Annotated in this window: 195 protein-coding genes, 3 tRNA genes, 3 rRNA genes, 2 pseudogenes and 1 other annotated feature (2 of these 204 cut by a window edge); of the genes and pseudogenes, 120 read left to right on the forward strand and 83 right to left on the reverse strand. The window is 44.0% G+C overall.

Annotated features, from left to right (window positions below; genetic code table 11):
• The 12 genes from A0256_10560 to A0256_10615 form a co-directional block, all read right to left on the reverse strand.
• Positions 1-30: the 5' end (the start) of a hypothetical protein gene (locus A0256_10560; GenBank protein AMR31831.1), read on the reverse strand. It extends 861 nt beyond the left edge of the window; 30 of the gene's 891 nt are visible here — the first part of the coding sequence; its start codon is at positions 28-30; its stop codon lies beyond the left edge, outside the window.
• Positions 31-58: 28 nt separating this feature from the next.
• Complete coding sequence (locus A0256_10565) at positions 59-1,234, reverse strand: hypothetical protein (GenBank protein ID AMR31832.1); 1,176 nt, start codon at positions 1,232-1,234, stop codon at positions 59-61.
• Positions 1,231-1,812: a hypothetical protein gene (locus A0256_10570; protein ID AMR31833.1), complete on the reverse strand. Its 582-nt coding sequence runs from the start codon at positions 1,810-1,812 to the stop codon at positions 1,231-1,233. Before A0256_10570 ends, A0256_10565 begins: the two co-directional genes overlap by 4 nt.
• Positions 1,799-2,758: a hypothetical protein gene (locus A0256_10575; GenBank protein ID AMR31834.1), complete on the reverse strand. Its 960-nt coding sequence runs from the start codon at positions 2,756-2,758 to the stop codon at positions 1,799-1,801. Before A0256_10575 ends, A0256_10570 begins: the two co-directional genes overlap by 14 nt.
• Positions 2,751-3,647 carry a hypothetical protein gene (locus A0256_10580; GenBank protein ID AMR31835.1) on the reverse strand — a complete coding sequence of 299 codons (897 nt, stop codon included), beginning with the start codon at positions 3,645-3,647 and terminating at the stop codon, positions 2,751-2,753. The genes A0256_10575 and A0256_10580 overlap by 8 nt, the downstream gene beginning before the upstream one ends.
• Positions 3,648-3,665: 18 nt before the next feature.
• Positions 3,666-5,105 carry a hypothetical protein gene (locus tag A0256_10585; GenBank protein AMR31836.1) on the reverse strand — a complete coding sequence of 480 codons (1,440 nt, stop codon included), beginning with the start codon at positions 5,103-5,105 and terminating at the stop codon, positions 3,666-3,668.
• Positions 5,105-6,370, reverse strand: coding sequence for an ABC transporter (locus A0256_10590; protein AMR31837.1), 1,266 nt, complete (start codon positions 6,368-6,370; stop codon positions 5,105-5,107). Before A0256_10590 ends, A0256_10585 begins: the two co-directional genes overlap by 1 nt.
• Positions 6,371-6,408: 38 nt before the next feature.
• The gene (locus A0256_10595) at positions 6,409-7,527 is read right to left on the reverse strand and encodes a hypothetical protein (protein ID AMR31838.1); all 1,119 of its coding nucleotides are present in this window, start codon (positions 7,525-7,527) and stop codon (positions 6,409-6,411) included.
• Positions 7,520-9,307, reverse strand: a complete 1,788-nt coding sequence (locus A0256_10600) for a hypothetical protein (protein AMR31839.1) — start codon at positions 9,305-9,307, stop codon at positions 7,520-7,522. Before A0256_10600 ends, A0256_10595 begins: the two co-directional genes overlap by 8 nt.
• A 116-nt stretch (positions 9,308-9,423) precedes the next feature.
• Positions 9,424-9,939: an antitermination protein NusG gene (locus A0256_10605; protein ID AMR31840.1), complete on the reverse strand. Its 516-nt coding sequence runs from the start codon at positions 9,937-9,939 to the stop codon at positions 9,424-9,426.
• Positions 9,940-9,950: 11 nt separating this feature from the next.
• Positions 9,951-12,377 carry a tyrosine protein kinase gene (locus A0256_10610; GenBank protein ID AMR31841.1) on the reverse strand — a complete coding sequence of 809 codons (2,427 nt, stop codon included), beginning with the start codon at positions 12,375-12,377 and terminating at the stop codon, positions 9,951-9,953.
• A gap of 3 nt (positions 12,378-12,380) precedes the next feature.
• The gene (locus tag A0256_10615) at positions 12,381-13,160 is read right to left on the reverse strand and encodes a hypothetical protein (GenBank protein ID AMR31842.1); all 780 of its coding nucleotides are present in this window, start codon (positions 13,158-13,160) and stop codon (positions 12,381-12,383) included.
• Between the two features lie 85 nt (positions 13,161-13,245).
• Here A0256_10615 and A0256_10620 point away from each other — a divergent pair, with 85 nt between their 5' ends.
• The 9 genes from A0256_10620 to A0256_10660 all read left to right on the forward strand — a co-directional run bounded on the left by A0256_10620 (position 13,246) and on the right by A0256_10660 (position 23,040).
• Positions 13,246-13,992 (forward strand): glycosyltransferase, encoded by a 747-nt coding sequence (locus A0256_10620; GenBank protein AMR34507.1) that lies wholly within the window; start codon positions 13,246-13,248, stop codon positions 13,990-13,992.
• Positions 13,993-14,052: 60 nt separating this feature from the next.
• Complete coding sequence (locus A0256_10625) at positions 14,053-15,153, forward strand: undecaprenyl-phosphate alpha-N-acetylglucosaminyl 1-phosphate transferase (GenBank protein AMR31843.1); 1,101 nt, start codon at positions 14,053-14,055, stop codon at positions 15,151-15,153.
• A gap of 62 nt (positions 15,154-15,215) precedes the next feature.
• Positions 15,216-16,214 carry a type I glyceraldehyde-3-phosphate dehydrogenase gene (locus tag A0256_10630; protein ID AMR31844.1) on the forward strand — a complete coding sequence of 333 codons (999 nt, stop codon included), beginning with the start codon at positions 15,216-15,218 and terminating at the stop codon, positions 16,212-16,214.
• Entirely contained in the window at positions 16,211-16,645 is a 435-nt protein-coding gene (locus tag A0256_10635) for a GCN5 family acetyltransferase (GenBank protein ID AMR31845.1), read from the forward strand. The genes A0256_10630 and A0256_10635 overlap by 4 nt, the downstream gene beginning before the upstream one ends.
• Positions 16,646-16,742: 97 nt before the next feature.
• The gene (gene pgk, locus A0256_10640; GenBank protein AMR31846.1) at positions 16,743-17,933 is read left to right on the forward strand and encodes a phosphoglycerate kinase; all 1,191 of its coding nucleotides are present in this window, start codon (positions 16,743-16,745) and stop codon (positions 17,931-17,933) included.
• 163 nt (positions 17,934-18,096) lie between these two features.
• On the forward strand, positions 18,097-18,636 hold the full coding sequence (locus A0256_10645; protein ID AMR31847.1) for a hypothetical protein: 540 nt from the start codon (positions 18,097-18,099) through the stop codon (positions 18,634-18,636).
• Between the two features lie 186 nt (positions 18,637-18,822).
• A complete protein-coding gene (locus tag A0256_10650) occupies positions 18,823-20,538 on the forward strand; it encodes a GMC family oxidoreductase (protein ID AMR31848.1) in 1,716 nt (571 codons plus the stop codon).
• Positions 20,539-20,723: 185 nt separating this feature from the next.
• The gene (locus A0256_10655) at positions 20,724-22,580 is read left to right on the forward strand and encodes an X-Pro dipeptidyl-peptidase (GenBank protein AMR31849.1); all 1,857 of its coding nucleotides are present in this window, start codon (positions 20,724-20,726) and stop codon (positions 22,578-22,580) included.
• A 37-nt stretch (positions 22,581-22,617) separates the two neighbouring features.
• Entirely contained in the window at positions 22,618-23,040 is a 423-nt protein-coding gene (locus A0256_10660; protein AMR31850.1) for a hypothetical protein, read from the forward strand.
• 507 nt (positions 23,041-23,547) lie between these two features.
• On the opposite strand, the gene A0256_10665 is transcribed toward A0256_10660, so the two are convergent.
• Complete coding sequence (locus tag A0256_10665; protein ID AMR31851.1) at positions 23,548-24,372, reverse strand: formyltetrahydrofolate deformylase; 825 nt, start codon at positions 24,370-24,372, stop codon at positions 23,548-23,550.
• A gap of 352 nt (positions 24,373-24,724) precedes the next feature.
• Between A0256_10665 and A0256_10670 the strand changes: the two genes are divergently transcribed.
• The 16 genes and pseudogenes from A0256_10670 (at position 24,725) to A0256_10745 (ending at position 43,604) form a co-directional block, all read left to right on the forward strand.
• On the forward strand, positions 24,725-25,183 hold the full coding sequence (locus tag A0256_10670; protein ID AMR31852.1) for a division/cell wall cluster transcriptional repressor MraZ: 459 nt from the start codon (positions 24,725-24,727) through the stop codon (positions 25,181-25,183).
• Positions 25,184-26,086: a 16S rRNA (cytosine(1402)-N(4))-methyltransferase gene (locus tag A0256_10675; protein AMR31853.1), complete on the forward strand. Its 903-nt coding sequence runs from the start codon at positions 25,184-25,186 to the stop codon at positions 26,084-26,086.
• Positions 26,083-26,493, forward strand: coding sequence for a hypothetical protein (locus tag A0256_10680; protein ID AMR31854.1), 411 nt, complete (start codon positions 26,083-26,085; stop codon positions 26,491-26,493). Before A0256_10675 ends, A0256_10680 begins: the two co-directional genes overlap by 4 nt.
• Positions 26,490-28,580, forward strand: coding sequence for a cell division protein (locus tag A0256_10685; GenBank protein AMR31855.1), 2,091 nt, complete (start codon positions 26,490-26,492; stop codon positions 28,578-28,580). The genes A0256_10680 and A0256_10685 overlap by 4 nt, the downstream gene beginning before the upstream one ends.
• Positions 28,577-30,037 carry a UDP-N-acetylmuramoyl-L-alanyl-D-glutamate--2,6-diaminopimelate ligase gene (locus A0256_10690; GenBank protein ID AMR31856.1) on the forward strand — a complete coding sequence of 487 codons (1,461 nt, stop codon included), beginning with the start codon at positions 28,577-28,579 and terminating at the stop codon, positions 30,035-30,037. The genes A0256_10685 and A0256_10690 overlap by 4 nt, the downstream gene beginning before the upstream one ends.
• Before the next feature lie 93 nt (positions 30,038-30,130).
• Positions 30,131-31,372, forward strand: a complete 1,242-nt coding sequence (locus tag A0256_10695) for a phospho-N-acetylmuramoyl-pentapeptide-transferase (GenBank protein AMR31857.1) — start codon at positions 30,131-30,133, stop codon at positions 31,370-31,372.
• Positions 31,373-31,542: 170 nt separating this feature from the next.
• Positions 31,543-32,898, forward strand: coding sequence for a UDP-N-acetylmuramoylalanine--D-glutamate ligase (locus A0256_10700; GenBank protein ID AMR34508.1), 1,356 nt, complete (start codon positions 31,543-31,545; stop codon positions 32,896-32,898).
• A 70-nt stretch (positions 32,899-32,968) separates the two neighbouring features.
• Positions 32,969-33,310 (forward strand): four helix bundle protein, encoded by a 342-nt coding sequence (locus tag A0256_10705; GenBank protein AMR31858.1) that lies wholly within the window; start codon positions 32,969-32,971, stop codon positions 33,308-33,310.
• Between the two features lie 54 nt (positions 33,311-33,364).
• On the forward strand, positions 33,365-34,522 hold the full coding sequence (locus tag A0256_10710) for a cell division protein FtsW (protein AMR31859.1): 1,158 nt from the start codon (positions 33,365-33,367) through the stop codon (positions 34,520-34,522).
• 206 nt (positions 34,523-34,728) lie between these two features.
• Positions 34,729-35,820 (forward strand): UDP-N-acetylglucosamine--N-acetylmuramyl-(pentapeptide) pyrophosphoryl-undecaprenol N-acetylglucosamine transferase, encoded by a 1,092-nt coding sequence (locus tag A0256_10715; protein ID AMR34509.1) that lies wholly within the window; start codon positions 34,729-34,731, stop codon positions 35,818-35,820.
• A gap of 49 nt (positions 35,821-35,869) precedes the next feature.
• Positions 35,870-37,225 carry a UDP-N-acetylmuramate--L-alanine ligase gene (locus tag A0256_10720; GenBank protein AMR31860.1) on the forward strand — a complete coding sequence of 452 codons (1,356 nt, stop codon included), beginning with the start codon at positions 35,870-35,872 and terminating at the stop codon, positions 37,223-37,225.
• Positions 37,218-37,988: pseudogene (locus tag A0256_10725) on the forward strand (cell division protein FtsQ). Before A0256_10720 ends, A0256_10725 begins: the two are co-directional and overlap by 8 nt.
• A gap of 421 nt (positions 37,989-38,409) precedes the next feature.
• Positions 38,410-39,756 (forward strand): cell division protein FtsA, encoded by a 1,347-nt coding sequence (locus A0256_10730; protein AMR31861.1) that lies wholly within the window; start codon positions 38,410-38,412, stop codon positions 39,754-39,756.
• Positions 39,757-39,980: 224 nt separating this feature from the next.
• Complete coding sequence (locus tag A0256_10735; protein AMR31862.1) at positions 39,981-41,591, forward strand: cell division protein FtsZ; 1,611 nt, start codon at positions 39,981-39,983, stop codon at positions 41,589-41,591.
• 212 nt (positions 41,592-41,803) lie between these two features.
• A complete protein-coding gene (locus A0256_10740; protein AMR31863.1) occupies positions 41,804-43,048 on the forward strand; it encodes an 8-amino-7-oxononanoate synthase in 1,245 nt (414 codons plus the stop codon).
• A gap of 379 nt (positions 43,049-43,427) precedes the next feature.
• Positions 43,428-43,604 (forward strand): histone H1, encoded by a 177-nt coding sequence (locus tag A0256_10745; GenBank protein ID AMR31864.1) that lies wholly within the window; start codon positions 43,428-43,430, stop codon positions 43,602-43,604.
• A gap of 165 nt (positions 43,605-43,769) precedes the next feature.
• On the opposite strand, the gene A0256_10750 is transcribed toward A0256_10745, so the two are convergent.
• Together A0256_10750 and A0256_10755 are read right to left on the reverse strand one after the other, a co-directional pair.
• A complete protein-coding gene (locus A0256_10750; protein ID AMR31865.1) occupies positions 43,770-44,648 on the reverse strand; it encodes a 4-hydroxy-tetrahydrodipicolinate synthase in 879 nt (292 codons plus the stop codon).
• Between the two features lie 75 nt (positions 44,649-44,723).
• Positions 44,724-46,562 (reverse strand): 3-octaprenyl-4-hydroxybenzoate carboxy-lyase, encoded by a 1,839-nt coding sequence (locus A0256_10755; protein ID AMR31866.1) that lies wholly within the window; start codon positions 46,560-46,562, stop codon positions 44,724-44,726.
• 357 nt (positions 46,563-46,919) lie between these two features.
• Between A0256_10755 and A0256_10760 the strand changes: the two genes are divergently transcribed.
• Complete coding sequence (locus A0256_10760) at positions 46,920-47,759, forward strand: permease (protein ID AMR31867.1); 840 nt, start codon at positions 46,920-46,922, stop codon at positions 47,757-47,759.
• A 117-nt stretch (positions 47,760-47,876) separates the two neighbouring features.
• Positions 47,877-49,109, forward strand: coding sequence for a transporter (locus tag A0256_10765; GenBank protein ID AMR31868.1), 1,233 nt, complete (start codon positions 47,877-47,879; stop codon positions 49,107-49,109).
• Between the two features lie 34 nt (positions 49,110-49,143).
• Here A0256_10765 and A0256_10770 read toward each other — a convergent pair whose 3' ends face one another.
• Positions 49,144-50,154, reverse strand: a complete 1,011-nt coding sequence (locus A0256_10770; GenBank protein AMR31869.1) for a hypothetical protein — start codon at positions 50,152-50,154, stop codon at positions 49,144-49,146.
• Positions 50,155-50,351: 197 nt separating this feature from the next.
• On the opposite strand from A0256_10770, the gene A0256_10775 reads away from it, so the two are divergent.
• The 4 genes from A0256_10775 to A0256_10790 all read left to right on the forward strand — a co-directional run bounded on the left by A0256_10775 (position 50,352) and on the right by A0256_10790 (position 54,035).
• Positions 50,352-50,561: a hypothetical protein gene (locus A0256_10775; GenBank protein ID AMR31870.1), complete on the forward strand. Its 210-nt coding sequence runs from the start codon at positions 50,352-50,354 to the stop codon at positions 50,559-50,561.
• 52 nt (positions 50,562-50,613) lie between these two features.
• Positions 50,614-51,489 (forward strand): succinate--CoA ligase subunit alpha, encoded by an 876-nt coding sequence (locus A0256_10780; GenBank protein ID AMR31871.1) that lies wholly within the window; start codon positions 50,614-50,616, stop codon positions 51,487-51,489.
• A gap of 122 nt (positions 51,490-51,611) precedes the next feature.
• Positions 51,612-52,382, forward strand: a complete 771-nt coding sequence (locus A0256_10785) for a hypothetical protein (protein AMR31872.1) — start codon at positions 51,612-51,614, stop codon at positions 52,380-52,382.
• A gap of 123 nt (positions 52,383-52,505) precedes the next feature.
• Positions 52,506-54,035 (forward strand): serine hydrolase, encoded by a 1,530-nt coding sequence (locus A0256_10790; protein AMR31873.1) that lies wholly within the window; start codon positions 52,506-52,508, stop codon positions 54,033-54,035.
• 198 nt (positions 54,036-54,233) lie between these two features.
• Here the strand turns inward: A0256_10790 and A0256_10795 are convergent, their stop codons facing one another.
• Positions 54,234-54,713, reverse strand: a complete 480-nt coding sequence (locus A0256_10795) for a hypothetical protein (GenBank protein ID AMR31874.1) — start codon at positions 54,711-54,713, stop codon at positions 54,234-54,236.
• A 227-nt stretch (positions 54,714-54,940) separates the two neighbouring features.
• On the opposite strand from A0256_10795, the gene A0256_10800 reads away from it, so the two are divergent.
• The 5 genes from A0256_10800 to A0256_10820 all read left to right on the forward strand — a co-directional run bounded on the left by A0256_10800 (position 54,941) and on the right by A0256_10820 (position 60,302).
• The gene (locus tag A0256_10800; protein ID AMR31875.1) at positions 54,941-55,312 is read left to right on the forward strand and encodes a methionine sulfoxide reductase B; all 372 of its coding nucleotides are present in this window, start codon (positions 54,941-54,943) and stop codon (positions 55,310-55,312) included.
• 640 nt (positions 55,313-55,952) lie between these two features.
• Positions 55,953-56,927, forward strand: a complete 975-nt coding sequence (locus A0256_10805) for a ribonucleoside-diphosphate reductase (protein ID AMR31876.1) — start codon at positions 55,953-55,955, stop codon at positions 56,925-56,927.
• Positions 56,928-57,030: 103 nt separating this feature from the next.
• On the forward strand, positions 57,031-59,406 hold the full coding sequence (locus A0256_10810; GenBank protein AMR31877.1) for a ribonucleoside-diphosphate reductase: 2,376 nt from the start codon (positions 57,031-57,033) through the stop codon (positions 59,404-59,406).
• 289 nt (positions 59,407-59,695) lie between these two features.
• On the forward strand, positions 59,696-59,902 hold the full coding sequence (locus A0256_10815) for a hypothetical protein (GenBank protein ID AMR31878.1): 207 nt from the start codon (positions 59,696-59,698) through the stop codon (positions 59,900-59,902).
• 1 nt (position 59,903) lies between these two features.
• Complete coding sequence (locus A0256_10820; protein AMR31879.1) at positions 59,904-60,302, forward strand: hypothetical protein; 399 nt, start codon at positions 59,904-59,906, stop codon at positions 60,300-60,302.
• 11 nt (positions 60,303-60,313) lie between these two features.
• Here A0256_10820 and A0256_10825 read toward each other — a convergent pair whose 3' ends face one another.
• From A0256_10825 to A0256_10840, 4 genes are all read right to left on the reverse strand, one after another.
• Positions 60,314-60,703, reverse strand: a complete 390-nt coding sequence (locus A0256_10825; GenBank protein AMR31880.1) for an acyl-CoA thioesterase — start codon at positions 60,701-60,703, stop codon at positions 60,314-60,316.
• A 50-nt stretch (positions 60,704-60,753) separates the two neighbouring features.
• Entirely contained in the window at positions 60,754-63,060 is a 2,307-nt protein-coding gene (locus A0256_10830; GenBank protein AMR34510.1) for a 5-methyltetrahydropteroyltriglutamate--homocysteine S-methyltransferase, read from the reverse strand.
• Between the two features lie 166 nt (positions 63,061-63,226).
• Positions 63,227-63,422 (reverse strand) — a binding site (cobalamin riboswitch).
• Positions 63,423-63,807: 385 nt separating this feature from the next.
• Positions 63,808-64,095: a hypothetical protein gene (locus A0256_10835; GenBank protein AMR31881.1), complete on the reverse strand. Its 288-nt coding sequence runs from the start codon at positions 64,093-64,095 to the stop codon at positions 63,808-63,810.
• A gap of 101 nt (positions 64,096-64,196) precedes the next feature.
• Complete coding sequence (locus A0256_10840; GenBank protein ID AMR31882.1) at positions 64,197-64,799, reverse strand: hypothetical protein; 603 nt, start codon at positions 64,797-64,799, stop codon at positions 64,197-64,199.
• Positions 64,800-64,902: 103 nt separating this feature from the next.
• Here A0256_10840 and A0256_10845 point away from each other — a divergent pair, with 103 nt between their 5' ends.
• The 11 genes from A0256_10845 to A0256_10895 all read left to right on the forward strand — a co-directional run bounded on the left by A0256_10845 (position 64,903) and on the right by A0256_10895 (position 75,976).
• On the forward strand, positions 64,903-65,289 hold the full coding sequence (locus A0256_10845) for a hypothetical protein (protein AMR31883.1): 387 nt from the start codon (positions 64,903-64,905) through the stop codon (positions 65,287-65,289).
• Positions 65,290-65,383: 94 nt separating this feature from the next.
• On the forward strand, positions 65,384-66,118 hold the full coding sequence (locus A0256_10850; protein AMR31884.1) for a hypothetical protein: 735 nt from the start codon (positions 65,384-65,386) through the stop codon (positions 66,116-66,118).
• 132 nt (positions 66,119-66,250) lie between these two features.
• Positions 66,251-66,811 (forward strand): transposase, encoded by a 561-nt coding sequence (locus tag A0256_10855; GenBank protein ID AMR31885.1) that lies wholly within the window; start codon positions 66,251-66,253, stop codon positions 66,809-66,811.
• A 558-nt stretch (positions 66,812-67,369) separates the two neighbouring features.
• Entirely contained in the window at positions 67,370-68,113 is a 744-nt protein-coding gene (locus tag A0256_10860; GenBank protein AMR31886.1) for a beta-ketoacyl-ACP reductase, read from the forward strand.
• Positions 68,097-68,885 (forward strand): hypothetical protein, encoded by a 789-nt coding sequence (locus A0256_10865; GenBank protein ID AMR31887.1) that lies wholly within the window; start codon positions 68,097-68,099, stop codon positions 68,883-68,885. The genes A0256_10860 and A0256_10865 overlap by 17 nt, the downstream gene beginning before the upstream one ends.
• Positions 68,875-69,114, forward strand: a complete 240-nt coding sequence (locus tag A0256_10870; protein AMR31888.1) for a hypothetical protein — start codon at positions 68,875-68,877, stop codon at positions 69,112-69,114. The genes A0256_10865 and A0256_10870 overlap by 11 nt, the downstream gene beginning before the upstream one ends.
• Before the next feature lie 82 nt (positions 69,115-69,196).
• The gene (locus A0256_10875; GenBank protein AMR31889.1) at positions 69,197-71,314 is read left to right on the forward strand and encodes a hypothetical protein; all 2,118 of its coding nucleotides are present in this window, start codon (positions 69,197-69,199) and stop codon (positions 71,312-71,314) included.
• 124 nt (positions 71,315-71,438) lie between these two features.
• Entirely contained in the window at positions 71,439-72,284 is an 846-nt protein-coding gene (locus A0256_10880) for an endonuclease (protein AMR31890.1), read from the forward strand.
• Positions 72,285-72,388: 104 nt separating this feature from the next.
• Positions 72,389-74,404, forward strand: coding sequence for a DNA ligase (NAD(+)) LigA (locus tag A0256_10885; GenBank protein AMR31891.1), 2,016 nt, complete (start codon positions 72,389-72,391; stop codon positions 74,402-74,404).
• A gap of 42 nt (positions 74,405-74,446) precedes the next feature.
• A complete protein-coding gene (locus A0256_10890; GenBank protein AMR31892.1) occupies positions 74,447-75,421 on the forward strand; it encodes an oxidoreductase in 975 nt (324 codons plus the stop codon).
• A 36-nt stretch (positions 75,422-75,457) separates the two neighbouring features.
• A complete protein-coding gene (locus A0256_10895) occupies positions 75,458-75,976 on the forward strand; it encodes a hypothetical protein (GenBank protein AMR31893.1) in 519 nt (172 codons plus the stop codon).
• 267 nt (positions 75,977-76,243) lie between these two features.
• Here the strand turns inward: A0256_10895 and A0256_10900 are convergent, their stop codons facing one another.
• Positions 76,244-76,891: a chloramphenicol acetyltransferase gene (locus tag A0256_10900; GenBank protein AMR31894.1), complete on the reverse strand. Its 648-nt coding sequence runs from the start codon at positions 76,889-76,891 to the stop codon at positions 76,244-76,246.
• A gap of 274 nt (positions 76,892-77,165) precedes the next feature.
• On the opposite strand from A0256_10900, the gene A0256_10905 reads away from it, so the two are divergent.
• Positions 77,166-78,260: an AI-2E family transporter gene (locus A0256_10905; protein AMR31895.1), complete on the forward strand. Its 1,095-nt coding sequence runs from the start codon at positions 77,166-77,168 to the stop codon at positions 78,258-78,260.
• Positions 78,261-78,263: 3 nt separating this feature from the next.
• Here A0256_10905 and A0256_10910 read toward each other — a convergent pair whose 3' ends face one another.
• Positions 78,264-78,569 (reverse strand): hypothetical protein, encoded by a 306-nt coding sequence (locus A0256_10910; GenBank protein AMR31896.1) that lies wholly within the window; start codon positions 78,567-78,569, stop codon positions 78,264-78,266.
• Between the two features lie 101 nt (positions 78,570-78,670).
• Between A0256_10910 and A0256_10915 the strand changes: the two genes are divergently transcribed.
• Positions 78,671-79,636 carry a 3',5'-cyclic-nucleotide phosphodiesterase gene (locus A0256_10915; protein ID AMR31897.1) on the forward strand — a complete coding sequence of 322 codons (966 nt, stop codon included), beginning with the start codon at positions 78,671-78,673 and terminating at the stop codon, positions 79,634-79,636.
• On the opposite strand, the gene A0256_10920 is transcribed toward A0256_10915, so the two are convergent.
• From A0256_10920 to A0256_10945, 6 genes are all read right to left on the reverse strand, one after another.
• Positions 79,633-80,223 (reverse strand): hypothetical protein, encoded by a 591-nt coding sequence (locus A0256_10920; GenBank protein ID AMR31898.1) that lies wholly within the window; start codon positions 80,221-80,223, stop codon positions 79,633-79,635. The genes A0256_10915 and A0256_10920 overlap by 4 nt on opposite strands.
• 66 nt (positions 80,224-80,289) lie before the next feature.
• Complete coding sequence (locus tag A0256_10925) at positions 80,290-80,997, reverse strand: prolyl 4-hydroxylase subunit alpha (GenBank protein ID AMR31899.1); 708 nt, start codon at positions 80,995-80,997, stop codon at positions 80,290-80,292.
• Position 80,998: 1 nt separating this feature from the next.
• A complete protein-coding gene (locus A0256_10930; GenBank protein ID AMR31900.1) occupies positions 80,999-81,853 on the reverse strand; it encodes a cysteine methyltransferase in 855 nt (284 codons plus the stop codon).
• A gap of 137 nt (positions 81,854-81,990) precedes the next feature.
• Positions 81,991-83,397, reverse strand: coding sequence for a D-alanyl-D-alanine carboxypeptidase (locus A0256_10935; protein ID AMR34511.1), 1,407 nt, complete (start codon positions 83,395-83,397; stop codon positions 81,991-81,993).
• A 633-nt stretch (positions 83,398-84,030) separates the two neighbouring features.
• Positions 84,031-84,360 carry an endonuclease gene (locus A0256_10940; protein AMR31901.1) on the reverse strand — a complete coding sequence of 110 codons (330 nt, stop codon included), beginning with the start codon at positions 84,358-84,360 and terminating at the stop codon, positions 84,031-84,033.
• Between the two features lie 84 nt (positions 84,361-84,444).
• A complete protein-coding gene (locus tag A0256_10945; protein AMR31902.1) occupies positions 84,445-85,875 on the reverse strand; it encodes an amino acid transporter in 1,431 nt (476 codons plus the stop codon).
• A gap of 156 nt (positions 85,876-86,031) precedes the next feature.
• Between A0256_10945 and A0256_10950 the strand changes: the two genes are divergently transcribed.
• The 6 genes from A0256_10950 (at position 86,032) to A0256_10975 (ending at position 92,953) form a co-directional block, all read left to right on the forward strand.
• Positions 86,032-88,272, forward strand: a complete 2,241-nt coding sequence (locus A0256_10950) for a sodium-translocating pyrophosphatase (protein ID AMR31903.1) — start codon at positions 86,032-86,034, stop codon at positions 88,270-88,272.
• An 84-nt stretch (positions 88,273-88,356) separates the two neighbouring features.
• Complete coding sequence (locus A0256_10955; GenBank protein ID AMR31904.1) at positions 88,357-88,638, forward strand: hypothetical protein; 282 nt, start codon at positions 88,357-88,359, stop codon at positions 88,636-88,638.
• Entirely contained in the window at positions 88,635-89,093 is a 459-nt protein-coding gene (locus A0256_10960) for a hypothetical protein (protein AMR31905.1), read from the forward strand. The genes A0256_10955 and A0256_10960 overlap by 4 nt, the downstream gene beginning before the upstream one ends.
• A 484-nt stretch (positions 89,094-89,577) precedes the next feature.
• Entirely contained in the window at positions 89,578-91,134 is a 1,557-nt protein-coding gene (locus A0256_10965) for an amino acid permease (protein ID AMR31906.1), read from the forward strand.
• A gap of 18 nt (positions 91,135-91,152) precedes the next feature.
• Positions 91,153-92,370 (forward strand): hypothetical protein, encoded by a 1,218-nt coding sequence (locus A0256_10970; GenBank protein ID AMR31907.1) that lies wholly within the window; start codon positions 91,153-91,155, stop codon positions 92,368-92,370.
• A gap of 13 nt (positions 92,371-92,383) precedes the next feature.
• Complete coding sequence (locus A0256_10975) at positions 92,384-92,953, forward strand: hypothetical protein (protein AMR31908.1); 570 nt, start codon at positions 92,384-92,386, stop codon at positions 92,951-92,953.
• Positions 92,954-93,039: 86 nt separating this feature from the next.
• On the opposite strand, the gene A0256_10980 is transcribed toward A0256_10975, so the two are convergent.
• Both A0256_10980 and A0256_10985 read right to left on the reverse strand, forming a co-directional pair.
• Positions 93,040-95,436: a hypothetical protein gene (locus tag A0256_10980; protein AMR31909.1), complete on the reverse strand. Its 2,397-nt coding sequence runs from the start codon at positions 95,434-95,436 to the stop codon at positions 93,040-93,042.
• Positions 95,437-95,551: 115 nt separating this feature from the next.
• The gene (locus A0256_10985) at positions 95,552-96,415 is read right to left on the reverse strand and encodes a hypothetical protein (GenBank protein AMR31910.1); all 864 of its coding nucleotides are present in this window, start codon (positions 96,413-96,415) and stop codon (positions 95,552-95,554) included.
• A 355-nt stretch (positions 96,416-96,770) separates the two neighbouring features.
• Between A0256_10985 and A0256_10990 the strand changes: the two genes are divergently transcribed.
• Complete coding sequence (locus tag A0256_10990) at positions 96,771-97,592, forward strand: phytanoyl-CoA dioxygenase (protein AMR31911.1); 822 nt, start codon at positions 96,771-96,773, stop codon at positions 97,590-97,592.
• A gap of 45 nt (positions 97,593-97,637) precedes the next feature.
• Here the strand turns inward: A0256_10990 and A0256_10995 are convergent, their stop codons facing one another.
• The 13 genes and pseudogenes from A0256_10995 to A0256_11055 form a co-directional block, all read right to left on the reverse strand.
• Complete coding sequence (locus A0256_10995) at positions 97,638-98,810, reverse strand: RNA methyltransferase (GenBank protein AMR31912.1); 1,173 nt, start codon at positions 98,808-98,810, stop codon at positions 97,638-97,640.
• Entirely contained in the window at positions 98,807-99,964 is a 1,158-nt protein-coding gene (locus A0256_11000; GenBank protein ID AMR31913.1) for a hypothetical protein, read from the reverse strand. The genes A0256_10995 and A0256_11000 overlap by 4 nt, the downstream gene beginning before the upstream one ends.
• Positions 99,965-100,013: 49 nt before the next feature.
• Positions 100,014-101,543, reverse strand: coding sequence for a GMP synthetase (guaA, locus tag A0256_11005; GenBank protein ID AMR31914.1), 1,530 nt, complete (start codon positions 101,541-101,543; stop codon positions 100,014-100,016).
• A gap of 487 nt (positions 101,544-102,030) precedes the next feature.
• Positions 102,031-104,499 carry a hypothetical protein gene (locus A0256_11010; GenBank protein ID AMR31915.1) on the reverse strand — a complete coding sequence of 823 codons (2,469 nt, stop codon included), beginning with the start codon at positions 104,497-104,499 and terminating at the stop codon, positions 102,031-102,033.
• A gap of 424 nt (positions 104,500-104,923) precedes the next feature.
• Complete coding sequence (locus A0256_11015; protein ID AMR31916.1) at positions 104,924-105,913, reverse strand: L-glyceraldehyde 3-phosphate reductase; 990 nt, start codon at positions 105,911-105,913, stop codon at positions 104,924-104,926.
• 2,046 nt (positions 105,914-107,959) lie between these two features.
• Complete coding sequence (locus A0256_11020; protein AMR31917.1) at positions 107,960-109,273, reverse strand: dihydrofolate synthase; 1,314 nt, start codon at positions 109,271-109,273, stop codon at positions 107,960-107,962.
• A 224-nt stretch (positions 109,274-109,497) separates the two neighbouring features.
• Positions 109,498-110,313: a hypothetical protein gene (locus A0256_11025; protein ID AMR31918.1), complete on the reverse strand. Its 816-nt coding sequence runs from the start codon at positions 110,311-110,313 to the stop codon at positions 109,498-109,500.
• A gap of 148 nt (positions 110,314-110,461) precedes the next feature.
• The gene (locus A0256_11030; GenBank protein AMR31919.1) at positions 110,462-110,863 is read right to left on the reverse strand and encodes a biopolymer transporter ExbD; all 402 of its coding nucleotides are present in this window, start codon (positions 110,861-110,863) and stop codon (positions 110,462-110,464) included.
• Positions 110,860-111,573: a biopolymer transporter ExbB gene (locus tag A0256_11035; GenBank protein ID AMR31920.1), complete on the reverse strand. Its 714-nt coding sequence runs from the start codon at positions 111,571-111,573 to the stop codon at positions 110,860-110,862. Before A0256_11035 ends, A0256_11030 begins: the two co-directional genes overlap by 4 nt.
• Positions 111,574-111,617: 44 nt before the next feature.
• Positions 111,618-112,721, reverse strand: a complete 1,104-nt coding sequence (locus tag A0256_11040) for a hypothetical protein (GenBank protein ID AMR31921.1) — start codon at positions 112,719-112,721, stop codon at positions 111,618-111,620.
• Positions 112,722-112,759: 38 nt separating this feature from the next.
• Entirely contained in the window at positions 112,760-114,589 is a 1,830-nt protein-coding gene (locus A0256_11045; protein AMR31922.1) for a hypothetical protein, read from the reverse strand.
• Positions 114,590-114,741: 152 nt separating this feature from the next.
• A pseudogene (locus tag A0256_11050) lies at positions 114,742-117,762 on the reverse strand (hypothetical protein).
• Between the two features lie 31 nt (positions 117,763-117,793).
• Positions 117,794-118,051: a hypothetical protein gene (locus A0256_11055; GenBank protein AMR31923.1), complete on the reverse strand. Its 258-nt coding sequence runs from the start codon at positions 118,049-118,051 to the stop codon at positions 117,794-117,796.
• Between A0256_11055 and A0256_11060 the strand changes: the two genes are divergently transcribed.
• Together A0256_11060 and A0256_11065 are read left to right on the forward strand one after the other, a co-directional pair.
• The gene (locus tag A0256_11060) at positions 118,050-118,838 is read left to right on the forward strand and encodes an amidohydrolase (protein AMR31924.1); all 789 of its coding nucleotides are present in this window, start codon (positions 118,050-118,052) and stop codon (positions 118,836-118,838) included. The genes A0256_11055 and A0256_11060 overlap by 2 nt on opposite strands.
• Before the next feature lie 92 nt (positions 118,839-118,930).
• Positions 118,931-120,082: a hypothetical protein gene (locus A0256_11065; protein AMR31925.1), complete on the forward strand. Its 1,152-nt coding sequence runs from the start codon at positions 118,931-118,933 to the stop codon at positions 120,080-120,082.
• Here A0256_11065 and A0256_11070 read toward each other — a convergent pair.
• The 5 genes from A0256_11070 to A0256_11090 form a co-directional block, all read right to left on the reverse strand.
• Positions 120,061-120,429, reverse strand: coding sequence for a histidine kinase (locus A0256_11070; GenBank protein AMR31926.1), 369 nt, complete (start codon positions 120,427-120,429; stop codon positions 120,061-120,063). The genes A0256_11065 and A0256_11070 overlap by 22 nt on opposite strands.
• Before the next feature lie 875 nt (positions 120,430-121,304).
• Positions 121,305-122,204, reverse strand: a complete 900-nt coding sequence (locus tag A0256_11075) for a nucleotidyltransferase (protein AMR31927.1) — start codon at positions 122,202-122,204, stop codon at positions 121,305-121,307.
• A 75-nt stretch (positions 122,205-122,279) separates the two neighbouring features.
• The gene (locus tag A0256_11080) at positions 122,280-123,395 is read right to left on the reverse strand and encodes a peptidase M42 (GenBank protein ID AMR31928.1); all 1,116 of its coding nucleotides are present in this window, start codon (positions 123,393-123,395) and stop codon (positions 122,280-122,282) included.
• Between the two features lie 199 nt (positions 123,396-123,594).
• Positions 123,595-124,011, reverse strand: coding sequence for a GCN5 family acetyltransferase (locus A0256_11085; GenBank protein AMR31929.1), 417 nt, complete (start codon positions 124,009-124,011; stop codon positions 123,595-123,597).
• 98 nt (positions 124,012-124,109) lie between these two features.
• The gene (locus A0256_11090) at positions 124,110-125,663 is read right to left on the reverse strand and encodes a methylmalonyl-CoA carboxyltransferase (GenBank protein ID AMR31930.1); all 1,554 of its coding nucleotides are present in this window, start codon (positions 125,661-125,663) and stop codon (positions 124,110-124,112) included.
• A gap of 85 nt (positions 125,664-125,748) precedes the next feature.
• Here A0256_11090 and A0256_11095 point away from each other — a divergent pair, with 85 nt between their 5' ends.
• From A0256_11095 to A0256_11110, 4 genes are all read left to right on the forward strand, one after another.
• Positions 125,749-126,081: a hypothetical protein gene (locus A0256_11095; GenBank protein ID AMR31931.1), complete on the forward strand. Its 333-nt coding sequence runs from the start codon at positions 125,749-125,751 to the stop codon at positions 126,079-126,081.
• Between the two features lie 178 nt (positions 126,082-126,259).
• Positions 126,260-127,822, forward strand: coding sequence for a hypothetical protein (locus A0256_11100; protein AMR34512.1), 1,563 nt, complete (start codon positions 126,260-126,262; stop codon positions 127,820-127,822).
• A 122-nt stretch (positions 127,823-127,944) separates the two neighbouring features.
• Entirely contained in the window at positions 127,945-128,580 is a 636-nt protein-coding gene (locus tag A0256_11105; protein ID AMR34513.1) for a carbonic anhydrase, read from the forward strand.
• 127 nt (positions 128,581-128,707) lie between these two features.
• Entirely contained in the window at positions 128,708-129,454 is a 747-nt protein-coding gene (locus A0256_11110; protein AMR31932.1) for a hypothetical protein, read from the forward strand.
• Between the two features lie 139 nt (positions 129,455-129,593).
• Here the strand turns inward: A0256_11110 and A0256_11115 are convergent, their stop codons facing one another.
• On the reverse strand, positions 129,594-131,231 hold the full coding sequence (locus A0256_11115; GenBank protein AMR31933.1) for a 1-pyrroline-5-carboxylate dehydrogenase: 1,638 nt from the start codon (positions 131,229-131,231) through the stop codon (positions 129,594-129,596).
• Between the two features lie 673 nt (positions 131,232-131,904).
• On the opposite strand from A0256_11115, the gene A0256_11120 reads away from it, so the two are divergent.
• Positions 131,905-133,026, forward strand: a complete 1,122-nt coding sequence (locus A0256_11120; GenBank protein ID AMR31934.1) for an AI-2E family transporter — start codon at positions 131,905-131,907, stop codon at positions 133,024-133,026.
• Positions 133,027-133,546: 520 nt separating this feature from the next.
• On the opposite strand, the gene A0256_11125 is transcribed toward A0256_11120, so the two are convergent.
• The 3 genes from A0256_11125 to A0256_11135 form a co-directional block, all read right to left on the reverse strand.
• Positions 133,547-134,644 (reverse strand): hypothetical protein, encoded by a 1,098-nt coding sequence (locus A0256_11125; protein AMR31935.1) that lies wholly within the window; start codon positions 134,642-134,644, stop codon positions 133,547-133,549.
• A gap of 118 nt (positions 134,645-134,762) precedes the next feature.
• Positions 134,763-135,320 carry an arylesterase gene (locus A0256_11130; protein ID AMR31936.1) on the reverse strand — a complete coding sequence of 186 codons (558 nt, stop codon included), beginning with the start codon at positions 135,318-135,320 and terminating at the stop codon, positions 134,763-134,765.
• A 70-nt stretch (positions 135,321-135,390) separates the two neighbouring features.
• Positions 135,391-135,687: a hypothetical protein gene (locus tag A0256_11135; GenBank protein ID AMR31937.1), complete on the reverse strand. Its 297-nt coding sequence runs from the start codon at positions 135,685-135,687 to the stop codon at positions 135,391-135,393.
• Between A0256_11135 and A0256_11140 the strand changes: the two genes are divergently transcribed.
• Complete coding sequence (locus tag A0256_11140; GenBank protein AMR31938.1) at positions 135,680-136,099, forward strand: hypothetical protein; 420 nt, start codon at positions 135,680-135,682, stop codon at positions 136,097-136,099. The genes A0256_11135 and A0256_11140 overlap by 8 nt on opposite strands.
• Positions 136,100-136,117: 18 nt before the next feature.
• On the opposite strand, the gene A0256_11145 is transcribed toward A0256_11140, so the two are convergent.
• Both A0256_11145 and A0256_11150 read right to left on the reverse strand, forming a co-directional pair.
• The gene (locus A0256_11145; GenBank protein ID AMR31939.1) at positions 136,118-136,474 is read right to left on the reverse strand and encodes a hypothetical protein; all 357 of its coding nucleotides are present in this window, start codon (positions 136,472-136,474) and stop codon (positions 136,118-136,120) included.
• Between the two features lie 74 nt (positions 136,475-136,548).
• The gene (locus A0256_11150) at positions 136,549-137,880 is read right to left on the reverse strand and encodes a sulfurtransferase (protein AMR31940.1); all 1,332 of its coding nucleotides are present in this window, start codon (positions 137,878-137,880) and stop codon (positions 136,549-136,551) included.
• A 415-nt stretch (positions 137,881-138,295) separates the two neighbouring features.
• Here A0256_11150 and A0256_11155 point away from each other — a divergent pair, with 415 nt between their 5' ends.
• Together A0256_11155 and A0256_11160 are read left to right on the forward strand one after the other, a co-directional pair.
• Positions 138,296-140,992 (forward strand): valine--tRNA ligase, encoded by a 2,697-nt coding sequence (locus A0256_11155; protein ID AMR31941.1) that lies wholly within the window; start codon positions 138,296-138,298, stop codon positions 140,990-140,992.
• Positions 140,993-141,094: 102 nt separating this feature from the next.
• Positions 141,095-142,903, forward strand: a complete 1,809-nt coding sequence (locus A0256_11160; GenBank protein ID AMR31942.1) for a hypothetical protein — start codon at positions 141,095-141,097, stop codon at positions 142,901-142,903.
• On the opposite strand, the gene A0256_11165 is transcribed toward A0256_11160, so the two are convergent.
• Entirely contained in the window at positions 142,904-143,362 is a 459-nt protein-coding gene (locus tag A0256_11165; protein AMR31943.1) for a restriction endonuclease subunit R, read from the reverse strand.
• Positions 143,363-143,469: 107 nt separating this feature from the next.
• Here A0256_11165 and A0256_11170 point away from each other — a divergent pair, with 107 nt between their 5' ends.
• From A0256_11170 to A0256_11180, 3 genes are all read left to right on the forward strand, one after another.
• On the forward strand, positions 143,470-144,492 hold the full coding sequence (locus tag A0256_11170; protein ID AMR31944.1) for a DNA polymerase III subunit delta: 1,023 nt from the start codon (positions 143,470-143,472) through the stop codon (positions 144,490-144,492).
• Positions 144,493-144,580: 88 nt separating this feature from the next.
• Positions 144,581-144,772: a hypothetical protein gene (locus tag A0256_11175; protein AMR31945.1), complete on the forward strand. Its 192-nt coding sequence runs from the start codon at positions 144,581-144,583 to the stop codon at positions 144,770-144,772.
• Positions 144,773-144,842: 70 nt separating this feature from the next.
• Complete coding sequence (locus A0256_11180) at positions 144,843-145,250, forward strand: ubiquinol-cytochrome C reductase (protein AMR31946.1); 408 nt, start codon at positions 144,843-144,845, stop codon at positions 145,248-145,250.
• A 2-nt stretch (positions 145,251-145,252) separates the two neighbouring features.
• Here A0256_11180 and A0256_11185 read toward each other — a convergent pair whose 3' ends face one another.
• The 5 genes from A0256_11185 to A0256_11205 all read right to left on the reverse strand — a co-directional run bounded on the left by A0256_11185 (position 145,253) and on the right by A0256_11205 (position 150,987).
• The gene (locus A0256_11185) at positions 145,253-145,771 is read right to left on the reverse strand and encodes an RNase III inhibitor (GenBank protein AMR31947.1); all 519 of its coding nucleotides are present in this window, start codon (positions 145,769-145,771) and stop codon (positions 145,253-145,255) included.
• A 47-nt stretch (positions 145,772-145,818) separates the two neighbouring features.
• Positions 145,819-146,343, reverse strand: coding sequence for an acyl-CoA thioesterase (locus A0256_11190; protein AMR31948.1), 525 nt, complete (start codon positions 146,341-146,343; stop codon positions 145,819-145,821).
• 264 nt (positions 146,344-146,607) lie between these two features.
• The gene (locus tag A0256_11195) at positions 146,608-147,852 is read right to left on the reverse strand and encodes a hypothetical protein (protein AMR34514.1); all 1,245 of its coding nucleotides are present in this window, start codon (positions 147,850-147,852) and stop codon (positions 146,608-146,610) included.
• A 314-nt stretch (positions 147,853-148,166) separates the two neighbouring features.
• A complete protein-coding gene (locus A0256_11200; protein ID AMR34515.1) occupies positions 148,167-150,095 on the reverse strand; it encodes an ABC transporter ATP-binding protein in 1,929 nt (642 codons plus the stop codon).
• Between the two features lie 127 nt (positions 150,096-150,222).
• On the reverse strand, positions 150,223-150,987 hold the full coding sequence (locus A0256_11205; protein ID AMR31949.1) for a lysophospholipase: 765 nt from the start codon (positions 150,985-150,987) through the stop codon (positions 150,223-150,225).
• Positions 150,988-151,081: 94 nt separating this feature from the next.
• Between A0256_11205 and A0256_11210 the strand changes: the two genes are divergently transcribed.
• Positions 151,082-152,152 (forward strand): dihydroorotate dehydrogenase, encoded by a 1,071-nt coding sequence (locus tag A0256_11210; protein AMR31950.1) that lies wholly within the window; start codon positions 151,082-151,084, stop codon positions 152,150-152,152.
• A 146-nt stretch (positions 152,153-152,298) separates the two neighbouring features.
• On the opposite strand, the gene A0256_11215 is transcribed toward A0256_11210, so the two are convergent.
• From A0256_11215 to A0256_11225, 3 genes are all read right to left on the reverse strand, one after another.
• A complete protein-coding gene (locus tag A0256_11215) occupies positions 152,299-152,472 on the reverse strand; it encodes a spore protein (protein AMR31951.1) in 174 nt (57 codons plus the stop codon).
• A gap of 33 nt (positions 152,473-152,505) precedes the next feature.
• Positions 152,506-152,576 (reverse strand) — tRNA-Cys (locus A0256_11220).
• Between the two features lie 46 nt (positions 152,577-152,622).
• Entirely contained in the window at positions 152,623-153,372 is a 750-nt protein-coding gene (locus tag A0256_11225) for an RNA methyltransferase (GenBank protein AMR31952.1), read from the reverse strand.
• On the opposite strand from A0256_11225, the gene A0256_11230 reads away from it, so the two are divergent.
• Entirely contained in the window at positions 153,363-155,759 is a 2,397-nt protein-coding gene (locus A0256_11230) for a hypothetical protein (GenBank protein ID AMR31953.1), read from the forward strand. The two genes, A0256_11225 and A0256_11230, sit on opposite strands and share 10 nt — an antisense overlap.
• A gap of 123 nt (positions 155,760-155,882) precedes the next feature.
• On the opposite strand, the gene A0256_11235 is transcribed toward A0256_11230, so the two are convergent.
• From A0256_11235 to A0256_11250, 4 genes are all read right to left on the reverse strand, one after another.
• The gene (locus A0256_11235) at positions 155,883-156,422 is read right to left on the reverse strand and encodes a hypothetical protein (protein AMR31954.1); all 540 of its coding nucleotides are present in this window, start codon (positions 156,420-156,422) and stop codon (positions 155,883-155,885) included.
• A gap of 46 nt (positions 156,423-156,468) precedes the next feature.
• A complete protein-coding gene (locus tag A0256_11240) occupies positions 156,469-156,966 on the reverse strand; it encodes a TspO protein (protein AMR31955.1) in 498 nt (165 codons plus the stop codon).
• Positions 156,967-157,151: 185 nt separating this feature from the next.
• The gene (locus A0256_11245) at positions 157,152-158,276 is read right to left on the reverse strand and encodes a 4-hydroxyphenylpyruvate dioxygenase (protein ID AMR31956.1); all 1,125 of its coding nucleotides are present in this window, start codon (positions 158,274-158,276) and stop codon (positions 157,152-157,154) included.
• Positions 158,277-158,335: 59 nt separating this feature from the next.
• Positions 158,336-159,493 (reverse strand): homogentisate 1,2-dioxygenase, encoded by a 1,158-nt coding sequence (locus tag A0256_11250; protein AMR31957.1) that lies wholly within the window; start codon positions 159,491-159,493, stop codon positions 158,336-158,338.
• 358 nt (positions 159,494-159,851) lie between these two features.
• On the opposite strand from A0256_11250, the gene A0256_11255 reads away from it, so the two are divergent.
• The 5 genes from A0256_11255 (at position 159,852) to A0256_11275 (ending at position 163,283) form a co-directional block, all read left to right on the forward strand.
• Positions 159,852-160,136 carry a hypothetical protein gene (locus A0256_11255; protein ID AMR31958.1) on the forward strand — a complete coding sequence of 95 codons (285 nt, stop codon included), beginning with the start codon at positions 159,852-159,854 and terminating at the stop codon, positions 160,134-160,136.
• A complete protein-coding gene (locus A0256_11260; GenBank protein ID AMR31959.1) occupies positions 160,133-161,128 on the forward strand; it encodes a fumarylacetoacetate hydrolase in 996 nt (331 codons plus the stop codon). Before A0256_11255 ends, A0256_11260 begins: the two co-directional genes overlap by 4 nt.
• A gap of 129 nt (positions 161,129-161,257) precedes the next feature.
• Complete coding sequence (locus A0256_11265; GenBank protein ID AMR31960.1) at positions 161,258-162,151, forward strand: flavin reductase; 894 nt, start codon at positions 161,258-161,260, stop codon at positions 162,149-162,151.
• 71 nt (positions 162,152-162,222) lie between these two features.
• On the forward strand, positions 162,223-162,951 hold the full coding sequence (locus A0256_11270) for a hypothetical protein (GenBank protein ID AMR31961.1): 729 nt from the start codon (positions 162,223-162,225) through the stop codon (positions 162,949-162,951).
• Between the two features lie 128 nt (positions 162,952-163,079).
• On the forward strand, positions 163,080-163,283 hold the full coding sequence (locus tag A0256_11275) for a hypothetical protein (protein AMR31962.1): 204 nt from the start codon (positions 163,080-163,082) through the stop codon (positions 163,281-163,283).
• On the opposite strand, the gene A0256_11280 is transcribed toward A0256_11275, so the two are convergent.
• The 5 genes from A0256_11280 to A0256_11300 all read right to left on the reverse strand — a co-directional run bounded on the left by A0256_11280 (position 163,254) and on the right by A0256_11300 (position 166,842).
• Positions 163,254-163,835 (reverse strand): hypothetical protein, encoded by a 582-nt coding sequence (locus tag A0256_11280; GenBank protein ID AMR31963.1) that lies wholly within the window; start codon positions 163,833-163,835, stop codon positions 163,254-163,256. The genes A0256_11275 and A0256_11280 overlap by 30 nt on opposite strands.
• 4 nt (positions 163,836-163,839) lie before the next feature.
• Entirely contained in the window at positions 163,840-164,586 is a 747-nt protein-coding gene (locus tag A0256_11285) for a DNA-binding response regulator (protein ID AMR31964.1), read from the reverse strand.
• A complete protein-coding gene (locus A0256_11290; GenBank protein AMR34516.1) occupies positions 164,583-165,569 on the reverse strand; it encodes a histidine kinase in 987 nt (328 codons plus the stop codon). Before A0256_11290 ends, A0256_11285 begins: the two co-directional genes overlap by 4 nt.
• Before the next feature lie 68 nt (positions 165,570-165,637).
• Positions 165,638-165,973, reverse strand: a complete 336-nt coding sequence (locus A0256_11295; protein AMR31965.1) for a hypothetical protein — start codon at positions 165,971-165,973, stop codon at positions 165,638-165,640.
• Positions 165,974-166,008: 35 nt separating this feature from the next.
• Positions 166,009-166,842 (reverse strand): hypothetical protein, encoded by an 834-nt coding sequence (locus A0256_11300; GenBank protein ID AMR31966.1) that lies wholly within the window; start codon positions 166,840-166,842, stop codon positions 166,009-166,011.
• 340 nt (positions 166,843-167,182) lie between these two features.
• Here A0256_11300 and A0256_11305 point away from each other — a divergent pair, with 340 nt between their 5' ends.
• The gene (locus A0256_11305) at positions 167,183-168,175 is read left to right on the forward strand and encodes a hypothetical protein (GenBank protein AMR31967.1); all 993 of its coding nucleotides are present in this window, start codon (positions 167,183-167,185) and stop codon (positions 168,173-168,175) included.
• On the opposite strand, the gene A0256_11310 is transcribed toward A0256_11305, so the two are convergent.
• Positions 168,176-169,276 (reverse strand): agmatine deiminase, encoded by a 1,101-nt coding sequence (locus A0256_11310; protein AMR31968.1) that lies wholly within the window; start codon positions 169,274-169,276, stop codon positions 168,176-168,178. It lies immediately after the preceding gene.
• Positions 169,277-169,315: 39 nt separating this feature from the next.
• Complete coding sequence (locus A0256_11315; protein AMR31969.1) at positions 169,316-170,185, reverse strand: acyltransferase; 870 nt, start codon at positions 170,183-170,185, stop codon at positions 169,316-169,318.
• Positions 170,186-170,421: 236 nt separating this feature from the next.
• On the opposite strand from A0256_11315, the gene A0256_11320 reads away from it, so the two are divergent.
• The 3 genes from A0256_11320 (at position 170,422) to A0256_11330 (ending at position 174,172) form a co-directional block, all read left to right on the forward strand.
• Complete coding sequence (locus A0256_11320) at positions 170,422-171,387, forward strand: hypothetical protein (GenBank protein AMR31970.1); 966 nt, start codon at positions 170,422-170,424, stop codon at positions 171,385-171,387.
• Between the two features lie 90 nt (positions 171,388-171,477).
• A complete protein-coding gene (locus A0256_11325) occupies positions 171,478-173,253 on the forward strand; it encodes a phenylalanine 4-monooxygenase (protein AMR31971.1) in 1,776 nt (591 codons plus the stop codon).
• A gap of 214 nt (positions 173,254-173,467) precedes the next feature.
• Positions 173,468-174,172, forward strand: coding sequence for a short-chain dehydrogenase (locus A0256_11330; protein ID AMR31972.1), 705 nt, complete (start codon positions 173,468-173,470; stop codon positions 174,170-174,172).
• A gap of 116 nt (positions 174,173-174,288) precedes the next feature.
• On the opposite strand, the gene A0256_11335 is transcribed toward A0256_11330, so the two are convergent.
• Positions 174,289-174,723 carry a transposase gene (locus A0256_11335; GenBank protein ID AMR31973.1) on the reverse strand — a complete coding sequence of 145 codons (435 nt, stop codon included), beginning with the start codon at positions 174,721-174,723 and terminating at the stop codon, positions 174,289-174,291.
• Positions 174,724-175,739: 1,016 nt separating this feature from the next.
• Positions 175,740-176,078, reverse strand: a complete 339-nt coding sequence (locus A0256_11340; protein ID AMR31974.1) for a single-stranded DNA-binding protein — start codon at positions 176,076-176,078, stop codon at positions 175,740-175,742.
• A gap of 245 nt (positions 176,079-176,323) precedes the next feature.
• On the opposite strand from A0256_11340, the gene A0256_11345 reads away from it, so the two are divergent.
• The 7 genes from A0256_11345 (at position 176,324) to A0256_11375 (ending at position 181,115) form a co-directional block, all read left to right on the forward strand.
• Positions 176,324-176,764: a hypothetical protein gene (locus A0256_11345; protein AMR31975.1), complete on the forward strand. Its 441-nt coding sequence runs from the start codon at positions 176,324-176,326 to the stop codon at positions 176,762-176,764.
• Between the two features lie 255 nt (positions 176,765-177,019).
• Positions 177,020-177,508 (forward strand): hypothetical protein, encoded by a 489-nt coding sequence (locus A0256_11350; protein ID AMR31976.1) that lies wholly within the window; start codon positions 177,020-177,022, stop codon positions 177,506-177,508.
• A gap of 239 nt (positions 177,509-177,747) precedes the next feature.
• Entirely contained in the window at positions 177,748-178,719 is a 972-nt protein-coding gene (locus tag A0256_11355; protein AMR31977.1) for a hypothetical protein, read from the forward strand.
• A gap of 569 nt (positions 178,720-179,288) precedes the next feature.
• Entirely contained in the window at positions 179,289-179,825 is a 537-nt protein-coding gene (locus A0256_11360; protein AMR31978.1) for a hypothetical protein, read from the forward strand.
• Positions 179,826-179,882: 57 nt separating this feature from the next.
• The gene (locus A0256_11365; protein ID AMR31979.1) at positions 179,883-180,095 is read left to right on the forward strand and encodes a hypothetical protein; all 213 of its coding nucleotides are present in this window, start codon (positions 179,883-179,885) and stop codon (positions 180,093-180,095) included.
• Positions 180,096-180,174: 79 nt separating this feature from the next.
• Positions 180,175-180,516: a hypothetical protein gene (locus tag A0256_11370; protein AMR31980.1), complete on the forward strand. Its 342-nt coding sequence runs from the start codon at positions 180,175-180,177 to the stop codon at positions 180,514-180,516.
• Positions 180,517-180,737: 221 nt separating this feature from the next.
• Positions 180,738-181,115 carry a hypothetical protein gene (locus A0256_11375; GenBank protein ID AMR31981.1) on the forward strand — a complete coding sequence of 126 codons (378 nt, stop codon included), beginning with the start codon at positions 180,738-180,740 and terminating at the stop codon, positions 181,113-181,115.
• Positions 181,116-181,161: 46 nt separating this feature from the next.
• Here A0256_11375 and A0256_11380 read toward each other — a convergent pair whose 3' ends face one another.
• Positions 181,162-182,364: a sodium:proton antiporter gene (locus tag A0256_11380; protein ID AMR31982.1), complete on the reverse strand. Its 1,203-nt coding sequence runs from the start codon at positions 182,362-182,364 to the stop codon at positions 181,162-181,164.
• A 164-nt stretch (positions 182,365-182,528) separates the two neighbouring features.
• On the opposite strand from A0256_11380, the gene A0256_11385 reads away from it, so the two are divergent.
• From A0256_11385 to A0256_11405, 5 genes are all read left to right on the forward strand, one after another.
• Positions 182,529-183,596 carry an oxidoreductase gene (locus tag A0256_11385; GenBank protein ID AMR31983.1) on the forward strand — a complete coding sequence of 356 codons (1,068 nt, stop codon included), beginning with the start codon at positions 182,529-182,531 and terminating at the stop codon, positions 183,594-183,596.
• A gap of 144 nt (positions 183,597-183,740) precedes the next feature.
• Complete coding sequence (locus A0256_11390) at positions 183,741-184,160, forward strand: peroxiredoxin (GenBank protein ID AMR31984.1); 420 nt, start codon at positions 183,741-183,743, stop codon at positions 184,158-184,160.
• Positions 184,161-184,241: 81 nt separating this feature from the next.
• Positions 184,242-184,832, forward strand: a complete 591-nt coding sequence (locus A0256_11395) for a hypothetical protein (protein ID AMR31985.1) — start codon at positions 184,242-184,244, stop codon at positions 184,830-184,832.
• A gap of 61 nt (positions 184,833-184,893) precedes the next feature.
• Complete coding sequence (locus tag A0256_11400; protein AMR31986.1) at positions 184,894-186,276, forward strand: hypothetical protein; 1,383 nt, start codon at positions 184,894-184,896, stop codon at positions 186,274-186,276.
• A gap of 16 nt (positions 186,277-186,292) precedes the next feature.
• Entirely contained in the window at positions 186,293-187,630 is a 1,338-nt protein-coding gene (locus tag A0256_11405) for a hypothetical protein (protein ID AMR31987.1), read from the forward strand.
• 367 nt (positions 187,631-187,997) lie between these two features.
• Here the strand turns inward: A0256_11405 and A0256_11410 are convergent, their stop codons facing one another.
• Positions 187,998-189,107, reverse strand: a complete 1,110-nt coding sequence (locus A0256_11410) for an AI-2E family transporter (GenBank protein ID AMR34517.1) — start codon at positions 189,105-189,107, stop codon at positions 187,998-188,000.
• 340 nt (positions 189,108-189,447) lie between these two features.
• Positions 189,448-190,926 (reverse strand): glycine--tRNA ligase, encoded by a 1,479-nt coding sequence (locus A0256_11415; GenBank protein AMR31988.1) that lies wholly within the window; start codon positions 190,924-190,926, stop codon positions 189,448-189,450.
• A gap of 352 nt (positions 190,927-191,278) precedes the next feature.
• On the opposite strand from A0256_11415, the gene A0256_11420 reads away from it, so the two are divergent.
• The 8 genes from A0256_11420 (at position 191,279) to A0256_11455 (ending at position 199,711) form a co-directional block, all read left to right on the forward strand.
• Positions 191,279-191,983 (forward strand): multidrug ABC transporter ATP-binding protein, encoded by a 705-nt coding sequence (locus A0256_11420; GenBank protein AMR31989.1) that lies wholly within the window; start codon positions 191,279-191,281, stop codon positions 191,981-191,983.
• Between the two features lie 394 nt (positions 191,984-192,377).
• A complete protein-coding gene (locus tag A0256_11425) occupies positions 192,378-192,950 on the forward strand; it encodes a hypothetical protein (protein AMR31990.1) in 573 nt (190 codons plus the stop codon).
• Positions 192,951-193,002: 52 nt separating this feature from the next.
• The gene (locus A0256_11430; GenBank protein ID AMR31991.1) at positions 193,003-193,530 is read left to right on the forward strand and encodes a hypothetical protein; all 528 of its coding nucleotides are present in this window, start codon (positions 193,003-193,005) and stop codon (positions 193,528-193,530) included.
• A 1,036-nt stretch (positions 193,531-194,566) separates the two neighbouring features.
• Positions 194,567-196,207: a gliding motility-associated ABC transporter substrate-binding protein GldG gene (locus tag A0256_11435; GenBank protein ID AMR34518.1), complete on the forward strand. Its 1,641-nt coding sequence runs from the start codon at positions 194,567-194,569 to the stop codon at positions 196,205-196,207.
• 37 nt (positions 196,208-196,244) lie between these two features.
• Complete coding sequence (locus A0256_11440; protein ID AMR31992.1) at positions 196,245-197,369, forward strand: DNA polymerase III subunit beta; 1,125 nt, start codon at positions 196,245-196,247, stop codon at positions 197,367-197,369.
• Between the two features lie 186 nt (positions 197,370-197,555).
• Positions 197,556-198,245: a hypothetical protein gene (locus tag A0256_11445; GenBank protein ID AMR31993.1), complete on the forward strand. Its 690-nt coding sequence runs from the start codon at positions 197,556-197,558 to the stop codon at positions 198,243-198,245.
• A gap of 11 nt (positions 198,246-198,256) precedes the next feature.
• Positions 198,257-199,000 carry a hypothetical protein gene (locus A0256_11450; protein AMR31994.1) on the forward strand — a complete coding sequence of 248 codons (744 nt, stop codon included), beginning with the start codon at positions 198,257-198,259 and terminating at the stop codon, positions 198,998-199,000.
• 54 nt (positions 199,001-199,054) lie between these two features.
• Positions 199,055-199,711 carry a hypothetical protein gene (locus A0256_11455; GenBank protein ID AMR31995.1) on the forward strand — a complete coding sequence of 219 codons (657 nt, stop codon included), beginning with the start codon at positions 199,055-199,057 and terminating at the stop codon, positions 199,709-199,711.
• 27 nt (positions 199,712-199,738) lie between these two features.
• Here the strand turns inward: A0256_11455 and A0256_11460 are convergent, their stop codons facing one another.
• Positions 199,739-200,704 carry a S1/P1 Nuclease gene (locus A0256_11460; protein ID AMR31996.1) on the reverse strand — a complete coding sequence of 322 codons (966 nt, stop codon included), beginning with the start codon at positions 200,702-200,704 and terminating at the stop codon, positions 199,739-199,741.
• 224 nt (positions 200,705-200,928) lie between these two features.
• On the opposite strand from A0256_11460, the gene A0256_11465 reads away from it, so the two are divergent.
• The 7 genes from A0256_11465 (at position 200,929) to rrf (ending at position 208,596) form a co-directional block, all read left to right on the forward strand.
• Positions 200,929-201,183 (forward strand): 30S ribosomal protein S20, encoded by a 255-nt coding sequence (locus A0256_11465; GenBank protein ID AMR31997.1) that lies wholly within the window; start codon positions 200,929-200,931, stop codon positions 201,181-201,183.
• A gap of 293 nt (positions 201,184-201,476) precedes the next feature.
• Positions 201,477-202,214: a hypothetical protein gene (locus A0256_11470; protein AMR31998.1), complete on the forward strand. Its 738-nt coding sequence runs from the start codon at positions 201,477-201,479 to the stop codon at positions 202,212-202,214.
• Between the two features lie 881 nt (positions 202,215-203,095).
• Positions 203,096-204,625 (forward strand): 16S ribosomal RNA (locus A0256_11475).
• Positions 204,626-204,784: 159 nt separating this feature from the next.
• Positions 204,785-204,862 (forward strand) — tRNA-Ile (locus A0256_11480).
• An 87-nt stretch (positions 204,863-204,949) separates the two neighbouring features.
• Positions 204,950-205,026, forward strand: a tRNA-Ala gene (locus A0256_11485).
• A 275-nt stretch (positions 205,027-205,301) separates the two neighbouring features.
• Positions 205,302-208,185: ribosomal RNA gene (locus tag A0256_11490) — 23S ribosomal RNA — on the forward strand.
• A gap of 299 nt (positions 208,186-208,484) precedes the next feature.
• Positions 208,485-208,596, forward strand: a 5S ribosomal RNA gene (gene rrf / locus A0256_11495).
• The 16S, 23S and 5S rRNA genes sit together here with 2 tRNA genes alongside, the layout of an rRNA operon.
• Positions 208,597-208,877: 281 nt before the next feature.
• On the opposite strand, the gene A0256_11500 is transcribed toward rrf, so the two are convergent.
• Positions 208,878-210,095 (reverse strand): hypothetical protein, encoded by a 1,218-nt coding sequence (locus A0256_11500; protein ID AMR31999.1) that lies wholly within the window; start codon positions 210,093-210,095, stop codon positions 208,878-208,880.
• A gap of 448 nt (positions 210,096-210,543) precedes the next feature.
• Between A0256_11500 and A0256_11505 the strand changes: the two genes are divergently transcribed.
• From A0256_11505 to A0256_11535, 7 genes are all read left to right on the forward strand, one after another.
• Entirely contained in the window at positions 210,544-211,242 is a 699-nt protein-coding gene (locus tag A0256_11505) for a hypothetical protein (protein ID AMR32000.1), read from the forward strand.
• 114 nt (positions 211,243-211,356) lie between these two features.
• Positions 211,357-211,584: a hypothetical protein gene (locus A0256_11510; protein AMR32001.1), complete on the forward strand. Its 228-nt coding sequence runs from the start codon at positions 211,357-211,359 to the stop codon at positions 211,582-211,584.
• Positions 211,585-211,774: 190 nt separating this feature from the next.
• Positions 211,775-214,174, forward strand: a complete 2,400-nt coding sequence (locus tag A0256_11515) for a phenylalanine--tRNA ligase subunit beta (protein AMR32002.1) — start codon at positions 211,775-211,777, stop codon at positions 214,172-214,174.
• A 120-nt stretch (positions 214,175-214,294) separates the two neighbouring features.
• Positions 214,295-214,585 carry a hypothetical protein gene (locus tag A0256_11520; GenBank protein ID AMR32003.1) on the forward strand — a complete coding sequence of 97 codons (291 nt, stop codon included), beginning with the start codon at positions 214,295-214,297 and terminating at the stop codon, positions 214,583-214,585.
• A gap of 21 nt (positions 214,586-214,606) precedes the next feature.
• The gene (locus A0256_11525) at positions 214,607-214,900 is read left to right on the forward strand and encodes a cell division protein ZapA (GenBank protein ID AMR32004.1); all 294 of its coding nucleotides are present in this window, start codon (positions 214,607-214,609) and stop codon (positions 214,898-214,900) included.
• Positions 214,901-215,212: 312 nt separating this feature from the next.
• Positions 215,213-216,778 carry a ribonuclease Y gene (locus A0256_11530; protein AMR32005.1) on the forward strand — a complete coding sequence of 522 codons (1,566 nt, stop codon included), beginning with the start codon at positions 215,213-215,215 and terminating at the stop codon, positions 216,776-216,778.
• A 106-nt stretch (positions 216,779-216,884) separates the two neighbouring features.
• Positions 216,885-217,370, forward strand: a complete 486-nt coding sequence (locus A0256_11535; GenBank protein AMR34519.1) for a hypothetical protein — start codon at positions 216,885-216,887, stop codon at positions 217,368-217,370.
• 188 nt (positions 217,371-217,558) lie between these two features.
• Here the strand turns inward: A0256_11535 and A0256_11540 are convergent, their stop codons facing one another.
• Positions 217,559-219,313 carry a hemolysin gene (locus tag A0256_11540; protein AMR32006.1) on the reverse strand — a complete coding sequence of 585 codons (1,755 nt, stop codon included), beginning with the start codon at positions 219,311-219,313 and terminating at the stop codon, positions 217,559-217,561.
• A 61-nt stretch (positions 219,314-219,374) separates the two neighbouring features.
• On the opposite strand from A0256_11540, the gene A0256_11545 reads away from it, so the two are divergent.
• From A0256_11545 to A0256_11570, 6 genes are all read left to right on the forward strand, one after another.
• Complete coding sequence (locus tag A0256_11545; protein ID AMR32007.1) at positions 219,375-220,226, forward strand: hypothetical protein; 852 nt, start codon at positions 219,375-219,377, stop codon at positions 220,224-220,226.
• On the forward strand, positions 220,223-220,750 hold the full coding sequence (locus A0256_11550; GenBank protein ID AMR32008.1) for an adenine phosphoribosyltransferase: 528 nt from the start codon (positions 220,223-220,225) through the stop codon (positions 220,748-220,750). Before A0256_11545 ends, A0256_11550 begins: the two co-directional genes overlap by 4 nt.
• A 387-nt stretch (positions 220,751-221,137) precedes the next feature.
• On the forward strand, positions 221,138-222,751 hold the full coding sequence (locus tag A0256_11555; GenBank protein AMR32009.1) for a hypothetical protein: 1,614 nt from the start codon (positions 221,138-221,140) through the stop codon (positions 222,749-222,751).
• A 439-nt stretch (positions 222,752-223,190) separates the two neighbouring features.
• Positions 223,191-226,220: a hypothetical protein gene (locus tag A0256_11560; protein ID AMR32010.1), complete on the forward strand. Its 3,030-nt coding sequence runs from the start codon at positions 223,191-223,193 to the stop codon at positions 226,218-226,220.
• A 13-nt stretch (positions 226,221-226,233) separates the two neighbouring features.
• On the forward strand, positions 226,234-227,778 hold the full coding sequence (locus A0256_11565; protein AMR34520.1) for a glycan metabolism protein: 1,545 nt from the start codon (positions 226,234-226,236) through the stop codon (positions 227,776-227,778).
• Between the two features lie 81 nt (positions 227,779-227,859).
• Positions 227,860-230,686, forward strand: the 5' portion of a protein-coding gene (locus A0256_11570) for a hypothetical protein (protein ID AMR32011.1). It continues 473 nt past the right edge of the window; only the first 2,827 of its 3,300 coding nucleotides appear in the window; the start codon lies at positions 227,860-227,862; its stop codon lies off the right edge, out of view.

A 230,686-nucleotide genomic window follows, 5' to 3' on the forward strand; every position in this document is an offset into this window, starting at 1 on the left:
CGACCGGGAACAGATGATCAGCGATAGCATACGGAGACGTTGGGTAGTTTTAAGCGTGTCATTTGGCTATCAGATTCATGATCTCCGCGTAGATCTCCGGCGCTATGTTGCCGGTACTATAATGCGAGGTTATGAGTTCTTCTGCTTTGGTGCCTGTTTTTTTTAATAGAGCAGTATCATTACTCAATTGGTAAATAATAGCCGCCGCTTTATCCAGATCCAAATAAGGGACAGTAAAGCCGGCCCCCTGTTTTAGAAGTTCTGGCATGCCGCCACTCTTTTCGAATGCAATAACCGGTTTTTTCAAAAAGGCGGCCTCCAGTGCAATCAACGGAAATGGATCTTCCCGGGAAAGTGAGATAAAAACATCAAACAGGTTAATGATATCTAAGGGTTTATCGCTGTTTGGTATAAAGCAAAATTTATCTGTAATGCCGCATTTTTCAGCATCGTAAAGCAGGTGCTTTACATGGTGGCTATCCTGATCTGCACCGAGCCAGGCTATTTTAAAATTTAAGTCAGGGTGCTTTTCCGCCAGCGTCAAAGCCAGGGGCAAGGCAAGGTCCACACCTTTTCGCCATTCGGGGGTGCCACCGGCGCCTATGATAAAAACATCTTTGTTGATGTTCAGGGATTTGCGGGTAACAGCAGTATCCTCAACTGATTGGTAGTTGGTATCGATAAACTCGTAGTGAAGGGAAATCTTTTCTTCAGGTATTTGATAGCTATAGCGTAAATTATCTTTTACGGCGGCAGATACAGCAATGATCCCGTCCGTAAGGTTCAAGTTTTCGTTGAGATACGCTTCCGCGAAGCAATAATTGAGTGCAAATGAGAGCTCGTGTATGCAGCACAAGGTTTTTAGGTTATGATGTTGTTTGAAGAGCTGTAGCCAGGGCAGACTCAAAATAGTATTACCATAAACCAAATCGTACTGCTTTTTAGCCAGTTTAGCAGCTACTTTTTTTAACTTTTTATTCAAATCGCTTTTGAATACTTTTTTTCGGAATCGATTTGTATAGCTGTGCAGGTTCACCAGCTCATTTAGTAAGTAGGTATCGCCAAGTTTCTTAAATTCGGATTGGAGCGGGCCACCATTAAGTAACAGAATATCAAACTGTAAGGGCGTGTTTTGCTTTAGCCAGTTGAGCAGATGCAATAAAACAATGGGGGCACCACTTCTTGATGCCTCGTTACTTATAAACAGTATTTTATTGGATGTTGCTTTGATCAATCTTGTGGGTTTTCCAGAAAATGGTCGGCCCTAGCTTTCACTATCGTATTGGGCGGCACCGATTTGTAAATTAAATTGTTGGCCCCTATAATCGTATTATCACCAATGGTTACTCCCTTTAATATGGTAACGTTGCTGCCTATCCAGCAATTAGCGCCGATGACGACAGGTGCGGTAGTAAACCCGGCTTTCTCTACCACCAGGGTTTGATTATGATAAGCAAAACGATGGTTATGATCGTAAATTTTCACACCTTCGCCAAAGAGTGTGTCAGCGCCAATGGTGATGCTATCCAGGCAATTTACAGAGCAATAGTTATTGAAGAATACGTTAGCGCCAATAGCTAGTTTTCCGTTTTCAAAAACAAGCAGGTGGCAGTATTTTTTAAAATGTACATTTTCTCCAAAGCTTATGTTGTAGTTATTATGCGGCAGATTGACCGTAAAATATTCCTCAATTCTTAGCCCGGGCTTTATGCTCACCATTGGATTTTTAAGCAAGATATCCAGCTTGCTTTGCTCGTAAGCAAACATGATCCGTTTAGCTAAAACGGTAAGCAGTTTTTTAAGCATTGCCATCCGGTTGATACAAAAGTTTTTCTAATTTAAATACCGGCCTTAACAAGTAGTAAGATTGCCGTTTTAACGTATCGATTAGCACCTTGCTCAATTCCCTTAACGGAGTGGCAAAAACTTCGGCCATGCAGGAGTTTAAGATTTGCGCCTCAGTTATTTTGCTGCGCCGGATAAACTGGCAGATGGTGATGTTTATAAAACTTTTAAGGGCCGCAATATCCGGTGCATTCAGCTTATCCCGGATAAAATTTTTAAGCAGAAGATTTGCTTTGGCAAATTGCATCATATCGTTGTTGTTTGACATATTGCTCAAATGCTTGCGGTATCTAAACAGCTTTTCATGCATGCCGTAAAAAGCTACGTTATGCAGGCATAAACGCAACCAGTAATCCCAATCTTCGCAGCCGTATATCAGCGGATTTTCATCCTGCAGTCCAACTGCTTTAACATGTTCTGCCTTTACCAGCACCGAGAGTACCGGTATGCAGTTGCCTTTATAAAGTAGTGTGTACATCTCTGCTGCGGAAAACGCGCCGTACATAATATCGTACGAGGCTATTTCTTCTGTGTTGTTGTAAAATATGATGCCATCAGTAAATATCAAGCCAATGTTTGGTTTTGCCGCAGCCAGTTGTAGTTGCAGCTCCAGTTTTTGAGGCAGCCAGGTATCATCAGCATCCAAAAACGCTAACCATTGTCCGGTCGCAGCAGTTATCCCTGCGTTACGGGCAGCCCCTAATTTTTTATTTGCTTGGTGAATAACTTTGATGCGCGCGTGCTTTTTTTGATAATCATCGACAATTGCTGCGGTGCTATCTGTTGATCCATCGTTGATGATGAGCAGCTCCCAGTTTTTATAGGTTTGGTCAATTACCGAATCGATAGCCGCTGCAATAAAGTCTTCAGCATTATACGCTGGCATAATTACCGAAACCAGGTTATTAATCATTGGATATTTTAATCCAGCTTTGTGGTAATATATCCGAATCATCAAAATAATGGTCATGCGTTTTGAACCAGTATTTAGGGGCAACCACTATTTTATCTTTATTGGGATTAAGCCATGCACCCCACCAGCTGAAGCTGCTGTTAGCTATAATATGATGGCTGCATTTACTCATTAACGCCATGTCCTGCCAACTGTCTTCCGCCCGGTTGTGTATTACTAATGTTGCATCAGCCAGTACCGGCATTAACGTATCTTTAACCCAGGCGGGGTCGTCTGTAAACAAGTAAAATTCCGGATCGGCTATCTTTTCTCTGACGAGTTCGATAGCGTTTAGGTAATAGGAAGTGGAGCAGGTGCCATGGATTTGGTTTGTTCTTTCAGACGAAATATAATCACCTCTCCGAACGTGGATGCTCACCGCATTGGTCTTAAGCATTAGTTCATCTGCCAGTTTTTGCGAAGCCTGGTTTAATTGTTTATTAAAAGAGTAGGCCTTCCTGATCTTGTATTCCAGATCTTTAAAATACACTTCGCTTTGCCAGTAACCATCAAAATAGGCGGGGGCGTGTATCATAAGTGCATCTTCATTTACCCTTAAGGATGCTTCCGTGTAAGTTCGTTTCCGGCCAATCTTTAGGTTATTGAGCGTTTTTTGCAATTTGCCGGGATTAGTAAACGTTTTCACGGTAGTTGGATCTGTAAATGCGAAATCACCGGCAAAAACGTTGAGATCAAATTGGCGCAGGGCGATATCTGTGCCCGGTTGCTGACCGGTAAAAAAGGAGTTATCTAAATACAACTTTGCTTTTTGCCTTTGGGATACAGATAATCCAAAAGCATACTGAAACATCTGATTACCGAGCCCACCCTGAAGTTTAACAATGATCAAGACCCTAAACCCGACCGCTTAACGCTGCCATTTATTTTGAAGTACAAAAATTGTATTGATGTTGGTATCAGCGTAAACCATGTAGCCGTTTTCGGTCAGGTAGTTGATAAGCACCGTATCCTTTACGCCATTCCCGGTATCCGAATAGGAGATAGTCTCCAAACAGATTACGATGGGTGCAGATTTTTTAAAATCGATAGATTTGATGATCGCTTCGTCAAAACCCTCCACATCTACACTAAGCAGATCGGGAAATATATTGTTGTTATATTGCGCAATGATATCTGCAACCGTGTAAACAGGTGTGGTTACTTTTGACACGATTTTGAAGCCATGCTCGCTCACCAATCGGTTAGCTTCATCAACAGAAAAAGTATTTAAGGCAGGTACATCCATTATGTGAAGCGTCATTTCTCCGGCTTTGTCGCCTACACCGCAGTTGAGATTCACATCGCTTTTACGATCATGCTGAAAAGCCTTAAAAAGTGCTCGGTCCGGTTCCACGTTAATTCCACTGCAGCTTTTTTGATGAAAAAGTGCTGTGTTACTTAAGTAATAGGGGTGATGTGCTCCAATATCCAGGTATGTTGGCTGTGCTATTCCTATCTGGGTAAAGATAAAATCGATGATCAGGTCTTCGCCCGATTGCGAATAGGATTGTTTTTGATACTGCGGTTTTTGGGGAGTGAGTTTCCTGTATAAGCTTTTTAGTTGAGCAAGACCAGGGCGCTTGCTTTTTATAAGTTTTTGCGATAGATCATTACGAACGTAAAGCTGATCGCCACTAACACTTCCAACAGTATCTATTATTTTAGTGAATTCGTTTTGTTTCATAAAACGCTCCACATCTTTTTTAAGTGGTTGGTTTTTGTACAGACTTACATTTTCAACCTCTAACCAAATACACTTGATATCCTTTATAAAGTTGCCGGCACCCTGCAGTACTAATAGCTCGGCACCTTGTACATCCAAGTGGATAAAGTCAATTTGGTTGATAGCCTTATCTTTGCAAAAATTAAAAAGAGTGTTTGTTTGTATTTCTACTTGCTGATTAAATTTCAGCCATTCAAATTCTTCACTTACTTTATCCGGCGGCAGCAACGAACTCGACTTGTTTCCAAAATCCCAGTCCGGATTGTTTTCCTGACCCGCAGGCGCCCCAGAAGAAATGTAAAAAACTGTGGTCTCTATTTTATCGCTTAATGCCTGGCAAAAGGGAGCTACATTAGCTGCCTGGTATTTTTCAATATTGCTCTTTACTTTTTCAAAGTTTCCGGGCAATGGTTCAAAAGCGTATATTTTTGAATGAGGATAAAGTTTACTGTATTTGATAGAATCTTCTCCCTCACATGCCCCTATGTCGAAAATGGTAATGGCAGCGTCTGTACTAAACAGGGCGGTTAACTGGTTTTGAAACTCAAATGGCGTATTAAGGTATCTATCGAATTCTGTATTCATTAAAAATTTGTTGCAGGTTTTATGTCGATTTCCATTTGATTGAATATTATGCCGTTGTTAGCCATCACTGTTTCGTCAATCTGCTCAACTAAATCAGAAATATTCATGTAGATCTCTTCGTCGATGTATTGAACAGAATGCTTACCAATAGAAATACCAACCACCAATTTATACTTACCCGTTGTAAAATGTATTTTGTCCTCTACAAAAGTAGCTACATAATCACCTTCTTGGTATTCATTTGGCTTGCTCCAGGATGTTCTGATAGAGATATCATGAGAATTGATCATTCCTAAAGCAACTACTAAGCCACTCACCTGCTTCAGGATTTTGAAATGCAGCTGAATTTTCCATGATTGCCCTATGAAAATTTCGCTGACATAATTGTCCTTAACATCCAGAATGCTGAGTTTAGTGGCATAACCTATTCCATTGGCATTTTGCTCTTTAAAAACGTATTCGGCAATGGCATTTGTTTTTCCGTTTAAATAGGCATTTATCACTTTACTGGTATCTCCGATAATATTCAGTTTGCCATTACTAAGGAGGATGGCACTTTTGCAAAGGTTTTGTATAGCCGCCATATTGTGGCTCACGAATAATACAGTGCGGCCTTCACCTTTGCTGATATCGCCCATTTTACCCATGCATTTTTTCTGAAATTCTGCATCGCCCACTGCAAGTACTTCATCTACAATCAAAATTTCGCTTTCCAGGTGGGCAGCAACAGCAAAGGCCAGCCTCACGTACATGCCCGATGAATAACGTTTAACAGGCGTATCAATATAGCGTTGTACCCCCGAAAAATCTACTATCTCATCAAACTTGCGTTTGATTTCGGCTTTGCGCATGCCCAGCACCGCGCCGTTGAGGTAGATATTTTCTCGACCGGATAGTTCAGGGTGAAAGCCTGTGCCTACTTCCAGTAAACTGGCTACACGGCCTTTCATTCTTACTTTGCCAGTTGTTGGCGTTGTAGTACGACTTAATATTTTCAGCAGCGTACTTTTGCCTGCGCCGTTTCTGCCGATAATACCCACTGCGTCGCCTTGCTCAATCTCAAAATTGATATCACGCAAGCTCCAAACCATATTACCTGTGCCGATGGTCGTGCGGTCGTTTTCCTCGCCTATTTTTAAAAAAGGATCTTCCTTGCCCCGCATCCTCGCCCAGTAACGTTCCAGATCGTGCGAAATAGTACCGGTACCAAAGGTGCCCAGCTGATAAGCCTTCGATAAATTTTCAACTTTGATAGCTTTAGGCATTTCGGAGTATGTTTAAACAGTTATACAAACCGGCTTGCTTAGCCCGCGAGTAACGCTTGTAAATTATCAATGTAAGTATCTTCATTAAAGTATTGCAAACATTTTGCCTGTAGAAATTTACGGCGTGTTAAATCCAGCGGGTGTAAAAGATGTTGTGTAATTTGTTCTTCCAGTTCGATAGCATCATCCGGGTTGATCGCTGTGCCCAGTTCACCATGCCTTATGGCATCTACACTTCCATCAGCATTACCACAAATTACAGGCAAGCCGCAGGCTAAAGCCTCGATGAAGACAATGCCGAAGCCTTCTTTTTTGCTCGGTAATACAAACAGATCTGCTAAAAGGAAATGTTTAACCAATTCGCTTTCGTCAATAAATCCTGTGAGAATCACATGATCTTTTACGTTATGCTTTTCTATCAACTCATTAACACGAAGTTCTTCTTTCTTATCATACTTACCCGAGAGGATGTATTTTATGCCCGGGAAACGTGCCTTTAATTTGCCAATAACGGCTATTACATTATCGTACCCTTTATATTTTTCGGTAGAGGCTAAACGGGTGAGTGTAAAAACCACCTGATTAGCCGATGTTAACGAGTATTTTTTTAGTAAAACCCCGGGCTTTGTAAAATCATCCGGCTGTTTTATAAATGGATCGATGGCATTATTAAGGATGGAGCACTTTTCAATATTGGTGCCATGCCGAATCACCATTTGATCTTTTGTGTATTGGCTTACACAAAGTATTTTATCGCAGTACTTAAGCAAAAGTTTTTTGTGAAAACTCAAGGGGCGCCATACTTCAATCCCGTGAGCTATTAGCCAAACCTGGCATTTTGGCCGCAGTACTTTGATCAGTACACCAATAATTGCAAAATTGATATGGCTTAAAATAACAGTATCATATTGCTTCGCTGTTACCAATGTGGCGAGTACGAAAGCTTGGCGATTTTTATTATAACCCTTAAAGTTTTGTTGTGGTAAATAATGGGGCTGCAGATCGCTATCTATATCGTATAACGACATGAGCTGAAATTGCCAATTATTGGTTTGGCAAATGCGCAGCAATGAATGGGCCAATGTTCGGGCCATTTTTTGGATGCCTCCGGTGGCACTAAATGTTTGTAAAGTTAAAAGTATAACTTTTTTACACATGCTTTTGTACCTGATATAATGCAAATGCCCGTGACCAATGCACCCGGTCGTTTTTAAATTCTTTTATAATGTTTTTAGCAAACTTAGTGTTATACATACTTTCGTCGGCTATATTTTTTTCATTTTTCATCCATTGCTGCAATGGAAAGGTGAATCCCATTTTTGGGCGATCCCACACATTGCGGGGTAGCAATGCTTTAAAGCTATCGATCAGGATTTTTTTCGGCCTTGCGCTATCAAACCTAATTTGCGGAGCGATCCGATTTATAAAGGCTCTGAAATCTTCGTCCAGGAATGGCACCCGCACTTCCAGTCCATGGCTCATACTCATCACATCTGTATCGCGAAGTAATTGATTCTGCATGTACATATTTGTTTCAAACCAGGCAGCTTGCAGCTTGTCATACGCTGTGGGTTGTGAGAAATCATGTGAGCCGAATAGTATGGTAATTATCTCCGCTTCATTCATATCCAATATTTTGGCAATATCTTCTATTGCAAACAAGCCTCTTAAAAAGAGATAGTCTGCCGCAGGGTGGTTATGAACAAGGTAACTTAAGCGTTTCACTTGCTTAACAGGCAGTAAACTTGTTCTTAAAAGGGCCCAGCCGGGGATTGTCCTGATATAGCGTAAAAATTTAATTCTGGCAAACGATGGGTAGCCGCCAAACAGTTCATCAGCGCCTATTCCCGATAATACGGCCTTTAAACCGTCATCATGGGCATACTTACTTATAAACCACGAATTGATGCCATCAGTAGTTGGCATATCCATGGTATCTAATATTTTTGGCAGGAAGGTTTTAAAATCCTGCTCGTTCACCAGGTGGGAAAAGTTTTCGCCATTTATTTTTTGTAATACGGCGTTTTGATAGGAGCGCTCATCATACTGCTTTTCGTCAAAGTAGATGGAAATGGTTTTTAGCTGCTGTAAGTTTTCTTCGTTAGCCAGTAAGGTAAGGATTGATGAATCAATCCCTCCGCTTAAAAATACCCCAATCGGCGCGTCGGATATGAGTTGTCTTTTAACCGCTTGATTTAATTGATGATAAATACCCTGCTGTGCAATATGCTGGTCTGTGATTATAGCTCCCGCCTGCTCATAACTATATTTGGTTATCGCATGGGTATTGGTTGCGTTATTCCAGCACAAAAAATGACCTTTGGGCAGGCTAAATACATTTTTTAAGGTGGTATAAGGTTCCGGAATATGGCCGAATGAGAGTAACCATACCGGCCACCTTTTATCTGCTTCGGTAACAGCGCCGGCAGCTTTGAACGCTTTGATCTCCGAAGCAAAGATCAGCTGCCCATCAGCTGTAGTATAATATAGGGGCTTTATAGCGCTTGTATCGCGCACCAAATATGTTTTTGCAGCTGCCACGTCATATAACGCAAAGGCAAACATACCTTTCAGTTTATTAAAAGATGCTGTACCCCAATGAAGATAAGCCTGCAAGATTACCTCAGTATCAGTTTCAGATGCGAATTGGGCACCCAGCTTTTGCAGCTCACGCTTTAGTTCGCGATAATTGTATATTTCGCCATTAAAAGTTATCCAGGCATTTTTTCCTGGATTGGACATTGGTTGATGGCCGTTCCGGGTCAAATCGATTATAGATAATCTGCGATGCCCCAATACGACTCCTCCTTCGGTATTGTTCCAAATTCCCGAATCGTCCGGCCCGCCATGCTGCATATCATTACACATGGAAGTTACCAGCCTACTAGCTTGCTGGCCCTGGTTTTTGTTTGAAACTATACCTGCTATCCTGCACATTTCATCATCTTTCTTAACATAGCTTCGCCTCGTAAGTCACATTTAATAAATGTAACTGTTTTATAATCAAACTATTGTAGGTCTATTTAATGACCCTTTGTTTAACGGCACATGACTTAAAACCTATCAATATATGCCGACGCAACATTTACAACAATAGAGCAACCAAGGCTCTCCAGTCGTAATAGTAATTGTTTTTGCGACCGGTATGCAATCATTTCGCCTGTTAGCCCTTTTAATGGTCCTGCTTTGATTACTATCTTTTCCCCCGGTTGCAAATTTTCTTCTGTTATTTCAAGGTCAAGTGCGCTTGCCATCAACAACTTTAGGTCTTCAATTTGTCTGTTGGGCATAGAAGTTATCCGGCCCGAAAAGTAGATAAATCGTGCAATACCGTTGGTCATTAAAACACCAGCTTGTTCGTTATCAGCAATGCGTACAAAAATGTACGACTTTATAAGCGGCTCTTCCACCCATTTTTTTCTGTCGCTCCATTGTTTCAGACGTTTTTGAAGAGGCAGGTAGGCCTCAATCCCTTTGCTTGTTAAATTCGCGTAGGCTTTTTTTTCAGCACGCGGAAGGGTACATACGGGATACCATTTAAGCTGCCCGGTATCAGTGTTTAAAACCATAGCGATTAAAACTATTTAAAGAAACGCTTTATGTCCCACCACCGTTTTTTTTCATCATCGGTATAATAGCCTGATGATGCATAGCCGCCACTATAATCAGAGTAATAGTAGTAGCCTGAACTGTAATCACCCGTAAACTTTGTTGTGTAATATCTCGAATGCAATAAATCTTCAGCAAATGCATTCAAAACAATTACTGTGTTATTCAGCTGGTATTCCTGCGCTATCCGCTGCGGAACGGTTGCCGAATAATATTTGGATTTACCGGCACGGATCACAAAGATGTTAATATCGCTCATCCTTATCAACGGAATGGCATCAGATACTAACCCTATCGGCGCCGTATCTATCATTATAATATCGTAACGTAAACCGAGTTCGGCAATCAGGTCTTTCATCCTATCGGTATGCAATAGCTCTGAAGGGTTTGGTGGTACAGGGCCGGATACAATGAAATCAAGGTTGCCCTGTTGCTTTGAATGCAAGATAATTTCATCAAGCGAGGTTTGATGGGCCAGGTAACTGCTTAAACCATTATCATTAGGCACGTTAAAAGTCTTATGCAATTTAGACCTGCGTAAATCGGCACCTATCAGGATAACTTTCTTATCTATCAGGGATAATGTACTGGAAAGATTCACTGCCACAAATGATTTTCCTTCGCCGGCAACTTCAGACGTGATACAAATAATTTTACTTTGTTTTTCAGACGCTATAAAATTTAAATTGGTACGCACAGATCGAACAGACTCCGCGAATATTGATTTTGGCTTGCTGACCGCTAAAATCTGATTATTATCTTCATCTATCTTATCCGGAAACTTTCTTATCACACCAATTATTGGAATAGTGGTAAGGCTTTCTATGGTTTCCTTATCGTAGATATATGGGTTCAAAACCCTGATCAATATGATAAGACCCAAGCCTACGGCAATGCCAAAAATCATTGCAGAGCGGTGTACATCATGTTCATTTGGGGCAACAGGCGAGTAGTTTGGCTGTGCCTGCTCTATGATCGTCGCTCCCGGTAATATGCCCGAACGGGTAATTTGCGACTCCAGTTTTTTCTCCGACAAGAATGAGTATACTTTTTCATTGATCTCGAAATCACGGCGCAGACTAATCAAATCACGATCAGCCACCGGGAACACGGAGATCTGGGAATTGATTTGCCCCAGTTGTGTTCCTAAATAATCCAGGTTTCTTTTAATGGTTGTATAGGAAGAATTTAAGCTTATTAAAGCTGAATTTTTTATTTGCAGAATGTTTTTATTGATATCCTGAATGGGCTGAGATTCGTACTTATAGGTTTTTAACAATTCGGTACGCTGAGAAATTAATCCGTCTAGCCGTGTAATCATAGCTGGTAATGCACCTTCTATTTGCCCGCTTCCAGCGTCAAAGTTAAGATTGACGTTATTTTTTTCCTTAATGATCTTTTCCTTTACATCATCGATGGCTAAAAGTTGCAGTTTTAATATTGCCTGCTGTGATTCCAGTTCTTTGGCCTTACCTAATGCGGTTTCAGCAGCCGAACTTACTTCCATCAGCCGGTTTTTTTGCCTGAAATTCTGTATGGATTTTTCTGAATTCTTTACCTCTCCCGACAGGTATTTTAATTGTTGATCAATGAAATTGATCATTTGAGTAGCTGATTGCGTTTTACGACTCCTATCGTAAATCAAATACTCGTTCATCACTGCATTTAAAATATCCGCAGCAAATTGGGGATTTGCATCTGTCATTTGCAAGGCAAGCACATTCGAATTTTTTACTGTTTCACCCGCCCGTAGTCCGCCGCGCACTCTACCCACAAAATCCTCGGCGGTGTTAAACCTGAAAAGTATAACCGCTTTTTTATTGATCCCGTAAGGATAGCGAATTACGAAGCTGGTTGGCCCCAAGGTAACAGGGCTGTTATAACTGTAATTGTTTGAAATATCTTTATCGCCTGCCTTGTAGCTTAGGTTGAAAGTTTTATTGTTTATCGGTTTGTAGGCCACCATTTCGCGGAAAAAGTTCAGACTGTCGAACTGTACTTTTTCAATTATAAGCGGTTTTTGGGGATATAGTTCAGTTGTACGCACACGTCCCTCTACAAAAAAACTTATATCATAATTTAAATCTTTTATAGCGTTAAGCACAACCGTATGGCTCGTCATTACCGATGTTTCACTTTGGATCCTCGACGGCCCGCGTTCTGATGTGTTTAATACGTTGGAAAGGTCTCCGATCTCTGATTTTTTTTCCTCTAGTTTTAATACGCCGCTGGTAGCATAAGTTTTTGGCGTGTACCATAAAAAGACGTATGACCAGATTACAAAAACTGATAATGAACCAGCCACCCAATACCATCTGCTGATGAGTATTTTAGCTATTTTAAAATAGTCAATCTCCTGGTGAGGTAGTTTCTTTTTTAGATTTTCCGTTTCTTCCATTTACTACCGGGTAAGCGTAATAATGATCAATGCGGTGTTAAGTAAAATCAACGCAGGTTGAATCAATGAAGTTAAATTTGAAAGTTTATCATTACGAACCGCCCGTTTGTTTTGGGAAACATAAATAACGTCTCCGTTTTGCAGTATCGATCTCGGGTCTGATATCGAGTTAATGTCGCTCAAATCGATCAGAGCTACCGTTTTATATTGTCCGGCTCCGCGAATAATCTTAATATTTTTTTCGTTCGCCGTAGTCATCAGCCCGCCTGCCTGTCCAAGCATTTCAACTAAAGTTGTATTTTCCTTCAATATAGGATAATTGCCCTGGGCGGCAACTTCACCAAAAATAGTAACCTTCAGGTTGGTGATCCTGATATCCAAAATTGGGTTTTTTAGGAGGTCTTTGCGGTAAAGTTCTTCAATTTTTCTGGTGGCCTCTATTCGCGTCAGGCCGCTTACCGCTATCCGGCCTATCACCGGCAAAGCAACTGTTCCATCCTCTTCTACCTCAAATGTTTGTCCGGCAGATGCGTTTCCGCTAGCCGATGTGTTTGTTGGCACATCGTCTACTATATATTTAATATTTTGCAGGTTTTTTATCTGCAAAATATCCCTGGGCTGGATATGATAGGTGCTTTGCACCGGGAAAGTATTTTTTAAAACGCTATCGTTTGCGGCATTAACATTTGTTTTATTTTCAAACAGCACATGACTTTGCTTGTAAGAACATGAAGTGAGAAAAATTAGCGTGGCAACTATAAAAATAGAATAAATAAAGCGCATAATAAAAGCTGCTATCGTTTCGATCTAATTACAAAGCGGAGCCAAAAATACATATTTTACGTATAAATAAGTGTATTTTTCCGCCGTGAATAATTTAAAGATATCTATCATAACCGTTTCATATAACGCGGGCGTTACAATAGAAAGGTGTATACGATCTGTGATTGAACAAAGTTATAATAATATACAATATATTATTATTGATGGCGCTTCCGGCGATGATACGATGGGTATTGTAGCTAAATATAGCCAGTACATTGATGTTGTTGTTTCTGAAACTGATCATGGGATTTATGATGCAATGAATAAAGGTATAAGACTGGCTAAAGGCGATGTGGTAGGCATGCTCAATGCAGACGATACTTTTACGGATGCAAACGCCGTAACTGATATTGCAGCTGCATTTACCGGAAACAAAACAGATATCCTATATGCCGATTTAAACTATTTGAAACAAAATGGAATCGTTTTCCGTAAATGGGTGTCAGGCGAATATAAACACGGCATGTTCAATAAAGGGTGGATGCCGCCTCATCCAACCTTTTATTGCAAAAGAGAAATTTTTAAAGAGTTTGGAAATTACAGCCTCCAATATGGTACCGCTGCTGATTATGAGTTAATGCTAAGATTTATCCACGTGCATAAAATGCAGGTTTTTTATCTGAACAGGGTACTTGTTAACATGTACACTGGCGGTGTTAGTAACAATAGTTACAGGGGGCGTGCCAAAGTATTATTTTTGGATTTTATAGCTATGCGAAAAAATAAAATAAAATATCCGGTTATCGCATTATTTCTAAAGCGTTTAACTAAAATTAAACAGTTTTTTTGATTGTTGTAAATATATTATATTGCATAAACATATATGAGTGTCCCCTTCACTTTACTATAAATGTCAGAATATTTAAACACCTATTTCATTTACTATATTTTTATAGTAGCTTTTTCCGTATTTATCACATCGCTTTCCATCCCATCCATTTTGCACGTTGCCCGCACGCGGCACCTTTATGATGATGTAGGCCATTTCCGTAAGCAGCATGATCATGGTATACCAAGGCTGGGCGGCGTGGCCATTTTTGCCAGTTTTAATATTACTATGCTGCTGTTTAGTATGGTTGATAAAAGCCTTCCGGTGAGTTACTTGCTCACATCGAGTATAATTCTATTTGCTATGGGGCTAAAAGATGATCTTTCCGGCGTAAACTCAAGCACCAAATTTCTCATCCAGTTCTTTGTGGCAGCTATACTGGTATTACTCGGCAATATCAGACTGACCAGTATGTATGGCGTGTTTGGTATTTACGATATCAGTTATGTCCTGAGTTCGGTCATTTCTATTTTGTTTATCATGCTGGTTGTAAATGCCTTTAATCTTATCGACGGGATAGACGGATTAGCAGGTACAACCTGTATTGTTGTGAATGGCTCTTTTACAGTACTCTTTGTTTCTATTAAACAATATGAACTTGCCGCTATATCATTAACCATCGTAGGCGCTGTAATTGGATTTTTACGCTATAATCTTACTCCTGCCAAAATATTTATGGGCGATACCGGGTCCCTTCTTATCGGCCTTATCTCGGCTGTTATGGCGGTGAACTTTATAGAGGTAAATAAGTTTAGCAGTCACAATATTCCCGGTGTTTTTTCTGCACCTGCGCTAACGTTTGCAATTCTTATAGGGCCAATATTTGATACTTTAAGAATATTTATCCTGCGAATCTTTAAAGGTGTTTCGCCATTTACAGCGGATAGGAACCACATCCATCACCGGGTTTTGCGCCTTGGCTTCAATCATATGCAAACAACGCTTATATTGGCTACTCTTAACATTTTAACAATTGTTATGGTGTTGCTTTTTAGCGCGTTGGGTAACTTTGCATTAATAGGTATTATTTTAGGGAATTCTTTGCTTTTCAACTGGGCAACAACTTTTTGTTTACGCTCTAAAGAGCGGGAAAGCTATAATTTGCGTAACCTGTTTGCCTAGAACGGTAATAAAAAAATCTCCACGTTTTATTTAGTTAATTTTGCAGCCTTAAATTGTAAACAATGAGGATAGCAATAAATGGCTTTGGGCGTATAGGCCGTATTTTTTTACGTACGATTCTCACAAGGCAAAATATAGATGTGGTAGCCATAAATGATCTGGCAGATACCCCAACCCTCGCGCATCTCTTCAAATACGATTCGGTACACAGGGGGTTTAAAGGCTCGGTAAGCAGTCAGCACGATGGGCTGTTGATCGATCAAAAACTTATAAAAACCTTCCAGGAAAAAGATCCGGCTAACCTTCCCTGGGCCGACCTTGATATTGACCTGGTGGTTGAATCAACCGGTAAATTTATAAGCAGGGAAGGTGCTGCCAAGCACCTCGCCGCCGGAGCAAAGCAAGTTATTATTTCGGCGCCACCCGCAGATAAAACAGTACCCACTGTAGTTTTAGGGGTGAATGATGGTTCTGTTGACCTTAAATCTTCAATACTGTCAAATGCTTCCTGCACCACAAACAATGTTGCTGCCATGGTAAAAATATTGGATGACAACTGGGGTATTACCGACGGTTATATAACCACCGTACACTCCATGACTGGCGACCAAAATTTGCACGATGCCCCGCATAAAGATTTGCGCCGGGCAAGGGCGGCGTCTGCATCTATCATTCCTACAACCACCGGTGCCGCAAAAGCCATAACCGCTATATTTCCTCATTTAACTGGGCATTTGGGAGGGGCAGGTATTCGTGTGCCTGTACTAAATGGTTCATTAACAGATTTTACCTGCAGCCTTAAAAAAATGCCCACCGTAGAAGAGATCAACGCGGCGTTTAAAGCAGCCGCTGATGGGCCGATGAAAAATATTTTGGAGTATACCGAAGACCCCATTGTATCAACCGATATATTGGATAATCCGCACAGTTGTATCTTTGATGCCCAGCTAACCTCCATTGTGGGTGGGCTTGTGAAAGTAGTGGGGTGGTATGATAACGAGATGGGATACTCCAGCCGACTGGCAGATCTGGTTGAAAAAATTAATCTTATGCCACAATGATCAAATTTATATCTGCGGATGATGTACTGCCTATTCGCAACGAGGTTTTGCGCGAAGGTAAATTAACGCCTCACGAATGCCGGTTTCCTAATGATGATGCCGACACCTCTTTTCATTTAGGGTATTACATCAATAATAACCTTGTATGTATCGCCTCTTTTCATCCTGTGGAATACAAGGATTTTAAAGGTAATGCTTACCAGTTGAGGGGTATGGCAACAACCGAAGAATATAGGGGTAAAGGGTATGGAAATATGCTGGTTAACTTTGCCATCACCTACTTGCGTGGCCAAAAAGTGAATTACCTTTGGTGTAATGCCCGTAAAAAGGCAGTGCCATTTTATTTAGGTACTGGTTTCGAGATCGTTTCGCCGGAGTTTGATGTGCCGGGAATAGGCCCGCATTATATTATGTATGTTAAAATAACTTGAAGTTTTAACCACAAACAAACACCTTTTTAACTTTTACGTTGACGATTAAAATAAATTTGTTCAATTTGGCCCCCCATTCATCAATCATACAAAAAATATGAAAACAATCGATCTGATTACCTTCAACGGTAAAAAAGCTCTTATCCGGGTAGACTTCAATGTCCCATTGGATAAAGATTACAATATTACCGATGATAACCGTATGACTGCGGCTTTGCCTACCATAAAAAAGATATTAAAGGATGGGGGTGCCGTTATATTGATGTCGCATTTAGGCAGACCTAAAAATGGGCCAACCGAAGAGTTTTCGTTAAAACATATTGTGCCCCATCTGGCCGATCTTTTAGGGCAGGAAGTACAGTTTGCTGATGATTGTATAGGTGAGCAGGCAGTTGAAAAAGCTAAAGCACTGGGCCAAGGCGAGGTTTTATTATTAGAGAACCTGCGTTTTTATAAAGAAGAAGAAAAAGGTGATAAGGATTTTGCAGAAAAGTTATCAAAATTGGGTGATATATATGTAAACGATGCATTTGGAACCGCTCACCGCGCCCATGCTTCTACAGCAGTTATCGCACAATTCTTCCCTGATGCGAAGTTCTTTGGCTATTTGATGGCAGCTGAATTAACCAACGCAGAGAAAATTCTGAATGGTGCCGCTAAACCATTTACTGCTATCATGGGTGGATCCAAAGTATCTGACAAGATAGAGCTGATCGAGAAATTGCTGGATAAAGTAGATAACCTGATCATTGGCGGCGGTATGGCATATACTTTTGCTAAGGCTGATGGCGGGAATATCGGTACATCATTGGTAGAAGCCGACAAGCTCGAACTGGCACTTAGCCTGGTGAAAAAAGCAAAAGAAAAAGGTGTAAACCTGTTGTTGCCGGTAGATAACGTTACAGCCGATGATTTCTCAAATGATGCCAATACAGGTGTAGCCAAAACGGGTCAGATTCCTGATGGCTGGATGGGACTGGATATTGGCCCTGAAACGGTAAAGATCTTTAGTAAAGTAGTAGAGGAGTCAAAAACCATTCTATGGAACGGGCCAATGGGCGTGTTTGAGATGGAAAAATTCCTGATCGGTACCAAAGCAATTGCTGAGGCAGTTGCAAAAGCAACGGATAACGGCGCATTTTCACTTATCGGCGGTGGCGATTCAGCAGCAGCTGTAGCCAAGTTTGATATGGTAGACGATGTGAGCTATGTATCTACAGGCGGCGGCGCTTTGTTAGAATATATGGAAGGAAAGGAATTACCGGGCGTTAAGGCAATAAACGAATAAGGAATACTTTATTTAAAAATAAAAGAGGCAACCTGAAATGGTTGCTTTTTTTATTTACTTCGTATTTAACACAAAACCAAAACCTCTTATTGCGCCTATGCCACTGTGGGATTGTTAGGCGTTTAGGTTAACTATCACAATTACCAATAATCCGCTTATTTATATGATCGTAAAAACAGTCTTACTGGAAAACGACTTTTTAACCTACCTGCTGTATTCCGCATCTAAAAATGTTAAAAGCAAAGCAAATCGGCGTAGATCATGGCTGGTTATTTCGGCTGCGTTCTTTATCCTGGGTTTTCTATTTAGAGATCAGAATGGATTCTACGCATACTACTTCGCGATCGCCGGTATTATAAGCCTCATTTTTTATCCCTTCTATCAGCGTTATGCATACAAAAAGCATTACACGAAATTTTTGGCAGACAAAATACAGTATCGGGTAGGAAAAGAGTGTATCATAAATTTCGGCAACGAACTCATCAAAACAAAAGATGATGTTGTTGAGAGCGTTATCAGATCCAGCGAGGTGGCCCAGATAAACGAAATAGGCACACATTATTTTATCCGGTTAAAGGGCGGTGATGCTATAATAGTTCCTAAACAAACTACAGATATCCGGTCATTTATCATTGATCTGCTCGGCATTTTCCAAAACCCGGAAATTGAAGTAACTACGGAGTTAGATTGGCGGTGGAAGTAAGTGATTCGATTAAAGAGCAGGCCGAATTGGGTATGGCACTAAGCAAATTTAAAATCAGGTTACGTGCTTTCCGGCAATGCATTTTTCTGACTCATCCAACGAAAGGAAAAACCTAATATTTACCTTATACCTTGATTTTGTATATTTAGGGGCATTTTGTAATGGTTTCCAAACCCTGATATCACCATGATCAATATAAATTCAAAGGGTACTGCACAGCATACTTATGATGCTATCGTTATTGGCTCCGGAATTAGCGGTGGCTGGGCTGCTAAAGAGTTATGCGACCAAGGCATGAAAACGCTGGTGCTGGAGCGGGGCCGTGATGTTAGGCATTTGAAAGACTATCCAACGGCTACTAAAAACCCGTGGGATTTTCCGCACCACGGCCGCTTGCCTTTGCATGTAAAAGGCGAAAACCCTATCGCGGATAAATGCTATGCCTTTACCGAAGCAACGGAGCATTTTTTTGTAAAAGACAAGGAGCATCCCTATGTTCAAAAGAAACCTTTTGACTGGATTAGGGGGTACCAGGTTGGCGGTAAATCTTTACTTTGGGCGCGCCAAACCCAGCGTTGGAGTAAATTCGATTTTGAAGGCCCTGCAAGGGATGGTTTTGCGGTAGACTGGCCCATCCGGTATGATGACATTGCACCCTGGTATAGCCACGTAGAACGTTTTGCAGGGATTGCCGGTAATAAAGACGGACTTGAAACCCTGCCGGATGGCGAGTTTTTGCCACCCTGGGAAATGAACGTAGTTGAGAAATCTATTCGTGACAGGATAATGGCCGCTTATAAGGATCGGGACGTAGTTATTGGCCGTTGCGCCCATTTAACCCAGCCTAAGGAAATTCATTTGCAGCAGGGCAGGGGCCAATGCCAGGCACGCAGTCTGTGCGATAGAGGTTGCCCGTTCGGGGGATATTTTAGTTCCAACTCATCAACCCTGCCATGGGCCGCTAGAACGGGTAATCTTACCCTTCGTCCGCATTCGGTTGTCCACTCCATTATTTACGATGAGCAGTTGGGCAAAGCTACTGGCGTAAGGGTGATAGATGACCAAACAAAAGCGGCCACGGAGTATTTCGCTAAAATTATATTTGTTAACGCAGCCACTTTAAATTCCAATCTCATTCTCCTCAATTCTACCTCGGCACGGTTTCCGGATGGTTTGGGGAACGACAGCGGTTTGCTGGGTAAGTACGTGGCGTTTCATAATTATCGCGGATCTATCACCGCGGGTATGGAGGGTTACAAAGATAGATACTACTATGGCCGGAGACCAACGGCCGTGATGATGCCTAATTTTAGGAATGTATACAAGCAGGAAACAGATTTTTTACGCGGCTACATGACCTTTTATACGGCAAGCCGGGCCGGTTGGGGCCATGCTGCAGAAGGTGACCAGTTGGGTGCGCAATACAAAGAATCCATTAGTGAACCCGGTGATTGGAGCATTTACATGATGATGCAGGGAGAAACTATTCCTAAGGCAACAAACCGGGTAAGTTTAAGTAAGGAACAAAAGGATGAATGGGGGATACCGCAGCTAACCTTTGATGTTGCTTATGATGATAACGATGAAAAAGTGCTAAATGATTTTTTACAGCAAGGAGCCGAAATGCTGGAAAAAGCAGGTTGTAAGAACATCAGTACAAATGATAGTAAACAAGCCCCCGGCTTGGATATCCACGAGGTAGGCGGCGTACGCATGGGGAAAGATCCTAAAACCTCACTATTAAACAGGTACAATCAATTGCATAGTTGCCCCAATGTATTTGTTACAGATGGTGCTTGTATGACCTCTACCGGTACGCAAAATCCGTCGCTAACATTTATGGCCTTAACAGCGAGGGCAGCTAACTTCGCGGTTGAAGCGTTGAAGAAAGGGATGATTTAAATTGACTAATACTATTAACTCTTTACCAATAACCTTTTTTTGAAGATCTTATTAAAACAAGATTGATGTAGATTAAAGAGTGCCCATGATTTGCCCTCAATTTCGTAACATATTTATATCAGCCTCTAATTTTAGAGGCTTTTTTATTTTTATACGTACTTTTAAAGCGTTAATTAATCAGCCCTATGAAAAAAACGCTGGCCATAGCCTTCTGTATCCTGATCACTGCTTTAAGTTCTTTCGCGCAAAATGATGCTGCGTATATTAAAGATAATTACACCAAGTATGAGTATGAGGTGCCCTTACGCGATGGTAAAAAGCTCTTCACATCGGTATATGTTCCCAAAGATCAATCTAAAAAATACCCAATTATGATGGATCGTACGCCTTACAGCGTTGGTCCGTATGGGGTGGATAAATATAAAGGTAGCCTAGGTCCGTCATCACAGTTTGTGCACGATGGTTATATTTTTGTGTACCAGGACGTGCGTGGCCGTTTCATGAGTGAGGGAATTTATGAAGAAATGACCCCGGAACTGGAAGTGCATAAAACCAATAAAGACGTAGACGAAGGCACCGATACTTATGATACGATAGACTGGTTGCTTAAAAACCTGCCAAATAACAATGGTAAAGTTGGTGTTTGGGGTATTTCTTATCCTGGCTTTTACACAACTACGGCTTTATTAAGCCGCCATCCAGCTTTGGTTGCAGCTTCTCCGCAGGCACCAATTGCTGATTTGTGGCGCGATGACGCTTTTCATAACGGCGCCTTTTTCCTGGTGGCCAACTTTGGTTTCTACCCGGGTTTCACTAACAGGCAGGATGATAAGCCTACCCAGCGCAGAGGCGGCCGGTTTGACCCCGGTACCAGCGATGGCTACAAATTCTTTTTGGATATGGGGTCAATGAAAAACACCAACGATAAGTATTACAAGGATACGATCCGTTTGTGGAACGAAATGCTGGCACATCCCAACTATGATCAGCATTGGAAAGACCGTAATGTACTCCCGCACCTGCACGATATCAAAACTGCGGTGTTGGTAACCGGCGGCTGGTACGATGCGGAGGACCTTTACGGAGCTATTAATACTTATAAAACCCTCGCTCAGAAAAATCCTGCTACACCAGTTTATTTTGCCATGGGCCCATGGGTACATGGCGGTTGGGCGCGTGGTAATGGCGACCATTTGGGTGACGTGAGTTTTGGCGGCCCCACCGCGCCATATTATCGCGAAAAACTAGAGTTTGCGTTTTTTAGCCATTACTTAAAAGGCACTCCATTAGATATCCCTAAAGTTTCTACCTTTCAAACAGGCGTAAACGAGTGGAAAAGTTATAAAACCTGGCCGCCAAAGGAGGCTGAGGAAAAGAATTTGTATTTACAGCCAGGCGGCAAGCTTTCTTTCAGCGCACCAAGCAGTGTAAAGGAGGATTATAAAGAATACATATCAGATCCGATGAACCCGGTGCCGTTTATAGATGGTACCGACTTTGATATGAAACGCGAATACATGACCGCCGACCAGCGCTTTGCTGAAAAGCGACCTGATGTATTAACCTACAAAACCGACGTGCTGGAGAAAGATGTCACCATAGCCGGAAATATTTGGGCCAACCTGAAATTCAGTACCACCGGTACGGATGCCGATTTGGTAGTAAAAGTGCTGGATGTATATCCCGATACGGCTAGTAACAACCAGTTCACGGGCAAAGATGTAAAGATGGGTGGTTATGAACAGATGGTACGCAGCGAGCCGATCCGTGGAAAGTTCCGCAACAGCTTTGAAAAACCGGAGCCTTTTGTGCCCGGCAAGGTCACCCCGGTGAATTTTGAACTGCAGGATGTGCTGCACACCTTCAAGAAAGGCCACCGCATCATGATCCAGATCCAAAGCACCTGGTTCCCGCTGATCGACAGGAACACCCAGCAATTCCAGGATATTATGAAAGCAAAGGACACCGATTTTAAAAAGGAAACCCACCGTATTTATAGTTCAAAAGCGCATCCCAGCTATTTAAAAGTGAGGGTAATGTAAGGAGATAGGTACTATCTAATATTTTATCAGCGTAATTATGCCAACCACTAATCATCTCCAGCTCAATGCCATACAGCACATCGGTATCCCGGTAACAGATTTTACCGCATCGCAAGCCTTTTATGAGCGACTTGGCTTTGCCAACGTTATGCAGGCAGGCTTTGGTCCGGAAGAGGAGCGGGGCATTTGTGTAATGATGAAGCGCGACCGCATGGTGATAGAACTTTACCAGCTACCGGAGGCTGAACTGGCCGGGATCCGCAGCCGGAGCAACGGCCATATAGATCATGTGGCTTTTGACGTGTCTGATATCGACGCCGCTTATGCTATCATTAAAGAAGCAGGCTTTAACATATTAGAACCTGAACCCGTGTTTCTCCAATTTTGGGAACGGGGCTGCAAGTACTTTAACATTACCGGGCCGGATGGTGAGCGGTTGGAGTTTAATCAGATCCTCTAAATAATTTCAACTATCGTTTTTACCAATTTCCGCGTACGTATTAGGTTGTTTTTTTATAGTGTTTTTGTTTTTCGCAAACAAGGTTGCCACCCCTAAACGGCCCGAACAGGCCCGAACAAGCCCGAACAGTTTACCTTTTCACTTGGTTGCAGGCATTTTCCGCCATTGTTGGTGTTTTCACCAACAACCATCACGACGTTCAACGCATGCAAAGTTTGTAAGTTTTTCAGCCTTTGTTGGTGTTTTCATCAACAACCATTTCCGCCGTTGTTGGTGTTTTCACCAACAACCATCAGGACGGTCAACGCATGCAAAGTTTTTTCCGCCGTTGTTGGTGTTTTCACCAACAACTATCAGGACGGTCACGGCTTGCAAAGTTTGTAAGCATTTCCGCCGCTAATAGTGTTTTCACCAACAACCTTTATGACAGTTAACGCATGCAAGTTTATATGCCTTGGTGGTTTATTTTAAAACGCCATCAAAAGCACAAATAGCAAAGCGCCTTTTCTACTCCATCACCACCGTTTTATTTTGGTATACAAATACCCGGTCATCAAATACCAGCTTTAGTGCTTTAGCCAAAACGGCTGTTTCGATCTCCTTGCCGGCTTTTACCATATCTGATACGGTGAGCGAATGGTCTGCCGGGATGATCTGCTGGGCAATGATGGGGCCTTCGTCCAGAGCATCGGTTACAAAGTGCGCGGTGGCGCCTATCAGCTTTACACCGCGTTCGTGCGCTTGCCGGTAGGGATTAGCACCGGCAAACGCAGGAAGAAACGAGTGATGGATATTGATGATCTTCAACCGGGCTCTGCTCACAAAACCTGCCGAGAGGATGCGCATGAATTTAGCCAGTACCAGGTAGTCATATTCGTGCGCCGAAATCGCTTTGGTAATTGCTGCCTCAAAGTTTTGATTATCGCCCTCGAACGGGATGTAATAGAAGGGAATTTCAAAGCGGGTGCAGATATCCTGCAAAATTGACTGGTTGCCAATAACGCATTGTACCGAAGCGCCAAGTGTTTTGAAATAGTTGCGCACCAGGATATCTGCCAGGCAATGGTACTCTTTTGTTACCAGTACAATGATCTTCTTTTCTGCTTTCGGGTTAATCTTAACTAGGGCACCATCTGGTAATGTGTTGCGCAGGTCGGTTTCCAATTCTTCGGCCCCATCTTCCTTATCCAATTCAAGCCGCATAAAAAACAATTGTTCTCCCTTATCTACATGCTCCTGCATAGAAATTATATTGAACTGCTTTTGGGCAACCAGCCCCGAAATAGCGGCCACCAACCCAATCCGGTCGGCGCATTGTATCACAATTATCATCCTTAAATTATCGGTTTAAAAGTAAATCTAAGTAACTGGCTGCCCCATCCACTCATCAGTTCCGGCCTCTTTATTAAGTAAAGAATAGGAGTTGCCAAGCTTTATTTTAGCCCTCTCTGTAAATAAGTAAGGGCCGTGCAAGGTAAGCGGATTCGGGCTGAGTCAACTCTCCGATTGACAGATGTTTACATTCTGTATGTAATCCTGCCCAGCGTTTTCAAAGCTATAATTATTCAGCATTTTATCTAGCCGGAAAGGCCACAAAAGTGTTGAAAACTTTTTGGTGGGAAAAAGTGTTAAAAAGTGGAGAAAGTCTCTACTTTTACGTTAGAAAAAATGTTAACCAATAAGAATGTCCTATTTAACGGGTGAGTACGAATGTAAACTGGATGCCAAGGGGAGGATGATGATCCCTGCGGGCCTCAAAAAGCAGCTTCCTGAAGCTGACGCTGAGGGTCTTGTGATCAATCGCGGCCTGGAAAACTACCTGGTCATCTACACCAAAAAAGAATGGGACAAAAAGTTGGATGAACTGAGCAAACTTAATGAATATGACCGTAAGGCTATCCAGTTTGTGAGATATTTTACCGCCGGCGCGACGGTTTTGATGCCGGATGGAGCAGGCAGGGTGAATTTGCCCAAGAATTTAACTGAGCATGCAGGTATTGGTACTGATGTAGTACTTACCTGCATGCTGAACAAAATAGAGGTTTGGGACGCTAAAGCGCATAAAGCGATGATTGCGAACGAGCCGGAGAACTTTGCCGAACTGGCCGAAGAAGTTATGGGTAACAAAAGGAGGGAAGCTTAAATGAGTACATACCATACTCCCGTTATGCTGCAGGAATGTATCGAGGCTTTAAACATTAAGCCCGGCGGTACTTATGTAGATGTAACTTTTGGAGGTGGGGGCCACTCCCGCGAAATTATGAAGCATTTGGGTAAAGACGGGCAGCTGCTTGCATTTGACCAGGATGCCGATGCGCAGCAAAACCTGATAGATGATGAGCGTTTTACTTTCATCGATCAAAACTTTCGTTACCTCAAAAACTTTAGTCGCCTGCACGGCGCTATACCGGTTGACGGTATCCTGGCAGATCTGGGGGTATCCAGCTACCAGTTTGACCAGGCCGAACGCGGTTTTTCTATCCGTTTTGATGCAGAGTTGGATATGCGAATGAATCAATCTTCGGACCTGAGTGCAAAAGAGGTTGTAAATACATACAGTGAGGCTGACCTGCACCGCATATTTGGCATGTACGGAGAAATTCAAAATGCTAAATCGCTGGCCAATACGATTATTACAGCAAGGCTGAACGGCCCCATTGTTACCGTGGCGGATCTGAAGAATGCGATTAGCAACCGCATCCCGAAAGGAAAAGAAAATAAATACCTGGCGCAGGTTTTTCAGGCGTTGCGGATTGAAGTTAACCAGGAATTGGAAGCCCTGAAAGATTTTTTGAACCAGTCGGCAGATGTGCTGGCAGTAGGTGGCAGGTTGGTGGTGATGTCTTACCATTCGTTGGAAGACAGGCTGGTGAAGAACTTTATTGCCAAAGGTAAATTCAGCGGCGAGGTGGAGAAAGATCTTTACGGTAATGACAATAAACCTTTTGATGCTGTAAGCCGCGGGGCTATCACGGCATCGGCAGAAGAGATAATGAATAATAACAGGGCACGCAGTGCAAAATTAAGGATAGCAGTAAAAAAATGAGCAACCGTTTCCGCGAAGAAATTCTGGAGGATGAAGCTGAAAAAGTGCTTGTTGTTGAGGAAAAGCCAAAGCGCGAACTCCCCAATAACTTTTTTATGCAGTTTTTAAGGCACGGGGTAATCACTACAGATGATGCTACCCGTGCGCTGCCGTTTGTGCTGTACATCGCATTTTTATGTATGCTGTATATTGGCAACAGGCACATATCAGATAATACGATAAGGGACATTGATAAGATAGGGAAAGAGGTAAAAGAACTGAGCTGGGATTATAAAAACACAAAGGCCGAACTGGCATTCAAAAGTACGCTATCGCAAGTGGCGGCAAAAGTTAAGGCCGATTCGATGGATATTAAAATATCAGAACAGCCAGCCCAGCGCATAGTAGTGAAGGAGGACGCACAATGAGTATAAGAACTAATATATTGCTTAGGGTATACCTTGCATTTGGGCTTATCCTCCTGTTTGCAGGAGCGGTGATCTTTCAGTTATGCCGTGTGCAATTTGCGCAGGGCGATAAGTGGAAGGCAATGGCGCGTGAAAAATCTACGCGTTACAAAACCATTGAGGCAGCGCGTGGTAATATTTTTTCTTCTGATGGTAGCCTGCTGGCAACGTCGGTGCCGGAGTATGACCTGCATATGGATATGCTGGCAGGTGGTATTGCAAACGATAAAACGTTTGATGAAAAGATCGATTCGCTATCAATGGCCATGGCTAACTATTTTAAGGATCGCCCGGCCCGCGATTACAACCGTATTTTTCGCGAAGCGCGGAAAGAAGGCACCCGCTACCAGCTAGTTCGCCGTAGGGTTAGCTATAAAATGTTGAAGGACATCAAAAAGTTTCCGGTTTTCAACCTGGGCAAATATAAAGGTGGTTTAATCATCGATCCGTTAAACAAACGAATTCTGCCTTTCCAGTCGCTTGCCGCCCGTACAATTGGCTACAAAAACGAGAATGTAAAAAATCCTGTTGGTTTGGAAGGCGCATATGCTAACTATATTAATGGCGAAAGTGGCAAACGGTTAGAGCAACGTTTAGCCGGTGGCGTTTGGATGCCCGTGAACGAAGAAGAAGATGTGGCACCAAAAGAAGGAGCAGATATCATCTCTACTATTAATATCAATTTCCAGGATATTGCGCAAAGTGCATTGGAAAAACAGTTGGTTACCAGTGATGCCGACCACGGTACCGTTATCCTAATGGAAGTAGCAACCGGAGAAATAAGGGCGGTAGCCAATTATACCCGAATGCCGGATGGTACTTTTAAAGAAAAGTTTAATTATGCTATTGCAGGTAACCAGGATCCCGGGTCTACTTTTAAAGTGGCATCGTACATGGCTTTGCTGGATGATAAAATGATAGATACCAATTACCGGGTGAGTACCGAGAACTACAAAATCCCAGGTAACAGCCACATCATTAAAGATTCGCACGGTAGTATTGGTGTTGTATCTGTTAAGAGGGCCTTTGAAGAATCATCCAATGCTGCGGTTGCCTCACTGGTGAATAAATATTATACCAATAACCAGGCTAAATTTACCGATCACCTGTACAGCTGGCACCTGAATGAAAAATTCGGTCTGCAGATACCGGGCGAGGCGCAGCCGGTAGTTAAAAACCCAAAGAACGCCAGCTGGAATAAGTATATGACTTTGCCGCAAATGGCCTATGGCTACGAAATGCAATTAACGCCGCTCAAAATGCTGTCGTTTTACAACGCCATTGCTAATAACGGTAAGTATATTTCGCCGCTGTTTGTGAAAGAGATCCGCAGATTAGGTAATACGATAGAAACCTTCCAGGCGAAGACGATCAGCGAAAGTATGTGCTCGGCGGTTACCCTGAAGAAAATGCAGGAAATGCTGGAAGGCGTAGTGAGCGAGGGTACCGGTAAAACAAACGTTAAAAGTACCATGTTCAGGATAGCCGGAAAAACCGGTACAGCCCAGGTAGCAGATGGCAGGTCGGGTTATGCTAAAAAGCAATACCAGTCTTCATTTTGCGGTTACTTCCCTGCAGATCATCCTAAGTATTCATTGATCGTGGTAATTAACGATCCTAAAAATGGCTATTATGCGGCTTCAACAGCGGGCCCGGCTTTTAAAGAGATCTGCGAAAAAGTTTATGCCAGCGATGTAGGTATGGCCCGCCAGGCAGTGCATTATGTAGGGAATACTACGTTACCAGAGGCAAAACAAGGCAATGTAAAAGCGCTGAAACAAGTTTATGCTAAACTGGGAGTTAAGCCATTATATGCATCATTAAACAGTGGTATCGACACCAGCAGCGGCATAGCTTATGATGATAATAAAGTAAAAGCGGGCACGGTGCCAAATGTTACCGGAATGGGACTAAGCGATGCCTTATATATATTAGGTAACGCAGGTTACAAAGTGGCGGTACATGGCAGCGGTTCGGTGAATACGCAATCGGTTACCGGTGGTAGTCAAATACCAAAGGGATCTAAAATAACAATAGAACTACAATGAGATATTTGAGCGACATATTGGAAGGCGTAGCCTTTACCGAACTACAGGGAAGTGCGGATGTGGAGATCTCTGCGGTAGTTTTCGATTCGCGCAAGGTAGTGCCGGGATCTTTATTTGTAGCTTTAAAAGGTACTGTTGTAGACGGGCACGATTATATAGACCAGGCCATAAAAGATGGTGCGATAGCCGTAATTTGTGAGGACCTGCCCGCGCATACCGCAACCGAAGTTGACTTTTTAATGGTTAACAACTCTGCTAAAGCACTGGGTACGCTGGCTGCCAATTTTTACGAAAATCCATCATCCAACCTAAAACTGGTTGGGGTTACCGGTACAAACGGAAAAACCACTATCGCAACGCTGCTTTATAAACTGTTTCGTGATATGGGTTATAAATGCGGATTGTTGTCAACTGTAGAGAACCAGGTAGATGGTCGTATTGTGCCTTCCACCCACACTACGCCGGATCCGGTTGCATTGAACGAGTTATTGAGCGAGATGGTGAACGAGGGCTGCGATTACTGCTTTATGGAAGTCAGCTCCCACGCCATATCACAGCACAGGATAGAAGGTTTGAAATTTTCGGGTGGCATTTTCTCCAACTTGACCCATGATCACCTCGACTATCACAAAACGTTCGACAGCTATTTGAAAGCTAAAAAGGCGTTCTTTGATGGTTTGCCAAAAAGTGCGTTTGCCCTAACCAACAGCGACGATAAAAATGGGAGCGTAATGCTGCAAAATACGGCTGCCCATAAAAAAAGCTATGGGTTAAAAAGCATGGCCGACTACCGTGCACGCATCATAGAGAACCAGTTTGGTGGTTTGCTTTTAAATATTGATAACGACGAGGTTTGGTTTAAACTGGTAGGCACCTTTAATGCCTATAATCTGCTTGCGGTTTATGCAGCAGCATTATTGTTGGAGCAGGATCGCTCGAAAGTGCTGGTGAGCCTGAGTAAATTGACCGGTGCAGAAGGCAGGTTTGAATACATTACTGCGCCGAATAAGGTGATCGGTATTGTAGACTACGCCCACACGCCGGATGCTGTTCAGAATGTATTGAGCACTATTCACGATATCCGTAAAGGCAAAGAAAAAGTGATCACCGTTATAGGTTGTGGTGGTGACAGGGACAAAACTAAACGCCCGGTAATGGCTAAAGTAGCCAGTGAATGGAGTGATAAGGTGATCCTCACATCAGACAACCCGCGTACCGAAGACCCAGCCCAGATCATTAAAGATATGGAGGCAGGTATCGACCCGGCATTTAAGCGCCACACGGTAAGTATTGCAGACCGGAGGGAGGCCATTAAAACCGCCTGCATGTTTGCCCAGCCGGGAGATATTATCCTTCTGGCAGGCAAGGGCCATGAGAAATATCAGGATATCAACGGCGTGAAGAACCATTTTGATGATATGGAAGAGTTGCTAACTCAATTCAAAGAAATGAGCTAAGCAATGTTGAATAAAATAGTAATACGATTAATTAACCAATAAACATAAATCTGCATATCTGCGTAATGCAAGTCTGCATATCAACGGAAGCCCATGCTATACTATTTATTTAGTTATTTAAATAAAAACTACAGTATCCCAGGATTGGGGGTATTTCAATACCTCACTTTCCGTATGGCTATGGCGGTAATTGTATCACTATTGGTAACTACAGTATATGGTAGAAGGTTAATTGATTACCTGCGTTTTAAACAGGTTGGTGAAACGGTAAGGAACCTTGGACTGGAAGGCCAGATGCAAAAATCGGGCACGCCAACTATGGGTGGTATCATCATCCTGGCGGGGATCCTGATCCCTACCTTCTTGTTTGCCAAGCTGGATAACATCTACATTATTATGATGCTGGTAACAACGATTTGGCTGGGTGGCATTGGCTTTTTAGATGATTATATTAAAGTATTTAAAAAGAATAAAGAGGGGCTTGCGGGAAGGTTTAAAATTACCGGGCAGGTGGGTTTGGCAATATTTATAGGTTGGACAATGTATTTCAATAGTAGCATCACTATACGCCAGGAAGTACAGCTGCCGGTTAAATATGATGTGCCGGTAAATTTCCACATGCGCGGTGAAAAGCCGGTGTATACGCAGGATATCAAATCTACCAAAACAACGATGCCGTTCTATAAGAACAATGAATTTGATTATGCAAAGGTCCTGAAGTTTTTAGGCTCGGGTTACGAGCAGTATGCGCTGATGGTTTTTATGTTCTTTACCATTATTATTATCACGTTCATTTCCAACGGGGCCAACCTTACAGATGGTATTGACGGACTGGCGACGGGTACGTCGGCCATTATCGGCTTAACGCTGGCCATACTGGCCTACGTTTCGGGTAATACGATGATAGCTGACTATCTAAACATTATGTATATCCCCAACTCGGGCGAACTGGTGATTTTTGCCGGAGCATTTGTTGGGGCCTGTGTTGGTTTTCTTTGGTACAACTCCTATCCCGCGCAGGTTTTTATGGGCGATACAGGCAGTTTGGCCATAGGGGGTATCATCGCGGTGTTTGCCATTATGATCCGTAAGGAACTATTGATACCGGTACTTTGTGGGATTTTTGTGATAGAGAACATGTCGGTAATTATACAGGTGGGTTGGTTCAAGTGGACGAAGAAGCGTTTTGGCGAAGGTCGCAGAGTGTTCTTAATGGCGCCGCTGCATCATCATTACCAAAAGAAAGGCTTTCATGAATCGAAGATCGTTACCAGGTTTTACATCATTTGTATTATGCTGGCGATAATAACGGTGATAACGTTAAAGTTGAGGTAAGCGGAGCCCCCCAGCCCCCTGAAGGGGGTGCAGAATAGGTAAGCGGCGAGCCCCCTAGCCCCCTGAAGGGGGAGCAGAAGTTTGTAAGAATAAAAAAAATAAAAATAGTGAACGAACCGAATACCAACCCAGCCAATCAAAAGCTTCCCCTTCAGGGGGCTGGGGGGCCTATACGCCTTAAAGGGGCGGGGGGGGCTCGCCTTGCAATTTTAGGCGCAGGCGAGAGTGGTGTTGGTGCGGCATACCTGGCAAAACAACAGGGTTATGAAGTATTCGTGTCGGATTTTGGTGCCATTGCCGATCATTATAAAGAGCAGTTGCAGGATTGGGAGATTCGCTTTGAAGAGAACGGACATACCTACGAAGAAATGCTAAGCGCTGTTGAGGTGGTAAAAAGCCCCGGCATACCAGATAAGGCACCGGTGGTAAAGGCACTGGTTGAAAAAGGGATCCCGGTTATATCGGAGATTGAGTTCGCCGGCAGGTATACTGATGCAAAGATGATTTGTATAACCGGGTCTAACGGGAAAACAACTACCACTAGTTTAACCTACTATATCCTCAAAAATGCAGGGTTGAATGTAGGCCTGGCAGGTAATATAGGCAAAAGCTTTGCTTACCAGGTAGCTACTGAAAAGTATGATTACTACGTACTGGAGATTAGCAGCTTTATGCTGGATAGCATGTATAAGTTTAAGGCAGATGTAGCGGTATTGCTGAATATTACGCCGGATCACCTGGATAGGTACGATTATAAAATGGAGAACTATGCGGCCTCTAAATTTAAGATAACGCAGAATCAAACAGCGGCAGACTATTTTATATACTGTGCCGATGATGCCGAAACGCTAAAAATAATGACCGGGAAAACGATAGCTGCACAACAGCTGCCATTCTCGATAGAAAAAAAGATTGAAACGGGAGCATATCTCGAGAACGACAATATTGTCATCAACATACACCAAGAACATTTTCAAATGTCGATAAACGAACTGGCCCTGCAGGGTAAACACAACATCTACAATTCAATGGCATCCGGCATTGTGGCGAGGGTGCTGGAAATACGTAATGAAACCATGCGGGAAAGTATGGGAAGTTTTCCTAGTATCGAGCACCGATTGGAGTTTGTGGCCAAGATCTCGGGCATTAGTTTCATTAATGATTCTAAAGCAACCAATGTGAATTCAACCTGGTATGCATTGGAAAGCATGAGTACCGGCGTGGTGCTGATTCTGGGTGGTGTGGACAAGGGCAACGACTACGGTATGCTGAAAGAACTGGTAAAGCAAAAAGTAAAAGCGATAGTGTGTTTAGGTAAAGATAACAAACGCATTCATGATGCATTTGAAGAAGATACCGAAATCATTGTGAACACATCATCAGCATCTGAAGCCGCACAAGTGGCGTATCACCTGGCTGGCAAAGGCGACACGGTTTTACTAAGCCCTGCCTGCGCGAGTTTCGATCTGTTTAAAAATTATGAAGACAGGGGCCGTCAGTTTAAAGATGCGGTGAAGGAGTTGTAGGATGTGCGGATGCGCGAATATGCAGATGTGCAAATGAAAGATCAAGTTGGGAAATTAAAGAGTTTGATGAATGAATGCTAAACCGAATTTAATAGTTGACTTGACGTTTGCTTTTTCATTGAAGATCATTGCTTTCACAGAGGATCTTGAATCAAGGCGAAAATTTAACGTAGCAAATCAATTATTTAGAAGCGGGACATCAATTGGGGCAAATGTTAGAGAAGCTCAGGGAGCGGAATCAAAAGTTGATTTTCGGCATAAATGCAAGATAGCTTATAAGGAAGCGGAAGAAACAGACTATTGGCTATCTCTTTGTAAGCATGCCACTAATTATCCATTTGAAGAAGGGATTTACAATGAGTTACAATCAATAACGAAAATATTAGGAAAGATAATTTCATCAACACATTAGAAATAAGAAATGCATCTGCACATTCGCACATCTGCATATCTTCACATTTGAATTATGAACGCAGTAATAGGAAATGTACTCAGTAATGTAAAGGGCGACCGATGGATCTGGCTCATTGTTGTGCTGTTGTCGGTAATTTCTTTGATGGCTGTTTACAGCTCAACGGGCACCATTGCCTATAAGCACAACGTAGGCGCGGAATCGTACCTGATGAAGCATATGTTTATGCTGATAGGCGGTTTGGCACTGATGTATTTTTCACACCGGTTAGACTACAGATGGTACAAGGGGATCTCCAAATTATTGATGATCATTACCATCCCCCTTTTGTTATACACGCTTTTATTTGGTAACCACGTGAACGATGCAAGCCGCTGGATAGCTATACCGGGAACGGGGCTAACCTTCCAGACATCCGATTTGGCTAAGCTGGCATTGATCACTTACCTGGCCCGTACGTTATCGTTAAAGCAGGAAAATATTAAAGATGTAAAGCAATCTTTCATCCCGATAATGGGTTCGGTTTGCGTGGTGTTTATATTGATCGCCCTGGCAAATTTATCTACGGCGTTGATGCTGTTCGGTGTAAGCATTTTACTGCTTATCATTGGCCGTATCAGTATCAAGCAGATAGCGGTGGTTTGTTTGGCAGGAGCATTGCTGCTTGCCGGCGTGGTGTTTTTAGGGCCTCGCCGTGCAACATATATCTCCAGGATCCACGCCTTTGCGCACCCGGAACTGGCAAATCCTGATAAGTCCTTCCAGTCAGATCACGCTAAAATAGCCATTTCGACAGGTGGGATAATTGGCAAAGGCCCGGGCAACAGCACCGAGCGCAATTACCTGCCGCACCCATATTCAGATTTTATATACGCAACTATTGTTGAAGAATATGGATTAGTAGGTGGTTTTGCCTTAGCAGGAATTTATTTATTCCTGCTGTATAGATGTATTAAAATAGTAACCAAAGCACCAAAAGCGTTTGGTGCTTTACTGGCAGCCGGCTTAAGTTTCAGCCTGGTTATTCAAGCATTCGCTAATATGGCGGTGGCGGTAGGTTTGGGCCCGGTAACAGGTGTGCCCCTGCCGTTGGTAAGTATGGGTGGTACATCCATCCTGTTCACCAGCGTAGCCTTCGGCATCATCTTGTCGGTAAGCCGTGATATTGATGAACCGAAAAGAGTAGTGGTAGGGGAGATAAGGGAAATTTAGCCCTGGCCTAACTCCCTGAAGGGGGCAGGATAGGTAAGGGGCGAGCCCCAAGCCCCCGAAAGTGGAGCAGAAACAAGAAGATATCTAGAAAAAATAACTAAATAACACAACAATTGACCGAACAAAGTAGCCATAACGCCAATCAAAAGCTCCCCCTTCAGGGGGCGGGGGGGGCTGTACCCCTTCAGGGGGCGGGGGGGGCTCGCATTATCATTAGCGGCGGCGGCACAGGAGGGCATATCTTCCCGGCTATTGCCATTGCCAATGCGCTTAAAAAGCTGGATCCTGCAACCGAGATCTTGTTTGTTGGCGCAAGCGGACGTATGGAAATGGAAAAAGTTCCGGCGGCGGGCTATGAAATTATTGGCCTGGATATCCAGGGCATTCAGCGTAAATCCATCTGGAAAAACTTGATGTTCCCTATAAAGCTGATTGGCAGTGTACGCAAGGCGGTGAAGATCATCAAAAATTTTAAGCCTGATGCTTGTGTTGGCGTTGGTGGTTATGCTTCGGGTCCGTTATTGTACGCGGCATCGGTGATGGGCATTCCAACGCTGATCCAGGAGCAAAATTCTTACGCAGGTATAACTAACAAATGGCTGGGAAAAAAGGCTAAAAAGATCTGTGTAGCGTTTGATGGGATGGATAAATTTTTCCCGAAACAAAACATCATCAAAACCGGCAATCCTATCCGCAAAGCGTCAGTTGATATAGCCGGTAAGCATATGCAGGCGCTGGAGTTGTTTAAACTTTCATCGCGCAAGAAAACCATACTGATTACAGGCGGCAGCCTTGGTGCGGGAACATTAAATAACAGCATTCTGGCCGGGCTTGATAAGATCATTGCGGCTGATGTGCAGGTGATCTGGCAAACGGGTAAGTTCTATTATAAAAGCATAAAACAGCAGTTGGGAGATGATATTCATCCTAATATTTGTGTGGTAGAGTTTTTAAACCGGATGGATTTAGCTTATGCTGCGGCAGATGTGATCATCTCCCGCGCGGGCGCAGGTACCATTGCCGAACTGTACATTGTTAAAAAACCGGTGATACTGGTGCCCTCGCCAAATGTAGCTGAGGACCATCAAACAAAGAATGCGCTGGCACTGGTGGAAGAAACTGCAGCGATTTTTGTTGCCGACCGTGATGCAGCAGCAAAACTGGTAGATAAGGCATTAGAATTATTGCATGATAATATTTTACAAAAGAAACTAAGCGACAACATTGGTAAGCTGGCTATGCCATATGCGGATGAAGTGATCGCGAAAGAAGTTATCCAAATAACAAACAACAATTAAGATGGCTCATCCCCGTAGAACGCGGGGATAGCCTTTTTTTTAGAAAACGATGGAATTAAAAAACATACAAAGGGTTTACCTGGTAGGTATTGGCGGCATAGGCATGAGTGGCCTTGCACGCTATTTTCATCATGTGGGTTGTGTGGTTTGCGGATATGATAAAACAAGCACGCCGCTAACCGATGCCTTGCATAATGAAGGCATCCGGGTGGTATTTGAAGATCGGGCGGATTGGATCCCGATGAGTTTCCAGGATCCCTGCGATGGTACGCTGATCATCTATACCCCGGCTATTCCCGGTGATTCGCAGATCTTGACTTACTTTAAAAATAAAGGATTTAGTCTGCAGAAGCGGTCGCAGGTGCTGGGTATTATCAGCAGGGGTATGTTCACTATAGCAGTGGCAGGTACACACGGTAAAACCACCACATCTGGTATGATTGCGCATATCCTGAAAGATTCCGGTAAAGATTGCTCGGCATTTTTGGGCGGCATTGCATCCAACTATAATACTAACGTGTTATACGGCTCAAATAATATTGTGGTGGTGGAGGCCGATGAGTACGACCGTTCGTTCCTGACACTGAATCCGGATACTGCAATAATTACGTCCATGGATGCCGATCACCTGGATATCTATGGTGATCATTCGCATCTTGAGAAATCTTTTCGGCTATTTGCGTCGCAGATTAAGCAAGGTGGTGTTCTGATCTATAAAAAAGGGTTACCGCTTTCAGATGGGTTTACTTATTCTATCAAAGAGGAAGCCGGTGCAACAGGAAGTAATATCCGGATAGAAGAAGGCAGCTTCTTTTTTGATTTTACAAACGCGTCAACTTTCATTCCGGATATCAGGATGGGAATTGCAGGGATTCATAACATAGAAAATGCAGTAGCAGCTATTGAGGCCGTTTTAAGATTAGCAGTCTCTGGTGATGCTATCCGCAAAGCCCTGGGGTCATTCAAAGGCATCAAGCGCAGGTTTGAGTATATTGTAAGAAATAACAAGCATATTTATATAGATGATTATGCCCATCACCCGGAAGAACTCAGGGCGGCTATTACATCAGTAAAAAAACTGTTCCCTGGTAAAAGGTTAACGGTGGTTTTTCAACCCCACTTATTCACCCGTACCCGCGATTTTGTTGACGGCTTTGCCGAAGTGCTGGATATGGCTGATGAACTATTGATGTTGGAAATTTACCCTGCGCGAGAGTTGCCCATTCCTGGCGTAGACAGCAATATGGTGCTAAGCAGGATGAAACTGGAGAACAAGGAGTTGTTATCCAAAGAAGGCGTATTGGCCAGGATAAAAGCTGACCAACCCGAATTATTATTAACCGTTGGGGCAGGAGATATAGATACATTAGTGCAACCTTTAAAAGGTATTTTTGAAAATGTTTAAGAAACGCATCTGGAAACCATTATTGATCACGTTAGGCTGGACACTCAGCCTGGCCGGTTTGGTGGTGCTTATGAGTTTCATCGAGATAAAAAAAGCGGAGGTAGTTTGTAAAGAGATAAAAGTTTACATCCCCGGCAATCACTATTTTATTGACAGGCAGGAAGTGGATAATATTCTGCAGATGGACAGCCACTCGCTAATTGGCCGTAAAATGGAGACGATTGATATCCATGCACTGGAAAATAAGCTAAAGCATAATCCATTCATCGAGTCTGCAAAGGTATTTGTGGAGATGGATGGTGTAATACAGGTTGAGGTAAGTCAGCGCCAGCCGATATTAAGGGTAATGAACCGTTTCGATCAGGATTTTTATATTGATCAGCACGGTTTAAAAATGCCGCTATCGCAAAACTTCACCGCAAGGGTAATTGCTGCAAATGGCTTTATCGATGAGTTGTTTGCCGGGAAAGTTGATTCGCTGCATACCGCGCTGGCCACCGAGGTATTTAAAACTGCCGACTTCATCCGCAAAGATTCGCTTTGGGATGCACAGATCGCGCAGATCTATGTAAATCAGGATCATGAGATCGAACTGATCCCGAGGGTGGGCAATCAACGTATCCTGATTGGTAATGCGGATTCGCTGGAGTTGAAATTCGGTAATCTGTCTGCATTTTATAAACAGGCTATCCCATTGGTTGGCTGGAATGCGTACAAGATCATTAACCTGAAATACAGCAACCAGGTTGTGGGTGTTAAAAACCAATCGCTGATAGATTCGTTAAACGCAGCGAAGGAAATAGCCAGGAAAGCAGCTGCCGATTCTGCCCGGATGGCAGCAGTGAAAAAGGTAAGGGCAGGCAGGGATACGGTTACAGGCCCTGTTGTGAACATAGCAACAGACAGACCTGCTAATGACAACGCGCCGGATAACACCGTTGAGCCTAAGGAAAAACCAAAACCTGCAGTGATTAGGCCGGTAGTTAAAGCGCCGCTAAAAAAAGCAGCGCAAAAGCCTGCTGTAGCTACCAAAGGCAAGCCGGAGAGATCTAAAGTGGTTACAACAAAAGCGGAGAAGAAAAAAACGGTTACATCCGTAATAAAGAAAGTAGTAGCTAAACCGGTAAGTAATAAGCCGGCACAAAAGAATAAGAAAAAATAGATATCTATTAATAATTAACAATATGGACAAAAGTTCAACGCAAGACAAGAGTTCGCCGATAGTAGTGGGACTGGATATTGGTACCACTAAGATCTGTGCTATTGTTGGCCGCAGAAGCAAAAACGGCAAGATAGAAGTGCTGGGTATTGGCAAAGCCGAATCGGCAGGGGTAACACGCGGAATGGTTTCGAATATCGATAAAACCGTACAGGGCATTACACTGGCAGTAGATGTGGCCGGCGCACAGTCAAACGTGGAGATAAGGATAGTGAATGTAGGGATTGCGGGTCAGCATATAAAAAGCTTGCAACACCGTGGGCTAATCACCCGTAAGGACCTGAATACGGAGATTGGACGTAAAGATATAGACAAGCTGGTGGAAGACATGTACAACCTGGTGATGCCTCCGGGCGAGGAGATTATCCATGTATTGCCACAGGAATTTACAGTGGATAACGAGCCGGGGGTAAAAGACCCTATCGGTATGGCAGGGGTACGTTTAGAAGCTAACTTCCACATCATCTCAGGCCAGGTAACTGCTATTAAAAATATAGTAAAGTGCGTAACCAAGGCCCAGCTGGAAAGCCAGGAACTGATCCTTGAGCCATTGGCTTCTTCAGAATCGGTGTTAAGTGAAGAGGAAAAAGAGGCTGGTATTGTACTGGTAGATATTGGTGGTGGTACTACAGATGTGGCCATCTTCCACGAAGGTATCATCCGCCACACAGCGGTTATTCCTTTCGGAGGTAACAGCGTAACCGAGGATATCCGCGAGGGTTGTTCGGTAATGCGCAACATTGCAGAGCAGCTGAAGGTAAGGTTTGGTTCCGCGCTTGCAGAAGAGAACAAAGAGAACGAAATTGTTTGTGTACCGGGTTTACGCGGCCGCGAACCTAAAGAGATCTCGGTTAAAAACCTTGCCTTTGTTATCCAGGCGCGTATGGAAGAAATTATCGAGCATGTGTACTATGAAATTAAATCATCCGGCTACGAAAAGAAGCTGATTGGCGGTATAGTAGTAACAGGGGGTGGTGCGCAGTTAAAACACTTAACCCAGCTGATAGAATATGTAACCGGGTTGGATTGCCGTATTGGCTACCCTAACGAACATTTAGCTAAGAATGAGGTGTTGCCAAAATCAACTTACGAAGAGTTGCAAAGCCCAACATTTGCAACCGGTATTGGTTTGCTGATAAAGGGTATCCAGAAAATGGAATACAATGGCGTTACACAAGCAGCCCCGGTTGCTGCCAAAGTAGAAAAAGCAAAATATACAGACGACCGCAAGTTTGGCCTTTTGGGTAAAATACTGGAGTCGGGGAAGAAGTTCATTAAAGATGATATAAAGGATGAGGATTTCTTAAAATAGGCCTTAACAAAAAATTTTCCGGGTAGGGGCGCTATAAGAAGCTATTCGTAGTACAGATTATATTGGGGCTGCACGGCAGGGCAGAGGTGGTTGGTTTTTATTCACAATAATTAACTTATCCACATTGTACACATTTGTGGATAAACCCTGTGGAAAAAGTACTATTATTACATTAAGAAAATCTATCTAATTATCAGTTCACAAATAGCTGAAAAACAAGGATTATGCAGTTTGAGATGTTAAAGGAAAAATCGGCAATCATCAAAGTTATTGGTGTTGGCGGTGGAGGTGGTAATGCAGTTAACCACATGTACAGGCAAGGAATCAAAGGTGTCGACTTTATAATTTGTAACACCGATGCCCAGGCGCTGGAGCTAAGCCCTATACCAAATAAGGTGCAGCTGGGAGCTAGTTTAACCGAAGGAATGGGCGCAGGCTCTATCCCGGAAGTTGGCAAAAACTCAGCCATCGAAAATATTGACGATATAAAACAAATGCTCGGCTCTAACACCAAAATGCTGTTTATTACGGCAGGTATGGGTGGCGGTACCGGTACCGGTGCAAGCCCGATTATAGCCAAAGCAGCACGTGAGATGGATATCCTTACGGTGGGTATCATCACTACTCCGTTCTCATTCGAAGGCAAACGCCGCCGTATGCAGGCCGAGGAGGGTATGGAAGAACTGAAGAAGTATGTAGATTCCTTCCTGGTGATCTCAAATGACAGGCTCCGCCAGATCTTCGGTAATTTAACCATGAGTTCTGCATTTGGCCAGGCAGATGATATTTTAACAACTGCCGCGAAGGGTATCGCAGAGATCATTACACTTCCGGGTTATATCAACGTGGATTTTAAAGATGTGCGCACCGTTATGAAGGATAGCGGCGTTTCTATCATGGGCAGTTGTACTGCCGGTGGCGAAAACCGTGCACTAAAAGCAGTTGAGGGAGCATTAGCTTCGCCGCTGCTAAAAGATAATGAAATAGAAGGCGCTAGGTATATCTTATTGAACATCACTTCGGGCGAGAACGAGGTAACGATGGATGAAGTAACGATCATTACCGACTATATACAGGAAGAAGCCGGCTTAGCCGCAGACCTCATCTGGGGTAACTGTAAGGATGATGCCCTGGGCGAAAGCTTATCGGTAACGATTATCGCAACCGGTTTCCAAACCAAAGACGAGCGCGAAAAAGAGCATAGCAACAAAAAGGTTGTAAGCATGCTGGTGCCCGAAAATACGCCTATGGTTAAGCCGGTTAATGAGTTTATCAACGCCGTAAAACCTGATGCAGAAATGGTGAACGAGCCCTACATGAAAATGAAGGATGCACCTAAACAAACCGGCTTATTTGATCTGTTTGCGAAAGCCGAAGAGCAAGACAGAGCAGACGATAGAGAAATTGTACGTTACAGCCTGGAGGAAGAAGAGCCTGCAGCTGCTGAAGAGCCTGTTGAAGATAACGGTGGCTTTACCTTTAAGGTGAGTGAAACGGTAATGGATTTTACTCCAAAAGTAGAGACCCGGCAGCCTGAACCGGAGCCTGAGCCGGTTGTCAATGCAGATGATAACAAAACTGACGAGTCTATAGAAGAGCAATTGCGTAAATCGCGCGAGCGGATTATGCGCCTGAAAGATTTGAGCATGAAACTGCGCAATGGCAATATCCAGGAGATGGAGAATGTTCCGGCCTACAAACGTAAGGAGGTAGCATTACAGCAAACACCTCAATCTGATGAGAGCCAGATCTCAAGGTTTTCACTGATGCCGGATAGTGACGGTAAAACAGAAATAAAGAATAATAATTCATTTCTCCACGATAACGTAGATTGATCTTACAGGGCATAAGAATCATAAGTTAAGACAATTAAAAGCAGAATTATTTATTCTGCTTTTTTTGTATAAACTACTTTGGGGCCTATTTTCTGTGTTTGTGACAGCAGTGTCTTTTCTCAGTTATAAACTATTCTAAAAAGTAATAACGCTTGATACAGGGCGTTTTAAGGGGTATATTTGCGGTAACTGTTAATTAAAGGATTTATATTTTGGATCTGTTTGATAAGATAAATAAAAATATGGGCGGCCCGATCGGGCAGCACCAAAAGTGGTCGCACGGGTATTTTTCATTTCCTCGTTTGGAAGGAGAGATTCACCCGCATATGATGTTTAACGGAAAAGAACATTTAGTTTGGAGCCTTAACAATTACCTTGGACTGGCTAACCACCCGGAGGTGCGCGAAGCCGACGCGCAGGCTGCTGCAGATTATGGTATGGCTTACCCAATGGGGGCCAGGATGATGAGCGGTAATACTAAACACCATGAAGAACTGGAGAACGGCCTTGCTGAATTTGTAGGTAAGGAAGCTGCTTTTTTATTGAACTATGGTTACCAGGGAATGGTATCGATCATAGATGCGCTGGTAGACCGGAATGATGTAATTGTTTACGATGCCGAATCGCATGCCTGCATTGTAGATGGCGTACGCCTGCATATGGGTAAACGTTTTGTTTACCAGCATAATGATATTGCCAGCTGCGAAAAGCAACTGGAGCGTGCTGCAAAACTGGTACAACAAACCGGTGGAGGTATCCTGCTCATTACGGAAGGCGTTTTTGGCATGTCGGGTGCGCAGGGTAAAATAGAAGAGATTATCGCCCTGAAAGATAAATATAACTTCCGGTTGCTGATAGATGATGCGCATGGCTTTGGTACCATGGGGGCAACCGGTGCCGGCACGCACGAAGAGCAAAATTGCATTGATGGTGTGGATGTCTACTTTGGTACCTTCGCCAAATCTATGGCGGGTATCGGGGCATTTGTAGCTTCGGATAATGAGATCATTAATTTTCTGCGCTATAATATGCGGTCGCAAACGTTTGCCAAAGCATTGCCAATGCCGATGGTATTGGGCTTAAAAAAACGTTTCGAACTTTTAAAATCTAATCCGGAACTGCGAGGCCAACTTTGGCTAATTGCCAAAGCCCTGCAGAATGGCCTGGTTGAGCACGGTTTTGATATTGGGATAACTGATACCATGGTTACCCCGGTATTTTTGAAAGGCGACTTAAATGAGGCAACCAGCCTGACCATGGACCTGCGCGAAAACTACAGCATCTTTTGCTCTATAGTAGTGTACCCGGTTATCCCCAAAGGGTTGATAGAGCTGCGCCTTATCCCAACTGCTATGCATACATTAACGGATGTAGAGCGCACGCTGGACGCATTTAGCGAGGTGGCAGATAAATTGAAAGCCGGCTATTACAAAGAAAATAAAATGGTTGTGGCATAAATTCTTTGCCAAAAACATTTAAAATTAAAGCCTTTCAGCAATGCTGCGAGGCTTTTTAGTATAGATTAATAGTTAGTAAGATTTTAAATGGCATTCAAATTAGCCATCGGCAATCCAAAATTTATCCAAGATTTGTAAGTTGCAAATAAGTAAATTTCGCGATTGTTAAAATTTGGTAATCTCAATTAAGGAAAGTTGCAGGTGAATATTTTTTTGCCGGACTAAAAGGCGCTTTTTTCCGGCGTTAAGTATTGAAAATGTGGAAAAAAACCGCTTTAAAGGCCTCTTTTTTATAATTTAAAAGTTTTTATTTATGAAAAATCCCTTTAGATTAGCTTTAATTATAACAATAAACCTCATAAATTAAAAGGAGTTCACAATGAAAAAATTCACTGAAGTAAAGGAACTGGTTGCATCCCTTGAAGCTGATGCCGACAAATTTTATAATAAGGGCAACAGTGCGGCGGGCACACGTGTTCGCAAAGGCATGCAGGACCTTAAGAACCTAGCACAAGCTATCCGTTTGGAAGTTCAGGAATCAAAAAACAAAGCGTAATTCAATCTCCTTAAAAGGAGGTTATTACTACGATAAAAAACCCGGTTCGCGTAGATGAACCGGGTTTTTTCACAATAGCACTGTGAGTAAATTTAAAATTTCTTTAACTCCTGCCAGTATACTGTGCCATGCCCCGAAGATAGGCCAGGAGTCCAAAGATCAAAACTAGCCAATAAACGTTACCTGTTCTTTTATCTTTTCGGCTGTGCCCTCGCTCACAGGTACTAGTGGCAGGCGGAGGGTATCACCACACACACCAAGGGTTTTTAATGCGGATTTTACACCCGCAGGATTGCCTTCGGTAAACATTAGGCGGGTAAATTCTATGAGGTCGTAATGTGCCTGCTGTGCGCCTTTAAAATCCCCTTTAAGGCAAAGGCGGGTAACTTCAGATACTTTGCGCGGTAAAGCATTACCGGTAACAGAAATTACGCCAATCGCACCCATGGCAATCATAGGCAGGGTAATAGGGTCATCGCCCGAGATCAGCATAAAATCTTCCGGCTTATCACGCATCAGTTGGTTCATGAGATCGAAATTGCCTGATGCCTCTTTTATGCCAATGATATTTTTAAACGTTTGTGCCAGTTTTACTGTAGTTTCCGCACTAACCGATGTGCCGGTACGGCTGGGAACGTTGTACAAAATAACGGGAAGTGTTGATGCCAGCGCTATAGCTTTGTAATGCTGAAAGATGCCTTCCTGGGTTGGTTTGTTATAATGCGGACTCGCCGAAAGGATAGCATCATAACCTGTGGTATCAAAAGTCTTTATTTCTTCAACAACTTCAAGTGTGTTATTTCCGGCAATACCGGCAACAAGCGCAACACGTTTATTTACGGCTTCGGCAGTGAATTTAAAAACCTGCTTCTTTTCCTCTTTATTCAAGGTGGCACTTTCGCCGGTTGTACCTAACGATACTAAATATTCCACACCACCGCCAATCAGATGCTCGATAAGCCTGCCCAGCGCAGGGTAGTCTACCTGTCCGTCGCTCTGAAAAGGAGTAACCATTGCAACCCCAGTTCCGTAAAATTTGTTCATGTCGATAATTAAAAGGATGCTAAGATAGTAAAATTGAAGAATGTGGAAAGGTGCTTTCTATTATAACGGTGCGGGCTATATAAGCCCATACAAAGCCCCGCCTTTAACTCCCATAGCATCTACTATTTTCTCTACGGCAGGGTCGCGTTCCAGTACCGGCGCGTGATGTGGCTTAATGCGGGCATCTATAATTAGCGGCCCTTTACAGCCCCAGTGCTTGTGCTCGGTAAAACTGTTGATGCCGTAAATGTCATGTGATGGATTACTCCGGGTAAATGTTACCCAAACAAAATTGTTGATGCTCTGTGCCGTAAAGGCGGCATCATCGCATAGGATCATCAGCGGCAAGCCACTCAATTCTGCCTCTTCCAAATGTTCCTGCAAAATCTCCAGCATCAGGGGCATATCGCTGGTTCGGATATTTTTGGGTAGTTCAACTGCCAATACGCCGGGCATTACCATCTTGTAAGTTACAAATGGCCTTGGCAGGTTAAAGGACGCCGGTACTTCTGTCCAGAGTTCGCGCTTAATATCACCGGCTACGGTGATGGCCACCTTACTGCCGCTGTTCAGGCTCTCTCCACTGTAGTCCAGTGTATCTATGGATGTTTTTGTTTGAAAATGCAGATCGCGCGTTAAATCGATACGCTCCAGCATATGTTTCAAAAAGCCGCCTACATCATTCACATCCAGTTTTGGATCATCTTCTTTAGCTGCAATAAATAAATATTTGGCCAGGCTCAATTGCCCTTTGCCCAAAATATGGTTGGCAATAGTAATGATCTCCTGCGGCTGCCTGCCTTTTACATAAGGGGTGTAACGCTCGCTACCAATCGCAAAAAGTAAAGGGTGTACACCGGCTGCGTCAACGGCGTTTACCGCATGCAGACCCGGGATCTCTTTCGGGATGGCGCTGCCGGTAATTTCGTGGATCAGCGCGCCAAAGCTGGTATCTTCCTGCGGCGGGCGGCCAACCACGGTAAACGACCAGATAGCATCTTTTTTATGGTAAACGTTATGTACTTTCATCAAGGGAAAGAGATGCGCAAGGCTGTAATAACCTAAATGATCGCCAAAGGGGCCTTCCGGCTTGTTCTCCATCGGCATCACCGTTCCGGTGATCACAAAGTCGGCATCTGCAGAAATACAGAAACCTTCTGCATCATAAAAATAACGGAAGCGACGGTTACCCAATGCCCCGGCAAAGGTCATTTCTGATAGGCCCTCGGGGAGGGGCATCACAGCAGCAACCGGGTGCGATGGCGGGCCGCCTACAAATATGCTTACTTTTAAAGGCTGCCCTTTGGCGTTTGCCTTGGTTTGGTGCACGCCTATGCCACGGTGCAGCTGGTAGTGCAGGCCTATTTCTTTATCCTGGATATATTCATTGCCACCAAGCTGAATTCGGTACATACCCAGGTTGGCGTTCATGATCCCGGGCAGATCCGCGTCTTCGGTATATACTTGCGGCATGGTCACGAAGGGGCCTCCGTCTTTAGGCCAGTTTACAATTTGTGGGATGTCGCTGATGGCGGCACGGCCAAAATTTATAGGTGCACCTTTGCCAACCCTCATGGGCAGGGCAGACAGGGCCGTTAATGCCGTATTGGCATATTTAAAAGGGTGTTTTATCGCTTTCAGCGGATCGTTTTTGATCTCCACCAGTGTCTTGATCTTATCCAGCGTATCCCTGAAAATAAAACGCGACCTATCCAGCGTGCCGAAAAGATTTGATACCGCGGGGAACTTACTGCCTTTTACATTCTCGAATAAAATTGCCGGTCCTTCATGCTCAAATACCCGCAGATGGATAGCTGCCATTTGTAGGTAAGGGTCAACTTCTTCCTTAATGCGGATGAGGTGATTGTTCTTTTCCAGATCGGTAATGCAGTCTTTTAAGCTTTTGTAACCCATATGTTGATTAAAGCCATAAAGATATTTAACATTTAGGTGATACCTGTTTTCAACCTGTTTTTTTACGCTGTATTAGCGATTAACTTGCCTAAGGATAACTTTAGCTAGTGCGGATAGTGTTCGTCGCATTTTTACAGAAAACTTGTCCTGCTCGTATTGCTTTAATTAGTTGCACCTTTTAAAGGAAATTCTAATGGCAGGGTACTTATTTTATCGTTGTAAGTGTTTGTAAAATATTATATAGGTGCCGACAAGCAGGTTATTGATCAAAAAGATTAGTAAACAGGTAGAGTTACTTCCTCAAAATCAATTAAAAAAGTTATATTACTTTTACCGCCATAACCAGGTATAGCGTATATGTCGGTAATTGTATTTACCCTAATCATTCTTATTGGCTCGTATTTCGCGGGTTTGCTGGGCTCACTAACGGGGCTTGGCGGTGGGGTGGTTATTATTCCCCTCCTCACCCTTTTGCTTAACGTGGATATTCACTATGCTATTGGCGCATCGCTGGTGTCGGTTATTGCTACATCTTCAGGCTCGGCGGCTGCATATGTAAAAGAAGGGATAACCAACATCAGGCTTGGCATGTTCCTGGAGATAGCTACCACCATAGGGGCGCTTTGCGGGGCATTGCTTGCGGTGTATATTCCAACGCATTACATTGCTATTATCTTTGGCGTTATCCTCACTTTTTCAGCCATCATGTCATTGCGGAAAAAAGCAGAAGTCGTTGTGTTGCAGCCAAGTTACCTTGGCCAGAAGTTAAAACTTAAAGGCAGCTACCCCAACGGGAATGGCGAGGTGATCAACTACGGCGTTACCAATGTGGCGGGGGGCTTTTTTATGATGGCGTTTGCCGGTATCATATCGGGCCTGCTGGGCATCGGCTCCGGTGCATTAAAGGTGATTGCGATGGATACCATTATGAAGATCCCTTTCAAGGTATCAACCACTACCAGTAATTTTATGATCGGCGTTACAGCCGCCGCCAGTGCAGTGGTTTACCTGCAGCGGGGATATATCGAGCCGGGTATTTCCATGCCTGTAGTAATAGGTGTTTTATTAGGTGCCTTAACAGGTTCAAAAATATTGGTGCACACCAAATCATCCGGCTGGTTAAGGTGGGTATTCGCCGTAGTGGTTACCATACTGGCCTCGCAGATGATCTACAACGGCATAACCGGGAAAATATAACCGTGCGCGCAAATTTGCCATTTGCGAATGACGATCCTCGCGCAATACCCGCTTTCGGCTATTCATCATGTTCTACGCCAGCTCACCGCTCCGTAAAAAAATCGTATTATTGTTTAGATGAAACGCATACTGAGCAACCTTACCTTCCAGGTTATTTTAGCCATCCTTTTAGGGGTGGTTGTTGGTTTATACTTTAAAAGTTTCGGGCCAACGGCCAAAGTGATCAGCGAACTTTTCATAAAGCTCATTACCATGCTTATCGTCCCAATCATTTTTTTTACGATAGTGCTGGGCATTGCCGGGATGAGCGATATGAAAAAGGTTGGCCGCGTAGGGGGGAAGGCACTGCTTTACTTTGAACTGGTTACCACCCTTGCACTGGTCATTGGCGTTACAGTTGCTAACCTGGTAAAACCCGGTGCTGGCTTTATAAATACCCATGCACCAGTGGATGCCGCTAAGCTTGCTGCCTACGAAAAGGCGGGGGCAGATATGAAATGGATCGATTTTCTCTCCCACATTGTACCACGCAACGTATTCGCTGCGTTTGCCGAAGGCGATATTTTACAAGTGCTGTTCTTTGCAATTCTTTTCGGTTTCGGCTTAAGCCGGATGGGTACCGCGGGGCAGTCGGTAATCACAGCTTTCGATAAGCTTTCCAAGGTTTTCTTCAATATCATGAAGGTGGTGATGCGCGTAGCACCCTTAGGTGCTTTCGGCGGGATGGCGTACACCATCAGCACTTATGGCATAGCCACATTAAAGCCCTTGGGTTTGCTGATGGCTTCGGTGTATATCACCATGATCGTTTTTATATTCGTTGTGTTAAACCTTATTGCCTATTTCTACAAATTCAGTCTGTGGAAGTATCTTAAACATATCAAGGAGGAGATCCTTATCGTATTAGGTACCTCATCATCAGAATCTGCCCTGCCCGGAATGATGGAAAAGCTGGAGAAATTTGGCTGCTCGAGGTCGGTAGTCGGGCTGGTGATCCCGGCAGGGTATTCCTTTAACCTGGATGGTACAACGATCTACCTTTCCATGTCGGTAATATTTCTGGCGCAGGTATTTAAAATCGACCTGTCTCTGGCGCAGCAGCTTACCATTATCGGGATATTGATGATCACCTCCAAAGGCGCCGCAGGCGTTACCGGCAGTGGTTTCATTGTGCTTACCTCAACGCTGGCAGCCATCAAAGTTATCCCGGTTGAAGGAGTGGCCATACTATTGGGGGTAGACCGTTTCATGTCCGAAGCGCGCGCCATCACCAATGTGATCGGAAATGGAGTGGCTACTATCGTGATTGCAAAAAGTGAGGGGGAGTTTATGAACCCCCCCGTTACCTAAAATTTAGGTTCGATATGACCTTGGCCGCTGGTATTTATTTGCTAAAACAAACCGTTTTTAACTTTTTAGTATAGTCTGGCTGTAGTGGCTCATTAGTTTGCGCTAATCGTTGCGAGCCAACATTTGCGGGGCAGGCAATTCCGCTAGGGGCATCATACACTAAATCCGGTTTAGCTGCAAGGAGTTCCTTGGGTACGTAAATTTGTGTTTTGGTAACAGAGTAACCGCTGGGTATAAAACGGATATAGTAACCATCGGGATGCAATGACCAGGTTCCTGATGGCACGTTCGGGTCGGGTTGAGAGGCTAGTCCGGCCAGTACTGCATATTTTTCCATCTCTTCATAAGATGAGGAGCCTGAAGCAGCAAGCCTGCGGATGTTATTTTCCGCTTCAAAAATGCTTTGTACTGCAGGCGGCAGTTGCCCCTTGGCTTTATCCATAAGGCTGGCCGGTAATACGCCAAGCGCGCCGCCTTCCAGCATCAGTAGTTCTTGAGGGGTTAAAAGGGTGCTCGCAGTGAGTTTGATATCAGTGCCCATGTCAACAAAACGTGTGCGGGCTATAATGGCCCATAACAAAATCTGGATGCTGTGCTGGGTTACCTCGGGGTGCTTTTCGCCGTTCTTCAGGATCAATATCACCACATCTTTTTTGGGTCCCAAAACAGGTGCAAGCATGTAACCGTCCCCGCTGCTGGGGCCGCGGGTGCCGGCATGCAAGCAATAGCTTTTATTGGTCATCTCATAGAAACCTTCGCAAAGTTTAAAGCCACCGGTTGGCGCTTTGGGTAACAGATACAAAGGTTGCGGCTGCTGCCCTTCTGTAAACGAAGGTGGTTTCGACCCGTTTTTATCAACGTCCTGGAAACTCGTAGAAATCGCCTGGGGCTGTTTCAATATTTTGTTAAGTCCGCCGCCTGATAAAGCTTCGGTGCCTTTATCCATGAGTTTTTTCCCAAGGCCACCAAATTGCCCGTGCGCTTTAACGCTGATTACCAGGAGTATCGCTAGGGTGAAGTAATTAATTAAAAGTTGTTTTTTCATGTAAGATGGTTTTAGTACAACAAATTAATCAAAAAGATATTAACTTATTGTTATCTTAACCCAAGCTATAATTGATGTATTTTAACAAAGAAACTGTCGCTAACCAATAAATTCTTCTAATTTTAACATTTTAAGTAATAATCATTTTACAACAACTGGTTAAACCCAGAGCCAATTTAACATCCAGAGTACCCCATATGGTAAGTAAATTATATCCTGTAAAAAAGTATCGAGATCAACTAGCGAGAGGTATTTTCCTCGTGCTATTTTTTCTCCTTATTTTACTGTTTATAATTCCGTTACTTTTTTTGCTGCTGTTTAACTTTAAAATTAAACCTGTCTCATTTACACTAGTGCGTCAAAATTCACAAGCACCCCAATTATCCCGCCTCGGGCTCAAAATTTAATTTGACTTTATTGGCAATAACTTTAGCTTTGCCATACAAAATTCAAAAGCCAATGAGCGTTCTCGTAAATAAAGATTCTAAAGTTATAGTGCAGGGTTTTACCGGTAAAGAAGGTACTTACCATGCTGAGCAGATGATTGAATATGGTACACAGTTAGTTGGTGGTGTTACACCGGGTAAAGGCGGCCAAACGCATTTAGACAGACCTGTTTTTAACACGGTAAAAGATGCGGTAGACCAAACAGGCGCTGATGTATCTATCATTTTTGTACCGCCGGCTTTTGGTGCAGATGCCATTATGGAAGCTGCGGAAGCTGGAATTAAAGTTATTGTATGTATCACCGAAGGTATCCCTACAAAGGATATGATTGAGGTAAAAGAATATTTAACAGATAAGGATGCCCGCCTGATTGGCCCTAACTGCCCGGGTATCATTACTGCCGACGAGAGTAAAATTGGTATCATGCCAGGGTTTATTTTCAAAAAAGGTAATGTTGGTGTTGTATCAAAGTCTGGTACGCTTACTTACGAGGCGGTAGACCAGGTAGTTAAAGCTGGTTTAGGTATTACCACTGCTATCGGTATTGGTGGCGACCCAATTATTGGTACACCTACAAAAGAAGCTGTAGAATTGTTAATGAACGATCCGGACACCCACGGTATCATCATGATTGGTGAAATTGGTGGTGGCATGGAAGCTGATGCAGCCCGTTGGATCAAAGAAAACGGTACCAAACCGGTTGTAGGCTTTATTGCCGGCCAAACTGCGCCTCCGGGCCGCCGTATGGGCCATGCAGGTGCAATTGTTGGCGGTGCCGATGATACAGCTGCAGCAAAAATGAAGATCATGCGCGAGTGCGGTATCCGTGTGGTAGAGTCACCGGCAGAAATCGGCGCTGCCATGGCAGAAGAACTAGCTAAATTATAATCCCCCACCCCTCTGAAGGGGGAGTAGCATATATGAATCTCGGTCAGGTTGGCCGGGATTTTTTGTTTGGGTGGTTATGCGGTTTGCAGGCTTGTTGCTATATTAGGGTATCAATCAACATAATGAAAAAACTCACAGTAGTGATATTGTTGTCGCTTATTGCGGCGTCGTCATTTTCGCAGGGTGTTAATTCGGAGCGACCCCTGCAGCAGCCGGAAAATATCATCAAAAACTACGGCAGCTTTTTCAGCTATGTAAACGAGCACATGAAGTTATCACAAGATTTGGTGGCTTACGATGTAAAGGGCAGACTGATCAGCAAAGCATCTTTTCTAAAAGCGCTTACCACTGGTTATTATCTTCCGCTAAGGCTGGGCACCGCTGATACCAAAATGCATTACCGGCTCTTTAAGCTTAACGCTCTTTCGGCAAAAGATATGGGTGTATACATTAAAGGCTGGAGCCGGGTGGTGTATACTCATTATCTGCAGGAGGGTAAACAATTTTCGCCGTTTGAATTTGTGGATTTAAAAGGCAACAAATACAGCACGGCAAACACCAGGGGGAAGATACTTTTGGTTAATTGCTGGTTTATCGGTTGCGCTAATTGCGAAAAGGAGATGCCGGCCCTTAACCAACTAGTTAAAAAGTATGCAGACCGCAAAGATGTGGTTTTTTTAAGCCTGGCGCTCGATACCAAAGCAAAGCTCGTTCCCTTTCTTAAACGCAAGCGGTTTGACTATGCAATAGTACCCGGCCAGGAAAAGTTTATCAATAGCAGCTTAAAAACTTCTGCTTATCCAACTCATTTTGTAATCAATAAAACAGGCAAGATCGTTAGTGTGGTTGATACGCCGGAGGAGGTAATTTACGCGCTAAAGACTCGGCTATAGATAACAGGTGCAAGCCTTACGTAGATCTTAGTATCAGATCTTGAAATTCTTTAACCCTGAAAATACTGATTCAGACAAAATTTCTTAGATTCGGTACATCCGATTCAGTTAGATATCCCATTTATGCGCAAATTCCTCGGCCTTTTGTTTTTTCTACCAGCATTAGCTGTTGCACAATACAAACCAGCCACCTTTACGGATCCCGACCGGCTAAAAAAGATTGAAGCTACGTACCAGGTCATCGATCAATTATATAAAGACTATGCGGATAAAAACCATTGGCCTGGTACCGCTTACGGTATCGTGGTGGATGGCAAGCTGGTGCATAGCGGTGGATTGGGTTATACCGATCTGAAAAACAAGATAGTTGCGGATGCGCAGTCTGATTTCCGAATCGCTTCCATGAGCAAAAGCCTTACTGCTATGGCGATATTAAAGCTGCGCGATGAAGGTAGGCTTAAACTGGATGACCCGGCGTACCTGTACATTCCGGAGATGAAAGCAAACAAATATTTAACAAAAGATGCTACGCCCATCACCCTGCGCAATCTGCTTACTCATACCGCCGGTTACCCCGAAGATAACCCATGGGGCGACAGACAGCTGGCCGTTAGCGATGCCGAATTAATCGCCATTTACAAAAAAGGCGTATCATTTTCCACCAACCCGGGTTTGGGTTATGAATATAGTAATCTCGGCTTTGCTACGCTGGGTTACATCATTAAAAAAGTGAGTGGTAAAACCTATGAGCAATATATTACCGATAATATTTTAAAACCCTTAGGGATGACCCATACTTATTGGGAATATACTAAAGTGCCCAAAGATAAGCTGGCTCATGGCTACCGCTGGCTGGATGGGCAATGGGTGGAGCAGCCCTTGTTGCATGATGGTGCTTATGGTGCCATGGGTGGTTTAATTACTACCATAGCAGATTTTAGCAAATACATGGCCGTGCATTTAGATGCCTGGCCCGTGCGCAATGACCCGGAAAAGGGCCCGGTCAAACGCAGCTCGGTACGCGAGATGCAATATCCCTGGGATGTTAATTACTTAACAGCTAATGCTAAAACACCAGGCGGCAGGCCATGCCCCAACGTTACTGCTTATGCCTATGGCTTACGCTGGATGAAAGATTGCGATAACCGTATTTACGTTGGCCACACCGGCGGTTTGCCCGGTTTCGGCAGCCAGTGGAATGTAATGCCCGACTACGGAATAGGGGTAGTCGTATTTGGCAACTTAACTTATGCCCGCGCCGGGGCTATAAATAACCAGGTGCTGGATACGCTTTTAAGCATGTCGCGTATCGAACCCCGAAAGCTGCCTGCCTCGGCCATTTTAGAGCAACGAAAAACAGAATTATTGAAAGTGATTGGTAGCTGGGATACGGCCAGAGCAAGTGGCATTTTTGCTGATAACTTTTTTATGGATTACTTCCCGGATAAACTAAAAATTGCCGCCGAAGAAGCCTTCGCCAAAACGGGTAAGATCGTTTATATTAGCCCTGTAGTGGCCGAAAATCAGCTACGCGGCTACTTTATAATGAAAGGCGCAAAGGCAAGTATCAAAGTAAGTTTTACCCTAACCCCGGAGAATCCGCCGCTGATACAGGAATACCATTTGGACATTGTTAGCCCCCCGGCCCCGTAAAGGGAGAGGAAAGCCGAAAGCACGAATTAGGCTTCAAGAACCAAGAAAAAATCCGTTGATCATCCTGGCGCTTTTCTTGGCTCTTATGCCCTAGCTTCTTGGCTCTTATGTCTTGGCATCTTGGCTTTTATGTCCTGGCTTCTTGTCTCTTACCTCCTGTTATCTTGGCTCTTAAACCTTGGCTTCTTGACGCTAATTTTATGCAACCCCATTCACTGCCAATCGCATAACGGTATTGGTGCTCAGGTTGATCTTCAGATTGAAAAAACAGGGCCCGCCATCCAGTACCATTACGATGCCTTTTCGCCAGTGCCGCTTTTCATAATCAGTGCAAAAGCAATTCACCCAAACTTCTTTTTCGCCTTTTGCATTAGTCACAGCGATGAGTTGCTTGTAATATTTGCCGGGTTTGCTGATGGTGGTGCCTTTACTTTTGTTGTATTCTTTAACCGTTACCGCAATGATCTTTTCGATCATTTTTATTTCCTTACCAGAAATACTTGCCGGTTTAAAGTCTTTATCGAACAGAAAACTATCGCGGCTTTTAGTGAAGGGCAGTACTGCATAGCGGGATGTATCGATGTAAGAGGTATCGGGCTTTGTGAAGCGGCCTGCTGAAGCAGCATTTGTAACTTGTTGAACTAATAAAAAGCTGATCAGCAGGATGAAGAGTTTCATAAGCAAGCGTATATAAAAGCACAACATGGCCCGGGCATTATTGTTGCATGCCACTCCTAATTTCACTGCGTCAACGGTGTGTAAACATCATCCGGCAAAACATTAGGTGCCCTTGAATTGTCGTATATTTATGTACACAGTCCGAAAGAACGGAATACATACGGTCCGAAAAGCTGGAGGCTAATCGGTGGAATTCATCAAGAATTACTGAAATCACAAAACATAGCATGGAATACAATAAATTAACACCCGAAGAAGAGTATATCATATTACATAAAGGTACCGAGCGGCCATTTACTGGTGCTTTATTAAATAACAAGGCAGAAGGCTTATACATTTGCAGAAGGTGCGATGCGCCATTGTACACCTCGGAAACCAAATTCGAATCGCATTGTGGCTGGCCAAGTTTTGACGACGAAATAGCCGGAGCGGTGAGATGGGAAACCGATGCGGACGGACGCCGTACCGAAATTCTTTGTGCCAATTGCGGCGCGCACCTGGGCCACGTTTTTAAAGGAGAGTATTTGACGCCTAAGAATACACGACACTGCGTAAACTCGGTATCAATGAAATTTGTACCAGCGGGCGAAACGAAATAAGGCGTCGCATTTAGAAAATTCTTATCGTAAAAATGGTCAGGAATTTTTGTTTTCCACATTCCGTTGGCTGGATAGCTGATGTGTAAAATACCGTATTTCTACGTGGTTCATAAAAGCCTTAATTAGGCACGGTTGGCACTTTTTAGGAGGCTTAAATTGTCTGCTTTAGGTAAAGTAAAAGTTTGGTAAAGGTTACCAAAATGTTAAGCGCGGTAGCGGGGCAGATAATAAACTTGGTTGTGTAATACATTGATCATTAATGGGTTGTACGGTGATGGATATAAACAAGGAGAATAAAATATTTCTTCATTTGTTTATAACTTATAGTTGATGTTAAAAACTTAGGTTAACATCCCTAGGGCAGTTGCCTTATCTTTGAACTATAAGTTCTGTAAACGCCATCGTTACCGTTGTGAAACTTCGGTAAAATTGTAAAAAGCCGTGTAAACACATGGGCGATGTGTATTGAAATATAAAGTTTAATAGGAGGTAAGTGAGGGTGTTTGGAGCGAGTAAACAAGGGCGGCTTTGGTTGCCATTATAGAACTCGCAACGCACGCGTGTCTGTAAACCTGGCGTGCAACTATTGGCTATACTGCGGAACATTCATTAGATAATACAAAATAACATATAATACGAGATGCCAGAGGAAACTGAATTATTGCTGAGAGAGAACAAGGATCGTTTTGTGATCCTCCCCATCAAGTATCCCGCTATTTGGGAAATGTACAAAAAAGCCGAAGCTAGCTTTTGGACAGCCGAGGAGATAGATCTGAGTGACGACCTGAAACACTGGGAAGGTTTAAATAGTGGAGAGAAACACTTTATTTCACACATCCTGGCGTTTTTTGCGGCAAGTGACGGTATTGTGAACGAGAATCTGGCTATTAATTTCATGAGCGAGGTGCAGTTACCTGAGGCACGTTGTTTCTACGGTTTCCAGATCATGATGGAAAACATCCACTCTGAAACCTATGCGCTGCTGATAGACACCTATATTAAAGACCCGGCGGAGAAAGATCGTTTGTTTCATGCTATTGATACCGTGCCATGTGTGGGTAAAAAGGCAGAATGGGCACTGCGCTGGATCAATAACGGCAGCTTTGCAGAGCGTTTAGTAGCATTTGCGGCTGTAGAAGGTATATTCTTCTCGGGCAGTTTTTGCTCTATCTTCTGGTTAAAGAAACGTGGTTTGATGCCTGGCTTAACATTCAGTAACGAATTGATCTCCCGTGATGAAGGTTCGCATTGCGAATTTGCTTGTTTGCTTTACAAAATGCTGGATAATAGACTCAGCGTTGAAGCAGCAACCAAGATCATTACCGATGCCGTAGAGATTGAAAAGGAATTTGTGAGCGACGCCCTGCCGGTAAGTTTAATTGGTATGAATGCCAAATTAATGAGCCAGTATATAGAGTTTGTTGCCGACAGATGGTTAGATGAGTTGGGCTATCCGAAAGTTTACGGTGCTTCCTGTCCTTTTGACTTTATGGAGATGATCAGCCTGCAGGGAAAAACCAATTTCTTCGAGAAAAGGGTAGGTGACTATCAAAAAAGCGGCGTGCTGAACGGTACACCAGAAAATAAGGCTTTCTCGTTGGATGAGGATTTCTAACAAACAACTACGTCGATAAAAACGACCTTTAATAAATTATATATTACAGTTGGTTTAAAGCTATCTATAAACTTTATACTAACCACTTAACTACCAACAAAAGATGTTTGTAATAAAAAGAGACGGCAGAAGAGAATCAGTAAAATTCGACAAGATTACAGCCCGCATTGAAAAACTGTGTTATGGTTTTAACCTGGTTGACCCGATAGACGTGGCCAAAAAGGTAATTGAGGGATTGTTTGACGGGGTAACCACCTCGGAACTGGACAACCTTGCGGCAGAAACAGCAGCATCGTTAACCACTAAACACCCCGATTATGCATTGCTGGCATCGCGTATAGCTATCAGCAACCTGCATAAAAACACTACCAAGTCGTTCTCAGAAACAATGAAACGTATGTATGAGTACGTTGATAAAAAAACAGGTAAGAACGCTGCGTTACTGGCTGATGATGTTTTCCAGATCATTCGCGATAACGCGGAGCTTTTAGATAGCAGCATAATCTACGACCGCGATTTCGGTTTCGATTACTTCGGTTTTAAAACTTTAGAAAAATCATACCTTTTAAAAATTGACGGTAAAATTGCCGAGCGCCCTCAGCACTTGTTTATGCGTGTATCGGTTGGTATCCATAAAGAGGATATCGATAGCGCTATCAAAACTTATAACCTGATGAGCGAGCGTTGGTTTACCCACGCTACGCCTACACTGTTCAATGCAGGTACGCCAAAACCACAAATGTCATCATGCTTTTTGTTAACCATGAAGGACGATAGCATAGAGGGTATTTACGATACTTTGAAGCAAACTGCCAAGATCTCGCAAAGTGCCGGTGGTATTGGTTTAAGCATCCACAACGTACGTGCTACAGGTTCATACATCAGCGGTACAAACGGTACCAGTAACGGTATCATCCCGATGCTGAAAGTATTTAATGATACCGCACGTTATGTAGACCAGGGCGGCGGCAAGCGTAAAGGCGCTTTCGCTATCTATTTGGAGCCATGGCATGCAGATATCTTCGAGTTTTTAGATCTCCGCAAAAACCACGGTAAAGAGGAAATGCGTGCACGTGATTTGTTCTATGCCCTTTGGGTATCAGATCTGTTCATGAAGCGTGTGGAAGCTAACGAGGACTGGAGCCTTTTCTGCCCGCATGAGGCACCGGGATTGGCCGATTGCCACAGCGCAGAATTTGAAGCACTTTACACTAAATACGAAAGAGAAGGCCGTGCACGTAAAACCATTAAAGCACAGGAACTTTGGTTTGCAGTATTGGATAGCCAGGTAGAAACCGGTACTCCGTACCTGTTATATAAAGATGCTGCCAACGCAAAATCTAACCAACAAAACCTGGGTACCATCAAAAGCTCAAATCTTTGTACGGAAATTATAGAGTACACTTCAGATAAAGAAGTTGCCGTATGTAATCTTGCGTCCTTAGCATTGCCACGTTACGTGATCAACGGTGAGTTTGACCATGCCAAGTTATACGAAGTAACCTATCAGGCTACTTTGAACCTGAACAAGATCATCGATCATAACTATTACCCGGTTGAGGAAGCCCGTTACAGCAACCTTCGCCACCGCCCGATCGGCTTAGGCGTACAAGGTTTGGCCGATGCCTTTATTCTGCTGCGTTTACCTTTCGAAAGCGAAGCGGCTAAACAGCTTAACAAAGAGATCTTTGAAACCATTTACTTTGCTGCCATGACGGCTTCTAAGGATCTGGCTATAAAAGACGGCGCTTACGAAACCTTTAAAGGTTCGCCTTTATCGCAGGGTAAGTTCCAGTTTGATCTTTGGAATGAAAAACCGGCCAGCAGCCGTTGGGATTGGGAAAACCTGCGTTTAGATGTAATGAACCACGGTGTACGCAACTCACTGCTAGTAGCGCCAATGCCAACCGCATCTACTTCACAGATATTGGGAAACAACGAGTGTTTTGAGCCGTATACCTCTAACATCTACACCCGTCGTGTATTGAGCGGAGAATTTGTTATCGTAAATAAACACCTGCTGCGCGACCTGGTTAACCGCAACCTTTGGACCCCGGCCATGAAAGACAGGATTATCACTGCAAACGGTTCTATCCAGGACATTGCTGAGATCCCTGCTGACATCAAAGAACTTTATAAAACAGTTTGGGAAATCAAGATGCGTAACATCATTGATATGGCTGCTGATAGGGGTGCGTATATCTGCCAATCGCAATCGCTTAACCTGTTTATTAACTCGCCAAATGCAAGCAAATTGACTTCAATGCACTTCTACGCATGGAAGAAAGGCCTAAAAACAGGTATGTACTATCTGCGTACACAGGCAGCATCACAAGCGGTTAAATTTACAGTGGAGAACCAGGGCGGTAAAAACATGGAAGCCGTTATACCCGAAGTTGTTGCAGATAACAGCACCGAGGATGTACCGGCTGGCCCATCTTGCTCAATGGACGAAGGTTGCGTTACTTGTTCAGCATAATTTATTACTCCGAAAAACGGCAAGACCGAAAGACGGGAAGTCCGCAATACCAAAAGTCCTTAAGACTGAACGTGTTTAAGATAGGAGAGGCCGGAAAACTGAAAAGTTTTCCGGTCTCTCGTTTTCAGGAAAAAATGCAAACCATAACGCCTTACTTGCCCTAAGATAAGAACGTCAAGGCACTGCTCTCTTTTACCATCTGATGATTTGCCAATTAGGAATCTTCCCGATATTTGAACCATAACAATTTTCCGGACTTTCGGTCTACCGGACTTCCGGACTATAAAGCATGACAAAACACGAGATCATCCCCTGCGAGCGTTGCGGCGCACGTATTGAATGCAAGGCAAATTCCTACACCAAATGCCAGTGCAGTGTTGTACAGTTAACTATTAACGAGGTGCAATACATCGCCGAGAATTACGATGGCTGTATGTGCGCCAAATGCTTGCTGGAGTTGCAGGTGGAGTATAATACCGAACTTACCGCTTCCTGATATGTCGCAGATCCGTTTAACCTTCGCCTGCGAGTTTGATAAAGCTTATTCGGTTGTTGTAGAAGATGATGGTCGTGTTGCTTATGCCTACCTCATGTATTACGATGAAATTGTTTCTGATGTATGGCTTTATAACCGCATTGAGCCGCCAGCCGAAATATTCTTAAATGATTGGCGTCAGCAACCTTTAAATCCTGATGAATATATAAGGAAAGATATCATAATAGTACCTATGACAGATTTAAGCCAGATACATTGCGAATGGGACGAATCAGAAGACGGAGTAATAGAAGTTGCCGTTGTTTTACGCAGACGGTTTACAGCAGAGCTTAAGCATGGTGCAAAACCGGGCTGGTCAGTATTTGTTGCAAAGGATGGGCCGCTCGCTTTAGTTTATTAGTTGAACCGGAGCTAATCCCCCAGTACTTTTACCGGTTTCTTATCCTTATTAATCGCTACAAAAGTAAAAGTACCGGTAATCGCTTTTTCCCGTTCAAAAGAGTACATCTCTTCTACATAGATTTCTACCAGTACTTTTAAACTGGTATTGCCAATATGAGAAACGGTGCCAACCAGTTCAATAATCGTTCCTGCGGGGATAGGCTTATTAAAATCTATCCTGTCGGATGATACCGTTACCATGGTTTTTCGGGTAAAGCGGGTAGCCGTTATAAAAGCTACTTCATCCATCAGGTGCATGGCTGTACCACCAAACAGCGTGTCATAATGATTAGTAGTATTTGGGAAAACGGCTTTAAAAATGCGGGTCTCTGCAGCTTTGATTCTTTCTTCGGTGGTCATGATGAATTTTATTAAAAGGCCTTGCGGGTATTGCCCGCAAGGCCTAACATTTAGTTTACAGCCTGTTGGCTGAACATTTCTCTAGCTTCTTTTGCTGCCTTTACCATATTGGTTAGTGCAGTTTGGGTTTCCGGCCATTTTCGCGTTTTTAATCCGCAATCCGGGTTCACCCAAATATTGGCTACGGGTAACCTTGTAGCCGCTTTTTTTAGGAGATCTGTCATCTCCTGTACGGTTGGTACTCGTGGTGAATGGATGTCATACACGCCGGGACCAATCTCTGCCGGGTAATTGAAGTCGGCAAAGGCTTCCAGTAACTCCATTTGTGAGCGCGAGGTTTCTATCGTGATCACATCTGCGTCCATATCGGCAATATGCTTAATGATATCGTTAAATTCACTGTAGCACATGTGGGTATGGATCTGCGTTTCATCGCGCACACCGCCTGCAGAAATACGGAAGGCTTTAACAGCCCAGTCCAGGTAGGCAGGCCAATCAGATTTTCGCAAGGGTAAACCTTCGCGAATAGCCGGCTCATCTATCTGTATCACCCGGATACCCGCCTGCTCCAAAGCTACTACTTCATCTCGGATAGCCAAAGCGATCTGGTAAGTAGTTTCCTCACGTGGCTGATCATCCCGTACAAACGACCATTGCAGGATGGTTACGGGGCCGGTAAGCATGCCTTTCATCAGCTTTTGGGTATTGGCCTGGGCAAAGCTGCTCAATTTAACGGTCATATCGGCCGGTCGGCTGATGTCGCCATAGATTACCGGCGGCTTTACGCAGCGGCTGCCATAGCTTTGCACCCACCCATTTTTGGTAAACAGGAAACCATCCAGCAGTTCTCCAAAATACTCCACCATATCGTTGCGTTCAAATTCGCCGTGTACCAACACGTCAAGGCCAATGTCTTCCTGCCAGCGAATGGCATCGATAGTGGCCCTTTCAATTTCGGTGTCGTATTGCTCCGCTGTGATCGCGCCTTTTTTTAGCCTTGCCCTTAACTGGCGGATATCACCGGTTTGCGGGAAAGAGCCAATTGTAGTAGTTGGGAACAGCGGCAATTTAAAGTTAGCCTGCTGTATTTTTTGGCGGGTTGTAAACGCACTGTTTCGGGTAGCATCTGCATTTGTAATTGCCGCTGTGCGCTGTTTTACCGGCTGTTTATGGATAAGTTTGGAGAGGCTCCTGGCCGATAGTGCAACCAGATTTTGTTGCAGAAGCACATTATTGCCTTCTATAATTTGGCTTATCTCATTCACCTCATTAAGCTTTTGTTTGGCAAAGGCCATCCAGTTTTTAATTTCGGGATTAATTCCAGTTTCGAGATCCAGGTCGAACGGAGTATGCAGGAGTGAGCAGCTTGGCGCAATCATCATGCGATCCTTGCCAATTACTGCAATTGCTTTCTTTATCGCATCTACCGAACGCATATAATCGTTCTTCCAAATGTTGCGGCCATCAACCACCCCGAGTGATAGACTCAAGTTATCCGGAATAAATTTCAGGATCTCGTTCAGCTGCTTAGGCGCACGAACCAAATCGATATGCAAGGCACAAACTGGCAGGTTAACGGCTAGTTGTGTGTTTTCTTTAAGGCTTTCGAAGTAGGTAGTGAGTAGGGTCTTAATTTGCGGGCAGTGTTTTTTAATCTCGGCGTATGCATATACAAACGCGTCCTTTTCTTTTTGAGATAGGTCCATCGTTAAGAAAGGTTCGTCTAATTGTACCCAAACAGCACCCTGGTCTTTCAGCTTTTTAAGGATCTCGATATAAACAGGAACCAGTTTTTTAATCAGGTCGATCTTGTCAAAACCAGCTTCTTTTTCTTTGCCAAGCAGCAAATAACTTACCGGGCCTATTAGTACAGGTTTTGGGGTAATACCGGTTATTTGTTTTGCAAGGTTAAACTCTTCAAACACTTTATCGGAGAAGATGCGGAACTGCTGGTTGGCGGTAAACTCGGGTACAATGTAATGGTAGTTGGTATCAAACCACTTCGTCATTTCCATGGCGGTAATGTCCAGTTCATCTTTTTGGTAACCTCGCGCCATCGCAAAATAGAGGTCTATCTCCATGTTTTGCGGGTTTTGGGTAAGTACGGCGTTGTAACGTTGGGGGATAGCACCCAGCATCAGGGAGGTATCCAGCACGAGATCGTAAAAGCTGAAATCGTTGCAGGGGATCAGGTCGATACCGGCTTGTTGCTGCAGTTGCCAGTTTTGCGCGCGGATAGTGCGTGCAGCAGCGAATAATTCATCCCGGCTGATGGTGCCTGCCCAGTATTGTTCACTGGCCTTTTTGAGTTCACGATGGGCCCCTACGCGAGGGTACCCCAGGTTGTTTTTGAGCATACGCATAAAACTTTTTTGGTTAAACATTAATGAGTAATTAATGCTCCTTACGGTTTTCGGTATGCTTTCGTGGTAAAATGGTAATAAAAGATAAAAGGCCATCCGCAGGCATTAAAACACCGGCAAAATCCTTTTTAGTCTCTGACTACTGCTTCATTACGCGAAAGCATTGTCTTAAACAGTTGGCAAGTATCCTGGCTTGTAACATTGTTGCCGTCCTTCTCATACCGCTTGAGGGGGTACAATGGACAAGTAAAGGCAACAACCTTTTTGTTACTTACAGTTGCGCGACAGCCCGTGATTTGCACACGGTTCCTTATTAATCCCGGTATTACCCGGAAACCACACTGTTGAAAATAAAGTAAAGAACTGCGCCAAATATATGGAACGGGGCGGTAGGAAAGGCTGTACTGTTGGTTGCTCCTTAATTAATTGCCCTTAGGCAATTACGGTGTGCAGGGGCTGTAAATTGGGGAGTGTTTCACCCGGCGATTGTGAATCGGGTGAAACACCTTTATTGCTGATTTACAAGTACTTGTGCTTTTTAGTGAATCACTGTTTTTGTTACCTGTCTTCCGCAAGTAATTCATTATAAGTGGATTGTATAAAATGGGAATAGGTGCAGTAAACAGTGAATCACCCCGGGTGAAACACCTAGTTACCTGTATTTTCCTGTTAAGAGTTTACACTTATGGTTAATAAACCAGGTTTTTGCAAGCACATTTCCCTAATCGTATTCCAATAGATTTATGTGTCCCTCGTGTATACTTCACCCTTGTAGGGATCGATAGTAGCGTGGAACGAATACCCGGATACATGCAGCAGGTAATAGGTCATGATATCGCACCAGCAGATCTCATCATGAAACATCGGCACTTTTGGGAACTTGCCTTCCTGTTTGCTTAATTCTTTATTGTACTTATATTCTCCATCGTGTTTTGCAATCCATGCTTTAAACAGGTCCATCTCAGCTGGCTCCGAGAAGACGATCTTGAAGAACGTTTCTTCGGTAACTTCTTTGAGGTCATCATTCATGTAATGATGGTATTTGTGGCGGTGGCGGATGATCTTTGCGGTTATGATGTTACAGGGCTGATTTGTTATAGCGTAACACAAAAGATGGGTGCGCGTTTTGATTAATTTAAATTATTGTCTGTCAGCCGCCAGCCATCCTTGACTTTTTCAAAACAAAGAAACCTTTCCTTTCCTGTTCCGCACCAACCGCCGTCTTCAACCAACTCATGTATAAAGAGTTTTTTTGTATTTACATTATATTGGGGGTAGGAGATGCTTACATAACCTTTCCCTAATTTCTTTGTCCAAATTTTTAATTTGGCCTTTTCGGATAGTTTTGGATCGGATATATCTGCAAGATCAGCATCAGTTATAATAGAAACTTTATTTAGCTTTCGGGCATCCCATACAGGCATTGAGGTGAATTGATTTGATCGGATAGATGACGGGATAGATATTTGATTATCGGGAGCTCTCCCGGCAAATTTCTGTTGAAGAACGAAGCTTTCTTTTTTATAAAGCATGGCAAAATCCTTTCCTTCTAATTGTCGAATATAAACCCTGCGTTTAAAGGGCAAACTGTCAAGCCTCGGCAAATAGTGGTCGTTTATGAACCTGTAAGCGTCACCAGCAATCAAAGGTTTAAAATCGGTCTCTATCTTTAATCGCAACAGTTCGGTTTTTAACACAATTGAATTACCGTCGGCTTTACAGCCTGCAATCATTACCAGACATAAAAATTTTACAAGATGTCGCATTTTAAGATGATCAAATATAAGTATAAACAATTTAGCAGATATACTACCTTTAATCTATTAAATACTAATCATGGGTGAACAGTTCAGTTTAGCGTTCGATCACACGGCTTTAGAACAGCTTTTAATCGATCAATTAACCATAGCCGACTTTCTGGAGCAGCTTTTCGGCGATAAAGGCAGCCCAAATTACCGGGATATGTGCGAGCACCTGGTTGCGTATCATAATAAAGATGGTGGCTCGCCTGAGGTTTTGGACTTTGACTTGACTGAGCCGGTTTTCCATACTGATACCTTATCGGGGCACTTTAAATGCAAATTCGGTATTCATTTCTTCTATACCTGTTCGGACGTTCATAATAACGCGAAGGATACGATACGCTGGGATTTTAAGATAGATCAGGCTACCCATATCATTAACTTCACAGGCGAACAGCCCTGGGTGCGGGATGCAGATTAGTAAGGCTGCAATTTTATTTAAAAGAAAGAGAAATGTTTTTTCCGGTTAATGAAATCACTATATTTATGAAGTTCAACCAAACTTTATCTGTACAATGTCTCATTACCCAACCAAAAACATAAAGCGTTTCAGCTTTTTTGTCATTTTTGCTTTTTCGCAAATTCTTTGTTTTCCCGCCCATGCACAGCGCACGCTGGGCATCAATGCCGACGGAGATGTATTGAGCGGTAGTAATCGTAATAGCGGTGGCACCATTCGGCAGGATGGCTGGTGGGTGGCCATCAACAGCGGTTACGAGGCTCCGCTGAGTGATCTTGGAGAAGTTTATAAAGGTGCACCAACCTTTGGTTTCACCCTTGCAAAGCGAACTGGCCATTTAGTTTTCTCGGGAACTGCAGATTACCGCAGTTACCATCCCAAGCAAGGCCAGTTTTCATACAGTTATGATGACCAAAATGCGCTAACCGCAACTTACAGTAAGTTCAGAGGGATAGGTTTATACGCTGGTTTAGCTTACCAATTGCCCATAACCGGGCTGATCGATCTATATGGCGGGGTAAACGGAGGCGTGATCATTTCCAAGTACTCCTTATCAGCAACAGATGGGCAATTTATAAGTGTATCGGCGGAATACGACAACGGCAGCATCAGCTATTTTGGCCCCAAACTCGGATTTAACTTTTTGGTTGGCGGCAACTTCAGCATCAGTTTAGAAGGCCGTTACAGTTTAAGTCTAACCGGTGCCAATTATAACAGCCGCGAAGGCAGCTCGGTAACCAAAGGTTTTAGTTCTTATGCAGCCAATGTGTTTTTGGTTTACGGCTTTTAGCAGCTGATACATTGTTAAGCTTCGTGATGTTTTCCTTTCTCTTTCTGGCGCGAGTATGTAGCGCTGGCTGTGGGTGGCGTACTCGTGCCTATCCGCTTGCAATGTATCCGCTTAAATTGTATTTTTAGCTTAATGAGTACGAAGTACAAATTCAGGGACCAAGACAAACTGTACTTTATAACCTTCGCAGTTGTAAACTGGATAGACCTTTTTACCCGTAACGAGTACAAAGAGATCATGCTAAAGAGCTGGGAACATTGTAAGGAACATAAGGGTTTGGAGATCTATGGATGGTGTATGATGACCAATCATATCCACATGATCATAGGCACACATGGCGATAGACTGGAAAACATTATGCGGGATATGAAAAAGCAGACCTTGTTACAATTGAAGCGGGCTATAAAAGAGCATCCTCAGGAAAGCAGACGCGAATGGATTTTGTGGATGATGGAGCGCGCCGGCAAAAAAAACAGCCAAAATATCGAATTTCAATTATGGCAGCAAGACAACCATCCCATCGAACTTTTTAATCATCAGGTCTTGCATCAAAAGCTGGATTATATGCACAACAACCCGGTGGTAGCCGGGATAGTAGAAAAGCCGGAAGATTATTTATATAGCAGCGCACCCAATTATATCGGCTTGCCGGGCCTTATCAAAGTGACTTTAGTAGATCCGCTGGTTATGTAGGCGGAAGGCACGAGTAAGCCCTGCTCTTTCCGCAGCTGCATACTCGCGCCAGGGTTATTGTGTAGGTCAAAGGCACGAGTACGCCCCGCTCTTTCCCGGCGCTGCATACTCGCGCCGGGTGATTATGTAGGCGAAAGGCACGAGTACGCCGCGCTCTTCCCAGCGCTGCATACTCGCGCCAGGGTGGGATTATGTAGGCGAAAGGCACGAGTACGCCGCGCTCTTCCCGGCGCTGCATACTCGCGCCGGGTGATTGTGTAGGCGAAAGGCACGAGTACGTCGCGCTCTTTCCCGGCGCTGCATACTCGCGCCAGGGTTATTGTGTGGGCGAAAGGCACGAGTACGCCGCGCTCTTTCCCGGCACTGCATACTCGCGCCAGGGTGGGAGATATGGCGGCAACTGCATTTGTTTTCTGCATTTCCCTTCTCTACGAAGTAGAGAGGGGTGGCGAGCGATAGCGATGTCGGGGTGAGTTCATTCGCCCCTTCGCAGCACTTATCTCTTTTTTACTTAGGCAAAAAAACGTACCTTCACCCCCTGCAAATTTTACTTGAATTATGAAATTATTAGAAGGAAAAACCGCGCTGATCACCGGTGCATCTAAAGGAATTGGCCGCAAGATTGCCGAGAAGTTTGCCGAGCATGGCGCCAACGTGGCTTTTACTTACTTGTCGTCTGTAGAAAAAGGGCAGGCGCTGGAAACCGAATTGCAAAGCTTTGGCACTAAAATAAAAGGTTACCGCAGCGATGCCTCTAAATTTGAAGAAGCCGAAAAATTAATAACCGACATCGTAGCCGATTTTGGCACTTTACATATTGTAGTTAACAATGCAGGCATCACCAAAGATGCCCTGCTGATGCGCATGACCGAAGAAGCATGGGACGAAGTTTTGGATGTGAATCTGAAATCGATCTTCAACGTAACCAAGGCGGCATCAAAAATAATGATGAAGAACCGCCAGGGTGTATTCATCAACATGAGTTCGGTAGTGGGCGTGCAGGGTAATGCAGGCCAGTCTAATTACGCGGCATCAAAAGCCGGAATCATTGGTTTTTCTAAGTCGATAGCTAAGGAATTGGGCTCGCGCAACATCCGTACCAATGTGGTGGCACCGGGCTTTATCCGCACGGAAATGACCGAAGTTCTCGATCCGAAAGTGGTAGAAGGCTGGACAGCAGCTATTCCGTTGAAACGTGCCGGTGAAGTGGAAGACGTAGCCAATGCATGCGTATTCCTGGCATCAGATATGGCAACTTACATCACCGGGCAGGTAATCCCTGTTGATGGCGGGATGTTGTAGTAGCAGCAAAACTTTAAAGATTAAGCCAAAGGTTGTAAAGAGCAGCTTTTGGCTTTTTTTGTTTTATATTGCAATTGCTAAACCTAAACGAATGACAAGAATTTTTCTGCTGACTAGTGTACTATTGCTTCCCGAATTTCTATTTGGCCAAGAGAGGCGGCACAGCCCTGTTAGGCAATTTATCAAGGCGGACGAACAACTGGCAGAGAAGTATAACCAATGTCTTCATCAGGATATTTACAATTTTAATCAGCGTAAGGCATTTTTTCCATTTAACAAGGCGGCTAAAATTGAACTGATCTCCTTTGAATACCCCCTTGTAATAAAGGAATTGATGAAAGGCGACAATGGGCAACTGATACACAAATATCAACCGGATGACACCTTTCATATATTTACACCTATATCGCCAGGTAACTACCTGCTTAACCGGCGAAAAATTAAAGAAACGAAAGTGCTGACAGAAGCAGAAATTGACAAGCTGACTGATATCTTATACAACATTGGCTTCACGCCAGTGAAAAACTTGCCTTTTACAAGAGGGGGCGATATTAGTTGTTATGAACCCAGAAATGCGATTTTGTTTTTCGGTTCTGATGGAAGACTGTCACAATACATTGAGCTGTGTTTTACTTGCCATAAATATTATCTTAGTTCGGCAAAGATTAAATACACGCAAAACTGCGAGCAGAAATTTGATCTGATAAAGCAATTCTTTTTAGCCAACGGAGTTAAATACGGAACAGTATCGTCTACGCGTGATGAAAACTAACCTCCCCCAAACCATCCTTTCCATGGCCACCGAACGCGGCCCTGATAAATCCGTTTGCCCGTCAGAGATTGCGCGTGATTTATTCCCCAATGATTGGCGCAAGCATATGCAGGAGGTGAGGGCTGCCGCTGTTGAACTGCAAAATGAGGGTAAGGTAATTATTACCCAAAAGGGAGCGCCGGTGGATGTGAACCACATCAAAGGCCCTGTCAGGATAAAAATTAAATAGTCCGTTCCACAATATTTTCGCATTTTGCGGGTATGGACTTAATGAGCGCAACTCACCATTCATTACTCACTACTCACCAACCATGTCTGTAACCTGGGGAACGTTTTCCGGATGGTGGATCCCTGCCTGCCTGTTGCTCGGCTTACTTTATGCCTGGCTGATGTACCGCAGCCCGGTGCAGCTGGCAAAACTTCCCCGCAACATCCTATTCGCTGTCAGAACGGTAGTGGTAGCCGTGTTGGCATTGTTGCTGGTATCTCCACTGATAAAAACCGTAAGCTACCAGCCGCAAAAGCCGGTGATATTAATAGCACAGGATAATTCGGAATCGATAAAAGCCTCAACTGCAACCGCTCCAAAAGTGAGCGCCCCGTTAGTCCTACCTACCTCCATTTCTGCTGTCGATGACCGGGGGCAGGCTGCACTTACCGCGCTCAAATCCCAATTAGGCGATGGCTACGAGGTGCATGAGTTTTACTTCGATAAGAATCTGCACGATGGCTTATCAACCTCCTACAACGGCAAGCAAACTGATATTTCATCGGCCTTGCGGCAGTTGAACGAGCGTTTTGTAAACCGCAATATCGGCGCGCTGATCCTCGCTACAGACGGTTTGTATAACCTTGGCAACGATCCGCAGTACGAAGCCCGCAATATCAAAACCAGTATTTACACCATTGCACAGGGGGATACCGTTCCCCGGCGAGATCTGCTGATCGGCAATATCAATTATAACAAAACCGCTTATCTCGGTAATGATTTCGCAGTAGAGGTACTGGCCGAAGCTTACCAAAGCAAAGGGGAGAACATGCGCCTAACGGTTGCCGAAGACGGCAGACAGGTGTTTTCCCAAAATATCAGCATTACTTCAGCTGCTTTTAAACAGGTTATCCCGCTGAAGCTGAATGCGGATAAAAAAGGTCTGCGAAAATTCACGGTGAGCCTTGCCCCGGTAAAAAATGAATTATTGGTACAAAACAATACCGAGACTTTTTACATAGAGGTGCTGGATGCCCGCCAAAAGATCCTGCTGCTGTACGATGCGCCGCATCCGGATATCAGCGTAATTAAACAGGCAATTGAAACCAATAAAAACTACGAGGTGAAAACAAGCCTGGTGGCCGATGCTGCAGCATTAAGCATAAACGATTATACCCTGGCCATCCTATATCAGTTCACTGCGGCCAGTTACGGTACGGCGCACGGCATCATTGCCGGCAAAATGCCCTTATGGTTGATAGCGGGTAGCGGGGCCGGTCTGCAAGGGTTCAACAATAACCAGAAGGCTGTAAGTATCAATGTTACTCGTGACGAAGAGCAGGAAGTTTTTGCCCAGCCGGTGCCTGCATTTACGGCTTTCACCCTGTCGGATTCCACCCAAGGCAAAATTGCCAGGTTTCCGCCGCTGGTGGCCCCTTATGGCAGCTATAACGTAGCGCCAAACGCGGCAGTTTTGTTAAAACAAAAAACAGGCAATGTGCCAACCAATAATCCCTTGCTGGCCTTTAACGACGAAGCGGGTAGGCGAACCGCCGTGCTTACAGCAGAAGGTATATGGCGCTGGCAACTGGCCGAATACAGGCTTTTTGGCAACCACCATGCAACGGAAGAGCTGTTGAGCCAAACCGTGCAATACCTTACTGCCAATGCCAACCGCCAACGCTTTAGCGTGTACCCGGCCAAAACTGTATTTGACGAGGGTGAAAATGTTTTGCTGAATGCGGAGCTGTACAACGATGCGCTGGAATTGGTTAACACGCCCGATGTGCGCATAGAATTGCAAAGCCGGGCCGGTAAAAATTATAGCTTTTTATTTACCCGGAGCGGGCAAAGTTACCAGCTTAACGCGGGTACACTGCCTGTGGGCGAATACACCTATAAGGCTAAGGCGCAAAACGGAAAGCAACAATTTAAGGCAAACGGGCAGCTGACTATTAAGCAACTCAACCTGGAAGCCCGCCAAAGTACCGCTAATCACCAGTTACTCCGAACCATAGCCCAACGGTCGGGCGGGCAAATGTTGTATCCGCAGGGCGTTGGTCAACTGGCAGATCTGATCCGCAAGAATGAAAACATCAAAACCGTTGTTTATGAAGATAAGCACTACAGCGATATGATCGATCTGAAATGGATCTTTGTGCTGTTGGTGCTGCTATTAAGCACCGAATGGTTGACTAGAAAGCGGGAGGGAGAGGTTTAATAGCGTGTATATCGTGGTTGGTGAATTTTCGATAGCAACTGCATGGACGCAACTTTACTTTATTGACAGAAGAACATATCACCCTGGTCGATGGATTATTCACCAGCGGCCATAAAACATCACTATGAAAAAGTTAATAACATTATGCTTGGTACTGCTGCTGGCAGCAACCACACATGCCCAGGTAGGGCACCTCAATATTGGTACCTACAACCTGCGTTATGATAACAAGAACGATTCTATAGCCGGGAATGGCTGGCGTGCCCGCTACCCGCATATTGCCCAGATCATCCGCTTTAATGATTTGGATGTTTTTGGTACACAGGAAGGGCTTTATCATCAGCTAACCCAATTGAATGATAGTTTGCCAGGCTACAAATGGATAGGCGCAGGGCGCGATGATGGCAAACAGGCAGGCGAACATTCAGCTATTTTTTACAAGGCCGGTAAATTTACGGTACTGAAATCGGGTAATTTCTGGATGTCGCCCATTACCGATAAGCCAAACAAGGGCTGGGATGCAGCCCTGCCTCGCGTTTGTACCTGGTTGCAGTTGAAGGAAATCAAAACCGGCCTTTTCTTTTACGTATTTAACCTGCATATGGATCATATTGGTGTAGTGGCCCGCCGCGAAAGTGCAAAGCTGGTATTAAAAAAGATAGCAGAGCTGGCCGGTAATGTGCCTGTTATCCTCACCGGCGATTTTAACGTAGATCAAACGTCTGATAGTTATGCTGTGATCAATAATTCGGGCGTGTTAAAAGATAGCTATGTACTTTCGCCCGTACGGCTGGCGGCAAGCGATACCTATAATGGTTATGATATAAATACAGCGGGTAACAGCCGCATCGATCACATCTTCCTAACCAAAAGATTTAAGGTGAGCCGTTACGGCATCCTTACCGATACATACCACGGCCGGCTGCCTTCAGATCATTATCCGGTGGTGGTTACGGTGGATTATAGATAGACCTTAGTACACAGCCGATGGCCCATAGGAAAGTTTGCGGTGAGTAATAGCTTCTATGGTTTATCGGCTATAAACTATTGCCTAAAACAATTACCTTCGCTATTATGTCTCCTAACGAAGCCAAAAAACTCATCGATTCGCTTACTGCCGAACTGAAGCAGCACACCTATAACTACTATGTGCTGGCCATGCCCACTATTACCGATTTTGACTTTGATAAAAAGCTGGAGCGGTTAAACGCGCTGGAAAAAGAGTTTCCGGAGTTTTTGGATCCTGATTCGCCAACACAAAAGGTAGGGGGCGAGATCACTAAGGAATTTGTTACGGTAAAGCACCGCTGGCCCATGCTTTCGCTGGGTAACACTTATAATGAGCAGGAACTGATAGATTTTGACCAGCGTGTACGCAAGGCGATCGGCGAAAAATTTCAGTACGTATGCGAGCTGAAGTTCGACGGTTTATCTATGAGCCTTACCTATGAGAACGGGAAGCTTGCCAAGGCCGTTACCCGTGGCGACGGTACGCAGGGTGATGAAGTAACGACCAACGTACGCACCATTCATAGCATTCCCAAAAAATTACCTGCAGGTAATTACCCGGAACTCTTCGAGATTCGCGGTGAGGTATTTATGCACCTAAAAGCCTTTGAGCGGCTGAATAAGGAGCGTATCGACAATGGGGAGGTGGCTTATGCCAACCCGCGTAATTTTGCATCGGGCACCATGAAATTACAGGATTCGGCCGAAGTGGCCCGCCGGCCGCTGGATTGTTTTTTGTATGGCCTTTATACCGAAAAAACCTTGTTTAAAACCCATTGGGAAAGCCTGGAAGCCGTGAAAAGCTGGGGCTTCCATATCAATGACGAAAGCCGGCTGGTTGATGATATTAACGGTGTGCTGGAATTCATCAATAAATGGGATACTGAGCGGCACCACCTAAGTTATGATATCGACGGGATCGTTATCAAAGTAAACAACTACTCACAGCAGCAGGAGTTGGGCTTTACTGCTAAGTCGCCCCGTTGGGCCATCTCCTATAAGTTCAAAGCCGAAAGGGTAGAGACAGAACTCCTGGCCGTTACTTACCAGGTTGGCCGTACGGGCGCCGTAACACCGGTTGCCAATTTAAAGCCGGTACTGTTGGCGGGTACTACCGTAAAACGCGCAACACTGCACAATGCAGATGAAATTACGCAGCGCCTTAAACTGCACGAGCATGATACTGTTTTTGTGGAAAAGGGCGGGGAGATCATTCCCAAGATCATCAGCGTTAACCTGGATAAGCGAAAACCGGACGCTAAGCCGGTGGCTTACCTTACACACTGCCCGGCCTGCCATACCGAGTTATTACGGCAGGAGGGAGAAGCCGCATGGTACTGCCCTAATGATGAGGGCTGCCCGCCGCAGATTGTAGGCAAAATGCAGCACTACATAGGCCGTAAAGCCATGAATATAGATGGGCTGGGTGATGAGACCATCAATACCCTTTATAATCGGCAATTTATAAGGCATATCAGCGATATCTATTCGTTGCATACGCACATTGCTGAGTTAAAAAAGATGGACCGTTTCGGCGAGCAGTCTATCAATAACATGCTGGATGGGATAGAGAAATCTAAACAGCAGCCTTTTGAAAAAGTACTTTTCGGCTTGGGGATCCGGTATGTTGGCGAAACCGTTGCCCGAAAATTGGTAGCCCATTTTAAAACGGTAGATGCCCTGATGGCAGCCACGGCCGAGGAACTTACCGTCGCCGAAGAAATTGGCGGGCGCATTGCCGAAAGCCTGGTGGAATACTTTAGCGACCCGCAGCACAAGGCGGAGATCCAGAAACTAAAAGGTGCGGGTTTACAATTTGTGGCCGAAGAAAAAGAAGTGACACTCGCGAGCGAAAATCTTTCGGGCAAAACCTTTATCATCTCCGGTACTTTCGAAAAATACTCAAGGGACGAATTGAAAGATATTATAGAGCAGAACGGCGGGAAGATACTGAGCAGTATCTCCGCGAAGCTGAACTACCTGGTGGCAGGAGATAATATGGGCCCTGCCAAACTGGAGAAAGCAACAAAACTAAATATCCCGATCATCAGCGATGGAGAACTGCTGGCGATGCTATCGTAGGCAAAATCAAACAGAAGATCGGTGTAATCCAAATAACTATATATGACTGCAATAAAATGGGGGATCATCGGCTGCGGTGACGTTACGGAATTAAAAAGCGGACAAGCCTATAACAAAATTGCGGATAGCAGTTTAGTGGCTGTGATGCGTCGCGATGCCGAAAAAGCTGCCGACTATGCCCGCCGCCATAAGGTTGGCAAGTGGTACAGCGATGCAGAAGACCTGATGAATGATCCGGAGGTGAATGCGGTATCCATTGCCACGCCGCCATCATCACACCTGGAGTATGCCAAACGGGCCATTGCAAAAGGCCTTAACGTTTACGTAGAAAAACCGGTGACCCGTAATGCTGCCGAAGCGGTAGCGATGGCCGAGGCGGTACGGCAAAGCGGCGCAAAGCTGACGGTTGCACATTACCGCCGCGCAGTACCCATGTTTTTGCATGTAAAGCGTTTGCTGGATGCGCAAACTATTGGGGAGATCAGAACGGTGCAGATCCGGATGTGGCAAAACCGGGAGCCAAAAGTGCCCACTTACCCGGGTACCAACTGGCGGCTGGATCCGGAAGTATCCGGAGGTGGTTATTTTCATGACCTGGCCCCGCACCAGCTCGACCTAATGCTTTACTTTTTTGGTGAGCCGGATCAGTACAGCGGCTCCAGCCTCAACCAGGCCAATACCAGCCCGGCTGATGATCATGTTTGCGGCCAGATCATCTTTAAAAACAAAGTGGTGGTGAACGGCTCCTGGTGCTTCAACGTTGCCGAAAGCGAAACCGTTGATTCCTGCGAGATCATTGGCACCAAAGGGAAGATCAGTTTCCCGTTCTTTGGCGCATTTGTTACCTGTAAAACCGAAGCCGGTGAGGAAACCCTCAACTTTACCCACCCCATGCATATTCAGCAGCCGATGATCGAAAAAATAGTAAGCTATTTTAAAGATGAGGGTCCGAACCCCTGCACCATTGACGAAGCCGTTGTTTTGATGAAAATATTGGATGCTTTTACCTTGAAATAATTGGCAATGCTTATCTTTAGTCCACAATAACTTGATATGCTGAAAGTTAACAGTTATATAATTGTGCTATTGCTGCTTGCCAGTTTTCAAGCTAGGGCCCAGGTTTACGACGTGCCGAAAAATTATGTATTGAAAAGCAAGGACGACTATGCCCGTTATGAAGGTGACATCATCAAAACAGCAGACTGGTTTCAGCATACCGCATGGGCGGCCCAGCCCGAAAAGATGGAAGAAGCCACCCAGTTTTTTCTGAAGTGGATAAAAGGTACCCCGTCTGTAACTATTAAGTTAACGGAAGCGGTAATGAGCCTGTCGGATAAAAACCCGCAATTGGGCTTTGTGTACATGGCCCAATACGCCAAATATGCCCTGCTGCACAAAACCAATTTTGATGTAACCAATGCTAACGTTGAGGCAATCCGCGCTTTGATAGCCAAATACAACGTTGAGCCATCCTACAAAAAAGATGACGATGTGGAGGAGATTATCGTGCTGGATAGAAAAGGTGAATTGAACGATTGGATTGCCGCTGCGCTGGCGGATAAGGAACGGTAGTATTTAGAACAGGTGAGGCCCGGTTCCGGGCCTCACCTGTTCTAATCTTTCTTCTTCGGTACTTTGGCGCCTTCTTTACGCGCTTCGGAAAGGCCTATGGCAACAGCTTGTTTTTTGCTGGTCACTTTTTTACCGCTGCCGCTTTTCAGTTTTCCTTCCTTCATCTCGTGCATGGTTTCCTCCACTTTTTCGCTTGCTTTTTCAGAATATTTGGCCATGATCGTGTGTGTTTGAATATACCATCTTATAACAAAACCGTTGCCAGAATTAACCCGAGGCTTGCTCCAGTGCATCCACATCAGCAGAATTGATGAGGGGCAGGTGTTGGGTTATTTTCTCTGCTGTCCAGTTCCACCAGGCAATGTTGAGCAGGCGGGTTATTTGCTGGTCATCAAAGCGTTTACGGATAGGCCTGGCCGGGTTGCCGCCAACAATGGTATAAGCGGGCACATCTTTGGTCACTACGGCATTGGAGGCGATAACCGCCCCATCGCCGATCTTTATGCCGGGCATGATGGTAGCATCAAAGCCTATCCAAACATCATTGCCGATCACCGTATCGCCTTTGTAAGGAAATTTGCCATTTGGATTTTCCGGGTCGGAGATCGTATCCCACCCGTTTTTAAAAATAGCAAAGGGAAAGGATGAGATGGGCGCAGTTTCATGGTTGGCGCCATTCATAATAAATTTCACCCCCGAGGCAATTGCACAGAATTTACCGATAATGAGTCGATCACCAATAAAATCAAAGTGGTACAAAACGTTCTTTTCAAAATTATGGGGATCGGAAAAGTCGTCGTAATAGGTGTAATCGCCTACGATGATGTTGGGGCGGGTAACGATATTTTTTAAAAATACAAGGTTTTGATAAGGCGCCATCGGGAAGCGCGCGTCAGGATCTGGTCCGTTGAGCATCGTATAAATTATAAAGGAATTCTAAAAATATAACAAATACAGGCCTGTGTCTTTAGTTGGATAAAGAATCAAGAGCAGGGAATGGAGCTTACAGGCCGCTTATACTATCATCGGATTAAATGTTGTGCGCGTTTTGAATCTCAAAAATAAAAAATTATCTGCAACCTATTGTGCTTTTTCCAGTTAGAAACAATAACGCAGCGTATGGTGGTAGCAAGTCAACGATGATTTATATTTACCGTGCCTGAAAGAGGCATCAATTACCCGCTAAAACATGAATGCTAACAAACTAAACGCCCCTTTTTATGAACGCCTTGCGCTTGTCCTCATCGGATTTTGCATACTGGGTTACCTGGTGGTGCTGGCCAAAGAGATCCTCGATCCTATGATCTTCGGATTTCTGTTTGCGGTTTTGCTTTTGCCGCTTGCAAATTTCCTTGAAAAGAAACTTCGTCTTCCGCGCAGCGCATCTTCGTTTGTGTCTATTGTTTTATTTGTTGCCTTTATAGGGTGCATCGGGTATCTTGTTGGTTCACAGATCTCCAACTTAAGCAACGATTGGCCCATGCTGAAAAAGCAGGTGGAGCAATCTGTTGGCGAGGTGCAGCAATGGGTGGTGAATGCGTTCCACATCAATATGGATAAGCAGAACATATACCTGCATAATACTACCCAAAAGATCGTGGCCTCCGGCGGGGCGGTGCTGGGTACTACGTTCGGGGCTTTATCCTCACTGATGCTTTTCTACGTTTTTATCCTGATCTTCACCTTCTTTATCCTTTTTTACCGCAGATTGCTTTTCAGGTTCATCCTCTCGGTATTTAAAGATGATCACTCACATGTGGTGATGGATATCGTACAGAATGTACAAAAGATCCTTCGCCAGTATATCTTCGGTCTTTTGCTGGAAATGGTAATTGTGGCAGCCGTAGCAATTACCGCCTTTTGGCTTATCGGCATCAAGTATGCCGTACTGCTGGGGCTTATCGTAGGGTTATTCAATATTATACCCTACCTCGGTATTTTTACAGCATTGCTATTGAGTACGGTAATCACCTTTGCCACCGGTACGCTGAGCGAAACCCTGACCGTGGTGGTCAGCGTTATTGGTATCCACGCCGTTGATGCGAACTTTCTACTGCCTGCAGTGGTCGGCTCCAAAGTGAGGTTGAACGCGCTGATCACCTTTATCGGTATTATCTTAGGCGAAATGATCTGGGGGCTCTCCGGCATGTTCCTGTCTATCCCCATCATTGCCATCTTTAAAATAATCTTCGACCGTATAGATTCATTAAAGCCCTGGGGTTACCTTTTTGGCGGCGATTATGTTTACAATGATGAAGCGCAGAAGAAAATGAAAACAAAATAACGCTTATTTGATCATGCGGTAGATACTGAAGTAAAGCGTGGCGGTATACGCTATTAACACAACTGTATTGATCACCAGCAACCAGTTAAGATCTGCCTTGCTGTACTTTTTTATGGAGCAAATGACCAGCAAGGCGATGAAACCCAGGATTAGCAGAATTGGGAAAGCCAGCATGTAAGCGTGCTTGGGGGCAAAATACAAATGTTGCAGTTTTGAAGTATCACCTTGTGCAAATGGCAATAAGGCAAGCAACAATAAAATAAAAAATATGCGGACCACAGCCTTAGCGGCTATCTGACTTGCTTTCATACACCGGCAAAGTAAATGGTTTTACATCAAATTGCCCCGATAATTTATGCTGATTACCAAAAAAGGGATTAGTATTTTTGAGGACACAAAATCCGCCCTATATGCGCATGCTTTATAAACTCTGTGTATCTACACTCTTGCTATTGCTTCCGATAGTAACCTTTGCGCAAAAAAGAGTAACTGCCACTTCTTTCCGGATAGTGCCCTTAGGAGTTTTAGGGGGTATTGATGAAAGTAATTTATCGGCATATATGATAGCGCCAAAAGGGTCCGACAAATATATCTGTATGGATGCCGGCACCCTGCATGCCGGTATCAGTAAAGCTATCAGCAATAAAGCGTTCAACGTACGCGGCGAAAAAGTATTACAGCAATACATCAAAGGGTATTTTATTTCGCATGCACACCTCGATCATATCGCAGGCCTGATCATCAATTCGCCCGAAGACAGCGCCAAAAACATTTACGGACTTGCAAGTACTTTAGAGACCGTGAAAACCCACTACTTTACCTGGGAAAGCTGGGCCAACTTTGCCGACGACGGTGCTAAACCCCAGTTAAAGAAATATCATTACAATCCCCTTGAGCCGGGTGCAGAAACCGGTATAGCGAATACGGATATGCAGGTAACTGCTTTTCCATTAAGTCATTCCAACTTAACGAGTACCGCATTCCTGGTAAAAAACAACGACAGCTATCTTTTATATTTGGGCGATACCGGTGCCGACGAAATAGAGAAAAGCCAAAACCTGCATCATTTATGGGAAGCCATAGCACCTTTAATTAAGGCCGGTAAATTTAAAGCTATCATGATAGAGGTGAGTTTTCCTAACGAACAGCCGGATAAAGCCCTTTTTGGCCACCTTACGCCGCGGTTGTTGATGAATGAACTGGATGTGCTGGCAGAACTTTCCGGCGGTTCATTAAAAGGGTTGAATGTGGTGATCACCCATTTAAAGCCACCTTACAAAAGTATTAACAAAATAAAAGTGCAGCTCAATTATGCCAACCTTAAACGCAAAATGAACCTGGTATATCCCCGCCAGGGAAAAGTACTGGAGTTTTAATTCTCCAGCAGGTCGATGCAGTTTTTGGAGAGTTTGGCAAGCCGGTTTTCTAGGTTGGCGGCGCCCTGTTCGTCTTTCATAATATTGTAGAAAGTTTTGATCCGGCTGAGCGTGTCGTCGTCCGGATCGCAGGCCTGGGCTTTTTCTAAATAGGGGAGTGCCTGCTTTAATTTAGCGTTATACAGTTTGGTTAAGCGCTGGCTTTCTTGCTCATTTGCTGCTGAGGCTTTTATTTCATCTGCAAGGTCATCTGCCTGTTTGGCGTATAGATAGCCCAGTGCGCGCTGTACCACATAGTAATTGGGTACCACTGCCGCAACCCGCTCGTAATAGGGCAGCGCTTTTACAGATTGGCTATCATCTTCGTAAAGCTTGCCTATGGAATAGTAAAAGTTTGTGAGGTTTTTGCGGGTTAGTTTGGCGGTGTCCGGCAGCAATTTTTCACCCAGTTCCATGGCATCGTTGGTACGGCCTTCCAGTCGCGCTAAATTAAAGTCGAGATACCGGTCATAAACTTCCTCGGTTGTTTGCCCCTTTGCTGTCGCGATAGCAAAAACAGAACATATTATTAACAGTGTGTTCCTCATTATTTATCTCTGAAATAAACGAAGATGCATTTTTAATGTTGCAGTGGCAGTAAGTTTATCTTTCAATCAGGATGCATCGTGAAAAATGACCCCTAAGGTATGTCTTTCGCCTTGCAAAAGCTCGCTTACACCATGGCGCATATTTACGCGATGGTAGCCTTTGGTGCCTTGCGCGGGCCTGAAATTGGTTGTAAAGATGAGCAGATTACCCTTACCCGGATTTAGTACAATCGCTTTCGATTGCATCCTCAGTCTTTGCTCCACCAATACAAATTCTCCGCCGGTAAAATCTGCACCAGGCTGGTTAAGGCATACCACCAATTGCAAAGGGAAATAGATCTCTCCATACAAATCCTGATGCATGGCATTAAAGCCGCCTTTTCCGTATTTTAATATTAGCGGTGTCGGTCTGTTTTGGTTATGCTGATGGCAAAGTTCCGTTAGTTCGTGTAATGTGCGCGGGAATTGTTTAGGTAAGCCCAAAACCTCCATCCATTTATTGGCGACGGGAGCAATGTGAGGATAGATCAGCTCCCGTAACTGCTGAACGATACCAGGCAGCGGATAGTTGTAATATTTATACTGGCCCACGCCATAGCCATGGTTTTCCATTTGTATGGTTTTGCGGTAGGCATCATCATCTGCGTACGCAGCAATAAGCGCCTCGCACTCGCTGGCTGTTAGCATTTGTGGTACGCTGGCGTAGCCTCTGGTATGTAAGCTTTCTGTAATTGCCAACCAGTTCGCTTGTTTAATTCTATCTTTCAGCTCCATTTTATCCGATGCTTATGTGATTGGTTTTTGCCGCTTCCCAGCCAATCATGGCCGATTTGCGGTCGGCACCCCAGTGATATTGGCCAAATTCACCGGTAGATTTGATTACCCGGTGGCAGGGGATCAGAAATGCCACCGGGTTAGCGCCAATAGCACTTCCTACTGCGCGACTCGCCGTTGGTAACTCCACTGTTCTGGCTATAGCTGCATAGGTATTTAAGCCCCCCATCGGGATCTTTAACAATGCCTCCCAAACTTTCAGTTGGAAGCTGGTACCCTTTAAATGCAGCTTGACGGATGCTAATTGCGACCAGTCTTTTGTAAAGATAAATAAAGCGTTCTGCTGTGCCAGATCAACCATTTGGCTGAAAGTTGCGTTTGGAAATTGCGCAACTAATTGATTCAGCGCATCAACTTCGTCATCCGCAAAAGCCATATAGCAAATTCCTTTAGGGGTGGATGCCACGATAATATTGCCGAAAGGCGTTTCGGCATAGCTAAAATTGATAGCGAGTGCCCTGCCGCCGTTTTTGTATTCGGCGGGTGTCATCCCTTCAATATTGATGAACAGATCGTGCAGGCGGCTGGTGCCGGATAAACCGGTTTCAAAAGCGGCATCAAATAAGGTGGCTTGCTGTACTTTCAGCATACTCTTGGCATAGTCCAGGCTCAGGTATTGTAAAAACTTTTTGGGACTGATGCCCGCCCAATCGGTAAACATCCGCTGGAAATGATAAGGGCTCAGGTTTACCTGCTCGGCAACCTCATCAAGCGTGGGCTGCGATTTAAAATTGAGTTTAATATAGTTTATCGCCCCTGCTATACGGTCAAAGTTGATGCTGTTTTGTGTTTCCATGATAGAAAATTATAGCACAAATGTGGGGCTGTTAAGAGCGATAAAGAACCCGAAAGTTGCTGTATTGAGATTACGCCGATTGTTTATGATTGCACCGGTGAGCATGATTTTGCTCCCCCTTCAGGGGGCCGGGGGGCTTACTTCATCTCATTCAAAACCTTAAACATCTTCTCCCGGATGCCTCTTCCAGTGCCGTTGTAATTATTAACGATGATGGCAAAACACAGATTGCGGCCCTGGTAGGTTTGGTAGCCGGTATAGGCCTGGGCGCTGTTGATGCTGCCGCTTTTCATCCGCATATCGTTATATACCGGGAGGCTTTCGTAAAAATCTTTATACCAGGTTTCTTTGGCTGCCGACTGCATTATGCGCGCCATGGTTAGCGTGGTTACCCTGTTCTCGGGGGATAGTCCGCTGCCGTCGAATACGTTTAAGGTGTTTTTATCTATGCCAGCCTTTTTTACCCAAAAGTCCTGCAGGGTTTTTACGCCATTGGTAGTTGTTGTGGCCAGCATGCCCGGCGACGGGATAACGGCAAGCAACAATTGTTCCGCGTACAGGTTAATGCTGATGTGGTTTTGCCAGTACAGTATGCTGCTCAACGCAGGTGAATTAATGGTAAGCAGTTGCGTGGTGGATTGCGGTACCGGCTGACTTTTATTCCTCAAAGTAGCTGCGGATTCCGGTGCATCACTTACGGTGATTCCAAGGCGTTTTAAAGTATCGGTTAAATGATAGGCCAAATCAAAGGCCGGATCCGGGATGGCGGCATCTATTTTGTTCTTGGTTTGATCTACTGCATAAGTGCCCCGCAAATACATCACATTGCTGTTGATGGCTGGCAGGTAGGGGTAGGCCTGGTCGCCGGTCTTGGCTTCGCCATTTACGAGTTCGCTTTTAAAAGCTAAGTAGGGCATTTCCGGTGAGGTGCCTGCTACTTTAATTGGCGTGTTTACTTCCCCGGTGCGCAGTTTAATGCTAAACTGGTTTTCGTGCCAGCACAGCGCAGAAGCCCCCGCCCCATAATAGGTGCCCAGGTCCTGGTAGATCCAGCCATCAGGGATAGCCTGCGTGCCGTAGTACGAATCATCGCCTATAACGCGCCCGTTCACTTTTTTGATGCCGGCTTTGCGCAGGGCCGTTACCATTTGGTTGAGGATATAGTTATCCCGGGTGGTTTCCCAGCGCCAGCTGCCCAGGGTAGGGTCGCCATAACCGCGTGTGATGATATCACCGGTTAAAGTGCCATCTGCAGCGATGGTGCCGCGATAGCTAAACTGCGTTTTAAATTTATAGTCTTTACCTAAAACGTTCAGCGCCGTAACACTGGTGATCGCTTTCATGGTAGATCCCGGTGCCAGCCCCATATCCGGGTTGGCGGTAAAAACCTGTTCCCCCGTTTTGGCATCCAGCACGGTTAAAGATACCGAGGCATATTTGCACTGGCTATCCTGCTGAAATTTGGTAAAAGCCGTTTGCAATTTCTGCTGCAGGTTTTGCGCGGATAAATGCCCGGCTACCAGCAGGAGGGTCAAGGAGGCTATTGTTTTTAATTTATTGGTCGTATTCAAAGGTTATGTTTTTAACTGTTTTAACTTTTCTTCCCCCATTGTCATCCTGACGAAGGAAGGATCTACTATGCGCCATGCTCTAAGCGTGTCGGTTAACAGATGCTTCGTGCCTCAGCATGACAATTTCTTTGTTTCCCCACCTTGTCATCCTGACGAAGGAAGGATCTACTAAACGCCATGCATAGTGTGACGGGCGTGTCGGTTAACAGATGCTTCGTGCCTCAGCATGACAATTTTGTCATCCTGACGAAGGAAGGATCCATTAAACGCCATGCTTTAAGCGTGTCGGTTAACAGATGCGTCGTGCCTCAGCATGACAAGGTTGTCATCCTGACGAAGGAAGGATCTACTATGCGCCATGCATTGTGTGACGGGCGTGTCGGTTAACAGATGCTTCGTGCCTCAGCATGACAATTTTGTCATCCTGACGAAGGAAGGATCCATTAAACGCCATGCTTTAAGCGTGTCGGTTAACAGATGCTTCGTGCCTCAGCATGACAAGGTTGTCATCCTGACGAAGGAAGGATCTACTATCCGCCATGCTCTAAGCGTTTCGGTTAACAGATGCTTCGTGCCTCAGCATGACAATTTGATTTGCCTGGTTCCTCAACACGACAAACTTTTGTTGGGCGGCCATTCCATTATCTCACTATTTAAGAAATTCCATCTCGGGTTTTGTTCTTCTATCAATTTTATCTTCTTCATCCTTAACCAGCCTTTAATTTCTTTTTCACGTTGGATAGCATGATCTACATATTGGTGCCGCTCGTACCAGATTAAGTAGCAGCATTTGTATTTATAAGTAAAACTGTTTTCCTGGTCTGTGCCAGAATAATGTTCACCTAACCGCCTTTCTAAGTCATTAGTAACACCGGTGTAAAGTACTTTCCGCGTATAGTTTGTGAGGATATAAGTGAAAAAATTATATTGTCTCATCTTTCAACCTTAGCTATCTGGTATCTCATTAAAAGATCCTTCCTTTATCATGAATGACAAATCTTCTGCAAACATCTTAAATTTCTACACTACCGCATCCCGCTCAGGTTTTACATTTCTTTGCGAAATATAATAAATCGGAATTCCGATCAGCACGATGCCAAGGCCTGGCCAGGTAAAGTTTGGTTTGTAAATGATGAGTAGAACACAAAATGCTGCCCCCATAATAATATACAAGGCGGGCAAAACCGGGTAACCAAACGCTTTGTAGGGCCTTTCTGCTTCGGGCCGTTTGGCACGAAGGATAAAAATACCCAAAATGGTAAGCATGTAGAACAATACAACTACAAAGGAGATCATATCCAGCAAGTCGCCGTAACGGCCGCTTAAGCACAATACAGATGCTACGCCTGCCTGGATCCACAACCCAAATTCGGGTACGCCAGCCTCATTTAAAATGCCCGTGCGCTTAAAGAAAACCCCATCTTTAGCCATGGTATAATACACCCTGGCACCTGCGAGTATCAACCCATTATTGCAACCAAACGTAGAGATCATGATCATTACCGCGATAACGTAGGTACCCACATTGCCAAAAATTACGTGTGAAGCTGCTACGGCCACCCTGTCTTTATCAGCAGTTGCGATATCATTGAGTGATAATACGCCTGTATACACCACATTTGCCAACACGTAGATGATCGTTACGATGATGGTACCCAGCATCATACTCAGCGCCACATCGCGTTTAGGGTTTTTCATTTCGCCTGCTACAAATGTTACACTGTTCCAGGCATCGCTGCTAAATATGGTGCCAACCATTGCGGCCGCTATCGCGCCAAGGGCGGTAGCCGTAGTCAGACTGGTGGTACTACCGTCCTTATTTAAATTATGCAGGTCCCAGGCGTTTGCCCAGTTGGCGTTCCAGATATCGCTTTTGAAAGCCAAAAAGCCAAAACCAATCAGGCCAAAAAGGCTGATAAGTTTTGTTAGGGTAAAGGTGGTTTGGATAAGCTTACCCCCCTTAACCCCTTTGGTATTCACAAACGTAAGGGCAAAAATAAGTACGATTGAAACTAATTGTGCGGCACTGATCTTTAAAAAACCAGCCTGAAATAAAATATTGTCTTCGCTGACCGCCGGGATCAGGTAGGCGGTAAATTTAGAAAACGCTACCCCAACTGCCGCTATGGTGCCGGTTTGTATCACCGCGAAGAAACTCCAGCCGTATAAGAACGCGATAAGTTTGTTATATGATTCTTTCAGATACACATACTGGCCGCCGGCTTTGGGGAACATGGCGCTTAATTCACCATAACTGAGGGCTGCGGTAAGGGTCATAAATCCGGTGATCACCCAAACGGCTATCAGCCAGCCTGCCGAACCAACGTTGCGGGTAATATCCGCGCTCACAATAAAAATACCCGATCCAATCATCGAGCCTGCTACCAGCATGGTGCCGTCAAGCAAACTCAATTCGTGTTTCAATTTAGGTTGGGAAGTATCAGCTGCCATCAATCGTTTTTGTTTAAGTCCCTAATCTATTCAAAAACTTTAAATTTTGACATGCTATTGTAAAGAAATTAAAATTACTAATTTGCACCAACCATTTATAAACACGCCCTGCGTGAACTTTTAATAACCAGTATTTTATAACCTTAACTATTGACTATGGATCTTTTGAACAATTACTTAATTTATCTGATCCCGGTATTCGGCCTCATTGGTATTCTCGTAATGGCGGTAAAATCTGCCTGGGTAACTAAACAGGAAACCGGAGATGCATCGATGAACCAGCTGGCGGGATACATTGCTGATGGGGCAATGGCTTTCTTACGCGCTGAGTGGAAAATTCTGAGCTACTTTGTAGTGGTGGCCGGGATACTGTTAGCCTGGAGTGGTACTACTGTAGCAACGTCCAGTCCAATTATTGCCATATCATTCCTGATTGGCGCTTTTTTATCAGCTTTTGCGGGTTACCTGGGTATGCGTATTGCCACAAAAGCCAATGTGCGTACCACACAAGCTGCCAAAACCAGTTTAGCGCAGGCGCTAAAAGTATCGTTTACGGGTGGTACGGTTATGGGCCTTGGTGTGGCTGGTTTGGCTATCATCGGCCTGGGTTCCCTGTTTATCGTGTTCTACACGATGTATGTGACCAGCGTACCGGGTGCAAGCGTTAACGGAGAAGCGATGGCGAAAGCACTGGATGTACTGGCCGGGTTCTCGCTGGGTGCGGAATCTATCGCGCTGTTTGCCCGTGTAGGCGGCGGTATCTATACGAAAGCTGCCGATGTAGGAGCCGACCTGGTGGGTAAAGTTGAAGCCGGAATTCCGGAGGATGACGTACGCAACCCCGCTACCATTGCCGATAACGTAGGGGATAACGTAGGTGATGTTGCCGGTATGGGTGCCGATTTATTTGGTTCATATGTGGCCACGATGCTGGCGACCATGGTTCTGGGAAGGGAGATTGTTTCGCCTGATAAATTTGGTGGTATAGCGCCGGTATTGTTGCCGATGGTGATTGCCGGCTTGGGGTTGATCTTTTCTATTGTTGGCGCTTCATTGGTGAAAATAAAGAATGAAACGGACAGCGTTCAAAAAGCGTTGAATATAGGCAACTGGGCTTCTATCATTTTAACCGCCATAGCAACTTACTTTTTAGTACAGTGGATGCTACCCGATACACAGTTCCACATGGTGCGCGATGAGGACGCTAACCACGCCATCAAGGCGGGTTCGTTGATCTTTACCAAGAATGGCGTTTTTGGTTCTATCATGGTGGGATTGGTGGTAGGTACCTTGATGTCGATTATTACCGAATACTATACCGCCATGGGTAAGCGACCTGTGATGAGCATCATCAGGCAGTCGGCTACTGGGCATGCTACCAATATTATTGGCGGTCTGGCCGTGGGGATGGAATCTACCGTGCTGCCAATCCTGGTGCTGGCAGCCGGCATTTATGGGTCTTACTTCTTCGCCGGTTTGTACGGGGTGGCTATCGCCGCCGCTGGTATGATGGCGACTACGGCTATGCAGCTGGCTATCGACGCTTTCGGGCCCATCGCGGATAATGCGGGTGGTATTGCCGAAATGAGCCGCCTGCCCGAAGAAGTACGCGGCCGTACTGATAACCTGGACGCAGTAGGTAATACCACGGCAGCAACAGGTAAGGGTTTTGCCATTGCTTCTGCCGCTTTAACCTCACTCGCGCTTTTCGCGGCGTTTGTGGGTGTTGCCGGCATCGAGCATATTGATATTTATAAGGCCAACGTTTTGGCGGGCTTGTTTGTGGGCGGGATGATCCCCTTCATTTTCTCAGCGCTGTGTATCTCGGCCGTTGGCCGTGCGGCCATGGCAATGGTAGAGGAGGTAAGGCGGCAATTCCGCGAGATTCCGGGCATTATGGAGTACAAGGCACAGCCCGAGTACGAAAAATGCGTGGCGATCTCCACCAAAGCATCTATCCGCGAAATGGTTGCCCCGGGCATGATCGCTTTGATCACCCCGATCATTATCGGGTTTATTTTCGGTCCAGAAGTACTAGGCGGTTTATTGGCCGGTGTTACCGTATCGGGCGTACTGATGGGTATTTTCCAGAGCAATGCTGGTGGCGCGTGGGATAACGCCAAAAAATCGTTCGAGAAAGGGGTGGAGATCAACGGCGAGATCTATTACAAAAAATCCGAACCCCACAAAGCATCGGTAACGGGCGATACCGTGGGCGATCCGTTCAAGGATACCTCGGGGCCGTCGATGAATATTTTGATCAAGTTGATGTCGATCGTTTCGCTGGTGATAGCGCCACATTTGAACAGTGCGGATAATACGAATAAGATGATGCAGAAGCAGGAGAAGGTACAATCCATGAATGTGCATGTGCTGCATGCGGAGAAGAAAATCTGAATTTTTCTTTAACAGATCTTTTAAGCCCTGGCGAAAGTTAGGGATTTTTTGTGGGTACTGCTTTCAAATGATTAATTTAGGCTGATGAACCGAAAGCCGAATTGGACATTTATACTTTATGTGCTGTGCCTTTACGATATCTATCTCTATTTACCGGATGTTCTCAGCGTGTTTAAAATAGATTTTTACCCACGGGATTTTGATCTAACGCTTTACTTCGATGCCGCAATGCTGTTGATAGGCGGGATTGTTATCGGTATTGTACTACTTAAAACCGGCGGCCGGTTTGATAGGTATTTAGGTGTATTGATGATTTTGATGAATGTGGTGCTTACACCATGGTTTTTATTTAAGGCGATGCCATGAAGATGAATGTTTTAAGATGTCCATTAATGTTCGTGATTGCTATTTCGATCAGTTGTTCAAGCAATCCAAATATCGCGACCACTTCAATTGATTCTGCTCCTGTTAAAGTTGCTGTGAAAGCCAAGCATCGGAACAATAATCATGAGGTTAGCTTTGAGGCCTTTTTGAAAAGATTTAATAGTGATTCTGTTTTTCAAAAGGCTCATGTCAAGTTCCCTCTGAAAATGGAGTTACCTAATGAAGAGGAGGACACTGTAAAATACTTGTCCGCTAACAAATGGGCTCATTTCAACTTTGTAAGTAAAGGACAAGATAAGTTTACGACGGTAAAGCTTGATAATTCTCACTATGTCATATCATATCAAATAGAAGATACGGGATTCTTTTTAAACTATTATTTCGGTTATAAAAACGGCGAATGGAAGCTTGAATCGACCAAAGACATGGGAGATTGATTTGCACAACTACTGCAGAGGACTGGCGCGAAATTCAAAAGGAAATGAGCGGTTTATCAAGCTGATTTTTGCTGGTTGAGTTTACGATTTCTATCTATCTACGACATTATTGATGACCGCCTGATCATCAATGCAATCACCATTGGACACCGTAAAGACGTTTATAAATAACCTCAAGACTACAATTTACCCTCTACCCGCGATAAGCCCGGGCCGCAGGCATCGACTGGATCAGAATCAAGATTTTTAGAGGCAAGAAACAAGAAAGAGAGGGGATTTAGTGTTTTATTTTGAATCTCACTGTCTGCCTCTCATTTTCCTCCTTTAAATTCCTGATTCGCTTCGCAACTATTTCAAATTTATCAACTTTTAATTCTGTTTGTAACAAACATTCTGTAGTTACATTCTGCCCTTTATGTTTTCAATAAATTTAAGTACGTTTGGAGTACTGATTTAACGAATACTGATCTTACAAAAATTAAAAATGAAGTTATTTATCAAGAAACCGATTGCGCAGCTGATGGCGGCATCGGCGGAATCTGAAAAAACACTAAAACGAACGCTTGGCGTTGGGTCGCTTATTGCGCTGGGTATCGGGGCCATTATTGGTGCAGGTATCTTTGTGCGTACAGCCGCCGCCGCCGGTGAGCATGCCGGCCCGGCAGTAACCATATCCTTTTTAATTGCAGCTGCAGGTTGCGCGCTGGCAGGTTTGTGCTACGCCGAGTTTGCCAGTATGATCCCTATTGCAGGCTCTGCCTATACCTATTCTTATGCAACCATGGGTGAGTTTATCGCCTGGATCATTGGATGGGATTTGGTTTTAGAATATGCTTTGGGTGCAGCTACCGTATCCATAGGATGGTCCCAATATTTTAATGAATTTTTGCACACGTTTTTCAACGTGCATATACCCTTTATGTGGTCGCACTCTCCGCTGGAGATCTCCAATACCACAACAGGGATGTACGCCGCCGAACTCGGTCAGCATGGCATGGTAAACCTGCCGGCCATCTTTATTTTGCTGATGCTTACCATGTTGCTTATCCGTGGTACTGCAGAGTCTGCGGTGGTAAATAATGTAATAGTAGTAATTAAAGTTGCCATTGTATTGATGATCATCGGTTTCGGCTGGCACTTTATTAACCCTGCTTTGCACACACCTTACATGATCCCTGAAAACGCAGGAAGTATCAAAGTGAGTGCCGGTACGGTAAATTACGGTGATACATTTAACCACGGCTGGCTGGGCGTTTTGCGCGGAGCAAGTGTGGTTTTCTTTGCCTTTATTGGTTTTGATGCCGTATCTACAGCTGCACAGGAAGCAAAAAACCCGCAAAGGGATATGCCAAAAGGCATCCTGATCTCCTTGGTGATCTGTACCGCATTATACATTCTTTTCTCTCACGTATTAACCGGTTTGGTTTCTTATAAGGATTTCCTTATCCAGGGTAAAGAAGCATCGGTAAGCTACGCTATCAAAACCGCTATGCCGGGTTACGGTTGGTTGGCTTCATTTGTTACTGTATCTATCCTTGCAGGTTTCTCCTCGGTGATCCTGGTGATGCTGATGGGCCAAACCCGTGTGTTCTACACCATGAGTACAGATGGTTTAATTCCGCCAGTATTTTCTAAACTGCATCCAAAACACCGCACGCCATATAAATCACAATGGTTATTCTTTGTATTCGTGTCGTTATTTGCCGGTTTCATTCCGGATAAATATGTAGGCGATATGGTTAGTATAGGTACCTTATTTGCATTCGTACTGGTTTGTTTAGGCATTTTCATCCTGCGCCGCACCGACCCAGATTTGGTTCGTCCGTTCAAAACGCCATGGTATATGGTAGTTTGTCCATTGGGTGCAGTGATTTGCTTATGTATGATTGCCAGCGAAGGCTGGGAGAACTGGGCACGTTTAATCGTTTGGTTATTGATCGGTTTCGTTATTTACTTTACTTATAGCATCAAACGTTCGCACGTACGCCGTGGCGTTGTTGAGCCAGCCGACGGACCTATCAACCCTAAATATGTTGAATAAGTAATATTTTTGAGAGATATGAAAAAGGTTCTGCTAACGCAGAACCTTTTTTGGTTTTATTGCTTTTCTAGGGAGATGAAAATCAACAAAACCCTGTGGGTGCTCGTGTTTATATCGGTGATCAACTCCATGGGCTTTGGCATTATTGTGCCGCTGTTATATACTTATGGCAAAAAATTTGGTGTGACCGAGCAAACCATCGGATTGCTTACCGCCGCGTTTTCCATCGCGCAGTTTTTTGCCACGCCGGTATTAGGCTCACTGTCTGATAAGTTTGGCCGCAAGCCGATACTGGCGATCAGCCTGGTTGGTACCTGCGCTTCCTTTGTATTATTTGGCTTCGCAAATAGCATTTTACTTCTTTTTGCCGCACGGATTTTAGATGGTATTACCGGCGGGAATATTTCTGTGGCGCAAGCCATGGTGTCTGATATTTCTTCGCCCGAGGAAAGGGCAAAGAACTTCGGGATCCTGGGATCGGCATTTGGTTTCGGTTTCGTGATTGGCCCGGCTGTTGGCGGTTTGCTGAGCAAATTCGGAGAAAAGGTGCCTTTCTTTTTCGCGGCAGGCATTGCACTGATTGGGGTATTGCTTACAGTGTTTTTGTTAAAAGAGACCAATACAGAAAAAAGTAAAAAGAAAGAAGCCGGAGGCGGTTTTAGTTATAGGGCTTTGATCACCGTTCTAAAGAAACCGGTTATCGGCACCGCCATATTCGTAGGCTTTTTGCTAACAATGGCACAGTTTGCAATGATCATCGGTTTTCAAACCTTTACGGTTGACACGCTTAATTTGAAGCCAGATCAGATTGGCCTCTTCTATGCTGGTTTTGGTGTAACCGGGATACTGATGCAATTGGCAGTACCGGTTATTAAAAAGGCGGTTTCATCACAGGCAATGATCTTACTGTTCTCCACGATTATTTGTTTGGGGATGATGATCCTATCGGGGTTCGCTACTGGAATGGTGCTGTTCGCTATAAGTATTGGTATTTATGGCCTGTTCAACGGGCTGCGCAACCCCATGCTCAACGCCATTATAGCTGATCATAATGATGAAGACGAGATGGGGGAGGTACTGGGGGTAAATCAGAGCTATGCATCGATAGGGCAAACGCTTGGGCCCATCACGGCAGGGCTCATTACAGTAATATCGGTACATAGTATATTCTTTTTAGCATCTTTCTATATTTTAATTGCATTTTTGTTTAGTATTCGCTTAAAGTCGAGGGAATAAAACTGGATGCCTTATGCCACACTTCATTTTTAAAGAGATCCTGTCGGTTACGATGATCCTCTTTGCTATCATTGATATTCTTGGTGCTATCCCCGTAATTATTCAGTTGCGACAGAAGGCAGGGCATATTGAATCTGAAAAGGCCAGCATTGCTGTTTTAGTGCTCATGATCTCATTTCTTTTTGTGGGTGAAGAACTGCTCTCTGTAATCGGGCTCGATATCTCCTCTTTCGCTATTGCCGGTTCTATCGTGATCTTCATCATTGCGTTGGAGATGGTATTAGGTGTAGATTTTTTTAAAGAAGAAGCACCTGATGCGGTGTCTATCGTTCCGCTGGCGTTCCCGTTAATTGCAGGCGCTGGCACCATGACCACCTTACTATCCCTCAAGTCGCAATATCAAACCCAAAACATTATCGTCGGCATTATCCTGAACACCATTTTTGTTTATATGGTGCTCAAAAACGTGCAACGGCTGGAAAAAATGCTAGGCAAAACCGGTCTTCATATCCTAAGGAAGGCCTTCGGCGTAATACTGCTGGCTATTGCTATTAAGCTGTTCAGGAGCAATTCGGGGCTATAGAAGATTCAAGAGTCAGGAAATCAAGAGTCAGGAAAATCTTTGTCATCCTAATTCCTGGTTCTTGTACTCTTGCTTCTTCCTCCTATTTATTCGCTTCTCAAACTCTTTACCGGGTTAGCCAGTGCGGCTTTCACCGTTTGGATGCTAATGAGCACTGCAGTTAGAGTTGTTAGTGCCACTACAGCTATCAAAAAGGGTACGGGTGTTAGGACAATTTTGTAAGCATAGTCGTTTAGCCAGTATTGCATCAGGAACCAGGCCAGCGGGCAGGCTATCAATCCTGCTATCAACACCGTCCCTAAAAAATCTTTTAAAAACAGGGCGATCACATGGTTTACCGACGAACCCAATACTTTGCGGATACCTATCTCCTTGGTCCGTTTTTGAATACTGAGCGAGATGAGCCCCAGTACCCCAAGCAGCACAATAATTGTTGCCAGCCCGGTTGCCAGGTAAGCGGCTTTTTTGAGTTGAATTTCTGCTTGATACAGCTTGGCGAGTGCTTCATCCATAAAGCCGTATTCAAAAGGCGCATCCGGCATCTCCAGCGACCATTTCTTTTGCAAAGCAGCAATACTCGTTTCAAGATTGCCGGGTTTGAGTTTTACCGAAAAGAAGCGATATAAGGGCAAATAATTCACGTTTACAAAAGTCATGGGCTGTATTTCCTGTTGCATCGTACCGAATCGAAAATCCTGAACAACGCCGCTGATAGTGAGCACAGGCATGCCTTGCGCCTTAAATTGCTGGCCAATAGCCTCCGCGGGATGGGAAAATCCAAGGGCATGAAGATGTTTTTCGTTGATGACCACTTTAGCTGAATCGCCTGGGTTGTACACCGGTTTAAAAAATTCTCCGGCTTGTAAATGCAGGTTGTATGTTTCGGCATAATTGCGGTCCACGTTCACCATTTGGGAGGTGAATACATGTAAACTATCGTCGCTCATTTTGTAAGCCTGTAGCTGCCCGCTGTAGTTTCCATCCGGGATAGCCCATGAAAGCGAGATAGACTTTACCTCTGGGATCTGCGCGATACGCCGGCGAATACCTTCCATTTTTTCTACGCCTTTTTTTGACCAGTCGCGCGGTAGTTGAGCGTATAACACATGCTCTTTATCGTACCCAAGGCTTTTGCTGAAAAAGAGATTGATTTGCCCAGAAATGACGATAGCAGAGATCAGCACAACAGATGCTGTGGCAAACTGAAAGGCAATGAGGCTTTTACGAAAGATCACTTTTTCGCGGGAGGTGCCTAATTTGCCTTTTAAAGAATCCACTGATTTTAAAGAAGATAACACCACTGCCGGGTATAGCCCTGCAACAATTCCGATAATAATGGCAATTAGCGGTGGAAGTACGTAAAAGTATAACGGCAGAGAAAACAGGCTGATGATTTGGGTATTTAAAAGATCGGAAAAATAGGGCCGGAAAACCAGATAAAGTACCAATGCGAATATAGTGGCTAGCGCTGCCAAAGTTACAGATTCAATCAAAAATTGATTTACAAGCGCCGACCGCACACTTCCCAGAACCTTGCGGATCCCCATTTCCTTCATCCGTTGAGAGGAGCGGCTGATGCAAATGTTTACAAAATTGATCATTGCCATCAAAAGGATAAAACCAGCTACCATAGCAAGGGTGAAAAGCATTTTACTCACGCCCATATCCAAATAATAGTCCTTTAGCGGTATAATGTAAGGTGTTAAGTTTGCCGCCACTTGCGGTGCTGCATGGGTTTTGATCAATTTAAGCATCGCTGCCTCAACTTGTTTCTTACTGCCATTGTCTTTTAATTCTACCAATCCCACCACAATGGTATTCGCCCAGGTATCCAGGTTGCGGCCCATGTATTTGGCGGACGCTAAAGGCAGAAAGAGATCATTGTTGTTATCATCGCTCAAATTGGTTACGGAGTTCTTAAGAATTTTATCCAACACACCGGTAACTATAAAATCATGCTTCTCACCAGTAAAGCTTTCAATAATTATTGTTTCACCAATGATATCCGTCCGCCCAAAGTATTTAAAAGCCTTATCACTGGTAATAACTACCGAAAACGGTTCGTTCAATGCATTATCAGGATTACCATGCAGCAGTTTAAAGCCATACATACTTAAAAACGTACTATCACCAATCTGGATGTGTTCGCGAAAGTGCTTATCTCCTTTAGATACGTTAGAAGTTACCCCATCCCAACGGTAATAATTGGCTACAAGAGCCGGATACTCCCGCTTTAATGCAGCAGGAAGCGGTGCGCAGGTGCCAATTTCATAGCCCATGTTTGGGTCTTTCCATTTACTCTGGAGAATATATTGCCGATCCACATTTTTAAGAAAATGATTTACCTGGGTTTCCTGCCAGATATAAATGCCTATAAGCATCGCAAACGCAATTCCAACCGAAAGGCCGAATATGTTAATTAACGAGAAAAGCTTATGCTTGATTAGGTTGCGCCAGGCGATTATAAAGTAGTTGTATAGCATACCGATAGGTTTGATGACCTAATGTAGGCAGCTAAGTGGCAATAAATGAAAAGATTAACATAATTTAACTAATGTAGCCTGTCGGGGGTATAAATGCCCGCTACCATCCAATTGCCTACTTTAAAAATTGTCTGCGATAATTGAGCGGGCTCATATTCATCTTCAGTTTGAAGTTTTTGTGGAACTGCGATACATCACCATAACCGCTCTCGAAGGCTACCCGGGCTATGGGCTTATCAGTTTGTATGAGTTGCTGAATGGCATAGTTCAGCCTGAAATCCAACACGGTTTCTATAAAGGTTTTACGGGTAACCTTTTTAAAATATTTGCAAAATGCATTAGTGGTCATATTGGCGATAGCGGCCGCTTGCTGCAGGGAAATATTGCCCTTAAAGTTCTCGACAATGTAAGCCCATACCTTATAGAAACGTTCCTGTTCTGCCGGCGAAATAAATGCGGTAGTTCGCTGGCTGTCCAAAAGTTCATACTCGTCGCTTGTAGCCAATTGTTGCAAGATCTGCAAAAAATCAATCAGCTTTTCAAAGCTGTCTTCTTTGTCGTTCATCTTTTCCAGCGCCAGGTTTACGGTAAGTGCAGTTGATCCTTTAAACCAAATTCCGCTATCGCTCCTGGTTAATAGCTTTTGGATCAGGTGCATTTCCAATTTGCTGAAAAAGGATTCGCCTAAAAAGTGTTTGTCAAACTGCAATACGATGGCTCCCGGCGCCGTTTGCTGGTTCGGCTGCTCGTTTAGCTTCCAGCAATGCGGTAGGTTGGAGCCAAGCAGCACGAGGTCACCATCGGCAAAATAACCCATATGGTTTCCTATATATCTTTTCCCCGTTCCATGTACAATGGAGGTCAGCTCCAGCTCGGGATGATAATGGTATGGCGCATAATAGGCTAGCCTATCAAATTTTCTTAACAGGAAAGACTGGCTTTGGCCATGTACAAGGGCTTCATAATATGCTTTTTCCATGCATATGTTATTGTAATTTGGTGTAAATATATCATTTGCAGATAATATACACCATGTTTAAGCCAGTATTTACCTACATTACAAATAGAATTATCTGTTGATTTACATAGCTAAGCAATTAATAGCTTGACAGAATAGCTGTCGGTAGATCATCTGGAAAATTTAGTAAAGATTCATTTAAATCTGCAACAGTATATCCTCTTAGCGCCTTTGTATCGCGAATTGATTAAGCTATTTTGAACGGGCAAATGGGCGTCTAAATGGCAATTTTGCCATTTTCCTTTGGATTTGAAGATGGTTACCTGGGGGAGCTATAATATCAATATTATTAATAATCAGTTTATCAAATAGCCAAATGAAAACAACTACGATTGAACTTCCGCCTTTAGATTCCTTCAAAAACTTAGAGACAGAACTGGTAACGGAATTTATTGAGAACGGGCATGTACTGGTACGAGGCATTATGACTCCGGAGGAAATTTCGGTCTATTGCCCCTTAATTGCTAATGCCGTGCAGAAATATAATACCGAAACGCGCCTATTGAAAGACCGCGATACTTATGGTAAAGCTTTTTTGCAAGTGATGAATTTATGGCGGGAGGACCCAGCGGTTAAGCAATTTGTTATGGCTAGGCGTTTCGCTAAAATAGCGGCCGATTTGCTCGGGGTAGCTAATGTAAGGATTTACCACGATCAGGCTTTGTTTAAAGAGGCCGGCGGTGGCCCGACACCTTGGCACCAGGATCAATATTATTGGCCTATAGATACACACAATACCGTTACCATGTGGATGCCATTGGTAGATATAGATGTTCAGATGGGTATGCTCACTTTTGCATCTGGATCGCATACCAGGGGCGCTGTTTTTGATTTTGAAATATCAGATGAATCTGAAACCCTTTTTGATAACTATGTATCCGAAAAATCCTACCGTATTGTAATGCCGGATACCATGAAAGCGGGGGATGCTACCTTTCACAGGGGATTCACCATACACAAGGCACCGGGCAACTATTCTGATAAGATGCGCGAAGTGATGACCATTATTTATGTGGCAGATGGAGCAAGCGTTGCTGACCCTAAAAACAACTGGCAAGAAAACGATCTGAAAAAATGGCTAATGGACAAGCCGGTTGGTTCGCTAATTGATTCGGAGCTTAACCCCAAGGTGCTGTAAACAAAAATTTACTCCGCTAAATATTTACAATTAAATTCAGGTGACTTAGGGGGCAACAATTCGGCTCAGCCTTGCTACAAACATGGTGTCTGCCTTGCGTTCGTAACCCTTAAGTATTTGCATTTCCGCTAACACCAGCCCTAGCTGCTTTACCATAAACTCAACTGCATCTTCATTTTCTGCTTTGAAAGCCGAACAGGTGATGTATATAATTGATTTGCCGGGTTTAAGATGCTTAACCACGTTGGTAATAATGCTCTGCTGTAACCTTTTAAAGAAATCGGCACGGTGAAAGTCAAACTGACTGATCATCTCCGGTGTGCGCCCCCAGGTTCCGCTACCGCTGCAAGGAGCATCCAGAATAATACCGTCGAATGCGTAATTGTATAATAGCTGTTCGTTGTTCTCAGTTAAATCCATTACCTTTTTCTGGTATTTCATCAACCCGGCCTGCTGAAAACGCTCATCAAGATTAGAGAGGATGCTTTCCCGGATATCGGATACGACCAGTTTAATATCGGGCTGCAAACTGTGCAATAGTAATGATTTTCCACCTGATGCAGCACAGGCATCCCACCAGCTATCCCATTTTTGGGGTCTAAAATAATTAGCTGTTTGCTGCGATGAAAGATCCTGGATCTCGTACCAGTTGGGTTTGGATACAATCGCCTCCAACCGGGTGCCGTTTGGCATGCACAGGCAGTTGTTGCCTTCGTCTTTGAAAATAATACCGGCCTTATTCAGATCAGCTTTTACCAAGTGCTCAAAACCTTTGTTTATCCGGATAAATAGATCGGGTTGTACAAAAAATGATTTAAGAAAGGCATCTTTATCTACCCCTGCAGAGAGCTGATCGGCCCAGGGGAAAACATCCTCCAGTTTGAAATCGGGATATGAATTTTTGATGAGGCTGATCTTTTCATCAACACCAATACCCACACAGGCGGCCCATTCCGGCTTAAAATACTGTAAAAAAGAATTGGTTTGCGTATTACATAGGAATTCGGCCACCATGAGCCGCTCCTCCTGCTTTACATTCGGGATAGCCTTACCTAAGCGAAAATAATTATAGATCAACCGGCCGGCAACGCGCCTGTCAGTAGATCCCATTTGTTTGTTTTGACGATAAAAGCCGGGAAGAAATTTGCCTAGAGGTGTATCGGCCGGGTAATCGCCCAAAATGCGCTGAAACGTTTTGAGCTGGTTAATGGCTTTCATTGTACTTGTTTAAGTTCAAAGTTCTCGTATTTCAGGATATCCACATGGGTATTGATCCATCCCTGCCCTGGCTTCTTTTCAAAATGAAAGCTGTTATGGATCCCGGTATAATCATTTTGCTCCGGGCGGCGGTAACTGTCATCTTCCCTTGCCAGCATCTGCCCAAAATAAAAACCTTCGTCAAAACCTTTAATGGCAAAGTCGGTAGGGTCGGTATGGTAGGTGCGGCGGTAAAGGCGGATGAAGGTGTTGGCCTCTGCTGATTTATAATCAACCTTATCAGAACTGGTAATATGTGTTTTTAAGCGCTGTAAAATACCTGCTTTTAAAAAAGCGTATTTTTCCCAGCTTGGGTGGCCAAACAACGTAACCGGATATTTCTTTGCTAATGTATCCAGCGATTTTAGCGTAACCATTAAAAAAGCCTGCTTGGTAGAGGGCACTAAAAAAATATTCTGGTCGGATGTTGAAAGTTTAGCGACAAGCGGGGTAAGATTGCCACGAACAACCGTAAAGGGAATCACTTGTATTTTACGCTTTCCCAGGCTATCTATCATTCGTTTAAATGGTACGGTATACAGCTTTTCATCGCTAAAGCCCGAGTTAAGTATAAATAACTTCCTGGGCTTTACCCGTGTGGCAATATATGCGGCGGCGCCCCTGGCATGGTACTCCAATGGCGGTGTTATGGTCACCAGGTTTTGGTTATTGAACAGGGCGGGGGTGGCAGGCGAAAGCGGCGATACAATAGGTTTACGCGAATATGGAAACATCGCTAAAAATGGCTTGATATCTTCCGGAAAAACAGGGCCTACAATCAAATCGCTGTTTTTGATCTGCGGATTGGATGCCATACCGTGCAGTGCGGCATCATCTTTATTGTCATACACCTGCACCCGGAAATTGGCCCCCAGGATAGCAAGCGAATCCAGTGCTAGCTTAAAGCCCTGGTAGTACTCTACCGACATGTTGGCCTTTTTTAAGTTAGCCGAACTGTATCGCTTACCTGCCGAAACCTCGTTCAGGCTTAGCGGCAAAATAAGCGATACAACCGATGTTTTTGCTTCGGCAGGCTTTGGTTTATCAATTGGCCTATCAGGCTTCGCAGCCGGCTTTTCCACTTTTGGAGTTACCGCAACGGGTACGGTTCGCACTTTAGGCGAGCAAGCGCCCGCTATTAATGCTATACATACGAATAACCACTTATTCCCACTCAATGGTGGCCGGTGGTTTCGAGCTGATGTCATATACTACCCGGTTAATTCCTTTTACGTTGTTGATGATCTCGTTGGAGATCTTGGCCAGCAGATCGTACGGTAAATGGCACCAATCGGCCGTCATCCCGTCTAATGATTCTACAGCGCGGAGGCATATTACATTCTCGTAAGTACGCTCATCGCCCATTACACCTACCGATTGTACCGGTAAGTAAATGGCACCCGCCTGCCAAACTTTATCGTAAACACCGGCAGACCGTAAATTGTTGATATAAATTGCATCAGCCTGTTGTAATATATCAACTTTCTCCGGCGTAATGTCACCTAAGATCCTGATGGCTAAGCCCGGACCCGGGAAAGGGTGGCGACCCAAAATATTTGGATCCATGCCTAAAGCGGTACCAACGCGGCGCACCTCATCTTTAAATAAGGTATTTAAAGGCTCAACAACCTTTAGCTTCATAAAGTCTGGCAAGCCACCAACGTTGTGGTGAGACTTGATGGTGGCTGACGGGCCTTTAACGGAAACTGATTCGATCACGTCCGGATAGATGGTACCCTGGCCCAGCCAGCTTACGCCCTGGATCTCGTGTGCGGCATCATCAAATACTTCAATAAATACGCGGCCAATGGCCTTGCGTTTTTTCTCCGGATCTGATAAGCCTGCAAGTGCATCGTAAAATCGCTGCTTGGCATCAATGCCTTTTATGTTGAGGCCCATGTGCTGGTACGAATCCAGTACCGACTGGTACTCGTCCTTGCGTAAAAGACCATTATCTACAAATATACAGTGCAGGTTGGCACCGATGGCCTGGTGCAGTAATACCGCAGCTACAGACGAATCCACACCACCTGATAAACCTAACACCACTTTGTCATTGCCCAGTTTTGCTTTTAGTTCGGCAATGGTCGTTTCGATGAATGAATCCGGGGTCCAGTCCTGGCTGCATCCGCAAATGTCAACCAAAAAGTTTTGCAGCAATTGTTTACCATCGATACTGTGCGTAACCTCCGGGTGAAACTGGATGCCGTAAGTTTGCGTACCGGTAATCTGGTAGGCGGCAACTTTAACGCTATCTGTACTGGCAATGATCTCAAAATCATCGGCTATGCGGGCAATGGTATCCGCATGCGACATCCAAACCTGCGAACCTACAGGTACATTTTTAAACAGAATATTATCCTGTTTAACGTAATCGAGGTTGGCACGGCCATACTCACGGGTGCTGGAAGCTAATACTTCCCCGCCATGGAAATGGGCAACATATTGTGCGCCGTAGCAAACGCCTAAAATAGGCAGCGTTTTATGATGCCTGATGAACTCGAAATGAGGCGCATCTTCCTGACGAACAGAATACGGACTGCCCGAAAGGATAATACCTTTAACGGTGCTGTCAACTTCCGGAAACTTGTTGAAGGGGTGGATCTCGCAGTAAATATTGAGTTCCCTGACACGGCGCGCGATAAGCTGGGTAAATTGCGAACCGAAGTCAAGAATGAGGATTTTTTCTTGCATGGGCAAAGATAGGTTTTTGCCTGTAAAATTTAGAAGTAAAAGGTTAAAAGATGTGTGAAAATGATTTATCGCTAATCTGCATCTTTTTCAGTGTCTGTAAGTTTAGCGGGCCGTTGATAAGATGCCAGGGTTAATTCCTGACATTTTTGAAAACCCATATCTGAGGTAATAAGTGGTAAATTAAATGCTAACGAAGTAGCTGCAAGAGATATAAAATTATATTGGTATCAACTAATATCTCTTTGCCACTCATCTCTCATTTTTTTCGCCGAGGGATGGTATTAGTCCGTTGAATTTCTTCGCGTTAAATCCAATTTTTGTATTTTTCTTGAAAAGCATCTTGTCGATCTTTTCTTTAGTTGCTCCCTCTTTTAATACTACTACCATAACAGTTTGTTGTTAAATAAATTTAACGAAAATATCGTACTTGGCTGATTGTCTTTATAAATTTAAAGCATCGCCGGAAGATCATCAAATATTTTATCCCTTAAAAACTCAGCCCGATCCTCAGCGCATTATCCACCTTATTACCCTGGTTGAACGACAGGCCGTACATTACCCGGATGCCGGTATTAGTTTGCAAGCCAAAGCCAAGTTCGGTGTAATGTTTAAGGGTAGGGGTGTACAGGTAATTTACGTCCACCAGCTCCTGTAATTTCAATTTTCTAATCAGTGGAATCTTATTCAGGATGAACCCCGAGAAGTTATGTTCCAGGTGCCCTTCTAAATATTTATCGCCGGTGCTGTAGCGGTAATAATCGAGCAGTAAAAAATGATTGATGCCAGCGCTATAGAATAGTACCTGGTTACCCGAAAAGTGTTTGTAGTCGGTATAAAACAGGCTGTTGGTATTAAAGAATTTACCCGCCCCAACGTAAAAACTTGTTTTACCATAAAAGCCCATTGGGATATCCGATTTGGCAATATCCGCCGATAGCAACGTATAATCCACATCAGATCCCAGCACATTCTTAAAGCCCTTAACCACGTTAATCCCTATAGTTGGGTATTTAGAGGGTACGTATCGCCTGCCGGTAGGATAGGTCTCGTATTTGTCGCTAAAATCATATGAAGTGCGCAAGCTTACTTTGAACGACTGATTCTGCGCAAATAGCGGTACATCCTCAACCGGGTTCAGCGGATTGTTGGAGGTGAACTCGCGATCTTTCGGATGGAAAAGACTATAGTCGGCTGTGTTAGGCAACCACTTCCGGTCGGCCCATTCTACTGATCCGCTGGCCAGCCAGCCGCCGATGATACGCGTTGATAGACCGGCAGTAATAAATTGCTTTTGGTATAGCTTCTGATAATTCTGCCTGTTGAGCAAGCTGTAGGTCGTATTCATAAAACGCGTAACAGGCTGCAGGTTGTTCAGGTCATCTATGATGGAGCCTCCACCAATGTTGAAGGTAAGGGGTCCGTTTGACAAAGTTACCCCTCCGCTTCCGGTAAAGATGCGGTTGGAAAATCCGTACCCCGCCCTGCCATATACCGAAACGTATTTGGTAGACAATAAACGGTTTACGCTATCCAGCCCTTTGGTATAGGAAACACCATAATCAAGCGCCAGGCCCTGAACGGTGTTATAATACACAGAACTCAATACTGACCCGAAATTATAATACTCGTGTTTGTAACGGTTACGGTGCTGGTAACCACTCAGAAATAGTTTGCCAACGCTCACTTTGTTGTTCTCTTTATCCAGTGAATCCAGGTAGGTTTTTGATTCGCGCTTGGCGGCTAATACTGCCTTTTTGGTATAATCCGTTTTCTCTTCCAGGGTCAGCGGAATAGGGCGTTCCTGGTTCCAGTAAGCAGAGTCCTTTTTGTTTACACCTTTGGTGATGCGCAGCACTTCGGCAAATTGTTTCTTATCCAGTTTCGGATCGATGTCGTAATCTTTATAGATCGATATAAAATATCCGCCAATGCGGAACCCAAATATACCGCCGGTAAACTCAAATTTGATGGAAGCCGGCATCCAAACCTTATCCGTTACCGGCACAAACTCCTGGTTCACTTTTAGTGTGTCCACGAAGTTGATGTTGGCCTTTTTAGTGATGGACAGCGCAAGGCTTTGCAGTCGCCAGGTATCCTCTACAATATAGATGTAACCGCTAAAGCATGGGTCATAGTCACGGCGCGGAGTAACCAGGATCTTATTGATGGTTTCACCGTTCTCGATTGACGCACCCATCAACTTAAATTTATAATAGAAAAGGGCATTATCGGCAATGGGTGACACTAGCGGGCGGTTACTCAGGCCATCCCAGATTTGGGTATTCTCGTAAAAGTTAACTCTCAGGTCTGATGCGCGGTTAAAGCTGAAAGCCCGGTTGCTGCCCGATACCTTAGAAGAAATGATTTCCTCGTGTAGGTTATCCGGCCGCATAAAGCTGAGTTTGGATTGCGACTCTGACAGGTAGACGATCCCCCGGCGGTTACTGTCGAGGCCGGCCTCGCGGGTGGCCTTTTGCACATCAAAGCCCAGGAATTTCTTAGGGGCCGCCAGCAGCTTTTGCAGGCCTTTAATATATACCTCGCAGGTGTAGGCATTCACCTCGTTAAGGTAGCCCTTACGTTTTTTGATGGCTTTACGAATGATGGTGTAAGCAGGGTCTTCCCCGCCTACACGTACGGTAACGCCCTGCAGCTGATAGTCTTCATTATTCAGGGTTACGTCAACGGTCTGGTTGGTTTTTAAATCTATGGTGCGGCTCTGCTGACTGTAGCCAAGTGCTTTGTACTGTACATTGTAAGTTCCGGGCTTCAGGTTGATACTGTACTCGCCCTCGCTGTTGGCAGATGTGCCCTTGGTAGTATTCTTTACATATACGGTTGCAAAGGGAATTGCCTTACCGTCACCGGCAGTTATCTTTCCGCTGATAACGGTTTGCTGCGCGAAAGATGGGAAGGAAAACAGGATTATAAATGCAAGCAATAAGGTTGACTTCATATGGCAGGTTAAGTAAGCACTAAGATGATGCTTATAAATCAAAAATTTTAGACGCACTTTGTTAAATATTGTTAACGGGAAAAGACCTTTTATTTATGGGGGAATTGTGCGTGGCTAGTCCATAATAATTGCACCTAACGAATACAGTCCGCCGCTCGTTCTGGAGAGTTTCCAGCAAACAATTTGAAGTAACAAGGCTGCCTGATTATCAGCTTATATGCCGCTGAATCTGTTCGCGTTCGCGCTGTTTTCAATTGCGAGCAGGCCCGAACAGACCCGAACATACCCGAACACAGGCAATTTATTATCCCCGCTTAATAGCATCAAACCAAAAAGGCGTCCCGTTAGGACGCCTCTTGCGTAGAAACCCAATAATTAAACATTCTCGTTCAATCGGAACGTTTGATGACGACTGGCCTTAAGGCTATTGTAATATTGTTTCGATCTTTGCCAGTTCTTCGCTGCTGAATTCGACATGATCCAGCGCTTTTAGCGAATCAGCCAGTTGTTCCGGTTTACTGGCGCCTATCAATACCGATGTAACGCGGGGGTCTTTCAGCAACCAGGCCAGAGCCATTTGTGCCAGCGTTTGATTGCGCTGCAGGGCCAGTTCGTTTAAACTTTTGATTTTATCAATCACCTCATCGGTCACCTGACTGGTTTGTAAAAAGCCAGTGGATTTTGCCGCACGCGAATCTTCTGGGATGCCATGCAGGTATTTATTAGTAAGCAGGCCTTGGGCCAATGGTGAAAAAGGGATACAGCCCACGCCGTCTTTTTCCAGTACATCCAGCAAACCCGCTTCGGCGTCGCGTACAAACATGCTGTATTTGGGCTGATGGATTAAGCACGGCGTACCCAGATCTTTCAGGATCTGAATGGCTTTGTCGGCTTCTTCTGCACTGTAGTTGGAGATGCCGGCATATAGCGCTTTACCCTGGCGAACAATCAGATCAAGCGCTCCCATAGTTTCTTCAAGCGGTGTATCCGGGTCCGGGCGATGATGGTAAAAAATGTCAACATAATCCAATCCCATGCGTTTCAGGCTTTGATCCAGACTGGATACCAGGTATTTTTTTGATCCCCATTCGCCATACGGTCCTTCCCACATGTGGTAGCCTGCTTTGGTAGAGATGATCATCTCATCGCGGTAACCTGCGAAGTCTTCCTTTAGGATCTTGCCAAAATTGGTTTCGGCAGAGCCCGGAGGCGGACCGTAATTGTTTGCCAGGTCGAAATGGGTAATGCCGCTATCAAAAGCCAGGTGCAGGATCTTGCGGAAATTCTCCATCACATCCACATGGCCGAAGTTGTGCCACAGGCCAAGGGAAATTTCAGGCAGCTTTATGCCGCTTTTACCGCAGCGGCGGTATTGCATTTTATCGTATCGGTTAGCAGCGGGTTGGTAGGTCATATTGGTTGGTTTTGCAGGCTAAATTAAGATATTTTGTCTGAACTCGAATTATAGCAATTTTTGAATGGGTAGAATCATCAAAGCCATGTTAACGACCAAGCACGTGGGGTGCTGAAACAAGTTCAGCCCCCCGGCCCCGGCCGTCGTGCCGAATTTATTTCGGCATCCCACAGGACAGGTAACCGCCATGAAAACGACCAACCCCAGCCGTCGTGCCGAATTTATTTCGGGATCCCACAGGACAGGTAACCGCCATGAAGTTCACCGAGCACGTGGGGTGCTGAAACAAGTTCAGCCCCCCGACCCCAGCCGTCATGCCGAATTTATTTCGGCATCCCACAGGACAGGTGGCCGCCATGAAAACGACCAACCCCAGCCGTCGTGCCGAATTTATTTCGGCATCCCACGGGACAGGTGGCCGCCATAGAGTTCACCAAGCATGTGGGGTGCTTAAACAAGGTCAGCCCCCCGACCCCGCCGTCGTGCCGAATTTATTTCGGCATCCCACAGGACAGGTAACCGCCATGAAAACGACCAACCCCCGCCGTTATGCCGAATTTATTTCGGCATCCCACAGGACAGGTGGCCGCCATAAAGTTCACCAAGCATGTGGGGTGCTGAAACAAGTTCAGCATGACGATGTGAGGCCTTGCAATTGTCCTATTCACCCCCCCGCCGTCATGCCCGCCATAAAGTTCACCAAGCATGTGGGGTGCTGAAACAAGTTCAGCATGACGATGTGAGGCCTTGCAATTGTCCTATTCACCCCCCCGCCGTCATGCCCGCCATAAAGTTCACCGAGCATGTGGGGTGCTGAAACAAGTTCAGCATGACGACGTGAGAATTAGCAATTATCCAGTTCACCCCCAGCCGTCGTGCCGAATTTATTTCGGCACCCCACGGGACAGGTAACCGCCATAAAGTTCACCGAGCACGTGGGGTGCTGAAACAAGTTCAGCAGGACGACGTGAGAATTAGCAATTATCCAGTTCACCCCCAGCCGTCGTGCCGAATTTATATCGGCATCCCACGGGACAGGTGGTCGCCATAGAGTTCACCAAGCATGTGGGGTGCTGAAACAAATTCAGCATGACGACGTGAGAATTAGCAATTATCCAGTTCACCCCCAGCCGTCGTGCCGAATTTATTTCGGCATCCCACGGGACAGGTGGCCGCCATAGAGTTCACCAAGCATGTGGGGTGCTGAAACAAGTTCAGCATGACGACGTGAGAATTAGCAATTATCCTATTCAACCCCCGCCGTTATGCCCGCCATAAAGTCCACCAAGCATGTGGGGTGCTGAAACAAGTTCAGCATGACAACGTGAGAATTAGCAATTATCCTATTCAACCCCCGCCGTTATGCCCGCCATAAAGTTCACCAAGCATGTGGGGTGCTGAACAAGTTCAGCATGACGACGTGAGAATTAGCAATTGTCCTATTCACCCCCGCCGTCATGCCCGCCATAAAGTTCACCGAGCACGTGGGGTGCTGAAACAAGTTCAGCATGACGACGTAAGACCTTGCAATTTTCCTATTCAACCCCCGCCGTTATGCCCGCCATAAAGTTCACCAAGCATGTGGGGTGCTGAAACAAGTTCAGCATGACGACGTAAGGCCTTGCAATTGTCCTATTCACCCCCGCCGTCATGCCCGCCATAAAGTTCACCGAGCACGTGGGGTGCTGAAACAAGTTCAGCATGACGACGTGAGAATTAGCAATTATCCTATTCAACCCCCGTCGTCATGCCCGCCATAAAGTTCACCAAGCATGTGAGGTGCTGAAACAAGTTCAGCATGACGACGTAAGGCCTTGCAAGTCCTATTCACCCCCCGCCGTCATGCCCGCCATAAAGTTCACCGAGCATGTGGGGTGCTGAAACAAGGTCAGCAGGACGACGTGAGAATTAGCAATTATCCAGTTCACCCCCAGCCGTCGTGCCGAGTTTATTTCGGCATCCCACGGGACAGGTGGCCGCCATAGAGTTCACCAAGCATGTGGGGTGCTGAAACAAATTCAGCAGGACGAGGTGAGCATTATATTTTTACTCGGGACTCACCTCAGCCACTACAAAAGTGCTGCCACCTACAAACACAAGGTCTTTATTTGCCGCGGCGCTTTGTGCGGCGCTTAGCGCATCTTTAACCGATGGGTAGGTTTGGCCCTGTAATCCGGCATTTGCTGCTTGTGCCTTTAGGTTTTGCGCATCCAAGCCGCGGGGGATATCGGGTTTGCAAAAATAATAGGTGGCATTTTTTGGCAGCATGTTAAGCACTTTACCCAGGTCTTTATCGTTCACCATGCCGATGACGAAGTGAAGTTTATTGTAGGGAACAGCTGCGATATTTTTTAATACCTCCCGGATACCCTCCGGATTATGGCCGGTATCGCAAATAGTTAATGGCAAAGTTTTGAGTACTTCCCATCGCCCGTGCAGGCCGGTAAGGGTTTTAACTTGCTTTAACGCTGTTGTAATATGATCATTGCTGATCGTAAACCCTTGCTCGCGCAGTTCGTCAACCGCTGATAAAACAGTTTTTAGATTTTTGACCTGGTAAGTTCCGGGCAGATCAAGCTGCAGGTTCAGCACTGGGTCGTCCGAAAAAGCAAAGGTAGGCAGCACCTGTTTTTGAATCTCTACCGAAAGAGTTTCTGTGTCACTATCTTGCGCTAAAACCTCCCATTCTTCAGATGCAAATTCGATGTGTGCATCAAGTTGTTCGGCCCTGCGAAGAAAAACATCAGCTATCTCCGGTTGATATTCGCCAATGACGACCGGGATATTCTCCTTAATGATCCCCGCCTTTTCGCCGGCGATCAACTGCAGTGTGTCGCCCAACATATTCATGTGGTCCCAGCCGATATTGGTGATTATGGATAGGAGCGGGGTAATGATGTTGGTAGAGTCGAGCCGCCCGCCCAGGCCCACTTCAACAACAGCGACATCAACTTTTTCTTTAGCGAAAATATCAAACGCGAGTGCTACGGTCATCTCAAAAAATGAGGGCTGGATCTCCTCAAAATCTTGCCCGTGGTTTGCTACAAAGTCAACAACCGTTTCCTCGCTGATCATCTGCCCGTTGATCCGGATCCGCTCCCTGAAATCTTTTAGATGTGGCGAAGTATACAGCCCTGTTTTATACCCGGCAACCTGCAAAATGGCAGCCAGCATGTGCGAAGTAGAGCCTTTACCATTAGTACCGGCTACATGGATACTTTTAAATTTGTGCTGTGGATTATCCAGTTTTTCGCATAACGCCAAGGTATTGGTCAGGTCCTTTTTAAAAGCCGAAGCACCAACCCGGGTAAACATGGGCAGTTGTGTGTAAAGATAATCGAGGGTGGCGTTGTAGTCCATAGTCCATGGTCCATAGTCGATAGCTATGGTTGGGCAAACTTAGGAAATAATTGTTTGGGAATGATGCGTCAGAACTTAATAGCATCTGGCGCAAAAGTGGAAATGATCACCAATGTGATCTGTAGTAGAGACGCAATGCTTTCGTCTCAGGTGAACGGGCAAAGCGTTTGATACGGCAAGTCTAATTAATTCGAGGTCGATCGCTATTGATAATGGTCTACAGCCTAATTCACTTTAAACACAAACGTCATCGTACCCGGCTGCGAATCCGGGGCGGTATCTGATGAGTTGAAACGGGCATTCTTCAATGCATCTTCGCATTTCTGGAGCAGCTCGGAATCTACTATAGTGGTGCCCGGCGCCCCGGCGTTGGCATAAATAACATTACCGTTTTTATCCACCCGGATATCAACGACAACTTTACCCTGGTGGCGTTTATTGTCGGACACTTTTGGGTAGGATACAAAGCTGCGCTGGGTAAGGTTAAGGTTGCCGCCATTGCCGCTTCCGGTGCCGTTGTAATTATTAGTTAGTGTAGTGCCGGTAGTTTTACCCTGGTTGCCCGGGGTAGAGCCCGTACCATCACCTTCACCGGTGCCATTATTGGTTTTTCCTTTGTATAACGCATTCTGGTTAACCGTTGGTTTGGCTACCGGTTTAGTTGTTGGCTGCGTAGCTACTGTTTTGCTTGGAGCTTTAGAGTTAGCAACTACTTCAGGCGCATCCTCGTTGGCTTGGGTAACAACATTTTTATCGCTGTTATCCACTTCCTGCTTTTCTTCGGTAGGTTGTTCCGGGGTTACTTTATCGGGTTTGGTTTGGTTGGCTTTCTCCGCAACGGAAGGTTCTTCAACGCTCATGTAGTCGCTGCCCATCCCTTCATCCACTGTACCGTAGTTTACCAGGATACCGCCCGTGCCATCTTCAGCTTTGGGCGGCGACTGAAAAACAATGAAATAGCACAAGGCCATCACCGCGGCAAGTATTACACCTGTCGCAGCAAACGCTCTCGGATAATTATTTTCTTCCCTGTATTCCATTCTTTTAGTATCAAGTAGTTAGTATCAAGTATCAAGACTGTGCCTTGCGTGCTAGTCAGTCTTGCGTGCATGGCCAGTATCAAGACGCTGGCATTCGCACCACAGCCAGTATCTATCTTAACACTAGCTACTATGTACTCGTTACTTTTTATCCTTTCGGCTCCGTGGCCAATACCAGTTTAATATTTAATTTTTGTGCAATATCCATCACCTGTACCACATCCTGTATGGCAACGGTACGGTCTACATATAGCACTATCGTTAATTCGCTTGCCAGTGTTTTATAGCTGCCGATCACCGCAGGCAAATCTGCAATGGGAACTTCCTTTTTATCAACCGTGTATTTAAGATCTTTGTCTATAGAAACGTTTATCGTTTTTTTAGATACCGATTGCCCGCTTGCTGATTTTGGCAGCATAAGCTTGATCACATTGGGGTTGGTTACCGTGGATGCGATCAGGAAGAACAGCAGCAGGAAGAACATGATGTCGTTCATGGCGGAGGTATGTACCTCTGCCGATGCGCCCCGCTTTCTCTTTCTTAAATTCATTTGCTTGGCTCCTCTAACAGGTCAATAAACTCGATCGCGTCGGTCTCCAGCTTCAGGATCACTTTATCAACCATCATATTTAAAATATGGTAACACACATAAGCAATGATCCCTACAAACAAACCTGCGGCAGATGTCACCATTTTTACGTATAAACCACCGGAAATTACGCCCATGCTAATGTTGTCTGTCTTAGAGATATCGTAAAAGATCTTGATTACCCCGGCAATGGTACCCAGGAAGCCGAACATTGGTGCAATACCTGCTACAATACCCAGGATGCCAATGTTTTTTTCCAGTTTGGATACTTCCAGTTTGCCTATGTTTTCTATCGCACCTTCAATATCCTTAATGGGGCGGCCTATTCTCAGCATGCCTTTAGCCAGCATGCGGCCAAGTGGTGAGTTACTGTTTTTACAGATAGCGATGGCGGATTCCAGATTACCGGAAAGGATGCTGCCACGAACCTGCACCATCAGGTGCGACTCGTCTTTAGCAGCCTTGCGGATAGTGAAATAACGTTCGAAAAAGATAACCAGGCCCAATACGGCCAAAATCCCGATAGGGACCATTACCCAGCCACCTTTTAAAAGAAGGTCGCCAAACCTTAATTCCTCATTGGGGATCTGTGCCAATTGCTGGCCGGCTTGTTTGGCCGTATCCACCAGCTTGCTTGCCGTATCTGTAACCTGTGCGAATAGTAAAGTCATTTGTGTATGTTCTGAATATTTAGGGAGTTGCCTCCCTGGTTAAATTATGGCTTGATGCCTGTATTTTGCGGGTTTATTTCAATAATCTTTGCTTTTGCATCTGCCACCTTGGATGCAAGCTTCGCTTTAAGCGCATCCTCTGCCTCACCGCGTGTGGCGTAGGTGCCAATAGACACCTTTATCAGTGGACCAGTGCCCGGATCAGCAACTCTTTTAGCATCTATGCCTTTTGCTTTAAATCTGATAATAGCGGCAGTTACCTGCGCTTCGGTCTTGAAAGCCCCGTCTATGAGTTCAAAACGCGGCCTGAATGTTGAATCGGCCACTGGCGTTGTTTTTACTGATAACGTATCGGCAGCCGTATCTCTTATTAAAGGTGCATCGGCCGTGTCTTTTTTGTTTACCCTATCACTGGTATCGATAACAATCTTCGGTTGAGCAACTGGTTTTTCCTGTGGTGCGTTAAAGAATCCGAAAGCAGAAGGGTTATAACGCTGAACAAGAACAATGGCGGCCGCTGTAAATAGGATCACCAGGCACAACACCACCAAGCGCGTTGTTCTGCGTTTTTTAGATGTTAGTGCTACCAGGTAATCCTCGTGCTCCTGTTCGGTTTGGAACTCATCACTGTAGGCTTGCTGACGCGAATCGGCAACTGGTACTGTTATTTGGCCTGCAAGCTCCCCGGTTGAATTTTCCACTTCTGCCGGGTATTGCGGTTGCTGAGGCTGCTGGCCTATTTTGTGTAAGGAGATAGCCGGATAACCAAAAAATTCAGGGTCGGTACCGGTTACATTGTTCGGCCGGAAAATTAACTGGCCATTGGTGTTTGTGCTAAACCAGCCCAGGTCTGCCAACGCTGTTTCTGCTGTTACAGCCTGTTGTTTCAGGTTAAGAACAAATTTTTCGGTGAAATATTTTGAGGAGGCAACAGAAATTTTCTTTTTGTCGGCAATATATACCGCTAATGCATCGTCGTCCTGCAAGGATTGTGGGTCAAACTGCACGCTATAGCCCGGGGGGTAAAATTTACCCTCGGCATCATTATAATACCCATTTACTCGGGTATGCGCAAAGTAGCCAAGCCCCTGTACATTTACAGTACCGTGGTGCCCAAGTAATTCGCTTATATAATAGCCTACATCCATTCGCTAAAAGTACGGATAATTATAAAACATCAAAAAACCTAAAACGCATAACCAATGCCACCAAATACGTTCAGGCCATAATTTGGATAATATGCCCAGTTTTGGTTGGTTGTGCTCAGGATATTATTTACCTGTACAAATACCGAGAATTTTTTATTCACCTTGTAATTAACGCCCCCACTCAGATCTGCAAAAGATGATATGGTAGTATACGCAGTTGTACCGGTACTTGTGGCTACCTGCAAAGGGTCTACCGTGCTGCCACGGAACAATAATGAACCGGTAACATCAACCTTATCATTAATATGGATGGTAGTGCCTGCCGTTAATTTAAATTTAGGCAGGTTCCATGGCTGGGCTTCTGATGCCAGTTTGTAATCTTTAAACTCTACACGGCCAAACAGGTCGAAATCGTCGGCCGCTTTAAAGTCCAGTTCACCGGTAAAGCCGCTAACACGGGCTCTTCCGTTATCATAGATCACCGCAAATTTATTCCTTTCGGCCCCAAAGTTGTTTACAAACAAAGCCATGTTCTTCACCATGTTACGGAAGAAGGCAGCTTTAAAGCTTAAACCCGGCGCCAGTGTGCCTTTTAATCCAACTGCCAGATCCAGCTCATCTACTGAATTTTTGATGGCAACATTCTGACCCAGGAAAGGGTTAATATCCGTGTAGTCAATTAATGAAGCACGATTAACATCACCTTTTACTTCTGCAAACAAGCGCACGTATTTCGGGATCACCTGATACTCTGCTTTTGCCGCCGGGAATATAAAAAAGCGACTGGAAAAGCCAAATTCCTTTACGATGTTGACACCTGCATCTATTTTATAGTCTTCTCCCTGAAATTTGATATAAGGATTACCTCTTACAATGCTATTACTGAGTGAGTAAAGGCTGTCTTTTTGCGTGCTGAGATCAAGCGAACCGCTTAAACCTGCGTAAAATTGTTTGACTGTTTGATTTATAAAACCTGATAGCACCAGGTTGTTTTCCCTGGCTTTATACGCATTGCTGAACAGGTTGCCCTTAAGTTTTACCGCATAGGTAAAATCGTTCTCTACGTCTTTATAGTTCTTGGCCAGCTCTACTTCGGCACCTATGTCATTAAAGGTTTGTTTCTGCGGATTAAACGTTGCGGCCGACAGCGCAATAGGAGGGGTTAATCCATAAAAATATGTTCCCATACGCTTGTAATTCACGCGGCCGGTAATAGTGTTTTCCTCGTTGATGCTTTTACCAAACACCCCAAGCTGATCACTGATTTGATTTTGTTTGTACTGGCTGCCCGATTGTGCAAAGTGTTTGATAAAGCCGCCAAGCTGCAGGGCTTCATCGCGGCCATTTGAAAAATAACCCTCGGCATAGGTGGTTTTTAAACTACCCGCACCGGCTTTAACATAATTATTAGATAGAACCGAATCCTGTTCTGCAGGGCGTTTCATTGCATCCAATTGCCGTATGTTGTTGTCCTGCTGCAATTTTTTATCAATAGGAGCATAAGCCAGCGGAGCTTTAAAAGGAGCTGCCTCTTCCAGATCGGGGTTGCGGCGAATTTTCACCGCTTCTGCCAATACTGGTTTGTATGCGGTGGTGACTACTATTTCCTCTGTTAGGCCGGCACCGTTCCCCGTAGGGGTATTTGAATTAGTACCCCCGCCTTTTTTAGTCGTGTCGGCTGTTATTTTAGCTGCGGCATCACCCAGGTTACGGGCAGATGATTGCTGTGCAGGAGTAGTTTTAACGGTAGTTTTTTTTGCTGCAGCTTTTTTTGCAGGCTTAGCTGCCGGGGCTTGCACCGTTTTTGAAGCGGGTTTTTTAACAGGTTTTTTTGTTTGTGCGTTTGCAGGAACAAAGTAAAAACCCATTAACAAGGCGAGCAGTATGTATGTGTATTTCGTGTTCATTGCTTGTTCTGTTATTGTTCTTTGTTCTCCGGTTTGGTAGTGGTGGTATCTGTTACAGCTGGCTTATCTTCGGCGGGTTGCAGCGCTGGTGCAGGTATGGCCGCCTTTTGGCCGGACATTTGCGCCAGCCTGGCTTTGGCTGTCTCTAAAATATCGTCGTTTCCTTTATAGTTTTCAATAATACTTTGCAGGGTAGCTTTGGCCTGGAATCTATCTTTCAGCGCGGCATAATTATCTGCCAGCAGGATATAGGTCCTGGCTATCCAGTAATCATAGTTTGGCAATTCTTTCACCAGGTCGAAGCATGTTTTTTGAGATTCTTTGTATTTGCCTTTTAAGTATTCAATGTTGGCAAGGTTATACTTCGCCTCGGCAGCGGCGACCGTTTTGGTGTTCTTTACAGTGTAGTTGAACTCCGTAACGGCCGATGCAGTATCGGCTTTCATCAGGTAAGCTTTGCCGGCATACAGCCCTGTTTTGAAGATATCTTCCTGCGCCGATTTTTCATTGTCGCGGATCAGGTTGGCATACTTCAGCATATCATCCGGCATGTTGATCTGCGCGTAGCAGAACAATAAGTTGTTTATGGCGTAAGAATAATCTGCCTTATATTCCGAATTGGTTTCCAGCCGTTTCAGAAACACAATGGCATCGTTGTATTTCTTTTGCGCCATGTAAAGCTTAGCCATGCTGATCAGGGCTTTTTCGCTGTAAGTGCTGGTCCAATCATTTAGTATAACGTTGTAATCTACAACAGCTTCTTCGTTTTTATTCAAATTTACCAGGCTTTGCGCACGAATAAACCGTGATTCTTTCTCGTAGATCTGTTTAGTGGGGAATCTGTCAAAGTAAGCGCCAACTGCATTAACCGTTCCCTGCCAGTCGCCCCGCAGATACAGGTTGTTAGCAGCCGCATACATGATATTCTCCTGGTCGGCGGTAGAATAGTTGCCTATAGCTGTGGTGCCCGCATAGTTTATAAAAGTTTGTGCATCCCCTTTATCAGTATATATCTTTTCTACCTGCTTAAGCGCCTGTTTTGCTTCATCGCTGGATGAATAATCAGATACCACCTTTTTAAACGAAACTACAGCATCATCATTACGGCCTGCATTGTAATCTATCAAACCAATGGTGGTAAGCGCACGGGGTATATAGCTGCTGCGCGGATATTTTTGCACCATGGCCTGCAGATCTGCTTTGGCCCGGTCGCCGTCGTTTTTCAGGAAGTAAGTGTAAGCAATTTCGAAAGACGCATCATCCGCATAATCTGAGTTTGGGAAACGGTTCAGCACATCAGTCAGCGTGCTGATCTTGGCATCCAGCGAGCCTTGCAGCCCCTGGATAATTCCCCGCTGAAACAGGGCATAATCCTGTCCCTGGCTCTGCTGCGCAATGATCTTGTTATACGCGCTCATCGCATTTTCATAACTCTTCAGCACAAAGTAGCTGTCGCCTAAACGGGCAATGGCGTCATTTTCGGAATTTTTGTCCTTAACATCTCCGCGCAAAAACTTCTCAAAATAGGTAGCGGCCGTGCGGTATTGCTCGTCGCCAAAAGCCGCATATGCAAGAGCATAGTTAGCAAAATTGTAAACGTCGGTTTGTTTAGCCTCAGGCATCGCCAAAAACTTCTGGAAATTATCAACCGATTCACCGTATTTGCGTACCTCAAACATCGACTCGGCCATCCAGTAATAGGTAAGGGTCTGGATCTTGGTATCAATGGGGTCGCGAAGCGAACGAAGGAAGATACCGATGGCATTTTCAAAAGCGCGCTCGTTGTAAAACTCTAAGCCTCGGTAGTAGGTCACTTTTTGATAAGCTTCCATGGCACTTGCCGATTTATTGGGAATAGGCTCCAGAATCTCAACCGCTTCTTTGTAGTTGTGCGAATTTAGAAGTTCTTCACCAAGCAAAATCTTTACCTCATCGGTACGGGTGCTGCGCGGATATTTTTGTAGATATAAACGGGTAGCTCCCAGGGCTTCGTTGTTAAAATCAAGTTCATAGGAGAGCTTGGCATATTGGTAAAGCGCATCTTCCTGTAGTTGTTTGTCGTAATCCAGCTTAGCCGCTACCTGGAAGGCATTACGCGCGCTTTGCTTATTGTTCATCTTCAGAAACACATCGCCCAGGGTGTAGCTGCCGCTCTGGCTGTAATTGTCGTTTTGTGCTACCAGTTTTTCCAGTTCGCTTGCTGCCTTGCCATAGTTGCCAACTTTGTAAAAGGCGTATCCTATTTGGTAACTATCCTGCGTATTTTGCGTTTTACCCATATCCTGATCCTGGAAACGGCTGTAATAACCCACTGAGTTATCAAAATCTCCTTTGGCAAAATAGGAGGCAGCAATAATGCGCAGCATTTCAGTTTCGTTTTGCTGTTTGGTGTTTTTAATGATGGGAACCGCATAGCTGATTACATCGTTGTAGCGCTTATCTAAAAAATAAACTGCTGTGATATAATAAGGATAGCTGCTCTCGTACTTCTTCGAGTTTTTTAAACGTTCGAAGTTGGCAAGGGCAATACTGTAATCCTTATTCAGGTAAGCGATGTAGGCAAAGTAGTAAATGGCATCATCCAAAAAAGGTGATTTTTTATTTTTTACTTCGCCAAATAAAGGCTGCGCCTTTTTATAATCATTCAGCATAAAGTAGGTGTAGCCCTTACGGAACTTATACTCGGTGTTTTGGGCGCCGTTGAGTTCTCCTGACTCCACTTTGTCAAACCAGGTTAACGCTTCGCTGAACTTTTGCTGTTTAAAATAGGATTTACCTATCTGGAAATAAGCAAGTTTGGTAAGCGGATTTTCCGGGTGTTCTTTAATAAAGCGCAGGAACATGCTTTCGGCGTCATCGTTGCCTAATTCCAGCGCGCAAAGTGCCTCGTAATACTGGGCATTTTCTTTTAGTAAGGAAAGTTCTGTTTCAAATTTTGCTTGTGGCGCAGTTTTGAGTCGGTACTGCTCTACCAGGCGGTATTGCTCGGCTGCAGATGCGTATTTACCTTTATCTAACAGGTCTGATGCGGTTCGATAAACCTGGTTAACGTGAAAGGATGGATTTTGCTGAGCCTGGGTAGTAAGTGCAAAAAATACCGGCGCAGCAAAAGTAATGTATTTAAGTTTGATCATAGAATGCGTACTAATGATGGTGCTAAAATAGCTAAACGCAAAAATGCAATTCACAATAGTAATTAACAAATGTGAATAAGCACTGTTTTAAAACGGCGACAAAAAGGCGCTGGTATATCTGTGGGAAATTAAAATTAGGAGCAAAATAGGAGGTTTTGTGCTGATGGTTAACAAATTTTAGCTTGCTAAAAACCGGTGTAGTGGTTTTATAGAATAGCCTGATTTTAAGTATAATTGTTTGATTTTGCAAGTGGTTTTGAGTAGTTTTGATGGCTAACAACGCTATCATGAAAGTTGCTTTAGCCTCTCCGCCCTATCCCAAAAACATAGCCGATGGGCTGTATCAAATAGAGAAATTAACAGCCGAAGCGGCAGCAAAAGGTGCCGCTATAATTTGTTTTCCGGAAACTTATTTGCCTGGTTACCCCTTATCCGGCAACGAAAACGAAGCCGGCACGCCCGAAAAGATGGAAGAAGCATTGGAAAAAATCTGCGTAATTGCAGCGGCAAATGGTATCGCCATGATTATACCGATGGATTGGTACGAAGGCAATTTACTTTTTAATATCGCCTATGTGATATCCGCCGAAGGGGAGAAACTGGGGTATCAAACCAAAAACCAATTAGACCCCAGCGAAGATCACCTATGGGTGCCGGGAACGCAGCGCAAGTTGTTCGAAATTGAAGGATTAAAATTCGGGATCACGATTTGCCACGAAGGTTTCCGTTACCCGGAATCGGTACGATGGGCGGCAATGCGGGGCGCACAAATTGTTTTTCACCCGCACTTAACCTGGAACGAGGATCCAGATCATAAAGTTACCGAGTGGCTGCATCCGCAAAACCCGTATTACGAAAAAGCAATGATGATGCGGGCACTGGAGAACACCATTTATTTTGCCGGCGTTAATTATACAGTTGATAACCCGGCATCTGCTACGGCACTGATTGGGCCAGATGGCACCTGCGTAGCCTACCAGCCATATGGCCAGCCGGGTGTTTTTGTAGCCGATATTGATTTGCATAGCGCGACAGGTAATTTGGCTAAAAGATTTAAACCGGCTTTGGTGCAATAGGGATAAAAAGCCTCACATACCCTATCGTCATCGCCCGGTAAATGATCTTGATCGCATAAAATATCAACGTCCGCCCTGCGTTATTTTTCAGAATGCAGATTTCTACTACTGTCCGATATTATTTATTCATTTTAACAGAGTTGGTGGGATTGGTAGGTTTTACCCTGCCCGTTGATGCACAAATTCCTTTTAAAACCGCTATCATCGAGTTGCAACCCAAGCCAGCAGCCATTGCACCTACTCAGTTTTATATTTTCAGGGTGGATGACGAACGTTCAGATTTGCGTACTATAGGTAAAGTGGTGCAAGTAAATGATTTGAAGCCCCGGCAACCACAAATTTTACCCGCCCATTTAGGGGGCGGCGGGACAGCACTTAGATCTTTTATAGCAGCCAGTATCCCGGTGAATAAAAATTTACGACCGCTGGTCATCAAGATAAAATCAGTTGAGATTGACGAAAGGCCCGTTGCAGCTAACAGAGCAGAAGGGAAAATTGCCTTATCACTGCAATTTGGTTTGTTGCGGAATGGTGAATTTGTAAAACTGGATGATTATACCGCCAGTAGCAGTTACCAGCGAAAAAGCGGTGCGGCACAAAAAGCAGAGCCTTTATTAAGTAATATGATGGTAAAGGGATTAATATATATTAATAATTGGGTGAACGCTCAGGCTGATCATCATATGGCTCTTGCCAAAAAAGTTAAAATAAGTTTTACCGATCATAAAAACACTATTGAAGACGATACAGTTTATTATGACCCGAACCGACCTTTAAAATGGACTGATTTTGCCGGGAAGCCACATAATAGTAAATACGCTGCCGAAATTTTTGCTGCACTTGGTTATGATGAAGATGTTAAGCTGTCTAATGCAATTATAGATATCGTTCTTGATATAAAAGTATATGTGCCCAAAAGCGCGTGTTGGGTTCGCAGTGGAGGTTTAAACAGCAATAGCTTAGCACATGAACAACTACACTTCGATATTGTGAAATTAGTAGCAGAGCGATTTAAGCAACGCTTAGCACGTACCGAATTAAGCGTTGATAACTACGACGGCCCTATAAATATGGCTTATCTGGATGCGTTGAGAGAAATTAATGAGATTCAGAAACGATATGACTCAGAAACCAGCCATGGCCTTGAGGGGTATCAGCAACAGTTGTGGACTGTGAGAGTAAGGCAGGAGCTGCAAAAACTATCTGTAACACAGCTAAACACTCAGGCTGCTGAGCTCAAATGACTTTTAATTTTACCGAGTAAATTGTTGATGTCAAATGGTTTGGCAATGAAGTCATTTGGAGCGCCTTCATTGTTCATGGAACTAGAAATATTATGGCTCGCAGAGATTAATATAACAGGAATGTTATGGGTACTTGACTCTTTTTTGACCGCTTTACACAACTCACGTCCGTCCATATTACCCAACATAATGTCCAGCAAAATCAGATCAGGCATTTTATTTCGTACAATGTCCATCAAATTATGGCCGTCTGAAAGTGTATCAACCTCATAACCAGAATCTTCTAAAATAAATTGAAGTACTTCTAGTATATCTTTATCATCGTCTACAGCTAATATCCGGCGCATGTTATGGTATCTGTTATAATATGTATCTGCAAATAGTTGTATATCGTATACAACACTTGTATTTATTACACTTAAGCAATACTTATACCAAAATAATTATTTCTCGCTATTTTCTTTTTTGATGATGTAATAACCCTTATTACAATTGGCGCAGAAATATTTCTTATAAGGGATAAAGCTCAAAATATTTTTCATAAACCACCCCCGGTGAAGTCTATGATGAAAATGCTTGCCGCATTTTGGGCAACGGGAGTGAGTTGGCTTTTTGTCTGTATCTAAAGCTTCCAATTAATATGATTGTAAATTACAATTGCAAATATTGTAATTATAAACCATATTTTATAGCTGGTTTTGCAATTTAGATAAAAACGAATCACTTAAATACAATTCCTTAACTATCGGTTAATTATTACATATTGGTTGCGGTTGCACTTGACGCATTTAAATTTTCTAACCGGTAACCAAAATAAAAGATTTTTAACAAACCAGCTGCGGTGGGCGCGGTATTCCAGCGGTAATTTGCATTTTGCACACACACCAAACGTTTTTGTTGGGTGTTTTCTGTGTTCTGTTATTGTGGCGGTCATGGCAATACAATCAGGTTACTGTATTTTCAATAATTACTTATTAATAAATATATTAAATATTATTATACTTAAGTCTATTGAAATATAATAATATTTAAAAAAAATTAGACTGGTAGCGTTTGTAGTCGGTCTGATCCGGCAGGCAGCCTATGGAGATTGGTATTTTTATGATGTGCCGTTATTTTGAACCGTTTGCTGTTATGCTATTATTGGAACATCTAGTCCAAAAACAAAAAATCCCGCCCAGTATTGGGCAGGATTTAACTATGTCAAATAGTTGCGGTTACACTACGACCAAAGATTAGTAGGGTAAGTGCCGTTTTCTACCAAAGCAGAAATGCTTTTTTGTACAATGGGTTTATCTTCTTTGTACGTTACGCCAAACCATTTAGCATCTGTAGGGATCACTTCAAAAGAAGCTTCACCTGTTGTTATTAAACCGTCGGCCACCAGCGGTATAAAGAATTCAGCTTTCGGATTAGATTTGTTTTTCTCAACAAAGGCTTTAAACATCGGCAGGCTCTGTTCAAAAACTGCAGGCGTAAAACCCCAAAAGTTCATAGATACGCGGGTTAGCGGGTCTAACGGGAATTCTTTATCGTCTTCTTCATACGCTACAGTTCCATCTTCTTTAAAATAAACTTTGAGGCGCTCATTTATCGCTACCATTTTACCATCTTCTACCTGGCATACGCCGCGCGATACTGACCCGTGGTCGCTCAGCGTGCGGTCTACCTGGTAGCCAATAATGGCATATTTATCATCGGCAACTTCGTTAGATAAAAAATCAGCCATTTTTTTAAATGCATCGTAACCATAAAAGTCATCTGCATTGATTACGCAAAATGGTTCGTTCACCTGGTTACGGGCAGCTAAAACTGCATGGGCGGTTCCCCATGGTTTAGCGCGTTCTACCTCTTCGGTTATTCCAAACTGGGTAAGATCGTAGTTTTGAAAAACGTAATCAGTTTCAATTTTTCCGGCCAGCTTCGGTTCAAATATGGCTTTGAAGCTATCCAAAAATTCCTCGCGGATAATAAACGTGATCTTTCCAAATCCAGCCTGGATAGCGTCGTATATGGAGTAATCGATAATGGTTTCGCCATTTGGTCCAAATCCATCAACCTGTTTCATGCTTCCGTAACGGCTGGCCATTCCTGCAGCCAAGATCAGTAGGGTGGGTTTCATAGTGTTTTGTAATTTTTTTATTTTTCTTTCGGTGTAGTTGCCAATAATAATAAATATTCCTAAATTTTTTATGTATTATTTAATATATCTGAAGTCTTGCCCGGCTTTAATATTTAATAGGCACTCATAAATCAGTCGGATAACATTATCAACATCATCTTTGTGGATCATTTCTACTGTGGTATGCATATAACGTAACGGTAGTGAGATCAATGCCGACGGCACACCATCGTTGCTATAAGCGAAAGCATCCGTATCGGTTCCGGTGCTGCGCGATGAAGCCTGGCGCTGAAAAGGAATATTGGCTTTTTGAGCCGACTCTATCAATAATTTATTCAGATTGTTTTGTACGGCAGGAGCGTAAGAAATTACCGGACCTTTACCGCAGCTTAAATCGCCCTGGGTAATTTTATTGATCATTGGTGTGTTGGTATCGTGCGTAACATCAGTTACAATAGCAACGTTAGGTTTTATCCGATGCGCAATCATTTCGGCACCACGCAGGCCAATTTCTTCCTGAACCGCGTTAACAATATACAGGCCGAAAGGCAGGGTTACGTTATTTTCTTTTAATAAACGGGCAACTTCGGCTATCATGAAGCCACCTGCACGGTTATCCAATGCGCGGCCAACATAATAGCGGTTATTGAGTATCATAAACTCATCCTCATAGGTAATAACACAACCTACATGGATCCCCATTTTTTCAACCTCATCTTTGCTGGTGCAGCCACAATCTAAAAATATATTCTTTAAAGTAGGGGCTTCCTCCTTTTCACCACCCAGGCGGGTGTGGATGGCCGGCCATCCAAATACGGCTTTAACAATGCCGTTGTCGGTATGGATATCTACACGCTTTGAGGGTGCTATCTGGTGATCTGAGCCGCCGTTGCGGATCACGTAAATTAAACCATCATTTGTGATGTAATTTACAAACCAGGAAATTTCATCGGCATGTGCCTCTATAACTACCTTGTATGCTGCAGTTGGGTTAATAACGCCTACCGCGGTGCCGTAATTATCTACATAATAATCATCGATATAAGGTTTTAGATAATCCAGCCAAAGCTGCTGTCCTTTCCATTCAAAACCGGTAGGAGATGCGTTATTGATATATTTTTCGAAGAATTCGAGTGATTTGTTCGTAACTATAGCAGGTTTCTGTTCTGCGTCGGTTTTCTTTTTAGCCATTTGAATATAGTGAGACCCTATTGGGGCAAGCGCAAATATAATAAAGCAGATTAAATTGCTCTATACGGTTTAAACGGGATATGAATGTTATTGTTTACTTAATCTTTGCTTAACAGCGTAAGTCCACCTTTGCGGCGTTACTAAATAAGATCAGTTAAGTTAATTAAAAGGATCAGTTTGCGCGAGGCAGGCTGATCTTTTACTTTGATATCAGTTCCTTTTGCATCACAATGAAATCGATATCGTTTTTGTGAAAAACCTCACCCGCAGTGCTAAAATCCAGTTTGTTGTAAAAGCCGACAGCGGACAGACGCGCATTGCACCAAAGCCTTTTTCCGTTTTCCTGCTCCACGAAACCCGTTATATACTTTAGCAGTTCGGTGCCGACACCTTGATTTTGTACTTTATCAATAACTGCCAGTTTGCGAAACTGCCAGTTATGCTCCTTAGCGAATAATGAAACCACCGCCACCAGCTCATTATCTTTAAATGCCCCAAAGTGATAACCGTCGTTATCCTCATCCATTTCCATATCATGGATATATTTGCCCGGATAAAGTACATCCCGGCGAACGCGCCAGGTAAGGTAAGGGGTTATTTGTTCGATGGAGAGCATTTTTTCGATTGGAGATTTCGGATGTGAGCTATCGTATTTTGACGTTGAGATGGATGACACCGTGATATTGATACCCAGCCCAATTTCGGTTTTATTTGTTACAACGGGATATTTCCATGCTTTTTCCTTGGGTTATTCACTACTTTATTCTCCAGCATTTTAAAGGCTTGGATGAGTTTTATCCGCGTTTCTGCTGGCGCTATCACCTCATCTATAAAACCCCGTTCGGCGGCGCGATAGGGATTTGCGAAGATCTCGGCGTATTGCTGTTCTTTTTCGCGCCATTTGGCTTCGGGGTCTTCGGCGGCGGTGATCTCTCTTTTAAAGATGATCTCGGCTGCACCCCTGGCGCCCATTACGGCAATTTCTGCCGTTGGCCAGGCGTAGTTCATATCGGCGCCGATGTGTTTGGAGTTCATTACATCATATGCACCGCCGTAAGCCTTGCGGGTGATAACGGTGATCCGCGGTACGGTAGCTTCGCAAAAAGCGTAAAGTAGTTTAGCCCCGTTTGTGATGATGGCGTTCCACTCCTGGTCGGTCCCAGGTAAAAAACCGGGAACATCTTCAAACACCAGTAAGGGGATGTTAAAACTATCGCAAAAGCGTACAAAGCGAGCAGCTTTGGTAGATGAGTTGATATCCAGTACGCCGGCCAGAAATGCAGGCTGGTTGGCCACTATACCAATACTCCTGCCTGCCAGGCGGGCAAAGCCTACTACGATATTCTCAGCAAAATCCTTATGCACTTCTAAAAAAGTATCGTTATCCAATACCTGGTCAATTACCTCGCGTATATCATATGGCTGCGAGTTGTTTTCAGGTAATAAAGTGGTCAGCGCATCGCGGGTTTCATTACCCGGTTCATAGGGCAGGGCAGGGGCGTGGTCCTCGCAGTTCTGCGGCATGTAACTCAGCAGTTTTTTAACGTGCTGTATCGCATCTATCTCGTTAGTGCAGGCAAAATGTGTAACACCGCTCTTCGTAGCGTGCGTATTGGCGCCGCCCAGTTCCTCGGATGTTACGTTTTCATGGGTCACGGTTTTTACCACATTGGGGCCCGTTACAAACATATAGCTGGTGTGCTCAACCATCAAAGTAAAGTCGGTAATTGCGGGGGAGTATACCGCTCCGCCCGCGCAGGGTCCCATAATGGCCGATATTTGTGGCACTACACCGCTGGCCATGGTATTGCGGTAAAATATATCGGCATAGCCGCCAAGGGACACTACACCCTCCTGAATACGCGCGCCGCCGGAATCATTCAGGCCGACTATAGGTGCCCCGTTCTTCATGGCCAGATCCATTATTTTACAGATCTTTTCGGCATGCGTTTCTGACAGCGAACCACCAAAAACGGTAAAATCCTGTGAGAAAACGTAGATCAACCGGCCGTTAACGGTGCCATAACCGGTTACCACACCATCGCCGGGGTATTTTTCTTTTTCCATCCCGAAATCTGTAGACCGGTGTGAAACCAGCATCCCAATTTCTTGGAAGGAACCTTCATCCAATAGGAAGTGGAGGCGCTCGCGAGCGGTTAATTTGCCTTTTTTATGCTGACTTTCTATACGGGCAGATCCGCCCCCTTCAAGCGCGATTTGGCGCTTTTGCTCTAGTATTTCTAACTTTTTATCCACTATCGGCTCAATTGGTGCAGCGTTAAAATTAGTAATTAAATTGCAAGATTAACTTTTGGAGGTTTTTACTTTGTAGATTTTATTATATTTGCGATACATGAAAATCAGGGATCTGAAAATTTCGGTAGTGATTTTGTTTATGAGCATCTTTGTCGCAAAGATGGTTATAGCGATTGCTCCTGCATTTTTATGTCTCGATAATAAATCGGTTAGTGCCGTTATCATGCAGCTGGAACACGAAACTAAATCTGAAAAAGAAGATCCCGATAAGGATGCTTTTAAAGAAAAAAAGATCTTCGATGAAACCTTTCTGCATTTTGTAGTTTACAAAACCTTTGTGGTTGAAAACAATGTATTGCACAACCAGGAACACTCCCTTTACGCAGAGATCTACCATCCTGTGGTTCCTACTCCTCCTCCCAACGCTTAATCTTTTTCGCCGGTTCAATTGTTGAACCGGGCAAGCAGTCGTACACTTTTGTGGCGCTGTAATGGCGTGTTTTTTCAAAGCTTAACAGCAAAGGAAAGCCTCGTTTCCCCCCAAAACTTCTAATAAAAAAATAATTATGCAAATTAAGCAAGGAGGCCTCACTACCGGCGATCTTAACCTGAAAAAGTATTTCCTGGGCAAAAATCTGAAAAGGGACCTGCCAGCCAGCCTGGTGGTTTTCTTGGTTGCCCTGCCTTTGTGTTTAGGTATAGCGCTTGCATCTGGCGCGCCTCTGTTTGCAGGTATCCTTACCGGTATTATCGGCGGGGTGGTAGTAGGCGTATTCAGCGGCTCGCAATTGAGTGTGGCCGGGCCGGCTGCGGGCTTAACGGTAATTGTTTTAAATACCATCCATACCCTTGGCTCGTATGAAACGTTTTTATTGGCAGTGTTTATTGCGGGGGCTTTCCAAATCTTGCTGGGTTTAATAAAAGCAGGTACCATAGCTAATTATTTTCCATCTCCTGTTATTGAAGGTATGCTGGCGGCCATTGGTATCATCCTTATTATGAAGCAGTTTCCGCACGCGGTGGGGTATGATGCAGATTTTGAAGGAGACGAAGGCTTTAGTGAAGCCGGTGCAGGTAACAATACCTTTTCTGCGCTGACCAGGGCATTGGGGAAAATCAACTACGGCGCAGTTATTATAGCGGGCGTATCATTATTGTTGATGATATACTGGCCAAAAATAAAAAGAGTGGCCATGGTGCCTGCGCCATTGCTGGTTGTACTCTCGGGCGTTGCTTTAAGTTTGGCTTTTGCGGGTACCGATCTGGCCCTGCAGGCAAAGCAGATGGTGAACATCCCGATGGTAAAAAGCAGCGGAGAGTTCTTTGCACTGTTTAAAAGCCCTAACTTTGGCGAAATTGCTAACAAACAAGTTTGGATTGCAGCTTTCACTATTGCGGTAGTAGCCAGTTTGGAAACGCTGCTGAGCCTGGAAGCTGTAGATAAAATAGATCCTATAAAAAGAATATCACCTACGAACCGCGAGCTGATTGCTCAGGGGGCTGGCAATTTAGTGAGCGGTTTGCTTGGTGGTTTACCTATGACGGCGGTTATCGTACGTTCATCGGCAAATGTTAATGCAGGGGCACGTACAAAAGTAAGTGCCATTGTGCACGGGCTGATGCTGTTGTTATCACTGTTATTTATTCCCTCTTTAATTAATCATATCCCTTTATCCTGCCTGGCAGCTATCCTGTTAATGACTGGTTACAAATTGGCCAGGATAGGCTTATTTAAACATATGTGGCACAAGGGGCTGGATCAATTTATACCGTTTGTGGTAACCATTGTTGCCGTTGTACTTACCGATCTGCTGATAGGGGTAGGTATCGGTATGCTGGTAGGGATCTTCTACATTCTGCGTACCAACATGCGTAACCCGTATTTTTATACTATCACCACTAAAGGCGATAAAAAAACCATTACTATTAGGCTTGCAGAAGAGGTGTCTTTTTTAAATAAAGCGGCGATCCAGGTAACGCTAACATCCCTTCCAAAGGGGAGCGACGTGATCATTGATGGCTCAAACTCCCGCTTTATCGATCCTGATGTGCTAGAGATCATTCATAATTACAAGCACAATGCCTACACAAAGGGCATCATCGTGCAGCTGGTAGATATACAGGATAGGTACCAAGTACCATCCTTAAAGGATTTAGTTTATAAACCTTAAATTTAAAATTTACCATGTCGACCATAGAAACAGAGAACAACAGCCAAAGCGGCCAGGCAAATAATAGATCACCGGCAACTGTTAGCGACACTACGCTTACACAACAAGCTAGTTATGACAAATTGCTGAAAGGCAATGCAGAATGGGTTGAGCGACATTTATCGGAAGACCCACAATTTTTTACTAACCTGGCAAAAGGCCAGCAGCCTGAAATATTGTGGATAGGCTGCTCAGACAGCCGCGTACCTGCTAACGATGTGACCGGCACCAAGCCCGGCGAAATATTTGTACATCGCAATATTGCCAATGTATGCAATCACTCGGATATGAATATGCTGAGTGTGCTGGATTATGCGGTAAACGTACTTAAAGTAAAGCATATAATTGTTGCTGGCCACTACGGTTGCGGGGGCGTAGCTGCTGCACTAAGCAACAAGCAATTTGGATTGATTGACAATTGGTTGCGCCACATTAAAGACGTTTACCGCCTGCATAGCCATGAACTGGACCGCATTGCAGATAAAGCCGAGAAAATTAACCGCCTGGTTGAGCTAAATGTGAGCGAGCAGGTTTATAATCTTTGTAAAACCTCCATTGTACAAAATGCCTGGATGGAACGCACCGACCTGCAGGTACATGGTTGGGTAATTGACCTTGGCAGTGGCCTCGTGAAAGATTTAAAAGTGACCAGTAGTAGCCCCAATAATTTGGGCTATGTGTATGAGCTGCATGGCGTAGAAGCTATTGTTGCGCATTAAGTGTATTCTTTCTGTTTAGTTTAGTTTTAAATCGAACCCGGTATGCAGTAATGTAGCCGGGTTTTTTACGAAGCGAAAACTATGGAAAGGGTATTACGTTTAGATATCAAATAAAATATATTAGTACATGCTTAAAGAGCCAAAAGAAAAACGGACATTAAAACAAAACTTGCTACTGGCCTCATCTACGGCATTTGTAGCCGGTATCACCGATGTGGTGGGCGTGCTGGCGTTTTTAGCTTTTACATCAAACATTACCGGCCACGTAGCTAACCTGGCAAAAAACATCATCGAACAAAATTTTCAGTCAATACTGGTATTCGGATTCTGGTTGTTTATGTTTCTACTGGGGGCCTTTGTATCCAACTTCATCGTAAAATCTTTACAGCATGTGAGTTATTACCGGGCACACTCGGCACCTATCATACTCGAGATCTTTGTATTGCTGTTTATCGCTTTTTATGGCAACAGCTTTTACAAAGAAACTTCTCAGGAACGTGAAATTGTAATTGGTGCCTTACTGTTTGCCATGGGTTTACAAAATAGCCTGGTATCCAACATCTCTGGCGGATTGATCAAATCCACTCACCTTACCGGTCTTTTTACAGATCTGGGCAGCGAACTTGCCGACTGGATGCATCCAAAAACGGCCGAAAGCCAGGAGGTGAAAAATAAAATTTATGTCAGGCTAACCATCCTTGCATTTTTTATTTTCGGCGGTCTGGTAGGCGGTTATTTTTTTAATATTTACCAATTTAAGATCTTTTATTTTTTACCTGTAATACTGCTTACCATATTATATTATGATATGGTCCCATTTATATGGTACCGGATCACCAGATTGTTTATCAGCAATAAAAAATCAATTACTTAGTGTATTGCCGGTAATTTGAACCGGACGAATTGGAGCTATAGTATAATAAAGCCCGGCTTTAGCAAAGCCGGGCTAATATGTCAGTCAATTGTTTCACAAAAGTCTAACCATAATTAAGGAAGAGCCAATGGACTCAGGTCTACATTTCTTTCTGCAAGAACGGATACCTGTAATCTTTTGGTGAATCAAAGGTTTCTTTGATAGTTCTTGGAGATACCCAACGCAGAAGGTTGATCATAGATCCGGCTTTGTCATTGGTGCCGCTACCGCGTGCACCGCCGAATGGCTGCTGACCCACTACCGCACCTGTTGGTTTATCATTGATGTAGAAGTTACCTGCTGCATTGCGCAGTTTGTAAGTGGCATCTGCAATGGCATACCGATCCTGGGATAATACCGCACCAGTTAGTGCGTAGATAGATGTTTGATCGATAATGCTCAGTGTTGCGTCCCATTGATCATCTTCGTAAACGTAAACCGTTAATACAGGTCCGAAGAGTTCTTCGCACATGGTTACATAGTAAGGGTCTTGCACCTGTAATACTGTAGGCTCTACAAACCAGCCCTGAGTTTTATCATAGTTGCCACCGGCAATAAGCTCAACGCCTTCGTCTTTTTTGGCTGCATCAATATATTTAGCAAGTTTATCAAAGCTTACCTCGCTGATAACCGCATTAACAAAATTTTCAAAATCTTCAACCGGGCCAATTTTAAAGGTAGCGATTTCGCGCTGTACATGCTCTTTTACAGCAGGCCACAGGCTTGCCGGGATATAAGCACGGGAAGCGGCAGAACATTTTTGTCCCTGGTATTCAAAAGCGCCACGTAATAAAGCAACCGCTACAGCATCAGCATTGGCGCTTGGGTGGGCAAGTACAAAATCTTTACCACCGGTTTCACCAACAATGCGCGGGTAGGTTTTATATTTATGGATGTTAGTACCAATGGTTTGCCAGATATGCTGGAAAACTTTAGTAGAACCTGTAAAGTGGATGCCTGCAAAATCCGGGTGGTTGAACACAACCTCGCCAACTTCAGGTCCGTCTGCGTAGATCAGATTGATTACACCATCAGGTACACCGGCTTCTTTAAAAATTTGCATGATCACGTTTGCCGCATATACTTGCGTATCGGCAGGTTTCCATACAACAACGTTGCCCATCATAGCAGCTGATGCAGGCAGGTTACCGGCAATAGCGGTAAAGTTGAAAGGGGTAAGGGCGAATACAAACCCCTCTAAAGGGCGCTGCTCCAAACGGTTCCAGACACCTTTGCCGGATACTGGCGGCTGCTGCGCGTAGATCTCCGTCATATACTGCACGTTAAACCGCAGAAAATCGATCAGTTCACAGGCTGCATCAATTTCTGCCTGGTATGCATTTTTGCTTTGGCCCAGCATGGTTGCTGCGTTGATGGTAGCACGGTAAGGGCCGGCTATCAGTTCTGCAGCCTTTAAAAATATTGCTGCACGCTGTTCCCATGGCAAGTTCTCCCAGTCGGCTTTTGCAGCAAGGGCTGCATCGATTGCGGCATTTACGTGGGTTTTATCACCATAGTGGAACACGCCCAGCAGGTGTTTATGATCATGTGGTGGGCGAAGCTCTACCAGTTTCCCGGTGCGTACTTCCTCGCCGCCAATGTACATGGGTATATCCAGTTGCTGTGCGCGGGCTTCGGTTAAAGCCGCCTTCAGCGCTGCACGTTCCAAACTGCGCGGGCCGTAATTTAAAACAGGCTCATTTACAGGTGCAGGAACATTAAAAAATCCTTTAAGCATAGGTGAATAATTTAAAGGTGCAAAGATAAGCGGAAATGTGCAGAAGTGCGAATGTAGAGATCTGCCGGTTGTGTTTGTGACGGGGGGATAGCAGTTGGCGATAATGTGTTTAAGTTAGATTGGTTTTCTGCCATTTCTGCCGTTGTTGGTGTCTTTCCTAAGTTGTTGGTGTCTTTTCGCCGTTGTTGGTGTTTTCGCCAACAGCCATCAGGACGGTCACCGCTATGCAGTCACTAGTGTGATGCCGCCGTTGTTGGTGTTTTCACCATTGCCTATCAGGACGGTCGCCGCCATGCAGCCACTATGTATGATTTTCAACAACGGCGGTGATACCATTCGGGGATTTGCACTCGCTGGCCTACATGGCCAGTTGTTGGTGACAACACCACGAACAAAGCCGTTTCCATTCAATACCCCTAATAGGTGTAGCAATTACTCCGAATACCAAAACATTGTGCCTTATAGTAGGTTTATTGGGAAATTAATTAATCAAATACCCCATGAAAAAAATCTATCTTCCTTCGTTTTTGCTGGCCATTTTATTATTGAGCGGCTGCTCAGTTATCGGCGGCATTTTTAAAGCCGGTGCTGTTACTGCTATAATTGGTGTAATTATAGTTATAGCTTTAATTTTCTGGATCATTTCCATGTTTAGAGGCAAAAACCAGTAATCATGGATATTGCTCAATTTAAAACGCTGCCGTTTTACTTAAAACTGGCCTGTGTACTGTTTAGCCTCATCTCGCTTGTCTACATTGTCATCGTTGCTAAAGAGATCCTGTCGCCGCTGATTTTTTCCAGTTTGTTTGCCATTTTATTGTTGCCGCTGGCGCAATTTTTAGAGTTTAAGGTCAGACTGCCCCGTAGCGCAGCCTCTATGTTATCGGTATTAATGCTTTTAGGTGCTATCGGTTTAATTTTATACGTTATTGGTTCTCAAATCTCTGGATTGGCGAAAGACTGGCCCCAGTTTCAGCTACAGCTTACCAAATCAGTGGAGTCAATTCAGGATTGGGTAACTAACACTTTCCATGTAGATGCCCGTAAACAATTGACGTACGTTGATACGGCTAAAAGCAAAATTATGGAGTCGGGCAGTTCGGTAGTGGGTGCAACGTTGTTGTCGCTTTCCGGCATACTACTGTTTTTGGTATTTACCTTTATTTATACCTTCTTCTTTTTGCTTTATCGCAAACTCATCATGCGGTTTTTTGAATCGGTATTTTTAGATGAGAATAAAAGCCTGGTGCATGAAATTGTAGAGCAGGTACAGTATATCATCCGTAAATACATCATCGGTTTATTGATTGAGATGGGTATTGTTGCGGGGGTTGTTTGCCTGGTGTTTTGGGCGCTGGGCATCAAGTATGCGATATTACTTGGGCTCATAACGGGATTGTTCAACATCATACCTTATATCGGTATTTTTACCGCTTTGGTCATCAGCGCGCTGGTAACCTTTGCAACAGCTACCGTTGTAAGTAAAGTACTGTTGGTGGTTATTACCCTTGTTGTAGTGCATCTAATTGACAGTAATGTATTACTGCCGCTGGTTGTAGGCTCTAAGGTGAGAATAAACGCCCTGATTACTGTATTAGGCGTAATTATGGGTGAAATGATCTGGGGGATTCCCGGGATGTTCTTATCCATTCCCGTTATAGCGGTAATGAAGATTATTTTCGACCGGGTGGAGAGCCTCAAATCCTGGGGTATTATCCTGGGTGACGAGGAGCATAAGCAAAACCGCCTTGCCCAAAAGATGACCACCAAACGGCAAAAAATTGTTAAGGAATAGTGTTAATGATATTCGTTTAAGCGAAAAAATTTAGTCTATTAAATGCCCGGTCAGCACAGCAGGCCGGGCTTTTTTTATCGTAAAATTCTACCAATCGCTTTGACCTATTGCAGGACACTTAAATTTTTGGCAACAAAAAAGCCCGGTTCGCTGTCGAACCGGGCTTTTTTTATATAGTGGTAATGTTACACCACGGTTGTATCTTTTCTTAGCAGGCCAAGCACGAATGCGATAATGGCAATCACTAATAAAATGTGGATTAAACCGCCTGCAGCGTAGGCAAATGTGCTTATAGCCCATCCAATTATAAGGATAACTGCTACGATGTACAATAATGATCTCATGGTTATATGTTTTAGTTTGTTAGTAGATGTTTGATCATTTGCAAAACTGATACCATTAGGTAAAAAGGTCGCTAATTATTCGCAAACCACTGTAGTTAGCTAAAAGTTGTAAGGTAATCTGGACTATTATGTACGATAACACGACACCTAACCGCGATATCAATTGTTTATGAAAATTACTCCAGCAGCTTCTTAAAAAAGGCGGTTGCCTGGTCGGCCATCACTGCGTGGTCTTCTACACTTGGGTGGCCGCCACAACCGTGGGCTTCCATTGGAGGGAAAAAGAAAACTTGTGCCGGTTTGCTTTTTGGATAGGCCGCATTTATTTTATCCCTCACTGCAGTAATGCAGTCTTCCAGCAATTTGGCATTTTGGAACTTTACCATAGGGCTGCTTAAAAGGGCTATCCGCGCGTTGGGGTATTTGGATTTGACTAGTTTTACGAATTTCACATAAGTTGCCGTAAACTCAACCGCATCGAAGGGTTTGCGGGGCCGTTTGCCGTCGCCATTACTGAAATCATTGGTGCCGAGGGCAATGCTTACGACTTTTGGGCTGTAAGTGCTAAAGTCCCACAGCAAGGGCGTGTTGTCCTGGAAATTTACCTTTTCATACACCTGTGGCATGGTGGGTGCGTCGCTGTTCCAGTTGCGGTAAACGCCAATGCCGCTAACACTGCTCAGCATGTAATTTGCACCCAGCTTACGCGCCAAACGCGGACCGTAAGCCATATAGGCATTATGCTGATCATGGTAGTCGCCGGTGCCGCAAGGTATATCGCTGGCATCAGCTGCCGCACCACAGGTTATACTGTTACCAATAAACTCGATGAGTGAAGCTTTGCTTGGTTTGAGGGATTTGATGTGTTCCGCGGCAATTTTACTAATGAGAATGGCTCCGGTGGCTGCCTCGGTACATTTATAGATCCAGACCTCATGCTTGCCTGCCGTTGGTGCAATGATAGTAATTGGCTCTTTAGGATTGCCTTCCACGCGGATCCGCTTTTGATAAACACCATCCAGTTCGTACTGCAGGTAACTGTGGGCGTGTTCATCTGGCAGTGAGGTATATATTTTACAGGTTGTGCCCTCAAAACTAAACCCAAAATGCACGGCGGAACTGATGAGTTCCAGCTCTTTATTAGCATTATAATAATACCTGCCGTAAGGATTTAGTTTTTTAGCCGTCAGCGTATCGGTTTGATCTGCGCCGGCAAAGGCTGTACTGATAAACAAGGGGGCGCAAAATAGCAGCAAGTAGTATTTAAGCTTCATATATTATAATCTTGTATACAAGTAATTGACTGTGCAAGATAAAAAATGAAAGCCGGGTTTAGTCATTTATATATCAGCTTAGCAAAGAGTGGAATACTTTAGCGTATGTTGCAGGTCTCTAGATCAAAACACTCTTCAACACCGGCCATACTAAATCCGCCACTATTTTATAACCTGCTGCGGATGGATGCACCCGGTCCCAGAGGTTTAAATGCTTTTTACCGGCAACGCCTTCTAATAAGAACGGAACCAGTGCCATGTGATTTGCTTCCGCCAATTTGCGATAGATGGCGCTGAATTCGATGGCGATCTGCCCGCCTAAAAAAGCTGGGATCTCCATGCCCAGTAATACCAACCTGGCGTCAGGATATTTAGCTTTTACTTTGTTAATGATGGCCTGGAGATTTAGTTCTATAGTACCCGGTGCTACCCCGCGGCGAATATCATTGATCCCCAGTTCCAGGAAAAAAACATCCACCTGCCGGGTTAACCAGTGGTCTATGCGGCTGCGGCCGCCGCTTGTGGTATCACCGCTTAAACCGGCATTGATAATCTGGTAGGGCAGGGTTTCTGATCTTATTTTTTCGTTAATAAGTGCCGGGAAAGATTCTGTAGATGAATTGGCAAGCCCATACCCTGCAGTAAGGCTATCTCCCAAGAATAAGATCTGTTGCATTAATTAGGAACAGCGTGATTGCAGAGATGTTTTATGGAAGGCACCTACCTTTTTGCTATCGGATTTTAGCTTAAATTTGCCACATTCCCGGATGTTCGCGGAAGTGTGTAATGTTTTCAATGATCTCCTGAACCTCATCTGATGACAGGTCTTCATTACCATCCGCAGTATAGGTAAATAATTTTCCCGGGCTTTCAAATGTGATATAGCCCATGTAATTTTTACTTGTTTTCTTGTCAAGCAACAATTCTTTTTCTTTTATTTTGATCATGGACGCATCCTCAAATCCCACATCGCGATAAACGTTGTAAGTATAAGTGAGTACAGGGTGGCCGTTCACATGCCCATCCGTGTTGGGGATGATCATCACGGGTAAATCAGACCCGACGGTGAAAAATATAGGTCCCATTGCTTTGATTATTTATTTACCAACATCGGATAATTTAAATAGTTTCACTCCTTTCAGTTATAAATGGTTGTGGAAATTTTTATTTTTATCAATTATGATGCCTTTTAAATTGACTGACAACCTTGTGCTTACTATCGAAGCTAATGAGCAGAAAGTCCGGCTGGTTATCACCAATGGTAACATTGAGCTGGCCTGCCGTAAGGCGACAAAAGCAAGCATTAAGCAATTTCTTAAATCTACAACAGAAAAGCTCTTTAATGGCAGGCTGCAGTTGCACAAGCATAGCAATGTTTTGGCTATCATTTTAAAAGGAGATATGGTAGGCGAAATTGATCCGGCAGCATTTGAGCAGATGCTGAACCTGGATTAATTATTGATTACAAAGAGATTAACCTGCCTGTTGCCGGGGTAGGCTAAGTTTAATTTCCTGCATTTCCAGCTCGTAGGCGCGCATACGTGCATGGAGGATATCTACTTCCGTACGCAGCATTTGAATTTCAGTAATAAGTTTGGCCGATTCGGGTTTGTGGATGTTTTTTTCGCCGGTGCCGAGGATGAGCCATTCTGGTGAGTATTTCAGCTGAAAACAAAGCTTACGGATCAGGTAATAGCTGATGTCCTGCTTTTTATTGATCACCTTGCTGATGAAACCCTGGTCTACACCAATAGCGTTTGCAAGAGCTAGCTGCCCGCCGTGCTCTTTAACAATAACTTTTATCCGTTTTACAACTGCGTCATCAGACATGATGGGTGCAATTATACAGAAATTTATTAATCAGTTCATAGATATCCAATAAGGCTATCGTTAATCACCATTAACTAAAATTCTTTCACGGCCTCGCTTAGGTCAAACACCGGTACTTCCGTGATTTTGGCTGCGATGATACTGGCCGCTGCTGCCGAGCGATAACCCGCTGCACAATGTACAACAATGGGCTTGTTACTGGGGATCTCCCCAATACGTTCACGCAATTCAGGCAGTGGAATAGTTAAAGCATCGCTAAAGATCTTACCAGTATTGATCTCCGCCCAGTTGCGCGCATCTATGATAGTGTAGTTAGCCGGATAATTCTTAAAATCGTCCAGCTGGATATCAGGAGATGCAACCGTAGCACTTTCCGGCGTGAGTAAAGCCGCTTTGATATTGTTTTCGTACCCTATTTTGGCTGTTTTTTTAATCACCACGTCAAGGTCTTCTTCGGTGGCGGCAATGAGGTAAAACAATTCTTCGGCGCCAACTACCGATCCAAGCCAGGTCTCAAATTTTTCGCCATCCTGCAAATTGATGCTGGCTCTTACGTGGCCTTTACGGTATAACGAGCTTGTCCGGGTATCTACTACTAATATGTCGTCTTCCAGGCCGGTATCGTGATGAAGTTTCCTAACGCTCTTAACACTGTCGGCGAAATTAGGCGCGCCGGTTTTGTTTAGCTCCACATCGTAGCCAAAATATTTTGGCGCGAAGGGCTGATCGGCCAGCAGGGTTTTTACGAACTTGAGCTCATCCATCAGTTGTAAAGCGTAATTATCACGCAGTTCCTTGCCGATGGTACTTTGCAGATCGGGGCTCATGTTTTTGCCGCAGAGCGAACCGGGGCCATGCGCGGGGTATACCGTTACATCCTTAGGCAGCAACATCAGTTTGCCGCGCGTACTGTGGTACATAGCTTGCGCCAATTCTTCTTTTTTTGCAGTGATATTCCCTGCGCTTTCACGCAGATCTGGACGCCCTACATCGCCAACAAATAAGGTATCACCTGTAAATACAGCACAATCTTTACCTTTCTCATCTTCTAACAGAATGCAAATCGAATCGGGCGAATGGCCTGGCGTGTTGATGGCTTTTAGTTTAATGTCATCCAGTGTAATTACGTCTCCATCGTCAAATGTTTCATGCGGATAACCGGCACCGGTAAGTTTGCTTACATAGATAATTGCACCGGTGGTTTGATGAATCTCCAGGTGGGAACTTACAAAATCGGCGTGGGGATGAGTTTCTATCACACCCAAAATATCGGCACTGTGGATCTCGGCAAAATCATAGTAAGGCTGCGGGTCGCGGGCCGGATCGATCACGATCATCCGCCCGTTGCGGATAATGGCGTAAGAAGCATGGGCCAGGCCCTTATCGTAAAACTGGTTAACTATCATAGCGAATTCTGGCCGCAAAGATAATATTTCGTCGGATTGGTTTAGAAAGGCAAGTGTTTGGGCAGGGTAAAGATTAGAAGATGCACATTGAAAATAATTCTATTTTATTTAAAATACAATGAACGGTTGACGCCAATCGTTCCGGCAATCAATACAGCAAATACTGTTTAAGCCCCCTTTACTTATTAAACCACTTAATCACTACCGATATTCTCGATAACTTAAGCATAGCTGCCACAAAACGGTTTAAAGGAATTGATTTCATATCTGTGCTGGATATATCTTATAAACTAATGGCATTTCATATTATTGCGGTCGCAATTAATATATACTGATTCTTAATTAGAAAATTTTCGGAAAACTCAATCGGTATTAAGCCTTAACAATTTGGCGCAAATAGTTATTTTTGCTGGCTATGATCATTGCTAAAACATATTCCCCAAAAGAAGCCGAAGAAAAGTGGTACGGTTACTGGTTGAAACACAATTTTTTCCGTTCCGTTCCTGATGAGCGTGAACCTTACACCATTGTGATCCCCCCGCCAAACGTTACCGGAGTGCTGCATATGGGGCATATGCTCAACAATACCATACAGGATGTACTTATCCGCCGTGCCCGTATGAAAGGCAAAAATGCCTGCTGGGTACCGGGAACAGATCATGCCAGCATTGCTACCGAAGCTAAAGTAGTTGCTATGCTGAAAGAACGTGGCATCGATAAAAAAGACCTTACCCGCGAAGAATTTCTGAGCTATGCCTGGGAATGGAAAGAAAAATACGGGGGTATTATACTGGAACAGTTGAAAAAACTTGGTGCTTCCTGCGATTGGGAACGTACTAAGTTTACGATGGATGCCGATATGAGCGAATCGGTAAACGATATTTTTATCCGCCTGTACAAAAAGGGCCTGATATATCGTGGCGTACGCATGGTAAACTGGGATCCGCAGGGCAAAACTGCCGTATCTGACGAGGAGGTTATCCGTAAGGAGGTAAACCAGAAACTCTATTATATTAAGTATCAAGTATCAGGTATCAAGTATCAAGATGGGGTAAATGAAGCTGCCGGTGAATCTAACGACTTGATACGTGATACTAAATACGTAACAGTAGCGACCACCCGCCCGGAAACCATTATGGCAGATGCCGCTATATGCGTTAACCCGAACGATGAGCGGTACCTGCACCTGCATGGTAAAAAAGTATTTATACCACTTATCAACAGGGAGATTCCGGTAATTCTGGATGAATATGTAACAATGGATTTTGGTACAGGCTGTTTAAAAGTAACACCGGCGCATGATTTGAACGATTATGAACTGGGCCAGAAACATAACTTACAGATCATCGATATATTAAGTGATGATGGTACACTGAACGAAAAAGCGGAAATCCTGGTAGGGGTTGATCGTTTTTCTGCACGTAAAGAAATTGCCGTATTGCTGGAAGAAGCCGGGGCGTTGGCTAAAACGGAAGATTACACATCCCAGATAGGTTTTTCTGAACGTACCAATGCCGTTATTGAGCCAAAGCTATCCATGCAGTGGTTTTTGAAAATGCAGGAAATGGCTAAACCGGCGTTGGATTATGTTTTAAACGGAGAAGTTAAACTGATTCCGGAGAAATTCATTAACACGTACCGCCACTGGATGGAGAACGTGCGCGATTGGAACATCAGTCGCCAGTTATGGTGGGGGCAGCAGATTCCAGCTTATTACCTGCCCAATGGCCAGCATGTAGTTGGTAAAACTAAGGAAGAAGCGCTTGAAGAGGCGAAAAAGATAAATGAAGAACTTACGCTGGAAGATTTGCGCCAGGATGAAGACGTGGTAGATACCTGGTTCTCTTCCTGGTTATGGCCTGTATCAGTGTTTGACGGTGTACGGAACCCGGATAATGCCGAGATTAACTATTACTATCCTACAAATGATTTGGTTACCGCTCCGGAGATCTTATTCTTTTGGGTAGCCAGGATGATCATGGCCGGGCATGAGCTCCGTGGCCAAAAGCCATTTACCAACGTATATTTAACGGGTATTGTAAGAGACAAACAGGGCCGTAAAATGTCTAAATCTCTCGGTAATTCTCCCGATCCCCTTGATCTGATTGAAAAGTATGGCGCAGATGGTGTACGTGTGGGGATGCTGTTATGTTCACCTGCCGGGAACGATTTGATGTTTGATGAAAGTTACTGTGAACAGGGCCGCAACTTTGCCAACAAAATTTGGAATGCCTTTAAACTGATACAGGGCTGGGCGGTTGATGAAAGCCTGCCAAATACCAATCAGATAGCGATTGAATGGTTTGAGAGCCGTTTTAACCAGGCGTTGGTACAAATTGAAGACGACTTTAAACAATATCGTTTATCTGAAGCGCTGATGGCTACCTATAAATTGGTATGGGACGATTACTGTGCCTGGTACCTGGAAATGGTAAAACCTGTTTATAAACCAGGGGCAGAAAAACAAACGATAGATGCTGCCACCTATGCAGCAACAGTCGGTTTTTTTCAAAATATCTTGAAAGTGCTTCACCCGTTTATGCCTTTCCTAACCGAGGAGTTATGGCATGATGAGCTTTTCGGACTGCGTGATGATTTGGATTGCTGTATTGTTGCGCAATTGCCCTCAAGTGGGCAAATAAATTCTCAGTTAATTGCTGAAATAGAAGTCATTCAGCAGATCATTCAGCAGGTGCGCAATGTTCGAAATACAAAACAGCTATCGCCGAAGGATGCTTTGCCACTTGCTATAAAAGTAAATTCAGTAATTGGATATAATAGATATCAACCTATAATTAAACATCTGGGGAATATTGATGAGTTTACGATTGTTGATGAAGCGCTGAATAACGCGGTGAATTTTATTGCCGGTACCGACGAGTTTTACGTTGCATTAAATATAGAAATTGATCTTGAAGCAGAATGCGAGCGGCTTAAAAAAGAACAGGATTATCTTTTAGGTTTCCTGAGGGCTGTTGACGGAAAATTGAATAACGAACGCTTTATGGCCAACGCCAAACCCGAAATAATAGAAAACGAATTGAAGAAAAAGGCCGATGCGGAATCAAAGCTTAAAACCGTAGCGGATAACTTGCACGGACTGGCCTGCTAATTGTAAAAGGTAAGGGCTGCTAACCTTATACAGGGTTTTATATAAGTATATTAAGGCGCCGAAACTTTTTACAATCCAGTAATCCAATCCTGTTAAACAAACGTGGAGTTTTTCAATTTTTCAATCTATAAAATACTCTCAAGAGACCAGTCGATCCTGGATCAGGCCCGAATACGTTTGCTTTACTATGGTTTTGCTTTAGTTTTTATAGCGCTGGGTGCGCTATTTATAAGCGTGTACCTGCAGGGCCTTCCGCTGCTTTCGGCTACATCAGCTGTATTGATGTTTTGCGTAGCAGCTCTGTTTAAGTATTTAACCTTTAAACCGCATTGGCGAAATATATCGCATATCCTGTTAATTATCGGCAGCATAGTAAATCTTTCTATGGTGTTTATAGTTATGCAGGATGTGGATATCATTGTAATACAGGTTATTATCCTGGTAATTGTATTCAGCTTTTATATGCTCGGCCTTAATTGGGGAATGTTTTACTCGCTCCTTAATCTGTTGCCGGTATTGGTTTTCCTGGTTATGGTTTATGATCATAACTATTACATTAATTTCAAGCCCGAAAAAGTAGATCAGGCGACAATCATTATTGGTGTATTTGCCAATTTTATGCTGATCATTTTTATCCATAGTCACTTTTATACGGCGTTCCTCAAAAACATAAAACAGCTTAAAGATACCAGCGAAGAGCAGGCAGCGCTCAATATTAAATTTGAAAAAGCGATAGCAAAGGCCGAAAAATCATCGCAGGTACAGTCGGAGTTTTTGTCTACGATGTCACATGAGATCCGCACACCGTTGAACGCCGTTATCGGGATGACGAACCTGCTGATGATGAACACCCCCCGAACGGATCAGAGTGAGAACCTGAATATTTTAAAGTTTTCTGCTAATAACCTGCTAGCTATTGTGAATGATGTACTTGATTTTAACAAGATCGAGTCAGGTAAGATCGTTTTCGAAAAAATAAAATTTAACCTGGCAGATCTGCTGCACAATATATGCGGTGGGCAGATGATCAAGGCCGAAGAGAAAGGGTTACTATTTAATCTGGATATAGATAGCGCGCTGAGACGTAAAGTTATCTTTGGCGACCCCACCCGTTTAACCCAGATCATTTTTAACCTTACCAGTAACGCCATCAAGTTTACTTCTGCAGGCGGTGTTGGAGTAAGGGTAACTTGTATTGAGGACAGGCACAATAACATTACGGTAAGCTTTTCTGTAAAGGATACGGGCATAGGAATTAAGAAGGAAAACTTAGAACGTATTTTTGAGCCATTTACACAGGAGTCTATCACCACAACACGGCAGTATGGCGGAACCGGGCTAGGGTTGGCTATCATAAAAAGATTGCTGGAACTGCAAGGATTACAAATGGAAGTAGTAAGTGTGGTGGGCGAAGGCTCTGAGTTCTCGTTTAACATGGAGTTTCCCGTAGCCACCGAGGCCGCAGCTCTGCCTGTTCAAAAACAGCAATTGCCGCAATCTGCCCCGCAAACACCCATTTTTGGCTCCGCAAATCTTCGCGTATTAATTGCGGAAGACAACCAGGTAAATGTAATGCTGATGAAGAAGCTATTTTCCAAATGGCAAATAGTGCCCACCATTGCCGAAAATGGCGAGCGGGCGGTTGAAATTATGCAATACGGGAACTTTGATATCATTTTAATGGACTTGCAAATGCCGGTAATGAACGGTTTTGATGCTGCTATAGAAATCCGTAAGATGCCGGATCCTGCAAAATCCCGGGTGCCGATCATAGCACTTACTGCTTCTGCATTGTTTGATATTAAAAACCAGGTAACTGATGCCGGTATGAATGATTATGTAGCAAAGCCATTTAAACCGGATGAGCTGATGGAGAAAATTCAAATCCTGGTTTCAGCTAAGATCATATGATTATAAATCCTTGTAGGAAGGAAGTTCTTCTAGAAAGTGATAATTTTCAACGCCGAAATTGATGCTGCAATAGTAATGCTGCAGGCCGTTGGTTACCACCAATAGCTTTACCTTATGTACCATATTGTACCTGGCTGCCTGGTCAAACGTGGCTTGGGTTATGGCAACAGCAGGGGCTTTACATTCTACCAATAAGATTTTTTCGCCCGCTGAATTAAACACGACGATATCAGTTCGTTTGGCCATACCATGCAGTTTCAGCCCGCCTTCCAGTTTAATCAGCGATCTTGGATAGTGCTTTTGTTTGATGAGGTACTGTACAAAATGCTGGCGCACCCATTCCTCGGGTGTTAAGATAATTTTCCGTTTGCGTAATACGTCAAATATGCTCAACTGCCCGTTCTCATCAGTTAATTTAAAAGGGTAGGGCGGGAGGTTTAACGGCAGCAGCAGATCCATGTTAATCCAAAAGTAGAAATCAAAATTTAAAAGGCAGTTAATACACACGTTTATCTTTCCACAAACAACGTGTTTTTACTTTTGAAGTCTTAATTTTGACTTAGATAATGACTGCTCCTGAAATCATCAAAGACCTTAAGGCTCGTAAATTTAAGCCGCTGTACTTGCTGCATGGCGAAGAGCCTTATTTTATCGATCTGGTGAGCAATTACATAGAGCACCAGGTGCTGTCTGATGCGGAAAAGGGTTTTAACCAAACCGTGTTATATGGTAAGGATACCGATATCATGACGGCAATAAACGCTGCCAAACGCTACCCCATGATGAGCGATTACCAGGTGGTAATGGTAAAAGAGGCACAGGATATGAAGTGGGGCCGTGATGATGATGATAAAAAAGGCATTAATCCGCTTTTGGCTTATCTCGAAAACCCATTGCCCAGCACCATCCTGGTATTTTGCTATAAGTATGGCAAGTTTGATAAGCGCAAAAAGACTTACAAAGCCATTGATAAAAAAGGACTGATTTTCGAGTCGTCGGCTTTGTATGACAGCAAGATTCCCGGCTGGATAGAAGGGTATATTACCGCCAAAAATTATCGCATCAACGGGCAGGCATCCGCCATGCTTTCAGAATACTTAGGTAATGATCTTTCCAAAATAGCCAATGAACTGGATAAGCTGATGTTAAACGTTAGCCCGGGAGAGGAGATAACCCTACAGCAGATCCACGATAATATTGGTATCAGCAAAGAGTATAATGTTTTTGAACTGCAATCGGCCATCGTCAAAAAGGATGCTTTTAAGGTAAACCAAATTGTTAATTATTTTGAAGCCAACCCCAAGGCCAATCCCATTGTGCTGGTATTGGGTAACCTAAACAACTTCTTTACAAAGGTACTGGCTTATCATTATGTTAAAGATAAATCTCCTCAAAATCTAGCACGTGAATTGGGGGTGAGCCCATATTTCTTAAAAGACTATGAGCAGGCGGCAAGAGGTTATAATCTTGGTAAAACATTCCAGGTGATCAGCTGCCTTCGCGAATACGATTTGAAAAGCAAAGGGGTGGAATCAAACACCGGCCACGGAGGGCTCCTGCGCGAATTGATGTTCAAGATACTGCACTAAGCTTTTCTTTAATCTTATTGATCGCATTCGTAACAACTATTTGTTAGGCTTATCCGTAAGACGGTAGTTTATAACAATATGTGAAATTATGGACGGAGCTTACACGATCGGGATTGCTTTACTGATTATCGCATTTGCGCTGATATTTGGTGTGATATTTTTTAGCATACTAAAATTTATAAAGAAAAAGTATTACCCCTCCTGGAAATTTCCAGACTATATAAGCGTAGGTTACGCGGAATATCTGTATCACAAGTTCATCAAGCGCGATCTTAAATAGTCATTGCCCAGAATCATTTCTTACTTTACTGCCTTTTTATCATTTTTGCCGCCTACTAAAATCACTACGAATGCAGCATTGGCTTGTAAAATCCGAACCCGTAAAATACAGCTGGGAACAATTTAATAAAGAGGGCCGTACCTTTTGGGATGGCGTGCGCAATTACCAGGCGCGCAATAACCTCAAGCTAATGGGGGTAGGTGATTTGGTAATGTGGTACCACAGTAATGAAGGGAAAGAAATTGTAGGGATTGCACGCGTTGTAAAAGCTTTTTACCAGGACCCTACTACTGAAGACCCAAACTGGGTGGTAGTGGATCTTGAACCGGTGGAAGGTCTTAAAAAGCCTGTTACCCTTGAGCAAATAAAAGCCGACGAGCGCCTAAAAGATATCGGCCTGGTTAGGCAGGGGCGCCTATCTGTAATGGCTTTAAAACGCGAAGAATTCGATAGGATCCTCGAGTTGGCTGCATTGTAATATCAGCCCAGTAATTTTTGATATATGGAAAGGTTTTTGTCATCAAAGCAGATGAAAATAACTTCTTCTATGGATTGATTTTCCGCCAGGAATTCCCCTACCGTTTTTACAGCTATTTCTGCAGCAAGCTGTTTAGGAAAGCGGTACACGCCTGTGCTAATATTTGGGAAAGCAATCGATTTGACATTGTTTTTAACTGCTAGTGCCAGGCTGTTTTTGTAACAACTGGCGAGCAGTTCTTCTTCTTTACTTTTTCCGGCATTCCAAATGGGGCCAACCGTATGGATAACATATTTCGCGGGGAGCTTGCCGCCGGTGGTGATCACCGCATTGCCAGTTCTACATCCGCCCTGCCTGTCCACTATTTTGATACACTCCTCTAAAATTTGCCTGCCGCCTGCGCGGTGAATGGCTCCATCAACGCCTCCGCCGCCCAAAAGGCTGCTGTTTGCGGCGTTTACAATGGCATCTGTGTTTAATTTGGTGATGTCGCCCTGTTGTAGCTTTATGCGCTTGTCCATAAATTAATAACCGGACCGGTTGTAGCCTGTTTTACAAAAAGCGCAAATTACTGCTGCTCCGAATCAAAAAATATCGCTTTCAGTTCCGTGGCGTCAGCGGGCTTCATCCGTCCGCCTAAAACCAGCCGTAACTGCCTGCGGCGCAGTGCACCTTCATAGAGTTCGGTTTCAAGATCCGTTTCGGGAAATATCGGGGGCACCGGGATGGTTTTACCGTCCGGGTCTAACGCTACAAATGTATAGTAGGCCTCATTGCTTTTATGCCTGGTGCCTGAGGGTATATTCTCGGCAAAAACATCCATCCGCACTTCTACAGAAGTAGTAAACGCCCGGGTTACTTTAGCTTCTATGGTAATTACATCTCCCAGTTTAATAGGGTGGTGAAAAGAAACATTATCTACAGATGCGGTTACCACTACCCGGTTGCAGTGCTTTTGTGCCGATATAGCAGCTGCAATATCCATCCAATGCAGTAAGCGCCCGCCCATTAAATTATTGAATGTGTTGGTATCGTTGGGCAAAACCAACTCGTTCATAATAGTGAATGATTCTTTAGGCGCTTTTCCGTTCATATTTGCAAAGATAGTTTTTAGGGGCAAAGTTTCGGAGATTTGGCAGTTTTATCTATCTCAGGTTATTGTACTTAGATCACGGATAATAACATATTGGAAGTGCAGCATCCAGTAATTTTTGGATTTTAGTTATCCAGCTGATTTTAAATTACCGCTATATATAATTACCCATTGTCCTAACAGGAGGTAGTGATACCAGGCCAAAGCGCTGTGATCATCTGCTCCTCCTCACTTGCCTTTGGTTTAGAAGCAAACATCAAGAATCTATGGCCTAACGGTAGTTAGCATGCTGTATCCTACCAGCTCTTCCCAGCGGGCACCGGCCGGGCGATAGTAAACCAGCAATTGGTATTCATTCTCGGTCTCAAAATAATTGCCTTCCAACGCGGTGTCGTCAGCTTTTTTCGTATTCTTATCTACCCAGACATACATATAATCATATACGCCTTGTTTCAGGAACAGATTAGTGAAAAACCGGCCGCGGTCATCATATTGCAGACGGCTGTTCTCATCAATTTTATAATCATTAAACTGGCCGATAATGTAGGGTGCGCCGTCTGCCCCGGTTTTATTGGTACCGAGGTTGAAATACATGTGCGCGTAATCGGCATCAATGCGGCTGTCACGGCCATCCTGATTAATTACATAATACTTACCATCATTGTCGTAAAGGAGCGTGTAGTTGGGCAGGTTTCGGCTTGGATCGCCTAATAATACAATCGTATTTGCAGTGTCGCGATAGATTTTTGATATACGCTCAGAATTTAATTTTAACGAGCGCGTATCAAAGTGCCTGAACTCATTTAGGCCTGCGAAATCGTTGATATTAACATCATTATAAACCAGCTGCGTACCGCGGATGTAAGTAGGCACATTGTTCATAACACCTGTCTCGGGCCGTGCATTTTGCATGACCAGCACTCGCATATCCCGGTTAGGATTCTGGACGTTTAAACTACCATAGTTCACCGTAAAATTTACCTTTTGATTGGTGCGCCTTGCCGAAACAATATTAGATGAGGCAATGGTGCCGCCTATGGACACCTTGTTACCCACCACGTACAGCCGCCGGGTAAGGATCATTTTTTTAACATCGCCGTCCTCATAAACCTTTAGTACGTAGTTGCCGGCTATTTTTGGCGCAATGTTTTGGTTGGGAAGCTTGATCTCATAGTGGGTGTATTTTTGAAAAGTGGCGGTAGAATACGTGTAAGTAAAGATCCTGTCGTCCGTAAAGCTTTGGAGATACTCTGCAGGCGACAGGTTAGAGGAGTTCCAGCTGGCATCGCAATGCTCGATAGTGTACGACAAATTACGACTGCCGCCCTTCAGATCATCAAAACCCAATGTAACCTGTTCATCGCTGTTCAATGCAATTGCCGGGAAAGCTGAGGCCCGGCTGTCCACTTTATAAAATTCTACACTTTTTATGGATGGGCTGTAAATGTTATTTCCATACGGTGTTTGGGCGAAAGCGCTTTTTGAGATAAAACCAATAAAGCAAGCCATTATGATCAACCAAATTCTCCGTCCGCCATTGCGGGGAACTAAACGATCACCCAGTAGGTGAACTGGGATGGCATGCAGCAGTAGCAACAAATCGGGATGTTTTTTCATCAGCGAACTTTAGTGTAATGTGGCAGAAGTTTTAACAGCTCACAAGATAGCAAAGTGAATGGCTTAACGCAAACGATACCGCTAGCAGACTATTTTTGCTTAAGCAGCATAGGGTAATCAATACAAAGTGGTGCAAAAAAAAATCATCCAGCGCTTTCGCAATGGATGACTATTTAAAATATCTCATCAAGGATGATGTGTGCGGGTTATGCTTCCAGTTCCATGATCTGCTCGGCAAGCGCTTCCCAAAGTTGCTGGTTTTTGCCAAGTTCCATTTTTTTAAGCTGATAATTGTTATTGATCTGCTTCATTTTTTCGGCCTGATTAAATATCTTATTGTCGGCTAATTGGGCTTCCATCGCTTTTATTTCTTTTTCAATAGCGGCGATTTGTTCTTCCAGTTTACTCAAATCCTGGTTTAGCTTTTTTAATTGCTGGTGCTTGTTATCGCCCGGCTGGTTTTGCTTTACAGGTGCTACTTCTTTCTTCTCTTCCTTTTTAGGCTGAGGTGCAGGCGCAGCAGCTTTTGGCTCCAGTTTGCGTTTTGCGTTCCATTCGTCGTATTCGGCATAAGTGCCCGGGTATTGCTTGATCTTTTGATCCTCGATGAACCAGATCTTGTTGGCAACATTATCCAGGAAATACCTATCGTGGGATACTACGATCACAGTGCCTTCATATTGGTCCAAAGCCTGGATCAGAATATTTACCGAAGCCATGTCCAGGTGATTCGTAGGCTCATCCAGTACCAGAAAGTTGGCATCAGCGGTCAGCGCTTTAGCAAGTGCCACGCGGGATTTTTCACCACCCGATAATACTTTGATCTTTTTAAATACATCGTCTCCGGTAAAGAGGAACGATCCTAGTATCGAGCGAAGTTCCGTATCAGTCTGTTTGGGAGCAAATGCCTGCAACTCCTGTAATATCTGGTGTTCCAGGTGAAGAGATTCCAGCTGGTGCTGGGCAAAAAATGTTTGGGTAACGTTATGGCCGGTTTGGGCGGTGCCTTCGTATTCCGTATCTGCACCTGCTACAATACGCAATAAAGTTGATTTACCCTTACCGTTGGCACCTATCAAAGCAATTTTATCACCTTTTTCAATTATCGCTTCCGCATCATCCAAAATATCAATGGTTGGATATTTTTTGGTGATATGCTCCATGGTAACCACGTGCCTGCCGGATTGCCTGCTGAATTTAAAGCTGAAGTTAACTTCCGGGTTATCATCATCCACATCATCAACACGCTCCATTTTATCCAGCATCTTAATGCGTGATTGTGCCATTTTCGCTTTGGAAGCCTTTGCACGGAAACGCTCTATCAAACGCTCTTCCTGCTTTATTTTTGATTGTTGGTTTTTAAACTCTCCGCGTTGGATTTCGGAGCGCAAAGCTTTTTCCTCTAAATAAAAAGTGTAATTACCTGCGTATACGTTCAGCTTGCCTTTACGGGATTCTACCGTACGGTTAATTACTTTATCCAGGAACCACCTATCGTGCGATACGATGATAATTGCGCCGTTAAATGCCTTTAAATAATCTTCCAGCCATTGTATGGAGGGTAAGTCAAGGTGGTTGGTAGGCTCATCCAACAACAAAATATCTGGTGCCTGCAGCAGGATCTTGGCCAGCATAACGCGCATGCGCCATCCACCGGAAAAGGTGCTCAGTTTGCGCTCACATTCAGCCTCGCTAAAACCTAAGCCCGCTAAAATTTCGTGTGCTTTATATTCAATATTATAACCGTCAAGCAATTCAAACTCGTGCTGTTTGTCGCTAAGTTTGTGCAGCAGATCCTCTGAGTAATCTGTTTCCAGTTTCTTCAACAGCACTTCTATCTCATCATGCAGCTGGTTTTGGCGTTCAAAGGCCTCCATAGCAACATGCACAATATTTTTATCGGATGAGTAAGAGAGCAGATCCTGATTAAGGTAACCCATGGTAAGGTCCTTCGCCATGGATATGGTACCTGATGTAGGCTTATAATCCCCTACGATGATCTTGAGCAGCGTAGTTTTACCGGTACCATTGGCACCGATAAGGCCAATTTTTTCTCCCGGTTTTATATGCCAATTGGCTTCATCATACAGCGCCCGCGCACCAATCTCAAACGTAAGGTTATTTATAGCGATCATTTGCCGCAAAGATACGCTTTTGCGTTTAAAGCTTAAAGCCCAAAGCACAAAGCTTTTTGGACGGTCAAATTCGGCGCTTTTCTTTAGCGCAGGTAATTGATCCCGCTTTCGTCTTTCTGCTTTTAGCTTACTTAACCGTTTGCATCCATCCTTCTGCCATCAATTTTGCACCTGCAATGCTCGGGTGCACGCCGTCTGTTGTCCAATAGCTGCCTGGAGCGGTTTCAAGGGCCTTATCAAAAATGGCCTGGTAGGGAATAAACGGTGCGCCGTATTCAGTGGCTATATTTTTTGCCGCCTGGCGGTAGGCATCAAATCCGGGATACCATTTATCGTCAACAGCGCGTACGCCTTTCACGGCAAACGGTTCGCCGATTACAAATTTAACACCTGGCAGGGCCTGTTTGGTGCGCTCCATAAGCTTTTTATAGTCGGCTATATAGGTTTCAATGGTTCCTTTGTAACCACCGGTAAGCGTATGCCAAAAATCGTTTACGCCAATGTGGATGCTTACCAGAGTAGGTTTAAGCGCAATACAATCGGTATCCCAGCGTTCAGCCAGTTGATATACTTTATTGCCGCTGATGCCTTTATTAAAAAGTTGTAAATTTTTGTGCGGATACTTGGTTAGCAGTGCCCCCGCGGTATGAATTACATAGCCGTTACCCAAAGCACCGGGATCATTTGCTTTGCTTTTGCTTTTATCACGCCCCCAGTCGGTGATAGAATCCCCCTGAAATAAAATAATATCGTTATCATCCAATGTTACTTTTTTACCGGCCGAATGACCAACCGCTGCGGTCACTATTTGCGGCAAGGTTAAGGTAGCAACGGTACCGATACTTACAGTTCTAAGGAATTTACGACGGGAGTTTATTAGAATATTCTTCATCAGTTGTAAAAATATGCTGAAATAGGCAGCACCTAAATTACATTATTCTTACTGATGTTGAATAGTAAATTATTAAAAACGGTAAATTCGCGGCATGTATCAATTGCTTAAGCCCTTACTATTTAAGTTCGACCCGGAGAATATCCATTACGCGGTTACGCGTAATTTAAAACGCTTTAATAAAATGCCGGGTGGCACTGCGCTAAGCAAAGCTATCTGGAGCCTTGATGATTTGCGACTGGAAAAAGAAGTTTTTGGCTTAAAGTTTAAAAACCCGGTAGGCCTGGCCGCCGGCTTTGATAAAAACGCAGAGCTGATTGCCGAAATGGGCAACCTTGGTTTTGGTTTTGTAGAGATTGGCACAGTAACTCCATTGCCACAGCCAGGTAATGATAAACCGCGTATGTTTCGCTTACCGGCGGATGAGGCGCTGATTAACCGGATGGGTTTTAATAACCTTGGTGTAGATGTGGCCGCAAAACGTATAGATGCATACCGAAAATCACTAAAAAATGGTGAAGAAGCTTTGATAATTGGCGGTAATATTGGCAAAAACAAAGTCACTCCCAATGAGGATGCTGTAAGCGATTACATTAAATGCTTCGACCGGTTATTTGATGTGGTTGATTATTTTGTGGTAAACGTGAGTTCTCCCAATACCCCTGGACTTAGGGAATTGCAGGAAAAAGGGCCGCTGATGAATATTTTAAATACTTTACAACAACGCAATCAAAAAAACGGCATTAGCAGGCCTATCCTTTTGAAAATAGCCCCGGATCTTACGAACGAGCAGTTGGACGATATTGCCGATATTGTAAAGCAAACCGGGATAGCTGGTTTAATAGCGACTAATACCACTATCAGCAGAGATGGCCTTAGCTCCCCGCATAAGAATGAAACTGGCGGATTGAGTGGCAAGCCACTCACCCAAAGATCTACAGAAGTAATCAGTTATTTGCATAAAGTGTCAGATGGGGCATTCCCGATAATAGGAGTGGGGGGCATTCATTCAGCTGAAGATGCAGTAGAAAAATTGCAGGCGGGAGCGTCGCTGGTGCAGCTTTATACCGGTTTTATCTATGAGGGACCGGGATTAATAAAGAGAATCTTGATGAGGATTTTATCTTGGGAGCCAATAGATCGATCCCAAGCGTTATCGAAATAGTCTTGGGAACACATTGCTAATATGGGGACTATTATAACTGTTGGTTTAACAAAGCAAAGTATAGCATCTTCACTTAAATCTTTCCAAACAAAAAAAGGCGTACCAATCAATGGGTACACCTCTTAAACTCTTTTTAACAGATAGAATTATTTCGCTGACGCGATAGCTAATACAGCATTGTTTTTTGCTATCTGGCTATCTTTTTTCTCTGCAGAACGGCTGCCTAATTCAATGTTAGTAGCTAATTTCAAAAATTGTACTTCTAAACGAGAGAAAGTTTTGTTTCTTCTATCTTTTCTTTTTAAACGAGTAACGCCCATGATCTTTTATTTTATAATAATTTTTTAACCCTGAGGTCGGAAGCGGATTCGAACCGCTGTAGGAGGTTTTGCAGACCTCTGCCTAGCCACTCGGCCATCCGACCTTTTTTAAGGACTGCAAAAATAGTAAATAATATTTGTCAATCAATTTTATTTAGAGGATTTTCCTGCAATTTCTGAACAAAATATCGCTGTTGCTATGGCAACATTTAAAGATTCGGCCCCGCCAATGCGCGGTATGGTAATGGCATTCGTAATCAGCTGCTCAATTTCGGGGCGGATGCCGTTGCCTTCATTACCCATAACTAACACGCCTTCAGCACCAAAATTCGTTTCGTAAATGCTTTTCCCATTCAGCAGCGCACCATACACCGGCAGGTTGACCGATTTCAGCACTTCCCGCAAATCGGTGTAGTTGATATTCATTCGCGCCAGGCTGCCCATAGTGGCTTGCACAACTTTTGGGTTGTAAACATCCACTGTATCTTCGCTGCAGATGATATTGGTGATGCCAAACCAGTCGGCGGTGCGGATAATGGTCCCCATATTGCCTGGATCCTGTACGCCATCCAGTACCAAAGTGAACTTATTTTTCAGATCCTTATCACTTAAACCGGCCCATTGCGGTATATTAACGGCAGCAATTGCGTCGGCCGGATTTTTCAGGGTGCTTACTTTTTGCAGCTCGCTTAATGAAATTTCCTGAAAATTTATTTTTCGGGATAAATTAAGCAATTTTGAGGCGATATCCGGCGTATGATAAATGGTGTGGATAAGGTAAGGAGAGTCAAGAAATTCTATAATTGATTTGTAGCCTTCAACCAAAAACAATCCATTTTCCCGGCGAAACTTTTTATGTTGTAAGGACGTTAGTAAACTGATCTGAGATTTTGAAAGCATATTTAACACCCGGAATTTACCGCCTTGCAATATTAAGTATTTTGATGGTTATTATTTCCAGCTGCAGTGTTACGCGCGGAATAAAAAAAAACCAGGCTATTGTGCGACAGGTAACTTTAAAGGACATAGACAAGGAGTTTTCTGAAGCCGCCTTAAATTATGTTGATAAAGAGCAACAACCCAATAATTGGTTAAACCTGCAATTTTACTACACTTTCAGCAAGAAAGGTAAACGGAATATAGGTGAAGCCCCAGCTATATTAGACAGCCCCCTGGTTGAATTTTCCCGCTTACAGATTCAGAAATTTCTTCAGAACAAGGGTTATCTGAAAGCTACGGTGGCAGATTCTATCGCCATTAAAAATCAAAAAGCACAACTTATCTTTACAGCAACACAAGGGCCTTTATTTCACGTCCGCAACTATCGGGATAGTATTGCCGACCCGGCTGTAAAAGCCCTCTACAGAAAAAATAAGCCTGCTTTTTCCCATGTAAACCCCGGCAGCAGGTTTGATACCGATAGCCTGGCCTATGACCGCGATCAGTTTTTTACCGTAATGAAGCGTAACGGCTACTTTGACTTCTATAGGCAGTACATCAACTTCGAACCCGATTCGAGTTTCAATAAAAGCGTGGTGGACCTGGTGATGATCATTGATAATCCCGATGGTAAGGCCGCGCATCCAACCTATACCATCAATAACACACTGATAACTATAGCTAAAAGTAATGGCCGGAAAGTGGGCAAGGCAGATACCATACAGGTTGATTCACAGTTCAGGTTTGTAGATTATTCGGGCAGGTTCAGGCCTAAAACGGCGACGGATTACATTTTTCAGAGAAAAGGGCAGCTGTTTAACATCGACAATCAAACGCTTACGACAAGCCGCCTTTCAGAGCTGAATGTTTTTCGAAACGTGCCGAGTCCGGGTTACACAAAACTTTCAGACAGTACCAACCGGCTCAACACCACACTCGATATCATCCCGCTCAAACAAATGTCTGACCGTGTAGAGGCGGAGTTCCTGTTTAATGGGGGCCGTTATGGTTACAATCTTGGTAATACCTTTACTAACCGAAATATATTTAAACAGGCTGCCGCTTTACAGGTGAAGATAAACTGGAGTATCTTGTTTGATAGCGGCCGTAATGCCGGAGACAATAAGGGTATCCAAAACCAGGAATTCAAGGCGGGCATCGGTTTGATTTACCCAAGAATTGTAGCACCTTTCGATTTTCCTAATCTGGCCAAATATGGAGTGCCGCACACAACTTTTGCAACCAACTACACGCTTTTTTACCAAAAGGGACTTGTGCAGCGTACAAGTTGGATAAATTCTATTACCTATGACTTTTTTGATACGCCTACCAAGCAACACTCTATCACGCCTATCAATATCGAGTTTTCCAAGGGTACCATTGATCCGGTAGCTAAATCGCTGCTGTTGGGCGCCAACCGTTACAGTTACGTGTACCTCATCGGCCGCACAACTTTTACTTCCGGTAGTCAGTATACGTTTCAATACAACACCATCAAGCTAAATACCTTTGAAGATTTTTACTACTTCAGAGGAAGCCTGGATTTGGGGGGAGGGTTTTTAAATCTGGTAAGCAAGGCTTTTAATACGCGCAGAGATTCTCTTGGCCAACGAACCATTTTTGGGGAGGCGTTTTCGCAATACGTAAAAACTGAGATCGACTACCGTTTATACCGCAGTTTGGGTGGGGAGAAACAATTTATTTTCAGATTTAACCCAGGTATTGGTATACCTTATGGAAACAGTAATCAACTGATTTTTGAGAAGAATTTCTACGCAGGCGGAGCAAATGATATGCGCGCCTGGTTGCCACGCACACTTGGGCCCGGTCAGTTTAATCGCGCCAGCTATGGTATCGATGATACTACAACCCGCTCCCGGTTAAAATACCTCGATCAGTTTGGTGAGATTAAGATGGTGGCCAACCTGGAGTATCGTTATAAGTTACTTGATAATTTTTTTGGAACCAAGCTTAAAGGAGCCTTGTTTACTGATCTGGGTAACGTTTGGCGCCTGCATAAAACAACCGATAATCCTAATGGAGAATTCAGGTTGAATAATTTGTGGCAGTCGACTGCCATAGGCATAGGAACAGGCCTGCGCTTCGATCTAAGCTTCTTTGTTTTCCGTCTGGACATGGCTTTCAAATTTAAGGATCCCCAGTTTACAGGGTCAGATCAGTGGGTATTGATCAAACATGCCAACGAGCTATTTAAGGCTGGTAGTTTTAAAGCAAATTACCTGCGTGCCAACAGCACCGGGACTACAGGCCCCGAGGGTAACAAAACCTTTGTTGGGGATAGCTATAATTTTATGCAGCTAAACTTTGGTATCGGCTTGCCATTTTAATTTTTGAAGGAGTGAGTTATTGGAGGAGTGATTTTGCCTAAGCCCCAACTTTAAAGAATTCAATAAAATTCGGAATTTTGAAACAGAGCGATTAGCCTTGCATTTTCCGCTAACCTCTAACCGCTAACTGTTAAACATCCCCTTCAATCCGTCTATTACGCTTTGGAAAAAGGTAGGCATACTTAGGCCATTGTGATAGTTAAAGTATAGGAAGATACAGAAGATGATCAGCGCAATGATGATGAAGCGTTTGAACAGGTAGCCAATTAGTACCAGCCCCAGTGGGATAGCTAATAATAGTATCCAGCTAATTTTTACCGGGGTTAGTTTACTGTCATGGCGGTAAACGTAATACAGCATGGATGTTGTGCCTTCATCGTTGTGATGGCGGGCAAAAATAAAGCTCGATTTTTCCAGTTTGTGGCGATAGAACGCAGTTCCCTTTTCAAATTTTAAAGTCTCAACAAATCCGTTTATCGTGAAGGTGAAAATACCGTTTACACTTTCCTGGATATTTTTGCCGGTATCAACCGCAACAATCGCTACTTCATCTTTGGCAAAAGGGTTTTCTTTAACAACAAAGTGCTTTATGGTAATGGTATCTGCAAGGGCAAAAGTTGTTGCAATTAAAAACAGGCAGCAGGATAAAAATATTTTTTTCATTATGTGGTGGCCGATAAAACCTGCAATAAAAATACTGTTTTTTCTATCACTTGTTAAGCATATAAATACTGAAGTTGAGCAGTGACGCATAGCTCACCCATATGAGGTAGGGTACCAGCAGCCAAGCGGCCAGCTTGTTAAAGCGGCTAAACCAGGCAATGTTCAGGATAATAAATACCAACAGCAAAATGATGATGATGAGGCCTCCAAGAATCTGGTGCATGCCAAAAAACACTATCGACCAGGAAAAATTAAGCGCTAACTGCAGTACATAAATGCCCACCGTTGTTTTATAAACACCTGACTGGTCGCGGTGCTTCCAAACCAGGTAAGCAGCAATAGCAATGAGGATGTAAAGAGTAGTCCACGCCACCGGAAACAGCCAGTTAGGCGGAGTGAAGGATGGTTTTTGAAGGGTGATATACCAAGTTTTGATCTCCGGGCGGGTGAATAGGGAAGCAATTACCCCGATAGCCAGCGTTATGGCCACACTAATGCTAAGTGGAACAGGTTGAAGTTTTTTATGGTCTTGGTTAGTTGGCATACTGGCTTTTAACGGAATCGCAATTTAAGTGTTTATTTTGCTTTAGGACAGCTGTTTTTTTAAAATCATCGTCTTTTAGGCAGTTACTTTTAAACGTATCAAATCCACAAAGTAATAAGCTAACAAAAGGCCGGACAACCGCCCGGCCAAATTATAAAGTCCAACTTAAGTGTTTTATACGGCAATTATAGATTTCCCCGTAACTCTTGTTCCCTTTCAATCGCTTCAAAAAGGGCTTTAAAATTACCGGCGCCAAATGATTTTGCTCCTTTACGCTGGATGATCTCGAAGAACAGCGTAGGCCTGTCTTCCACTGGTTTAGTAAAGATCTGGAGGAGGTAACCTTCGTCGTCACGATCTACCAGGATGCCTAACTGTTTTAACGGCTCCAGGTCTTCGTCTATGTGGCCTACACGGTCGGTAAGTTCATCATAATAAGTGGTGGGTACGGTGAGAAACTCTACGCCCCGGCTTTGAAGATCGGTAACGGTTTTGACGATATCGCCGGTTGCCAGTGCCATATGCTGCACGCCTTCGCCTTCATAATACTCCAGGTATTCTTCTATCTGGCTTTTCTTTTTGCCCTCTGCCGGCTCGTTTATCGGGAACTTCACATAGCCGTTTCCGTTACTCATCACCTTACTCATCAAAGCAGAGTATTCGGTAGAGATCATCTTGTCATCAAATGTAAGGATGTTGCGGAAGCCCATAATATCCTCGTAAAAATTCACCCATTGGTCCATTTTATGCCAGCCTACATTACCCACGCAATGGTCCACATAAAGCAGCCCAGCAACGGGTGGCTGATAGGTAGTTTGCTTAGCTTTATAGCCGGGTAAAAAAGCGCCGTGGTAATTCTTACGTTCCACAAATAAATGTACGGTTTCCCCGTATAACTTAATGCCGCTGGTGCGCACCTCTCCAAATTCGTCGGTAATGGTTTGCGGTTGCTGATAAGGCTCGGCACCGCGGGCTACCGTTTGTTTAAAAGCATCATAAGCATCATCCACCCAAAGCGCAAGCATCTTTACACCGTCGCCATGCTTTTTAATATGCTCTGCAATTGGATGGTCTGAATGCAGCGGCGTGGTTAATACTAAGCGGATCTTGCCCTGCTGCAGCACGTAAGAAGCCTTGTCGCGAATGCCTGTTTCCGGACCGGCGTACGCCAGATCCTGAAAGCCGAAAGCGGTTTTATAATAGTGGGCAGCCTGCTTGGCATTACCTACATAAAATTCAACATAATCTGTGCCGTTTAAGGGTAAGAAATCTGTTGTAGTTGGTTTTTTATCTAATGTTAATGTTTGCATTGTTTCATTTTTTGATCGAGTGAATTATCGAGGTATTGGGTATTTAAAAGATCTTAACCTCACATCACCCAGCTTTTATAATAATTTTCGTCCTCTATCTTTACTGCATCCTCCGTCAGCATCAGCGGGCGGAAGGGGTCTATCATTACGGCCAGTTCATCTGTAAACTCCTTGCCGATGGATTTCTCTACCGAACCCGGTGCCGGGCCATGGGGAATGCCGCCGGGGTGCAGGGTAATCTGCCCTTTTACCACGCTTTTTCGGCTCATAAAATCGCCATCTACATAGTACAATACCTCGTCGCTATCTATATTGCTATGGTTGTATGGAGCGGGGATAGATAGCGGGTGGTAGTCAAATTTTCTGGGCACAAAAGAGCAGATCACAAAGTTGTTGCCCTCAAAAGTCTGGTGCACCGGCGGGGGCTGATGCAACCGCCCGGTTATCGGTTCAAAATCATGGATAGACATGGCCCATGGATAATGGAAACCGTCCCAGCCAATAAAATCGAATGGATGGGTACCGTAAGTGTAGGGATAAATAAGTCCCTGCTTTTTAATGAGGATCTTAAAGTCGCCTTTTTCGTCGTATGTTTTTAAATCTGAAGGTTTGCGGATATCCCGTTCACAATACGGCGAATGCTCCATCAACTGCCCGTAGGCATTTCGGTAGCGTTTGGGCGAACGGATAGGGCTAAAGCTTTCTACTATAAACAGGCGGTTGTCGGTTGTATCAAATTCCAGTTGGTAAATAGTTCCCCGTGGTATCACCAGGTAATCGCCATAGGCAAACTTGATGTTGCCGAAGCCGGTTTTTAATGTACCGGTGCCTACGTGGATAAAAATCACCTCATCGGCCTGGCTATTCTTGTAAAAATAGTTGGTCATGCTTTGGCGCGGCGCCGCAAGGGATATATGCAGATCGCTGTTAACGAGTACTGGTTTGCGGCTTTCCAGGTAATCATCAACCGGCTCAATGTTAAAACCAATGAGGCTGGTATGCTTCAAATGCTTTTCCCGGGCAATTTTGGGCTCAACAGCATATGGCTCGCCCAGCGCTTTTACTATGGTAGGCGGGTAAGCGTGATAAACCAGCGAGTATAAGCTTGAAAAACCTTCTGTGGAAACCAGCTCTTCTGCATAAAGGCTGCCATCCGGCTTACGAAATTGGGTATGCCGCTTAGGCGGAATACTTCCCAAAGTATGGTAAATAGGCATGTATTTAGTTTTAGAGGGTACTAAACGGATTAAATATAGAAGGAGTTAAAAAGGTTGATAGATCCGGAGCTGCAGGAGACCTGCCAGCAGTAATTGTAATTTCTTGAACTACAACTCTTCCAACCTCATAACTATGCTAATCTTAACTAATATTGCGCTAAAACGGCGGTAGCAAGCACGGCATCCCGAAAGGATGAAGCATCACTCATGGAAGTGAGGCCCAGCGAGAAGTAAAATTCTTTCCTGATGCTCATAATTGGTAATCAAATATAAGTGCTGATAATTTAATATGCAAGCATAATATTCAACGTGGTATATTATAAAAAAGTTTTAAGTTTGATTTTAAAATTGAACCAATATGATCAGGAAAGAAGCCCTCATCATCGGCATAATCACCTGGGTAATTGTCACGTTGCTGTTTTCTAAGTTTGATGCAACTGTTGGAGGTGTATCCCGAATTGGATTTCCCTGGCATTTTTATTCGTACAGTAATACGCCATCCTACCTGACGATAGAAACAAACATGGGATTCAATTTCAATAATTTTGTACTTGATATTTTTTGCGGGGCGGGGCTGATCATCGGCATCGATAAATTTTTCTCCCGCAACCTTAAAGCAAAACAAACCAATTCTAAATTATGAAACTTGTATCCTACAAAACCGAAGACCGCGAGCATTTGGGTTTTTACATCAAAGGCCACATTTACAATCTAAATTCCTGCGATAAGCTGCTCCCCGACAATATGAATGAATTCTTATGGGGTGGCGAGGAGCTGATGGCGCGTGCCAAAAAAGCAAATGAGAACATACTGTCGGGTAGGCTGGAAGGTAAAGAAGAATTGTTTTATGAGTTGCTGGCGCCAGTGCCGCACCCAACGTCGTGCCGCGATGGGTACGCATTCAGGCAGCATGTAGCTGCCGCCCGCCGTAACCGAAAGGTGGACATGATTGCAGAATTTGACCAGTATCCAATCTTTTACTTTACCAACCACAACGCCATACAAGGCCCGGGCGAAATAGAATGTATGCCCGATCATTTTCAGAAATTGGATTTTGAATTGGAGGTTGCCGTGGTATTGAATAAAAAAGGTCGCAACATTAAGGCCGCGGACGCTGATAGTTACATTGCCGGCTACATGATCATGAATGATATGAGCGCCCGTACTTTGCAAATGGAAGAGATGCTGCTGAATCTGGGCCCGGCAAAGGGAAAAGATTTCTCTACCGTGATAGGCCCCTGGCTGGTTACGCCTGACGAGCTGGAGCCATATAAAACAACTGCTAAAGACGGCCACACCGGTAATGCCTACAACCTGCAAATGAAATGCGTGGTAAACGGCAAGGAGGTAAGCAACGGCAATATGGCGGATATGGACTGGACTTTCGCCGAGATCATCGAGCGTTGCGCCTACGGCTGCGACGTGTTGCCGGGAGATGTGATAGGATCAGGCACGGTGGGTACAGGCTGCTTTTTAGAACTGAACGGCACGGGCTTACTGAATGATGCCAATTACCAGCCCCAATGGCTGCAACCGAATGATTTGGTGGAAATGGAAATAACCGGACTGGGCATGCTGGCAAACATTATAAAGAAATCAGACGATGCATTCTCGATATTGGGATTGAAGAAATAAGCTTATATAAAAAGCGTTATTGCGAGGAACGAAGCAATTTTCACCCAGTTAGAGCCGCTCTGCAAATTCACCCTGCTGACCGGGAGATTGCTTTGTTCCCTGCAATGACGAACGGATAATCTACTGCATATGCTAACCCTAAAAACCACCGATCTTTCTCCCTTGGAGTTGCAGAATTACTTGCACTACGCTGTTGCCCCCAGGCCAATTTGCCTGGCTTCTACCGTGGATGCGGAGGGAAATGTTAACCTCAGTCCTTTTAGTTTTTTTAACATGTTTAGTACCAATCCGCCTATCTGCGTTTTTTCGCCGGCCAGGCGGGTGCGGGACAATACCACCAAGCATACGCTGGAAAATATTAAAAAGTTACCGGAGTGTGTGATCAATATTGTTAATTACGATATCGTACAACAGGTCTCGCTTTCCAGCGTAGAATACCCGGCAGGAGTGAATGAATTTATTAAATCGGGATTAACGGCATTGCCTTCGCAACTGGTTAAACCGCCGCGTGTTGCGGAGTCGCCGGTGCAGTTTGAGTGCATAATAAATGAAGTGACTAGTCTGGGGAGCGGACCTGGTGCGGGGAATTTGGTGATTGCAGAGATCAAGCTGATCCATATCAGTGAAGCAGTGCTGGATGCTTCCGGTAAAATAGATCAGGGTAAGATCGACCTTGTGGCTCGACTTGGGGGCGACTGGTATTGCCGGGTCACTGCCGACAACCTGTTTAAAGTAGCCAAGCCAGTGCGTACGGTAGGTATAGGTGTAGATGCTATTCCGTATGCCATCCGCAATTCAAAAGTGCTTACTGGAAATAACCTGGGCCAGTTGGGGAATATAGAAGCGTTGCCAGCTGATGAAGCAATTGACGCTTATGCCCAAACTGCCGAGATGAAAGATTTATTCGACTCTACCATCGGCGATAGCCAAACCCGCGATCTGCAATTACACCTGAAAGCTAAGCATTTGCTGGATGTGGGACTGGTACTGGATGCCTGGAAGGTATTACTGGCTACCTTTTAAAGCGATATTATTTTTTTCGCTTTTAGGAGAGGAATGAGTAAACATTTTCCCCGTCCAAACATTACTATTTTATGATCGTCAACTACACTGAACAGGGCTGGGAAATAGTTACGCAACGTGCTCACGGTGTGCTTGCTGCTCAAATTGCCATGCACTGGCGAATTAAAGATCGCCCAGAACGGTGGACGGAAACGCTGATCGCCATAGCCGATCATGACGATGCCCAAACGGAGCTACAATCAGACGATGATCTGCTTACGCCGCAGGGCGGTCCGGTAAATTTCCGGATGAAGAAGTTTGAGCCGGAACACTGCCAGCGCCTGCATAATTTTTCGATCTCAAAGAGCAGGTATATCGCCTTGCTAACCTCCATGCATATGCAGTTTTTGCACACTGCCGAAATGGAGACCAACCCTTTAGTTAAGTCATTTTTAGAAGAGCAATTAAAATTGCAGGGCAAATGGCGAAGAGAATTAAAGATCTCGGTTAAAGATGCCAGCCGCGCCTATAGCTTATTAGAATGGTGCGATGCATTTTCGCTGTTGCTTGCTCAGCACGAAGTGCAACCCGAGAACCGGCTGGTAGAAGTAAGCCAGGGGCCGGATCAGCTACAATATCAACTAATGCAGAAAGAAAATGGCTCGCTTACCATTAAGCCATGGCCGTTTGAGGAAGATAATTTTCGTTTGAATTTAGAAACACGCGTGCTGGGTACACTTCAATTTAAAAGCGGCGCTCAGTTCAAAAAGGAATTGGAAGACGCGAAGGTGGTTGAGAAAGTTTGGATCTTAGAAAGGTAGCGGGCGCTAGCGATTTTTATGGCTATCATCAGCCGGCCGTGAAATAGCTATGTCTAACTTGATTTAATCGTTATTTGGGGGCTTTTTAAATTTATTGTCGTAAATCTTTTTAGCTTACGATAATATATATGATTAATTTTGATCACATGAAGTTTTACGACAAATATCCGCAATTGAAGGAAAAGCATTTTTTAATGGAATTGCTCACCGATTCAGTGTTCTCTACCATGGCTTTGGAGGATCAGGAAGTTGAGAAGACTCGCGTTAAAGAAATTGTGGTTGCACTTCTTGATGAGGCGGAATCAAAAAAACGACAATTCTTCAGCAATTAAATCTTCCAAAGGTTTAAAGTCCCCCTTGTCTGCAGATTTCATTGCATTAATATATAATTGTCTGCTTTCACCATCACTGTGATAAAGTTGTAGCGGTCTGTATCCAAACTTTAAGGCTATTATATTCATGAATAGCCTGCCAGTCCTTCCGTTACCGTTATTAAATGGATGGATGCGTATGAACTCGTAATGAGCGTAAACCAAACTATTTAAGTGATCTTCTCTAGTATTTAAAAGCGATAACCGAAAGTTTAAATTATCAATAAACTGGTAAAGTTGTTGTAGCAAATGAGTAGGTTTTGGTGGATCGAGTTGTCCAACGATTACATGGTTAGTTCGCCATTTACCTGCCCAGTCGTAAAGTTGTGAGAAGCTTATTCTATGAATTTCTAAGATCAGAGAGGTTGATAACATTACTTCGTTGTCAAGCTCCAGTATGAACAATTCAGCCGCAGCAATACCTTTAGCTTCAAATTCGTTGATAATCTTTTTATCCGTGATGCCTTTTATATTATCATCTGGAGACGGGGTCCAACTTGTCTGATCATCCATAAAATTATATCCCCAGCACCTGCTTCAATTTCACGTAGCCCGTTTTACTCACCGGGATCTTGGCGCCTGATTTCAAAATAGCAAGGTGGCTGTCTTTCTCATAGGGATCCAGGCGGGTGATCTGCTGAATGGCAATAATGTATGACCGGTGTACCCGCACAAAGTAGCGTGGATCGAGTGTTTTCTCAAAAAAGGCCATTGTTTTATTTTTGAGGAAGGCACCTTCGGCAGTAATAACACTTACGTAATCATCATCGGCTTGCAGGTATTCTACATCCTGTACCGAGATGATCTTCACCTTCGTGCCGGTTTTCACCACAATCCGCTCATTCTGCGCGGGAGATTGTGCTGCGGTTTCCAATAGTGTTTCGGTGGGCTTAGGCGCGTTCGGTGCTGCCGGGGCTTGCGAAAGGAACTTGTCTATTGATTTATTAAAGCGTTCTTTACTGAAAGGCTTCAACAGATAATCCATCGCGTGTGCTTCAAATGCTTTAATGGCATATTCGTCAAAAGCTGTCGCAAAAATTACTGATGGCGGATTTTCCACCAGTTCCAGCATTTCAAAGCCATTGATCTTGGGCATTTGTACATCTAAAAAGATCAGGTCGGGCTGGTGCTGCTGAATCGCTTTAAGCCCTTCAAAGCCATCGCCGCATTCCTGCATCACTTCTATCTCTTTAAACTGCTGTATGTATTCTAAAACAACCATACGCGCCAGTGGCTCGTCGTCGATAATTAAAGCGCGGATCATAACTGCGGAATTTTTATAATGGTTGTAAATATATTATCATTTGCGTGGGTTTCCATCAAATCATTACGGGCAAATATCAAATATAATCTTCGTTGTACACCTCTCAAACCAAAGCCGGTACCTTTTTTTGGCCTGGAAGTTTGCGGATCGTATGGATTCTGGATCATAATAATGAGGTATTGCTCTTCAATTTCGGCCCGGATGCTCACCGTAACTTCACCCACGGTATCATATAAGCCAAATTTAATGGCGTTCTCTACAAGGGGTTGCAAAAGCATTGAGGGAAGGGTAGCCTCGCCGCAATTACCATCACAGCTGATCTCGGTTTGCAGGCGGTGCCCGAAGCGTACCTTTTCAATTTCGAGATAGAGGTTCAAATGCGCCAGTTCATCATTCAGCGGTACCAGTTGATTATCGTCCTTTTTAAGGGTGCCGCGTAAAAAGTCAGAAAGCTGGTGGATCATCTTTCGTGCCTCATCGGGCTTAAAGCCTATCAGGGCGTTGATGGAGTTGAGGCTGTTGAATAAAAAGTGAGGTTGCAATTGCTGGCGCAGGTTATACAATTCGGCATCACGGGCCAATTTCTCCGCTTCAGTTTTACGTTGCTCGGTTTTTTTATGGTCCAGCTGCGAGTAAAACAAGGCACTGATCATGGCCATCCATCCGATTGCCAAAAAGTCGGTAAACAGGCGAATAATGAAGGATTGTTTTAAGAAATTCTGATATGCATCGCCAAATCCAAAAAACGGCATCAGGTATCTGCACGACGAGGCGCACCCCCCGGCCAGCGCGGCACACCAGGCCAGCAGGTAAATATAACTTCCTTTATCGGGCTGGTAGTAGCGTAGGTTGTTGTTGATCAGCCAGCAGGCCAGCGAAAGAAGAATAGCGCTCAGGGCGCTGTCTGCTACGGCAACCATCCACAAAAAGCCAAAACTATGCAGGATATAGGCCTGCAGGGCTGCCCAAACCAACCCACAGATAGCGAATGCCCCGAATAATTTTGATGATGATAATTGCTCTGCTGCCAAAACCTTTTATTTAAAATAGATTAATTTTTAACCCCAAGCAACGCCGATTTATGATGCGCCCAGGCGATGTAAAGGTCCGGATCGGGTGCTTCATGAATGTTGTAGTAAAGCTCGGTGCCATCGGCCAGGCCGGATAAGGCATTCAGTTCGGCAACATCTATAAACTGCCATTTAACGGTTTGCTTCTGCACATTTAAAAAGCTATCCTGGTTGGCATGGCCGATACTACTTGCTTTTTCAAAGGCCTGATGCTCGGTATCTGCATTAATAAGGCGAAGCTGCTCATCAAACTGCGCGCTATGATCGCCATTGCCGCTGATCACCCTAAAAACTAATTTTGCTACGTACCAATTCATGATTAATGGGTTAAGATGTTATTGATAGTTGATAATTAATAGCTGCGGATCTCTAAGCCTGCAAATAATGATACACCTTTAAGGATCAGTACTTTTGTGCTATTAACCGGGCGCAGGTGCTTTAAACGCTTGTCATCAACCCCGGCAAATATGCTCGACATATCGGTAATCACCTGCCAGTCGGCCGGTACAATGATCTTGGTGCCGCCAAATACCTGGGTAACATCAATTATAGCGCGTCCCTGGATATCGGCGTGGGTAAAATCAAGCTCGGTACCGCCAAATATGTTGGTGATATCGCCACCGCGGAAGCTCTTGGAAAAAATAGTTTTGTTTACACCACCAAATATGGCTGTGGCATCTAAAATGTCATCATGAGATAGCGGCGGTACATTAGTACTATTAGTATCGGCGGGAGGGACAGTTCCTGTAGCATTGTATTCGGTGTCGCCAAAATCAGCAAGAGGCTTGTCGGTGCTTATGGGGTCGGCTTTATATTTCCTGTCCCAGTAGTCGCCATCGGCAGCCAGGTGCTCACCGGTTTTCTTTTTGCGCAGGATGATCCACAAACCAAGACCGATGATGGCTAAAGGCCAAACGAAGCCACTGGCATTATCTATGTTTTGGGTTACTAAGAGTATCACACCCAGGCCTGTTAAAATTACCCAGCTTGCTTTTTGATAGTTATTACGAGCCCCAATGAAGAGACCTATTGCCACCAGCCATAATGGTTGAAGATCCAACCAATCAGGAAAAAATAAAAGATTAAGTTGCCTAAGTAACAAAAATGCGCCTACTAAGAGCAGGATTGCCCCCGCCATAACTTTGCCATTGGCTCGGTTAGGTTTTTGATCTATATTGGTGTTCATGATTTCTGTAATTTTTATTGTTATCCAAAACTACAGTAAGAAATCACATATGCAAATGCATTATTGGCGATGCCGTTGAAGAAGTCGGTAAGTACGGATAAATTGTCGGTGAAAAAAATTGGGGAGGTTAAGTGTGGAAGTCATATCTTGCGAAACCTGAGTAATTACAATGGAACAACAGTATAAAATATCTAAAGGATCGAAAACTTTGTACAGTTTGGGGTCGTTAGCCTTGATCGGCTTTGCAATTTTTTTACTCTCCAATACGCATAATTCGAGTACTCCGTTAGCCGGAGTTATTATTTGCTTGGTATTAACTACAGTCGGGGTACTGCTCGGTATGTATATCTTTAAAAGAAAAGTTGTTTTATCAAACATTTCGATACGTGTTAGTGGGATGTTCGTAACCAGAGAGGTATCAAATGATGATATAAAAGGCTTTAGGGTGGAAGATAAAGCAATATTCATCTACTCAAATGTGGAAGGTGTACGCCGGATCATGATAAACGATTACAGGAGCATCGGTGATAGTGATGGATTGATACGAGAGCTCAGCAACCGCTTTTCGGATTTAAATGCTGTTGAAACTCAGAAGTTATTGAACAATATATTAAGCGATAATGAAATAGGTTATTCACAAGAAGAAAGAATGACTAAGCTACAAAAGGCCAGCAAAGTCACGGTGATTTACAACCTTTTGGGCTTAAGTTTTTTAATTGCCCTGTTTTTTATTAATACGCTGTTTGGCAGTTTGTATTTTACCTTTATAAGTCTAATTTATCCCGTTCTGGGAGTTATATTGTTATTCAGGCACCACGGTTTAATAAAGTTTATCACAAAAAAAACAAGCCCACATCCCAATGTTATTTACGGTATGCTTTTCCCGGTGTGCATGTTGTTTGTTAAAGGCATCGTCAGTTACAATTTGGTAGAAGTCAATCGCGCTTACTTACCAATCGCACTTATTGCCTTGTTGTTTTTCGGTTTAATTTATTGGAAAGGTTTTGACAAAACTGACGGTGCCGCGAAAGGACAAATAATTGGGATGTTAACGTTTGCCTTATTTTATGCGTTAGGATTTACGTTAACGGTGAATTGCGATTTGGATCAATCAAGACCACAACCATTTTCCGCAAAAGTGAAAGACCTAAATATCGAACACGGCAAAAAAATAACCTATCATATTAAACTTACCCCTTGGGGGCCAATAAGTAATTCCAGAGATCTACAGATTTCAAAAAGTCAGTTTGATCTTGCATCGATCGGTTTTGATGTTAAGGTATGTCTAAAAAAGGGCCTTCTAAACATTCCCTGGTATTACGTCGATTTATAGTTAAATGCTCGGTTCCTGCTGGCTTAAACAATGGAAACTGCCCAAACCCCAAATGATATCTGTAGAATCTATCCCAACCACTTTCCTATCCGGGAAGCAGCCCTGGATGATATCCAAAGCCTTGTCATCGTGTTTAGACCGGTAGGTGGGTACCACCACAGCCGCATTACCGATATAAAAGTTAGCGTAAGATGCCGGTAACCGCTGATCGTCGTAAATAACGGCATCAGGCATCGGCAGCTCTACAATATTCAGTTGCTTGCCGTTAAGCAGGCGCATGGTTTTTAGTGTTTGCAGGTTTTCCTGCAGGATGTGGTAGTTCTCGTCGTTCTTGTTTTCTTCTACAGCAGTAACTACGGTGTCGGTATTTACAAAGCGGGTAATGTCATCAATATGGCCGTCTGTATCGTCTCCGATGATGCCGTCGCCCAACCAAAGAATTTGCTCCACACCATAATACTTTTGCAGGTAGCCTTCTATCTGCCCCTGGTTTAAATGCGGGTTACGGTTCTTATTCAGCAAACAAGCGGTGGTGGTAAGCAGCGTACCTGCACCATTAAAATCAACTGATCCGCCTTCCATCACAATGCCGGGATGGTAAACAGGCAGGCCAAAGTGGTTGGCAATTTTGGTCGGTATCACATCATCCAGGTCATACGGAGGATATTTATCGCCCCAGGCGTTGTAACCCCAGTCTACGATGGCTTTTTCTTTGGTTTCGTAATTCACCAAAAACGCGGGACCGTGATCCCTGCACCAGGCATCATTGGTTCCGAACTCAAAAAATTCCACCTTGTTCAGATCGGCACCCACCAGTTGCAGTTGCAGTTTGGCAAAAGCCGCCATTTGCTCGTCAACCACGTTAATGCGCACGATCTCGCCTTCGGTAAGCACTTTAACAAACTCGGCATATTTCCCGTAGATCATACCCAATTTGCCCGGCCACGAAGCTTCTTTGTGCGGCCAGCTGAGCCAGGTGGCAGTATGCGGTGCCCATTCGGCAGGGAAGTGAAGTCCGACGGTAGCGGGAAAGTCCGAAAGTCCGGAAGTCGGAAAGTCGGAAAGACGAAAAGTGCCGTAGGTGTTTTGTTTAGATGACATAAGTTATTTTAATGAATTCCGAACTTTCCGGACTTTTTATTAGTCATTATCCAAAAGGCGTTTTGTTATCGGCTGGTAGCTATCTATACGCCGATCCCTTAAAAACGGCCAATGGCTGCGGTAGTAGTCAGATTTGTTCAGATCCAGTTCCATTACAACGATCTCTTCCTGATCTGGAGTAGTTTGGTGCATCACAGCACCGAAGGGATTAGCAAAGAATGATCCGCCCCAGAATTTAACGCCGGCCTCTTCACCTACACGATTCACGCTTACTACGTAAACACCGTTGGCTACTGCGTGCGAGCGCTGTATGGTTTGCCATGCATTATATTGCTCCACGTTAGTAGCTTCATCCTGCGTGGTTGCCCAGCCGATGGCCGTTGGATAGAAGAGGATCTCAGCACCCATCAGGGCGGTGATACGGGATGCTTCCGGATACCATTGGTCCCAGCAAATGAGCACGCCTATAGTGGCAAATTTAGTTTTAAAAACTTTGTAACCTAAATCGCCCGGGGTAAAGTAGAACTTCTCGTAAAAGCCCGGATCATCAGGGATATGCATTTTGCGATACTTCCCCAGGTATTGGCCATCGGCATCCAAAACAGCAGTAGTGTTATGGTAAACACCCTGCGCGCGTTTTTCAAACAAAGAGGCGATGATCACCACGCCGAGTTCGCTCGCAACAGCCGACAAAGCATCGGTAGACGGACCAGGAATCGACTCCGCTAATGCGAAATTATCGTAATCTTCCACATCGCAAAAATATAGCGACGTAAAAAGTTCCTGCAGGCAAATGATCTGCGCACCTTTGGCAGCAGCTTCGCGCACTTTACCAATCGCCTTATCCAGGTTTTCCTGTTTGTTGGCTGTGCAGGTCATCTGCACCAATCCTACTTGTACCTTACTCATAGCATAGAAATTTGCCGCAAAAATAGTTATTTGATTTAAGGATTTCGCCAACTAATAGGAATGATTACACCGATTTGATAGATGGATTACACCGGGCAACAAAGATGATTACACTGATTTGATATTGATATTGCACAGGAGTTAAGTAGCTTACAATGGTGGAAATCTGTGTAATCAATGTTAAAATCTGTGAAATCAAAATGTGAAATCTAAAAAAAACATAGCTTTGCACCCAAATGAAAGATTTAGCTGAAACCGAAGTAGAAGAAACGGAAAAGGCGCTGAAGCCCAAAACCTGGAAAGACCGGGTGTGGAGCGCGACTAAATTGCTGCTGAAAATTGCAGTGACTACCGGTTTGCTTTACCTTTTGTTCCACGGGAAAGAAGATCTGCTTAAGCAGGTTAAATACCGCTTGCTACATGCTAATTACTGGTGGATGCTTGCCGCACTGATCAGCTTTTTTGGCAGTATGGTGATCTCTTCCTGGAGGCTTTCCAGCTATTTTAAATCTATTAAACTGCATTTGGATGCACGTTTTAACTTTCGTTTATACCTGCTGGGTTTATTCTATAATTTTTTGCTGCCCGGCGGTATCGGTGGCGACGGCTATAAAATTTACCTGCTCAGTAAAACTTATAAGCATCCGGCTAAAAAAGTGTTTTGGGCCATCATGTTCGACCGGCTGAGCGGATTATGGGCTATCGGTTTAATTACCGTTGCACTCATCTTTTTAATTCCACAAATTGATATTCATATCGGGATCCCTCTAGGTTTATTTACTTTAGGGTCCGTTATTTACTATTTTGTTGCCTACAAGTTTTTCAGAGAGTACACCCATTATTTTTTCGAAGGGCACTTAAAAGCGATAGGTGTACAGGCGCTTCAGGTGCTCACCATTGTATTTGTATTAATGGGGCAGGATTTTAACGGCAAATTTTCGCCCTATCTCTTATCCTTCCTAATATCGGCGTTGGCTACTATTATACCGATCAGTATAGGCGGAGCCGGCATCCGCGAAACGGTTTTTACCTATCTTACCCGATGGTTCCCTATGGAAAAAAGCCTGGCCGTGTTCCTGCCGGGCTCATTTTACCTGATCTCGCTTATCGTGGCTTTATTCGGTATTTATTATGTTATACGCCCTAAGCGTTTGGAGGAGGGCCTGCCCAAACCCGAATTTAATTCTGATGCGGAGGCTTAAATAAATATTATATTCTAAATCCAAAATCTCTCGAATCATAATCGGTTATTTGCTGTTCCTGTAACAGGAACCACCAGAAAAACCGCTTTTATGAGCCGATTTAATGATTTTAATAACCCGCAGGTTGCGGCACTTCCTGCGCATTTAAAGCAATTTATTGTACACCAGCATTATGAGCACTACACGCCGGTAGATCACGCCGTGTGGCGTTATGTAATGCGGCAGAACTACAGTTATCTAAAAGACGTTGCTTACTACCCATATATTCCCGGACTGGAGAAGGCGGGCTTAACCATAGAAAAAATTCCCGACTTGCAGGATATGAATAATGCACTGGCCAAAATTGGCTGGGGTGCTGTTACGGTGGATGGTTTTATCCCCCCGGCAGCGTTTATGGAATACCAGGCGTATAGGGTGCTGGTTATTGCTGCCGATATCCGCCAGTTGAAACATATTGAATACACGCCTGCTCCGGATATTATTCATGAGTCGGCCGGGCATGCGCCAATTATTGCAGACAAGGATTACCATGAATATCTGAGTTATTTTGGATCGATAGGCGCTAAGGCGATGTTTAGCGCACAGGATTATGAACTATATGAAGCGATAAGGGCTTTATCCATCCTGAAAGAAATGCCCGATGCCAGCGAAGCGGAAATTCAAAAAGCTGAGCAGTTAGTGGCCTGGTACCAGGATAATATGGGTGAGCCTTCTGAAATGGCGCTGCTTAGCCGTTTGCATTGGTGGACGGTTGAATACGGACTCATTGGAACGCTGGATGCGCCCAAGATCTATGGGGCAGGCTTGCTTTCTTCCATTGGTGAAAGCGCTAGCTGCATGCTGGATGAGGTAAAGAAACTGCCATATACCATAGATGCCATTAACTATACCTACGATATTACCAAAACCCAGCCACAGTTGTTTGTAACCCCAAACTTCCAAAATTTGATCAATGTGCTGGAACAGTTTGCAGATACCATGGCCTTTCGGCGTGGCGGGGTATATGGTTTGCAGAAGGCTATCGATAGTAAAAATACTTGTACCGCGATATACAGCTCCGGCCTCCAGGTTTCGGGTACTTTTAGTGAATTTATAGATGGAACGAGCGGTATTTCATTTCTTAAAACCACAGGCCCAACAGCGTTATCATTCCATGATAAACAGTTGAAAGGCCACGGCAAAAAATATCATAAAGATGGGTTTAGTTCTCCTGTTGGCAAACTAAAAGGCTTTGTAAAGGCCCCCGAAGATTTTACGGAGGCTGATTGTATACAAGCGGGTATAGAAGCAGGTAAAATCGCCGGGTTGATTTTTGAAAGCGGGATTACGGTTTCCGGAACAGTGAAAGCCATTCACCATGAAAACAACAAAATTTTATTGATCACTTTTAGCAATTGTACGATTAAGGCTGCTGATGGCGAAATCCTTTTCGATCCGTCTTGGGGTATTTATGATATGGCGGTTGGTGAAAAAATAACATCTGTATTTTGCGGAGCTGCGGATAAAGATGAATTTCTGGAGATTGCATATAAATCAGTTATCGGCACGCACCATCCTCAATATGACCAGCACACTCTGCAATTACATCAGCTGTATCGCCAGGTGCGTAACCGGAGGCACAAAGGCGGCGATTACGGGTACCTGGGTAACGTATGGTTGATGCTTCAAAAGTTCTATTATGATGATTGGCTTTGCGCATTGGAGATCCTGGAATTGCTTGATCATGAGCAGGCTGAACCTAAACTGGCAGAGGAGATTCGCTGTTTTTTAGAGAGCAAAGCTGCCAAAGAACCGGAATATAAAAAGCTTATTAATGATGGCCTGTATCTTATTAAACACCCGGTAGCGCAAAAGTTGGTGGTTTAATTTAATGTTCGTAATTTAGGATACGATAACTGAAAAACCGACAGATCAAGGCGATTTACAAATATATCGTATCAAAATATTGGACGAGATCAAAGGTCGAAACCTTTTTCCGAGCATATAAGATCTGGTGGAATTGCAGCAGGAAATCAGATGAGCGTGGTTTCGGGATTCAACAACTTAAATTTTACTCCCTCTTCAGGGGGTTAGGGAGCTAATGAACATTATTATAACAGGTGCCAGCAGCGGCGTAGGTTTCGAAGCTGTATTGGAATTAATACTATCGGGTAAACATAAGGTAATAGCCCTGGCGCGGTCGCAAAGTAAGTTAGAAAAACTGCTGGAAATCGCTAAAGGCCTTAATCCAGATTGTGAAGTTTTTGCCATTGCATTTGATATCGTTCATGATGATTATGCAGGTTTGCAGCAGTTCATAGCTGCTAACTTTGATAACCGTGTTGATGTACTTATCAATAATGCAGGAGTGCTGGTAAATAAACCCTTTATGGAATTGCTGGAAACCGATTTTGTGGAGATGTTGCAAAGTAATTACATTGGGCATGTGCGCATTATCCAAAGTTTGTTAAAGTTTATGAGCGAGGGTGCGCATATTGTAAATATTGGCAGTATGGGTGGCTATCAGGGCAGCGCAAAGTTCCCCGGCCTGCTGGCTTATTCAGCCAGTAAAGCTGCCTTACACACGCTAACAGAATGCCTGGCTCAGGAGCTGGCCGAGCAAGGAATTAAAGTAAACTGCCTGGCATTAGGGTCCGCTCAAACCGAGATGCTCGAGCAGGCATTCCCCGGCTACGAGTCGCCGGTAATGGCGTTTGAAATGGGCAAATACATTGCCGATTTTGCGGTAACCGGCCACCGATTTTTTAACGGAAAAGTATTGCCGGTGGCTTTGGGGACACCGTAAGGGGGGGATTGTAGGCACCGTTGTTTCCTTTGAAAAAAGAGGTAATGAGGTAACAGCCTTATGTATTGTGCCATTTGCCGCTGCTTCACTTTATCACAAAAAAAGTAGCCTAAAAATTAAACCTTTTTTAAAGACCAGCCATAAGCTACATTAAATTCTTTAGTTTCCTCTTCAAAAGATTTTTTCTTATGATGTAATTCCTGGTTCTTGATGTACTGGACAACCCTGTTAACCTGTGATTCGCCAACAGATACCGCGAAATAATCGTCTTGCCACCTAAAAGGCTCGTCAATTATTTTATTATTATTTGTCCAATAGGCAGATTCACCTTTTATAAGTTGAGCAACGCTCGCAATTGTTTGGTTTCTGCCTAATGAAATTAGACAATGTAGATGATCGGTGTAGCCACCAATAGCTTGAAGGAATATATCCTTTTCCCTACAATTCCCAATTATGTGGTGACACATATCAGTTCTTAATTTTTTCTCAAGCCAGGGCTCTCTATTTTTTGTTGCAAAAACTAAATGGATCCAGATTTTCACGAATGACATACGTTTGTATAGTTGATGATAAATTATTAGTGCAGCTTAAGCCAAACTATTACTAGCCCTCCGTCTCTTAAAGGGACGGCAGTGAACTGTTTTTTTGAACCAACCGCTTATTGCCGCTGGTTCAATCTTTCGTCCCTTAAAAGGGACGGCAATGAAGCAATCTTTTTGAACGCACCGCTTATTGCCGCTGGATCAACCATCCGTCACTTGAAAGTGACGGCAATGAAGCGATCTTTTTGGATCATCCGCTTCATTGCCGCTGATTCAACCATCCGTCACTTGAAAGTGACGGCAATGAAGCAATCTTTTTGGACGCACCGCTTATTGCCGCTGATTCAACCATCCGTCACTTGAAAGTGACGGCAATGAAGCAATCTTTTTGGACGCACCGCTTATTGCCGCTGATTCAACCATCCGTCACTTGAAAGTGACGGCAATGAACTGTTTTTTTGAGCCAACCGCTTATTGCCGCTGGTTCAATCTTTCTTCCCTTAAAAGGGACGGCAATGAAGCAATCTTTTGAACGCACCGCTTATTGCCACTGATTCAACCATCCGTCACTTAAAAGTGACGGCAATGAAGCAATCTTTTTGAACGCACCGCTTATTGCCGCTGATTCAACCATCCGTCACTTAAAAGGGACGGCAGTGAACTGTTTTTTTGAGCCAACCGCTTATTGCCGCTGGTTCAACCATCCGTCACTAAAAGGGACGGCAGTGAACTGTTTTTTTGAGCCAACCGCTTATTGCCGCTGGTTCAATCTTTCTTCCCTTAAAAGGGACGGCAATGAGGCAATCTTTTTGAACGCACCGCTTATTGCCGCTGGTTCAACCATCCGTCACTTGAAAGTGACGGCAATGAAGCGATCTTTTGAATGCTCTGCTTAATTGCTGTCGGTAGCTAAACCTCGAATGGCAACGAAGCGGATCACCTTCTCTAATCCGATCTCGCCCGTTCATTGCCGTCGGTTTTAACCGACGGCAATGAAGCAAATCCGGCTTCAGCCCACCTTCCGCTCATACCTTCGCACCGATCTTTACAAATTCATTTACCACAATCTCGGTAACATAGCGTTTTACGCCGTCTTTATCATTGTAATTTCTGCTGGCCAGTTTACCCTCAATAGCTATAGGATCGCCTTTTTTGAGGAGGCTTTCAGCAAGGCTTGCCTGCGCTCCCCACATCACTATGGTGTGCCATTGCGTTTCGGTAATTTTTTCGCCTTTTTCGTTTTTGTAACTTTCGTTGACCGCTATAGATAGGCGGGCCAGTTTGCGGTTGTTTTCAAATGTTTTTACTTCCGGGTCCATACCCAGGTTGCCAATCAGCCTGACGCTGTTTTTTAATGTTGTCATCGTGTTTAGTATTTAGATTTAATTTGTTGATTTATTGACAATGCAAAGTTGCGTCAGGCCTTGAATATTAGTCGGTTAATAAATGGTTATAAACGACAATATCCGTTTGCACGCGTTTGCAAACGGATGAGTAATTGGCAGTTATATACGCATTACACCCAAAAAAATACAGGTGATGTTGTGTATTGTATTAAATAAAAACAAGAACATTGTGCTATTGATAGGATGTAAATTGATAGAATATTATGGCACAAGGAGTTAATGAGATGACCGATGCACAAGTTTTAGCACAACTTAAGCTAAGGAAATTGAAGTTGCGTATGGAACTGGATAGAGTAGAGATGGCTATCAAGGCGTTTGAGAACATCAAAGCTATTAGTGTGTTGGATGCTCTGCCCTATATGGTGGATGACCCTGACGAGATTGTATTTGATGATTCAGTGATGGAGGCAACATTATTCTATAACCCGTCTATGAGTGCGGAGAAGAAAGTGTTGTATGTGTTGAGCAAAGTACAGTTTGGTGATGCCGCTGCTATTACTGAATACATATTGCGGATTGATGGGCATGTTAAGCATGCTGATAGGTTTTACAGCCGTATTACTTATGTGTGTAGCCGTATGTTTAAGGCAGGTAAGATAGTTGCAGAGAAGCAAGGGAAGAAGAACATATACAGGTTGAAGTAAATAGAATGGTTATTAATTGTGCTACATTTAAGTCTTAACTGTGTCTATTGTCAGTAGTAATAAATAAAGTAGTAAATCATTCTATACAACAAGATGTATATATAGATATACTTATAACCTAATAATTTAACAGTTATAAGTGCCACTTAATAACACTTTGTGTTGCTCTTTCGTAACCCCTTATTTTATTTTAAATATTATTAGGATTATTGAAACCTATCACCGTATCTTTGGAGAACATTAACATCCGAGGCAATGTACAATCAATCATTTATAGAAGACTTAATAGCGAAGCGTAATTTGCTGTTAGACCAAGTGCAACACATTGAGGCAATAATATCTTTTGCGAGTGTTGATCCAATTAATTACAGTAGCAGTGATACATCAAAAACTGAAAGAAAATTAGTTTCAGGTGAAAAGATGCCTTACAACCGAGATGATAGTTACCAAAAAAAGATTGCAGGTATATTAAAGCAGTATTCTCGTTTCCTGTCAATAAGCGAAATGGCTAACATAGTTAATGCTTTTGAAGCAAAGATTTCTTTAGAGGAAGCTAAAAAGGGTTTGGGAAGTGCTAAAAATCTATTGTTAAAACAAGGCACACTTACTAAAGTACAAGTAGGCACTAATAATAGCAATACATTTTATGGTAGTGTAGCATGGTTAGACGAAAACATGCAACCAAAGCCAGAGCATATGTATGATGAAAACGCTTTACAAGTAAAGCAGACTATATTAATATAAAATTTAAAAAACCGCTTTGCTGGATGTTTCCGAGGCAATTAGCAAAGCGGTTTGAAAAGTTTGGGTGATTATGTTATCGAGAGAGATTCCCTCTAATCATCCGTAAAACAGGTAAACTGGGTGTTTAAGCCCATGATAGCAGGGGGTAAAGCTTGAGCGCAGAGGCCCCCGCTCCTGTTTTTATATCTACTTCAAAGGTAAGTAGAGTAATTTAATTATACAAGTTTATACTTACTAAGATGCAATTAGGCAAATCATTACCATTCCGCACTATCAACGATGTTGCAATACACTTTCAAAAAAAGGAAACCTGTATTGAATACCTAACTCAATTAAGATGGGCAGGTAAAACCATTTGCCCGTTTTGCAAGCACGATCATGTGTACGAGTTGAAAGGCAAGTATGTACGCTACAAGTGTGCCGCTTGCAGGAGGCATTTTAGCGCCATTAAAGGCACTATCTTTGAAAAGAGCACTGTACCCTTGTCGAAATGGTTTATGGCTATCTTCATCCTTACAACGCACCGTAAAGGCATATCATCAGTACAAGTAGGTAGAGATATTGGCGTAACTCAAAAAACCGCATGGTTTATGATGCAACGCATTCGCAATGCTGTTAAAATGCAATCCTTTAATAACCCGAATAAGTTAGGCAATGATGCACCAGTAGAGGTTGATGAAACATACATAGGTGGAAAGCCTGGAAATATGCACAAGAAAAAAAGGGAACTAATTGAGAAAGTAGGTTTTCAGCGTAAAATAGCCGTAGCAGGTGCAATAGAAAGAGGTGGCGAAGTTAAACTTAAAGTAATTGATGCAACTGATTACGCTAACATTATCCCATTCTTAGTTAAGTCAGTACATCAGGGATCTAAGTTAATGTCTGACGAGCATGTTGCATACGGTACGATGGATAGGTTGTATGAGCATCAAACTATCAAGCATGTACTAAAAGAATATGTACGTGGTGATGTACATACCAATACTATAGAAAACTTTTGGAGCGTGCTTAAAAGAGGTATCTATGGCACGTATCATTTTATCAGTACTAAGCACGTACAAAACTATTTAGAGGAATTTGCTTTTAGATTTAATAGCCGACACATTACAGAGGCACAACGCTTTGATAAATTAGTATCTTTGTCAAGTCACCGCATATCTTACAAAGCGTTAACTAACCATGGCAAAGGAAAAGAAAAAAAAGCAAGTTAAGCCCAAAGTAGACAAGCATCCTGAGCAAGTAATGAACGGATTTAACATTCCGTTTGAAAATTTAATGGAAGTTTTGGTTAACCCTAACACAGTTAAAACGGTGTTAGACTACAACCCCAAAGACAAGAAATGAACATATTTTTCTTGCATGTAATAAAATTACATTTTATTTACTATTTATAATTTTTATAAATAGCTATTTTAAGGCCCTGCAATGTACATTTGTACATTTTGCATATAGTGGTATACAAAGACACTAATAACTTAGTATATCGCATGTAATTGTTCCTATTGACAATTGCAACTACAAAACACTGGTATCTTTACAGTTATTAAGGTATCAATGCCTTTTTTTCATATAAGTCCTTTGTTTTCAATATTGAAACTAATTCATATGTTTGTGCGTAATCGTATAGAAAGGAATCAAAATGGAAATCAAAAAAATCGTAATATCGCCAAGCAACTCAAAGGCTATTGCATTCTTTGAGGATTTGAATCGTAAGAAAGCGGAGACATTCAAGAAAATCGAAAACCTTTCGATGTTTAATAAAGTAAAAAAGTCTAAGTAATTGCCCGATCAGTATTACTCATACGCGGAGGCCGAAGATCAAGACGGCAGTTTTTATTATATATTTACCACCTCCGATAAATCGGGATATACTGTGTATTTCAAAATGGATGAATACACAGATTATGTAAACGATTTTCCTCTATTATTGCAGAAAGGCTTTGCTTTTGGATTCCATAAAAAAGAATTCGTTGCTGATTCAAAAAAATCAAAAGACCCGATGGTTTTTGAGACTATTTATAAAATAGCATTGGATTTTTTAGAGCAACAAGGTATTGAAACTGTATTGCTATATCATTGTGATGCAAATGATGGTAAGCAAGCCTGTAGAAATAGACTTTTTGAAAATTGGGCCAAGGTATCACATGAAAGAAAAAACTTCATTAAGCACTCAATAGAAATTGTTATAGGGGATGACACCGCCGAAAAAAAGGATATGTATTTAGGCTTTTTAACGCTTTTGGAAAATCCTTTGATAGATGAGGTGCGCAATGAATTTGAAGAGTTCTCAATTTACCTAATAACGCCGAAAGAATAACTTTTTAAGCCACTTGGTAGAGTGGCTTTTTTTTATACTTTAAAACCTATAGCCTTTATGAACGAAATAGAATTAATGCGAGCCGCAATTGATTTAATGCAAACCACAAATGATTTAATGAGTAAACGAATAGATACTCTTGAAAAAATAATTGATATCTACTCTGCACGGTTTGAATCATTAGATAATTTTTGTTTAGGTCAATCGGAGCATTTAGTATTAACTATGGATAGGTTGACAGACTTAGCTGAACGGGTTAATAACCTATAAAATTCATTAAAGTAAACTTGTAGATAGTTACCAAAAAAAAAAATTTGGCATACAAGTGGCACAACTTAATTTTAGGAGCATGAACCTTATTAAAATTGAAGATGCTTTAATTAGCCGCGAATTAGACCCGATTCAACTAATTGTATTTGTTACTCAAAAGGATGACGAAGACCAATTACTCAGCATATTAGGAGAGTACATTAGCCTTGATCTTATTAAAGATCTTCATGGATATATAACAATAAATATCAAATCGCAATCTGGACAAGTTTTCCCGTATGACACTGGACAAACACTTGAATCTTACCCGCCTTTAAATCGCATAAATTCAAGTTCCTTAAATCAGTGGACAGTTGGATATGACCTTGAAGGCCAGATAATTTTAAAGCTTCCTGCACGTGGTTTAAAGCCTCTAAAATAATTGGATTTGATATAATCTCACCGCCCTTATTTTTTGTATTACGATAAGGATCAATAAAACAAGTTTGACCAATATCATTTAAAAAAAAGTCACTATCATTCTTGTTATCACTTGCCATACCTAATTCTATTTTTAGACAAATCTAAAAATTAATTTAGACAACTAGAAACCCTTGGGTTACATAGGTATATAAATGCCGAGTAATTACCTAACTTTATAAGATGATTGCCGAAAGAACCTGTTTAGACTGTGGCGACAAACTACAGGGCCGCGCTGATAAGAAATTCTGTAACGATCTGTGCCGCAATAATTACAATAACCAATTAAACAGTAACAGCTATAATCTGGTACGGAACATCAATAATATCCTGCGCCTAAACCGCCGCATCATAGAGGAGCTAAATCCCACCGGGAAAACCAAAATTACGAGGGATAAGATGCTTATTAAAGGGTTTAACTTCGATTATTTTACAAGCAGCTTTAAAACCCAGGCTGGTTCACGCTACTTTTTTTGCTATGAGTACGGCTATCTGCCACTTGATAACGACGAAGTGTTGCTGGTGAAGAGTAAGAAAGAACTCGCGAAATTGATAGAGTAGTTTTTGTATTAACTCATAACAACTTCATTAATAATGCACTAAAAAACTAAACATCTTCAAATTCCTGAGTGCTGCGTGTTTGCCGTTTGGTAGCCAGCAATCCCAGGCTCATGATAACGCTGGTACCCAGTATCACCACAAATAATAAACCCGTACCAACATTTGGAATTTTCACAGCAGCAGGCAAATTGTAGTAGAGCAAAACGCTAATCAATCCCCTTGGCACAAGCACCAGTTCGGGCAGCAAGCTTGTTTTTAAAACGCCTTTAATATACAGAAACCGCACGAGGTATATCAATATCAGCACCATGCCCCCGTTGATGATCACCGACAAGTTTTGCAGCTGAAACAGGTCCATGGTATACCCAAAGATCACAAAGAAAAAAGTACGCATCAGGAAGGCACTTTCTGCAGAGAGTTGGAATAATTGTTTAATATCATGACCAAGCGTTGGATAAATAAAATGTCTCCGAAACCATGTGAAATTAATTTGCCCGGCATTATTTAAAAATAAGCCAAGCGCCAGTACGATGATAAGTGATGACAGATGTTGAGATTGACCAATGCAGTAAACAAGGATTAGTATGGCAATAATTAAAAATGATTTTACATGGTGGGTTAAGCGGCCTATTAAATAAAGTAGGAGCAGGCAAGATGCAGCCGCCACTACCAATATTAGTATCAGCTCGATACCCAGCGTAGCAAAAGAACCAATGTTAATACTATTGTTATTGCTCAGCATAAAATTGAACAGGATAACGGTAAGGATATCTGAAAAAGAGGATTCATAGATGATGAATTCTTTCTTGTCCTTACTCATGCCGGATGCCGACGGAATAGCAATGGCAGAACTCACGACACAAAAAGGTATGGCATTGATAAAGCATTTATAAATACTTTCGCCGCTGATATACCAAAAACCTGTTGTAACAAGCACGGCAGTCAGCAGCAGGATCGTTAATGCCGAGAGAAACGACTTTTTGATAATAGCATTTTTGCTTTTGCTATATTTCAGTTCCAGCGAGCCTTCAAAAACGATAAGGATCAATCCAAGTGTACCCAATGCGGGTAATATGGCGTTGAAATTGAACTTGGATAAGCCGAAATAATCAACAATTAACCTAATACCGATGCCTAAAACGAGTAACAGGATGACAGAAGGGATTTTTGTTTTCCCAGCTATTAAATCAAAGAGATAACTGAAAATAACCAGTCCGCTAAGGATGATGAGTGTTGTATAAGTGGTCAAATTATTGGGCGATTAGGGTTAACGCAATAGTTGATCAAAGTAACCTAACGCAAATTAGCTATAAAAGTTCATAGCAAAGTAATTTGTACGGTTTTAGCCCCATATGACAAAACAGTGAGCTGCTGATTAGTGTTACTTACCATATTTGCAACAAATAAATTATTATGGCGCATCTTTTTTCCCCGCTCAAAATTAAAGGTATCGAACTAAAGAATCGTATAGTTGTATCGCCGATGTGTGAATATTCCAGTACAGATGGTTTTGCAAATAACTGGCATCTGGTGCATTTAGGTGCCCGCGCCGTAGGTGGTGCCGGTTTAATAATTACTGAGGCCACTGCAGTATCTCCGGAAGGCCGCATTTCTTACGGCGACTTAGGTATTTGGAAAGATGAGCAGATTGCAAAGCTGAAAGAGATCACTAATTTTATTGAAGAACAAGGTGCATTTGCGGGGGTCCAGTTGTCTCATGCCGGTGGAAAGGCAAGTCACGAGGTGCCTTGGAAAGGAGGGAAGGAGATTGCTGCTGAACACGAAAATGGCTGGGAGGCCCTGCCGCCAAGCCCTATTGCATTTACGGCTTCAGAAACCGCCCCGCTGGAGCTGGACAACGAAGGCATCGATAAAATAATAGCAGATTTTCGGTCGGCGGCTGTACGCTCTTTAGCTGCCGGTTTTAGGGTTATTGAGTTGCATGGCGCGCACGGCTACCTCATTCATGAGTTTTTGTCGCCTTTAAGCAACCAGCGTACCGACGGTTACGGCGGATCCTTTGAGAACCGGATTCGGTTTTTGTTAGAGATTATAGCCGCAGTACAAGAAGTTTGGCCGGAGGAATACCCTTTATTTGTGCGCATCTCTGCAACCGACTGGACAGAAGGAGGTTGGACGATTGACGATTCGATAGCAGTGGCAAAGGTGTTGCTGGATAAGGGCGTTGACCTGATAGATTGCTCTACCGGTGGCAACGTTGCAGGCGCTAAAATCCCGTTGAAGCCGGGCTATCAGGTGGAGTTTGCCGAAGCTGTAAAAAAGCAGGTTGATATTTTAACAGGGGCAGTTGGGCTGATAACCGAAGCTAAACAAGCCAATGAAATTATAGAAAGCGGCCAGGCAGACGTTGTATTACTTGCCCGAGAATTGCTGCGCGATCCTCATTTTCCGCTTCGCGCTGCACATGAGTTGGGTGTGGAGACCAAATGGCCTTCGCAGTATGAGAGGGCACAGTGGTAAGCTATAAATAATTTTTTCTCCATTAATTGTTTACACTGATCGCTGCCCGTATTTGAGCATAATTTGTAAACAATATCATAACAGCAAAAATTTTTGATCAAGACAACATATTACTAAATTCGTAAAACTCTAAAAACAAATACTATGAAACGTACAGCAAATGCACATTGGAACGGCACCTTGCAAGAAGGTAAAGGCGAGATCACTACCCAGAGCACTATTCTTAACAAAACACAATATTCTTTCAAAACCCGCTTTGCGGATGGTATCGGTACTAATCCGGAGGAGCTGATAGCTGCTGCACATGCAGGTTGTTTCACAATGGCAGTTGGCGCGGCATTAACTCAGCAAGGTATTACCCCTGGTGACTTAACCACTGACGCTATCCTGGATCTGGATATGCAGGCATTGGAGATCAAAGGCATCCACCTGGAAATGAAAGCATCTGTAATTGATGGTGTCGACGAAGCTAAATTTAAAGAAGTTGCAGAAGGTGCTAAATCCGGCTGTATCATATCTAAAGCGTTAAGCGTGCCAATTACCTTAACTGTTACTTACGCGTAACGCATAGTTAACTTTATTGGATAAGTGGCGATGGTGCAAACCATCGCCACTTATGTTTGTACCATAGATTAGATAAATATCATGCTCAATACATCCCGGTCACGTATATCACTCACGCTCACATTTGCGCTGGTAATCATCGGCTTTTTGGTTTTCCTGTTCTTTTATATCAAGCATCAATTTACCACCACCCGTAGTGAAATTACGGAAGATGTAATGGTGTCACGCATTGTATCAATGGGGAAACTGGAGTTAGTTAAATATGCCATGAAGGATGTGGTAGAGAAAAAAGAATTGCATATGATTCTCCCTGATTCACGGGTTTTATTTGTTGCGGTAGGGGAGGTAACTGGCTGTATCGATCTCACCAAGGTACGGAAAGACGACATCTCGCAAACCAAGGATAGCGTATGGGTAACCCTGCCTAAGCCGGAGATCTGCTATGTAAAGATCGATCATCAAAAATCAAAAGTATATGATGTGTCGGGGGTGTGGTTTCCCGATAAAGCAAAAGATATGGTGGAGGACGTTTACAAAATTGCCGAAGCGAAAATGCTGAACACTGCCCGGGAAATGAATTTGCTAGGCAAGGCACAGACCAATGCTGATCTGATCTTCAAACCATTTTTGGAGAACGTTTCAGGCAAGAAGGTTACTTTGAAATTTAAATAGTAACTGAAAGGATAGGTTAGTTTATTTCCAATATATTTATGGTTCACAATTACCCATAAATATGATTCCAAAATTCACTAAACTTTTAGCAATTACAGCTATAGGGGTGCTATGCTCTGTGTGCGCTATTGCACAACCCCGCCTCCCGAAAGGGTACTTCTGGAAAAAGATGCCGAACGGCCTTGAAGTTGTTGTTATAGAGAATAGTAAAGTGCCCTTAGCAACTATAGAAATAGCGGTTAAGAATGGCGCTTATACCGAAGGCCCGGAGTACAGTGGCTTATCGCACCTGTTCGAACACATGTTTTTTAAGGCTAATCGGGATTATCCCACCCAGGAGAAATTTCTGAAACGCACCCAGGAGTTGGGCGCCATATGGAACGGAACCACTAACGTAGAGCGTGTAAATTATTACTTTACATTCGATAGGGATAGTTTGAACGCTGGGTTAAAGTTCATGAACTCGGCTATTCGTTTCCCCATTTACAGGGCCGAGGACATGCAGAAGGAGCGCCCAGTGGTTGATGGCGAATTTCAGCGTGCAGAGAGCAGCCCTTACTTCCAGCTATATTACGAAACCAATAAAGCACTCTGGGGCGATCTTATTACCCGTAAAATGCCCATTGGTGTGCACGAGATCATTAACACCGCTACACCGGAGAAGATGATGATCATTAAGGATAAATATTATTTTCCAAATAACAGCCTGTTAACCATTTGCGGGGATGTTAAGCACGAGGATGCTTTCAAAAAGGCAGAAGCTATTTTTGGCGACTGGGCCAACAGTGGTTTCAACCCGCATGAAAAGTATCCTATTCCGCCGTTCAAGCCGCTGGCAAAGAGCGACGCCTTTGTTAAAGAAAGTACCATTGCACAAACGCCTTACATGAACTTTGCATGGCAGGGCCCGGCTTATATCACGGATTCTGCAAGTACCGTTGCGGCAGATGTTTTTTCCTACATCACAGGGCTCAACTCGAGTAGATTACAGCAGGCATTGGTTGATAAAGGTTTGGCATCTTCGGCAAGCATCAGTTACACCACATCACATTATACCGGTGCGGTTACCTTATTTGTTGTACCAAATCCTAATAAGTTAAAAGAGTGTTATGACGAAACTTTAAATCAGATAAAGCAGTTTGGAAAAGCTGATTACTATACTGATGAACAGTTAACGGATGCGAAAGCCATACTGTTGCGCAACCAAAGCCGCGAAATGGAAAAGCCAAGCAGTTTGCCTAGTCAACTGAGTTTTTGGTGGTGCAGTGCTTCGTTTAATTACGGAACAGACATTACCGGCAACTACCAAAAAGTTAGCCGTGCCGATATTGCAAAATATATCAGCACTTACATTACCGGCAAACCTTCAGTGGCGGGGCTCATCATCAATCCCGAAACCAGTAAGGCAACAGGTGCACAAACATTTTTTGTTGCCATTAAATAACCTAATCCTATTTAATATGAAAAAGATCAACTTATTTGCGCTGCTGATTGTGGGAGCGCTATATAATACCAACAGCGCCAACGCACAGCAAAAACCTTATGAAACTACAGTGAGCGGCGTTAAAGTAATTGTGCAGCCAAGTGGTAACGATATCGTGGAGATTCAAACGGTGATAAGGGGCGGGGTGCAAAACTATCCGGCCGAAAAAATGGGCATTGAAAGTATGGCCATTAGCGCTCTAACCGAGTGCGGTACGACTAAGCATGACAAAAACAGCTTTAAGAACTCACTGGATAAAGTTAGCGCCGAACTATGGGGTTACGACACCAAAGAATACGCCTTGATCCGCATGAATTGCATTAAAAGCGATTTTAACACCGTTTGGCCGCTTTACGTGGAGGCGATTACCCAACCTGCGTTTGACCCCAAAGAATTTGAACGCATCAAACAGGATGCTATCAACAACCTTAAATCTAACGATGCACAACCGGATGCCGCTATCCAAAAATATGCGGATAAAGTTGCATTTGCGGGCCGCGATTACGCCAAGGACCCCGACGGTACCGTTGCGATACTACAAACCCTTACCGCTGCAGAAACAAAAGCATACTATAATAAGATCCTCACCAAGTCCCGGATGATTATTGTGGTAGTAGCTGATTTGCCTAAAGCGGACATTGAAGCCAAAGTAGCTGCTATGCTGGCTGGTGTGAAGCAGGGTGCGCCGTTCGAAGCCAAGAAATCATTTTTCAGGGCTTACAAGAATACCTTTTCTGCGGAAAAACGCGATCTGGCGACTAATTATGTCGAGGGCATCACCAGCGGCCCAACACCCGGTACGCCGGACTACAATGCCTTTAATGTGGCCATGCGCATATTCGCCGACAGGCACTTTTTAGAGGTACGTACCAACAATGGTTTATCTTATGCGCCGCAGGCCTGGTTCAATACCGGCAATACGGCAACGGCCCGGTTTTCGGTTTCTACCACACAGCCGGATAAATATATCGCTGTATTTGATAAACTGGTTGATAAGGTAAAAACCGAGGGTTTTAAGCCGGAAGAGGTTGCTGATATGAAGGTAACTTACCTAACCGGTTTTTACTATAAGAACGAAACCAACCAGGCGCAGGCCGCGTCGATGGTGTCTAATGAGGTGCTGCATAACAACTGGATGCGGTCCGTTACCCTGGTAGATGATATTAAGAAACTGACGCCGGAGCAGGTAAGCGATGCTTTCCGCAAATACATTGGCAACATTATTTGGGTATACCAGGGCGACCCGTCAAAAGTCAACCCGTTGTTATTCACAAACGGAACGTTGGATAAAGGTGGAAGTCCGGTGAGCCATTAGTGGTTAGGCCATGTAAATTGGCTATTGCCGATAGAAAGAAATATTAAGCAAAAAGCGCCCGGAATTGAATCGACTCCGGGCGCTTTTTGCTTAAATAAGGTTAGGGTGTTTCACTCCGCGAATGTGAATCACCTGAATCATCAATCCTATTGATTATCAGGAACTTGCACTTTTTGGTGAAACGCCGTTTTTGTTATGCTCTAAATGTAACAATCTCACCGTCAATGATTTGCTTAATTTAAAAATGGATTGAGATTTGCATGAATCACCTCCGATGAATCACCCCGGCAACTAGGTCTCTTGCTGAAAAAGTTTATATTGTTTGCTGATTGATCCTGCCGTAGCTATACAATTTTTGCGACCTATTTTATTGTTTTTCATTTGGCACCACTACCTTTTGGCGGTTGCGGTTGCCCCAGCGCTGGCCCATGTGCCTGGTTGGGATGTTATCGCCCAGCAGTTTGCCCCATGGCTTGAGGTCGTCTATCCGGTCGAAAATGATTTTTAACACCGCAACAAATGGGATAGAAAGGAACATGCCCGATAATCCCCAGAGTTGGTTACCCAGCAATACCACCACTATCGACATCAGTGCGTTGATCTGCACTTTTGAAGATACGATACGCGGCACCAGAATATTATTATCAATAAACTGGATCACGATATACGCACCGATCACGCCTAATTGTGTAGAAAAGCCATCTTTAGTTACCGTAGCCATTAATACCGGTAAAGCTATGGCCACAATACCGCCCAGGTAGGGGATCAGATTCAGAATCGCACCGATACAGCCAATCAGGATACCGTATTTTACGCCCAGCAACATCAGCGCTGCAGAATTCATGACAGCCACTATCAGCGTTTCTATCAAAAGGCCCACGATATAGCTTTGTATGGCCGCTTTGGTTTCTGATAATACCTCGGTAACTTTTTTGGAGTTTTCTTCGGCAAAAACCTCATACAGAAAATTGAGGATCAGCGTTTTATAAAGCAGCATAAAGAAGATATATACCGGCAGTAAAACTACTATACTTAAAGTACCCAGCAAGCCGCCAAGGGTTTTGCCCAGCATGGCCTGGCTGTTGCCCAGCGCTTCTTTCACCATTTGATCCTGCTTGGCTATGGCAACTCCAAAAGTTGCCTGGATCCAGTCTTTAAAGTGTATGCTGATCTCGCCGAACTTCTTCTTCAGCATGGGCAGCGAATCGCCGAACTGTACCATTTGTGTCGACAAAAAATAAAACACCGCTACAACCACCAAAATGGCTATCAGTAAAGCCACCCCAATAGCCACACCCTTGGGTATTTTCATCCGCTCGAGCCGGTTTACCAGCGGATTGAGCAACACGGCGAGAAACGCCGCAAAAGCAATCGGGACTAAAATATCGGTAAGCGTAGCCAGGCAATACACCAGCAGAACCAGTCCAAACAGCACCGCAGTGGCCTGGATGTAAAATGGTTGGTCTTTAATTTTTATTGAAGGCATGTAAGTGTTTTTTCATCTTAAACACAAAAGGAGTTGGCGGGAGAATTGTTTGGGTTTGTAATACAAAAAATCGCTGCTCGTTGAACAGACGTTTTGTGTCGGTTCGGGTGGCCGTTAAAAACCATTGTTTAATAGCTTCAGGGTATTTACAGGCCGATGGCTAAGTGGAAACAATCGCATTAAGTAAGGGTTTCTTTCTGTGGCTAATTTAGGTTGGGAGGTAAATAACTTATCCAATAAATCCCAAGACGGCCACATCATAAAAAAAGCGCCCGTAAACCAGGCGCTTTCTTTAATATCTTCTATTCCCCCTTCAGGGGGTTAGGGGGCACTACAATAAATTCTTCCAGCTTACCAAATCGCCAATGATCTTTTCCAGCTGATCAGCGGCTACGCGCTCCTGGGCCATGCTGTCGCGGTGGCGGATGGTAACGGTGTTATCCTCCAAGGTCTGGTGATCTACCGTGATGCAGAAAGGCGTTCCAATGGCATCCTGGCGTCGGTAGCGTTTACCGATAGCATCCTTCTCTTCGTATTGCAGGTTGAAGTTCAGCTTTAAGCTGTCCATTATTTCGCGGGCTTTTTCCGGCAGGCCATCTTTCTTGGTCAGCGGGAAAATAGCGGCTTTAACAGGAGCCAGGCAAGGGTGCAGGCGTAAAACGGTACGGCTGTCCTGGCGTTCTTCAGTGCTCAGGTCTTCTTCCTCAAAAGCATTGATCATCGTCAGCAAAAACATCCGGTCTAAACCTATCGATGTTTCAATTACATAGGGTATATAGTTACCATAAGGCTTGCCGGTTTCCGGGTCAACCTCAGGATCAAAGTACTGCATTTTTTTACGCGAGAACTTCTCATGCTGGCTCAGGTCGAAATCTGTACGGCTGTGGATGCCTTCCACCTCTTTGAAGCCAAACGGGAAATCAAATTCAATATCGTAGGCGGCATCCGCATAATGCGCCAGCTTGGTATGCTCATGGTATCGGTATTTGGCAGCATCGGTACCTAAGGCCAGGTGCCAGTTCAAACGCGCTGTTTTCCATTTGTCAAACCACTCGCGCTGCGTGCCGGGGCGTACAAAATATTGCATTTCCATCTGCTCAAATTCGCGCATACGAATGATGAACTGCCGGGCAATCACTTCGTTACGAAAAGCTTTACCAATTTGCGCAATACCGAAAGGGATCTTCATCCTGCCAGATTTTTGCACGTTTAAGTAGTTTACAAAAATACCCTGCGCCGTCTCCGGGCGAAGATAAATGGTTTCCGACTCATCAGCTATGGCACCTACCTGTGTGCTAAACATCAGGTTAAACTGGCGCACATCCGTCCAGTTGGCGGTTTTACTAAGCGGGCAGGTAATGTTTTGTTCAATAATTAGCTCGCGCAGGCGGGGCAGGTCTTCCGCTTTTAAAGCGTTATCCATCTCCAGCTGCAGCTCTTCCGCTTCGCTGGTTTTGCCTTCTTCGTCCAGTTTAGCAATTTTATCTTCCAGTAACTGGTCTGCACGGTAACGTTTATTGCTATCCTTATTATCAATCATCGGGTCGCTGAAGCCGTCTACGTGGCCGCTTGCTTTCCAGATGGTGGGGTGCATAAATATAGCAGAATCAAGCCCTACAATGTTATCGTTCATCTGCACCATGGCTTTCCACCAATAGGTCTTGATGTTGTTTTTTAGTTCCACACCGTTTTGGCCGTAATCATAAACAGCACTCAGGCCGTCATAGATCTCACTGCTCTGGAAAACAAAGCCATATTCTTTGGCGTGCGATATAACATTTTTAAAAAGTTCGTCGGTCGATTTGCTCATAATGAAGGCAAAGATAGTTTTTAGTCGGAAAGTCCGAAAGACCGAAAGACCGAAAGGCAGCAAGTTTTTAGTCGGGAAGTCCGAAAGGCAGTAAGTCTGGGAGGTAAAAGGACTTTCCGACCAGAGAAGCGATCTTTCGGACTTTACAACCGAAAATCAATCTTTCCGGCTTACTGTCTTTCCGACTTTCCGACTAATTTTATCTTTCGGACTTTACAACCGGAAATCAATCTTTCCGACTTACGGTCTTTCCGACTTTCGGACTAATTTACCTTTCCGACTTTCGGACTAATTTTATCTTTCGGACTTACCGTCTTTCCGACTTTCGGACTAATTTCTACCTTTACCGCCAATGAGCATTTCGGTATCAGGTTTAACAAAAATTTACGGGCAGCAGAAAGCGGTGGATAATATTTCATTTTCTGCAGGACCGGGCGTGTTGGGTTTTTTGGGGCCAAATGGCGCGGGTAAATCTACCACCATGAAAATGCTCACCTGTTTTATTCCGCAAACATCGGGCAGCGCAGCTGTATGCGGGTTTGATATCAGCAAAAACCCCCTGGAGGTAAAGCAAAACATCGGTTACCTGCCGGAGAGTAACCCGCTGTATACTGATATGTATGTAAAAGAAGCGCTGGCATTTGTGGCGGGCATCCACAAACTATCCCAACCGGAAAAACGCATCAAGGAAGTGCTTGAACAAACCGGCCTGGCGCCCGAGCAGCATAAAAAGATCAACCAGCTTTCAAAAGGATACCGCCAAAGAGTAGGGCTGGCGCAAGCTATCATCCATGATCCGCAGGTGCTGATACTGGATGAACCCACCTCCGGGCTGGATCCAAACCAGTTGATTGGTATCCGCCAGCTGATAACCGATTTGGGCAGAACCAAAACCATTGTATTATCCACCCATATTATGCAGGAGGTGGAGGCCGTGTGCAGCCGGGTAATTATTATTAATAAAGGCACCATAGCAGCAAACGATACCCTGCAAAACCTGCGGGATAGTAATGACGGCAAATCACTGGAAAGCATCTTCATCAGCTTAACTAATTAATAAAAGAGGAGAGATTATCTAGCTGGCCCTAATTGGTGACCTACGTTTAACTAGATGATAGTGATAGCTAGATATCAGAAAAATTGCGTTTAGGATTTCTAGCGGAACACCATGCGCGGATGAGTTTGAAACGTTGATTGTTCAAAAATTGCAACACTAATCATCAGCCGCAGAGTATACTTACCCCGGGTTTGCTAACTGCCCGGCCCTTTCTGCTACGTAAAGAGGGTGAAAATAATAAATAGGTGCCACGCTTCCCTCTTTACGCATTTCAGAAAGGTTTAGGGTTTGCTAACTCGCCGGGCAATTGTCATATTTTTGAAAATCAGGGTTTCAAGCCCATCATATCCGGTAATTGCAGTCGGGTATATTAAAAATAAAATTTCTCTGAGCTATGTTCTGTAAAACTTTAAAAAGGAAAATTATAATCGTATTTTCGGCCAAGCTAAACCCATCCGTATCGCACATGAAATTGTTTTTACTTTTAATTTTTATAGCTTGCTGTGGATATGCGCATGGCCAAACTTCAGGTAAAGGTTTTGGGGTTGGGCTAGATCTGGGTATTCCAAGCAACAGCATCTATAACATTGGGTTTGGTGGTTCCGGCAAAGCAGAAGTGCCGCTGATTTCTTCACTTAGCCTAAGTGTAACGGCAGGCTACACCAATTTTTATTATAAAGGCGGGTTGATAGGCAACAACAAAACGCAGGATGCGGCTGGCTTCGTGCCCTTAAAAGCCGGTGTCAAATACTACGCCGGGGAGGGTTTCTATATAGAGGGTGAAACCGGTGTCGCTTTAGCAACAAACTATACAAAAAATACGCTCTTCGCATTTTCGCTTGGTCCGGGCTTTTTTATCGCCACCGGCAAACAAACCGGTGTGGATGTTGGGCTGCGGTATGAGAATTGGGGCAGTGGCCGTTTGCAGCAAACGGCCATTAGGGCGGCGTATCGCTTCAATTGGTGATAGCAAATGATTTTAAATAAAATTTGAACGTATTACAAAACCGTAATTTGATATGAAAAGACTGATATTTATACTATTTGCTTTTGTTACAGTTTACGCACACGGGCAGGATAGCAACGTTATCACCCAGCCTAATAATAAAGCCATCAGTATAGGTGCCGAAGGGATGATCACCCGGAAAAATGCATTCTTTCCGTACGGTGTGGGCGTCTCTCTCAAAGGTGAATATCCGCTGGGCGAAGGTTTAAGTTTAACGGCAACGGGTGCTTACAATAGGTTTTTTATAAAAGATGCCTACAAAAATCCAACAGGTTCAACACCGCTGGCATCTTTCATTCCTGTTAAAGTGGGTGCAAAATATTTTATTGGTGGCGGTATATACACCGAGGGCGAACTTGGTGCCGCTATTGAAACAAATTACGAAAAGAAGAAGTATTTTAACCTTACAGTAGGGATTGGCTACACATTGCAGGTTACAACCCACAATAGTTTAGATTTTTCTTTCCGGTATGAAGACTGGGGTGACCAGACCATCAGGTTTGGTGCGTTGCGTGTTGCCTATCGCGCAGAATGGTTATAGTTTTAAAATACAGCGCTTACTTACCAGGGCCAGGCATGAATATATCAAATCATTAAATTCTGCAATGCTGCTCAGCCCAGTCTGCTATCAGGGCGGTTCGGCCGCATAATCGCCCGAAACTGCAGGAGAATCCTGGCCACGTCAGCATTTAAATCCAAGCTATTGCAGCAGCAGATCAAATTTATTCTGCAAATTTTCGTTAGTTGCTGGTAATTGTTATTGCCGAAACACTGCAAATTGTAACTTTACCACCTTTCAACATTAAAGCCATAACGTGTTCCCTATATTAAAGAAAGAGATAACCACCTACCTCAGTTCGTTGGTAGCCTATGTTACCATCAGCGTTTTCCTGTTGGTTTTAGGTTTATTTTTATGGGTTTTTCCTGACACCAGCATCCTGGCTTACGGTTACGCAGGGCTCGACAGCCTTTTTAGCACCGCTCCATATCTATTTATGTTCCTGGTGCCGGCTATAACGATGCGTTCGCTGGCAGAGGAACGCCGCGAGGGTACTTTTGAACTATTACTCACCCGCCCTTTAACCGATCTTCAAATTGTATTGGGTAAATATTTTGCCGGTGTGTTGGTCGTGCTGTTTGCCCTGGTACCAACGCTTGTATATTATTTCAGCGTTTATACATTAGGCACCCCGCAGGGCAATATCGATACCGGTGCAGTTATCGGCTCCTATATCGGGCTGTTTTTGCTGGGCTCGGCTTTTACGGCTATCGGTTTGTTTGCTTCTTCGGTGAGTAAAAACCAGGTGATTGCCTTTACCATCGCTGTTTTCTTATGCTTCTTTTTCTATAGCGGGTTCGATTCCCTGAGTGGTTTGCTCTCGCTACAAAACCTGAGCCTGCAAAGCCTGGGGATCACCGAACATTATAATTCGGTAAGCCGCGGCGTACTGGATACCCGCGACCTGGTTTATTTTATCCTGCTGGATACACTCTTCATTTGGCTTACGCTGTTTGTTTTGCAGAGGCAGCAGCAAAAGAAATTTATAAATACCGAGTTCCTATCGGCCATTGGGTTGATGATAGCCCTTCAAATATTTTCTACATGGGCATTTACCCGTTTCGATTTTACCAGGGAGAAGCGCTTTACCATATCGCCCGTCAGCCGCAATATATTGGATAGTTTGAGTGGGCCAGTTACCGTCAGCGTTTATTTGCAGGGGGATAATTTTCCTGGTGGCATTAAGCGCTTGCAAACGGGTGTTAAAGATATGCTGAGCGATCTGCAGGCTTACAGTAACCGCAAGCTAACTTTTATTTTTGTGGACCCGTTGAAGGGGCAATCGCAGGAGCAGCAAAAACAAACGTTTGAGAACCTCGCATCACAAGGGGTAGAGGCACAAAACCTAAGTGTTAAAACAGAAGATGGTGTACAGCAAAAGGTAATGTTTCCATTTGCACTGGTTAACTCTGGCGATAAAAGCATCCCCGTGAAATTGCTGGAGACGCAGAGCAATCTCAATTCATCGTACGAGGAGCAACTGAATAACTCCATCCAAAACCTGGAATACGCATTTACATCGGCCATTAAAAAAGTGAGCCGCGGAGGCAGGGAAAGGATTGGTTTTACAGAAGGGCACCAGGAGCTGGACGATGTACAGCTAAATGACGGGATGCGTTCATTGTCCGACGGCTATTTAGTAGGCCGGGTAAACTTGACTACGATACCATTTGATAGCCTGCGCAAGTTGGGCCTGCTGGTGATAGCAAAACCCAATAAAGCGTTTACCGAGCTGGAAAAATTTAAGATAGATCAATATCTTATGCGTGGTGGCCGCGTGCTTTGGGCGATTGACCAGGTAAGCGCGGAGCTGGACAGCCTTAGGGGCCACGGCGGCGAACAACTGGCATTTAATAAAGAACTGAACCTGGACGATCAATTGTTCAGCTATGGTGTGCGGATCAATTATGATCTCATCGCCGATATGAACTGTGCCGAGATCCCGGTAACCACGGGTAATTTGGGGGGGCAGGCACAGATCCAGTTACTGCGATGGTTGTTTTATCCCATTTATATTCCGCTATCCAAACATCCTATCGTAAAAAACCTGGATGGCATCAGCAGCCAGTTTGCCAGTACCATCGATCTGCTGGATGTGAAGAACATCAGAAAAACGGTATTGCTGAATACCTCTCCTTATAACAAAAAGATCAGGGTGCCTTACATGATGTCCCTACAGGCCCTGCAGCAGGAGCCAAAGCGGGAGGAATTTGATAATCCGCAGCGCATTACCGGCGTATTGCTGGAGGGTAAATTCAAGTCTGATTTCCGTAACCGGCCCATTCCCGACGGGCTGAACGAAAAGGTGGAGATCATTCCAGAGAGTAAAGCAACCAAAATGGTGGTGCTGAGCGATGGTGATATTTTGCGTAACCAGGTAGGGGCCGATGGCTCGCCATACCCGTTAGGGTACGACCGTTACACCCACCAAACCTTTGGCAACAAAAACCTGCTGCTGAACATTGCCGATTATATGGCGGATGATTCGGGGCTGATATCGCTGAGGAATAAAGAGATCCAGCTGCGGTTGCTGGATAAAGCCCGTGTGCGCAGCGAGAAACTCACCTGGCAGATCATCAACAATGTAGTGCCGATAGCAATAGTGTTAATATTCGCTATTTTTCAACATTATATCCGCAAGCGGAAGTATGCACATTAAATTTTATACTTTTGGTTGAACAAACGACTAACCCATTATGAGATTTATAGTTTCCACATCAACATTACTCAAGCAACTGCAGTCTGTAAGCGGAGCGCTAAGCAATAGCACCGTATTGCCGATACTGGAAAACTTTTTGTTCGAGATAAAAGACGGAAACTTAACCATTTCTGCAACCGACCTGCAAACCAGCATGACTACCTCCTTGCCGGTAGAGGCAAAAGAAAATGGCCGTATAGCGATCCCGTCACGCATCCTGCTGGATACTTTAAAATCACTGCCAGAGCAGCCGGTAGCTTTCTCTGTAGATGATAAAACTTTTGCCATTGAGATTAGCGCCGGAGACGGTAAATACAAACTGAGCGGCGAGAATGGCGAAGATTTCCCGAAGATCCCGGTAGTTGAGAACGCATCATCGGTAAACCTGCCCGCATCTGTGTTGGGCGAGGCGATCAACAAAACCATCTTCGCGGTAAGCAACGATGAGTTGCGCCCAGCCATGACGGGTGTATATTGCCAGCTAAGCAGCCAGCACCTTACCTTTGTAGCTACTGATGCCCATAAGCTGGTACGTTACCGCCGTAAAGATGCCAAGGCAGATAGCACCACCTCTTTTATCCTCCCGAAAAAAGCGTTAACACTTTTAAAATCTGCTTTGCCGGATAGCGATGTAAACGTATCGGTAGAGTATAACAGCACCAGCGCATTTTTCAAGTTCAACAATATTAACCTGGTTTGCCGCCTGATTGATGAGCGCTACCCGGATTACGAAGCGGTTATCCCGAAGGAAAACCCTAATAAATTAGCGATAGACCGTTTGGCTTTCCTGGGTTCATTGAGCCGTGTTGCCATCTATGCCAATAAAACCACTCACCAGGTACGTTTAAAAATAAACGGCAGTGAGCTAAATATTTCATCAGAAGATATTGATTTTGCAAACGAGGCACATGAGCGCCTGAGCTGCCAGTACGAAGGTGATGACCTTGAAATTGGTTTCAATGCCCGCTTCCTGATAGAGATGCTGAAGAATTTAACCTGCGAAGAGGTATCGTTAGAGATGTCGACCCCTAACCGTGCCGGTTTATTGCTGCCACAAGGCGGTGATGAAAACGAAGATGTTTTGATGCTGGTAATGCCGGTAATGCTGAACAGCTACGCATAAATAGCCATTAGATAAGAGTGAATGGAGAGCGATGGTCTCAATCGACCATTCACTGCTCATAAAAAAGTCTGGCTGGTGCCGGACTTTTTTATTTAAATAGAACTGAATTTAGCGGTGTTGAATATTTTAATAGCGGTAAGCACGTTATTGTAACAACAATTTGTTTATTTAGCACAAAGTCTGCCAATGCGTTTCGAAAAAATTAAGGGTTATTATATTGGATGTTTGTTGTTGCTGATGGCCGTTGCTGTATACTCCTGTAAAAAGAACTACGATGTGCCGTCAACGTCGTCTACCCTTACCACCAAGCTGAATGTGATCAGCGCCACTACCGATACCCTGAATTTTTATTTGAATGGCAGCCGGGTGAATAGCATTTCTTCTATCTATCCTTTTGGCAACACGGGCTACCTGGATGTAAAATACGGCGACCAAACGTACCAGTTTAAGCCGTATCGTTCCTCTGCTGTGTTGTTTGATCTGCCACTGTCTTTAGATACCGGTCAGGTGTATTCCCTGTTTATTGCCGGCCGCCAGGCTAAAGATACTTTTATGAGCCTGGATACCCTGACAAGTGATACTGCAAACCGGGCAATGCTGCGGTTTGTTAATGCATCGCCGGATTCAGTGAATTTGGATGTAAGCATTGGCGATACGCTTAAATTTACGGTCAGGCCGTATAAAAGCATCAGCGCGTTTATACCGGTTGGCTCTGGCCTTAAGCATATTAAAGTGCTAAAAGCCGGCACTACCACGGCAATATCTGATACCACCCGCACCTTGTTGGCCAACACGGTTTATACCTTATTTGCAAAAGGAACGTTAGCAGGTACTGGCGGAGGGAAGTTTGGCACCGGTATGCTGGTTAATAAATAAATTGATATAGGATGGCAAGCAATAATAAAAGCGTAATATTAAAATACCTGTGTTTATTTATTTGCGGCGTGCTGGTTGTACCGCAACTGGTATCCTGCGGTAAGGATAGCACTACAACATCTTTGGGAAGTAATAATGGTTACTTAAATATTGTAAACCTGAGCCCCAATATTAACCCGGTAAACCTTTACGCCAGTTTTATAAAGCAGGGTACAACCATTTATCGTTATCCTACGCCATCAGATTATTTTTTGATGAACATTATCGATACGCCTTTGCAAATAAGGCCGGCATTAACAACAACCAGCAGCCAGTCAAATTTAATTACCCTGCCACGGCAGTTAAACAAAAATATCCGGTATACCTGGTATTTAACCGGCCTGCGCAGTGATAGTGCCTTTAGCTATATTTTTACGGTAGATTCCGGCGCAATACCCGCCCCTGGCCGTAGCAAAATCCGGATGGTTAACGCATCGCCCGGCACTACCGGCTTAAATTTAACAGCTAACGATTCCCTGGCTTTCTCCAAGGTGAGCTACAAGGGCGTTACGGACTATAAAGAGGTTACGGCGGGGACTTATAATTTTAAGTTTACCAACGGTGCGGCAACATCTACCATATTAACTACGCTCAAAAACGTTACCGTGCTCGATGGTAAGCTGTATACCCTTTACACCTACGGCTTACTAAACCGTACCGATACGGCTGCCTTCAATGCGGGCATCATTTTAAACACCATTCCCGATAAAAAATAAATAGAAGGCGCGGTTACGCTTTATCTTACTATTTTTGGCAAAAATTTAAATGCTTTGGAATTACTACACAGCCTGATAGACTTCATCCTGCACATTGATAAGCACCTTGCCGAAATAACCAGCCAATACCAAAGCTGGACTTATCTAATCCTGTTCTTCATCATCTTTGCGGAAACGGGGTTCGTGGTAACACCTTTCCTGCCCGGCGATTCGCTGCTGTTTGCAGCAGGTGCGCTAATAGCAGGCGGTGCATCTGGCCTGGATGTTCATTTGCTGGCGCTGATTTTGGTAGTGGCTGCCGTTGCAGGCAACAGCGTTAACTACATGTTGGGTAATTTTTTAGGAGCCAAGGTTTTTAAAGAAGAAAACAAGATCCTGAAGCTGAGCTATTACATTAAAACCAAGGAATTTTTTGACAAGCATGGTGGCAAGGCGGTTATATTCAGCAGGTTTATGCCAATCATCCGCACCATAGCACCTTTTGTAGCAGGTGTTGGCCGGATGCCGTTTGGCCGGTACAGCTTGTATAACGTTATTGGAGGTGTCAGCTGGATCATACTATTCCTGTATGGCGGTTATCTATTTGGTAATGTGCCATTCTTCAAAAAGAACTTTTCCCTGGTTGCCATCGGTATCGTGCTGATCTCGATATTGCCGCCGATCATCGCATTTATCAGGAGCAAGATGTCAAAGCCCGAAGCGGCTAAGTAAGACGAAGCGACGAATATTTACTGCTTTTTAATTTTTTTCCAGAATTAGCACTTTACCTTTCCGGTATAAAGCTGCTTCCTCATTTATTTGTCGAATTTGCTCTGCGGATAGGGGCTTAGCGATCATTTTATTCAGGTCAGGCTGGCCGGCATCTACCCATGCCGAAAACCAAAAGCTGCCAACGCTTAAAACAGATTGCCGCATTTTGCGCTGCACCATCCCCGCCAGCATATGGTGATATGCCCTGCTATAAGCCACCGAATATACTTTGACCATGCGATTGCCGCGCTGTTCCATGGCGTACTTGGTGGAGTCGGTAAAGCGTTTATTCAATATCCGCTCAAAGCGAAGCACGGTATCCACCGATTTATAGGATGCCCGGCAAATGGCAAAAGCCTCTGCAAGGGGATTTGGAATATACCTGGCCTTACCCACATAAAAATTGTACCTGTTGCTGAAAAGTTCCGGCAGGCGGCTTTCCCACAGGCCATGCAGGCCGGTTTGATTAGTCAGTTGGCCATCGTAGTTGGCGCTAAGGTGCAGCGGCACATGCGCATCAGAAAGATAATGCCCCAGGTTGGCAGAGAGGGTTAGGATAGCCGTCGTATCGTGTCGTTTAAAAGCATTCACCAGCCAGTAGTAATTGGCATTGATGATCCAGGGCACCGTGCCATATTTGTTCAATGTATCTGAAGAGTATTTGGCGGCGGCATCTATCCAGTGCTGCGGCATCACCTTAAAAGGCTGTTTGCCATAATGATCTGCGTCAAAGAAATGGTGCGGGGCTTCCAGCGAATCGACGTAGCGCTTTTTATCGGCGCTGATGGCATGTTCGGTAATGAACTCAATGTTAGCGCGGTAAAAGCCTGCCATTTCTTTAGGCAGGGTAAAAACGGCCGCCCTGTGAATGCGGTAATGCGCGAAAAACCCCCATGAGGAGCAGAGGACGATGATAAGGGAACCGGTAAGGCAGGAGAGGAGCACACGCTTCATTAAAGGTAAAGATGAGGAATTATATCTCGATTGTTGATATCTAAAGATGCTTAGTCGATCTACAGGCTACATACTTAGCTTTGTCTGCTCCGAGCTCTCTGTGTTTTGAAAATTCCGCATGCAACCCTCGCAATTTAATAAAAATCAAAAACGCTCTTGCAAATTAAAATTTATCAACCTATATTTGCACCTCTAAAATAAAGAAAGAATAACAAAGCTATACGATGGCAAATCATAAATCATCCTTAAAAAGAATCAGATCAAACGCTGCGAAGCGTCTGCGCAATAGGTACCAGGCTAAAACCACCAGGAACGCTATTAAAAAGTTAAGAGGCACTACCACTAAAGTTGATGCAACTCCTCTATTGTCTAAAGTGATCTCTATGTTAGATCGTTTAGCTAAAAAGAACGTTATCCACAAAAACAAAGCTTCTAACAATAAATCTAAGCTTACCAAATTTGTAAATGCTTTAAGCTAATCGCTTAAACCACAATATATAAAAGGGATAGTGCAAAAGCATTATCCCTTTTTTTGTTGAGCAAAATTAACCCGTCGGTTTCAATTAGGTGAAACTAAGCAACTAGCATGTTCTCGGTCGCCGGCCAAACAACGGGAATGGTCGTTTATCAATATCTTGCTCAGTGCTACCTACTCTATATTAATAGGAGAGCTGTCCAACCCTTACCAGTTGTAGTTTATTCGTTATTTAGCGGCATTTTATGGCTCGTTTGATGCGTTTTGATTATAATTACACCATCAACTATTTGATAAATGAGCATATTAAAAAAACTGCTGCCTAATAACTTAAAGCAAGAGGGAAAGTATCTCCTCCTTAATCTGCTCAAAATGCCCTTCAACAGAGCTGGGGTTCCGGTTGATATCACCGAATGGGTGCCAAATAGGCATCCTATCAACTTCATTGATATCGGTGCTTCAAAAGGTAATTTCTCCCATGCGCTAAATACTTATTACCAGGTTAATAAAGCGGTATTGATTGATCCTATACCACACAATGCGGCAGCACTACAGCATCGGTTTACCACGGGTAACTTTACTGTTATCAACGCAGCAGTGTCTGACAAAGCTAGCGAGGCAGACTTTTATATCACCGAGGAGTTTGACGTGTTGAGCTCCTTATTCCCGATGAAGGATGAACATTTGAAGCCATTCAATATCCCTCATCCCCAAAAAACCACCGTTAAAACAGATACCCTCGATAAAATCTTTAATGGCCTAAAACTCGATAAGATTGATTTGATAAAGATTGACCTGCAAGGAGCTGAGCATTTGGTATTGAGTAATGCAGCCCGCACGTTAAAAGCAACACGTGCTGTTTATACAGAGTTTTCATATAAACCAATGTATGACGGTTCATCCACGTTTTTTGACGTATTTGAAATGCTGACAAAAGCAAATTTCAGAATGGTAAATACTTCGACAGCTTACAAACTTAATAATGGAGAGATCGTGCAGGGCGACGCTTTATTCATTAATAACAACGAATTGTAAAGTATATATATAAAGTACGTATGGGGAGCATTTAATTGTGCAGATCGTTATATAAGGTACGATGCGTCTTGCTATGGCGTTGCCTTCGGCCCGCGCTTTCCGCTGCAACTCCTCGTTTCGTGCCGCTGATAGAAGTGTCACTACACTGCGGGGTTTCCGCTACAATCGCTAACGCGGAGCTGCAAAAACCGGTTGAGCCACATTTACTGCTATTAAATATCGCGTTGCGCTAACTCACACACCAGGCGGCTTTACTTGAATGAGGGTGGGAAAGTACCATTTTGTATAGTTTAAGGTAGTGTTACTTTTATGGGTTGCCCTTATCTATCGCCATCATCACTAGCCCGCCGGTATTGCTTCATTTTTTTATTATTGATATACAGTGTGTTAAAGATACACCAAAAAAAGAGTAGTAAGTAGTTTGGAAATACGGTTGTGGTTGTTACCTTTGCACCCCGCAAACGAGGTAACGAGGAAGCGGTAGTACATTGAAAAGAGTTAGAAAAGGGGCAAACAAAAAATAAAAAATAAAGTTTGCGAAACACAAAATCTTTTCTACCTTTGCAATCCCAAAACGAGGGAGAAAAAATCGGAAGCGGTTTTGGAAAAGGAGTTAGGGGCCGGGAGCAATTCCTGGTAACAAAATAATGAAAGTTTAAGCATCGCAATGATGTAATGACATATAGGGAGTCTGCGACAGACTACTCAACAAGTTCTTAAAAGAGATAGAAAATAAAATTATGCAGCGTAACGGTTGAGAGACGGTTAGCTGAAGAAAAAAGAAGCTTAAAAGATCAAATAGCGGATAATGTAAGAGAATATTTTTTTTACAAGTTTCTATTGATTGAGTTTAATAGGGCTTGGAGCAAACAACAACATTATACAATGGAGAGTTTGATCCTGGCTCAGGATGAACGCTAGCGGCAGGCCTAATACATGCAAGTCGGACGGGATTTGGGAGCTTGCTCCTGATGAGAGTGGCGCACGGGTGCGTAACACGTATGTAACCTACCTTAATCTGGGGGATAGCCTCTCGAAAGAGAGATTAACACCGCATAACATCACATTGCGGCATTGCAGAGTGATCAAATATTTATAGGATTAAGATGGGCATGCGGAACATTAGCTAGTTGGTAAGGTAATGGCTTACCAAGGCTACGATGTTTAGGGGATCTGAGAGGATGACCCCCCACACTGGTACTGAGACACGGACCAGACTCCTACGGGAGGCAGCAGTAAGGAATATTGGTCAATGGGCGGAAGCCTGAACCAGCCATGCCGCGTGCAGGAAGACGGCCCTACGGGTTGTAAACTGCTTTTGTACCGGAATAAACCTTTCTTCGTGAAGAGAGCTGAATGTACGGTAAGAATAAGGATCGGCTAACTCCGTGCCAGCAGCCGCGGTAATACGGAGGATCCGAGCGTTATCCGGATTTATTGGGTTTAAAGGGTGCGTAGGCGGCCAGTTAAGTCAGGGGTGAAAGACGGTAGCTCAACTATCGCAGTGCCTTTGATACTGACGGGCTTGAATACACTTGAGGTAGGCGGAATGTGACAAGTAGCGGTGAAATGCATAGATATGTCACAGAACACCAATTGCGAAGGCAGCTTACTAAAGTGTGATTGACGCTGAGGCACGAAAGCGTGGGGATCAAACAGGATTAGATACCCTGGTAGTCCACGCCCTAAACGATGAATACTCGATGTTGGCGATATACGGTCAGCGTCTAAGCGAAAGCGTTAAGTATTCCACCTGGGGAGTACGCCCGCAAGGGTGAAACTCAAAGGAATTGACGGGGGCCCGCACAAGCGGAGGAGCATGTGGTTTAATTCGATGATACGCGAGGAACCTTACCCGGGCTTGAAAGTTAGTGAATGATCCAGAGACGGATCAGCTCTTCGGAGCACGAAACTAGGTGCTGCATGGCTGTCGTCAGCTCGTGCCGTGAGGTGTTGGGTTAAGTCCCGCAACGAGCGCAACCCCTATGTTTAGTTGCCAGCACGTTAAGGTGGGGACTCTAAACAGACTGCCTATGCAAATAGAGAGGAAGGAGGGGACGACGTCAAGTCATCATGGCCCTTACGTCCGGGGCTACACACGTGCTACAATGGATGGTACAGCGGGCAGCTACCTGGCAACAGGATGCCAATCTCGTAAAGCCATTCACAGTTCGGATCGGGGTCTGCAACTCGACCCCGTGAAGTTGGATTCGCTAGTAATCGCGTATCAGCAATGACGCGGTGAATACGTTCCCGGGCCTTGTACACACCGCCCGTCAAGCCATGGAAGCTGGAAGTGCCTGAAGTGCGTAACCGTAAGGAGCGTCCTAGGGTAAAGTCGGTAACTGGGGCTAAGTCGTAACAAGGTAGCCGTACCGGAAGGTGTGGCTGGAATACCTCCTTTCTGGAGCATTATCCGCAGATCTAAAGCAACAAAATCTTTTTTCAGAAGTAAACGGTAACGAATTGTTACCTGCATGATTATTTTCTTATTAACTCTAAAAAACAACCCGGAAGATGAAGCCATCAGTGGTTCAGCCATTAGAGTGGCAGTATTGTAGGTAAAAAACAGTCCTGTAGCTCAGCTTGGTTAGAGCACTACACTGATAATGTAGGGGTCAGCAGTTCAAATCTGCTCGGGACTACGATAGGCGAGTATTAAGTAGCAAGTATCAGGTATCAAGACACCAACAGGTGTGAATACGCAATACGAGGCACTGCATACGAATCTGAAAGGGGGATTAGCTCAGCTGGCTAGAGCACCTGCCTTGCACGCAGGGGGTCAACGGTTCGAATCCGTTATTCTCCACGATGCTTCGCAGTAGCAAGTAGCTGGTATCAAGTAGCAAGATAAGTCTTGATACGATACTAACGACTTGATACGAACAAGCAAAACGTTCTTTGACATATTGGAAGAAGTAAATTAAAGAGAAAACAACAGTAGAGGACTGTTGCAGGCTTTAAAAGATCAACGGAAGGTTGAAAGGTAACCAGGACTTCGGTCTTGCTACTTGATACTAACTACTTGATACGATAAACGGCAGCATAATCAAAAAGCATACAGTGGTGAGCAAAAGCATCACAAGTATAGAAGAAAGTAAGAAAGGGTACACGGGGGATGCCTTGGCTCTCAGAGGCGATGAAAGACGTGATAAGCTGCGATAAGCTGCGGGGATCAGCAAATATGAATTGATCCGCAGATTTCTGAATGGGGAAACCTAACTAATTGAAGATTAGTTGCAAATATGCGCAAACCTGCTGAACTGAAACATCTAAGTAAGCAGAGGAAGAGAAAATAATAATGATTTCCTGAGTAGTGGCGAGCGAAAGGGAAGAAGCCCAAACCGGATATGTTACGGCATATCCGGGGTTGTAGGACCACAACATGAATATCAAACAAAACCGGAACGGGGTGGGAAACCCGGCCATAGAGCATGAGAGCTGCGTACGGGTAATGAATGATAGGATAGTGGTATCCTGAGTACCGCGAGGTCGGAGACGCCTTGTGGGAATCTGCCGGCACCATCCGGTAAGGCTAAATACTCCTGAGAGACCGATAGTGAACCAGTACCGTGAGGGAAAGGTGAAAAGAACCCCGAACAGGGGAGTGAAATAGAACCTGAAACCGTGTACTTACAAGCGGTCGGAGCGGACATGTTCCGTGACGGCGTGCCTTTTGCATAATGAGCCTACGAGTTACTCTTCTCTGGCAAGGTTAAGTGTTTAAGACACGGATCCGAAGCGAAAGCGAGTCTGAATAGGGCGTATAGTCAGAGGAGGTAGACGCGAAACCTTGTGATCTACCCATGAGCAGGTTGAAGGTGCCGTAACAGGTACTGGAGGACCGAACCGATAAACGTTGAAAAGTTTCCGGATGACTTGTGGGTAGGGGTGAAAGGCTAATCAAACTGGGAAATAGCTCGTACTCCCCGAAATGTTTTTAGGAACAGCGTGGTGGTAAAGTTATACAGAGGTAGAGCTACTAATTGGGTGCGGGGGAGTCAAATCCTACCAAATCCAGATAAACTCCGAATGCTGTATAATATACACTGCAGTGAGGCTATGGGTGCTAAGGTCCATGGCCGAGAGGGAAAGAACCCAGACCATCAGCTAAGGTCCCCAAATTAACGCTAAGTTGAACTAACGAGGTCCGATTGCACAGACAGCTAGGATGTTGGCTTGGAAGCAGCCATTCATTTAAAGAGTGCGTAACAGCTCACTAGTCGAGCGATCGGGCATGGATAATAAACGGGCATTAAGCGTTATACCGAAGCTATGGATTATATCTCACGATATACTGGTAGGGGAGCATTCTAATTGCCGGTGAAGCAGGAAAGACAATTGACTGTGGAGGAATTAGAAAAGCAAATGTAGGCATAAGTAACGATAAGGCGGGAGAGAAACCCGCCCACCGAAAGACTAAGGTTTCCTGATCAACGCTAATCGGATCAGGGTTAGTCGGGGCCTAAGGTGAAGCCGAAGGGCGTAGCCGATGGACAACTGGTTAATATTCCAGTACTTTTTATAACTGCGATGCGGTGACGGAGTAGTGACACTGACGCGAACTGACGGAATAGTTCGTTAAAGGCCGTAGGTATAGGTTTGGTAGTTAAGTACGCCAGACTTGCTGAAAGCTGATAGTATACTGAGCCTTCGGGTAAGGTAATAGTTCAGGTAATCAGACTTCCAAGAAAACCCGCTAAGCTTCAGGTTATAAAAACCCGTACCGTAAACCGACACAGGTAGTCGAGGAGAGGATCCTAAGGTGCTCGAGTGAATCATGGCTAAGGAACTCGGCAAAATGGCCCTGTAACTTCGGGAGAAGGGGCGCTGGTAGCAATATCAGCCGCAGTGAAAAGGCCCAGGCGACTGTTTAACAAAAACACATGGCTATGCAAAATCGAAAGATGACGTATATGGCCTGACACCTGCCCGGTGCCGGAAGGTTAAGAGGGGATGTTAGGAGCAATTCGAAGCATTGAATCGAAGCCCCGGTAAACGGCGGCCGTAACTATAACGGTCCTAAGGTAGCGAAATTCCTTGTCGGGTAAGTTCCGACCTGCACGAATGGTGTAACGATCTGGGCGCTGTCTCAGCCATGAGCTCGGTGAAATTGTGGTATCGGTGAAGACGCCGGTTACCCGCAACGGGACGGAAAGACCCCATGCACCTTCACTACAACTTAACATTGATATCGGATACAGGATGTGTAGGATAGGTGGGAGACTGTGATCATGCTTCGCCAGGAGTATGTTAGTCAACGTTGAAATACCACCCTTTCTGTATTTGGTGTCTAACGCTGGAAACGGCGAACATTGTTTGGCGGGTAGTTTGACTGGGGTGGTCGCCTCCAAAAAGGTAACGGAGGCTTTCAAAGGTAAGCTCAGTACGCTTGGTAACCGTACGCGGAGTGCAATAGCATAAGCTTGCTTGACTGTGAGGCAGACAAGCCGAGCAGGGTCGAAAGACGGATATAGTGATCCGGTGGTTCTGCATGGAAGGGCCATCGCTCAAAGGATAAAAGGTACGCTGGGGATAACAGGCTGATCTCCCCCAAGAGCTCATATCGACGGGGAGGTTTGGCACCTCGATGTCGGCTCGTCACATCCTGGGGCTGGAGAAGGTCCCAAGGGTTGAGCTGTTCGCTCATTAAAGTGGCACGCGAGCTGGGTTCAGAACGTCGCGAGACAGTTCGGTCCCTATCTGTTGTGGGCGTTGGAAGTTTGAGTGGGGCTGACCTTAGTACGAGAGGACCGGGTTGGACTAACCTCTGGTGAATCTGTTATGGCGCCAGCTGTATTGCAGAGTAGCTACGTTGGGAATAGATAAGCGCTGAAAGCATCTAAGTGCGAAACTAGCCACAAGATGAGACTTCCATTGAGGATCGTAGCAGACTACTACGTTGATAGGTTACAGGTATAAAGGTGGTGACATCAAAGCCGAGTAATACTAATAATCCGAAGCTTTCTCATAGCAGGTAATTAAAGGTGTTAGAGATACAAGACCGTAAGATCCGGGAACCAGGAGCAATCCTAAGACCGAAATCCGATCTCTTGCCTCTGACACCTCAACACAAAGCTGTTGTTTTCTCTTAAAACTTACTTCTTTCAATAATATGTCATTGTTTGCTATCAGTAGCAAGTAGTTAGTATCAAGTATCAAGATATAACTACCCTGCATGGATAGAAACAAATAAAAAACCGTTAGCGATGTAGCTAAGATCAAGTCTTGATACTTGATACTAACTACTTGATACTAACAAAAAGGTATTCAGGTGCCTATATCGGCGGTGTCCACCTCTTCCCATTCCGAACAGAGAAGTTAAGCCCGCCAGAGCCGATGGTACTGCAGTAAAATGTGGGAGAGTAGGTCGGTGCCCAATCTTAAAGTTAAACCCCCTTGCGTAAGCTTGGGGGTTTCTTTATTTATACCCTTTTTTCCAACTAATACCCCCGCCGCCATCCCGAACTTGTTTCGGGAACCCCACAGGACACGCCCCCAGCATGCATTCCCTACACCCGCCGTCATCCCGAACTTGTTTCCTTACCCACAGGACGGGTTGCCAGCATGCCCCCCCCGCCGTCATCCCGAACTTGTTTCACTATTGTCCGGTAAAAACTCAAATAATAAAAAAAGTTACGATTTAAGGCCTTTCAGAGTAGATCATGTCTTAAAACCAATTTCCAAGCCCCCCAGTTTTAGTTGTTCGGCATGATCGTACACTGCGGACAGCCGTTCGGGATTGTTAAGGAAGTCGAACAAATGAATGTAGCTCATCAAATGCAACCTGATGATCGACGTTAGATTTGAAAAGGCCCATTTCCTTTTGAGTTGTACCTGTACCAGTTTGATGAGCAGATCAGCAATGAAAGCACACCATATCTGGATCTTAATGGCGTTTTCATTATCGCCAAGGAAGTATTTAAGCGGGAAGTTCTGTTTAACCCGTTTGAAAAGCACCTCGATCAGCCATCGCTTTTTATAAATGTCTGCTACCACTTCAGGAGGCAGAGAAAAGTTGTTGGTCAGGAACTCAAATGTCCGGCCGGATTCCTTGTCGAAAAAGGTAACTACGCGGACTTTTAGCTTGATGCCTTCTTTTTGAGTCCGTGTTCCCTGTAAGAGAGATCTATCCGCTACTACACCCACATCTTTACTGTGTTCGCTCAACTCATGGACAGTGGTTACGGTGTAACGGGCATCTTTTTTCTGCCTTGTAACGAAAAATACGCCCTCATTACAGAATCTTTCATACTGGGCGTAACTGACATAGCCTTTATCAAAAACGATGAATGAACCTGGCTGTAAGTGTATCTCTTTCAAAAAAGGCATATCATTGGCACTGGCAGCGGTAAAGTTCACCTTTAGTGGTACATCGTCCGCAGCATTGATCAACGTGTGCACCTTGATCCCGCCCTTTCTTCTGCCATCTAACTTACCCGGGCTTGGAGCATTTAATATTCGCTGAAACAACGTGATGGTAGAAGCATCAGCTATAAATAGTTTTGGGTCTATACGCAACCGGCTGTCCGGTAAAAGATGCTTATGACGACGGTATAACTGATCATAGATACGGGCAAATACCTCAAAACTTCTCCCGGCATTGGCATCACATAAAGTGCTTCGCGCCGGACACTTAATAACGCCCGTATGGCTGAGTTTATGCAGGCAGGCCTTCATGCCGCTCACTACTTCACGACTACTGGTGCATTTATTGAAAGCACAATAAAGCATCGTTACCAGGTGGGTATAAGTGTCGAAATAACGATAATAGCGGTCATGCTCACCGCGCCGGGCTAATGACCTTATTCCATTACGGTCAAGTAAACTTAACAGCTGATTCAGCACCGGCTGTCCGGTAAAAAAAGTACTTTTGCCCATGTTGAATGTTTAAGTGTGGTAACTCAAATATCAACAACAAAGGGGTAGCTTGTAAACTACCCCTTAACTTTTATCAAAAAATCGTTTTACCGGACAACAGTGAACTTGTTTCGGGAACCCACAGGACTGGTTGCCAGCCAGCACCCCCCCGCCGTCATCCAGAACCTGTTTCGGGACCCCACAGGACAGGCCCGCAGCATATGCACTTTCGCCGTCATCCCGAACTTGTTTCGGGACCCCACAGGACAGGTTGCCGGCACACACCCCCGCCGTCATCCCGAACTTGTTTAGGACCCCACAGGACTGGTTGCCGACACGCACACCCCCCGCCGTCAACGTTCCTGCCCGTGTGCTCAGTATTTTTTATCATTCCCATCTGAGGTATCGAAAAAACCTTTCACTACTTCCGGTATATTGCCTACTTTAGGCTGATTAAACCTTTATTGCAATGGAAGCGTATAGTAGTAACTTAAGCATAAAAAGTTGGGCGGAGGAAGATCGTCCGCGCGAAAAGCTTAGCGGACAAGGCCGCCGTGCCCTTACCGATGCCGAACTTATTGCTATCCTTATTGGTAGCGGCAGCCGCAATGAAACTGCGGTAGAGCTCAGCAAACGCATCCTGCACCATTACGATAATGATCTTAATAACCTCGGCAAAGCTTCTATTGCAGAACTTTCCAAATTTAAAGGCATCGGCGAAGCCAAGGCCATCAGCATTATTGCCGCGTTGGAAATAGGCAGGCGCCGGGGCGATACCGAATTTAAAGCACGCGATACCATTACCTGCAGCAAGGATATTTACAATATCATGCGCCGTCACCTTATGGATCTGAGTCATGAAGAGTTCTGGATAATACTGGTGAGCCGAGCATCTAAAGTAATAGCGAAGGAACTCATCAGCAAAGGCGGCTTAAATGGTACCGTTGCCGACCCGCGAGTGATCTATTATTCAGCCATACAACACCAGGCCAGCAGCATTGTATTATTGCACAACCATCCGTCCGGTAATTTAAGACCCAGTAAAGAAGATATTTTCCTCACCAAAAAAATGGCAGATGCAGGCCGGCTGCTGGATATTGCAGTGATGGATCACCTCATCATCAGCGATGCCGGGTACTTTAGCTTCAAGGATGAGGAGATTTTGTGATATTTTTTTCAAGTTTTTAGCTTTCAATCGTAAATCGCTGCTTTAAAATTGCAAATTATAAAAACAACGGCTTAACAAGCGCGTTCTATCTCAACAAACTAAAATACCAGCATCATGATAGAGCCAGAAGATGATCAGTTAGAACAAGACGATCAATTAAGCCAAACCGAAAATGATGACCAGATGAGTCAGCAGGATATCCACTCAAATGGTTTCGATGAAACGAACGAGCCAATAGGCGAAACCGACGAAACGCAACAGGCCCAGCGGGCTTATGACGCTGCCGAGCCATCGTACACCCTGAACCTGGATGAGGACGGTGACAATTCTGACGAAGATTAAACAGACGCAATTTTTTAAGCGTTATTGCGAGGGACGAAGCAAACTCTACACCTGCCAGGTTGAGAATGCTTCGTTCCTCGCTGTTTCAGTACGTTTTTGAGTTGCATTACGCAATCCAAAAAATCCTTTTCCCTTTCGCCTTTTACCTTTCCCCCTAAATTGTATCTTTGCCGATTATCATTCGGCAATCATGAAGATATCTTACAACTGGCTTAAAGAATTTATTGATACGGATAAAACCCCCGAAGAGATCTCAACGATACTCACAGGTACGGGTTTGGAGGTGGAAAGCCTGGACAAGGTACAAGCCATCCCCGGTGGATTGGAAGGCTTGCTGATAGGTTACGTAGTGGAATGTGTCAGCCACCCCAACAGCGATCACCTGCACATCACTAAAACTGATGTGGGCGGCGTTGAGCCATTGCAAATTGTTTGCGGGGCGCATAATGTGGCTGCCGGGCAAAAAGTTGTGGTGGCAACTGTAGGCACCACCATTTACCCCACCGTTGGCGAGCCGTTTAAAATAAGCAAATCAAAAATAAGGGGAGAAGCATCCGAAGGGATGATCTGTGCCGAGGATGAGATAGGTTTGGGTACCGATCATGCAGGTATTATGGTGCTGGATGCTGATGCAAAGGTAGGCACCGCTGCTAAAGATTATTTTAAGCTGAATGATGACTACCTATACGAAATTGGGCTTACACCAAACCGGGCCGATGCAGTATCGCATTTGGGTACGGCAAGGGATGTTGCCGCTTTCTTGAAAATTGGCATCACCAAACCAGATGTTTCTGCCTTTAAAGTGGATAATAACAATAAAGCTTTTGAGGTAATTGTTGAGAATGAACAGGCTGCCCCAAGGTACGCCGGTTTAACCATCACAGGTATTAAAGTAATTGAATCGCCCCAATGGCTTAAAGAACGTTTGGCGGTGATTGGTGTACGCAGTATCAATAATGTAGTGGATGTTACCAATTATGTGCTGCATGAACTTGGGCAGCCCTTGCATGCTTTTGACGCAGCAGCCATTGCCGGTAATAAGGTGATTGTAAAAACGGTAGCGGAAGGCACGGTATTTAAAACGCTGGATGATGCCGACCGTAAGCTAAGTGCAGACGACCTGATGATTTGCAATGCAGAGGAGCCGATGTGTATTGCCGGCGTGTTTGGCGGTGCCAAAAGCGGCGTTAACGAGGCAAATACCAGCATTTTTTTAGAGAGCGCTTATTTCAACGCGGTATCGGTACGTAAAACAGCAAAAAGGCATGGTTTAAAAACCGATGCTTCGTTCCGTTTTGAGCGTGGCACCGACCCGGATATGCCGGTTTTTGCGCTGAAGCGTGCCGCTTTGTTGATACAACAGGTGGCGGGCGGGGTGATCTCTTCGGAGATATTCGATCATTACCCTAACCCGGTTGCTCCTTTCGAGATCAGTGTATCGTACAAAAACATCGACCGGCTGATCGGTAAAGCTATCGGTCACGAGGAGATCAAAAGCATTTTAAAGGGACTGGATATTACCATTGTAACGGAAACAGAGGAAGGCTTAAGCTTAAAAGTGGCGCCTTACCGGGTTGATGTAACGCGGGAGGTGGATATTGTGGAGGAGATTCTGCGGATCTACGGCTACAATAACATCGAGATCCCTACCCAGATCAGGGCATCATTGAATAACTCCATCCGCCCGGAGCGCGATACGGTACAAAATGCTATTGCTGATTTGTTGAGTGCAAATGGTTTCAACGAGATCATGAACAACTCGCTTACCAAATCAACCTACTCGGACGATTTGGAACATGCCGTGAAAATTTTGAACCCGTTAAGCAGCGATCTGGATGTGATGCGCCAGAGTATGCTTTACTCTGGATTGGAAACTGTTAATTACAACAGTAACCGCAAGGCAGCCGATTTAAAACTTTATGAGTTTGGCAAGATCTATAGCTTTGTTGAAGAAAAATATGTGGAGTCTCAGCGCTTTTCTATTTTTATCACCGGCGCATTCAAAGCTGAGCAATGGAACGGCAAGGCAGTAGCCACATCTTTTTACAGCCTAAAAGCGGTAGTTGATGGGATCCTCAAAAAACTCAACATAACTGATTATACCACCGCTGATCATACTGCAGCGGGTTTGGCTTACGGGCTGCAATACCTGCGGGGTAACAAGGTGCTGGTAACGTTCGGTTCGGTAGCAGCAACAGCTTTAAAAAAGGCCGATGTGGATAAGGAAGTTTTTTATGCCGACTTTGATTTTGATGCCATTTTGAAACTGGTTCGAAAGAACGTGATCGTGTATCAGGAAGTGAGCAAGTTCCCGGCGGTAAGGCGCGATTTGAGTATGCTGGTGGATAAGTCAGTTACCTTTAGGCAGTTGAAACAAATAGCTGCCAAAACCGATAAGAAATTATTAAAAGAGGTAAATGTTTTTGATGTGTATGTGGGCGATAAGCTGCCGGCGGGTAAGAAATCATACGCGCTGAGTTTTATATTACAGGACACGGAAAAAACTTTAACCGATAAAGCGATTGATGCAACTATGCAGAAATTAATTTATAATTTAGACAAAGAAGCAGGAGCGGAGATCAGAAAATAATTAGTGAAGGATTGAATTGGTGATGAGCGATTGAAAAATCACACGAAATCACTAACTCACTCAATTACTAATTCACTAATTGCTTAAGTAAACACTAATTTAATAAATCACTCATAAAGAATGCCTTCAGTAGCAGAACAATTAACAAAAGTTGTATATAAAACCGAGCGTTTAATTGAGCTTTGTACTGCTTTACAGGAAGAAAACGACTTGCTGAAACTGGAAAGCGAGGCCCTGAATGTGGCCCTTAAAGCCAGTACCAGTAAGACGAAAGACCTGGAAGAGAAGCTTCGTGTATTGAAAGTGGCAAAATCATTTTCAGAAACAAATGAAAAAAGTGTTGACATTAAGCAAAAAATTAACGACTTTGTGCAGGAAATAGATAAGTGTATTGTATTGCTGAAAAAGTAATACAAAAAGTGAAAAGCTCAAATGGGAGAAATCTCAATAAAAATAAATATTGCCGACCGCGTTTACCCCTTGAAGGTGAACATGGAAGAGGAAGAGATAATAAGAAGGGCAGCCAAGCTGATCAATGACCGCATAAAAGAGTATCAGGAGAACTATGCGGTACGCGATAAACAGGATTTGCTTTCGATGTGTGTGTTGCACTACGCAACATCATCATTAAAAGCTGATAAAAAAGTTACTACGGATGATTCTGAAGTAACCGAAAAGGTTTATCAGTTGGATCATTTACTGACCGAGTTTTTTTCTAAACAATAACGTTCTTTAAAATAGAGCAGAAAGAGCATAGGGCCAAAAGGTAAAAGCATAAAGCAGGTAAAAGGGCTTTCAGCTTTAGTCTTTCAGCTTTTAGTTTTCCGCTTCAAACGAGCTATTAAGATTTAACCGCAGTTAAATTTTAAGTTTCACTATTAAAAACTTAACGCTTCAATATCTTCGGATCCAAAGCGGCATGCGTTGATCGTGTATTTAACGGTAACCCGTGATCCCGACCCATCCGACAAGAAGTTTTAACAATACATGACACTTAGAAGTTTAGTTGCGGTTTTTTTATTTTATATAACCTAAAAAATGAATTCATATTTGTACTTGATAATTGGTCTCCTCGTGGGAGTGCCAACGGGCATTGTTATAGGCCGTTTCCTGCTTAGGAAACTGTTTAAAGACCAGGAAGTAAACGCCCAGAATAAAGTTAAGAAGATCTTAAAAGACGCCGAAAATAACGCCGAGATACTGAAAAAGAACCGCCAGCTGGAAGCTAAGGAAAAATTCCTGCAGTTGAAAGCTGAACATGAGCAGGAAGTAAATGCCAAAAATAACACGCTGAACCAGCGCGAAAATGGTATCAAACAAAAAGAGCAGTCGTTTAATCAAAAACTGGAGAACCTTAACCGTAAGGAATCTGAGCTGGATAATTCCCGTAAAAAGTTAGATGCACAAACCGAAACCCTGGTAAAAAAACAGGAAGAAGTTGAGCATATTAAAAATCAGCATGTTGTGGAGCTGGAAAACATTGCCGGGTTAAGCGCTGAAGAAGCTAAGAACCAGCTGATTGATAATTTGCGCGAAGAAGCCCGCAGCAAAGCGATGGCTCAAATCAAAGATATTGTTGACGAAGCAAAGTTAACAGCCAGTAAAGAAGCTAAAAAGATCGTCATCCAAACCATTCAGCGTACGGCTACAGAGAGCGCTATTGAAAATACCGTATCTATCTTCAATATTGAGAATGATGAGATCAAGGGCCGCATCATCGGCAGGGAAGGCCGTAATATCCGTGCGCTGGAAGCAGCAACCGGTATCGAGATCATTGTAGATGATACCCCCGAGGCCATCATCTTATCTGGTTTTGACCCTGTGCGCCGCGAGATTGCCCGTTTGGCCATGCACCGTTTGGTAACAGACGGAAGGATCCACCCGGCACGTATTGAGGAAGTGGTTGCTAAAACCCGGAAGCAGATAGAGGAGGAGATTGTTGAGATAGGCGAACGTACCGTGATCGATCTGGGCATTAACGGCCTGCACCCGGAACTGATCCGTATGGTGGGCAGGATGCGCTACCGTTCATCTTACGGACAAAACCTGTTACAACACTCGCGCGAGGTAGCCAACTTCTGCGCTACTATGGCGGCAGAGCTAGGTTTGAATGTAAAGCTGGCGAAACGCGCAGGCTTATTGCACGATATTGGTAAGGTGCCAGATGACAACCCGGAATTGCCACACGCAATTTTAGGTATGCAATTGGCTGAAAAATATAAAGAACACCCGGAAGTTTGTAACGCTATCGGCGCCCACCACGATGAAGTGGAAATGACGTCGATGCTGTCGCCGATCATACAGGTTTGTGATGCGATTTCAGGCGCAAGGCCGGGTGCACGCCGCGAAGTGGTAGAAAGTTACATCAAGCGTTTAAAAGACCTGGAGGAGCTTGCTTTGTCGTATCCTGGGGTGGAGAAAACCTTTGCTATCCAGGCCGGCCGCGAATTGCGCGTTGTTGTTGAAAGTGAAAAGATAAGCGATGCCCAAAGCGAAATACTTGCGGCAGATATCTCTAACCGGATCCAAACAGAAATGACCTACCCGGGCCAGATAAAAGTTACCGTGATAAGGGAAACCCGTTCGGTGGCGTTTGCAAAATAAATAAAGCTTAAATTTGAGCCCTCTCCCAAACAGAGAGGGCTTTTTTTATTTTATGGCAAAACCCAACCCCAATACAATCCGGCCCATCCTTCAAAAAAAGGAAGATATGCGCCCCGTTGATGTTTTTTTTAGCCGGCTGGATGCGAGCCACAAAAACGCAACTAACAGACTGCTGCATTATATCTGCGTACCGTTAATGTTATTTGCATTGTTGGCCATTACCTGGGCTATCCCATTTCCATACCTAAAATTTATAGGCAGTTACAACGGCATGTTTAACTGGGCTTCGTTTTTAATTGCTTTTTGTGTGTACTACACCTTAAAGCTTTCACCAATATTATCTTATACCATGCTGATCCTGCTGTTCGGTTTAAGCTATGGCGTATCGCTGCTGGCTGCGTGGGAGCTGGCAGGTGGTATACCGCTCATCTGGATGGGTACCTTGCTGTTGGCAATTGCGTGGCTTGGCCAGTATTTGGGCAGTAAGCAAGAAGGCAATCCTGCATCTTTTAAGGATGATACGCAGCTGGTATTAATTACCCCCATATGGGTGCTGTACAGTTTGTTCAAAAGACTGGGCTGGAGGTATTAGGAAATAACGACGTAGAAGCGATTATTTCCACCGTTGTTGGTCTTTTCACCAACAACCTTCAGGACAAGTTAACGCCTTGGCAAATGGCAAGCACTCGAAGTATGATGAATGGTTCTACATGCTCACCATCACAGGATGGGTCCGGGCCCCCAATCAAATCATCAACCGAAAAAACAGCTTTAGCCCGATTACAGGTTTTTACCCAGCTTCTCCAAAATATCCTGCGGTACTTTTTCCAGATCCAATACGAGGAACCCATCCAGGCAATCAGCAAATTTGGGGTCGATATTAAAGCTGATAATTTTTGCGTTGAGCTGGATGTATTGGCGTAGCAGCACGGGTACCTTCATATTATGCGTTTCCACTTCGGAGATCAGGTTATCCAGTCCTTTAAAGCTATCTCCGCCGCTCATCAGCAGGTCGGTATCAATGTTATCAAAATCAACTTTAAACTTTTTACGGGGCTTAACATACTGCGCCAGATCATGGTCAAAATGGTTACGGTTGATATAATCAACAATAAGCGATTTAGAGAACTTGGAGAATGAATTGCTGATACTTACAGGCCCGATAAGGTAACGGTAGCGCGGGTTATCTATCAGGTATTTTAAAATACCTTTCCAAAGCAGGAAGAGGGGCAGGGGTTTTTGCTGGTATTCCTTACGGATCCACGAACGGCCCAGTTCCAGGCTCTTCTTTAATACCGGGGTGAATTGCTCTTTTAATTTAAACAGTTCGTTAATATAGAAACCTTTTTTGCCAACGCTGTAAAAGATCTCATCGCCGAGCCCAATGCGGTAAGCGCCAACAATCATTTTGGCGTCTACGTCCCAAATAAACAGGTGGTGATAATAAATATCATATTCGTCCAGGTCGGTTGCTTTGTTGGTTCCCTCGCCTACCTCCCGAAAGGTAACTTCCCGCAGGCGGCCTATCTCGCGGATAGTGCACGGAATGGCAGAAGTTGGGGCAATAAATACCTCATAGTTTTTCTCAGTCCAAATTTTATAGTGGTCGCGGAGGGGAGCGATCTCTGCCTCCAGCTTATCGGCCATCGTTTCCGGCACAATGGCTTCGGGTAATTTTTTTACCCGGAACAGGTTTCGCGGGCTAAAGATCTTCTTCTCTTCCTCAAGCCCGGCACCCAGCGCATAAGTTTTGGCCCGGAGAAAATTAAGCACTTTAGTAGCATTGTTATTGTCCGGAATATCAGCCACCTTGATCGGTTTGCCGATCCGGAGTTTAATCGTTCGCCCTTGTTTGTTAAACAATTCAGAAGGGAGCTTGGCAGTGCGCAACGCCGGGTGAATAAGGCTCAGCAGGTTAAACAGCAGGCCATTATTGCCATGGAAATATATCGGTACAACCGGCACCTTAGCTTTAGCGATGATCTTACCCACTACAGGGTGCCATAGGCGGTCGGTGATCTCTTGTTTTTCCATTTTAAAGGTAGATACCTCTCCGGCCGGGAAAATGCCTATGGGCGTGCCGCTATGCAGCAGCTCCAGCGTATTTTTTAAGCCGCTGATGCTGGAGGAGTGTTCTACGTTCTCAAATGGGTTAACAGCGATGAAGTAATCGGACAGGTTGGGGATCTTCTTTAGCAGGAAATTGGCCATTAGCTTGGCATCCGGCCTAACCATGCAAAGTATCTTTAGTAACACCATGCCTTCAATACCACCATAGGGGTGATTGGCTATTGCTATAAAAGCGCCGTCTTTAGGGATATTCTTCAGTTCTTTTTCGTCAAAGTCTATTTCGATGCCGCAACCTTTTAAAATGGCATCAACAAAATCAGGCCCCTGCTTTGGCTGAGCCTGGGCAAATAGGTCGTTTACCTGGTTAATCTTCATCAACTCCATCAGGAACGACGCCAGGCCGGGCATTTTCAATTTATCCAGTTTAGTGGCTTTGGCGAACTCCTCGGTGGTTATTATTTTCATCCTGTTTTTAGCGAAGTAAATGTGGTTAAAATTATTACTTTAACGGTTGCAAAGTGTTGATATGAAAGCGCAGATTAAAAATTACATGTCCCTTACCAAAAAAGAATGGAACGGTATGCTTGTGCTGGTTATTTTGATAGTTGCAATTTTAGCTGCGCCTTACGCTTATCAATGGTATCACAAAGATAGCACAATTAACATCAAAGAGTTCAACGAGGCTGTTTTGCAGTTGAAGAAAGCTAACCCGGGCAGTTTTTCGGCCGGTAACAATTCCGCGGCGCATAATTTAAGCAAGCCCCTTTATTTTAAGTTCGATCCCAATAATTTACCGGCCGACAGATGGAAAATGCTGGGCCTTACGGATAAACAGATCACAACTATACAGCATTACCACGCGAAGGGCGGCAGGTTTTACAAGGCTGCCGACTTCAAGAAGATCTACGGAATTGCTGATAGCAACTACAAAGCGCTTGCGCCATATATGCAAATAAGCGCCGTAGAAATGCCCATCGCCGAGGTTGTAGAGCTCAACACTGCCGACTCGGCCAAACTCACCGCTCTCAACGGCATTGGCCCTTCCTTTGCCACACGCATTATTTATTACCGGGAGCGGCTTGGCGGGTTCGTTAATAAAGAACAGTTAAAGGAGGTGTTCGGCTTTGATGAGCTAAAGTATAATGAATTAAAGGGCCTGGTAAAGGTTGATCCAAGGCGCATAAAAAAGATAGCAATCAACACCATTACTTTCGATCAGTTGCGGCTAATGCCCTACCTAAACTACAAACAGGTAAATGCCATTATAGAATACCGTAAACAGCACGGCAACTACAGTGCGATGGCTGATTTAAAGAATATAGCCATCGTAGATGAAGGAATTTTGCGTAAAATTGAACCTTACATTAGTTATAAATGATTCAGCAGCAAATAAAGGCCGTCATCCGCGATATTCCCGATTTCCCTAAACCAGGCATTGTTTTTAAAGATATCACCCCAATATTGAAAGATCCTGCTTTGTGCGAAGGGATTGTTAACGCATTTGTTGAAGGTTTAAAGGGTACGAAAATCGATGCGATAGCAGGAGTGGAGAGCCGGGGCTTTTTGTTCGGGCTTATACTGGCTACAAAATTAGGTGTGCCGTTTGTCCCGGTACGCAAAGCGGGTAAGTTGCCGCATACGGTGAAGCAAAAAGTATATGAGCTGGAGTACGGCACAGCTACTATAGAATTACATACAGATGCCTTTAAACCCGGCGACCATATCCTAATCCACGATGACCTATTAGCCACCGGTGGTACCGTTATGGCAGCGAGTGAACTTATCCAGGAAATGGGTGGTATTGTTGCGGGTTTCACTTTTGTAATTGGCCTTGGTTTTTTAAACGGTCTGGAAAAGATATCACCGGTAAGTGATAAAATAATAGTCCTCGCAGCTTATTAAATACTAAGCCAGCTCCGGTGTTTTTTTCAGAATACGGGAAGAATTCAGTAGTTGATTTATGTATTTATGACAGTTATAATGCGCACTGACAGCGGCCTGGAATCTATTTTATAAATATTTAAGTATCTGTTTATCTGTTCATTATATTTAAATTAGATCTTTTTTGTTCGGCCCGTTCATGTGCTGGCTGATTTTTTAGGCTTTTCGTTTTAATGTCCGTCCGAAGGCGACAATTTGTAAACTTCGAAATAGTTTTTGAGCCTCAATTCGTACTCGATAATAAAAATTAATATTTGCCATCATAATAGCAAAAACGCCGGAACACCCTTGATTATTTATGGCTTTAGATTTTAGTTATTAACTTTAATCCGCCAGCTATACCATATTATGAGGGGATTTTTACTGTTAACTTTCTGTTTGTTTACAGCATCGTTTGCCTTCTCGGCTGGTAATGATAGCCTGCTTCATCAGCTCAAAGCCGAAATAGCCAAAAAAGAGATTTATGACAGTGCAAAGCAGGCACGCATCAAATCCCTTAATAAACTTCAACAGAAGACCTCGTTTACAGATTATTCCGCGCAGTACGATCTCTGCCTTAAACTATACGATGAGTACAAGTCGTACCAGTATGATTCTGCTTACGTATATGTAAACAAACTCAAAGATTTAAGCGTAAGCATGAACGATATGTCTCGTGCTTATTATAGCCAGGTAAAGCTTGGGTTTATTCTGCTTTCCTCCGGCATGTTTAAAGAAACCTTTGATTGTATGAGTCGTGTAAAAGCTTCCCTTTTAACCGACTCTATGAAAATGGAGTATTATTTTATCATGTACCGCTGTAACAGCGATTTGGGTAAGTATAATAATGATAAGTATTTTGCGCCCGGTTACATGAAGGCGAGCAATTTATATATCGATTCGGCTATTAACCTTACAAAAAAAGGAAGTGTAGAATGGATGCATTTTACCGGCTTAAAAAACGCCCAGTTGGGTGTCCCGGTTTCAAAAGACGATGAGCTGAACAAGCTGTTAACATCCGGTATGCCGATATCAATGCACTTACGCGCAATGCTCAACTGTTCGCTGGCACTTACCTACTTAAGTGATCACCGGCGAGATGAGGCCATCCCGTTATTAATCAATTCGGCAATTGCAGATCTGAAATCGTCAACCAAAGAAGCAGTTGCGCTCTTTACATTAGCCGAGCAGCTGTATAAAAATGGTAATACGAAAGATGCCTACGCATTTGTGCAGCTGGCAAAAGCCGATGCAGATTTTTATGGTGCCCGGCAGCGCAAAATACAAATCGGCGCAATACTGCCCTTGGTGGCAGCCGAAGAACTGAACCATTCTGAAAGTGAAAAGCAACGGATATTGATCTATCTGCTGGCTATCACCGCATTAGCCTCCCTGGTGATCTTATTTTTGGTGATGATTTATAAGCAGCTGGATAAGCTTAAGCATAAAGAGCGGATAATTGAAGATAAAAACGTGCAGCTTAAGCAAGTAAATTATAAGCTAAGCGAGGATGCACATATCAAGGAAGAGTATATAGGGCAATTCTTCAAGATCATATCGGGATATATCTTAAAGCTGGAAAAATTAAAGATGTCGGTTGATACCAAACTTTCAATTAAAAAATACGACGATATCCGGCAGCTGATCAATAACATTAATATCAAAAAAGAGCGCGAGGTGCTGTATCACAGCTTCGACCATATCTTTCTGAAGATCTTTCCCAATTTTATTTCCGCATTCAATTCACAGTTTGAAGAAAAAGACCAGATCTGGCCGCAGGAACACGAAGTATTAAACACCGACCTGAGGATATTCGCATTGATCAAGATGGGAATAAATGATAACGAAACGATCGCTAAAATCCTGGAGTATTCTGTTAATACTATCTACGTATACAAAATGCGGATCAAGGCCAAATCGAAATGTCCGGAACAATTCGAGCAGCGAATAATGGATATCACCGCTGTTGATATCGTAGAGTAAATCAAATAGGAATATCATCCTGTTTTAAAAACTATTTCAAGCGTTATTTGAACCTTTTTTTATATGAACTAGCTATAAAAGTATTATATTTTTACCTCTTTTATTAAAGTTAAATAATTGATAATCAATAATATAATCTTATATTTTTCTATATTTTTTTAGCAATACTTCAAAAGATTAGCGAATGAGCAGCAGGACACACATCTTTGTGTAAATGTATATCGCTTTAATAAGTTACAACTTGTAGGCTTTGCACATTTAGGGTTAAATTCCCGCCATACCAATTAGATACTGTACTATTTTAAATTTTGTGTTTTGGTGCTTTAAGCACGCTATACTGCCAAACGCCTGCGTAAGTTATCGCTTACAGCTATGCATTTGTTACTGATGAGCCTTGTACTAAATTTTTTATAACCAATTATTAATTAAACCACAAACTATGCAATTTAAACACTTACTCACCTTATGTTTTCTTGCTGTAACCTGCTTCTTTTTTGAGCCAGCGCTTGCTCAAAATAAAGTGATCACAGGTAAGGTAACCGACAACAAAGATGGATCGCCACAGATTGGCGTTTCGGTAGGAGCAGGGGGCGGCATCGGCACCCAAACAAGCGTTGATGGTACTTTCAGATTATCTGTACCGGCAACCACAACAGTTTTAACCTTCAACTATGTAGGTTACAAATCACAAACAGTGAGTCTTGAAGGTAAAACCTACCTGGCCGTGGCGCTGGAAGGCACCAGCACAGCCTTAAATGAGGTTGTTGTAATCGGTTACGGTACCCAGAGGGTAAGGGATGCGACGGGTTCAGTAGCGTCTTTAAGCCCTAAAGACTTTAACAAGGGTGTTATTGCTACTCCAGATCAGTTATTACAAGGTCGGATATCAGGTGTGCAGGTAACTCCGTCAAGTGGCGAACCTGGTGCAGCTGCCACTATCAATATTCGTGGTGCCGGTTCTATCCGCTCTGGCGATGGCCCGCTATATGTTATTGATGGTGTTCCAATCGATCAGGGTGGTGGTACAGCAGGAGGTTATGGTGTTGGTGCAGGTAACTCATCTGCCCGTAACCCGTTAGCATTCCTTAACCCTAATGATATTGAGAACATATCAGTATTAAAGGATGCATCATCATCAGCCATTTACGGTTCACGTGGCGCAAATGGTGTAATTTTGATTACAACGAAGAAAGGCCGTAAAGGCCAGGGCATTCAGTTTTCGGCAACAACAAGTCTTGCTTCGACTGCAAAGCGGTACGATCTGCTTAGCCGTGACGAGTTTTTAGCTGCAGTTGCTGCTGTTGGCGCTAACGCGGGGCCTGCATCATCAGGCGGAGTAGATTACGGAGGCAACACAGATTGGCAGAAACAGATCTTCCGTAGCGCTATCTCTCAAAATTATAACATTGGTTTTGGTGGCGCAAGCAATACCGCCAGCTACCGTGCGTCTGTTGGCTACGACAACCAACAGGGTACCGTTAAAAATTCTGGCCTTAAACGTTTAAACGCACGTATCAACGCTGGGAAATCTTTCTTCAACGAACGTTTGAAATTTGATCTCCAGTCTACCTATTCAAATGTGAAGGATCAATTTGCCCCTATTACCAACAACGCAGGCTTTAACGGTAGTTTGATTGGTGCAGCTCTTCAGCTTAACCCAACAGCACCTGTTTATGATGATCAGGGTCGTTTATTTAACCTTAACGGCTACAATTCTGATGGTTATCCAAACGGTAACAGTTTCCGTAACCCGGTATCATTATTAAACCAAATAGATGACAGAGATAACATCAACAGGTTCTTAAACAACCTCACCATGACCCTGCGTTTGGCCGAAGGCTTATCTTACAAGGGTAACTTTGGTGCAGATATCTCTACAGGATTAAGAAAAACTTTTTATGATCCTAAAGTTATCGGTTACACTGATGCTATCGGTATAAGACAAACCAACTTCCCATCGCCTACAGGCAATGGTACCGCCATCTATCAGAATAACAAAGTAAGAAATTATACTACAGAGCATACCTTAAACTATGATAAAAAATGGAAGGATAACAGCTCGTTAACAGCTTTATTGGGTTACTCTTACCAAACCTTTAAAAACGGAAACAGTAACGAATTTGGTTTCGGTACTTCTCAGCCCGGTGTTTTGGTTAAAGATTACAATGACTTCAAAACTCATTTACCTTACGCAGTTGGTGATACATCAAGCTACAGGTTGCAATCTTACTTCGCACGTGTTAACTACTCTTACAAAGACCGCTATATCATTACCGGTACAATCAGGAGAGACGGTTCAACCCGTTTTGGTTCAAACAACAAATATGGTAACTTCCCGGCATTGGCTTTCAAATGGCGTTTAAGCAACGAAAGTTTTATGCGTAAAGGTTTGTTTGATGATTTAAGCTTAAGGTTAAACTACGGTAAAACAGGTAACCAGGAAATACCATCGTACGCATCTTTGGATGTAAATAACATTCAGAATTTCGATGGAACATCCGTTGCCTCTTTTTACCAGGGTAATGCTAACCTAAAATGGCAGGCAAACACCACCTATGGTGCTGGTTTAGATTTCTCTATTGTTAAAGGCAGATTGACAGGTTCTGTTGATTATTTCAACAAATCGGTTACAGATCTTTTGTTCTTCCAGGATATCGCGCAGCCATCCTTGTCATCAAGGGTATACTTGAACTTGCCTGCTAAGGTATCAAACAAAGGCGTTGAGTTTGGTTTAAACTTCGCAGCTGTACAGGGGCCTAAATTTACCTGGGATATCTCTTACAACATGACGTTTATCAAATCAACAGTAAGCAACTTCGTTGGTCGTAACATCGTAACTGGCAACGTCGACGGGCAGGGTTTATCCGGTGCCTACGCACAGCTGATTGCTAACGGCCTGCCATTGTTTACCTTTAACGTACCTAACTATGCAGGTTTGGATGCTAACGGTTTCGGTATTTATCCACAAGGTATAGATGTGTTAACTCCACAAGGCAGCCCTAACCCTAAATTTACAGCAGGCTTAACCAACAACTTTAACTACGGCAACTGGAACTTAAGCTTTTTCCTGAACGCTGCAACCGGCTTCCAGATCTACAACAATACTGCAAATGCTTTCTTCTACAAAGGCAACCTTGTAAGCGGTCGTAACGTAACTAAAGAAGTAGCTGCAACCAACGAAAGCCCGCTTAACTCTGGTGAGGTATCAACCCGCTTTTTAGAGAAAGGCGATTTCTTAAGATTAAGCAATGCATCAATAGGATATACCTTCCCGGTTAAAGGCGGTGCCTTCAAAACATTGCGCGTATCGGTAACTGGTCAGAATCTTTTCCTGATCACCAGTTATTCTGGTTTGGATCCTGAAGTTAACACTGACAAATCCAGGAACGAAGTTGCATCACGTGGTATTGATTATACATCATATCCAAAGGCGCGTATATTCACATTTGGTTTAAATGCAAGTTTCTAAAAAAAATATTAGTATGAAAAAAATAGCGACAAGAGCAGTTTTGTGCGGATTGGTTCTTTTTACTGCCGCCGGCTGTGCAAAATTGGATGAAAAACTTTACGGATCGAAGTCATTAAAAGATCCTAATGCAGCGGCAGGTTCTGCAGATTTAAATGGGGTTTACTCGCAATTGTACGGCCAAACAGATCAGGCAAACACTTATGCATTGCAAGAGCATTCAACTGATGAGATGATGGGCCCAACCCGCGGTACAGACTGGGGAGATTTTGGTACCTGGCGTAAGCTGCACACCCACACCTGGACAGCGACTCATAATCAGGTGAATGATACCTGGGATCAGTTGAATATCGGTGTATTTCGTGCTACCCAGGTAATTGCTAAAGCAGCCGATAAAAACATTGAAGGACAGGCGAGATTTTTACGTGCCTACTTCATGTTCCAGATCGTTGACCTTTACGGCCAGGCGCCATTTAGGGAAGCTGATGCGCCGGTTGCATCTGTACCAAAAGTATTCAGCCGCACAGAGGCTACAGCTTTCATTATAACAGACCTTGAGTTTGCTGAAGCAAACCTGCCTGCAACATCTGCCAACATTGGTGTAGCTAATAAAGCAGCAGCACAGGCATTATTGGCTAAGGTTTACCTTAACAAAGCCGTTTACACCGCGTCGGCGGTTGGTGGCCCTTTCACATTTGCTAAAGCAGATATGGATAAGGTTATTCAGTATGCAAATGCGGTTACTGCAGCGGGCTACACTTTAGAGCCTGCCGGTAAATACTTCCAGGATTTTGCGTGGGATAACACAGAGCAATCTCATGGTAATATTTTTGGTTTTTATAACACTACAACAAATGCTCCTGCTTCCGCTAAAAACCGCTGGAGAATGGGCTTGCACTACAACCAAACACCAGATGGCTGGAACGGATTTACTACCCTTGCAGATTTCTACAATTCATTTGATGCAAACGATGAGCGTAGAGGTGTAGCTTACCCCGGATTAACCGACAAAGTTGGATTAAGGGCAGGATTTGCAGTTGGTCAGCAATTTGGTCCAGGTGGCAAAGCTTTAACCCAGCGTAGTGGTAAACCACTTGTTTTTACTCCGGATGTTAACTTAAATTTCTCTACGGAGGCGCAGGGTATCAGGGTATTTAAATATTTCCCACAGCCATCTGCAAACAACACAGTTAATGATGATAACACATCAAACGATTACGTGATCTTGCGTTATGCAGATGTATTATTAGAAAAAGCAGAGGCCATTATGCGCGGTGGTACCGATCCGAATGGTCAAACTGCGGTATCGATAGTTAACGCGGTACGTGTACCGCGCGGTGCAACAGCTGTTGCAGCTGTTGATCCTGCATTAATGCTTGCAGAGCGCGGCCGTGAGTTGTACTGGGAAGGCTGGAGAAGAAATGACCAGATCCGTTTCGAGAAATTCAACGATCCGGTTGATCAGCGTGCTAACGCGTCGGACAAATCCCGTACGATATACCCAATTCCTCAGCGCGCGGTGGATACCAACCCTAATCTGAAACAGAACGCGGGTTACTAATTAACGCAATTTTTTAGGATTTATATTTGATTATGAACGTAGCGAAGTAATTCGCTACGTTTGTTTTTTCTAAACTTTGTAATGTTTATAAAAAACCCCCTAATACTATTATTTTTTCTTTCGGTTTTCATCTTATCCTGCCATAAAAATGGCGTTGATAACCCCTTATTTTCCTTGCAAAAAAACAAGGACATCGGGATCAATTTCGTAAACCAGCTAAACGAGCAGGACCGTACCAATGTATTTACCTTTCGTAATTATTACAACGGGGGCGGTGTTGCCATTGGTGATATTAACAATGATGGTTTAAATGATGTTTACCTCACCTCTAACCAGGGCGGCAATCAACTCTATCTCAATAAGGGTAATTGGAAATTTGAAGATATTACGGATAAGGCCGGTGTTAAAGGTACCAAATACTGGAGCACCGGGGTAACCATGGTGGATATCAATGGTGATGGCTGGCTGGATATTTATGTATGCCATAGCGGCAATATTATTGACAGGAAGGGTAATGAACTTTTCATTAACCAGCACAACGGTACGTTTAAAGAAGAGGCCGCAAAATATGGGCTGGTAGATAACGGACTCTCCACCCAGGCCATATTTTTTGATTTTGATAACGACGGTGACCTGGATTGCTTTATTCTGAATAATTCTTTCCGGCCAATTGGGTCATTTGATTTTAGCAAAAACCTGCGCAGCGTGGTCGACCCGCTTGGCGGCGCCCGCCTATATCGCAACGATAGCGGCCATTTTACCAACGTGACCAAAACGGCGGGCATTTTTAGCAGTGATATTGGCTTTGGACTTGGCGTTTCTGTAGCAGATGTTAATAACGACGGCTACCCGGACATCTATGTTTCCAATGATTTTTTTGAACGGGATTACCTGTATATCAATCAAAAGAACGGGACTTTTAAAGAAGACATCCAAAACGAAACCGGGCACCTGAGCCTGGCCTCCATGGGGTCGGACATTGCGGATATTAACAATGATGGCAACCTGGATATTTTCACTACCGAAATGCTCCCCGAAGGCGACAAACGTTTAAAGAAAATGACCTCCTTCGAATCTTTCGATGTGATTAAACTAAAACAGCACGATGGTTATTTTAACCAGTACATGCAAAATTGCCTGCAACTGAACAATGGCGACGGAACTTTTTCTGAAGTGGCCTTTAATGCAGGCGTAGCCGCTACCGACTGGAGTTGGGGCGCGCTGTTCTTTGATATGGATAACGACGGCTGGAAGGATATTTTTGTATCCAATGGCATATATAAGGATCTTACTGATCAGGATTACATTGAGTTTTTGGGCAACCGGGAGAGCATGGATAAGATCGCGGAGAAGAAATCTTTCGATTACAAAGACTTTACGGATAAAATGGTATCAACCCCGCTATCCAATTATGCTTTCTCTAACAACCATAACCTCACTTTCAGCAACAAGGCTAAAGAGTTTGGGCTGGATGATCCCTCATTTAGTAATGGCGCGGCCTACGGCGATCTGGATGGGGATGGTGATAATGACCTGATTGTTAATAATGTTAACTCACCGTTGTTCGTTTACAAAAACAATGCAGAGCGGCTGAAGAACAATTTTATACAGGTAAAATTACAGGGCGATAAATTTAACCGTTTTGGTGTGGGCAGTACTATCAAAGTATTTGCAAAAGGGGAGTCGCTGGTTTATTACCAGCAGCCTACACGCGGCTTTCAAAGCAGCACTTCGCCTAATTTGATCAGTATTGGGTTAGGTAAAGAAAATAAGGTGGATTCGATCCAGGTCATTTGGCCCGGCGGTAAGTATGAGGTGGCCAAAAATCTGGCGACCAACAAAGTTCATACTTACAGCATAGCCAACGCAAAACTCACTTACGATTTTACTAGAAAAACAGTTAAGCCGCTGTTTACCGAAACCGCCAAAGCGCTGTTTGATTCGGTTCCGGCACATGCCGAAAACGGTTTCATTGATTTTGATAATGAACGGCTGATGCTACAAATGCTTTCTACCGAAAACCCTTACATGGCAAAAGGCGACATCAATAAAGATGGCCTGGCTGATTTTTATTTTGGTGCGTCTAAAGATGCTGCAGCGGCTATTTATATTCAGAAAAAAAATGGCAGCTTTCATAAATATGTTCCAAGCGACCTGGGTACACAAAGTTACCTTGAAAATGCTGGCGCAGCCTTTGGGGATTTTGATGGCGACGGTGATGAAGACCTCATCATTGGGGTAGGCGGCAACGAGGATGAAGCAGGCTCAAGAGTTTACTTACCTCGTTTTTACGAAAACGATGGCAAGGGCAACCTGCACCGTAATCCGCAGAAATCATTAGCGGCAGCTGTAAATGCATCGGTATTAATGGCCTGCGATTATGATAAGGATGGGCATTTGGATCTGTTTATTGGCGGACGGAGTGTACCCGGTATTTATGGGGCCTCTCCGGAGTCTTATGTGTTTCGTAACGATGGTGCCGGGCATTTTACCGATGTATCTAAACAGGTTTTGGGCGGGGATACTAAATTGGGCATGGTGACGTCCGCGCAATGGGCAGATCTGGACGGCAACGGTTACCAGGACCTGGTAGTTGCCGGCAACTGGATGGGGATCCGGATCTTTAAAAATACCAGGGGCAAATTTACCGAAGATAAACAACTTGAAAAATACAAAGGCTGGTGGAGCAGCCTGGCCGTTGCCGATGTGAACGGTGACGGCAAGCCGGATATTATTGCAGGTAATATTGGCCTGAACGTAAAATTCAAAGCCTCATTTGAGGACCCGATGAAAATCTACATTAAAGATTTTGACAAGAATGGCACTAAAGAATGCATTACCTCCATGTACAAAAGCGATCACGTAAACTACATCTTCCACATGAAGCCTGATTTGGTTGGCCAAATGC

This window comes from Mucilaginibacter sp. PAMC 26640 (assembly GCA_001596135.1).
GTDB lineage: Bacteria > Bacteroidota > Bacteroidia > Sphingobacteriales > Sphingobacteriaceae > Mucilaginibacter.

Bases quoted from the DNA above. Each gene is read 5' to 3' on its own strand.
- A0256_10570 (AMR31833.1), bottom strand. From the start codon at position 1,812: ATGGCAATGCTTAAAAAACTGCTTACCGTTTTAGCTAAACGGATCATG.
- A0256_10575 (AMR31834.1), bottom strand. From the start codon at position 2,758: ATGATTAATAACCTGGTTTCGGTAATTATGCCAGCGTATAATGCTGAA.
- A0256_10585 (AMR31836.1), bottom strand. From the start codon at position 5,105: ATGAATACAGAATTCGATAGATACCTTAATACGCCATTTGAGTTTCAA.
- A0256_10590 (AMR31837.1), bottom strand. From the start codon at position 6,370: ATGCCTAAAGCTATCAAAGTTGAAAATTTATCGAAGGCTTATCAGCTG.
- A0256_10595 (AMR31838.1), bottom strand. From the start codon at position 7,527: ATGTGTAAAAAAGTTATACTTTTAACTTTACAAACATTTAGTGCCACC.
- A0256_10600 (AMR31839.1), bottom strand. From the start codon at position 9,307: ATGTGCAGGATAGCAGGTATAGTTTCAAACAAAAACCAGGGCCAGCAA.
- A0256_10605 (AMR31840.1), bottom strand. From the start codon at position 9,939: ATGGTTTTAAACACTGATACCGGGCAGCTTAAATGGTATCCCGTATGT.
- A0256_10610 (AMR31841.1), bottom strand. From the start codon at position 12,377: ATGGAAGAAACGGAAAATCTAAAAAAGAAACTACCTCACCAGGAGATT.
- A0256_10615 (AMR31842.1), bottom strand. From the start codon at position 13,160: ATGCGCTTTATTTATTCTATTTTTATAGTTGCCACGCTAATTTTTCTC.
- A0256_10625 (AMR31843.1), top strand. From the start codon at position 14,053: ATGTCAGAATATTTAAACACCTATTTCATTTACTATATTTTTATAGTA.
- A0256_10630 (AMR31844.1), top strand. From the start codon at position 15,216: ATGAGGATAGCAATAAATGGCTTTGGGCGTATAGGCCGTATTTTTTTA.
- A0256_10635 (AMR31845.1), top strand. From the start codon at position 16,211: ATGATCAAATTTATATCTGCGGATGATGTACTGCCTATTCGCAACGAG.
- pgk (AMR31846.1), top strand. From the start codon at position 16,743: ATGAAAACAATCGATCTGATTACCTTCAACGGTAAAAAAGCTCTTATC.
- A0256_10645 (AMR31847.1), top strand. From the start codon at position 18,097: ATGATCGTAAAAACAGTCTTACTGGAAAACGACTTTTTAACCTACCTG.
- A0256_10650 (AMR31848.1), top strand. From the start codon at position 18,823: ATGATCAATATAAATTCAAAGGGTACTGCACAGCATACTTATGATGCT.
- A0256_10655 (AMR31849.1), top strand. From the start codon at position 20,724: ATGAAAAAAACGCTGGCCATAGCCTTCTGTATCCTGATCACTGCTTTA.
- A0256_10660 (AMR31850.1), top strand. From the start codon at position 22,618: ATGCCAACCACTAATCATCTCCAGCTCAATGCCATACAGCACATCGGT.
- A0256_10665 (AMR31851.1), bottom strand. From the start codon at position 24,372: ATGATAATTGTGATACAATGCGCCGACCGGATTGGGTTGGTGGCCGCT.
- A0256_10670 (AMR31852.1), top strand. From the start codon at position 24,725: ATGTCCTATTTAACGGGTGAGTACGAATGTAAACTGGATGCCAAGGGG.
- A0256_10675 (AMR31853.1), top strand. From the start codon at position 25,184: ATGAGTACATACCATACTCCCGTTATGCTGCAGGAATGTATCGAGGCT.
- A0256_10680 (AMR31854.1), top strand. From the start codon at position 26,083: ATGAGCAACCGTTTCCGCGAAGAAATTCTGGAGGATGAAGCTGAAAAA.
- A0256_10685 (AMR31855.1), top strand. From the start codon at position 26,490: ATGAGTATAAGAACTAATATATTGCTTAGGGTATACCTTGCATTTGGG.
- A0256_10690 (AMR31856.1), top strand. From the start codon at position 28,577: ATGAGATATTTGAGCGACATATTGGAAGGCGTAGCCTTTACCGAACTA.
- A0256_10695 (AMR31857.1), top strand. From the start codon at position 30,131: ATGCTATACTATTTATTTAGTTATTTAAATAAAAACTACAGTATCCCA.
- A0256_10705 (AMR31858.1), top strand. From the start codon at position 32,969: ATGAATGCTAAACCGAATTTAATAGTTGACTTGACGTTTGCTTTTTCA.
- A0256_10710 (AMR31859.1), top strand. From the start codon at position 33,365: ATGAACGCAGTAATAGGAAATGTACTCAGTAATGTAAAGGGCGACCGA.
- A0256_10720 (AMR31860.1), top strand. From the start codon at position 35,870: ATGGAATTAAAAAACATACAAAGGGTTTACCTGGTAGGTATTGGCGGC.
- A0256_10730 (AMR31861.1), top strand. From the start codon at position 38,410: ATGGACAAAAGTTCAACGCAAGACAAGAGTTCGCCGATAGTAGTGGGA.
- A0256_10735 (AMR31862.1), top strand. From the start codon at position 39,981: ATGCAGTTTGAGATGTTAAAGGAAAAATCGGCAATCATCAAAGTTATT.
- A0256_10745 (AMR31864.1), top strand. From the start codon at position 43,428: ATGAAAAAATTCACTGAAGTAAAGGAACTGGTTGCATCCCTTGAAGCT.
- A0256_10750 (AMR31865.1), bottom strand. From the start codon at position 44,648: ATGAACAAATTTTACGGAACTGGGGTTGCAATGGTTACTCCTTTTCAG.
- A0256_10755 (AMR31866.1), bottom strand. From the start codon at position 46,562: ATGGGTTACAAAAGCTTAAAAGACTGCATTACCGATCTGGAAAAGAAC.
- A0256_10760 (AMR31867.1), top strand. From the start codon at position 46,920: ATGTCGGTAATTGTATTTACCCTAATCATTCTTATTGGCTCGTATTTC.
- A0256_10765 (AMR31868.1), top strand. From the start codon at position 47,877: ATGAAACGCATACTGAGCAACCTTACCTTCCAGGTTATTTTAGCCATC.
- A0256_10770 (AMR31869.1), bottom strand. From the start codon at position 50,154: ATGAAAAAACAACTTTTAATTAATTACTTCACCCTAGCGATACTCCTG.
- A0256_10775 (AMR31870.1), top strand. From the start codon at position 50,352: ATGGTAAGTAAATTATATCCTGTAAAAAAGTATCGAGATCAACTAGCG.
- A0256_10780 (AMR31871.1), top strand. From the start codon at position 50,614: ATGAGCGTTCTCGTAAATAAAGATTCTAAAGTTATAGTGCAGGGTTTT.
- A0256_10785 (AMR31872.1), top strand. From the start codon at position 51,612: ATGAAAAAACTCACAGTAGTGATATTGTTGTCGCTTATTGCGGCGTCG.
- A0256_10790 (AMR31873.1), top strand. From the start codon at position 52,506: ATGCGCAAATTCCTCGGCCTTTTGTTTTTTCTACCAGCATTAGCTGTT.
- A0256_10795 (AMR31874.1), bottom strand. From the start codon at position 54,713: ATGAAACTCTTCATCCTGCTGATCAGCTTTTTATTAGTTCAACAAGTT.
- A0256_10800 (AMR31875.1), top strand. From the start codon at position 54,941: ATGGAATACAATAAATTAACACCCGAAGAAGAGTATATCATATTACAT.
- A0256_10805 (AMR31876.1), top strand. From the start codon at position 55,953: ATGCCAGAGGAAACTGAATTATTGCTGAGAGAGAACAAGGATCGTTTT.
- A0256_10810 (AMR31877.1), top strand. From the start codon at position 57,031: ATGTTTGTAATAAAAAGAGACGGCAGAAGAGAATCAGTAAAATTCGAC.
- A0256_10815 (AMR31878.1), top strand. From the start codon at position 59,696: ATGACAAAACACGAGATCATCCCCTGCGAGCGTTGCGGCGCACGTATT.
- A0256_10820 (AMR31879.1), top strand. From the start codon at position 59,904: ATGTCGCAGATCCGTTTAACCTTCGCCTGCGAGTTTGATAAAGCTTAT.
- A0256_10825 (AMR31880.1), bottom strand. From the start codon at position 60,703: ATGACCACCGAAGAAAGAATCAAAGCTGCAGAGACCCGCATTTTTAAA.
- A0256_10830 (AMR34510.1), bottom strand. From the start codon at position 63,060: ATGCTCAAAAACAACCTGGGGTACCCTCGCGTAGGGGCCCATCGTGAA.
- A0256_10835 (AMR31881.1), bottom strand. From the start codon at position 64,095: ATGAATGATGACCTCAAAGAAGTTACCGAAGAAACGTTCTTCAAGATC.
- A0256_10840 (AMR31882.1), bottom strand. From the start codon at position 64,799: ATGATTGCAGGCTGTAAAGCCGACGGTAATTCAATTGTGTTAAAAACC.
- A0256_10845 (AMR31883.1), top strand. From the start codon at position 64,903: ATGGGTGAACAGTTCAGTTTAGCGTTCGATCACACGGCTTTAGAACAG.
- A0256_10850 (AMR31884.1), top strand. From the start codon at position 65,384: ATGTCTCATTACCCAACCAAAAACATAAAGCGTTTCAGCTTTTTTGTC.
- A0256_10855 (AMR31885.1), top strand. From the start codon at position 66,251: ATGAGTACGAAGTACAAATTCAGGGACCAAGACAAACTGTACTTTATA.
- A0256_10860 (AMR31886.1), top strand. From the start codon at position 67,370: ATGAAATTATTAGAAGGAAAAACCGCGCTGATCACCGGTGCATCTAAA.
- A0256_10865 (AMR31887.1), top strand. From the start codon at position 68,097: ATGGCGGGATGTTGTAGTAGCAGCAAAACTTTAAAGATTAAGCCAAAG.
- A0256_10870 (AMR31888.1), top strand. From the start codon at position 68,875: ATGAAAACTAACCTCCCCCAAACCATCCTTTCCATGGCCACCGAACGC.
- A0256_10875 (AMR31889.1), top strand. From the start codon at position 69,197: ATGTCTGTAACCTGGGGAACGTTTTCCGGATGGTGGATCCCTGCCTGC.
- A0256_10880 (AMR31890.1), top strand. From the start codon at position 71,439: ATGAAAAAGTTAATAACATTATGCTTGGTACTGCTGCTGGCAGCAACC.
- A0256_10885 (AMR31891.1), top strand. From the start codon at position 72,389: ATGTCTCCTAACGAAGCCAAAAAACTCATCGATTCGCTTACTGCCGAA.
- A0256_10890 (AMR31892.1), top strand. From the start codon at position 74,447: ATGACTGCAATAAAATGGGGGATCATCGGCTGCGGTGACGTTACGGAA.
- A0256_10895 (AMR31893.1), top strand. From the start codon at position 75,458: ATGCTGAAAGTTAACAGTTATATAATTGTGCTATTGCTGCTTGCCAGT.
- A0256_10900 (AMR31894.1), bottom strand. From the start codon at position 76,891: ATGCTCAACGGACCAGATCCTGACGCGCGCTTCCCGATGGCGCCTTAT.
- A0256_10905 (AMR31895.1), top strand. From the start codon at position 77,166: ATGAATGCTAACAAACTAAACGCCCCTTTTTATGAACGCCTTGCGCTT.
- A0256_10910 (AMR31896.1), bottom strand. From the start codon at position 78,569: ATGAAAGCAAGTCAGATAGCCGCTAAGGCTGTGGTCCGCATATTTTTT.
- A0256_10915 (AMR31897.1), top strand. From the start codon at position 78,671: ATGCGCATGCTTTATAAACTCTGTGTATCTACACTCTTGCTATTGCTT.
- A0256_10920 (AMR31898.1), bottom strand. From the start codon at position 80,223: ATGAGGAACACACTGTTAATAATATGTTCTGTTTTTGCTATCGCGACA.
- A0256_10925 (AMR31899.1), bottom strand. From the start codon at position 80,997: ATGGAGCTGAAAGATAGAATTAAACAAGCGAACTGGTTGGCAATTACA.
- A0256_10930 (AMR31900.1), bottom strand. From the start codon at position 81,853: ATGGAAACACAAAACAGCATCAACTTTGACCGTATAGCAGGGGCGATA.
- A0256_10940 (AMR31901.1), bottom strand. From the start codon at position 84,360: ATGAGACAATATAATTTTTTCACTTATATCCTCACAAACTATACGCGG.
- A0256_10945 (AMR31902.1), bottom strand. From the start codon at position 85,875: ATGGCAGCTGATACTTCCCAACCTAAATTGAAACACGAATTGAGTTTG.
- A0256_10950 (AMR31903.1), top strand. From the start codon at position 86,032: ATGGATCTTTTGAACAATTACTTAATTTATCTGATCCCGGTATTCGGC.
- A0256_10955 (AMR31904.1), top strand. From the start codon at position 88,357: ATGAACCGAAAGCCGAATTGGACATTTATACTTTATGTGCTGTGCCTT.
- A0256_10960 (AMR31905.1), top strand. From the start codon at position 88,635: ATGAAGATGAATGTTTTAAGATGTCCATTAATGTTCGTGATTGCTATT.
- A0256_10965 (AMR31906.1), top strand. From the start codon at position 89,578: ATGAAGTTATTTATCAAGAAACCGATTGCGCAGCTGATGGCGGCATCG.
- A0256_10970 (AMR31907.1), top strand. From the start codon at position 91,153: ATGAAAAAGGTTCTGCTAACGCAGAACCTTTTTTGGTTTTATTGCTTT.
- A0256_10975 (AMR31908.1), top strand. From the start codon at position 92,384: ATGCCACACTTCATTTTTAAAGAGATCCTGTCGGTTACGATGATCCTC.
- A0256_10980 (AMR31909.1), bottom strand. From the start codon at position 95,436: ATGCTATACAACTACTTTATAATCGCCTGGCGCAACCTAATCAAGCAT.
- A0256_10985 (AMR31910.1), bottom strand. From the start codon at position 96,415: ATGGAAAAAGCATATTATGAAGCCCTTGTACATGGCCAAAGCCAGTCT.
- A0256_10990 (AMR31911.1), top strand. From the start codon at position 96,771: ATGAAAACAACTACGATTGAACTTCCGCCTTTAGATTCCTTCAAAAAC.
- A0256_10995 (AMR31912.1), bottom strand. From the start codon at position 98,810: ATGAAAGCCATTAACCAGCTCAAAACGTTTCAGCGCATTTTGGGCGAT.
- guaA (AMR31914.1), bottom strand. From the start codon at position 101,543: ATGCAAGAAAAAATCCTCATTCTTGACTTCGGTTCGCAATTTACCCAG.
- A0256_11010 (AMR31915.1), bottom strand. From the start codon at position 104,499: ATGAAGTCAACCTTATTGCTTGCATTTATAATCCTGTTTTCCTTCCCA.
- A0256_11015 (AMR31916.1), bottom strand. From the start codon at position 105,913: ATGACCTACCAACCCGCTGCTAACCGATACGATAAAATGCAATACCGC.
- A0256_11020 (AMR31917.1), bottom strand. From the start codon at position 109,273: ATGGACTACAACGCCACCCTCGATTATCTTTACACACAACTGCCCATG.
- A0256_11025 (AMR31918.1), bottom strand. From the start codon at position 110,313: ATGGAATACAGGGAAGAAAATAATTATCCGAGAGCGTTTGCTGCGACA.
- A0256_11030 (AMR31919.1), bottom strand. From the start codon at position 110,863: ATGAATTTAAGAAAGAGAAAGCGGGGCGCATCGGCAGAGGTACATACC.
- A0256_11035 (AMR31920.1), bottom strand. From the start codon at position 111,573: ATGACTTTACTATTCGCACAGGTTACAGATACGGCAAGCAAGCTGGTG.
- A0256_11040 (AMR31921.1), bottom strand. From the start codon at position 112,721: ATGGATGTAGGCTATTATATAAGCGAATTACTTGGGCACCACGGTACT.
- A0256_11045 (AMR31922.1), bottom strand. From the start codon at position 114,589: ATGGGTTTTTACTTTGTTCCTGCAAACGCACAAACAAAAAAACCTGTT.
- A0256_11060 (AMR31924.1), top strand. From the start codon at position 118,050: ATGAAAGTTGCTTTAGCCTCTCCGCCCTATCCCAAAAACATAGCCGAT.
- A0256_11055 (AMR31923.1), bottom strand. From the start codon at position 118,051: ATGATAGCGTTGTTAGCCATCAAAACTACTCAAAACCACTTGCAAAAT.
- A0256_11065 (AMR31925.1), top strand. From the start codon at position 118,931: ATGCAGATTTCTACTACTGTCCGATATTATTTATTCATTTTAACAGAG.
- A0256_11070 (AMR31926.1), bottom strand. From the start codon at position 120,429: ATGCGCCGGATATTAGCTGTAGACGATGATAAAGATATACTAGAAGTA.
- A0256_11075 (AMR31927.1), bottom strand. From the start codon at position 122,204: ATGAAACCCACCCTACTGATCTTGGCTGCAGGAATGGCCAGCCGTTAC.
- A0256_11080 (AMR31928.1), bottom strand. From the start codon at position 123,395: ATGGCTAAAAAGAAAACCGACGCAGAACAGAAACCTGCTATAGTTACG.
- A0256_11085 (AMR31929.1), bottom strand. From the start codon at position 124,011: ATGCTCTCCATCGAACAAATAACCCCTTACCTTACCTGGCGCGTTCGC.
- A0256_11095 (AMR31931.1), top strand. From the start codon at position 125,749: ATGAAAATCAGGGATCTGAAAATTTCGGTAGTGATTTTGTTTATGAGC.
- A0256_11110 (AMR31932.1), top strand. From the start codon at position 128,708: ATGCTTAAAGAGCCAAAAGAAAAACGGACATTAAAACAAAACTTGCTA.
- A0256_11115 (AMR31933.1), bottom strand. From the start codon at position 131,231: ATGCTTAAAGGATTTTTTAATGTTCCTGCACCTGTAAATGAGCCTGTT.
- A0256_11120 (AMR31934.1), top strand. From the start codon at position 131,905: ATGGATATTGCTCAATTTAAAACGCTGCCGTTTTACTTAAAACTGGCC.
- A0256_11125 (AMR31935.1), bottom strand. From the start codon at position 134,644: ATGAAGCTTAAATACTACTTGCTGCTATTTTGCGCCCCCTTGTTTATC.
- A0256_11130 (AMR31936.1), bottom strand. From the start codon at position 135,320: ATGCAACAGATCTTATTCTTGGGAGATAGCCTTACTGCAGGGTATGGG.
- A0256_11140 (AMR31938.1), top strand. From the start codon at position 135,680: ATGATCATCACGGGTAAATCAGACCCGACGGTGAAAAATATAGGTCCC.
- A0256_11135 (AMR31937.1), bottom strand. From the start codon at position 135,687: ATGATCATCCCCAACACGGATGGGCATGTGAACGGCCACCCTGTACTC.
- A0256_11145 (AMR31939.1), bottom strand. From the start codon at position 136,474: ATGTCTGATGACGCAGTTGTAAAACGGATAAAAGTTATTGTTAAAGAG.
- A0256_11150 (AMR31940.1), bottom strand. From the start codon at position 137,880: ATGATAGTTAACCAGTTTTACGATAAGGGCCTGGCCCATGCTTCTTAC.
- A0256_11155 (AMR31941.1), top strand. From the start codon at position 138,296: ATGATCATTGCTAAAACATATTCCCCAAAAGAAGCCGAAGAAAAGTGG.
- A0256_11165 (AMR31943.1), bottom strand. From the start codon at position 143,362: ATGGATCTGCTGCTGCCGTTAAACCTCCCGCCCTACCCTTTTAAATTA.
- A0256_11170 (AMR31944.1), top strand. From the start codon at position 143,470: ATGACTGCTCCTGAAATCATCAAAGACCTTAAGGCTCGTAAATTTAAG.
- A0256_11175 (AMR31945.1), top strand. From the start codon at position 144,581: ATGGACGGAGCTTACACGATCGGGATTGCTTTACTGATTATCGCATTT.
- A0256_11180 (AMR31946.1), top strand. From the start codon at position 144,843: ATGCAGCATTGGCTTGTAAAATCCGAACCCGTAAAATACAGCTGGGAA.
- A0256_11185 (AMR31947.1), bottom strand. From the start codon at position 145,771: ATGGACAAGCGCATAAAGCTACAACAGGGCGACATCACCAAATTAAAC.
- A0256_11190 (AMR31948.1), bottom strand. From the start codon at position 146,343: ATGAACGGAAAAGCGCCTAAAGAATCATTCACTATTATGAACGAGTTG.
- A0256_11195 (AMR34514.1), bottom strand. From the start codon at position 147,852: ATGGCTTGCTTTATTGGTTTTATCTCAAAAAGCGCTTTCGCCCAAACA.
- A0256_11200 (AMR34515.1), bottom strand. From the start codon at position 150,095: ATGATCGCTATAAATAACCTTACGTTTGAGATTGGTGCGCGGGCGCTG.
- A0256_11205 (AMR31949.1), bottom strand. From the start codon at position 150,987: ATGAAGAATATTCTAATAAACTCCCGTCGTAAATTCCTTAGAACTGTA.
- A0256_11210 (AMR31950.1), top strand. From the start codon at position 151,082: ATGTATCAATTGCTTAAGCCCTTACTATTTAAGTTCGACCCGGAGAAT.
- A0256_11215 (AMR31951.1), bottom strand. From the start codon at position 152,472: ATGGGCGTTACTCGTTTAAAAAGAAAAGATAGAAGAAACAAAACTTTC.
- A0256_11225 (AMR31952.1), bottom strand. From the start codon at position 153,372: ATGCTTTCAAAATCTCAGATCAGTTTACTAACGTCCTTACAACATAAA.
- A0256_11235 (AMR31954.1), bottom strand. From the start codon at position 156,422: ATGAAAAAAATATTTTTATCCTGCTGCCTGTTTTTAATTGCAACAACT.
- A0256_11240 (AMR31955.1), bottom strand. From the start codon at position 156,966: ATGCCAACTAACCAAGACCATAAAAAACTTCAACCTGTTCCACTTAGC.
- A0256_11245 (AMR31956.1), bottom strand. From the start codon at position 158,276: ATGCAAACATTAACATTAGATAAAAAACCAACTACAACAGATTTCTTA.
- A0256_11250 (AMR31957.1), bottom strand. From the start codon at position 159,493: ATGCCTATTTACCATACTTTGGGAAGTATTCCGCCTAAGCGGCATACC.
- A0256_11255 (AMR31958.1), top strand. From the start codon at position 159,852: ATGATCAGGAAAGAAGCCCTCATCATCGGCATAATCACCTGGGTAATT.
- A0256_11260 (AMR31959.1), top strand. From the start codon at position 160,133: ATGAAACTTGTATCCTACAAAACCGAAGACCGCGAGCATTTGGGTTTT.
- A0256_11265 (AMR31960.1), top strand. From the start codon at position 161,258: ATGCTAACCCTAAAAACCACCGATCTTTCTCCCTTGGAGTTGCAGAAT.
- A0256_11270 (AMR31961.1), top strand. From the start codon at position 162,223: ATGATCGTCAACTACACTGAACAGGGCTGGGAAATAGTTACGCAACGT.
- A0256_11275 (AMR31962.1), top strand. From the start codon at position 163,080: ATGATTAATTTTGATCACATGAAGTTTTACGACAAATATCCGCAATTG.
- A0256_11280 (AMR31963.1), bottom strand. From the start codon at position 163,835: ATGGATGATCAGACAAGTTGGACCCCGTCTCCAGATGATAATATAAAA.
- A0256_11285 (AMR31964.1), bottom strand. From the start codon at position 164,586: ATGATCCGCGCTTTAATTATCGACGACGAGCCACTGGCGCGTATGGTT.
- A0256_11295 (AMR31965.1), bottom strand. From the start codon at position 165,973: ATGAATTGGTACGTAGCAAAATTAGTTTTTAGGGTGATCAGCGGCAAT.
- A0256_11300 (AMR31966.1), bottom strand. From the start codon at position 166,842: ATGAACACCAATATAGATCAAAAACCTAACCGAGCCAATGGCAAAGTT.
- A0256_11305 (AMR31967.1), top strand. From the start codon at position 167,183: ATGTATATCTTTAAAAGAAAAGTTGTTTTATCAAACATTTCGATACGT.
- A0256_11310 (AMR31968.1), bottom strand. From the start codon at position 169,276: ATGTCATCTAAACAAAACACCTACGGCACTTTTCGTCTTTCCGACTTT.
- A0256_11315 (AMR31969.1), bottom strand. From the start codon at position 170,185: ATGAGTAAGGTACAAGTAGGATTGGTGCAGATGACCTGCACAGCCAAC.
- A0256_11320 (AMR31970.1), top strand. From the start codon at position 170,422: ATGAAAGATTTAGCTGAAACCGAAGTAGAAGAAACGGAAAAGGCGCTG.
- A0256_11325 (AMR31971.1), top strand. From the start codon at position 171,478: ATGAGCCGATTTAATGATTTTAATAACCCGCAGGTTGCGGCACTTCCT.
- A0256_11330 (AMR31972.1), top strand. From the start codon at position 173,468: ATGAACATTATTATAACAGGTGCCAGCAGCGGCGTAGGTTTCGAAGCT.
- A0256_11335 (AMR31973.1), bottom strand. From the start codon at position 174,723: ATGTCATTCGTGAAAATCTGGATCCATTTAGTTTTTGCAACAAAAAAT.
- A0256_11340 (AMR31974.1), bottom strand. From the start codon at position 176,078: ATGACAACATTAAAAAACAGCGTCAGGCTGATTGGCAACCTGGGTATG.
- A0256_11345 (AMR31975.1), top strand. From the start codon at position 176,324: ATGGCACAAGGAGTTAATGAGATGACCGATGCACAAGTTTTAGCACAA.
- A0256_11350 (AMR31976.1), top strand. From the start codon at position 177,020: ATGTACAATCAATCATTTATAGAAGACTTAATAGCGAAGCGTAATTTG.
- A0256_11355 (AMR31977.1), top strand. From the start codon at position 177,748: ATGCAATTAGGCAAATCATTACCATTCCGCACTATCAACGATGTTGCA.
- A0256_11365 (AMR31979.1), top strand. From the start codon at position 179,883: ATGAACGAAATAGAATTAATGCGAGCCGCAATTGATTTAATGCAAACC.
- A0256_11370 (AMR31980.1), top strand. From the start codon at position 180,175: ATGAACCTTATTAAAATTGAAGATGCTTTAATTAGCCGCGAATTAGAC.
- A0256_11375 (AMR31981.1), top strand. From the start codon at position 180,738: ATGATTGCCGAAAGAACCTGTTTAGACTGTGGCGACAAACTACAGGGC.
- A0256_11385 (AMR31983.1), top strand. From the start codon at position 182,529: ATGGCGCATCTTTTTTCCCCGCTCAAAATTAAAGGTATCGAACTAAAG.
- A0256_11390 (AMR31984.1), top strand. From the start codon at position 183,741: ATGAAACGTACAGCAAATGCACATTGGAACGGCACCTTGCAAGAAGGT.
- A0256_11395 (AMR31985.1), top strand. From the start codon at position 184,242: ATGCTCAATACATCCCGGTCACGTATATCACTCACGCTCACATTTGCG.
- A0256_11400 (AMR31986.1), top strand. From the start codon at position 184,894: ATGATTCCAAAATTCACTAAACTTTTAGCAATTACAGCTATAGGGGTG.
- A0256_11405 (AMR31987.1), top strand. From the start codon at position 186,293: ATGAAAAAGATCAACTTATTTGCGCTGCTGATTGTGGGAGCGCTATAT.
- A0256_11415 (AMR31988.1), bottom strand. From the start codon at position 190,926: ATGAGCAAATCGACCGACGAACTTTTTAAAAATGTTATATCGCACGCC.
- A0256_11420 (AMR31989.1), top strand. From the start codon at position 191,279: ATGAGCATTTCGGTATCAGGTTTAACAAAAATTTACGGGCAGCAGAAA.
- A0256_11425 (AMR31990.1), top strand. From the start codon at position 192,378: ATGTTCTGTAAAACTTTAAAAAGGAAAATTATAATCGTATTTTCGGCC.
- A0256_11430 (AMR31991.1), top strand. From the start codon at position 193,003: ATGAAAAGACTGATATTTATACTATTTGCTTTTGTTACAGTTTACGCA.
- A0256_11435 (AMR34518.1), top strand. From the start codon at position 194,567: ATGATAGCCCTTCAAATATTTTCTACATGGGCATTTACCCGTTTCGAT.
- A0256_11440 (AMR31992.1), top strand. From the start codon at position 196,245: ATGAGATTTATAGTTTCCACATCAACATTACTCAAGCAACTGCAGTCT.
- A0256_11445 (AMR31993.1), top strand. From the start codon at position 197,556: ATGCGTTTCGAAAAAATTAAGGGTTATTATATTGGATGTTTGTTGTTG.
- A0256_11450 (AMR31994.1), top strand. From the start codon at position 198,257: ATGGCAAGCAATAATAAAAGCGTAATATTAAAATACCTGTGTTTATTT.
- A0256_11460 (AMR31996.1), bottom strand. From the start codon at position 200,704: ATGAAGCGTGTGCTCCTCTCCTGCCTTACCGGTTCCCTTATCATCGTC.
- A0256_11465 (AMR31997.1), top strand. From the start codon at position 200,929: ATGGCAAATCATAAATCATCCTTAAAAAGAATCAGATCAAACGCTGCG.
- A0256_11470 (AMR31998.1), top strand. From the start codon at position 201,477: ATGAGCATATTAAAAAAACTGCTGCCTAATAACTTAAAGCAAGAGGGA.
- A0256_11500 (AMR31999.1), bottom strand. From the start codon at position 210,095: ATGGGCAAAAGTACTTTTTTTACCGGACAGCCGGTGCTGAATCAGCTG.
- A0256_11505 (AMR32000.1), top strand. From the start codon at position 210,544: ATGGAAGCGTATAGTAGTAACTTAAGCATAAAAAGTTGGGCGGAGGAA.
- A0256_11510 (AMR32001.1), top strand. From the start codon at position 211,357: ATGATAGAGCCAGAAGATGATCAGTTAGAACAAGACGATCAATTAAGC.
- A0256_11515 (AMR32002.1), top strand. From the start codon at position 211,775: ATGAAGATATCTTACAACTGGCTTAAAGAATTTATTGATACGGATAAA.
- A0256_11520 (AMR32003.1), top strand. From the start codon at position 214,295: ATGCCTTCAGTAGCAGAACAATTAACAAAAGTTGTATATAAAACCGAG.
- A0256_11525 (AMR32004.1), top strand. From the start codon at position 214,607: ATGGGAGAAATCTCAATAAAAATAAATATTGCCGACCGCGTTTACCCC.
- A0256_11530 (AMR32005.1), top strand. From the start codon at position 215,213: ATGAATTCATATTTGTACTTGATAATTGGTCTCCTCGTGGGAGTGCCA.
- A0256_11535 (AMR34519.1), top strand. From the start codon at position 216,885: ATGCGCCCCGTTGATGTTTTTTTTAGCCGGCTGGATGCGAGCCACAAA.
- A0256_11540 (AMR32006.1), bottom strand. From the start codon at position 219,313: ATGAAAATAATAACCACCGAGGAGTTCGCCAAAGCCACTAAACTGGAT.
- A0256_11545 (AMR32007.1), top strand. From the start codon at position 219,375: ATGAAAGCGCAGATTAAAAATTACATGTCCCTTACCAAAAAAGAATGG.
- A0256_11550 (AMR32008.1), top strand. From the start codon at position 220,223: ATGATTCAGCAGCAAATAAAGGCCGTCATCCGCGATATTCCCGATTTC.
- A0256_11555 (AMR32009.1), top strand. From the start codon at position 221,138: ATGAGGGGATTTTTACTGTTAACTTTCTGTTTGTTTACAGCATCGTTT.
- A0256_11560 (AMR32010.1), top strand. From the start codon at position 223,191: ATGCAATTTAAACACTTACTCACCTTATGTTTTCTTGCTGTAACCTGC.
- A0256_11565 (AMR34520.1), top strand. From the start codon at position 226,234: ATGAAAAAAATAGCGACAAGAGCAGTTTTGTGCGGATTGGTTCTTTTT.